This window comes from Streptomyces sp. CB01635 (genome assembly GCF_002803065.1).
Taxonomy (GTDB): Bacteria; Actinomycetota; Actinomycetes; order Streptomycetales; family Streptomycetaceae; genus Streptomyces.
The window spans coordinates 399,812-627,251 of record NZ_NNBL01000002.1 but is presented as its reverse complement, the minus strand read 5'-3'; the positions used below and the strand labels follow the sequence as shown (position 1 = coordinate 627,251).

Below are 227,440 nucleotides of genomic sequence, written 5' to 3'. Positions count from 1 at the left end.
AGCTTGACGGCTTCGATGTGGTCGCGGAAATTCTGCCCGGCCTTGCCCTTGACCTCTTCGGCCCGCTCCACGAGCTCGGCGAACGAACCGAACTGGTTGATCCACTTCGCGGCGGTCTTCTCGCCGACGCCGGGGATGCCCGGCAGGTTGTCCGACGGGTCGCCGCGCAGGGCCGCGAAGTCCGGGTACTGGGCCGGCGTCAGCCCGTACTTCTCCTCGACCTTCTCCGGCGTGAACCGGGTCAGCTCGGAGACGCCCTTCGTCGGGTAGAGCACCGTGACGTGGTCGCTGACGAGCTGGAAGGAGTCCCGGTCGCCGGTGACGACCAGGACGTCGAACCCGGCAGCCTCGGCCTGGGTGGCGAGCGTGGCGATGATGTCGTCCGCCTCGAAGCCGTCGACGGCGAAGCGCGGCGTGTGCATCGCGTCGAGGACCTCGCCGATCAGCTCGACCTGGCCCTTGAACTCGTCCGGGGTCTTCGAACGGTTCGCCTTGTACTCCGTGAACTCCTCGGAGCGCCAGGTCTTGCGCGAGACGTCGAACGCCACCGCGAAGTGCGTGGGGGCCTCGTCGCGCAGCGTGTTCGCCAGCATGGACGCGAAGCCGTAGATCGCGTTGGTCGGCTGTCCGGTCGCGGTCGTGAAGTTCTCCGCGGGCAGCGCGAAGAACGCGCGGTACGCCAGCGAATGCCCGTCCATGAGCATCAGCCGCGGCCGGCTGCCTGAGGTCGTCTTCTCGGTCTTCTTCGCTGCTGTCTCTGCCACGCCCCCGATCCTGCCACGCCCCACTGACAGTCCGGTCCGCCACGGGCCTCCGGTGAGGGCTGTCAGTCGTGCGTGCGAGGATCGGAGACGTACCTCACACGTGTGCTCGAAGGGGAACAGACGATGGCAACGAAGCCGCCCACGGGAGATCCGGTCCAGGACGCGCCGCAGGTCGGCGCGCCGCGGCGCGCCGCCGCCGGACTGCCCGCCGTCGCCCATTCCCTCAAGATCGCCCAGCAGCAGATGGGCGTGCGCCGCACCGCGCTCACCCTTCTCCGCGTCAATCAGAAGGACGGCTTCGACTGCCCGGGCTGCGCCTGGCCGGAGCCCGACCACCGGCACAAGGCGGAGTTCTGCGAGAACGGCGCGAAGGCGGTCGCCGAGGAGGCGACCCTGCGCCGGGTCACCCCCGACTTCTTCGCCGCGCACCCCGTCGCGGACCTCGCGACCCGCTCCGGGTACTGGCTGGGCCAGCAGGGCCGCCTCACGCACCCCATGTATCTGGCGGACGGCGCCGAGCGCTACGAGCCGGTGTCCTGGGAGCGCGCCTTCGACATCATCGCCGAGGAGCTGGCCGCCCTGGCCTCCCCCGACGAGGCCGTGTTCTACACCTCGGGGCGCACGAGCAACGAGGCGGCGTTCCTCTACCAGCTGTTCGCCCGCGAGTTCGGCACGAACAACCTGCCCGACTGCTCGAACATGTGCCATGAGTCGTCCGGTTCCGCGCTCACGGAGACCATCGGCATCGGCAAGGGCAGCGTCCTGCTGGAGGACCTCTACAAGTCCGACCTGATCATCGTGGCCGGGCAGAACCCGGGCACGAACCACCCGCGCATGCTCTCCGCCCTGGAGAAGGCCAAGGAGAACGGCGCGAAGATCATCACGATCAACCCGCTGCCCGAGGCAGGACTCGAGCGCTTCAAGAACCCGCAGACCCCGCAGGGCATGTTCAAGGGCGCCGCCCTGACCGACCTGTTCCTCCAGATCCGCCTCGGCGGCGACCAGGCCCTCTTCCGCCTCCTGAACAAGCTGATCCTGGCTGAATCCGACAGCGCCTCCGGCGCGGGGTCCGGCGCCGTCGACCACGCCTTCATAGAGGAACACACCCACGGCTTCGAGGAGTTCGCCGCCGCCGCCCGTGCCGCCGACTGGGACACGACACTGACGGCGACGGGCCTGGAGCGCGCCGAGATCGAGGAAGCCCTCTCCCTGGTGCTCGCCTCCAAGCGCACCGTCGTGTGCTGGGCGATGGGCCTCACCCAGCACAAGCACTCCGTGCCCACGATCCGCGAAGTGGTCAACTTCCTGCTCCTGCGGGGGAACATCGGCCGCCCCGGCGCGGGCGTCTGCCCGGTGCGCGGCCACTCCAACGTGCAGGGCGACCGCACCATGGGCGTCTTCGAACGCCCCGCGCCCGCTTTCCTGGACGCCCTGGAGAAGGAGTTCGGCTTCGCACCGCCCCGCAAGCACGGCTTCGACGTCGTACGGGCCATCGAGGCGCTCCGCGACGGCGAAGCGAAGGTGTTCTTCGCGATGGGCGGCAACTTCGTGGCGGCCTCCCCCGACACCGACGTCACCGAAGCCGCGATGCGCCGCGCCGCCCTGACGGTCCACGTGTCGACGAAGCTCAACCGCTCCCACGCGGTCACCGGCGCGCGCGCCCTGATCCTGCCGACGCTGGGCCGCACCGAGCGCGATGTCCAGGGCAGCGGCGAACAGTTTGTGACCGTCGAGGACTCCATGAGCATGGTCCACGCCTCCCGTGGCCGCCTCGCGCCCGCGAGCAAGCACCTCCTGTCGGAGCCGGCGATCGTGGCCCGCCTCGCGCGCCGCGTCCTGGGCGAGGCGTCACGCACGCCCTGGGAGGAGTTCGAGAAGGACTACGCCACGGTCCGCGACCGCATCGCGAACGTCATCCCGGGCTTCGAGGACTTCAACGCGCGCGTGACTGGTTCTGCTGGTCGCCCCGGCGGCTTCACCCTGCCGCACGGCCCGCGCGACGAGCGGCGCTTCCCCACCACCACGGGCAAGGCGAATTTCACGGCCGCGCCCGTCGAGTACCCGAAGCTCCCCGAGGGCCGGCTGCTGCTGCAGACCCTGCGCTCGCACGACCAGTACAACACCACGATCTACGGCCTCGACGACCGTTACCGCGGCATCAAGAACGGCCGCCGGGTCGTCCTCGTCAGCCCCCATGACGCCCAGGACCTGGGCCTCGCCGACGGCTCCTACGTCGACCTGGTCAGCGAGTGGACGGACCGCGTGGAGCGCCGCGCCCCCGGCTTCCGCGTCGTCCACTACCCGACGGCCCGGGGCTGCGCGGCCGCGTACTACCCGGAGACCAACGTCCTGATCCCGCTGGACGCCACCGCCGACACCAGCAACACCCCCACCAGCAAGTCCGTCGTCGTCCGCCTGGAACAATCGGCGACCGACTGAGCGTTCGCTCAGGCAGCCGACCAGGCCGAACAGCACCCACAGCACGAACACCGACAGACGACGAACGGAGCCGGGCACCATGGGCGAGCACAGCAGCGTGAAGTTCCCGCAAGAGATCATCGACGAGTACGCGGCGCTCGGCATCGACCTGCCCGCCCTGTTCTCCGCAGGGGACCTCGGCATCCGCATGGGCGTCCAGATCAAGGAAGCGTCCGCCGACCGCGTCGTCGGCACCATGCCCGTCGAGGGCAACACGCAGCCCTACGGCCTCCTGCACGGCGGCGCCTCCGCAGTCCTCGCCGAGACCCTCGGCTCCGTCGGCTCCATGCTCCACGGCGGCAGCACCAAGATCGCCGTCGGCGTCGACCTGAACTGCACGCACCACCGCGGCGCCCGCTCCGGCCTCGTCACCGGCGTCGCCACGCCCGTACACCGCGGCCGCTCCACCGCCACGTACGAGATCGTGATCACCGACGAGCAGGACCGCCGGGTCTGCTCGGCCCGCCTGACCTGCCTCCTCAAGGACATGCCCACGAGCTGAGGCCCCTCGTCCGCGGCAGGGCCCGCCCGTCACTGGACTCATCCGCCGCAGGGCCCGTCCGTCACAGGGCGCCACAACGATCACGACGCTTCACGCCGCCGCTCCCGGCGCGGACGGCCACCGCCACCGCGCCGGGCAGTGCAGACGCCGATCAGGGGACGGGAGCCGGGCAGCGCGGCAAGCGGCCGCCGACGCGAGTCCGGCCCACGCGAAGCCCTCCCCACCGGCCACCACAGCGCAGGCATCCGCCGACACCGGACCATGAACCAACTGGCCGCACACACACCCCAGTTGCTCCCCACATTGGCGGACCCGCCCCCTCCGCACTAGCGTGGAGCATGGCCGGTATCGGACCCGTCGAGCCGGAACCCCCCTCCGGCGACGGCACCCCGCACACCCCCGCCCACACCGACACCCTGTGGGCCGGCTCCCCCAACTCCCCCCACCTCCACGATCGTTGGGCAGCCCTTCCGCCGCACCTGCGCCGCACCCTGCAAGCCCTGCTCGCCGCCGCAGCCATCACGGGCGCTTACGCGTACACAGCCCTCACCACCACCCCGGCCACACCCGCCCCCACCCCCTGGCCCTCCCAGGTCACCTTCCTGCACTACGAGGGAACGAGCCCGCCGGACCCGCACCACCCGCGCACCGCCACCTTCCGCTTCACCGTCTCCGTACGCGACACCCACCCCGTGACCATCCGTCAAGTGCGAGCCGGACTACCGGGATTGAGTGCGCACGCCATCCCCGCCCTGCCACTGACAGTGAAGGGCGGCGCCCCGAAACCGCTCACTGTGCGCATCTCCGTATACAAGTGCGCCGCCCTGCCACCCGGCTTCACCCTGCCGCACCTCGACCTCGGTCTGCGCAACCGCCAGGCACAGCAGCAGCACAGCTACCTCTTCGGCGGCGCCTTCCCACGCGACCTCGCCACCTACCTGCACGACGCCTGCGGACCGCGCGCAGGGCACTCCGGACCGCCCCGCGGACCGCGAACCGATCTCACACGGAAGTAACACTCAGTTACCTCTGCCGCAACAGAGCAATGCGGAGCGCGAGCCACCGCCACCCGAAGCACCCAGCACCCGCCCCGCCGGCGGCACACTCCCGCCCGTAAGGACCAAGATCACCTCAAGTTCCTTAGCGGAACAGCATGTTCTCTACACGCGAGCGCCGGCCACCCGTATCCAGAAGGCCTGATCGCCTCCACCGCACCCGCCCACGAGCACCGCGTCATAACAAGAACGTCACATCCTTCCCTCCTCAGCTCCCCACCCCACCCACCTGCGCTTATAGTCACGGCCAGTCACCGCGCCGCCGGGCGCGTCTGCTGCACGGCCCTGTACCACCCCAGTACGGCCCGGCGAGACACACGGCCCCCAACCGCGGGAGCCGCGCCAGGGAGAGGATTGATCGTGCGACACCGTTCCTTGCTCATCATGACCAGCGTGCTCACCACCGGAGCACTCACGCTCACCGCCTGCGGATCGCGCGACGACAACAAGGGCAGCGACAGCAGCAAGAAGACCACCGTCGTGATCGGCGTCGACGCCCCGCTCACCGGCGCGAACTCCGCAACCGGCCTCGGTATCCAGTACGGCGTCCAGATCGCCGTCGACGACGCCAACAAGAAGAACACCGTTCCCGGCGTCACGTTCAAGGTCAAGGCGCTCGACGACAAGGCCGTCCCCGCCACCGGCCAGCAGAACGCCACCGCCCTCGTCAGCAACAAGGACGTCCTCGGAGTCGTCGGCCCCCTCAACTCCGGTGTGGCCACCTCCATGCAGCAGGTCTTCGCGACGGCCAACCTCGTCGAGATCTCGCCCTCCAACACGGCGCCCGAGCTCACCCAGGGCAAGGACTGGCAGACCTCGAAGAAGCGCCCGTACAAGTCGTACTTCCGCACCGCCACCACCGACGCCCTCCAGGGTGGCTTCGCGGCCGACTACGCGTACAACACGCTCAAGAAGAAGAAGGTCTACGTCGTAGACGACAAGCAGACCTACGGCGCCGGCCTCGCCAAGCTCTTCACCGCGGGCTTCAAGAAGACCGGCGGCAAGGTCGTCGGCACCGACCACGTCAACACCGGCGACAAGGACTTCTCCACCCTCGTCACCAAGATCAAGAACTCCGGCGCCGACCTGCTCTACTACGGCGGCCAGTACGACGAGTCGCAGATCCTCACCAAGCAGCTCAAGGACGCCGGCGCCAAGATCCCGCTCTTCGGCGGTGACGGCATGTTCTCCGACACGTACATCAAGACCGCCGGAAAGTCCGCCGAGGGCGACCTCTCCACCTCCGTCGGCGTCCCGGTCACCACGCTGCCCGCCGCCAAGGACTTCATCTCCACCTACAAGGCGAAGAAGTACCCCGGCGACTACGGCACCTACGGCGGCTACTCCTACGACGCCGCGACCGCCATCATCAAGGCCATCGGCAACGTCGTGAAGGACGGCAAGGTCCCGTCCGACGCGCGCGGCAAGATCGTCGAAGAGGTCCAGAAGGGCAAGTTCGACGGCATCGCCGGCCCCGTCGCCTTCGACGAGTACGGCGACACCACCAACAAGCAGCTCACCGTCTACCAGGTCACCAAGGGCGAGTGGAAGGCCGTCAAGAGCGGCACCTACGACGCCGGCTGACCCACCCCGCACCGCACGCACCACACAGGGCCGCGCGGCCACGACGACCCGTCACCGCGCGGCCCCACCCATATCCCTGCCCCACTCTCCCCACCCATGGAGGCCACGCGGTGAACACCCTGCCGCAGCAGCTGGCCAACGGGCTGTTCCTCGGCTCGATGTACGGGCTGATCGCCATCGGCTACACGATGGTGTACGGCATCGTCCAGCTCATCAACTTCGCCCACGGCGAGATCTTCATGACCGGCGGCTTCGGCGCACTCACGGTCTACCTCGCGCTCCCCGACGGCATATCCATGTGGATAGCCCTACCGGCCATGCTCATCGGAGGCGCACTCGTCGCCACCCTCATCGCCGTCGGAGCCGAACGCTTCGCGTACCGGCCACTGCGCGGCGCGCCACGCCTGGCCCCCCTCATCACCGCGATCGGCCTCTCCCTCGCACTCCAGCAGGCCGTCTTCAACTGGTACCCCGACGCCAAGAGCGCCCGCGTCTTCCCACAACTCCCGTTCGGGCCCTACCACTTGGGTGACATCCGCATCCAGAGCGGCGACGTCTTCCTGATCATCGCCGCCCCCCTGTGCATGGCCGCCCTCGCCTTCTTCGTCCGCCTCTCCCGCACCGGCCGCGCCATGCAGGCCACCGCCCAGGACCCGGACACCTCCCAGCTCATGGGCATCGACACCAACCGCATCATCGTGATCGCCTTCGCCATCGGCGGCATCTTCGCCGCCGTCGCCGGCGTCGCCTACGGCCTCAAGTACGGCTCCGTCCAGTACGACATGGGCTTCCAGGCCGGACTCAAGGCCTTCACCGCAGCCGTGCTCGGCGGCATCGGCAACATCTACGGCGCCATGCTCGGCGGCGTCGTCCTCGGCCTCGCCGAAGCAATGGCCACCGCCTACGTCGCCGACATCCCCGGCATGGAACAGTTCGGCGGCCAGGGCTGGGCCTCCGTCTGGGCCTTCGTCCTCCTCATCCTCGTACTGCTGCTACGGCCACAAGGCCTGCTCGGCGAACGCGTCGCGGACAGGGCGTGATCACCATGACCACACAGAAGACCGACACCGCCCGCGGCCTGATCACCCTCCCCGCAGGCGCCCCCCGCGTCCTCATCGCCGCCGGCGCCGTCGCCACCATCGCCAGCACCTTCATGTCCTGGACCTGGACCTCCGACTTCCCCGGCGACCTCACCGTCTACGGCTACCCCGCGGGCCTCCAGACCATCGCCCTCGTCGCAGGACTCATCACCCTCCTCTTCACCCTCCCCCTGTGGAACGTGCGAGGACTGCACCGGCTCAACCCCGCCGGCGCCACCTCCCCGATCCTCCTCACCACCCTCGCCGGCTTCACCGTCTGCTGGTACGCGGCCATCGCCATCGCAGTCGAACTCGGCGGACTCGCCAACCTCGACCCCGGCGCCTACGTCGCCGCCGTCGCCTCCGCACTCCCCGTCCTCGGCGCCCTCGCCCTGCCCCGCCCCGGCGACACGGCCAAGGCCTACCTCACCAAGCCCGACCAGCCCGCACCCACCGGCCAACTCCCCGGCTGGACACAGCGGCTGATCGTCACCCTCGGCATCACCCTCGGCCTCATCGCCTTCACCTACGGCATCGGCATCAACGACGAAGAGAGCGAAACCTTCATCGGCTTCGTCCTCCTCCTCGTCTTCGTCGCCTGGGCCCTCGTCCACGCCGGACAGCTCGACCGCTTCTCCACCCTCTGCGCCCAGAACAAAGGCTTCGCCACCGGCATCGCCTTCCTCGCCGCAGCGATCTTCCCCTTCACCCAGAGCGAAGACCACAACGCCAACCTCGGCGTCAACATCCTGATCTTCGCCACCGTCGCCCTCGGCCTCAACATCGTCGTCGGCCTCACCGGACTCCTCGACCTCGGATACGTCGCCTTCCTCGGCGTCGGCGCCTACGCCGCCGCCCTCGTCTCCGGCTCCGAGTTCTCCCGCTTCTCCGGAGTCCAGTTCCCGTTCTGGGCCGCCGCCCTCACCGGCATGGCAGCCTCACTCGTCTTCGGCGTCCTCATCGGCGCCCCCACCCTGCGACTGCGCGGCGACTACCTCGCCATCGTCACCCTCGGCTTCGGAGAGATCTTCCGCATCGCCGTCAACAACATGGACGGCTCCTCCGGACCCGACATCACCAACGGCCCCGACGGAATCCCCTCCATCCCCGACCTCGAAATCTTCGGATTCAACCTCGGGGCCAGCCACGACGTCGCCGGATTCACCCTCGGCCGATTCGCCAACTACTTCTTCCTGATGCTCCTCATCACGGCGCTCGTCGTACTCGTCTTCACCCGCGCCGCCGACTCCCGCATCGGCCGCTCCTGGATCGCCATCCGCGAAGACGAGACCGCCGCCACCGCCATGGGCATCAACGGCTTCCGCGTCAAGCTCATCGCCTTCGCACTCGGCGCCACCCTCGCCGGCCTCGCCGGCACCGTCAGCGCCCACGTCACCTACAGCGTCGTACCCAGCCCCTACCAGTTCGCCGGCGCCGCACCCCCCAACAGCGCCTTCCTCCTCGCCGCCGTCGTCCTCGGCGGCATGGGCACCGTCAGCGGACCCCTCCTCGGCGCCTCACTCCTCTACCTCATCCCCGAAAAGCTCACCTTCCTCAAGGAATACGAGCTCCTCGCCTTCGGCATCGCACTCGTCATCCTCATGCGCTTCCGCCCCGAAGGCATCATCGCCAACCGCCGCCGCCAACTCGAATTCCACGAGACCGGCCAACTCGACATCCCAGAACAACAAAGCCTGCCCGACAGCACCGTCGGCGCCACCAAGGCAGGGGCGTGACCCGCATGACCACCACCACGACCACTGCCGTCCTCGAAGCCAAGGGCGTCACCATGCGCTTCGGCGGACTCACCGCCGTACGCTCCGTCGACCTCACCGTCAACAGCGGCGAAATCGTCGGCCTCATCGGCCCCAACGGCGCAGGCAAAACCACCTTCTTCAACTGCCTCACCGGCCTCTACATCCCCACCGAAGGCCAGGTCTCCTACAAGGGCACCGCACTCCCGCCCAAGCCCCACCTGGTCACCAAAGCCGGCATGGCCCGCACCTTCCAGAACATCCGGCTCTTCGCCAACATGACCGTCCTCGAAAACGTCCTCGTCGGACGCCACACCAGGACAAAGGAAGGCCTCTGGTCCGCGCTCCTGCGCGGACCCGGCTTCAAGAAAGCCGAAGCCGCCTCCGAAGAACGCGCCATGGAACTCCTCGAGTTCATCGGCCTCGCCCACAAGCGGGACCACCTCGCCCGCAGCCTCCCCTACGGCGAACAGCGCAAGCTCGAAATCGCGCGCGCACTCGCCAGCGAGCCCGGCCTGCTCCTCCTCGACGAGCCCACGGCCGGCATGAACCCCCAAGAAACCCGCGCCACCGAAGAACTCGTCTTCGCCATCCGCGACAAGGGCATCGCCGTACTCGTCATCGAGCACGACATGCGCTTCATCTTCAACCTCTGCGACCGCGTCGCCGTCCTCGTCCAAGGCGAAAAACTCGTCGAAGGCACCAGCGACGTCGTCCAGGGCGACGAACGCGTCATCGCCGCCTACCTCGGCGAACCCTTCGAAGGCGCCCCCGAAGACACCGCCGCAGCAGCCGTCGAAGCCGCGGAAGCACACGCCACGGAAGGAGACGACCAGTGAGCGCACTCCTCGAAGTAGAAGACCTCAAGGTCGCCTACGGCAAGATCGAAGCCGTCAAGGGAATCTCCTTCAGCGTCCAGCAAGGCGAAGTCGTCACCCTCATCGGCACCAACGGCGCCGGCAAGACGACGACACTGCGGACCCTGTCCGGACTCCTGAAGCCGCTCAGCGGCAAAATCACCTTCGACGGAAAGCCACTCACCGGCGTCCCCGCACACAAGATCGTCGCCATGGGCCTCGCCCACTCCCCCGAAGGCCGACGCATCTTCCCCCGCCTCTCCATCGCCGAAAACCTCCAGCTCGGAGCATTCCTCCGCTCCGACAAGGCAGGCATCGAGAAGGACATCCAGCGCGCCTACGACCTCTTCCCCATCCTCGGCGAACGCCGAAAGCAAGCCGCGGGAACCCTCTCGGGCGGCGAACAGCAAATGCTCGCCATGGGCCGCGCCCTCATGTCCCAGCCCAAACTGCTCATGCTCGACGAACCCTCCATGGGCCTCTCCCCGATCATGATGCAGAAGATCATGGCGACCATCGCCGAACTCAAGTCCCAGGGCACGACCATCCTCCTCGTCGAGCAGAACGCCCAGGCCGCGCTCTCCCTCGCCGACCACGGCCACGTCATGGAAGTCGGCACCGTCGTCCTCTCCGGAACCGGACAGGACCTCCTCCACGACGAATCCGTCCGCAAGGCGTACCTCGGCGAGGACTGAGCCCGAACGCACACACGGCTGAGGCCCGTACCCCTCCGGGGGCACGGGCCTCAGCCACAAGCGGTGCGGGGCGGAACTCAGCCCTTCCCCGCCTTCTTCTCCTCGGCGTCCTGAATAACCGCCTCAGCGACCTGCTGCATCGAAAGCCGACGATCCATCGACGTCTTCTGAATCCAACGGAACGCCGCCGGCTCCGACAGGCCGTACTCCGTCTGCAACACCGACTTCGCCCGGTCCACCAGCTTCCGCGTCTCCAGCCGCAGAGTAAGGTCCGCGACCTCGTTCTCCAGCGTCTTCAGCTCCTGGAACCGCGACACCGCCATCTCAATGGCCGGCACGACATCACTCTTGCTGAACGGCTTCACCAGATACGCCATCGCACCCGCGTCCCGCGCCCGCTCCACCAGATCGCGCTGCGAGAACGCCGTCAGCATCAGCACCGGAGCGATCGACTCCTCCGCGATCTTCTCCGCCGCGGTGATGCCGTCCATCTTCGGCATCTTCACATCGAGGATCACCAGATCGGGCTTGTGCTCACGAGCCAGCTCGACCGCCTGCTCACCGTCACCGGCCTCACCGACGACGCTGTAGCCCTCTTCCTCGAGCATCTCTTTGAGGTCGAGGCGGATCAGAGCCTCGTCCTCGGCGATGACGACACGGGTCGTCAGCGGCGGGACGTGCGACTTGTCGTCGTCGGGCGCGTCTACGGGCTGGGGCGACTCGGGGGCGGTCACGATAGCTCCTTGTTCAGGGCACGGGTACTGCTCCCAAGAGCGTACCTAGCTGCGGTAAGGTGGTCGGGCAGCGGGTCGGGGTAGACCTTCGATTCTGCGGGCCCCGGTAGCCCAATTGGCAGCAGGCAACGGATTCAAAACCCGTACAGTGTGGGTTCAAGTCCCACCCGGGGCACTTTTCCTTGGATTCCAAGGTCGCGACACTGAAGCGGATGTTCACCTTCTCGTGAACGTCCGCTTTTTTGCTGCATGCCGTAGCGATGAGTCGCACAGAGTGGCCACATGTACGACATGGGCATGCGTAAACGAGCTCTGACTCTGGTCTCCCAGGGTCGCAGTCTGAACTCGGTGAGCAAGGAGACCGGGGTCTCCCGGGCCGCAATACGCTCCTGGCAGATCGACATCGAACCGCGCAAGCGCGCAGGCCTCCCGTGCCCAAGATGCGGCGATGCGCCAGCCCTACCCGAGGACCAGGCCGCGTACGCCTACTTGTTGGGCCTCTATCTGGGCGATGGCTGCATCAACGCCCACCGGCGAGGCGTCTACTTCATCCGCATCGTGCTGGACAACGCCTGGCCGGGCCTTATCGACGCCTGCGAAGCGGCCATGCGGGCAGTACGGCCGGACAACAGCGTGTGCCGCGTCAAGAAACAGGGTTGCGTCGCAGTCACGGCCTCCAGCAAACACTGGCCCTGTCTCTTCCCGCAGCACGGGCCTGGCAAGAAGCACGAGCGCAAGATCGCTCTCGAACCCTGGCAGCAAGCAATCGTCGACGCGTGCCCGTGGGAATTCATTCGCGGTCTCATCCACGCCGATGGCTGCCGCATCACCAACTGGGCCACCCGCATCGTCGGCGGCGAGCAGAAGCGCTACGAATACCCCCGGTACTTCTTCACCAACCTGTCGGGCGACATCATCACGCTCTTCACCGACGCCCTGGACAGAGTGGGCGTCGAATGGCGACAGGCGAACCATCGCAACATCTCCATAGCCCGCAAAGCCTCCGTCGCCCTCATGGACACCCACGTAGGCCCCAAATACTGACCTCCCGCCTACTTGGGTGAGTCGTCCTCGCCGATGTGGTGGACGCGGACCAGGTTCGTGGAGCCGGAGACTCCGGGCGGGGAGCCGGCCGTGATGACGACGATGTCGCCCTTCCGGCAGCGGCCGTACTGGAGGAGGAGTTCGTCGACCTGGTCGACCATCGCGTCGGTGGAGTCGACGTGGGGGCCGAGGAAGGTCTCCACTCCCCAGGTGAGGTTGAGCTGGGAGCGGGTGGACGGGGTCGGGGTGAAGGCCAGGAGCGGGATGGGTGAGCGGTAGCGGGAGAGGCGGCGGACCGTGTCTCCGGACTGGGTGAAGGCCACCAGGAATTTCGCGCCGAGGAAGTCGCCCATTTCGGCTGCGGCACGGGCGACGGCTCCGCCTTGGGTGCGGGGTTTGTTGCGTTCGGTGAGGGGCGGGAGCCCCTTGGCGAGGATGTCTTCCTCTGCGGCTTCGATGATGCGGCCCATGGTGCGGACCGTTTCCACGGGGTATTTGCCGACGCTGGTCTCGCCGGAGAGCATGACGGCGTCGGTGCCGTCGATGACGGCGTTGGCGACGTCGGATGCCTCGGCGCGGGTGGGGCGGGAGTTGTCGATCATCGAGTCGAGCATCTGGGTCGCGACGATGACCGGCTTGGCGTTGCGCTTGGCGAGTTTGATGGCGCGCTTTTGGACGATGGGGACTTGTTCGAGGGGCATTTCGACGCCGAGGTCTCCGCGGGCGACCATGATTCCGTCGAAGGCGGCGACGATGTCGTCGATGTTGTCGACGGCCTGGGGCTTTTCGACTTTGGCGATGACGGGGAGGCGGCGGTCTTCCTCGTCCATGATGCGGTGGACGTCTTCGATGTCGCGGCCGCTGCGCACGAAGGAGAGGGCGATGACGTCGGCGCCTGTGCGCAGGGCCCAGCGGAGGTCTTCCTGGTCCTTGTCGCTGAGTGCGGGGACGGAGACGGCTACGCCGGGGAGGTTGAGGCCTTTGTGGTCGGAGACCATGCCGCCTTCGATGACGGTGGTGTGGACGCGGGGGCCGTCGATGCCGGTGACTTCGAGGGTGACTTTGCCGTCGTCGACGAGGATGCGTTCGCCGGTGGTGACGTCGGTGGCGAGGCCGTCGTAGGTGGTTCCGCAGGTCTGGCGGTCGCCTTGGACGTCGGGTTCGACGGTGATGGTGAATTCGTCGCCGCGTTCAAGGAGTACGGGGCCTTCGCGGAAGCGTCCGAGTCTGATCTTCGGGCCTTGAAGGTCGGCGAGGATTCCGACGCTGCGGCCGGTTTCGTCAGAGGCCTTTCGGACGTGGTGGTAGCGCTCCTCGTGTTCGGCGTAGGTGCCGTGGCTGAGGTTGAAGCGGGCTACGTCCATTCCGGCTTCGACGAGTGCCTTGATCTGCTCGTACGAGTCGGTGGCTGGGCCCAGGGTGCAGACGATCTTTGCTCGGCGCATGCTTCGAGCCTAGGGCTTACCGGCGGGTAGGGAATTGGTTGCGCATGACTACCCAACCACCTTTGGATGAAGGGCTATTGACAAGTGTTGAATTGTGCATGGGGGTGCTCCGATGAGCATGGTGAGCATGCATTTCGGTGCGGGCGTTCGGGAGGTGTGGTCTTCACAGCTCGGGCGGGTGCATGGTGAATCGGGCGTTGACGTTCGCATAAACGGTCTGTCGCTCGGGTTCGAGGTCGAGGGGTGCGGGGGTGTCGTCGGGGGCGCCGCCATAGGCTGCCATGCGCATGTGGGGTGCGCCGGGGACGGGTCCGTAGCGGTCGGGGTCTTCGGCTCCGGTGTCGGCGAGTTCGATGAGGGCGGCGAGGCGGGTGCCGAGGGCTTCGGCGTATTCGCGGGCGCGCTGGACGGCTTCGTGGACTGCTTGTCGGCGGGCGGTGCGGTGGACGGGTGAGTCGGGGCGCAGGGACCACCAGGGGCCGTCGATGCGGGTGAGGTCCTGGTCGGCGAGGCGGGTGGTGAGTTCGCCGAGTGCGGTGAAGTCGGTGAGTTCGGCGGTGATGTGGACGCGGCCGTGGTAGGCGCGGATACGTTCGGAGCGGCCGTGACGGGTGAGTTCGGGGGTGATGGAGAAGGCGCCGGTCTCGACTTTTTCGATGGCTTCTCCGTAGCTCTTGATGAGGTCGAGGGTGGCGGTGTTGCGGCGGGTGAGGTCGGTGAGGGCTTCGCGGCGGTCGGTGCCGCGGGCGTTGACGGTGATGCCGATGCGGGCGAGGTCGGGGTCGGTCTCGATGCGGGCTTCGCCGCGGACGGCGATGCGGGGGGCTTGGGGGGTGCCGTAGGGGGTGGCGGTGGGCTGTGCGCCGGGTGTCGTCTCGTCGGGGGTCATGGGGTCACTGTGGCAGCAGCGCATCGGACAGTCATCGGATTGAAACCTCGTAGGTCTGTTGCGTGTTGGGTTGAGGGGACAGAATCTACGCGCGTTGCAACTGTCGATGAGTGGTGCCGGAGGGGATCTGAGATGCCGTTGAATCGCCGGAAGTTTCTGGGCAAGTCCGCTGCTACGGGTGCGGCCGTGGCGTTGACCGGGGCGGTGTCGGCGCCGGCAGCGCAGGCGCACGGGGGGCGGCCGAAGGGGCACAAGCGGTATTCGTTCACCGTCATGGGGACGACGGACCTGCATGGTCATGTCTTCAACTGGGACTACTACAAGGACGCCGCGTACACGGACACGGCGGGCAACGCGCAGGGGCTGTCTCGGATCTCGACGCTGGTGAAGCAGGTCCGCGAGGAGAAGGGCCGTGGCAACACGCTCCTGATCGACGCGGGTGACACGATCCAGGGCACGCCGCTGACGTACTACTACGCGCGCGTGGAGCCGATCACCGCGGCGGACGGTCCGGTGCATCCGATGGCGCAGGCGATGAACGCGATCGGTTATGACGCGGCGGCGCTCGGCAATCACGAGTTCAACTACGGCATCGACACGCTGCGCAAGTTCGAGTCGCAGTTGAAGTTCCCGCTGCTCGGTGCGAACGCCGTGGACGCGAAGACGGAGAAGCCGGCGTTCAGGCCGTACGTGATCAAGAAGTTGCGTACGCCGCACGGCAGGGACGTGAAGGTGGCGATCCTGGGGCTGACGAATCCGGGGATCGCGATCTGGGACAAGGCGTATGTGCAGGGCGTGTTGAAGTTCCCCGGCATCGAGGAGCAGGCCGCGCTGTGGGTGCCGAAGCTGCGCTCGATGGGTGCGGACGTGGTGATCGTGTCGGCGCACACGGGCGCTTCGGGCACGTCGTCGTGGGGCGATCAGCTGCCGTACGTGGAGAACGCGGCGGCGAATGTGGCGAGGACCGTGCCGGGGATCGACGCGATTCTCGTCGGGCACGCGCATGTGGAGATCGAGCAGCAGTTGGTGACGAACGAGAAGACCGGGAAGTCGGTCGTTCTGTCGGAGCCGCTGTGCTACGCGGAGCGGCTGGCGCTCTTCGACTTCGAGTTGGAGTGGGAGAGGGGCTGCTGGACGGTGACGTCGGTGTCGTCGAAGCTGCTGAACTCGAATGCGGTGGCGGACGACCCGAAGATCACGAAGTTGCTCGAGGACGAGCACGCGCTGGTCGTGAAGTATGTGAACCAGGTCGTGGGTCAGGCGACGACGACGCTGACGACGGTGGACGCCCGGTACAAGGACGCGCCGATCATCGATCTGATCAACAAGGTGCAGGCCGATGTGGTGACGGAGGCCCTGAAGTCGACGGAGTACGCGTCGCTGCCGGTCCTCTCGCAGGCTTCGCCGTTCTCGCGGACGTCGTCGATTCCGGCGGGTGAGGTGACGATCCGGGATCTGTCGGGTCTGTATGTGTACGACAACACGCTGGTCGCGAAGTTGATGACGGGTGCGCAGGTGCGGGCGTACCTGGAGTTCTCGGCGGAGTATTTCGTGCAGACGGCGGCGGGTGCGGTCGTGGACGTGGACAAGCTGACGAACGCGAACAACCGGCCGGACTACAACTACGACTACGTGTCGGGGCTTTCGTACGACATCGACGTCGCGCAGGCGGCGGGGTCGCGGATCAAGAACGTGACGTATCAGGGTGCGGCGCTGGACGACGCGCAGAAGTTTGTTTTCGCGGTGAACAACTACCGGGCGAACGGTGGCGGGGCGTTCCCGCATGTGGCGTCGGCGCAGGAGCTGTGGTCGGAGTCGACGGAGATCCGTACGCGGATCGCCGAGTGGGTGACCGCGAAGGGCACCTTGGACCCGGCGGAGTTCGCTTCGGTGGACTGGCGGCTGACGCGGGACGGTACGCCTGTGTTCTAGTTCTTGAGTTCGATCAGATGGGTGATGCCGCGTTCTCCGGACTGGGTCCGGGGGGCGCGGTTTTCGTTGGGGGTGAGGCCGAAGGTGGTGAAGGCGGTGCGTTGCGGGAGGGGGTAGGGGTCTTTGCCGGTGAGGGTGTTGAGGATGGTGGCGCTGCGCCAGGCGGCGAGGCCGAGGTCGGGGGCGCCGACTCCGTGGGTGTGGCGTTCGGCGTTCTGTACGTAGATGTTGCTGCCGGTGTCGGTGACGGTGTGGTCGAGGACGAGGCGGAACTGTTCGTCGATGCGGGGGCGTTCGCTGTTGTCGCGGCGGAGGTGGGGGTCCAGTCCGGTGAGCATGTGGTCGAGGGGGCGTTCGCGGTAGCCGGTGGCGAGGACGACGGCGTCGGTGGTGAGGCGGGAGCGGGTGTTCTGCCGGCGGTGTTCGAGGTGAAGTTCGACTTTGGTGGTGGCGACGCGGCCGGCGGTGCGGACGCAGACGCCGGGGGTGAGGGTGGCGTCGGGCCAGCCGCCGTGGAGGGTGCGCTGGTAGAGCTCGTCGTGGATGGCGGCGATGGTTTCGGTGTCGATGCCTTTGTGGAGCTGCCATTGGGCGGGGACGAGTTGGTCGCGTACGTCTTCGGGGAGGTGGTGGAAGTAGCGGGTGTAGTCGGGGGTGAAGTGTTCGAGGCCGAGCTTGGAGTACTCCATGGGGGCGAAGGCTTCGCTGCGGGCGAGCCAGTGGAGTTTTTCGCGGCCTTGGGGGCGGTTCTTGAGGAGGTCGAGGAAGATTTCGGCGCCGGACTGGCCTGATCCGATGACGGTGATGTGGTCGGCGGCGAGGAGTTCGGTGCGGTGGGTGAGGTAGTCGGTGGAGTGGATGACGGGGACGGTGGGGGCTTCGGCGAGGGGGCGCAGCGGTTCGGGGATGTAGGGGGCGGTGCCGACGCCGAGTACGACGTTCCTGGTGTAGGTGCGGCCCAGCGCTTCGGCTTCGCCTTCGGTGTCGAGTTGGGTGAAGTCGACTTCGAAGAGGCGGCGTTCGGGGTTCCAGCGGACGGCGTCGATCTGGTGGCCGAAGTGGAGTCCGGGGAGGTTTTCGCTGACCCAGCGGCAGTAGGCGTCGTATTCGGCGCGCTGGATGTGGAAGCGCTCGGCGAAGTAGAAGGGGAAGAGGCGGTCGCGGGTTTTGAGGTAGTTGAGGAAGGACCAGGGGCTTGCGGGGTCGGCGAGGGTGACGAGGTCGGCGAGGAAGGGGACTTGGAGGGTGGCACCGTCGATGAGGAGGCCGGGGTGCCAGTGGAAGGCGGGGTGTTGTTCGTAGAAGGCGGTGTCGAGTTCGGTGAGGGGGTGGGCGAGGGCGGCGAGGGAGAGGTTGAAGGGGCCGATGCCGATGCCGACGAGGTCGCGGGGTGCTTCGGGGTGTGGAGGCTTGGGGGTGGGCGCGGTGGTCATCGGGCGGTGTTTCCTTCCACCAGTTTCAGCAGCTGGGCCAGGTCGCCCGGCTGGGTGTGCGGGTTGAGCAGGGTGGCTTTGAGCCACAGCCGGCCGTCGATGCGGGCGCGGCCGAGTACGGCGCGGCCTTGGGTGAGGAGGGTGCGGCGGATGTGGGCGATGCGTTCGTCGGGTGCGCCGTGGGGGCGGAAGAGGACGGTGCTGAGGGTGGGGGTGTCGTAGAGGTCGAAGCCGGGGTGGGCGTGGAGGGTGGCGGCGAACTCCTGGGCCTGGTCGCAGACTTGGTCGACGAGGGCGCCGAGTCCGGTGCGGCCGAGGGCTTTGAGGGTGACGGCGATCTTGAGGATGTCGGGGCGCCGGGTGGTGCGCAGGGAGCGGCCGAGGAGGTCGGGCAGGCCGGCTTCGGTGTCGTCGTCTGCGTTGAGGTAGTCGGCGTGGTGGGTGAGGGGCGTGAGGTCGGCGGGGTCGCGTACGGCGAGGAGGCCGGCGGCGACGGGCTGCCAGCCGAGTTTGTGCAGGTCGAGGGCGACGGTGGCGGCTCGGTCGAGGCCGGTGAGCTGGGTGCGGCGGGTGGGGCTGAAGAGGAGTCCGGCGCCGTACGCGGCGTCGACGTGGAGGCGGGCGCCGTGGGCTTCGCAGACGTCGGCGATCTCCGGGAGGGGGTCGATGAGTCCTGCGTCGGTGGTGCCGGCGGTGGCGGCGACCAGTTTGGGTCCTGGCAGGTCGGTGAGGGCTTCGTCGAGGGCGGCCGGGTCGAGGGTGCCGGTGGGGGCGGGCACGGTGACGGGGTCGGGGAGCCCGAGGAGCCAGGCTGCGCGGGGCAGGGAGTGGTGCGCGCCTGCGCCGGTGATGAGCTGGAGGGGGCCCTCTGAGGCGTGGGCTTCGCGGGCCAGGAGGACGGCGAGCTGGTTGGCCTCGGTGCCGCCGGTGGTGACCAGGGCCTGGGGGTGGCCGGGCCGGCCAGGGTGCGCGGGCCGGCCGGCGTGGCCCGTGTCGCCGTAGACCTCATGGGCGAGTGCGTCGGTGACGAGGGTTTCGAGGGCGGAGGCCGCGGGGGCCTGGTCCCAGGAGTCCATGGAGGGGTTGAGGGCCGAGGCGGCGAGGTCGGCGGCCGTGGCGAGGGCGAGGGGCGGGCAGTGGAGGTGGGCCGCGCACAGGGGGTCGGCGGGGTCGGCGGCGCCTTCGGCGAGGGCCTGTACGAGGGTGCGCAGCGCGGTGTCGGGGCCGGTGCCGTGGTGGGGCAGGGGGTCGCCGGCGAGTTCGCGCAGGCGGGCGGTGACGGTGTGGGGGCCGCCGGCGGGGAGGGGCCCGCCTCGGGCGGCGGCTCCGTCGTGGAGGGCGTCGAGGACGGTTTTGAGCAACGGCCGCAGGGCTTGGGGGCCTTGGGGCCCTCCGGCGAGGGGCGGCGGGTTGCTCATGGCGGTGTCCTTCGGGGGTGCGGGTGGGGCCTCCAGCCTGTCTGCGGTGGCTGTGGCATGCCCGTTGATCACAACGATCGGAACCCGAAAGTGGTACTGCCGTGCGGGGATTGGGCGGCGACGGGGTGGTTGGTGGTACGGGGTCCGGGCACGCCGGACCCCGTACATTCCGGGCCCTAGTAGGCGGCGGTGGCCGTCCTGATCTTCAAGGCGCGGGCGAGGTCGTCGAGTTGGTCGGCGAGTTTGCGGCGCAGGGCGGGGATGGGGTCGTCGTCCTCCAGGCAGGATTCGCCGAGGGTGAGGGTGTGGGTGTCGACGGCGTGGGCGGGGAAGGCCCAGCGTCCCGCGGCGTCGGCGACGGCGGGGCCACGGCGGTGGGCGACGGCTACGGCGTCAGGGAAGTAGCGGGCGACATAGGGGTGCAGGAGGTCGCTCTGTTCGGGCTGCCAGAAGCCCTGGGCGGTGGCGGTGAAGAGGTAGTTGGAGAGTTCGTCGGTGGTGAACATGGCGTCCCAGGCGGCGCGTTTGGCGTCGGGGTCGGGCAGGGCCGCGCGGCAGCGGGCGGCGCCTTCCTGGCCGGTGGCGCTGGGGTCCTGGGTGAGTTCGGCCTCGATGACGGCGTCGTCGACGGCGCCGAGTACGCAGAGGCGGCCGAGGATGCGCCAGCGCAGTTCGGGGTCGAGTTCGGGGCCGCCGGGGACGCTGCCGCTGTCGTACCAGTCGCGGATGGTGTCGGCGTGTGCGGCGCTGTCGATGAGGGTGCGCACGGCGGTGAGGCGCAGGCCGGGGTTGCTGCCGTCCTCGGTGCGGCGGATGAGGTCGGCGCACAGGTCGGTGAGGAGGGCGAGTGCGTCGGGGCGTTCCGCGGGGGTGGTGTAGCGGTCGGCCACCTGGGTGCGGGCGAAGGCCAGGACGCCCTGGACGTTGGCGAGTTCGCGTTCGCCGGGGAGGTGGGCGCGGGCGGCTTCGAGGTAGGTGAGGGGTTCGAGTGCACCGTCGCGGACCATGTCGCGCAGGCAGTTCCACAGGACGGCGCGGGTGAGGGGGTCGGGCACGCGGGACAGGCCGCGCAGGGCGGTTTCCTCGGAGTGGGGGTCGAGGCGGATCTTGGCGTAGGTGAGGTCCTGGTCGTTGGGGACGACGAGGGCGGGGCGGGGGCCGGGGAGGCGGTGTTCGCCGTCGACGGGGATGTCGATGTCGGTCAGTTCGCGGCGGACGAGGGTGGCTCCGTCGATGAGGTCGCGGTCGTAGACGCCGACGGTGATGCGGTGGGGGCGGCTGCCGTCGCGGGTGAGGGTGAGTTCTGCCTGCCCCGGGTGCTCGGTGACGGTGGCGGTGAGGGTGTCGACGCCGGTGGTGCGCAGCCAGGTGTCGGCCCAGGCGTGGACGTCGCGGTCCGTGTGGTGGGCGAGGGAGGCGATGAAGTCGGCGAGGGTGGCGTTGGCGAACTTGTGGCGCTGGAAGTGGGTGTTGATGCCGGCGAGGAAGTCCTTCTCGCCCAGCCAGGCGACCAGCTGCCGAAGTGCGGAAGCCCCCTTGGCGTAGGAGATGCCGTCGAAGTTGAGCAGGGCGGACGCGGTGTCGGGGACCGCGTCGGCGTCGGGGGCGACGGGGTGGGTGGAGGGGCGCTGGTCGGCGTCGTATCCCCAGGCCTTGCGGGACACTCCGAAGTCGACCCAGGTGTCCTTGAAGCGGGTGGCTTCGGTGAGGGTCTGGTAGCCCATGTATTCGGCGAAGGACTCGTTGAGCCAGATGTCGTCCCACCATTGGAGGGTGACGAGGTCGCCGAACCACATGTGGGCCATTTCGTGGGCGATGACCATGGCGCGGGTCTGGCGTTCGGTGTCGGTGACGGCGGAGCGGTGGACGAACTCGTCGCGGAAGGTGACGAGTCCGGGGTTCTCCATGGCGCCGGCGTTGAACTCGGGGACGAACGCCTGGTCGTAGGAGTCGAAGGGGTAGGGCTCCTCGAACTTCTCGTGGTAGCGGTCGTAGCAGGCGCGGGTGATGTCGAGGATTTCTTCGGCGTCGGCGTCGAGGTAGGGGGCGAGGGAACGGCGGCAGTGCAGGCCGAAGGGCAGGCCGCGGTGCTCGGTGCGTACGGAGTGCCAGGGGCCGACGGCGACGGCGACGAGGTAGGTGGAGAGCAACGGGGTGGTGGCGGCCTGCCACTTCCCCTCGCCCAGGTGCTCGGTGACGCTGTTGGCGAGGACGGTCCAGCCGTCGGGGGCGGTGACGGTGAGGTCGAACACGGCCTTCAGGTCGGGCTGGTCGAAGGCGGCGAAGACGCGCTGGACGTCTTCCATGAACAGCTGCGTGTAGACGTACGTCTCGCCGTCGGCGGGGTCCGTGAAGCGGTGCATGCCTTCGCCGGTGTGCGAGTAGGCCATGGCGGCTTCGACGCGCAGTTCGTGCGGGCCGGGGGCGAGTCCGGTGAGGGGGAGCCGGTTGTCGTCGAGTGCGGCGGGGTCCAGGGGCTGTCCGTCGAGGGTGACGGATCGCAGGGCTGCGGGCCTGACCTCGACGAAGGTGTCTCCGGCCGTGCGGGTGGTGAAGCCGATCACGGTGGTGGAGTCGAAGGTGTCGGCTCCCCGGGTGAGATCGAGGTCGATCTCGTACCGCTGGACGTCGATGAGCTGGGCTCGGGTCTGCGCTTCGTCGCGCGTCAGTACGGACATGGGGACATGCTGCCGTACGCCTCCGGCGTGGGACAGGCTGGCCGGGGGCGTCCTAGGACGAGACCTCACCCGGCGCCGGCGTCACCGCCTCGGGGCTGCGCCCCGGACCCCGCTCCTCAATCGCCGCAGGGGCTCGAATTCGCCGCGATCTGCTCGTGGTGGCGGATGACCTCGCTGATGATGAAGTTCAGGAGTTTCTCGGCGAAGGCGGGGTCCAGCTTGGCGCTCTCCGCGAGTTGGCGCAGGCGTGCGATCTGGCTGGCCTCGCGGGAGGGGTCGGCCGGGGGCAGGGCGTGTTCGGCCTTGAGGTGGCCGACCTGCTGGGTGCATTTGAAGCGTTCGGCGAGCATGTGGACGACAGCGGCGTCGATGTTGTCGATGCTGTCGCGCAGTCGGGCGAGTTCGGCGCGGACGGCGGGGTCCACGGTGTCGGCGGCGTTGCTGTTGGTCATGGGAGGAAACCCTACGTGGCGCGGGGGCGGTCGATCGTGGGGCCCGGGGAGCGCAGCATCGGCGGGTCGTCGGGGTCGGGGACCGTGTGCGACCAGCCGCCGGGGACGGTGCGGCCCTGCTGTTCGCGGAAGCGGACGGGCGCGGTGCCGACACGGCGGGTGAACAGGCGGGAGAAGTAGGCGGGGTCGTCGTAGCCGACGCGGCGGGCGACGGCGGCGACGGGGAGTTCGGTGGCGGCGAGGAGTTCCTTCGCGCGGCCGAGGCGGATGCCGAGGAGGTAGTCCTTGGGGCTGCAGCCCGCTCCGCGGCGTACGGCGGTGCGCAGTTCGGCGGGGGTCATGCCGTGGCGGGCGGCGTGTTCGGCGACGGACAGGGGCTGGAAGGCGTCGCGGGCGAGGGACTGGAGTACGGGGTCGCCGTCGGGGGCCATGTCGGCACGGGCGCGGCGCAGGGCGACGAGGAGTTCGTGGACTGCGGCGGCGGTCTCGACTTCGAGCAGGGGGTTGCCGCGGCGGGCGGCGCGGGCGATGCGGCCGACGGCGGTGCGGGCGTGGGCGGCGTCGGAGAGGGGGACGACGGGGCGTTCGGGCTCTATGTAGCCGAGTTCGGTGTACGTGGTGGTGGCGGGGCCGGTGAAGTCGACGAAGCACTCGTCCCAGCCGGTTTCGGGGTCGGGCCCGTAGTGGTGGGGGATGCCGGGGGTGACCCAGATGAGGGCGGGTGCGGTGACGGTGGTGCGGCGGCCGTCGGGGGCCTGGTACCAGCCGCGTCCGGCGGTGATGACGACGGCGACGTGGTGGTCGAGGGTGCGGGGGCCGACGGTGGGCAGGGCGCCGTACTGGAGGCCGACGCCGAGGCAGACGAGGCCGAGGCGGTGGTGGGCCGGGCTGGGGGTGAAATACCGCATCCAGGTGTGGTACATCCGCTTATATCCCTTCCTGGGCGGGTGTGGTGCCGGTGGTGCGCGGTTGCGTCCAAACAGGGCCGATCTTTGTCCATGGACCGTGCCGACCGCCAGAGGTGATCGTGGTGGGCAGTACGTGAGCGAGAGGGACATGATGGCCGGGTTCAGGGTGGGCGAGGACGACTTCGAGGTCGACGGGCGGCCGGTGCGGCTCCTGTCGGGGGCGCTGCACTACTTCCGGGTGCACGAGGAGCAGTGGGGGCACCGTCTCGCGATGCTGCGGGCGATGGGCCTGAACTGTGTGGAGACGTACGTCCCGTGGAATCTGCACGAGCCGCGCCCCGGCGAGCTGCGTGACGTGGGGGCTCTGGGCCGGTTCCTGGACGCGGTGCGCGAGGCGGGGCTGTGGGCGATCGTGCGTCCGGGGCCCTATATCTGTGCCGAGTGGGAGAACGGCGGGCTGCCGCACTGGCTGACGGGTCCGCTGGGCTCGCGGGTGCGGACCAGGGACGGGGAGTTCCTGGCGGCGGTGGACCGCTGGTTCGCGGCGCTGCTCCCCCAGGTCGTGGAGCGGCAGTTCGACCGGGGCGGCCCGGTGATCATGGTGCAGGTGGAGAACGAGTACGGCTCGTACGGCTCGGACCAGGTGTATCTGGCGCATCTCGCGGACGGTCTGCGCGGGCTCGGGGTGACGGTGCCGCTCTTCACGTCGGACGGTCCGGACGACCACATGCTGACGGGCGGGTCGGTACCGGGTGTCCTCGCGACGGCGAACTTCGGGTCGAACGCGCGGGGCGGTTTCGAGACGCTGCGCCGCCACCGGCCCAAGGGTCCGCTGATGTGCATGGAGTTCTGGTGCGGCTGGTTCGACCACTGGGGCGCGGATCACGTCGTGCGGGACGCCCAGGACGCGGCGGCAGCCTTGCGGGAGATCCTGGAGTGCGGGGCGTCGGTCAATCTGTACATGGCGCACGGCGGGACGAGTTTCGGCGGCTGGGCGGGGGCGAACCGTGCGGGGCAGTTGCACGAGGGCCTGCTCCAGCCCGATGTGACGTCGTACGACTACGACGCGCCGGTCGACGAGCACGGGCGGCCGACGGAGAAGTTCTGGCGCTTCCGTGAGGTGCTCGCCGAGTACGCGGACGAGCCGCTTCCGGACGTGCCCGAGCAGCCGGCGGCGCTGGCCTCCACGGTGACGGCGGAGCTGACCTCGTACGCGCCGCTGGACGCGGTCCTGGACGGGCTCGGTTCGGCGGAGGGTGAGTACGCGGTGCCGCCGACCTTCGAGGAGCTCGACGTGGACCGGGGGCTGGTCCGCTACAGCGTCGACGTGCCGGGGCCGCGCCGGGTGTATCCGCTGCGGGTGGCGGGACTGCGGGACCGTGCCGTGGTGTGCGTGGACGGAGTGCGGGCCGGGGTGCTCACGGAGGACGAGCCGGTCCTCGCGGAGCCCGTCGCGGGACCCGCGCGCATCGAGCTGTGGGTGGAGTCGCTGGGCCGGGTCAACTACGGGCCGCGCACGGGTGAGTCGAAGGGCATCACGGGCGGGGTGCTGCACGAGCGGCAGTATCTGCACGGCGTGCGGGCGCGGGCGCTGCGTCTGGACGCGTTCGACGACGCGGACGCGGTGCGGGGCCTGGCGCCGGTGGACGGGCCTCCGGGGGCGGCGGGCCTGTACCGCGGCACGTTCGAGGTGAGCGGCGCCGGGGACGCGGAGCTCGAACTGCCGGGCTGGACACGGGGGTTCGTGTGGGTGAACGGCTTCAACCTGGGACGCTATTGGTCGGTCGGCCCGCAGCACTCGCTGTACGTTCCCGGTCCCGTGCTGCGGGAGGGCCGCAACGAGGTGTGGGTACTTGAGACGGAGGCGGCGGGCGAGCCGCGCGTGACGTTGTCGTAGGCGCCGCCGGGCAGACGTACGGGGCCGGTTCCGGATCACGGAACCGGCCCCTCTCTACGCGCGACGGGGTGCGGGCCGCTCTCCGTGGGAGCCGGCGGGCACGGTCCTCGCTGCGCTCATGGTGGGGCGCGTTGATCACGATGGCGCGTGCGGAGCGTGCGGGCCCATGGACAAAGGAGGGGAAGGTCTTGGACTAATCGCGCACGGTGGGCCTGCCGGATCCCGCCGTACAGTGGAGTTCCGGTGTCCGGGCGGTGGTGCCCGGCGGCCCCAGGGGGTGCGGGCGTGGCGAACGGCGGACCGGTGGAGCACGGCTTTCCGCATCTGGAGACGGTGCGGGCGGCGCTGACCGCGCTGTACAAGCGGCTCTCGTACGACACCGTGCACGCCTTCGACACGAGTGTCGCCCCGGTCGACGTGGCGTTCTGCGACCAGGACGACCTGTATCTGGGGGCGCAGCGGGTGGCGCGTGAGCTGGTGCGGCACTACCGGCTGCCGGACGCGCGGATGATCGTCAGTTTCCGCGAGATGACGCATGCGGCGAGTGTCGAGCTGGCGGCGGGGCCGGAGTACTTCATCGAGCTGAACGACCGGTTCCGTACGCATCGGCGTGACATCGGGGCCGCGCTCGCCCATGAGGTCATGCACGTCTATCTGCACCGGCTGGGTCTCGCGTTCCCGGGGACGCGGGACAACGAGATCCTCACGGACACGGCCACCACCTATCTGGGGGCGGGCTGGCTGCTGCTCGACGCGTACCGGGAGGACGCGGCGTCGTCGCAGAAGCTCGGCTATCTCACGCCCGAGGAGTTCGGCTACGTGCTGGCCAAGCGGTCGCTCGCGTTCGGTGAGGCGCCGGAGACGTGGTTCACCAGTGCACAGGCCTACACCGCGTACACGAAGGGGCTGGCGCGGGCGCGGGCCGACGAGCAGCAGCCGCCGCTGACGGCGGCCGGGTGGGCGGGGCGGCGGCGGTACGCGAAGGAACGGCGTGAGGCGCGGGAGACCGGGGCGGGCGGGGTGGCGCCGGGCGGTGCGTACGCGTTCTCGACGGAGGGGTCCGTGCTGCGGGTGACGTTTCCGTGTCCGACGTGTCATCAGCGGATCAGGGTGCCGGTGCGGGGCCGGGTGCGGGCGCGGTGCGCACTGTGCCACACCGTGATGGAGTGCGACACATAGCCTCAAAACGCTTTGCGTTCACCTCGGGTGAGGGGCGATGGTCGACCCATGGACGAAGAGCAGAAGGCAGGCGCGAGTGGCCTGTTCGACGCGGTGTACGGCGGTGACGAGGACGCGGTGGTGCGGGCCCTGCGCGCGGGCGCCGCGGCGGACGAGCCGGACGACGAGGGCCGTACGGCGCTCTATCTGGCGTCGGTGAGCGACGAGCCGGGCATCGTACGGCTGCTGTTGTCGGCCGGGGCGGACCCGGACCGGCTGAGCAGTGGCACGGATCTGCCGCTGTGCGGGGCGGCGTGCGGCGGGCACACGGAGGTCGTGCGGGCGCTGCTCGCGGCGGGCGCGCGGGTCGATCTGCGTGAGGAGTTCGGGTTCACGGCGATGGCGTGGGCGCTGCAGCGCGGGCACGAGCGGGTGGTGCGGGCGCTGCTCGACGGCGGCGCGGATCCGCAGCTGCCGGCTCCCGGCGGGGGTCTTCCACTGGTGGCGGCGGCCCGGCGCGGGTCCACGGGGTGTGTGCGTGCGCTGGTCGAACACGGCGCGCAGGGGCGGACCGAGGCGCTTGCGGAGGCGCTGGCCTGGTGCGGTGTGGATGTGGCGGCGGTGCTGCGTACGGGACTTGAGCGGCCGGAGAGCGAGGCGGTGACGCAGCGGTTCGTGGAGGACGGCGGGGTGACCGTGGTCGTGGAACTGCTCGACGAGGAGGGGCGGCCTCGGTCGGGCAACGACATGCAGACGGGGCACGCGGCGATCGCCACGCTCCTGGAGGCGGACCTGGGTGTCGTCACACCGGCCGCCGAGCTGGCGGAGCGTGCGCTGCGCCGCGGTGACCCGGACGACGACGACTGGACCGAGGCCGCCTCGGTGCTGCAGGCGCGCGGTGACGAGGAGACGTATCGGTGGGCGGCCGCGTGGTGCGCGAGCGATGAGGAGCTGCGGCGGGCCTTCGGGGCGGATGTGCTCGGGCAGTTGGGGCCGCGGGGCCGCTACACGGCCAGGTCGCTACCGGTGCTGTGTGCCCTGGCCCGCGCGGCCCGCGACACGGCCGGTCTGCGCTCGGCCGTCGTCGCGCTCGGCCATCTCGGGGACCCGGCCGCGCTGCCGGAAATCCTGCTCCAGGCCGAGCATCCGGAGCCGCGGGTGCGGCGCGCGGTGGCGCTCGCCCTGACGGGCCTGATGCCCGCCGGTCACGACGAGGCCGTCGCGGCGCTGGTCGCGCTGACCCGCGACGCGGACGGCGATGTGCGCAACTGGGCCGCGGCGGCGCTCGCCGCAGCGCCTGCCGACACGGCCGAGGTGCGCGACGCGCTGGCCGCGCTCCTCGATGACCCGGTCCCGGACGCCGCGGCGGAGGCGGCCCGCGGTCTGGCGCTGCGCCACGACCTGCGGGCCGTCGAGGCGCTCGCGCGGATCCTCGCCTGCCAGGCGCCGGGCGGGTACGCGCACGACACGGCCCGGGACGCGATCCGCCACGTCCCGGACGCGCGGGTCAGAGCCCGTCTGGAGTGGACGGTCCCGCGATGTCGTTGACGGCGGCCCAGCTGAACGCCATGGCGGGCCCGATCGTCGCGCCGGGCCCCGGGTACGTCTCCCCCATGACGGCCGCCGAGCAGTTCCCGGAGGCGTAGAGCCCGGCGACGGGTGTGCCGTCCTCGCGCAGGACGCGGGCGTCGCCGTCGGTGACGAGGCCGCCTTTGGTGCCGATGTCGCCGGGGTGGACGGGGACGGCGTAGAAGGGGCCCTTGTCGAGGGGGGCGAGGTTGGGGTTCGGGAGGGTCGGGTCGCCGTAGTGGCGGTCGTAGACGCTGTCGCCGCGCGCGAAGTCCCCGTCCTTGCCGGTGGCGGCGAAACCGTTGAACCTCCTTATGGCAGACGGCAGTTGGGGCGCTTCGATGATCCGGGCGAGTTCCTCCACGGTGGCGGCCTGCCTCAGAAAGCCGTTCTCGCGCCACCGCCTCGGAAAGGCCTGGCCGGGGAAGAGGCCCGCGAAGATATAGCGGGCCTTGGAGCGGGCGTCGAGGATCAGCCAGGACGGGACAGTCGTCGCGTCGGGGCGGTCGGCGGCGTACATGCGGTCCACGAACTCGTGGTACGGCGCCGCCTCGTTGGCGTACCGCTCCCCCGCCGCGTTCACGATCACCATGCCGGGGATGCCCCGGTCGGCGACGAGGAAGAACGGCCTCTCGCCCGGCGGGCACAGGGAGGGAGCGCCCCACACCCTGTCGAGGAGGTCGGTGGCTGCGCCGAGTTCTTCGCCCAGGCGCAGGGCGTCGCCGACCTGGCCCTCGGAGGAGTGGGTCCACGCCGTGGACGTGGGCTGCGGCAAGTACTTCTCGCGCAGCGCCTGGTCGTGGGAGAAACCACCGGAGGCGAGGACGACGCCGCCGCGGGCCCGTACGACGTGTTCGGTCCCGTCGCGCAGAACGCGGACGCCGGTGACGCGGTCGCCCTCCACGACGAGGCCGGTCAGCGGCGCGGACAGCCACAGGTCACCGCCGAGCCGCTCCAGGGAGAGCCGCATCCTGGCGATGAGCGCCTCACCGAGCGAGAGCAGCTTGCGCCCACGCAGCGCCGCGCCCACGGCCCGCGCCCCCACCCGCAGCGACCTGCGCCTGCCGGCCCAGGTACGGGCGACCATGTTGAGGAAGCGGAAGTCGTACGACGTCATGGTCAGCCCGTACGTGGGCAGCCCGGCCCGGCGCAGGTCCCGGGCGAGCGGGCCGAGTTCCTTGAGGTCGACGACGCACGGCTCGGCCGAGCGGCCCTGCGCCATGCCGCCGAGCGCTTCCGGGAAGTAGTCGGAGTAGCCGGGTGTGTACATGAAGCGGACGGCGGTGCGGTCGTGGAACTCGCGCACCATGCGCGGCCCGTGCCGCAGATAGGCGTCCTTGCGGCCGCCGGGCACGCGGTCGCCGACGGTCGCGTCGAGGTAGGCGCGGGCCTTCTCGTACGTGTCGCCGAGGCCGGCCGCGTCGAGGTGGAAGTTGCCCGGTACCCAGATCGCGCCGCCGGACAGGGCGGTGGATCCGCCGTACCAGTCGGTCTTCTCGACGATCAGGGCGGTCAGGCCGCGCAGGCGGGCGGTGATCGCGGCGGCGAACCCGGCGGCGCCGGACCCGACGACCACCACGTCGTAACCGATCTCGGCGTCACTCATGTGAACTCCCCGGTGGCGTAGGCACTGCGGAAGTAGAGGAGGGGGTTGCCGCCGTCGCGTGCGGTCACGGCGAGGACCCGGGCGGTGACGATCCAGTGGTCGCCGGCCTCGTGGACGGCGTACAGCTCGCAGTCGACGGTGGCGAGGGCGCCCTCGACGCGGACCGCGCCGCCTCCGGTCGGCTCCCACCGCACGTCGCGGAACTTGTCGGGGCCGCTACGGCCGACGGCGGCGCACACGGCGCGCTGGTCGTCGGCGAGGATCGAGACGCCGAACCGGCCCGCGCGCCGCACCCTGGGCCAGCTCGTCGACGACTTGGCGACGCACAGCAGCACGAGCGGCGGTTCGAGGGAGAGCGAGGCGAAGGACTGGCAGGCGAGGCCCACCGGTTCGCCGGTGTCCTCGTCGAGGGCGGCGACGACCGTGACGCCGGACGCGAAGTGGCCCAGGACGTCTCGGAACGCGTCCGGGGTCAGCCGTTCCACCGGTGGCCCCAGAAGCTGTCGGAGGTGATCTCCTTCGTCACCCAGGTCGCTTTGTCGACGATGAGACCGTCCCAGCCGTACTCGACCTGGAAGCCGCCGGGGGCCTGCGCGTAGAACGACACCATGTGGTCGTTGGAGTGCCGGCCGAGGGTGGAGGCGATCGGGATGCCCGCCGCGTTCATGCGGTCGAGGCAGAAGCCCACGTCGTCGAGGCGCTCCAGCTCGACCATGAAGTGCACGATGCCGGGCGGGAGTTCGCCCGGATACAGGCCGAGGCTGTGGTGGCGGGCGCCCGGGCTGAGGAAGTTCATCCAGTAGAAGTCCTGGCCCGGCTTCCCCGTGGGCACCGCGACGGGCGGCAGCTTCATCCGGTCGCGGAGCTGGAAGCCGAGGAGGTTCTCGTAGAAGTCGAGGGTGGCTTCCATGTCGGGGGCGGGCATGACGACGTGGCCGAGGCCGAGGTGGTCGCCGGTGACGAAGCGGTTGCCGTACGGCGCGGCGAGCGGGGTGTGGTCCTGGGCCTGGCCCCAGTAGATCTCCAGGGGGTTGCCGGCCGGGTCCTCGCAGTGGATGAGGCCCTGGACGCGGCGGTCGGCGAGGGTGGCGTCGTCGGCGTGCTTGACGGCGACGCCGGCCGCTTCGAGTTCGGCGGCGGCCTCGGCGAGCGCTCGCGCGTTCGCGACCTCGAAGCCGGCGGACAGAAGGCGGTCGTGTTCGCCCGCCACGAAGGACAGGCGGCGGATGCGGTCGTCGATCCGGGCGTGCAGGACGGTGTCCGTCGAGTCGGCGCCCTCCGTCATCCCGAGGATGTCGATGACGTAGGTGCGCCACTCGGCGAGCTTCGCGGTCTCGATGCGGAGGAAGCCCAGAGAGCGGATGTCCATGGCTGCGGGCCTTTCGGGGGCTGGTGACTGGTGGCTTGACTGGTGACTGGTGACCAGCGGCTGGTGACCAGTGGCTGGTGACTAGTTGCGGAAGAAGTCGACGGCGAGGCGGTTGAACTCGTCGAACCGCTCGGTCTGCGCCCAGTGGCCGCAGTGCGGGAAGACGTGCAGGCGCGCGTCCGGGATGGTCTTGAGGGCGACCAGGGCGCCGTCGAGCGGGTTGACCCGGTCCTCGCGCCCCCAGGTGAGGAGGGTGGGGGCGGTGATGCGGTGGGCCTCGCGCCACAGCATCGTGTCGGCGGGCCACTTGGCGAAGGACGCGGCCATGCGGTCGTTGCCGAGCTTGGCCTCGGGGTCGGTGGCCTGCGCGTAGCGCTCCTCGACGAACGCGTCGGTGACGATCGAGGCGTCGTACGCGAGGGTGGTCAGGAAGTCCCGCATCATGGCGCGGGTCGGCTCGCCCGAGCCGTTGAACGCGAAGAGCTTCTTGATGCCTTCGGTCGGGTCGGGTGCGAACAGGTTGACGGAGATGCCGCCCGGGCCCATCAGGAGGAGCTTGCCGACCTTGTCCGGGTGGTCGAGGGCCATCCGGGTCGCGGTGCCGCCACCGAGTGAGTTCCCGACGAAGTGCGCCTGTGGGATGTCCAGTTCATTCATGAGGGCGGCCACGGCGTCGGCCGCGAAGGAGAAGAAGTCCTTGGTCAGCTCGGGCTTGTCGGAGGCGCCGTAGCAGGGCTGGTCGATCAGGAGGGTACGGAAGTGCTCGGCGAACACGGGCAGGTTGCGGCCGAAGTTGGACCAGCCGGAGGCGCCGGGGCCGCCGCCGTGCAGCAGGATCACGACGGGGGTGTCCGGGGAGTCCGGGCCCGCCTCGTGGTAGTGGAGAGTGACGTCCGCGGCCTTGCCGGTCCGCGAAGTCCCCTCGTAGGTGAGGGAGTTCACCGTATCGGTAGAAGTGCTCACAGCATCGTGTCCTGGATGTCGAGGCCGAGGGCGCTCTGGCCGGAGAGGACGAGGGCGCGCTCGGGGTCGTTGGCGGCGTGGCCGCGGCCGGTGTGGACGTCGCGCCAGGCGCGCTGGACCGGGTGGGGGCCGGTGCGCATGGCGCCGCCGCCCGCGTTCTCCATGAGCAGGTCGACGGCGGCCACGGCGCGTTCGGTGGCGAGGACCTGGTCGCGGCGGGCGCGGGCGCGCAGCGGCATGGGGAGTTCCTCGCCGCGCTCGGCGCAGGCGTACAACTCATTGATGTTGCGCTGGAGCTGCAGGCCCGCGGCGTCGATGTCGGAGGCGGCACGGGCGATGCGGACCTGCGCGAAGGGGTCCTCGGCGACCTGCTGGCCGTAGGAGACGCGGAAGCGCTTGCGGGTGGCCTCTACGTACGCGTCGAGGGCGCCCTCGGCGATGCCGACGATGGGGGTGGAGATGGTGGTGGTGAAGACGGCGGCGTACGGGAGGCGGTAGAGCGGCTCCGGGTTGACCTCGTGGCCCGGCACGTTCAGGGCGGTGACCGGGCCGAAGCTGAGCGCGCGGTGCTCGGGCACGAACACGTCCTCGCACACGACGTTGTTGGAGCCGGTGCCGCGCAGGCCGACGGTGTCCCACACGTCGTCGATGCGGTACTCGGCGCGCGGCACGAGGAACGTCCGCATGTCGACGGGCCGGCCGTCCGCGTCCAGGACGAGGCCGCCGAGCAGCGCCCAGTCCGCGTGGTCGCAGCCGGAGGAGAAGCTCCAGGAGCCGCTGATGCGGAAGCCGCCCCCGACGGGGGTGACCTTGCCGGTCGGCGCGTACGAGGAGCAGATCCGGGTCGACGGGTCGGCGCCCCACACCTCTTCCTGGGCGCGAGGGTCGTAGAGCGCGACGTGCCAGGGGTGCACGCCGACGACGGACGCGACCCAGCCGGTGGAGCCGCAGGCCCGGGCGATCTCGCGGACGGCGGCGTAGAAGACGGCCGGGTCGGCGGCGAATCCGCCGTAGGCCCGGGGCTGGAGGAGCCGGAAGAAGCCGGTCTGCTCAAGGTCCTTGATCGACGTGTCGGGCACCTTGCGCAGCGCCTCCGCCTCGGCGGCGCGTTCGCGCAGCGCCGGCGCGAGGGCGCGGACCGCTTCGAGTACGGCGGCTGCTGTGGCCGGGGATTCGCTCATGCGGGGGCCCTCTCCTGGGTGCGGGTTCGAGTGGCTGGACCGTACGCCCGCCTCCCGCGGGCCGAGAACGGGTGGTTCCCGCTGAGCGGGAACCACGGCGGTTCCCCTGCTGTCGCTCGTGGGCTGCATGGATGGCGCGCTCCGTTCACCGACCTGTCATGCCGGGCGACCGTAATGAGAGGGTCGACCTTTCCCGTCGGCTTTCACGTCGGCCTGTCCCTTCGGCTTCTGGAGCACTGTGAACACCCCTCGCGCCCACACCGGCGCGCCCACCCGCGCGCTGCCCGTCGAACCCTCCGCCCTCCAGGCGGTGCTCTTCGACATGGACGGCACGCTCGTCGACACCGAGGACATGTGGCTCGAGGTCGTCGAGGCCGTGTCCGTGCGCCACGGCCGCCCCCTGGACGAGGAAGGCCGCGCCGCGGTGCTCGGACGCTCGGTCGAGGACGCGGCGGACCTTCTGCACGAGTCCCTGGGAGCGCCCCGCGAGGACCTCGCGGACGAGCTGGGCAGGGACTTCACCGCCCGGATCGCCGAGGGCGCGCCGCCGCGGCCGGGCGCCCTCGGGCTGCTCGCCGCACTGCGCGCGGCGGGGGTCCCGACCGCCCTGGTGTCGGCGTCGCCGCGCGCGGTGGTGCGCCGGATCGCCGAGTCCCTCGACGGGCATGTCTTCGACGCGGTGTACGGGGCCGAGGACACGCCGCGCACGAAGCCGGCGCCGGACCCGTATCTCGCGGCGGCGGCGACCCTGGGCGCGGAGCCCGCGCGGTGCGTCGCGGTGGAGGACACCCCGACGGGGGTGGCGTCGGCGGAGGCGGCGGGGTGCGCTGTCCTCGCGGTCCCGTCGGTGCGGCCGATCGCCCCGGCCCCCGGCCGCACGGTCGTCGCCGATCTCACGGCGGCGGATGTGGAGCTGCTGCGGTCGCTCGTCGCAGGTGCGGCGTAACGGCGACGGGCGCGCAGAAGCGGGCGGCGCGACGGCGATAGGCGTACCTCTGCGCACGCCCAGAAGTACGCCCAGAAGTACGCCTGGAGGTATGCCGAACCGAAATACATAGCTCCCGGCTCTTCCCCTGGGTCGCGGGCGCATGGCAAGGTCGGCGCGAGGTCGTCAACGCGCCCGCAATGTCGCGGATGCGCCCTGTTGTCCTGGGGGTTCAGCCATGCCCGAGCAGACCGGGTTCGTCGAGGGCTCCGCGCCCTCGCTCCTGGAGAAGGCCGCGAAGGTGCTCGGCGCCTTCGACGGCGCGCAGCCGCGCCTCTCCCTCACCGAGGTGATCCGGCGCTCCGGAATCCCCCGGTCCTCCGCCCACCGCATTCTCGACCAGCTGGTACGGCTCGGCTGGCTCGACCGCGAGGGCCGGGACTACCGGATGGGCATGGGAATGCTCGAACTGGGCGCGCTGGCCGCCCACCACAACCGGCTGCGCCGGACGGCGCTCCCCCGGCTGCACGCGCTGCACGAGTCGGCCGGGCACCTGGTGCACCTGTACGTCCTCGACGGCGCCGAAGTGGTCTGCCTGGAGCGGATCGGCGGCCTGCACGACACGTCGGTGCCCTCCAGGGTCGGCGGCCGCATGCCCGCGTACTGCACGGCCGCCGGCAAGGCGGTCCTCGCGTTCAGTGACCCGGCCGCCGTCGAGGGTGTCCTCGCGCACGGGCTGCGCCCTCGCACGCCGCGCACCCTCACGCATCCGACCGCGCTGCGCTCCGCGCTCGCCGCGGCCCGCGACCGGGGCGTCGCCTTCGACCACGAGGAGAGCCACCGCGACGTCGTCTGCGTCGCGGCCCCGCTGCGCGGCGCGGGCCGGGCCGTCGCCGCGATCTCCCTGTCCGGCAAGGGCCTGACGGCCCAGCGCGACCTGGAACGCCTCGCGCCCGCCGTGCTCGCCTGCGCCCGCGCGGTCTGGCGCGACCTGTACGGGCCCGGTCGCGCGACCCGCGCGGCGCCGCCCCCGAGCTGCGCGCCGGGCGTCTCCGAGCAGGCGATGGACAACATGATGGGGTGGCTGCGGACGAGCGAGTGGATGTAGGCCCGGCTCTGCGGTCCCGGCCCGCCGTACTCGCGCGGGCCTGAACGCCTCAGGAGTACGTGACCCCCACCGCGTCCGACACCGGCAGCGCCTGGCACGCGAGGACGTACCCCTCGTCGAGGTCCCGCTGGTCGAGGATCTCGTTGCGCGCCATCGTGACCTCCCCCTTGGTGACCCGGCAGCAGCACGCGCTGCACGCGCCCTCGCGGCACGAGAAGGGGGCGTCGACACCGGCGGCGAGCAGGGCGTCGAGCAGGGGCGTCCCGGCGGGCCACGCCACTTCCCGCTCCTCGCCGTCGAGTTCCACGTGCAACCGGTGGCCGTCACCGGCCAGTTCGACCGGGTCCGCTCGCTCGGCGAACACGTCGTCGCCGAGTGAGAAGTACCGCTCCCTGCGCACGGACCGCCCACCCACCGCCCGTAGCGCCTGCTCGGCCGCGTCCATCAGGGGCGCGGGCCCGCACAGATAGGCGTCTCGGTCCGCGTACGGGGCGAGGGGTGCACGCAGGGCGGCGGCCGGGGCAGTCCCTGGAGGGTTTCCAGCCAGTGCACGACGGTGAGCCGGCCCGCGAACTCGACTCCCAGGAGCCGGAGTTCCTCGCGGAAGATGACCGACTCCTCGTCGCGGTTGGCGTACAGGAGGGCGACCCGGCCGCGGCCCGCGGCGAGGGCGGACTTGGCGATGGAGACGACGGGCGTGATGCCGCTGCCGCCCGCCACGAGCAGCAGGTCCCCGTCGAGGTCGGGCGGCGTGAACGTGCCGGCGGGCGGCAGGACTTCCAGCTCGTCGCCGGGTGCGACGCGTTCGCACATCCAGCCCGACCCGACTCCCCCCGCGACCCTCTTCACCGTCACCTTCATGGGCTCGCCGGTGTGCGGGGAGCTGGCCAGCGAGTAACAGCGGGCCCCGCCACCCGGCAGTCGTACGGTCACGAACTGGCCGGGCTTGTACGGGAGTTGCGCGTCCAGGACGAGGGAGACCGCGTCGGCCGTCTCCCGTATCACCTCGGCGACCCGGACCCTCAGGCTAGGCATCCGCGACCTCCAGGAGTCCGCTCACGACCGCCACGTCGATGCTCGCCCGCAGGGGCGCGCAGCCCCGTACCCGCGCGCTCAGCTCGCCGGCCGCGACGCGCTCCGCGATGATCGGGCAGACCTCGGCCGCCGCCTCGGTCCACTGGATCTGCGTGTGGGCGGCGCTGAACTTCTCGCACAGGACCTCGTTTCCGCAGGCCGCACACCGGACGGGCCGCATCAGTCGGCCTCCCGCCGGGCGAGGTTCTCCTCGACCTCCGCGCGCCAGGCGGCGGTCGCGCGCTCGGTGTCGATCTCGAACTCGAAGCGCCGCACCATCTCGTCCTTGACGTCGCCGGCATCCACGTAGAACTGCTCGTACCAGCGCCGCAGTTGATAGACGGGGCCGTCCTCCTCGGTGAGGAGGGGATTGTCGATACGGGTCTTGCTCCGCCAGATCTCGACGTCCTGCTCGAAGCCGACCGCCAGGCCCTCAGAGGTGAGCCGGGCGGCTTCGGCGGCCTGCTCGTCGGTCATGCCGGGCAGCTTCCTGACGATCGCGCCGTACATGAGCATGAAGCTGTTCTCGTCGATCGGGTAATGGCAGTTGATGAGGACGGACTCCATCTCGACACCGCCCCCGACATCGCTCCACAGCTTGTCGATCATGTACGAGGGGCCGAAGTACGAGGCGTCGGAGCGCAGGCCGCCGCCGGTGGACAGCGTGCCGAGCTCGACGTCGCCGCGCGGCGTGGACTCCATGTACTGGGTGGCGACATGGCCGTCGAAGATGTTCTTGAAGTAGTTCGGGAACGCGTAGTGGACATAGAAGAAGTGCGCCATGTCGACGACGTTGTCCACGATCTCGCGGCAGTTGGAGTTCTCGACTCGCAGGGCGCTCCAGGACCAGTTCGACCACTCGGGGCTGCCGAAGCCCTCGATCTCCGGGATGGTGACGCCGGGCGGGGGCTCGTTACCCTCGGGGTCGTGCCACACGTAGAGCTGGCCGTTGCGTTCGAGGGTGGTCCAGGCGCGGGTCCTGGCGCGTGGCGGGACGCGTCGCGCGTACGGGATGCCGGCGCAGCGCCCGTCGCCCGCCCAGCGCCAGTCGTGGAACGGGCAGGCGACGGCGTCACCCTTGACGGTGCCGTGGGCGAGGTTGCCGCCCATGTGGGGGCAGTACGCGTTGAGAACGTGCAGGCGGTCGGGACCTCCCGCCGCGGGCTCCCCCCGGAAGACGACGAGCTTCGTGCCGAACGCCTCGATCTCGTGCGGGCCGCCCTCGCGGAAGGCGGTGGCCAGGCCCAGGCAGTGCCAGCCGCGGGCGTAGCGGGCCGGCGGTGCGGCGGCCTCGATGACGCGGACCTCTTGCTGCTGTGCGGTCATGTCGCGTGTCCTGCCCTTCAGTCGCGTGCCGCGAGTTCGACGGCGATGTCGATGAGCTGGTCCTCCTGGCCGCCGACGAGGCGGCGCTCCCCGGCGCGCAGCAGGATCTCGGCGCCGGAGACGCCGTAGCGCTCCGCCTGCCGGTAGGCGTGCTTGAGGAAGCTGGAGTAGACGCCGGCATGCCCCATCAGGAGGGACATCCGGTCGAGCAGGCACTCGTCGTCCATGACGGGCCGCACGACGTCCTCGGCCGCGTCGATGATCTTCAGTACGTCGATGCCGGTGCGGAGGCCCATCTTGTGGCAGACGGCGGCGAACGCCTCGACGGGCGTGTTGCCCGCGCCCGCGCCGAGCCGCCGCGTCGAGCCGTCGATCTGCAGCGCTCCGGCGCGCACGGCGGCCACGGAATTGCCCACGCCCAGGCCGAGGTTCTCGTGCCCGTGGAAACCGACCTGCGCGTCGTCGCCCAGCTCGGCGACGAGTGCGGACACCCGGTCGGTGACGTCGTCCATGACCAGGGCGCCGGCCGAGTCGACGACGTACACGCACTGGCAGCCGGCGTCGGCCATGATCCTGGCCTGGGCGGCGAGGCGCTCCGGCGTCGTGGAGTGCGCCATCATCAGGAATCCGACGGTCTCCAGGCCCATCTCCCGCGCGAGGCCGAAGTGCTGGACGGAGATGTCGGCCTCCGTGCAGTGCGTCGCGATGCGGCACACGCTCGCGCCGTTCGCGTGCGCGGCCCTGATGTCGTCCTTCACGCCGAGGCCGGGCAGCATCAGGAACGCGATGCGCGCCTGCCGCGCCGTGTCGACGGCGGCCTTGATGAGCTCCTGCTCGGGCGTCTTCGAGAACCCGTAGTTGAAGGACGAGCCGCCCAGGCCGTCGCCGTGCGTGACCTCGATGACGGGGACGCCCGCGCCGTCGAGGGCGCCGACGATGCTGCGCACGTCGTGGGCGGTGAACTGGTGCCGCTTCGCGTGCGAACCGTCGCGCAGCGAGGAGTCGGTGACGCGGATGTCGAGCGTCTCTGAGTACGGCTTCACTTGCTGATCCCCTTTGCGAGCTCCTCGCCGACCTTCGTCGCGGCGGCGGTCATGATGTCGAGGTTTCCTGCGTACGGCGGCAGGAAGTCGCCCGCGCCCTCCACCTCAAGGAAGATCGCGACGCGCGCCATGCCGCCGTTCATGGGTGAGGGGTTGTCGAACTGCGGTTCCGTGCGCAGCCGGTAGCCGGGTACGTACGTCGCCACGCTCTCGGCGATCTCCTTCACGGAGAGGGTGATCGCGTCCCGGTCGGCGTCCTCGGGGATGGCGCAGAAGACGGTGTCGCGCATGATGACGGGCCCCGCGGCGCCAGCCGCTGATGTCTCCGTGGCCGGGTTGAGGATGATGATCGCCTTGCCGCGCGCGGCGCCGCCGATCTCCTCGATGCCGCGGGACGTCGTACGGGTGAACTCGTCGATGTTCGCGCGGGTGCCGGGCCCCGCGGACACCGAGGCGACGGACGCCACGATCTCCGCGTACGCGACGGGGACGACGCGCGAGACCGCGTACACCATGGGGATGGTGGCCTGGCCGCCGCAGGTGATCATGTTGATGTTGGGCGCGTCGAGATGCTCGGTGAGGTTCGCGGGCGGGACCACGGCGGGGCCGACGGCGGCCGGGGTCAGGTCGATGGCCCTGATGCCGAGTTCGGCGTAACGGGGGGCGTTGGCGCGGTGGACGTAGGCGCTCGTCGCCTCGAAGACGAGGTCGGGCCGCTCGTCCTGGGCGAGCAGATGCCCGACGCCCTCGTGGCTCGCCTCGACCCCCAGCTTCCGCGCCCGCGTGAGGCCCGCGCTGTCGGGATCGACGCCGATCATCCAGCGCGGCTCGATGTACGGGGAGCGGTGGAGCTTGTGGAGGAGGTCGGTGCCGATGTTCCCGGAGCCGACGATCGCGGCGGTGGCCTTCTTCGCAGTCATACGTACCTCAGCAGAGTCAGCGGACCCGTCGGGGTCATCGGAACGAGAGCGATACGGCGCCGAGTCCGGTGAACTCGGCGGTGTAGGTGTGGCCCGCTTCGACATCGACGGCGCGGGTGCAGGAGCCGGGCAGGATGACGTGCCCCTTGCGCAGGGGCACGCCGAAGCGGGCGACGGTGCGGGCCAGCCAGGCGACGGAGACGGCGGGGTCGCCGAGCACGGCGTCACCGCGGCCCTGTGCGAGTTCGGCGCCGTCGCAGGTGAGCCGCGCCTCGACGGCTTTCAGGTCGAGGTCGCGCGGGTCGCGGCCCTCGCCGATGACGTAACCGGCGGACGAGGCGTTGTCGGCGATCGTGTCGGCGATGGTGATGCGCCAGTCGGCGATCCGGCTGTCGATCAACTCCAGTGCGGGCACGACACGTTCGGTCGCGGCGAGGACGTCGGCCGGGGTGCAGCCCTCGCCCGGGAGGTCGTCGCCGAGTACGAATCCGATCTCGACCTCGACGCGGGGCGCGCAGTAGCGGACGGTGTCCACGGGCCGGTCCTCGCGCAGCTCCATGTCGTCGAGGAGATGGCCGTAGTCCGGCTCGTCGACGCCCATCATGCGCTGCATCACCGGCGACGAGAGACCCACCTTGTGCCCGGTGACCTGGGCACCCAGGGCGGTCCTGTGCCGGATGTTGATCAGCTGGATCTCGTAGGCGTCCTCGGTGCCGATGCCCTCGAACGCGCCGGCCAGGGGCGCGACGGGGCTGCGGCCGAGCTCGGCGCGACGCAGCAGCGCGGCGACCTCCTGCCGACTCCGGACGTCAAGCATCTCGGCTCCTTGGGGTGGCGGTCTGACCCGCGGTGCGGTGCACCGCGGTGGGCCAGACGGTAGGTCGGAGCCGGGACGTGGAGGGAGGCCGGATTCCCGCTCAGCGGGAAGGTGACGCAGCTCGGCGGGAAGGTGTCAGCGGGCCCGTAGGGGCGGGGGCACGCCTCTACGGGCGGCTTCACCCGCTCCCGTACACCGCCCCCGGAACCTGCGCCCTGCCGAGGAGTTCCCTCGCCGCCTCCCCGGCCTCGGCCGGGGTCCAGCGTGCCGCCTTGTCGGCGGTGGGGCCCGGGCGCCAGCCCTCCATGACCGTGATGCGGCCGGCCTCCGCCTCGAAGACGCGGCCGGTCACGCCGTCGCTCGCGGCGGAGCCGAGCCACACCACCACCGGCGACACGTTCTCCGGGGCCATCGCGTCGAAGCCGTCCTCGGGGGCGGCCATCGTGTCGGCGAACGTGCGCTCCGTCATGCGGGTGCGGGCCGCCGGCGCGACCGCGTTCACCTGCACCCCGTACCGCCCCATCTCCGCCGCGGCGACCAGGGTCAGGCCCACGATGCCGGCCTTCGCCGCGCTGTAGTTGCCCTGGCCCACCGAGCCGAGCAGACCCGCTCCCGACGACGTGTTCACGACCCGGGCCGAGGGTGTCCTGCCCGCCTTCGCCTCCGCGCGCCAGTGCGCCGCCGCGTGCTTCAAGGGCAGGAAGTGGCCCTTGAGATGCACCCGCATGACCGCGTCCCAGTCGTCCTCGTCGAGGTTGACCAGCATCCGGTCGCGGAGAAAGCCGGCGTTGTTGACGAGCGTGTCCAGGCGCCCGAAGGTGTCGAGGGCCGTGGCGACGAGGGACGCGGCGCCCTCCGTGGTCGCGATGTCCCCGCCGTGGGCGACCGCCTCGCCGCCCAGGGCCCGTATCTCCTCGACCACTTGGGCCGCCGGACTGTCCGGCGCCGGGGCCCCGTCCAGGCCCACCCCCAGATCGTTGACCACGACCCGTGCGCCCTCGGCGGCGAACGCCAGCGCGTGCGCGCGCCCCAGGCCACGCCCGGCCCCCGTCACGATCGCGACCCGCCCCGCACACAGCCCCGACCCAGCACCCGCACCCATGTCCGCTCCCGTGCCCTTCGCCATGTCACGCCTCCTTGTTGACAGTTGCCGCGTCCAGGAACGCCGGTCGCTCCCCGCCTCCGTGCACCAGGAGGCTCGCCCCCGTGATGTACGACGCCGCGTCCGAGGCGAGGAACACCGCCGCGTCCCCGATCTCCGACGGCTCGGCGAGGCGGCCGATCGGCACCGTGCGCCCCACCGCCGCCACGCCTTCCTCGTCCCCGTAGTGCAGATGGGACAGCTCGGTGCGCACCATCCCGAGGACCAGCGTGTTCACCCGTATCTCGGGCGCCCACTCCACAGCCATCGAGCGCGCCAGGTTCTCCAGGCCCGCCTTGGCCGCCCCGTAGGCCGCCGTGCCCGGGGAGGGTCGCGCGCCACTCACGCTGCCGATCATCACGACGGCGCCGCGCGTGCGCCGCAGTTGCTCCCGCGCGGCCAACGACGCGGTCATCGGCGCCGTGAGATTGAGCTCGACCACGCGCGCGTGCCGCTCCGCGTCGGACTCGCCGAGCAGCCGGTACGGCGTGCCTCCCGCGTTGTTCACCAGCACGTCCACCCGGTCGAGGCCCGCGAAGAAGCGCCGTACGGCCGGACCGTCCCGCAGGTCGACCGGTATGAACCCGCAGCCGGGCAGCGGCTCTTCGGGGGGTCTGCGCGCACACACCACGACATCCGCCCCCGCGCGCACGAACGCCGCCGCGATCCCGGCCCCCACGCCCCGCGTGCCCCCGGTGACGACCGCGACCTTCCCCCTCAGGGGCCTTGAACTCAGATCCATGCCATCCACCCCAGGTCCATTCCGCTCGTCCCCATCGCCTGCTACCTTCCTACCAAACAAACGTTAGGTGGAAAGGTAGCTGAACGCCATGGGTGTCTCCACCTCCTCACCCGAAAAGGGGATCGCCGTCGTCACGGTGGACTTCCCTCCGGTCAACGCGCTGCCGGTGCGGGGCTGGTACGACCTGGCCGACGCCCTGCGCGCGGCGGGCCGCGACCCGGACGTGCGCTGCGTCGTCCTCGCCTCCGAGGGCCGGGGGTTCAACGCGGGCGTCGACATCAAGGAGATGCAGCGCGACACGGCGTCCGGCGGCCACAGCGCCCTCATCGGCGCCAACCGCGGATGCTACGAGGCCTTCGCGGCCGTGTACGAGTGCGAGGTGCCGGTCGTCGCCGCGGTCAACGGCTTCTGCCTGGGCGGCGGCATCGGCCTCGTGGGCAACGCGGACGCGATCGTCGCCTCGGACGACGCCACGTTCGGCCTCCCCGAGCTCGACCGCGGAGCGCTCGGCGCCGCGACCCATCTCGCCAGGCTCGTGCCGCAGCACCTGATGCGCACCCTCTACTACACCTCGCGCACGGCGACGGCGCAGGAACTGCACGCGCACGGTTCCGTCTGGAAGGTCGTGCCGCGGGCCGAACTCCGGGCCGCCGCACTGGACCTGGCACGCGAGATCGCCCGCAAGGACGGCTCGCTCATCCGCCTCGCCAAGGCCGCGATCAACGGCATCGACCCCGTCGACGTACGCCGGAGCTACCGCTTCGAGCAGGGCTTCACCTTCGAGGCGAACCTCAGCGGCGTCGCGGACCGCATCCGCGACACGTTCGGCACAGATGCAGGCACAGGCACAGGCACAGGCACAAGGACTGCCGCAGGCACGGACACGGCAACCAAGGGGGAAGCCAAGTGACGGACAAGACCATGACGCCCGAGGACGTCGTCGCCCGCCTCCGCAGCGGCATGACCATCGGCATCGGCGGCTGGGGCTCGCGCCGCAAGCCCATGGCCCTCGTTCGGGCCCTGCTGCGCAGCGACGTCACGGATCTGACCGTCATCGCGTACGGCGGCCCGGACGTCGGCCTGCTCGCCGCCGCCGGGAAGATCCGCAAGCTGGTCACGGCGTTCGTGACCCTCGACTCGATCCCGCTCGAACCGCACTTCCGCGAGGCCCGCCAGCGCGGCGCGTTCGAGCTGACGGAGGTCGACGAGGCGATGTTCATGTGGGGCCTGCACGCCGCGGCGAACCGGCTCCCCTTCATCCCGGTGCGGGCCGGCATCGGCTCGGACGTCATGCGCGTCAACCCGGCGCTGAAGACGGTCGGTTCGCCGTACGAGGACGGGGAGACGCTGGTCGCGATGCCGGCGCTGCGGATGGACGCGGCGCTCGTCCACATGAACCGCGCGGACCGGCACGGAAACGGCCAGTACCTCGGCCCCGACCCGTACTTCGACGACCTGTTCTGCGAGGCGGCCGACACGGCGTACGTGTCGTGCGAGGAGCTGGTGGAGGGATTCGGGGACGCCGTTCCGCAGACCCTCCTCGTCAAGCGGCACGCGGTCACCGGCGTGGTCGAGACGCCGAACGGCGCGCACTTCACGTCGTGTGTCCCCGACTACGGGCGGGACGAAGCATTCCAGAAGCTGTACGCGACCACGCCCTGGCCCGAGTTCGCCGAGCGCTTCCTGCCCGCGCGCGGCGACGAGAAGAGCTACCAGGAAGCCGTACGGACCTGGCACGCGGAGCGCGAGCAGCCCGCCGGAGCCACAGCCGCACCGGCGACAACAGCCCCGGTAACAACAACCACCACCACTCCCGCCACCACCCCCACCCGCGCCGAATACTGCATCATCGCCTGCGCCTACGCCTGGCGCGACAGCGGTGAGATCCTGGCGAGCCCCATGGGCCTGATCCCGTCCGTCGGGGCCCGCCTCGCCAAGCGCACCTTCTCCCCCGATCTCCTCCTCACCGACGGCGAGGCGATGACCGTGGGGCTCGACGGGGAGCCGGAGGGCTGGCTTCCGTACCGTCAGCACCTCACCATGGTCACCGGCGGCAGGCGCCACGTGATGATGGGCGCGAGCCAGATCGACCGGCACGGCAACCAGAACATCTCGTGCATCGGCGACTGGGACCGCCCCGCCCGCCAGCTGCTCGGGGTCCGCGGCGCACCCGTCAACACCCTCAACAATCCTGTGAGTTACTGGGTCCCGAAGCACTCCGCGCGCGTGTTCGTCGAGAAGGTCGACATGATCAGCGGGGTCGGGTACGACAGCGCCGCCGCGGCGGGACCGTCGGCGACGCGTTACCACCGCATCCCGCGCGTCGTGTCGAACCTCGGCGTCTTCGACTTCGAGACGCCGGACCGCTCGATGCGCCTCGCGTCCGTGCACCCCGGGGTCACCGTCGACGAGGTGATCGCGGCGACGGCCTTCCCGCTTGTCCTGCCGGACGGGGGCGACGTGCCGTACACGCGCGAGCCCACCCCCGAGGAGCTCCGGCTGATCCGCGAAGTCATCGACCCGAAGGGCCTGCGCGACCGCGAGGTCAGGCCCGTATGAGCGACTCGACCATCGAGACGGCGTTCACCGAGCTGGTCGGCGTGCGCCACCCGCTTGTGCAGACCGGCATGGGCTGGGTCGCGGGCCCGCGCCTCGTGTCGGCGTCGGCGAACGCCGGGGCGCTCGGCATCCTCGCCTCCGCCACCATGACCCTCGGCCAGCTCAGGTCGGCGGTGCGCGAGGTGAAGTCCCGTACGGGCGAACCCTTCGGGGTCAATCTGCGCGCGGATGCCGGTGACGCGCGGGACCGCGTGCGGGTGATCATCGACGAGGGTGTGCGGGTCGCCTCGTTCGCGCTCGCGCCGTCCCGTGACCTGATCGCCGAGCTGAAGGACGCGGGCGTCGTCGTCATCCCCTCCATCGGTGCCCGGCGTCACGCCGAGAAGGTCGCAGCGTGGGGCGCGGACGCCGTCATCGTGCAGGGCGGCGAGGGCGGCGGCCACACGGGGGACGTCGCGACGACGGTTCTGCTGCCGCAGGTCGTGGACGCCGTGGACATCCCGGTGATCGGCGCGGGCGGGTTCCACGACGGGCGCGGCCTGGTCGCGGCCCTCGCGTACGGCGCGGCCGGCGTCGCCATGGGCACCCGTTTCCTGCTCACCTCCGACTCGACCGTCCCGGACGCGGTGAAGGCGAGATATCTGGCGGCCACGGTCAAGGACGTCACCGTGACGACGGCCGTGGACGGTCTGCCGCACCGCATGCTGCGTACCGATCTCGTCGACTCACTCGAACGGGCGGGCCGTACGCGCGCGCTCGTGCAGGCCGTGCGGCGGGCCGCCGGGTTCAGGAAGCTGTCGGGCCTGAGCTGGCCGCAGATGGTCCGCGACGGGCTGGCGATGAAGCACGGCAAGGAACTGTCCTGGAGCCAGGTCCTGCTCGCCGCGAACACCCCCATGCTCCTCAAGGCGTCCATGGTCGAGGGCCGCACCGACCTCGGTGTCATGGCATCGGGCCAGGTCGCGGGGGTGATCGAGGACCTCCCGAGCTGCGAGGAACTCGTCACCCGCGTGATGACCGAGGCCCGGCACGTGCTCGGCACCCTGCCTACCCCAGGGTGATCCCGCTTCCCGCAAGGGAGTTCAGCGATGCCACGCACTGTGTCCAGACGCGCCCTCGTCGGCGCCGCGCTCACCACCCTGACGGCCGCGGCCGTCGCGCCCGGTGCCGCCGCGGCCGGACGGCGTCCGTACCAGGACCCGCCGATCCGGCACATTCCGCTCCAGGGCGCGGTCAACGTCCGCGACGTGGGCGGCTGTCGGGCCGTCGGCGGCGGTCGCGTCCGCCACGGGCTCGTCTACCGCGCCGATGCCCTGTCCAAGCTCACCGACGCCGACGTCACGACGCTCTCGGGCCTCGGTCTGCGCCGGGTGGTCGACTACCGGGTGCCGGTGGAGGTCCAGTACGACGGCGCGGACCGCCTCCCCGCCGGCCTCACCCCGGACTCGCGACCGGTGTCCGACAACGGCCTGTACGCGCAGATGATGGCCGCCATCAGTTCCAAGGACCCCGTGCGGCAGGAGGAGATGCTCGGCGGCGGCCGGGCGGCCGCCTTCATGCGGAGCGTGTATCCGCGGTTCGTCTCGGACGCGGACAACCGCGCGCGGTTCGCGGCCACACTGCGCGACGCCGCGTACGGCACCGGCGGCCGGGGCGCGCTCCTGTACCACTGCACGTCGGGGAAGGACCGCACAGGCTGGACGACGTACGTCCTGCTGCTCCTGCTCGGCGTGCCCGAACGGACCGTCGTGGACGACTACTTGGCGTCGAACACCTTCCGCGCCGCGTACGACGCGAAGGTGCGCGACGGGCTGAAGCAGTCCGGCATGATGCTCAACCCGGACCTGCTGATCCCCCTCCAGGAGGTCCGCACGGAGTATCTGTCGGCGGCCGTCGGCCAGGCGCGGGCGGACTACGGAAGCCTCGGCCGGTACGTCTCGCAGGGGCTCGGCCTCGACCTGGACACCGTCGCGGCCCTGCGCCACCGGCTGCTCGACCGACGCGAACGCGAAGACTGACGCGAACGCGAAGCGGGGCGGTGGGGCAAGGCTGTTCGCCTCGTCCCACCGCCCCGCCGCTCAGCTGGAGTACCGCTTACGCGGCCGCGCCACGCCCGGCGTCACGCGGACCGCGCCGCGCCCGGCCGCCGCGCCCGCCGGCGCTCTGACCTGCGCCGCCCTGCCCGGGACCGCCCTGGCCACGGCCGCCCTGGCCTCGGCCACCGGCGCCCTGGGAGCGACCGCCCTGGACGGCCTGGCCGCGCCCGCCGCCCTGGCCGCCGCCTTCGCCGCGCCCGGCCTGCGCGCGCCCGCCCTGGGCACGCCCTGCCTGGCCGGCGCCCTGGCCGCGTCCGCTGCCGCCACGGCTGCGCCGCGGCTTGCGGGCACCGGAGGCGGCCGGAGTGGCCGGCTCCGGGACCTCGATGACGGCGGGGACGCCGGAGGGCTCCCGCGCGCCGGTGATGCGGACGAGCTCTTCGTCGGTGGACTTGACCTGGGTGGTCTCCGGGCGGATGCCCGCGTCCCGCATGAGGCGCGTGACGTCGCGCTTCTGCTCGGGCAGGACCAGCGTGACGACGCTGCCGGACTCGCCGGCGCGGGCGGTGCGGCCTCCGCGGTGCAGGTAGTCCTTGTGCTCGGTCGGCGGGTCGACGTTCACGACGAGGCCGAGGTCGTCGACGTGTATGCCGCGGGCGGCGACGTTCGTGGCGACGAGGGCCGTGACCCGGCCGTCCTTGAACTGTTCCAGGGTGCGGTTGCGCTGCGGCTGCGAGCGTCCGCCGTGCAGCGGCGCCGCGAGGACTCCGCTGGCGAGGAGCCGCTTGGCGAGCCGGTCGGCGGACCGCTTGGTGTCGACGAAGAGGATCACGCGGCCTTCGCGGGCGGCGATGCGCGCGGTGACGGCCTTCTTGTCGGTCTCGTCGAGCACGTGGAGGACGTGGTGCTCCATCGTGGTGACGGCGCCGGCCGACGGGTCCACGGAGTGGACGACCGGGTCGGTCAGGAACTGCCGGACGAGCCGGTCGACGTTCCGGTCGAGCGTCGCCGAGAACAGCATGGTCTGGCCGCCCGGGGCGACCTGCTTGAGGAGCGCCGTGACCTGCGGCATGAAGCCCATGTCGGCCATCTGGTCGGCCTCGTCGAGGACGGTGATCCGCACCTCGGACAGGTCGCAGTCGCCGCGCTCGATGAGGTCCTTGAGGCGGCCGGGCGTCGCCACGACGACGTCAGCGCCGCGGCGCAGGGAGGACGCCTGGCGGGAGATCGACATGCCGCCGACGACGGTGGTGAGACGGAGCCTGACGGCGCCCGCGTACGGCGTGAGGGCATCGGTGACCTGCTGGGCGAGCTCGCGGGTCGGCACGAGGACGAGGGCCAGCGGCATGCGCGGCTCGGCCTTGAGGCCGGCGGTGCGGGCGAGCATCGGCAGGCCGAACGCGAGGGTCTTGCCGGAGCCGGTGCGGCCGCGGCCGAGGAGGTCGCGTCCCGCGAGGGAGTTGGGGAGGGTGGCGCCCTGAATGGGGAACGGCTCGGTGACGCCCTGCTCGGTGAGCGTCTTCAGAAGGCCGGCCGGCATGTCGAGCTCGGCGAACGTCGCGGCCGCGGGCAGCGCGGGCGTCGTGTTCTCCGGCATCGTGAATTCCTGCGGCGGCGTGGGCCTGCGCTCGGGAACGCGGCCCTTTCCGCCGGACCTTCCGCCCCGGGAATTCCTTCCGGCGTTTCCGGCGCCTGCGTTTCCTGAAGCGGATGCGGACCGGTTGCGGGTCGGGCGGGGCGGACGTGCGGGGTTAGCCATGCGGGCATGCCTTCCTGGGCCTGGGCGGCCGGGAGCCGGTGGCCATCGACGCGTCTAGGCCCTGTCGTCAAATTCCCGTCGTCTGCCAGGCAGGCAGACGACGGGAATTTGACGACAGGCCCACGGGCCGCCGGCCTGGGGACAGCACGGGCCGGGGCCCGCACCTTCGCGGTGCGGACCCCGGCCGTGGGGTGCGTGATCCTGGGATCAAGCGGTGTTTCAGGCGGGGAGGATGTTCTCCGCCTGGGGGCCCTTCTGGCCCTGCGTGACGTCGAACGTCACCTTCTGGCCCTCCTGGAGCTCACGGAAGCCCTGGGTGGCGATGTTCGAGTAGTGGGCGAAGACGTCGGCGCCGCCGCCGTCCTGCTCAATGAAGCCGAAGCCCTTTTCCGAGTTGAACCACTTCACGGTTCCGGTGGCCATAACAATCTCCTTTACTGGGGCGGTACGGAAATCCGAGTCCTTCGAATCTCCAGTCGCACCATTGAGCCCCATCCGGAGTTGGCCCGGAGGACCGGCCGGAAAACAATAATGCGCCTGAGGAACATTCCCGTCAGGCGCACATAAAGTCTATGGGTACCAAAACTGCAACGTCATCGACCTTAGCACGACCCTCACGGGGCTAGAGACGCTCGATGATCGTGACGTTCGCCTGGCCCCCTCCTTCGCACATCGTCTGCAGTCCGTAGCGCCCGCCCGTGCGCTCCAGCTCGTGCAGCAGGGTCGTCATCAGCTTCGCGCCGGTCGCGCCGAGGGGGTGGCCCAGCGCGATCGCTCCCCCGTTCACGTTCACCTTCTCCGGGTCCGTGCCCGTCTCCTTGAGCCAGGCGAGGACCACGGGGGCGAAGGCCTCGTTGATCTCGACGAGGTCGATGTCGTCCATGGACATGCCGGTCTTCTTCAGCGCGTACGCCGTCGCGGGGATCGGCGCGGAGAGCATGCGGATGGGGTCCTCGCCGCGTACGGAGAGGTGATGGACGCGGGCGCGCGGGGTCAGGCCGTGCTCGCGTACGGCGCGCTCCGAGGCGAGGAGCAGCGCGGCGGCGCCGTCGGAGACCTGCGAGGAGCAGGCCGCGGTGATCGTGCCGCCTTCGACGACGGGCTTGAGGCCCGCCATCTTCTCCAGGGTGGTGTCGCGGCGGGGGCCCTCGTCGAAGGTGACGTCCCCGTAGGCGGAGGTCTCACGGGCGAAGCGACCCTCGTCGATGGCACGGATCGCGCGCTCGTGGGAGCGCAGGGCCCACTCCTCCTGGTCACGGCGGGTGATGCCCCACTTGCGGGCGATGAGCTCGGCGCCGTGGAACTGGTTCACCGGCTGGTCGCCGTAGCGGGCGCGCCAGCCCTCGCTGCCCGCGAACGGGCCGTCGGTGAGGCCGAGGGGTTCGGCGGCCCGGCGGGAGGCGAAGGCGATGGGGATCTGCGTCATGTTCTGGGTGCCGCCGGCGACCACGAGGTCCTGGGTGCCGGACAGGACGCCCTGCACCGCGAAGTGCACCGCCTGCTGTGACGAACCGCACTGGCGGTCGATGGTCACGCCGGGGACCTCCTCGGGGAGGCCGGCGGCGAGCCAGGCCGTCCGCGCGATGTCACCGGCCTGCGGGCCCACCGTGTCGAGGCAGCCGAAGACGACGTCCTCGACGGCGGCGGGGTCGATCCCGCAGCGGGCGACGAGCTCCTTCAGGACGTGCGCGCCGAGGTCGGCGGGGTGGGCGGCGGCGAGGCCTCCCTTGCGCCGTCCTACGGGGGTGCGGACCGCTTCGACTATGTAGGCCTCGGCCATGACGGGTTTCCCTTCAGGGTTGGGTGGCGCGTACGGCGATGCCGTCCAGGACCATCGAGAGGTACTGGCGGGCGATCTCCTCGGGGCTGTGCTGTCCGCCGGGGCGGTACCAGGACGCGGCGACCCAGACGGTGTCGCGGACGAACCGGTAGGTGAGCCGGATGTCGAGGTCGGCGCGGAACACCTCGGCGGCGACGCCGCGCTCCAGGGTGGAGAGCCACGCCTTCTCGAACTTGCGCTGGGAGGCGGCCAGGAACTCGAAGCGCTCCTGGACGGCGAGGTGCTTGGACTCCTTCTGGTAGATGGCGACGGCGGCGCGGTGCCGGTCGATCTCGCGGAAGGACTCGGTGACGAGGGCCTCCAGGGTTTCCCTGGGGCCGAGCCGGGAGTCGAGGACCGAGTCGTATCCGTGCCACAGCTCGTCGAGGAAGGTCCGCAGGATCTCTTCGAGCATCGACTCCTTGGAGTCGAAGTGGTAGTAGAGGCTGCCCGCGAGCATGCCCGCGTGGTCGGCGATCTTGCGGACGGTGGTGGCGTTGTACCCCTGGGCGGCGAAGACCTCGGCCGCGGTGTCGAGGAGTTCGCGGCGGCGCTCGGGCGAGGCGGTCACCTGGGGCTTCTTCTTGGTAGGCACGGGTCCATTGTCGTCCTCACCGGCGCGCCCGCGGCGCTACGCATGCTGGCTGCTGACGGAGACGATCTCGCCCGTCATGTACGAGGAGTAGCCGGACGCCAGGAACACGATCACGTTCGCGACTTCCCAGGGTTCGGCGTACCGGCCGAAGGCTTCCTTCTCGGTGAGTTCGGCGAGGAGTTCGGCGGAGGTGACCTTCACGAGGTGGGGATGCATGGCGAGGCTGGGCGAGACCGCGTTGACCCGGACTCCGTACTCGGCGGCTTCGATCGCGGCGCAGCGGGTGAGGGCCATGACACCCGCCTTGGCGGCGGCGTAGTGGGCCTGCCCGGCCTGGGCGCGCCAGCCGACGACGGACGCGTTGTTCACGACGACGCCGTGGCGGCCGGTGTCGCGGAAGGAGCGCAGGGCGGCTCTCGTGCACCGGAACGTGCCGTTCAGCGTGACGTCGAGGACGCGCGTCCACTGGTCGTCGGTCATGTCGACGAGGTCCGAAGTGCCGCCGAGACCGGCGTTGTTGACCACGATGTCGAGGCCGCCGTGCGTTTCGGCGGCCAGCGAGAACAGGGCGCCGACCTGTTCCTCGTCGGTGACGTCGCAGGGCAGTGAGGCGACGTTCGCCGCGCCGAACTCGTCGGCGAGCGCCTGCTCGCTCTCCTTGAGCCTGCGGGCGTGCGCGTCACTGATGACGACACGGGCGCCCTCTTCGAGGAACTTGCGTGCCGTCGCCCCGCCGATCCCGGCTCCGGCGGCCGCCGTGATGACGGCCGTCCGCCCCTTCAGCAGGCCGTGGCCCGGCACGTACTCGGGCTTCGCGCTCATACCCGCGCCTCCTTGGGCAGGCCGAGCAGGCGCTCGGCGACGATGTTCTTCTGGATCTCGTCGGATCCGGCGTAGATGGTGTCGGCGCGACAGAAGAGGAACAGCCGCTGCCAGTCGTCGAGTTCGTACGGTTCGCCGGCGGCGATCGTGGACGCGGCACCGCACACGTCCATGGCGAGCTCGCCGAGGCCGCGGTGCCAGGCCGCCCAGTGGAGCTTGCCGACGGAGGGGTCGACGCCGCGCCGCGCGGAGGCCGCCATGGCTTCCAGGTCGATCCAGGCCTGGACGAGCCGGTCGCGAATCAGGGGGGCGGCGATCGCGCCGTTCCTCCTGGCGAGCGCCGCGAGGCCGTCCCATTCGCGGCGGAACCCGACCTGCTGGCCGAGGGTGGAGACGCCGCGCTCGAAGCCTAGGGTGGCCATCGCGATCCGCCAGCCGTCGCCGGGCTCGCCGACGACGTGGGACGCGTCGGTGCGGGCGCCGTCGAAGAACACCTCGTTGAACTCGCTGGTGCCCGTGAGCTGCACGATGGGGCGCACCTCGACGCCCGGCTGGTCCAGGGGTACGAGGAGGTAGGACAGGCCCGCGTGCCGTCGCGAACCGGATTCGGTGCGGGCCACGACGAAGCACCACTGGGCCTCATGGGCGAGCGAGGTCCAGATCTTCTGCCCGTCCACGACCCACTGCGACCCGTCGGGTGAAAGGGCGCCTCTCGTGCGGACGTTCGCCAGGTCGGAGCCCGCGTCCGGCTCGCTGTAGCCCTGGCACCACAGCTCCTCGACCGCGACGATCGGCGGCAGGAAGCGCTCCTTCTGCCCCTCGGTGCCGAAGGCGATGAGCGTCGGGCCGAGGAGCTGCTCCCCTATGTGGTTGACCCGGGCGGGCGCGTCCGCGAGCGCGTACTCCTCGTGGAACGCGATCTGCTCCTCGAGACTCGCGCCGCGGCCGCCGTGCTCGACGGGCCAGCCGACACAGGTCCACCCGTGCGCCGCCATGTGCCGCTCCCAGGCGAGCCGCCCTTCGAACGCCTCGTGCTCACGGCCCGGCCCGCCGCGGCCCCTCAACTCGGCGAACTCCCCCACGAGATGGTCCGCGAGCCAGGCCCGGATCTCGGCGCGAAACTCCTCGACGCTGCTCATGGACGTACGTTAACCTACCAAACACTTGTTAGGGAAGGATGTTTCCGATGCCCGCAGCCCACGACAGCCCCGAGCGCGTCTCGCAGGACGGCCCCGAGCCCGCCCCGACCGAGCCCGTCCTGTACGAGCGCCGCGGCCCGGTCGCGTACGTGACGATGAACCGTCCGCGGTACCGCAACGCGCAGAACTCGGCGATGACCTACGCCCTGGACGCCGCTTTCTACCGCGCGGCCGACGACCCCGACGTCAAGGTCGTGGTCCTCGCCGGCGCGGGTGACCACTTCTCCGCGGGGCACGACATCGGCACCCCCGAGCGGGACGCGCATCTGCCCTTCGAGCGACGGGCCGGGCTCTGGTGGGACCACTCCGACAAGCGGGGCGCCGAATCGCGGTTCGCCCGCGAGTCGGAGGTGTACCTCGGCATGTGCCGGCGCTGGCGCGAGCTGCCGAAGCCGGTGATCGCCTCGGTCCACGGGGCGTGTGTGGCGGGCGGGCTCATGCTCGCCTGGGTCTGCGACCTGATCGTGGCCTCCGACGACGCGTTCTTCGCCGACCCCGTCGTGCGCATGGGGATCCCCGGTGTCGAGTATTTCGCGCACCCGTGGGTGATGCCGCCTCGCGTCGCCAAGGAGTTCCTGTTCACCGGCGACCGGATGACCGCCCGGCGGGCGTACGAGGTGGGGATGGTCAACCGCGTCGTCCCGTGCGGCGAACTGGCGGGGGCGGCCCATGAGTTGGCGCTGCGCGTCGCCGAGATGCCGCGGCTCGGGCTCGCCCTCACCAAGCGGGCGGTGAACCAGGCCGAGGACCTTCAGGGCCTGCACGCCGGCATGGACTCCGTGTTCGGCCTGCACCACCTCGCCCACGCGCACAACGCGGAGACCGCGAAGGACTCCCTCGGCGGCATGGACGTACGCGCGATGAAGGAGGCGAACGCCTGATGGACCTCGACTTCACACCCGCCGAGGACGCGTTCCGCGCCGAGGCCCGTGAGTGGCTCGCCGGGCATGTTCCGAGCGAGCCGCTGCCTTCACTTGAGACCGGGGAAGGGTTCGCCGCGCATCGCGCGTGGGAGGCGCAGCTTCACGCCGGGCGCTGGTCGGTGGTGTCCTGGCCCGAGGAGTACGGGGGGCGGGGCGCCGACATCTTTTCGTGGCTGCTCTTCGAGGAGGAGTACTACGCCGCGGGCGCCCCTGGGCGCGTCTCGCAGAACGGCATCAACCTGCTTGCGCCGACCCTCTTCGACCACGGCACACCTGAGCAGCGGGCCCGGGTGCTGCCCTCCATGGCGAGCGGCGAGACGATCTGGGCGCAGGCCTGGTCCGAGCCGGAGGCCGGGTCCGACCTGGCGTCCCTCAAGTCCAAGGCCGTGCGCACGGAGGGGGGCTGGCTGCTGTCCGGGCAGAAGACCTGGTCATCGCGGGCCGCCTTCGCCGACCGGGCCTTCGGGATCTTCCGTACGGATCCTGACGCGCCCAAGCCCCATCAGGGGCTGACCTACCTGATGTTCGACCTGCGGGCGCCCGGGGTGACCGTGCGGCCCATCGGGCGGCTCGACGGGAAGCCGGCGTTCGCCGAGCTGTTCCTCGACCGGGTCTTCGTGCCTGACGACGACGTCATCGGCGAGCCGGGCAACGGGTGGCGTATCGCTATGTCGACTACGGGGAACGAGCGGGGGCTCACCCTCCGGTCGCCCGGGCGCTTCCTTGCTGCCGCCGATCGGCTCGTACGGTTGTGGGGGGAGCGGGGGGAGGATGCCGGGATCCGCGATCGCGTTGCCGATGCCTTGATCGGGGCGCGGGCGTATCAGCTGTTCACGTACGCCAATGCATCGCGGTTCGCTGCCGGTCAGACGATCGGGGCCGAGTCCAGTCTGAACAAGGTGTTCTGGTCGGAGTACGACATCGCTCTGCATGAGACCGCGCTCGATCTGCTCGGCCCCGACGGCGAGTTGGCCGATGACCGCGGTGGGTGGGGTGAGGGGTATGTCTTCTCGCTCGCCGGGCCCATTTATGCGGGCACCAATGAGATCCAGCGCGACATCATCGCCGAGCGGCTGCTCGGCCTGCCGAAGGGACGGCGCTGATGAGGTTCCTCCTCGACGCGGAGCAGGCCGAGTTCGGGCGCACGCTCGACCGGCTTCTGACCGCTGCCGACACTCCTGAGGTGATCCGCGCCTGGTCGTCCGGCGATCACGGGCCCGGGCGGGCGCTGTGGTCGCGGCTGGGCGGGACAGGTGTCTTCGCGCTCGCTGTTCCGGAGGTGTATGGCGGGGCGGGGCTCCTGCCGGTCGAACTGGCCGTTTCCTATGGGGAGTTGGGGCGGTTCGGGATGCCCGGACCCGTGGTGGAGACCGCCGCCGTGGCTCGGCTTCTGGACTGCCTGCCTGATGTTGCCAAGGAGTGGCTTCCCGGGATCGCCTCGGGGGATGTGGTGGTGTCCCTCGGTGTGGACGGTTCTTACGTCCTGGATGCGGACTCCGCCGACGCCGTCTTCGTCGTCTGTGGCGATGAGCTGCGGCTTGCCTCGGGCCACGGGCCTCTGTTGCCGTCCGCCGATCCTGCGCGCCGGCTCTACGCGCCGTCTGTGGAGGGTGGGACACTGCTCGCGCGCGGGCCGGACGTGCGGGACGCTGCCGCCCGGGCTGTGGATCTCGCCGCGTTCCTCACCGCCGCGCAGTCGCTCGGTGTGGGCCTCTCCCTGCTGCACCGGACCGTCGAATACGCCACGCAGCGCACCCAGTTCGGCGCGTCCATCGGCTCCTTCCAGGCCGTGAAGCACCGGCTCGCGGACGCGCTCACGGGGCTGGAGTTCGCGCGGCCGCTGGTGTTCGGGGCGGCGCTCTCGATGGCACCCGGGGACATCGCGGCGGCGAAGGTTGCGGCGGGTGAGGCTTCTTACGCGGCGGCGCGGGCTGCGCTCCAGCTGCATGGGGCCATCGGGTACACGCAGGAGCTGGACCTGTCGCTGTGGCTGCGCAAGGCCCGGCCGCTGCGGGACGCGTGGGGGGCGCCTGCGGATTGCCGGGCCCGGGTGCTGGCGGAGGGGGTCGGCGGCTGACTGCGCTCTGAGGGGCGGGTCGGTTCTGGTTCGGTGCGCCTCGCGGCCTCGGTCGTGGGGGGGCACTCGCCGTTCAGGGTGCGGCGCCGTGCCTGCTGCGTCTCGCCGTTCGTGGGTGGGGGGCCGCGCCGCGATGTACGTGCTCGCTGTTCTATGGGTTCTGGGCATCGGAACGTGGGCCCGAGCGCTCCCGCACGTGGCTCCGCGCGCACATCCCGCCACGTCCCGTCCCGTCGGGGGGGCGGCTGCGGGCCGGTGAGACTTCCTCTCGCCCACGGCCGTTTCGTACGCGGCTGATCGCCGTGGTCCGTTCCGTCGCGGGGTTGGGGCGCTCAGGAGAAGGTGACTACGGCCGTGCGTCCCCTGGCGTGCAGTGCGACGGCAGCAGTGGACGAGGTCACCAGCGCGGCGTCGTAGCGGGCGAGCTCATGTCCTCCGACGTTCGCCCCCTCGCCGTCCAGCGCTACGACCAGGGCCTTGCCGGTGAAGGTGAGGCGGCCTCGGACCACTGCCACCGCGGGGGGTGTGCCGGCTCCTCTGCGCCACATGACGTTGAAGTTCACGACCGGGCCGTCGATGAGGCGGCAGTCGGTCGGGACGTCGCCTCGGAAGTCCTGTGGCACGTAGCGCTCGTCCACGGTTCTGTGGTCGTCGCCGACCGTCAGTTCCATGCCGACGCCCTCGACCATCGTCAGGGTTCGGTCGACGTCGGGGAACGCGGAGAACGGGCCGTCGCCCGCTACGTCCGCGAGGCTCACCCGCCACACGAAGTCGTCCGTCCCCGCGTCCGGCGGCGACGCCGCGATGTTGCGGGTGACCCCGCCGCCGTTCTTCCAGGCCGCAGCGGTTCGCTCCGCTGCGGGCAGCAGCCGTACGCCGTTGTCAGTGGTCCCGGGCATGGGGCGGCTCCGATGGTGCTGGGGTGTGGCGGGAGTGCCGAGGTTACGTCACTGGGGTGAGGTCCAAGCCGGCGGCGAGGCGTTGTCTGTGTTCGGCTGGGGCGCCGAAGAGCAGGCGGGCGGAGTGCGCCCGTTTCAGATGGCGGTGCGCCTGGTGTTCCCAGGTGATGCCTATGCCGCCGTGCAGCTGGATCATCTCGCCAGCGATGTTCGTGTACGCCTGGGAGCAGGCGGCCTTCGCGGCTGCCGCCAGGTGGGGTGCCGCGTTGGAGTGTGCGGCGGCTTGGGCGAGTGAGCGTGCGGCCTCCAGTTCGACGTGCAGGTCGGCTATGCGGTGCTTCACCGCCTGGAACGAGCCGATGGGCCGTCCGAACTGCACTCGGTTCTTGGCGTACTCGATGGTGTCCGCGAGCGCCTGGGTCGCGGCGCCCATCTGTTCGGCTGCCAGCGCTGTGCAGGCGAGATCCCGTACGCGGGACAGGATTCGTTCTCCGTCTGCGGCCAGGAGCTCGGCGTCCGGGGTCCCGTCGAAAGCGATGCGGGCCTGGGGGCGCGTCTCGTCCATGGTGGGGAGGGGCGTGAACTCGCTGTCTGCACAGGTGACTTGGTAGAGGGCGGGGCCTTCTTCGCCTTGGGCCAGCACCAGGAGTGTGTCCGGGCGCCCAGGGCCTGTCAGGACATGCTCCTTTACGCCGGTCAGTCGGCCCGCTCGGACTCGGGCGTTCAGCGCTCTTGGCTCCCAGCTGCCGTCTTCCGCCCAGGCCAGCGCCCCTACCGCGGTGCCGTCGGCCAGCTTGGGGAGCAGTTCGGCGCAGGCCCTCGCGTTGCCGGAGGCGACCAATGCCTGCGTGGCCAAGATGGTTGAGGCCAGGTACGGGACCGGGCTGAGTGTCCGGCCCAGTTCCTCCATGACCACGTATGTTTCCAGCGTGCCGCCGCCGACGCCGCCGTACTCCTCCGGCACCCCTAGGCCTGCCGCGCCGACGGCCTCCGTGAGCGGGACCCAGGCCGTCGCGCCCTCGTGGTGGGTCAGCACCGCCCTTACGGCTGACCTCAGTTCGTTCTGTTCCCGTGTGAATTTCATGTGGTCCCTCCTCTTGCCGTACGGCGCAGCTCGCCTTTGAGGAGCTTGCCGCCCGCGTTGCGCGGGAGCTCCGGGACTGTGACGAAGCGGCGCGGGACCTTGAAGTTGGCCAGGCGCTCGCGCGTCCACGCGGTGAGCTTCTTTGCGTCTACGGGTCCGGATACGACGATGAAGGCGACGCCCACCTCGCCGAGTCGTTCGTCCGGGGCGCCCACTACGGCGGCGTCGACTATCAGTTCGTGGCCGAGCAGCGTGTTCTCCACCTCGGCCGGGTACGCGTTGAAGCCGCCCACCACGTACATGTCCTTGAGCCGGTCCGTGATGGTGAGGAAGCCACGGCCGTCGAGCTTGCCGATGTCGCCCGTGCGGAGCCAGCCGTCTTGGGGGACTGCCTCTTGGGTTGCTGTTTCGTCGTCCAGGTAGCCGCGCATCACGTGGTAGCCGCGCACCTGCACCTCGCCCGGTTCGCCTGCGGGCAGTTCGTCGCCCAGCGGTGAGGCGATCCGGATCGCGGTGCCGGGCAGCGCGCGGCCCACCGTGTGCGCGACGGTCCACGCGTCGGCGTCCGTGGGGCAGACGGAGACGACGCCTCCCGACTCGGTCAGCCCGTACGCCGTGAACACGTCGGGGGCGCCGAGTTCGGTGCGGATGAGTTCTACCAGTTCCGTTGGGATGGTTGCGGCGCCGGTTCCCGCGAGTCGTAGCGCCCCGAGGTCGGTCTGATGTCGGCGAGGGTGGTGGATCAGGCCGTGGAAGATCGTGGGCGGGCCCATCAGGCAGGTGACTCGTTCGGTGGCGATGCGCTCCAGGACGCGGTCCGTGTCGTAGACCTCCTCCGGCAGCATCGTGACGCCGCGCAGCAGGCAGGCGATGACGCCCGCCTTGTAGCCGAACGTGTGGAAGAACGGGTTCACCAGGAGGTAGCGGTCTCCGGTGCGCAGCGTGACCTGGCGCGACCACTCCTCGTAGAGACGGACCGTCTGTCCGTGCGTGGTCATCACGCCCTTGGGGCGGCCGGTGGTGCCGGAGGTGTAGAGGATGTCGCTGAGGTCGTCGGGGCCCACGGTGGCGGCGCGGGCCAGGCGTTCGGTTTCCGTGACACCTTCGCCCGCCCTCAGGTACGCGTCCCAGGCGATGGCGTCGTCTTGCGCCTCGCCGCGGAGGACGACTATGGAGTGCAGGGCGCCCAGGTCTTCTCCGCTCGCCGTCAAGGTGCGGACGTAGTCGGTGCCCAGGAAGCCGCGTTCCGTGTAGAGGATCTCGGCGCCGCTTCGGCGGATGATGTCGGCTGCCTCGGCCGCCTTGTAGCGCGTGTTGACCGGGACGAGGACCGCCCCGGCGCCGACCGCGCCGAGTGCGGCGAGGATCCACTGGCGGCTGTTGGCGGCCCAGATCGCGACCCGGGTGCCGGGGCGTATGCCGTGCGCGACGGCGGCGCGCGAGGACCCGGCGATCTCGTCGCGCAGCCGGCTGAAGGTCCAGCGGACCTCGCCGTCGGCGAGTGCCTCCCGGTCGCCGTACGCGGCGGCGGCGTACTCGGGGAGCTGGGCGAGCGTGCGCGGTGGGGTGGTGCTGGTCACGAACCCTCCCTGTGATCAGGGGTACTTGACGTGCGAGCGTGGCCGGTATCCAATCACAGGTGTTTCGGTTAGGCATATACCTAGTAGGCACATTCCTTGGAGGCCTCACATGCCGATCCCCACCCACCACGCCACCTCGGCCGAGGACCTGAAGTCCGCCCTCGCCGGTTTCTGTACGGGCGTCGCGGTCATCACCGCGCTCGACGGCGACGGCCGCCCCGCGGGCATGGCCGTGCAGTCGTTCTCGTCGGTCTCGCTCGACCCGCCCCTGGTCTGCTTCTGCCCGGCACACACCTCGACGACCTGGCCGCGGATCAGGGCGGCGGGCCGGTTCGCGGTCAACGTCCTCGCCGAGGACCAGCGCGAGCTGTGCCGGCGCTTCGCGGTGACCGGCGGCGACAAGTTCGCGGGCACGCCATGGCGGCCGGGCGGCAACGGCGCGCCCCTGCTCGACGGGGCGCTCGCCACGATCGAGTGCGAGCTCGCCGATGTGCTCGACGGCGGCGACCACGCCATCGCGCTCGGCCGGGTCACCTCACTGACCGCGCACCGCGACGCGGGGCCACTGCTCTACTTCCGGCGCGCCTACGGGCGCTTGCCGCGCTCCAGCTCCTCGATGTCCGCGAGCATGGCGTCGGCGAGGTCACGTTCGGACGCGTAGTACCGCTCGGCCCACTTGAGGGTGAGCGCGGGGTAGCTCCAGGCTTCGCTGGCCTTCGCGCCCTCCACGTCCTCCTCCGCGCGCAGCCGCATCGTCTCGGCGAACTCCCGGTGCCGCGCGAGCACTTCACGCATCTGCTCGGCTTCGAGCAGATGCCCGAGCCAGAGCCGCAGCATGGGCCCGTGCTTGAGGACGGGCGGGTCCACGGGCGCCTCGCGCGCCCAGGTCCGCACCGCCTCCATGCCCTCGTCGGTGATCCGGTAGACCCGCTTGTCGCGCGTACCGGTCTCCTGCGCGACCATCCGCGAGGTCGCGTAACCGGCCTTCTCCAGGCGCTTGAGCTCGCTGTAGATCTGACTGAACGACGGGCTCCAGTAGAAGAAGCGCAGCGACCAGTCCGACCACTTCTTCAGGTCGTAGCCGGACAGCTCCTCACCGAAGGAGAGCAGTCCGAGCACCGCCCAGCTGGTCGCCGGGAGTGCGGGGCGCTCCGCGCCCGCCGTGTCGTCTACCGCCTTCTTCTTCACCACGCACGCAGTCTACGTAGCCCCTTCCCTCGCCCTACGTATGCCTGCTAGAAGTATTCCTATTAGAAACACATCACCCGGGAGGATCCCCGTGAAGTTCTCCATGATCTTCGAGGCCCAGCTCGCCGACCCGACGCCAGAGAACGAGCGCCAGGTCCTCAGGGACTGCGTCGACCAGGCCGTCTTCGCCGAGGAGATGGGCTTCGACCGCATCTGGGCGGTCGAGCACCACTCCCTCACCCAGTACGCGCACATGAGCGCGTCCGAGATCTTCCTGACCTGGGTCGCGGCCAGGACGTCCCGGATCCGCATCGGGCACGGCGTCGTCACGATGCCCTTCGGCTACCAGCACCCCGTCCGCGTCGCCGAGCGCGCCGCGATGCTCGACTCGCTCACCGGCGGCCGCGTCGACATCGGCGCCGGGCGTGGCGCGACCAAGCAGGAGATGCGGATGTACGGGGTCCGCCCCGAGGACACGTATCCGCAGATGGAGGAGGCCCTGCGGATCTTCTCCTCGGCGTGGCGCGAGGAGCAGTTCGAGTGGCACGGCTCGATCGACATCGGGCCCGGCGCGATCCTCCCCCGCCCGGTGCAGACCCCGCACCCGCCGCTCTTCATGGCCTGCTCCAAGCACGACACGCTCAAGCTCGCGGCCGAACTCGGCATCGGGGCCCTGGTGATGGGCTTCGCCGGCGCCGACGACGTCCGCACGATGCGCAAGGTCTACGACGAGGCCATCGCGACCCGCACCGGCGAGCGCTTCGTGTCGACCGAGGTCAACGACCATCTCTCGGCGCTCTGTCCGACGGTCGTCCTCGACGACGCGGACCTCGCCCTGCGCCTCGGCACGCGTGGCCAGCGCTTCTTCGCCGAGTCGATCGCGCACTGGTACGGGAACGCCCCCGCGCCCACCTCCTACGCGGAGTCCGATGACGCGGCGACCCACGTGGCCGCGATGGCCAGGGACCGCGAGGAGCTCGTCGCCAAGCTCCACGAGGCGAACATCCCGGCCCGCCCGGTCGACACCGGCACCTACAACGCCGAACACGCCTACGGCTCGGCGGACACCGCGATCAGTTACGTCGAGCAGCTGCGGGAGATCGGCGTGGACGAGGTGATGTGCCTGATCCAGATGGGCACGGTCCCGCAGGAGGCGTGCATGGAGACCATCCGCCAGTGGGGCGAGAAGGTCATCCCGCACTTCCGGACGCTGGAGGCGAAGTGACGGTCTCACTGGACGGCAAGGTCGTCGTCATCACGGGCGCGGGGCGCGGGCAGGGCGCGGCGGAGGCCGCTCTCGCCGCGGCGGCCGGCGCGCGGGTCGTGGTCACGGACGTGCGGGAGGAAGAGGGCGCCGAGGTCGCCGAGTCGCTCGGCGGGCAAGGGCTGTTCGTGCGGCACGACGTGTCGGACCCGGACAGCTGGGGCGAGGTCGTCGATGCCACGCTCGGCGCCTTCGGGCGGATCGACGCACTGGTCAACAACGCGGCGCTGTGGCGCACCGCGCCGGTGGAGCGGGAGACGCTGGAGAACTTCGAGCAGCTGATCCGGGTCAATCTCCTCGGCCCGTTCCTCGGCATCCAGGCCGTGGTGCCCGCGATGAAGGAGGCGGGCGGCGGATCGGTCGTCAACGTCTCGTCGACCGCGGGTCTCATCGGCATACCCGGGCACGCGGCTTACGGCTCCACGAAGTTCGGCCTGCGCGGCCTGACCCGGTCATCGGCGCTCGACCTGGCGGGGTACGGGATCCGCGTCAACTCGGTGCACCCGGGCGCCATCGACACCCCGATGATCGCCGGGGTCTCGGGCAAGGACTGGTCGCATCTGCCGCTGGGCCGGATGGGCCGCCCCGAGGAGGTCGGTGAGCTGGTCCTGTTCCTGGCGTCGGACGCCTCCTCGTACATCACCGGCACGGAGTTCACGGTGGACGGGGGATCGACGGCCGGATGACGACGCACGATCCCCTCACCCCGCCGGCGCGCACTCTGTGCGACGCCATGTCGGCCGCGTTCCCCGACCCGGCCGATGGCCCCCTGGACGCGGACGCCCTGCGGGCCGCCGCGCGGGCGGGGCTCGGGAAGCCGTCCGTGCCGATGCGATCGGTCACCGAGCGCCTTGTGCCGGCGCAGGACCTCGACGCGCCCGTGCCCGTACGGATCTACGAGCCCGAGGCCGACGGCCCGCGCCCGCTCGTGGTGTTCCTGCACGGCGGCGGATGGGTGCTCTGCGACCTCGACACGCACGACGGGCTCTGCCGTCAACTCGCCGTCCGGACGGGCGCGTTGGTGGTTTCCGTCGACTATCGACGCGCGCCCGAGCACCCGTTCCCCGCCGCCTCCCACGACGCGTACGCCGTCGCGCGGTGGGCCGCCGCGCACGCGCGGGAGCTGGGGTGCGACCCGGACCGGCTGTTCGTCGCCGGGGACTCCAGCGGCGGGAACCTGGCCGCGGCCGTGGCCCTGCGGGCGCTGAGCGACCCCGAGGGTCCAAAGGTCGCGGGCCAGTTGCTGCTGTACCCGGTGCTCGACCACCGGCTCGGCGGCGAGTCCCCGGTGGCGTTCGAGCGGGGGTTCTTCCACACGACGGCTCATATGCGCTGGTACTGGGAGCAGTACCTCGGCGCCGGTGGCGATCCCGTCGCCGCGTCCCCCGGGCTCGCGCCCGACCTCGACGGTCTGCCGCCCGCCCTCGTGCTCCTCGCGGACTGCGACCCGCTGCGTGACGAGGGGCTCGCGTACGCGCGGCGGCTCGCGCGGGCGGGAGTGCGGGCGGAGGTGGCGCTGTATCCGGGAATGTTCCACGGGTTCCTGGGCGCGGCCGGGTTCCTGCCCGAGGCGGACGCGGCGCTCGCCCGCGCCGCCGCCTGGCTGACCCGCACCCCGGGCACCGCGGCCTGACGGCGTTCGCTATTTTGTTCGCCGCCGTCCCCACCGGCTCTGTCCCCCTCCCCGAGCCACAGAGGAGCCGGCCGTGGAAGCCGAGTCCCAGCCCGCCACGACCCCCGCGGTCACCACCTGCTACCGCCATCCCAAGGTGGAGACCTACGTCAGCTGCACCCGCTGCGAGCGGCCCATCTGCCCCGACTGCATGCGGTCGGCGGCCGTCGGGCACCACTGCCCCGACTGTGTGAAGGAGGGCGTCCGCTCGGTCCGCCAGGCTCGCACGGTCTTCGGCGGACGGGTCTCGGCCGTCCCGCTCGTCACGTACGTCCTGATGGGCCTGAACATCGTGGCCTACCTCGCCGAGCTGGTGCGCCCGGCCGTCGTGGACCGGTTCGGGATGCTGGGCGCGGGGCTCGTCGGCCCTGACGGCGGGCATTACGTGTACCAGGACGGGTTCCCGGCCGACTTCCACGCGGAGGGGGTGGTCGCGGGCGAGTGGTACCGGATGATCACCGGCGCGTTCCTCCACATGCCGGCCACCGAGGGCGTCTTCGGGATCCTGCACATCCTGTTCAACATGTACTCGCTGTGGAACCTCGGCCGTGTCGTGGAGACGCAGCTGGGCCGCGTCCGCTATCTCGCCGTCTATTTCCTGTCCGCGTTCGGCAGCTCCGTGCTCGTCTACCTGATCGCCCCGGGCACCCTCACGGTCGGTGCGTCGGGCGCGATCTTCGGGCTCGGCGCCGCGTACTACGTGATGGCGCGGCGTCTGGGCGCGGACATGAGCGGCGTCAACCGGTTCATGGCCTACTTCCTGCTGTGGATGCTGATCTCGGCCGGATTCGCCTCCTGGCAGGGCCACTTGGGCGGCCTGCTCACGGGCGGCGCGGCCACCATCGCCCTCGCCTACGCGCCCCGCGCCCGCCGCACCCTGGTGCAGGGCTCGGCGTGCGCGGCGCTGCTCGTACTCCTTGTGGCGCTGACGCTCCTCAAGCAGCCGTAGAGGGACGGGGACGGGTGGTCACTGCGCCTGCTCCCGGAGCGCCGGCAGTTCGAGGATCCGTTCCTTGCCGGCGTCGTCCATCAGTTCCACCAGGGGCAGGACCAGGTCCCACAGGTCCTGTTTGTCCACCTCGCGGGCCAGCGCGTCGAGTTCCGGCGCGGGCAGCGCGCCGGGCGCCGCGGCGACCTCCCGGCGGGACTCGTCCGGCAGGAACTCCGCCCACAGCCCCGTCGCCACCACGGCCCGTACGTCGTCCCGAGACTGGGGCCGAATTGACTTTTAGTCAATACCGGTGAGCGCCGGGGCGGATGTGTGCGCCACGTAATCTGAGCCGCATGAAACGCGCCGGCTGCATACTCCTGGCCGTGGCTCCGGTCGCCACGGTCGCGGTGTTCCTCTTCACGCCCGGACACGACGACGGCAAGGGCGGCTCGCACGGCACGTCCGCGTCGCAGCGCTCCGGCGGGGACGCCGAGGCGGCCAAGGCCGCCGCGGAGAAGAAGGCCGACGACGACGCCATCGCCGATCTGCCGCCGGGCCTCTCCGCGCCCGCGAAGAAGGAGCTCGCCCAGCAGATCGTGGCCAGCGCGGAGAACTCGACGCTCGACTGGCGCGGCCAGTACGGCTACATCGAGGACATCGGGGACGGGCAGGGCTACACCGCCGGGATCATCGGCTTCTGCACCGGCACGCACGACCTGCTGACCCTCGTCGAGCGGTACACGAAGGCCCACCCGGGCAACGACCTCGCCCGCTATCTGCCCGCCCTGCGCAAGGTCGACGGCACGGACTCCCACGAAGGCCTCGACCCCGGCTTCACCGCGGCGTGGAAGAAGGAGGCGTCCGACCCCGCCTTCCGCGCCGCCCAGAACTCCGAGCGCGACCGCGTCTACTTCGACCCGGCCGTCCGCCTCGCCAAGCTCGACGGCCTGGGCACGCTCGGCCAGTTCATCTACTACGACGCGATGGTCCTGCACGGCCCCGGCACCGGCCCGAGCGGCTTCTACGGCCTGCGCGAGAAGGCCATGCGGGAGGCGGACACCCCGGCGCAGGGCGGCAAGGAGAAGGCGTACCTCGACATCTTCCTCGACGTGCGCCGCACGGCGATGAAGGCGAAGAAGCCGGACCGCGACACGACCCGCATCGACACGGCCCAGCGGCAGTTCCTCTACGACGGCAACCTGACCCTGAAGACACCGCTGGTGTGGAAGGTGTACGGGGAGACGTACCGGGTGCCGTAGCTCCCGCCCGTGTCCCACCCTCAACCCCCCTCCCCACACTGCCACGCGCGCCGCAGAGCGGGGCTGGACGGTCGACACGTCGCAGCCCGAGTACCCGGTGATCCCCGGGGTGTCCCTCGGCTTCACCCGGCAGACCCCGCAGGAGGTCGAGCGCGACGCCGACGGCCTGCCGCGGTGTGTCACCTCGGTCCTGGTCGGCGGCAAGGAGTACTACAACTACCGCTACGGGAATCGCGGTTGAGCGGGTCTCCGATTCGTACGCACGCCCAGCCGGGAAGGGACGACGTCCCTCTGTCCGTGCGCGACCTGGCGGATTGGCGGCAGACGCACCGCGACGCCCGCCCAGTCGTCCGGTCGGGGACAGTGGGGCGAGCGTCGCGCTCAGTTCCGTACGCCGTTGTACGGGACGTCTATTGAGGAGCCGCCGTCAGGCCGCCGTCACGTCGGTCAGACCGTCAGGGAGCGGTCCGTCGGGCGGATCGGGGCCGGCAGTTCGCTGACACCGGTCAGGAAGCGGTCGACCCCGCGGGCGGCCGAGCGGCCCTCCGCGATGGCCCACACGATGAGCGACTGGCCGCGGCCGGCGTCACCGGCGACGAAGACGCCGGGGACGTTGGTCTGGAACTCGTCGTCGCGCGCCACGTTGCCGCGCGCGTCGAGGTCCAGGGCGAACTGGGAGACGAGTCCGTTGTCCTGGTCCGTGCCCGTGAAGCCCATGGCGAGCGTGACGAGCTGGGCGGGGATCTTTCGCTCCGTGCCCGGCTTCGGCGTCAGCTTGCCGTCGATGAACTCCACCTCGGCGAGGTGCAGGAACTGGACGTTGCCGTCCTCGTCGCCCTCGAAGTGGGTGGTCGAGACTGAGTAGACCCGCTCGCCGCCCTCCTCGTGCGCGGACGTCACCTTGTAGAGCATGGGGAACGTCGGCCAGGGCTGGCCCGCGTTCCGGTCCTCGCCGGGACGCGGCATGATCTCCAGCTGCGTGACCGAGGCCGCGCCCTGGCGGTGGGCGGTGCCCACGCAGTCCGCGCCGGTGTCGCCGCCGCCGATGACGACGACGTGCTTGCCCTCGGCGGAGACGGGCGTGGTGACGTAGTCGCCCTCCTGGACCTTGTTGGCCAGGGGCAGGTACTCCATCGCCTGGTAGACGCCCTTGAGTTCACGTCCCGGGACCGGCAGGTCGCGGGCGGTCGTGGCACCGGCGGCGATGACCACGGCGTCGTAGCGCTTGCGCAGCTTCGCGGCGTCGATGTCGCGGCCGATCTCCACGCCCGTACGGAACTTGGTGCCCTCCGCGCGCATCTGCTCGATGCGGCGGTTGATGTGGCGCTTCTCCATCTTGAACTCGGGGATGCCGTAGCGGAGCAGGCCGCCGATGCGGTCGGCGCGCTCGTAGACGGCGACCGTGTGGCCGGCCCGCGTCAGCTGCTGGGCGGCGGCGAGGCCCGCCGGGCCCGAGCCGATGACGGCGACGGTCTTGCCGGAGAGGCGCTCCGGGGCCTGGGGCGCGACATCGCCGCGGTCCCACGCCTGGTCGATGATCGAGACCTCGACGTTCTTGATGGTGACGGCCGGCTGGTTGATGCCGAGCACGCACGCCGACTCACAGGGCGCCGGGCAGAGGCGGCCGGTGAACTCCGGGAAGTTGTTGGTGGCGTGCAGCCGCTCCTGCGCCGCCGACCAGTCCTCGCGGTACGCGTAGTCGTTCCACTCGGGAATCAGGTTCCCGAGCGGGCAGCCGTTGTGGCAGAACGGGATGCCGCAGTCCATGCAGCGGCCGGCCTGCTTGCTGATGATGGGGAGCAGGGAGCCGGGAACGTAGACCTCGTTCCAGTCCCGCACGCGCTCGCCGACCGGACGGGTCTTGGCGACCTCGCGGCCATGGTTGAGAAAGCCCTTGGGATCAGCCATTGGTCGCCGCCTCCATCATCTTCTCGGTGGTCTCGGACTCGGAGAGTCCGGCTCGCTCGGCGGCGTCCTTGGCGGCGAGCACTGCCTTGTACGTGCTGGGGATGATCTTGCTGAAGCGGTCCACCGCCGCCGGCCACTCCGCGAGGAGCTTCTCGGCGACCGTCGAGCCGGTCTCCTCCGCGTGGCGGCGCACGACGTCGTGCAGCCACTGCTTGTCGGTGTCGTCCAGGGCCTCAACTGCCGTCTGGGACAAGCCGTTTACGTTATTGAGGTCCAGGTCGACGACGTACGCGACACCGCCCGACATGCCGGCCGCGAAGTTGCGTCCGGTCTCGCCGAGGACGACCGCGTGGCCACCGGTCATGTACTCGCAGCCGTGGTCGCCCACGCCTTCCGAGACGACCGTCGCACCCGAGTTGCGGACGCAGAAGCGCTCGCCGGTGCGGCCGCGCAGGAACAGCTCGCCGCCCGTCGCGCCGTACGCGATCGTGTTGCCCGCGATCGTGGAGTACTCGGCGAGGTGGTCGGCGCCGCGGTCCGGGCGGACCACGATGCGGCCGCCGGACAGGCCCTTGCCGACGTAGTCGTTGGCGTCGCCCTCCAGGCGCAGGGTCACACCGCGCGGCACGAACGCGCCGAACGACTGGCCCGCGGAGCCGGTGAAGGTGATGTCGATGGTGTCGTCGGGCAGGCCCGCGCCACCGAACTTCTTCGTCACCTCGTGGCCGAGCATGGTGCCGACCGTGCGGTTGATGTTGCGGATCGCGACCTGGGCGCGGACCGGCTGGGCGTCGGCCTGCGCGTTCGCGTCGAGCGCGTCGGCGGCCAGCTTGATCAGCTCGTTGTCCAGGGCCTTCTCCAGGCCGTGGTCCTGAGTGATCACCTGGTGGCGCACGGCGCCCTCGGGCAGCTCGGGGACGTAGAAGAGGGGCTCGAGGTCGAGGCCCTGGGCCTTCCAGTGGTCCACGGCCCGCTCGGTGTCGAGGAGTTCGGCGTGGCCGACGGCCTCCTCGATGGTGCGGAAGCCGAGCTCGGCGAGGATCTCGCGGACCTCTTCGGCGATGAACTCGAAGAAGTTCACGACGAATTCGGCCTTGCCGGAGAACCGCTCGCGCAGGACGGGGTTCTGCGTGGCGATGCCGACCGGGCAGGTGTCCAGGTGGCAGACGCGCATCATGACGCAGCCGGAGACGACGAGCGGCGCGGTCGCGAAACCGAACTCCTCGGCGCCCAGCAGCGCGGCGATGACGACGTCGCGGCCGGTCTTGAGCTGGCCGTCGGTCTGGACGACGATGCGGTCGCGCAGGCCGTTGAGCAGCAGGGTCTGCTGGGTCTCGGCGAGACCGAGCTCCCAGGGACCGCCGGCGTGCTTGAGGGAGGTGAGCGGGGATGCGCCCGTACCGCCGTCGTGGCCGGAGATGAGCACCACGTCGGCGTGGGCCTTGGAGACACCCGCGGCGACCGTGCCGACGCCGACCTCGGAGACCAGCTTCACGTGAATCCGCGCCTGCGGGTTCGCGTTCTTCAGGTCGTGGATCAGCTGGGCCAGGTCCTCGATGGAGTAGATGTCGTGGTGCGGCGGCGGCGAGATGAGCCCGACGCCCGGCGTCGAGTGACGCGTCTTGGCGACCCACGGGTAGACCTTGTGGCCGGGCAGCTGGCCGCCCTCGCCGGGCTTGGCGCCCTGCGCCATCTTGATCTGGATGTCGTCCGCGTTGACCAGGTACTCGCTCGTGACACCGAAGCGGCCGGAGGCGACCTGCTTGATGCTGGAGCGGCGCGCCGGGTCGTACAGCCGGTCCGCGTCCTCGCCGCCCTCACCGGTGTTGGACTTGGCGCCCAGCTGGTTCATGGCGATGGCGAGGGTCTCGTGCGCCTCCTTGGAGATGGAGCCGTACGACATGGCGCCGGTCGAGAACCGCTTGACGATCTCACTGGCCGGCTCGACCTCGTCGATGGAGATCGCTTCGCGGCCGCTCTTGAAGCCGAAGAGGCCTCGCAGCGTCATCAGACGCTCCGACTGCTCGTTCACGCGGCCCGTGTACTTCTTGAAGATGTCGTAGCGGCGGTTGCGCGTGGCGTGCTGGAGGCGGAAGACCGTCTCCGGGTCGAACAGGTGCGGCTCGCCCTCGCGGCGCCACTGGTACTCGCCGCCGATGTCGAGGGCGCGGTGCGCGGGCGCGATGCCGCTCGCCGGGTACGCCTTCGCGTGACGGGCGGCCACCTCCTGGGCGATGACGTCGAGACCGGCGCCGCCGATCTTCGTCGCCGTGCCGTTGAAGTACTCCTCGACGAAGGCCTCGTCGAGGCCGACGGCCTCGAAGACCTGGGCGCCGCGGTAGGAGGCGACGGTCGAGATGCCCATCTTGGACATGACCTTCAGGACGCCCTTGCCGAGCGCGTAGATCAGGTTGCGGATGGCCTGCTCGGGCTCGATGCCGGGCAGGAACGTACCGGCGCGGACCAGGTCCTCGACGGACTCCATCGCCAGGTACGGGTTGACGGCCGCGGCGCCGAAGCCGATGAGGAGGGCCACGTGGTGGACCTCGCGCACATCGCCCGCCTCGACGAGCAGACCCACCTCGGTGCGCTGCTTCGTACGGATGAGGTGGTGGTGGACGGCCGCGGTGAGCAGCAGCGACGGGATCGGCGCGTGCTCGGCGTCGGAGTGCCGGTCGGAGAGCACGATCAGGCGGGCGCCGGCCTCTATGGCGGCGTCGGCCTCGGCGCAGATCTCCTCGATGCGGGCGGCGAGCGCGTCGCCGCCGCCGGAGACCCGGTACAGGCCGGACAGGGTCGCGGCCTTCATGCCGGGCATGTCGCCGTCGGCATTGATGTGTATGAGCTTGGCCAGCTCGTCGTTGTCGATCACCGGGAAGGGCAGGGTGACCGAACGACAGGAGGCCGCTGTCGGCTCCAGCAGGTTGCCCTGCGGGCCCAGCGAGGAGCGCAGCGAGGTGACGAGCTCCTCGCGGATGGCGTCCAGCGGCGGGTTCGTGACCTGCGCGAACAGCTGGGTGAAGTAGTCGAAGATCAGCCGCGGGCGGGCGGAGAGCGCCGCGATCGGCGAGTCCGTGCCCATGGAGCCGAGCGGCTCACCGCCGGTCTTGGCCATCGGCGTGAGGATGACGCGCAGCTCTTCCTCGGTGTAGCCGAAGGTCTGCTGGCGACGGGTGACCGAGGCGTGGGTGTGGACGATGTGCTCGCGCTCGGGGAGGTCCTCGAGCTCGATCTCACCGGCCTCCAGCCACTCGGTGTACGGCTGCTCGGCGGCCAGGCCGGCCTTGATCTCGTCGTCCTCGATGATGCGGTGCTCGACGGTGTCGACGAGGAACATCTTGCCGGGCTGGAGGCGGCCCTTGCGGACGACCTTCGCGGGGTCGATGTCGAGGACGCCGACCTCGGAGCCGAGGACGACGAGGCCCTCGTCGGTGACCCAGTAGCGGCCGGGGCGCAGACCGTTGCGGTCGAGAACGGCACCCACCTGCGTACCGTCCGTGAAGGTCACGCACGCCGGGCCGTCCCAGGGCTCCATCATCGCGGAGTGGAACTGGTAGAAGGCGCGGCGGTCGGCCGCCATGGAGGCGTGGTTCTCCCAGGCCTCCGGGATCATCATCAGGACGCTGTGCGGCAGGGAACGGCCGCCGAGGTGCAGCAGTTCGAGCACCTCGTCGAAGGAGGCCGAGTCCGAGGCGTCGGGCGTGCAGACGGGGAAGATCCGCGACAGTTCCTCGGCGCCGAACAGGTCGGAGGCGAGCTGCGACTCGCGCGCCTTCATCCAGTTCCGGTTGCCCTTGACCGTGTTGATCTCACCGTTGTGCGCGACGAAGCGGTACGGGTGCGCGAGCGGCCAGCTCGGGAAGGTGTTCGTGGAGAACCGCGAGTGGACGAGAGCGATCGCAGATGCGAATCGGCGGTCCGACAGGTCGGGGAAGAAGGGCTCCAGCTGGCCGGTGGTCAGCATGCCCTTGTAGACGATGGTGCGGGCGGAGAGCGACGGGAAGTACACGCCGGCCTCGCGCTCGGCGCGCTTGCGCAGGATGAAGGCCTTGCGGTCGAGCGCGATGTCCTTCGCGGTGCCGTCGGCGTCCGAGACGAAGATCTGGCGGAAGGCCGGCATCGTCGAGCGGGCGGTGGCGCCGAGGAGCTGCGGGGCGACCGGCACCTCGCGCCAGCCGAGGACGGTGAGGCCCTCCGCGGCGGCGATCGTCTCGATCTGTGAGACGGCGGCGGCGTTGTCGGCCTCGTCGACGGGCAGGAAGGCGATGCCGACCGCGTACGCGCCGGCCTCGGGCAGATCGAAGGAGACCGCGGCACGCAGGAAGGCGTCCGGGACCTGGGACAGGATGCCCGCTCCGTCACCCGAGTCGGGCTCGGAACCGGTGGCACCTCGGTGCTCCAGGTTGCGCAGAACCGTGAGCGCCTGTTCGACCAGCGCGTGGCTCGCCTCGCCGGTGAGGGTGGCCACGAAGCCGACGCCGCAGGCGTCGTGCTCGTTGCGGGGGTCGTACATGCCCTGGGCTGCAGGGCGAGCATCCATGAACGGCTGGTTCATGGAGTGCTGGGACGGCTGGCGCGGCGTGCGCATCGGCTCTCCCGTCGTCGTTTTGCTTGGCATATGACATCTGCCGAGGGACGACGTTGGCCCTCTGCTGGGGTGCAAATTTCGTACAAGTTACATGATGGAGCGGTTCTCGGGAACCGGATACTCCGTTCCAACATGCGGACACCGCGGTGGCGGTGGCGGTGCCGGTCCCGATGACGGAACAGCGGCGGAAAAAGCGACCTTCACGGGCAGATCGATGTCCGCGGGTCCATGAGCGAGGCGGGCGTCGTTGCCCGCAGCGCTTACGGCTCATGCCCCGCCGTTAAGCAATCGAAACCGCCAAGTAACGGCTACTTATACAGAGACCCGTATAGCCATCACTGGGGCGTCATCCTACGGCCGTACCGAACAGGCTGCCCAGGAGATACGTCACACCCGCCGCGGCACCACCGAGAGCCAGCTGGCGCACCCCGCTGAACCACCAGGACCGCGCCGTCACCTTGGCCACGATCGCCCCACAGGCGAAGAGGCCGACGAGCGCGAGCAGGACCGCGGGCCACAGGGCGCTCGCACCCAGCAGATAGGGCAGCAGCGGAAGCAGGGCGCCGAGCGCGAAGGACCCGAAGGAGGAGACGGCGGCGACCGTCGGCGACGGCAGGTCGCCCGGGTCGATGCCCAGCTCCTCGCGCGCGTGGATCTCAAGAGCCTGCTCGGGGTCCTTCGACAGCTGGCGCGCGACTTCGCGGGCGAGGTCGGGCTCCACGCCGCGCGACATGTAGAGGTCGGCGAGCTCCCGCTCCTCGTCCGCGGGGTGCTTCCTCAACTCCCGTCGCTCGACGTCGAGTTCGGCCTCGACCAGCTCGCGCTGGGAGGCGACGGAGGTGTACTCGCCGGCGGCCATGGAGAAGGCGCCGGCGGCCAGGCCGGAGAGCCCGGTGATGATGATCGTCTGCTGCGACACGGCGCCGCCCGCGACACCGGTCATCAGGGCCAGGTTCGAGACGAGCCCGTCCATCGCGCCGAACACCGCGGGGCGCAGCCAGCCACCGTTGACATCGCGGTGCGTGTGGTTGTCGCGGTGCGCGTCGTGCAGCGTCGCTTCGGTCTCGATGATGGCCATCCCGCCCAGTGCTCCTCTCGTACGGAGCCGATGCCGCGCGGCGTTCCCGCGGGCCCGGACTCCCCCCTCAACAGCTTCGAAAGTACGCACGGATTCGGGCCCCCGCCAGCAAGGAAGGCCGTACTTACCAGGGCTTTCGACCGCTTTGCCCACCCGCTCGAACGGCCCTCGCCGTCACCCGAGAGATGGATCACATGATCGGAGCGTTGACGGACGGGGGAAACATCGCCGCAACACCTGTAAACGTTTCCACATGCGGTGAGGAGCGAGCCCATGTCTCCGGTGCCGGGCGGCGGCCAGCCGACGATCGTGTCGATCGCGCGGCGGGCCGGGGTCTCCATCGCCTCGGTCTCCCGCGCCTTGAACGGTCTGGGCGCACGGCGGGAGACCGTCGAACGGGTGGAGCGCGCAGCGTCGGAGCTCGGCTACGTACCCAACGCCGTGGCCCGCTCCCTCAAGGACGGCAGGACCCGGCAGCTCACGTTCGCGCTGCCGGACATCGGCAATCCGGCCTACGTGGCGATGGTCCGCGCCGTCCAGGGCGTCGCCAAGAACCACGGCTACCGCCTGCTCCTGCACTCCACGGACGCGGTCGTCGACGACGAACTGGCCGTCCTGCGCAGCCTCGGCGACCGCACCAGCGACGGCCTGATCATCTGCCCCATCCGCATCACCGACGACCACATCGAGGCGCTGACCTGCGCGGCGGGCCCCGTCGTGGTCATGGGATCCCTGCCGTCCGGGGTGCCCGTGGACAGCGTCCGCGCCGACCCGGTGACGGGCGCGGCCCTGGCCGTACGCCATCTGCACGACACCGGCTGCCGCCGCATCGCGTTCATCAACGGCCCCTCCGACACGGTCCCCGGCCGCAACCGCGAGGAGGGCTACCGCGCGGCTCTCGCCGAGTGCGGACTCGTATACGACGACACGCTGGTCGTCGAGACCGGGTTCGGCATCGAGGCGGGGGCCCGGGCTGCCGCGGAACTGCTCGCCCGGTGCCCCGACGCCGTCTTCTGCGCCAACGACCAGCTGGCGCTCGGCGCGGCCCGCGCACTGCACTCGCGGGGCCTGCGCATACCGCAGGACGTAGCGGTCGCGGGGATGGACGACAGCGTGCTCGCCCAGTCGGTCTGGCCCCCGCTGACCAGCGTCGACCTGGGCTCGACAGAACGCGGGCGGCGAGCGGCCGAACTCCTGGTGGAACGCCTGGACGGCACGGCCCCGACGCCTCGCGGCACCACGGCCACGGCCCCACCCCGCCTGGTGGTCCGCGCATCCACAGCACCGACCGAGAACACGAGGTCCACATGAGCGCCAACCGCACCTCGCAGAGCCCGACCACGCCATGAGCGTCAGCCTCGACCCCGACCCGCCGGCGGGCGCGGAAGGTCCGCGAAGGCTCGGCACGGTCCCGCACCGCCAGCCGCCGGCCACGATCTCCCTGCGGGACCGTGCCCGCGGAGCGCTGCTCGGCCTCGCGGTGGGCGACGCGCTCGGCGCGCCCGCAGAGAACATGAAGCCGTCGCAGATCCGCGAACGATGGGGCCGTATCGAGGGGTTCGTCTCGCCGGACCCGGCGGGCACGGACGACACCGAGTACGCGATCTTCTCCGGCCTCCTACTGGCGGAGCACGGTTCGGCGCTCACCGTGGGACATGTCGAGGCGGCCTGGCACACATGGATCGCCGACCGCGACGAGGGCCCGTTCCGAGGCGCGGGCTTCAGCGAGAGAGGAACTCTGGAGAACCTGCGCCGGGGCCTGGCGGCACCCATCTCGGCGCAGCACCGCCACGCGTGGAGCGACGGACTGGCCATGCGGGCGGCCCCGTTCGGGGTGTACGCGGCGGGCCGCCCGGCGGAGGCGGCACGCCTCGTAGCGGTGGACGGCACGGTGTCGCACGACGGGGAGGGCATCCACGGGGGCCGGGCGGTGGCGGCCGGGGTCGCGGCGGCCATGGTGAGCCACAACCCGGACGCAGTCGTCCAGGCGGCCCTGTCCGTGGTCCCCGAGGACTCCTGGACAGCGCGCTCCCTGCACCGCGCGGTGGCTGCGGCCCGCTGCGCCCGCCGCGACGCCGAGGGGACGCAGCTCTCCATGGAACGAGAGGTACGCCGGGCCGTGGTGATCGGCGGCTACCCCTGGCCGGACCTGGCCCCGGAGGCGGTGGGCCTGGCCTTCGGAGCGTTCGCGGCGGCCCGCGGCGAGTTCAGGGAGTCGGTCCTGATGGCGGTGAACATGGGCCGCGACGCGGACACGACGGCCGCGGTGGCGGGCGCCCTGGCCGGCGCACTGCGCGGCGAACGAGCGATCCCCGCCGACTGGGCGACGACCATCGGCCCGGTCCGAGGCAACTGCCTCCCGTCGATGAAGGGACGTCACATCCTGGACATCGCCGACACCTTGACCCCCACACCACCCCTCCCGCCCAAACCCCCGAAGGGGACCACACCGTGACCCCCGCACCCATCCACGTACAAGCACAGAGGGACCCCGGCCCCCAAGCAGCCGCACTGGCGCCCGAACGAAAGGGGCCGGGCCGGTATGCCCGCCCGGAGCCGGCACACACAACTGACGCCGACGAAATCCGACGCCGAACCATCCGAGCGAGGACAGACATACCGGCCCGGCCCCGCACCCACCACCGGCGCGAGCGGGAGCCCAGAGCAAGCCGGCACCCGCCCCCAGAGAGGCCAGCACACCATGACGCCACCAACCGTCACCACCCGGGCAACCCCCCGCACCACCGGAACCCCCACCACCCCCCACCGAATCGAGGGCCTACTACTGGGCATCGCCGCAGGCGACGCCGCGGGCTGGCCCTCAGGCAGACACCGCGCGGCCCGCCTCCCCGACTGGACCCGCCGCCTGACCCGTGAACTGGACACGTTCGCGGAACAGAACGCGACGACGACACTCCCCGTACCGATCGCGCTGAACCAACCCCCGGAACCCCTGCGCCTGGGCCCGTCGGACGACGCCGAATGGGCGGCGTTCACAGCGGCGTCGATCCTGAACGCCACCAGGGCGGGAGCCCAAAGCACGAACGTCCCCCCGGACGAACACGTACGCACGGCACTGGCCCTCGCCTGGAACACCCTCGCCGCCGAGGTGGCCGAAGCAACGGCCCGAGCGGACGAGATCGAGTCGGCGCGCATGCCGATGCGGGCACGCATCTCCGTACGAGCGGGCCTGGGCAACCTGGCGGCGGGCCTGAGCCCCCCGGCCACGGGACACGACAACCCGCACTACTTCGACGACGCGGCCTGTGTACGCGCCGCGGTACTGGCCGTGGTCCACCCGGGTGAACCCGAACTGGCCGCCCAACTGGCGGAGTTCGACGCCCGCTACACCCAGGACGGCGACGGAGTCCACGGGGCGAGAGCGATGGCGGCAGCCGTAGCGGCAGCGCTGGGCGGCGCCCCGGTCGACGCCTGCGTGGACGCAGCGCTGGCCCAGCTGCCCGAGGGAACCGAGATCCGCCGCAACGCGCTGCACGCGGTGGACCTGGCACGAAGGGCGGCCGCGGCCCGCCCGGGCCTGCCGGGAAACGCGTTCGCGCTGGTCCCGGTGCTGGAGCACGAGATCGTCGACCACGTCTACAGCTACGGCATCGCGGCAGCGGAGACGGTCCCGGTGGCCCTGGCCGTGGCGACCGCGGCCGGCGGCGACGTGACGGAGGCGGTGCCCACGGCGGCGTGCCTGTCGCGGGTGGCGGACTCGGCCCCGGCGCTGGCGGGCGCACTGACGGGCGCGATCGGCGGAGCCGACACGCTCCCCGCGAGCTGGCGGGACGCCTGCCGCAGGCTCGCGGGCTGCGCGCTGCCGCGCCTGGCAGGAACGGACCTCGTAGCCATCGCAGCAGACCTGACCAGGGCAACCACACCGAAAGGCGCCCAATGACAACCCCCACAACAGCCGGCCCCACACCTGCCCGCACTCAAAACTCAATCTCAGCCTCAACCCCTTTCTCCCTGGAGGACCGCACCACAGGAGCCCTCGTGGGCGCGGCGGTGGGCGACGCGCTGGGCGGCCCCGTGGAGGGCTGGACGCCGGAGGCGATCGCGGAGCGCCACGGCGGCCGGGTCCGCGGCATCGTGGAGCCGTTCCACAAGGACGACTGGCGCACGGCGCGCCCGATCGCGCCGTACCACAAGGGCGACGGGCACGTCACGGACGACACCTTGATGACGCACGCGCTGATCAGGGTCTACGAGAACGTACGGGACCACCTGGACGCGTACGCGGTCGCGGACCACCTCGTCCCCGACCTGATCACCAACACGCGCTGGATCCCGGAGCTGGAGGCGGAGGCGCTCCCGCTGCAACGGATCTTCCTGGCGGAGAAGTGGATCGTGGCGCGCATCCACTACGGCCATGTCGACCCGCGCGAGGCGGGCGTGGGCAACATCGTGAACTGCGGCGCGGCGATGTACATGGCTCCGGTCGGAGCGGTGAACGCGGGCAACCCGGCCAGGGCGTACGAGGAGGCGCTGGACGTGGCGGGCGCGCACCAGTCGTCGTACGGCAGGGAGGCGGCGGGCGTCTTCGCGGCAGCGGTGGCCGCGGCGTTCAGGCCGGGCGCGACGCCGGAGTCGGTGGTGGAGGACGCGCTGGCGCTCGCGAAGGACGGCACGAGGTCGGCGATCGAAGCGGTATGCGAAGTGGCGCGCGACTACACGGACTTCGAGGACGCGCTGGGACCGCTGCGCGAGGCGATCACCCCCTTCGACACGGTGGGCCCGGAGTACCGCAAGCCGTCGCTCGGGGCGCGCCGCCCGTCCCGCCTCCACGCGATCGAGGAGCTGCCGATCGCGCTCGGGATGCTCCTGGTCGGCCGGGGCGACTTCCGCCACACGGTCCTCGGTTCGGTCAACTACGGCCGGGACTGTGACTCGATCGCGACGATGAGCGGAGCGATCGTGGGCGCGCTGTACGGGGAGCCGGCGGTGCCCCGGGAGTGGAGCGGGGAGGTGGCCCGCGCGAGCAGGCTCGACCTGCACACACCGGCCGCCTCACTGGCCCGGGTCACGCGCGAGGTCTTCGCCAAGGACATGACCCGCCGCCGGTCCCACGAGGCGGCGTTCGCAGAACTCACCGCCACCGCGGTGTCGTGATGCTGCGCCTCACCTGGGTCCAGCCCGAGGACCTGCTCGGCCACGAGCTGCGCCAGGCGGCACAGGAGGGCCGGAACGCGAGCGGGGTGGAGCGCCGCTGGCGCGAGGCAGGAGGCCACCCGCCCCCCGAGCGCGCGGGAGCATCACCACCGCCCCAGGATCCGAAGCTACGACCCCTGGCACAGCAGCTCCTGGACGAACTGGCCTCGACACAGAGCCCGTTGAGGGCACTTGAACCGACATCCTTGCCGGAAATCAGACAGCTGACCCCCCACCCAGCCCGTCCGACGCTTGAGGACAAGGAACGCGGGAGCCTGGGAGCAGCGCCCCCAGAGACCTCCGAAGCGAAAGGCCTGCACGCATCCTGGCTGGGCAGAGCCGTCGGCTGCCTCCTCGGCAAACCCGTCGAGAAGCTCCCCCTGCGCGGCATCCGGGCCATCGCGAAATCCACGTCCAACTGGCCCCTGAGCACCTGGTTCACGCACCGGAACCTCCCGCAGGACGTGGCGGAGCGCTACCCCTGGAACCGCCGCTCCCGCCCCACCTCCCTCGCCGAGAACATCGACGGCATGCCCGAGGACGACGACCTCAACTACCCGCTCCTCGGTCTGCTCCTGCTCCAGCGCCACGGCGCCGACTTCACCACCGCAGACGTGGCGCAGCTCTGGCTCGACGAGTTGCCGGCGGGCCGCACGTTCACCGCGGAGCGCGTCGCGTACCGCAATCTCCTGGACGGCATCGAGCCCCCGGACACGGCCGTGCATCACAACCCGTTCCGGGAGTGGATCGGCGCCCAGATCCGCGCGGACATCTTCGGCTGGACGAACCCGGGCGACCCCGCCGGAGCAGCCGAGCTGGCGCACAGGGACGCGACGTTGACGCACACGGCGAACGGCGTCTACGGCGAGATGTTCGTAGCGGCGGCCATCGCCCACGCGTCAGCACCTTCAGGCACGGCCCCCACCGTCCAAGCCACCCTCGACGCGGCCCTCTCCGTGATCCCGCCCGACTCCCGCTACGCCCAAGCGGTCCGCTTCGGCATCGAGACGGCCCGCGCCGAACCCACCGGCACCCCGGCGGGCTTCGCATCAGTCGTCGACACACTCCACGCCCGTTACGCCCACGACCACCACTGGGTGCACGTCCTGCCCAACGCGGCGCTGCTCGCCGCCGCGCTCACCCACGCCGACGGCGACTTCACGGGGTCCATCTGCCGGGCGGTGTCGGGTGGTTGGGACACCGACTCCAACGGCGCGACGGCCGGTTCGATCGCCGGACTCCTCGCCGGCTCCCCCGACGCGATCGACGACCGCTGGACCGCCCCGCTCAAGAACCGTCTGTCGACCTCGGTCGCCGACTTCGACGGGATCGGCTTCGACGAACTGGCCAGGCTCACTCTGGAGGCCCGCACATGAAATCCCCTGCGTCCAACACCCCCGCCCCCCTGCAAGGCCTACGCGTACTCGACCTCGCCACCCTCTTCGCCGGCCCCCTCGCCGCCACCATGCTGGGCGACTTCGGCGCCGACGTGATCAAGGTCGAGCACCCCCGTAAACCGGACCCGTCCCGTGGCCACGGTCCGTCGAAGGACGGCGTCGGCCTGTGGTGGAAGCTCCTCGGCCGCAACAAGCGGAACATCACGCTCGACCTCTCCACGCGGGGCGGGCGCGAGATCCTCCTCAAGCTGGTCGCGGACGCCGACGTCCTGATCGAGAACTTCCGCCCCGGCACCCTGGAGAAGTGGAACCTCGGCTGGGAGGAGCTGAGTGCCGCCAACCCGCGCCTGGTGCTCACCCGCGTCACCGGCTTCGGCCAGTTCGGACCGTACTCGCGCCGCCCCGGCTTCGGCACGCTCGCCGAGGCGATGAGCGGCTTCGCGGCGCTCACGGGCGAGCCCGACGGCCCCCCGACGCTTCCTCCGTTCGGCCTCGCGGACTCGATCGCCGCGCTCTCCACGTCGTACGCGGTGATGGCCGCGCTCCAGGGCCGCGAGCGGACCGGCCGGGGCCAGGTCGTCGACATGGCAATCATCGAGCCGATGCTGACGGTCATCGGCCCGCAGCCCATCTGGTACGACCAGCTCGGCTACGTACAGCCGCGCACGGGGAACCGCTCCACGAACAACGCCCCGCGCAACACGTACCGCACGAGCGACGACAAGTGGGTGGCGGTCTCCACGTCCGCCCAGTCGATCGCCGAGCGCGTGATGCGCCTGGTCGGCCGCCCCGAGCTGATCGACAAGGCGTGGTTCGCGACGGGTTCGGGCCGCGCGGGGCACGCCGACGAACTCGACGCGGCGGTCGGTGCATGGATCGCCCGGCACTCGCGGGACGACGTCCTCGCCGCCTTCGAGAAGGCGGAGGCCGCCATCGCCCCCGTCTTCGACATCCGCGACGTGATGGAGGACGAGCAGTACCGGGCACTCGGCTCGATCACCGAGGTGCCCGACCCCGAGCTGGGCACCGTCAAGATGCAGAACGTACTGTTCCGCCTCTCCGAGACCCCCGGCGCGATCAGGTGGGCCGGCCGGCCCCACGGCGCCGACACGGACGAGATCCTCACGGGCCTCGGTCTCTCCCCCTCGGAGATCACCACCCTCCGCGAAGCGGGCGCGCTGTGACCGCCCAGTCCTACGAGACCTTCCTGACCTGGCTCTACGCCCCGGGAGACCGGCCGGAGGTCGTGGCGAAGGCACTCGACTCGGGCGCCGACGTGGTCCTGATCGACCTGGAGGACGCGGTCGCCCCCGACCGCAAGGCGTACGCCCTCGACGCGACCGCGGAGCTCCTCGCCGAGAAGCACCAGGTGCCGGTGCACGTGAGGGTCAACGCGCTGAACTCGCCGCGCGCCGAGTCCGAGGTCAGACGCCTCACCCCGCTCCCCGGCCTCGGCGCCCTGCGCCTTCCCAAGGTCCACGGCCCCGCCGACCTGGACCGCGTATCGGACTGGTCGGTCGAGGTGCCGCCCCTGTACGCCCTCCTGGAGTCGGCGCTCGGCGTCGAGCACGCGTACGAGATCGCCCGGCATCCCGGCGTACGCGGCATCGCGCTGGGCGAGTCGGATCTGCGGGCGGAGCTCGGCCTGGCGAACGGCGAGGGTCTGGCGTGGCCACGGGGGCGGGCGGTGGTCGCCGCGCGCGCCGCGGCGCTGCCCCCGCCGCCGCAGTCCGTCTATCCGGACATCCGCGACACGGTGGGCCTGGCCCGCTCGTGCTCACAGGGCCGCGCACTCGGCTTCTTCGGCCGCATGGCGATCCACCCCCGCCAGCTTCCCGTCATCGAGGCGACGTTCCTGCCGACGGCGGCGGAGGTCGACGCGGCGACGGAGGTCGTCGGCGCCGCCTCCACGGAGGCGGGAGCCCTGGCCCTGCCCGACGGCCGCTTCGTCGACGCGGCGATCGTCTCGGACGCGCGCCGGGTCCTTGCGCTGGCATCGCGCCGCCGCGGGAGCTGACCGGGACAGAGCGACGGGGGCGCCGGATCGATGCGATCCGGCGCCCCCGTCGACGTACGGGTGGTGAGGCTCAGCTAGCTCTTCCCGGCCTTGGTCGCCCCTGACTCGCCGTTGGCCTCGTCCTTGTCGGACTGCTCCTCGGCCTCGTCCTCGGACGCGGCCGGCTCCTTCTCCTTGGACTCGGCCCCGGCCTCGCCTTCGGCCTTGTCCTTGGGATCGGCGTCGTCGCCCTTGTCCTCAGCCTTGTCCTCGGCATCGGCATCGTCACCGGCGCCCGGTTCCACGACCGCCTCGCGCCCAGGGCGGATCTTCGTCGAGATCACGATGTAGATCACCGCGAGCAGGAAAACACCCATCGCGGTCCAGTCGTTGAGCCGCAGGCCGAGGATGTGGTGCGCGTCGTCGACGCGCATGTACTCGATCCAGAAGCGGCCCACGCAGTACGCGGCGACATAGAGCGCGAAGGCGCGGCCGTGGCCGAGCTTGAAGCGGCGGTCCGCCCAGATGACGAGCAGCGCGACACCGATGCACCACAGGGACTCGTACAGGAAGGTCGGGTGGTACGTGCCCGGCACGCGCCCGTCCGCCGACGACGTGATCTTCAGGGCCCACGGCAGGTCGGTGGGCTTGCCGTACAGCTCCTGGTTGAACCAGTTGCCCCAGCGGCCGATGGCCTGCGCGACGGCGATGCCGGGTGCGATGGCGTCGGCGTAGGCCGGGAGCGGGATGCCGCGCCTGCGGCACCCGATCCACGCGCCCACCGCGCCGAGGGCGATGGCACCCCAGATCCCGAGGCCGCCCTCCCAGATCTTGAAGGCGTCCACCCAGTCGCGGCCCTCGCTGAAGTACAGCTCGTAGTCCGTGATCACGTGGTAGAGCCGGCCGCCGACGAGGCCGAACGGCACGGCCCAGACCGCGATGTCGGCCACGGTGCCGGACCGCCCGCCGCGGGCGATCCAGCGCTTGTTGCCGAGCCAGACGGCCACGAAGACGCCGATGATGATGCAGAACGCGTAGCCGCGCAGCGGAATGGGTCCGAGATAGACCACTCCGTGTGACGGGCTGGGGATGAAGGCAAGAGTCATGGCGATGTCGACGCTACCGTGCCGGGCCGTGGCGGCGGCAATCAGCCCGGCTACGGGTCCATAACGAGACCCCCGCGTCTCCTGCCGCTCCTACGACTTGTCGGCCGCCTGCACCATCTGCTTCAGCTTCGCGGGGGTCAGCGGGTTGGCCTGGTCGCCGAACACGTTCTTCCCGTTCAGGAGCACTGTCGGTGTGCCCTGGAAGCCGCCGGCCTGGAACGCCTGGTCCGACTTCTTGACCCAGCTGTCATGGCTGCCGTCGTCGACACACTTCTTGAAGTCCGGCGTCACGAGTCCGCCGACCTTGCCGGCGAGCGCGATCAGCTTGCCGTTGTCCGCGAAGGCGTCGTCGGTCTCCGACGGCTGGTTCTCGTAGAGGACGTCGTGGTACGGGGGGAACTTCCCGGCGTCCTGGGCGCACGCCGCCGCGTTCGCCGCGCGCAGGGAGCCACTGCCGCCCATGTTCTTGTCGATGAGTGTGGCCAGGTGGTACTCGACCTTGAGCTGCCCGGAGTCGGTCAGCTCGTGGATCGTGGTGCGGTAGGCGTCCTCGAAGGCCTTGCACGCTGGGCAGCGGAAGTCCTCCCACACCGTGAGCGTCGACTTCGCGCTGTCCTTGCCGACCGGGATCGCGAGGCTGTCCTTGCCGACCGCGCCCTGGGGGGCCACGACGGGCCCCGAGGCGTCGCTCTTGTCGTCGCCGGAATTCGCCGCGATCACCCCGATCACGGCGGCCAGCGCGAGGACGCCCACGACGGCGCCCCCCACGATCACGCCCCTGCGGCGCCTGTCCTTGGCTCTCTGCTTCTCGCGCTCCTCCGCCAGCCGGTCACGGGCGGTGCGCTTTCCGTCACGGTTCTTCTCGCTCACACCCGCCAAACGAACCGGGGAGGCACCAGCGTGCCTCCCCGGCCCCAGGTCCACCCATACGGGTTACGACACGATGGGTGACGACGCGACGGGTTACGCCTTGGCGCGCACCCCGTCCGCGAGATCCGCCGCGAGCGCCCGCACGGCGGCGAGGCCGGCGGCCTCGTCGTCGGCGTCGAGCATCAGCTTCACGAACGCCGAGCCGACGATGACCCCGTCGGCGAACCCGGCGACCTCGGCCGCCTGCTTCGCGTTCGAGACGCCGAGGCCGACACAGACCGGCAGGTCGGTGGTGGCCTTGGTGCGGCGCACGAGGTCCTGGGCCTGGTTGCCGACGGACTCGCGGGTGCCGGTGACGCCCATCAGGGAGGCGGCGTACACGAAGCCGGAGCCCGCGGCGGTGATCGTCGCGAGGCGCTCGTCCTTGCTGCTGGGGGCGACGACGAAGACGGTCCCGAGGCCGTGCTTGTCCGCGTGCTCCCTCCAGGTCCCCGACTCCTGGACGGGCAGGTCGGGCAGGATGCAGCCCGCGCCGCCCGCCTCGGCCAGCTCGGCGGTGAACCGCTCGATGCCGTACCGGTCGATGGGGTTCCAGTACGTCATGACGAGGACCGGCTTGCCGGTCGCCGCGTGGGCCTCGCGGACCGTGCGCATCACGTCGGCGATCCGGACGCCGCCGCGCAGCGCGATGTCGTCCGCGGTCTGGATGACGGGACCGTCGAGGACCGGGTCGCTGTGCGGCAGCCCGACCTCCACGACGTCGGCGCCGCCGTCGAAGACGGCCTTGATGGCCTCGATGCCACCGTCCACGGTCGGGAACCCGGCCGGGAGGTAGGCGATGAGGGCGGAGCGGCCCTCGGCGCGCGCGGCGGCGAGGGTGTCGTTCAACAGCTGGATGTTGCCGCTCACTTGGCGTCTCCCTCGATCTCCGCGCCGGTCCCGGCCGCGTCCGCCGCGACGGCGGCGTCGGTGTCGTACAGGCCGAAGTAGCGGGCGGCCGTGTCCATGTCCTTGTCGCCGCGCCCGGACAGGTTGACGATCATCAGCCCGTCCTTGCCGAGCTCCTTGCCGGCCTCGATGGCGCCGGCGAGCGCATGGGCGCTCTCGATGGCCGGGATGATGCCCTCGGTGCGCGAGAGCAGGCGCAGGGCCTGCATGGCGGCGTCGTCGGTGACCGCGCGGTACTCGGCGCGGCCGCTGTCCTTGAGGAAGGCGTGCTCGGGGCCGATGCCCGGGTAGTCGAGGCCCGCCGAGATCGAGTACGGCTCGGTGATCTGGCCCTCGTCGTCCTGGAGGACGTACGACCGTGAGCCGTGCAGGATGCCGGGCTCGCCCGCGGTCAGCGTCGCGGCGTGCTCGCCGGTCTCGAGGCCGTGGCCGGCCGGCTCGCAGCCGATGAGGCGCACGCCGGCGTCGGGGATGAAGGCGTGGAAGAGGCCGATGGCGTTCGAGCCGCCGCCGACGCAGGCCACGGCCGCGTCGGGCAGGCGTCCTGCGCGCTCCAGGATCTGGCGGCGGGCCTCGACGCCGATGACGCGGTGGAAGTCGCGGACCATCGCCGGGAAGGGGTGGGGTCCCGCTACGGTCCCGAAGAGGTAGTGCGTGCGGTCGACGTTGGCCACCCAGTCGCGGAACGCCTCGTTGATGGCGTCCTTGAGGGTGCGGCTGCCGGACTTCACGGCGACGACCTCGGCGCCGAGCATCCGCATGCGCGCCACGTTGAGCGCCTGGCGCTCGGTGTCGATCTCGCCCATGTAGATGGTGCACTCGAGGCCGAAGAGCGCACAGGCGGTGGCGGTCGCCACGCCGTGCTGGCCCGCGCCGGTCTCGGCGATGACGCGGGTCTTGCCCATGCGCTTGGTGAGGAGCGCCTGGCCGAGCACGTTGTTGATCTTGTGCGAGCCGGTGTGGTTGAGATCCTCGCGCTTGAGGAACATCCGGACGCCACCGGCGTGCTCGGCGAACCGGGGCACCTCGGTGAGGGAGCTGGGCCGGCCCGTGTAGTTGACGAGCAGGTCGTCGAGCTCGGCGGCGAAGGCCGGGTCGTTCTTGGCCTTGTCGTACTCGACGGCGACCTCGTCGACGGCGGCGACGAGCGCCTCCGGGATGAACTTGCCGCCGAACGCGCCGAAGTACCCCTCGGCGGTGGGGACTTGACCCTCGGGGTCGGGAATGAAGAACTCGCTGCTGGACATGGGTGACCTGTCTGTCTGGGTCTGACGAGTGCGATGGGGTCGGGCACTGCCCCCTACCCGTTGTGGGCAGGCGTCCCGCACGGCGGGACGGGTGGGCACAACCCCCGGTGCCGGGTGCCGGCGTCGGGGGCCTCGGTGGGCGCTAGTCGCGCCCGCACCATCGCATGCCGTTGACCTGGCCCGGCTCGTCGCCGATGACATAGCGCACCCGGCGCCCGTGCACACGCCGCGCCGGCGCCCGGCAGCCGCGGGGGCGGCAGCCGGGTGCGAGGCGGGCGGCAATGGGCACTGGGGAGGTCAGCTCCTGCCGTGGCGCAGCGCCGGGTGGGCGCCTGCGGCAACGAGGTCGGAGACCGCGGTGCGCGGGTCGCGGCCGGTCACGAGGGACTCGCCCACGAGGACGGCGTCCGCGCCCGCGTTGGCGTACGCGATCAGGTCGTGCGGGCCGCGCACGCCCGACTCGGCGATCTTGACGATGTGGTCGGGGATCTCCGGGGCGACCTGCTGGAACGTGTCGCGGTCGACCTTGAGCGTCTTGAGGTTGCGCGCGTTCACGCCGATGATGCGGGCGCCCGCGTCCACGGCGCGCTCGACCTCGTCCTCGTCGTGCACCTCGACGATCGGCGTGAGCCCGATGGACTGCGCGCGCTCGATGAGCGACTCGAGGGCGGGCTGCTCCAGGGCGGCCACGATCAGCAGCGCGAGGTCGGCGCCGTACGCCCTGGCCTCCCACAGCTGGTACGAGGTGACGATGAAGTCCTTGCGCAGGATCGGGATGTCGACCTTGGCGCGCACGGCCTCCAGGTCGGCGAGCGAACCGCCGAAGCGGCGCTGCTCGGTCAGTACGGAGATGACGGCGGCGCCGCCCGCCTCGTAGTCGGCGGCGAGGCCGGCCGGGTCGGCGATCGCGGCGAGCGCGCCCTTGGACGGGCTCGAGCGCTTGACCTCGCAGATCACCTTGACGCCGTCGCCGCGCAGGGCGGCCACTCCGTCCTTGGCGGCGGGTGCCTTGGCCGCGCGCTCCTTGAGCTCGTCGAGGCTGACGTGCGCCTGCCGCTCCGCGAGGTCGGCACGGACTCCGTCGATGATCTCGTCGAGCACACTCACGCGAGCGGCCCCCTTCCTGACGGTGGAGCGGTGGAAGCTGATTGCCCCGAGAGCAATCCACTGGTCACAGCGATGATATCCGGAGGAGGGCGAAGGCTCCGCATCCGGTTGACGCCGGTCCCACTACCTGGACAAATACTGTTGATCAAGGATGGAGCCAGCCACCTAGAGGCAGGTTCCGGACAACCGTGAAGACAAGGACCACGGCGCCCACGGCCCACAGCTGGGGGCGTCCGAGATCGATCCGTACCGGCCGTCCCAGTACCACCCGTACGGCCCATACCACCCACAGGACAGCGAAGACGGCACAGCCCGCGACAGCGAGCGCGTTGTCCCCGAGAGCGGCCGTGAGATCGCCGTGCACGAGCGCGTGGGCGCTGCGCAGGCCGCCGCAGCCGGGACAGTAGATCCCCGTGTAGTGGAGCAGCGGGCAGGCGGGGTAGTGGCCCGGCTCGTTCGGGTCGACGGACCCGACATACGCGAAGCCCGCGCCGATCGGGGCGAGGACACCGAGAGGGACGGCCAGTCGCCGCAGTGAAGCGCCGGCGCTGCCGGCGCCGCTGGTCAGGGTGGCCGCGGAGGTGTCCGTTTCGGCGTTCACCCGTGAATTGTGCAACGGGCCTGCCGGGTCCGCCCGTCGGCGGCGCAGAACACGCGAGAGGCGGCCCGGCACCAGGTGCCGGGCCGCCTCTCGCGACGTGGATGAGGCTCAGGCCTCCGCGGCGACGACCTCGGGCGAGACGGCCGGCAGCGACTGCGGCTTCGGCTTGCCGAGACCCGCGGCGCTCATGGCGCCGCCGACGACCGCGGCGACGGCGAGCAGGGCCATGCCCGCCCAGAAGCCGACGGGGTCGCCCATCACCATGAAGGCGCCCGCGACGCAGAAACCGATGAAGGCGATGATGACACCGGTCCAGGCGGCCGGGGTGTGTCCGTGGCTGCTGTCCGCCATGGTTGCTCCTCGTTGCTCAATGCGTGGCTGATGCGCGGCCCCGTACCCCGCGCGTGGCACCGCGCTGGGTGGTGAGCCGGACGCTCTTGCCCATTGTCCCGCACTCGCGGGCATGGGCGGCACTCGGGGTCCGGGGCCCCGCTATGCCTCGTGTGTGGGGTCCTCGCCCCGGTCGAGGGCCTTCCACAGCTCCTCGGGGCGCTCGGGATCGACGGGTCGGGCCGCCTTGCGGGGCCGCGGGGTGCCGTCTCGCTCGTAGCGTCCGCCCATCGACGGCCAGGAGCGGCCGAAGCGCAGGGCGAGCAGACCGGCCAGGAGGATGAGCGCGCCGCCCGCGGCACCGACGTACGGCCAAACGGTGTGACCGAGGGAGCCGATGGTGGCGGCGGTGTTGCCGGAGACCTCTGCGGCCTTCTCGTCGAGGGCCGCGCTGTCGGTCGCGCCGAGGACGGCGGCGAGGACGGCGCCCGCGCCGCTGAGCGCGAGGAGCCCGGCGACGAGCATGCGCCCGGCGCGGCGGACCGCGAAGACGGCGACGAGGGCCGCGAGCCCCACTATGGCGAGGGCCGCGGGCACTCCGGTGACGTCGCTGCCCTTGGCGGTGAGCGGGAAGCTGCCGCCGGGCACGGTCGCGGACCCGGAGGCCCACTCCTGCCGCGAGGAGAGCAGGGCCACCGCCGCGCCGAGGGCGCCGAACAGGAGCGCTGCGGCGAGGCTGCGGCGGCCGTTGCGCGCGGCGGCCGTCTCCGAGGAGGCGGTCCCGGCTTCGGTTCGGGGGGATGGCACTGCGGAAGTCACCTCCCCACTATCCCCCACGGCGTCAGGCGCCGTGCATCCGGTTGGCCGTGTGCACGGCGCGCAGCACCGCCGCCGCCTTGTTGCGGCACTCGGTGTCCTCGGCCACGGGATCGGAGTCGGCGACGACACCCGCTCCGGCCTGCACATATGCGGTGCCGTCACGCAGGAGTGCGGTGCGGATGGCGATGGCCGTGTCGGAGCCCCCGGCGAAGTCGAGATATCCGACACATCCGCCGTACAGGCCGCGCCGGGAGGGTTCGAGCTCGTCGATGATCTGCATCGCGCGCGGCTTGGGCGCGCCCGAGAGGGTGCCCGCGGGGAAGCAGGCGGTGAGGACGTCGAAGGCGGTGGTGCCCGGGGCGACCCGGCCGGTGACGGTCGACACGATGTGCATGACGTGCGAGTACCGCTCGACGGACATGAAGTCGACGACCTCGACGGAGCCCGGCTCGCAGACGCGGCCGAGGTCGTTGCGGCCGAGGTCGACGAGCATCAGGTGCTCGGCGCGCTCCTTGGGGTCGGCCATGAGCTCGTCGGCGAGCGCCTGGTCCTCCTGGGGCGTGGCGCCGCGCGGCCGGGTCCCGGCGATGGGGTGCACCATGGCGCGCCCGTCCTCGACCTTGACGAGGGCCTCCGGCGACGAGCCGACCACGTCGAACCCGTCGAAGCGGAAGAGGTACATGTACGGCGACGGGTTGGTGGCGCGCAGGACCCGGTAGACGTCGAGTGCGCTGGCCGTGCACGGCGTCTCGAAGCGCTGCGAGGGCACGACCTGGAAGGCCTCGCCCGCCCTGATGCGCTCCTTGATGTCCTCGACGGCCTCCTGGTAGTCCGTGCCGCCCCACAGAGCGGTGAACTGAGGGAGTTCGGACGCGGGGAGCGAGGCGGGGGCCTGGACGACGGGCCGGGAGAGGTCGGCCTCCATCGCGTCGAGGCGGGCCACGGCGTCCGCGTACGCCTCGTCGACGCCGGTGTCGAGGTCGTTGTGGTTGATCGCGTTGGCGATCAGCAGGACCGAGCCGTCCCAGTGGTCGAGCACGGCGAGGTCGCTGGTGAGCAGCATCGTCAGCTCGGGGAGCTTCAGGTCGTCGCGCTCGCCGGGGCCGATCTTCTCCAGGCGGCGCACGATGTCGTAGCCGAGGTAGCCGACCATGCCGCCGGTGAACGGGGGCAGGCCCTCGTAGCGGGGGGTGTGGAGGGTCTCGACGGTGGCGCGCAGGGCGGCGAGCGGGTCGCCGTGGGTGGGGACGCCGACGGGCGGGGTGCCGAGCCAGTGCGCCTGGCCGTCGCGGGTGGTGAGGGTGCCGGCGGAGCGGACGCCGACGAAGGAGTAGCGGGACCACGAGCGGCCGTTCTCCGCGGATTCCAGGAGGAACGTGCCGGGGCGTTCACCGGCCAGCTTGCGGTACAGACCGACGGGGGTGTCGCCGTCCGCGAGGAGCTTGCGGCTGACGGGGATCACTCGGCGGTCGGTCGCGAGCTTGCGGAAGGTCTCGAGATCCATAGGAAGAGCTTAGGGCGTGTCCGGGCGGGTCGGGTGCGCCGCCCGGTCCGTGGAACGGGCGGCGCGGCAGTGGTCTCAGGCGCCCGTACCGGTCACCGTCAGCTCGCCCGCGTCGAAGCAGGTGCGGTCGCCGGTGTGGCAGGCCGCGCCGACCTGGTCGACCTTCACCAGGAGGGTGTCCGCGTCGCAGTCGAGGGCGACCGACTTCACGTGCTGGAAGTGGCCGGAGGTGTCGCCCTTGACCCAGTACTCCTGGCGGCTGCGGGACCAGTACGTGCAGCGGCCGGTCGTCAGCGTGCGGTGCAGCGCCTCGTCGTCCATCCAGCCGAGCATGAGCACCTCGCCGGTGTCGTACTGCTGGGCGATCGCGGGGACCAGGCCGTCGGCGCTGCGCTTGAGGCGGGCGGCGACGGCGGGGTCGAGGCTGCTGGGCGGGGGCGTGCTGGTCATACGGACCATTGTGCCGCGCCGCGCGTGCCTCTTCGGGCGGGCGTCCACCGATTGAGAGCAGCGGCGCGGAGCGCCACGTGGAGGGGTGGTGCCGGGTGACGGGTGGGCGGACCGGTCGGGTGGTCGTACGCTGGCCGTATGTCGACCCATGCGAAGCGTGAACGACTTCTTCTCGCCGACCTGTTGGAGGCGTCGGGCCCCGACGCCCCGACCCTGTGCGAAGGCTGGAACGCCCGTGACCTCGCGGCCCATGTCGTGGTGCGCGAGCGCCGCGCGGACGCCGCGGGCGGGATCGTGATCAAGCAGCTGGCGCAGCGCCTGGAGCGGGTGCAGGCCGAGTTCGCCGAGAAGCCCTTCGACGAGCTGATCCAGCTGATCAGGACGGGCCCGCCGCGCTTCTCGCCGTTCTCCCTCAAGCAGATCGACGAGGCGTCGAACGCGGTCGAGTTCTTCGTCCACACGGAGGACGTGCGCCGCGCGCAGCCGGACTGGACGCCGCGCGAGCTCGACCCGGTCTTCGCGGACGTGCTGTGGTCGCGTCTCGAGCGGATGGCCCGTGTGATCGGCCGCAAGTCGCCGGTCGGGCTGGTCCTGCGCCGCCCGGACGGCCGCACGGTGGTGGCGCACAAGGGCACGCCCGTGGTGACGGTGACCGGTGAGCCCTCCGAGCTGCTGATGTTCGCCTTCGGCCGGCAGGACGCGGCGCGGGTGGAGACGGAGGGCGAGAAGGACGCGATCGGCAAGCTGCACGAGGCGAAGCAGCTGGGCATCTGACGTCAGGCCGGAAGTTCGGCGCGGCGCAGGGGCGCGCGGCACAGGCCGTAGACACCGGCGAGGGCGCAGATCGCGGCGCTGGCCACGAAGACGGGACCGGTGCCCCACAGGCCGACGGCCGCGCCGGTCAGCGGCATGGTGAGCGGGACGAGGCCGAGGCTGGACAGGCTCGTGACGGCGGTGACCCGGCCGATGCAGGCCGGGTCCGCGTGGGTCTGCGTGAGCGCTCCGCACAAGGCGCCGCTGAGACCGGCGAGCAGCCCGATGGCCAGCGCGACGGCGACCGCGGCGGCGAGGTGCGGTACGAAGGCGAGCGCGCCGATGGCGACGGCGCCGCCTCCCATGGTCGCGGCGAGGACGAGACCCGCGCGCGGCACCCGGCCGCGGACGGCGAGGAGCAGTGAGGCCGCGCCCGCGCCGACACCGAACCCGGCGAGCACCGAGCCCATCCCTGAGGCGCCCCAGCCGCGCTGGTCGGCGAGGAGGGTCAGGCCGACGTTCAGGGGGCCGACGAAGCCGAGGTCGCTGAGGCCGATGACGACGACCAGCGGGGCGAGGACGCTGTGGCGGCGGATGTAACGCAGGCCGTCCACGAGGCCGTTCCTCGCCGGGGCGCCGCTCTTGCCGCCCGCGTCGGGCAGGTCCCGGATGCGCAGGGACATCAGGAGCGGCAGCGAGATCGCGAACAGCAGTCCGGCCGCGCCGAACGCCGCCGCGAGGCCGCCGAGTGCGACGCCGAGACCGCCCAGGGGCGCGCCCACGACGTTGGCGAGGCGGACCGCGAGTCCGCGCATGCCCTGGACCCGGGCGAGCTGGTCGCGTCCGGTGACGCGGGCGGGCAGTGCGCCGACGGCCGGCAGGAAGAGGGCGTCGACGATGCCGAAGACCAGACCGAGGAAGGTGAGCGGCCACAGGCCCGGTCGGGTCGCGAGGAAGAGCCCGGCGACGCCGAGCACCGCGGCGCTGCGCACGGCGTCGCCGGCGATGACGATGCGGCGCGGACCGAGCCGGTCGGCGATCACTCCCCCGCCGAGCATCAGCAGGGCCCGGGGTGCCGCGCTCACCGCCATGACGAGCCCGGCCTGCGAGGGGCTGCCCGACTGGACGGCCGCCCAGGACAGGGCGACGTAGTAGATGTTGTCGCCGATCATCGAGGAGGCGTACGCCCCGAGCCAGCGCAGCACGTTGCCGTCGCGGTGGGCGGGCTTGCCGGGGGCGGGTGTGCCGGCGAGGGGCGCGGTCACGGTCATGGGAGGTGGTCCTCTCAGGCGCGGAACGGGAAGCCGTACACGTGCAGCGCGACGTTCTCGCGCCCTTCGGTGTCGCCCGCGGCCTGTGCGGCGCGGCCCTGCTCGTCGTACTTCCTGATGACGGTGAGCAACTCGCCTGTCAGCTCGGTCAGTTCGGCCGCGGTCAGAGGCATCAGGGCCTCTGAGTCCGAGGACGCGGCGCGCCACTCGGGGGCCCAGGTGGTGCGCTCGTCGAGGTAGTGGCGGTAGAGCTCGCTGCGCTGTTCGTAGAAGAGCCGGGTGGCCGCCTGATGTGCCGCGGCCTTCTCGGGGGCGTCGCCGAAGTCCGCCTCGTGGATGCTGACGCCTTCGGACGCGGGCCGCCACCAGCGCTCGCGGCCGTCGCGCTGCGCTCCGGGCGTCTCTTCGATGAGCCCGGCGTCCGCGAGCTTGCGCAGGTGGTAGCTGACCAGGGAGACAGCCCCGTCGACCTGCTCGGCGAGCTGCGACGCGGTCGCCGTGCGGGCGACGACCAGGGCGCGGTACAGCTGCGAGCGCAGCGGGTGGGCGAGCGCCTTGAGGGTGCCGAGGTCGGTGATGCGGCGGGTCTGCTTGTCGGTCATGGCACGAGGTTAGATACGAAGGAAATATTGCGCAAGATAAATTGCGCAACTGATCCTGCGCATCAGGCCAGGCGAATCGCGCGCATCACGGCCTGGGCCAGGTGAATCCCGCGCATCAGGCCGGACAGATCCTGCGCGTCAGGCCAGACAAAAGGCCCCGGCCGCCCTTGTGGGCGGCCGGGGCCTGAGAGTGCGCGCTCCGGTGTCAGCGGACGGGGTGCCCCGCCTCGCGCAGAGTCTCCTTGACCTCGCCGATCCGCAGATCGCCGAAGTGGAAGACGGACGCGGCGAGCACCGCGTCGGCGCCCGCGGCGATCGCCGGCGGAAAGTGTTCGAGGCGCCCCGCGCCGCCGGACGCGATCACCGGCACGGTGACGTGCTTGCGGACGGCGGCGATCATCTCGATGTCGTAGCCGTCCTTCGTGCCGTCGGCGTCCATCGAGTTGAGCAGGATCTCGCCCGCGCCGAGCTCGGCGGCCTCGTGCGCCCACTCGACGGCGTCGATCCCGGCGGACTTGCGACCCCCGTGCGTCGTCACCTCGAACGTGCCGGACGGCGTGCGGCGCGCGTCGACCGACAGGACGAGCACCTGACGGCCGAACCGCTCGGCGATCTCGCGGATCAGCTCGGGGCGGGCGATGGCGGCCGTGTTCACGCCCACCTTGTCCGCGCCGGCCCGCAGCAGCTTGTCCACGTCGTCCGCCGTGCGGACGCCGCCGCCGACGGTGAGCGGGATGAAGACCTGTTCGGCGGTGCGACGCACCACGTCGTAGGTCGTCTCGCGGTTGCCGGAGGACGCCGTGATGTCGAGGAACGTCAGCTCGTCGGCACCCTCGGCGTCGTACACCTTCGCCATCTCGACGGGGTCGCCCGCGTCGCGCAGGTTCTGGAAGTTGACGCCCTTGACGACCCGTCCGTTGTCCACGTCCAGGCAGGGGATGACCCGTACGGCCAGCGTCATGACGGTGTGTCTCCTCGGTACGCCTCCACCTCGACCTCGACGACCAGGCTCGGGTCGATGAAGCCGGAGACGATGATCATGGATGCGGCGGGGCGGACGGCGTCGAACAGCTCCTTGTGGGCCCGGCCCACGTCGTCCACATCGCGCGCATGGGTGATGTACATACGGGTGCGCACCACATGCTCGCTCCCGAGTCCCAGGGTCTTGAGGGCGTCGAACGCGGCCTGGAACGCGTTGAGCGTCTGCTCGTACGGCGTTCCCGCGTCGATGACGCCGTTGACCACGGACGTACAACCGGACACCAGGACAAGGCCGTTGGGCAGTTCGACCGCGCGCGAGTAGCCCACGGCCTCCTCCCACGGCCCGTCCGAGCCGACCCTGCGCACACCGTCGGTCATGACGCCACCGCGGCGAGCGCCTCTTCCAGCGTGAAGGCCTTCGCGTACAGCGCCTTGCCGACGATCGAGCCCTCGATGCCGAGCGGGACGAGCTCGGAGATGGCGCGCAGGTCGTCGAGCGACGAGACGCCGCCGGAGGCGACGACCGGGCGGTCGGTGGCCGCGCAGACGTTCTTCAGGAGCTCCAGGTTCGGGCCCTGCAGCGTGCCGTCCTTGGCGATGTCGGTGACGACGTAGCGGGCACAGCCCTCGGAGTCGAGGCGCGCGAGCGTCTCGTAGAGGTCGCCGCCGTCGCGGGTCCAGCCGCGGCCGCGCAGCGTGGTGCCGCGCACGTCCAGGCCCACCGCGATCTTGTCGCCGTGCTCGGCGATGACCTTGGCGACCCACTCGGGGGTCTCCAGGGCGGCGGTGCCGAGGTTGACGCGGGTGCAGCCGGTGGCGAGCGCGGCGGCGAGCGTGGCGTCGTCGCGGATGCCGCCGGACAGCTCGACCTTGATGTCCATGGCGCTGGTGACCTCGCCGACCAGCGCGCGGTTGTCGCCGGTGCCGAACGCGGCGTCCAGGTCCACGAGGTGCAGCCACTCGGCGCCGGAGCGCTGCCACGCGAGGGCGGCCTCGAGCGGGGAACCGTAGGAGGTCTCCGAGCCGGACTCGCCGTGCACGAGACGTACGGCCTGGCCGTCGCGGACGTCGACGGCGGGGAGGAGTTCGAGCGTGCGGGACATCAGAGGGTTCCGATCCAATTCGTGAGGAGCTGGGCGCCGGCGTCGCCGGACTTCTCGGGGTGGAACTGTGTCGCCCACAGTGCGCCGTTCTCGACGGCGGCGATGAACGGCTCGCCGTGCGTGGCCCAGGTGACCTTGGGCGGGCGCATGTGGACGTTGCCGACCTCGAAGTCCCACTGCTGCACGGCGTAGGAGTGCACGAAGTAGAAGCGGGCGTCGCTGTCGAGACCGGCGAAGAGCTCGGTGTCCTGCGGCGGGCGGACCGTGTTCCAGCCCATGTGCGGGACGATCTCGGCCTTGAGGGGCTCGACCGTGCCGGGCCACTCGTCGAGGCCCTCGGCCTCGACGCCGTGCTCGATGCCGCGCGCGAAGAGGATCTGCATGCCGACGCAGATGCCCATCACGGGGCGGCCGCCGGCGAGGCGGCGGTCGATGATCCAGTCGCCGCGCGCCTCCTTGAGGCCCTTCATGCAGGCGGCGAAGGCGCCGACGCCGGGGACGAGGAGGCCGTCGGCGTTGAGTGCGGTGTCGAAGTCGCGGGTGATCTCGACGTCCGCGCCCGCGCGGGCCAGGGCCCGCTCGGCGGAGCGGACGTTGCCGAACCCGTAGTCGAAGACGACGACCTTCTTGCCGGCCGTGCCGGCGGGCTTGGCTGAAGTCATGGCTGGCTGCTCCCTGCCCCTCAGTTCCAGTAGTCGAGCCGCAGGACGCCGGAGACCAGGCACATGGCCGCGGCGATGGAGAGCAGCGCGATCAGGCCCTTGGGCAAGCCCTGCTTGACGAAGGAGATGACGCCGCCGATCAGGAAGAGACCGACGACGATGAGGACGGTGTTGAGGCCGTTCATGGCTTAGAGGGCGCCCTTCGTGGACGGAAGGATGCCCGCGGCGCGCGGGTCGCGCTCGGACGCGTAACGCAGCGCGCGGGCCAGCGCCTTGAACTGGCACTCCACGATGTGGTGCGCGTTGCGCCCGTACGGGACGTGGACGTGCAGCGCGATCTGGGCCTGCGCCACGAACGACTCCAGGATGTGCCGGGTCATCGTCGTGTCGTACGAGCCGATCATGGGGGCCATGTTCTCGGGCTCGGTGTGCACCAGGTAGGGGCGGCCGGAGAGGTCGACCGTGACCTGGGCGAGCGACTCGTCCAGCGGGACGGTGCAGTTGCCGAAGCGGTAGATGCCGACCTTGTCGCCGAGCGCCTGCTTGAAGGCGGCGCCGAGCGCGAGGGCGGTGTCCTCGATGGTGTGGTGCGTGTCGATGTGCAGGTCGCCCTCGGTCTTGACCGTGAGGTCGAAGAGGCCGTGGCGGCCGAGCTGGTCGAGCATGTGGTCGTAGAAGCCCACGCCCGTGGAGACTTCGACCTTGCCGGTGCCGTCGAGGTCGATCTCGACGAGGACCGAGGTCTCCTTGGTGGTCCGCTCCACCCTGCCTACGCGACTCATGCGTTCCGCTCCTTCTTGATTGCGCGTACCGCATCGAGGAACGCGTCGTTCTCGTCCGGGGTGCCCGTGGAGACACGCAGCCACCCGGGTACGCCGTTGTCCCGGACCAGGACGCCCCGGTCGAGGATCTGCTGCCACACCGCGTGCGCGTCGTCGAATCGGCCGAACTGCACGAAGTTGGCGTCCGAGTCGGTCACTTCGTAGCCCGTCGCCCGCAGCTCGGTCACCAGGCGGTCGCGCTCGTCCTTGAGCTGCTCGACGTACTTGAGGAGCGTGTCGGTGTGCTCGAGGGCGGCGAGCGCCGTGGCCTGGGTGACGGCCGACAGGTGGTACGGCAGGCGCACCAGCTGGACGGCGTCCACCACGGCGGGGGCGGCGGCCATGTAGCCGAGGCGCAGGCCCGCCGCGCCGAACGCCTTCGACATGGTGCGCGAGATGACGAGGTTCGGCCGGCCTTCGAGCAGCGGGAGAAGGGAATTCCCGTGGCTGAACTCGATGTAGGCCTCGTCGACGACGACCATGGACGGCTTGGCCGCCTGCGCGGCCTCGTACAGGGCGAGGACCGTCTCGGGCGGGACCGCGCTGCCGGTGGGGTTGTTGGGCGTCGTGATGAAGACGACGTCCGGGCGGTTCTCCGCGATGGCCTGCACGGACGCTTCCACGTCGATGGTGAAGTCCGCGCTGCGCGGTCCGGAGATCCAGCCGGTGCCGGTGCCGCGCGCGATGAGGCCGTGCATCGAGTACGAGGGCTCGAAGCCGATGGCGCTGCGGCCGGGGCCGCCGAAGGTCTGCAAGAGCTGCTGGATGACCTCGTTCGAGCCGTTGGCGGCCCAGACGTTCTCGATGCCGACGTGGTGGCCGCCGGTGCGCGTGAGATAGCCGGCGAGCTCGGTGCGCAGCTGGACCGCGTCCCGGTCGGGGTAGCGGTTGAGGTCGCGGGCGCTCTCGCGGACCCGCTCCGCGATCCGCTCGACGAGCGGCTCGGGCAGCGGGTAGGGGTTCTCGTTCGTGTTCAGGCGTACGGGTACGTCGAGCTGGGGGGCGCCGTACGGGGACTTGCCGCGCAGCTCGTCCCGTACGGGCAGATCGTCGATGCCGGTCACTGGCCGGGAACCTTCCATTCGAACCTTGCCTTGATCGCCGCGCCGTGCGCGGGCAGGTCCTCCGCCTCGGCGAGCGTGACCACGTGGTGGGCGACGTCGGCGAGTGCGTCGCGCGTGTAGTCCACGATGTGGATGCCGCGCAGGAAGGACTGGACGGACAGACCGGACGAGTGGCAGGCGCAGCCGCCGGTGGGCAGCACGTGGTTGGAGCCCGCGGCGTAGTCGCCGAGGGACACCGGCGCCCACGGGCCGACGAAGATCGCGCCGGCGTTCTTCACGCGCTGGGCGACCGCGGCGGCGTCGGCGGTCTGGATCTCCAGGTGCTCGGCGCCGTATGCGTCGACGACGCGCAGGCCCTCGTCGACCCCGTCGACCAGGACGATCGCGGACTGCCTGCCGCGCAGGGCCGGGAGGATCCGGTCGTCGATGTGCTTGGTGGCCGCGACCTGCGGCTCCAGCTCCTTCTCGACGGCGTCCGCGAGCTCGGCCGAGTCGGTGACGAGGACGGCGGCGGCGAGCGGGTCGTGCTCGGCCTGGCTGATCAGGTCGGACGCGACGTGCGCCGGGTCGGCGGTGGAGTCCGCGAGGACCGCGATCTCGGTCGGGCCCGCCTCGGCGTCGATGCCGATGAGACCGGTGAAGTAGCGCTTGGCCGCGGCGACCCAGATGTTGCCGGGTCCGGTGACCATGTTCGCCGGGGGGCAGGACTCGGTGCCGTACGCGAACATCGCGACGGCCGTGGCGCCGCCCGCGGCGTAGACCTCGTCGACGCCGAGCAGCGCACACGCGGCCAGGATCGTCGGGTGCGGCAGTCCGCCGAACTCGGCCTGGGCGGGGGACGCGAGGGCGATCGACTCGACCCCGGCCTCCTGCGCGGGCACCACGTTCATGATCACGGAGGACGGGTAGACGGAGCGGCCGCCCGGCGCGTACAGGCCGACGCGCTCGACGGGCACCCACTTCTCGGTGACCGAGCCGCCGGGGACGACCTGCGTGGTGTGGGTGGTGCGGCGCTGCTCGCGGTGGACGATGCGGGCCCGGCGGATCGACTCCTCCAGGGCGGCGCGCACGGCGGGGTCGAGCTGCTCCAGGGCGTCCTGGAGGGCCTTGGCGGGAACCCGTACGGACTCCAGCTTCACGCCGTCGAACTGCTCCGCGTAGTCGATCAGCGCCGCGTCGCCACGATGATGCACGGCCTCGCAGATCGGACGCACCTTCTCGAGGGCGGCCTGAACGTCGAAGTCGGCTCGGGGCAGCAGGTCGCGCAGTGCGGGGCCCTCGGGGAGGGCGTCGCCGCGCAGATCGATTCGGGAGATCACGTGCTCAATTCTCGCAGACGTCACATCAGCGCCCGACGTCCGTATCAATGGCTGATACGGATCACTGCGCGAGACCGGAGGATGACCTTCACCAGTAGCGTTCAGCCCGTCACTCAGCGGGCATGAACAGTTGTACTAAACCCGCGAGTAGCGGAGCCGTACCGGGACGTGCGGGGCTCCGTGAGAATCCGGGGGTCTACGGGGAGGAAGACGAGTCGTGGTCGACGGTACCGGCATCGGTGATCCGCCGGACGGTCTCACGGGCGCCGAGATCGGCATGTGGCAGGCCTTCCGCAACGGCAGTGTCTACGACCTGAGCTCGGGCGACCCGGACGTGGACGACCCGCACGGCGGACACGCCTGGGGGCCCGGCCGCAGCGTGCGGGCGCGGATCGTGGCCTGGCTGCTGCTCGACGGGCCGCCCGCGCTGTCGGGGCGTGTCGCGTCACTCAAGCTCAAGGGCGTACAGATCACCGACGTGCTCGACGTCGCGGGCGGCGGGGTCGTGCCGTACGTCGAGATGAAGCAGTGCCGCTTCGAGAAGGAGATCCTGCTTCCCGAGGCCAGGTTCACCACCCTGCGCCTGGTCGACTGCTCGATCCCCCGCCTGGAGGGCGCCCGCGTCCACACGGAGGGCGATCTGCATCTGCCGCGCTGCCGCTTCCACAGCGGCGTACGCCTCACCGACGCCCACATCGGCACGGACCTGCTGCTCAACCAGGCCGTCGTGTACCGCGACCGGCGCGGCAAGTCGATCATGGCGGACGGCATGTCCGTCGGCCAGGACCTCCAGGCCGAGATGCTGGAGACGCACGGCGAGCTCAGCCTGCGCGGCGCGCAGATCGGTGTGTCGCTCAGCCTGCGCGGCAGCCGGCTCTCCAACGCGTACGGGCGCCGCGCGCTCAACGCGCCGCAGCTGACGGTCGAGCGGTCCCTGTATCTGACCCCCGCCGGTGTCGGCAATCCGCTCCAGACCAGCGGCACGACACCGGCCCAGGGCACCCGCGTGCAGCGCTTCGAGTGCCAGGGCGGGGTCCGGCTCGACGACGGCCGGTTCGGCGACGCCGTCGACCTCGACCAGGCGCGCTTCCATCTGGAGAACGACCAGGAGGTGTCGCTGCGCCGCATCCAGACGCCCGAGCTGCGCTTCCTGTGCGAGCGGCCGCAGCGCGGGCGGATCGTCCTGTCCGGCGCGAAGGTCGTCAACCTCATCGACAGGGCGGCGAGCTGGCCGGGCCCCGGCGGTCTGCGCGTGGGCGGTTTCACGTACGAGAACCTGATCCCCTCCGGCCCGTTCCCGCTGTCGCGGCGCCTGGAGTGGCTGTCGGCCGCGACTCCGGAGTACAGCCCGGAGCCGTACGAGAAGCTCGCGGCCGTGCTGCGCAACAGCGGCGAGGACGCCGACGCGCGCGAGGTGCTGCTCGCCAAGCAGCGCCGCCGCCGCGAGACGCTGCCGCCCGCCGCGAAGATCTGGGGATACATCCAGGACTGGACGGTCGCCTACGGGTACCGCCCGGGGCGGGCCGCGGTGTGGATGGCCGTGCTGTGGGCGGCGAGCACGCTGGCCTTCTCCCACTCGTCACATCCGGCCATCAAACCGGGCGAGTCGCCGAACTGGAGTCCGGCACTCTTCTCGCTCGATCTCATCCTGCCGGTCATCGACCTGGGTCAGGACGGCTACTGGCAGCTGCGGGGCGGCTGGCAGTGGGCCGCGACCGCGCTGATCCTGCTCGGCTGGATCCTCGCCACGACGGTCGCCGCGGGGGCCACCCGGCTGCTCCGCAGAAACTGACCGGGCCCCCTCGCATTTTTTGCCGGACCGCGGGCAACCATGGGCGCATTCCAGCCGTCATCCCAGCGCAACCATCAACCGAGCGACGGGGAGCGGGGTCCACACCTTGGCACTGCTGCGCGCCCTCATCCGCACCGCGCGGATGGTCCGCCACACCTCGGGTCTCGCGGCCGGCCTGCCCCCCGACGACGACGTCCTCCTCGACGTCCCCGACGAACGCCTTGCGCCGGCGCTCGTCGCCGCGGGCCGGGGCGAGTACGAGGCGGCCGCCAAACTGCTGGCCGCCACCCGCGAAGCCGGCGAGTGGGAGAACAGGGACCGCTACGTCACCCGGCTCGCCGCCTTCGCCAGATCGCGCGGCGAATGGTTCGACGACTGGCGGTTCGCGGCCCCCCACGACCCGGACGCCCTCCTCGTCAAGGCCGAGCTGGAAGTCGCGCGCGGCTGGGAGTCGCCCGCCCGCGCCGAGCTGCTGCGCGAGGTCACGCCGCTGATCACCGCCGCCGCCGAGGGCGACCCCGGCGACCCGGTGCCATGGCGGGTCGCCCTCGACCACGCGCGCGGCACGAACGCCTCGCACACCGTCTTCGAGAAGCTCTGGGCCGAGGCCGTGCGCCGTTCCCCGCACCACTACGGCTGCCATGTGTCGGCGCTCCAGTACCTGTCGGCCGCCTGGTACGGCTCGCACCGCGAGTGCTTCGACTTCGCCGAGCGCGCGGCGCAGGACGCCCTGCCGGGATCCCTGGTGCAGGCGCTCCCGGTGCGGGCCGCGTTCGCGTACCTGACGAGCGAGGAGGGCCCGGGACCGGCCGCGAAGGTGCCCCGCGAGCGCTTGGACGAGGCCGCCGACCTGGCGAGCGCCCTGTCCCGCGAGTACCTCGCCGACGACCCCTGGCCGGCCGAGGTCCGCAACCTCCTGACCTACGTCCTGGTCCGCCTGGAGCGCTGGTCCGACGCCCTGGAACAGCTGCGCCTGACCGGCCCGTACGCGACGTCTTTCCCCTGGGACCGGATCTCGGACGACCCGCTCGGACAGTTCCTGGAACTGCGCGACGGGGTACGGATCGAGGTCGCCGCGGCCCGCACGCTCGGGGGTCGCGACACCGGTCGCGGACCTCTCACCTCCAGCTCCCATTAGGCTTGACCGTCGTGACCACCGTCCGGCTTCCGCTCTTTCCGCTCAACTCGGTGCTGTTCCCGGGACTCGTGCTTCCGCTGAACGTGTTCGAGGAGCGCTATCGCGCCATGATGCGCGACCTGCTGAAGACCTCCTCCGGGGGTTCCGAGGCTTCCGGCGACCCCACCGACTCCGACGAGCCGCGGCGGTTCGCCGTCGTGGCGATCCGCGACGGCCACGAGGTCGCACCCAGCGCCCCCGGCATGCCTGACCAGGCGGCGAAGACCGCCGCCGAGGCGGGCCCGGCCGCGGGCTTCGGCGACGACCCGATCAAGGCCCTGCACGGCGTGGGCTGCATCGCCGACGCCGCGACGATCCGCGAGCGCGCCGACGGCAGCTTCGAGGTGCTCGCCACCGGCACGACCCGCGTGAAGGTGCACTCCGTCGACGCGTCGGGCGCCTATCTGACCGCCGAGGTCGAGGAGCTGCCCGAGGAGCCGGGCGACGAGGCGGGCGCCCTCGCCGAGGGCGTGCTGCGCGCCTTCCGCTCCTACCAGAAGCGGCTCGCGGGCGCCCGTGAGCGCTCCCTGGCCACGGGCGCCGACCTGCCCGACGACCCGTCCGTCGTGTCGTACCTGGTGGCCGCGGCGGCCGTCCTCGACGTACCGACGAAGCAGCGCCTCCTCCAGGCCCCGGACACGGCGTCGCGCCTGCGCGACGAGCTGAAACTCCTTCGCGCCGAGACGGCGATCATCCGTAATCTGCCGTCCTTGCCGGCCGGCGACCTGACCCGGCAGGCGACCAGCCTCAACTGACGTGGCCGGTCCCGACTGACGTAAGGCATGAGGACGTTGGCGAAGAAGTCCAAGAAGCAGCAGTCCGGGGGAACTCCCGCGACCGTGGCGCTCACCGCCGCGGGCACACCCTTCACGACGCACGCGTACGAGCACGACCCGGCCCATCCCTCGTACGGGGACGAGGCGGCGGAGGCGATGGGTGTCTCCCCCGACCGGGTGTTCAAGACGCTCGTCGCCGACGTGGACGGCGAGCTGACCGTCGCCGTCGTGCCCGTGGCCGGCCAGCTCGACCTGAAGGCCCTGGCCACTGCGGTCGGCGGCAAGCGGGCCGCGATGGCCGACCCGGCGGCGGCGGAGCGCACCACGGGCTATGTTCGGGGCGGCATCTCCCCGCTGGGCCAGCGCAAGAAGCTGCGTACGGTCCTGGACGACTCGGCGCGGGCGCACGACACGATCTGTGTCTCGGCGGGCCGCCGCGGCCTGGAGGTGGAGCTGGCCCCCACGGACCTGGCGACGCTCACGTCCGCGGTCCTGGCCCCCATCGGCCGCACCTGACGCCGCCGACCCCCGGCAACCCGGAATCCCCGCCACCTCTCGACGCACGACATGTCCTCGGCTAAATACCGAGGACATGTCGAAGAGGACGCGCAAGCGGAAGTGGCGGGTCAGGAAGCACAAGGCCAATCACGGGCGCAGGCCCGCCTGAGAGCCGCCCTCAGGGAGCCGGAGGGGTGTCCTGCGGGTAGTGGGTGTCGAGGTACGGGTCGGGATCGCGGGGCCCGAACAGGCCGGTCAGGCCGAGATGGACGATCATCGCGGCGAGCGGCCAGGCGAGGAGCGCGCCCTTCGCCTTGAGTTCGAGCGGCGCGTCGAACGTGACGCCCTTGCCGACCTCCTTGGCGTGGGCCGCCACGTCCTGTGTCGGGCCGAGCCAGACCCCGAACCGCCAGGCGAGAAGCCCGCCGAGGAGTCCGCCGACGGCCAGGGCGACGACGAGCGGTACGCCGCCGCGCTTGCGCCACAGGAAAACGGCGACCGCGCTGACCACGCCGAACGCGACGCCGAGCAGGGTGAACGTCCCGTCGACGCCGACGGCCTGCTCGCCCTCGGTGTCCTTGAGGTAGACGGCCTGCGCGTCCGCGACGAGCGGCACGTGCGGCGCGAGCCACATCCACAGCGCGCCCAGGAGCAGGCCGCACACGGCCAGCGTGACCGTGACGACGGCGGCCTCCCGCAACTCGGTCCTCATCCCTGGCCCGTCCTCCTGGTGCTCGTGAGCGTGCGACGGCACAGCACCCGCGGGCCCGGAGGCCTGCCAGGGGTCGTGCTGGGGTTGCTGGGGTCGTGGCGTCAGCGGTGCGGTCACCCTGCCATCGTGCCAGGCGCCCGCGAACCGCGCGTCACCGGACGGCTGCCCGGCGGTACGCCCAGGTCGCGAGGGCCAGCGAGGCGACGCCGACGCCCGCGCAGACACCCAGATCGAGGAGCACGACACCCCAGTCCGGATGCGCCCCGAAAGTGCGGGCGAAGGCCTCGACACCGTACGTCGACGGCAGCAGATCGCGCGCGTACTGGATGATCCCCGGCATGCGGTCGGCCGGCAGGACGCCGAGCAGGAGCGCCGCGGACATGCCCAACTGGCCGAGCAGCGTGGCCAGTTCGGGCCGCGGCGCGAGCAGCCCGAGTGCGGCGCCGAGCCCGGAGAGCGCGGCACCGGCGAGCGGGATGACGGCGGCGAGCACCCACAGGTGCGCGAGCGGGAGCTGGAACATGACACAGCCGACGGCGGCGGTCACCACGGTCCCCGGCACGGTGAAGGAGGCGTACGCACCGGCGGCGCCCAGCACCACGGCGGCGGGCGGCACGGGCAGAGTCGCGTAGTGGTCGAGCCCGCCGGCGGCCCGCAACTGCCCGAAATACTGCGCGAGCAGATTAAGAGCCACAAACGCCACAACCAGCACGCTGGACCCGGCGACAACGGCCTGGGCCTCCCGGCCCCCGTCCACCACGCCCCGCATAAGGATCATGATGCCGACGGACTGGAAGGTGGCGACGAAGAGCAGCGGGATCCTGGCGACACGTGCCCGCGAGAGCTGAGCGCGGTACACGGCCGCGAGGGACGGCAGGAGCCGGGCCCTCGGGGCGAGCTCGCCGACGGCGTCAACCTCGGCGCTCAGCCCGCTCACGCCCGCCCGGGCGCCGCCCTGGAGGGCCTCAGCGGGTACGACACTCACGGTGCGCGACTCCTGTCGTGACTGTTCCGTCGGGTACTACGTCCATGGGGGCCGCCGTGTTCAAGACTTCACCAGCCCCTTGGCCTCGCCGCCGAGGGCCAGATACACATCTTCCAGGCTCGGCGTGGTCAGGGAGAAATCGTCAAGGGCGGCGAACGCGGGGCCGCCGGTGACGGCGGCGACGGCGGCCCGCGCCTCGTCGGGGCCGAGCCGCAGCGACCAGCGGCGCCCGGACTCGACAGCAACAGCCCGCAGCGCGGCGACGGCAGGCACATCGAGCGGCGCCCGTTCCCGCCACACGAGCTCGACACGCACCTCGCCGGCGACCTTCTCCTTCAGCCCGGCCGGGGTGTCGCAGGCGATGACGCGCCCGCGGTCCAGAACAGCGACGCGATCGAGCACGGTCTCGGCCTCGATGACGTTATGGGTGACCAGTACGACCGTGGCGCCGCTCTCGGCCCGCCGTCGGTCGACGGCGGCCCAGACGGCCCGACGGGCGACGGGATCCATCCCCGTGGTCGGCTCGTCCAGCACAAGCAGCGGCCGCTCCCCCACAAGGGCGGCAGCAAAGCAGGCAAGCCGCCGCTGCCCGCCGGAAAGCTTCTTCAGGGGCCGCGACGCGATCGCCCCGAGCCCCAGCTCCTCGACCACGGCGTCCCGCTCGGCACGGGCCGTACGCAGATCGAGCCCCCGCAGCCGCCCGGTCGTCTCGGCGGCGAGCGACACGGTCAGCTCGTCCAGAGCGCTCGACTCCTGCCCCAGATAGGCCAGAATCCGCGAGGCCCGCTCCGGATACCGGACGATGTCGTGCCCCAGAATCCCGACGCTCCCGCTGTCGGGCCGCATCAGCCCGGTCAGCTGCCGTACGAGGGTGGACTTACCGGCACCGTTCGGCCCGAGCAGCCCGAAGATCTCCCCGCGCCGGATCTCGAGGGACACCCCGTCGGTGGCCCGGATCGCAGCGCTCCCCGGCGCTCCGCGACGCCCGCGGGTGGCGGGATACGTACGCACGAGATCCCGCACGACGCACACCACATCCCCCCGTCGCCCTCTGGGGGCCGCCTGTGCCGTGCGCGTACTCACGAAGGACGAGACTACGGGGTCGCACCCTCCCGACGACGCCCGGGTAGGGACATGCCACCGAAATCGGGACGCGCCCCGCACCCATCCACGTAGAGGCACCGAGGGACCCCCACCCCAGAACAGCGCCACCCGCGACCGAACGGAAGGGATCGGGGATCCACGCACAAGGCCCAAGGACCCCACCCCCAAACCAGCCACACCCCCGACCGAACCCAAGCGGCCGACGAACCACGCACAAGGCCCGAGGACCCCGCCCCCAAACCAGCCACACCCCCGACCGAACGGAAGCGGCCGGGGATCCACGCACAAGGCCCAAGGACCCGGCCCCAATACCAGCCGCACCCGCGACCGAACGGAAGGGGCCGGGCCGGTATGTCCGCCCGGAGCCGGCACACACTACTGACGCCTACGAAATCCGACGCCGAACCATCCAAGCGAGGACGGACATACCGGCGCGGCCCCGCACCCACCCACACGGCCCGGCGCGAGAACACCAGCCCAGGAAGGCCCGCACCCGACACCGACACCCGGCACGGGCACCGGCACCGGCACGACCGCCACCCCAGGCAGGACCGCCTACTACTCCGCAGCAACCCGCTCCGCAGCGCTACGCACATCAACCTCGCGCCAGAACCCGGCCCGAATCGCATACCGATCGTGCTCGTCGATCTGATCGTCCTTATGGGCAAGGAGCCCGAACCGCGCGGCATACCGCAGCAGCTCCCCGTCAATGCGATGCGGCACCCGGGGATACATGGTGGACAGCTTCTGCAACTCCACCTGGTCCCCCAGCCGTTCCATCCACCGCCGGGCGAACACCTGCCCCACCTCGAAGGGGTCACCCCCGACGGTGGTGATGTCCTCCTCGCGGTCGGCCCACCGCTGCTCCGCGGTGGTCAGCTGCGCCAGCGTCGGCAGGGACGCCGCGTCCGCGGACTCCCCCACGACCCCGGGCCGCTCGACCCACCCCTTGTCGGACGACCACCGCAACGTCGCGTTGGCGGGGTGCTGCGCGGGATGGACATGAGGATGCGCGCCGAGCCCAGGAGCGGCACCGGGCCCCCGCAGGGCCGCGAGGTCCTTGGGCGTGGGCACGCCCCTCCCCACGCCACCCCGCTCGTCCTCGGCCCCTCCACCGTCACCTTCACGCGCGGCGACCCCATGATCGGCACCGTCACCGCCCGCCGCACCCCCCGGCCCCCCGCCGGAGACGGAGGCGCCAGCGCCCCCCGCCACATCGGACAGATCAGCGGAGTGCCCCGCCGCGGAGGCAAGCGCCGACTCGGGCAGCGGCGCGGACAGAATCGCCGCGATCTCCGGCCGCGGAGCGGGCTGCGGCGCACAGATCCCGCCGACTTCCTTGGCCCGCACGGCCTTGGTGATCCAGGCCCGGTCGAGCACGCGCCGCTCATCGGCCTCGGCGACGAGGTCCTCGGACTGGTTGTAGTCGCCGTCGGCGGCCTGCACGGCCCACAGGTGCACGGCGACCCCGTGCTCCTTCGCGGCCATCATGCCGGGCAGCAGATCGCCGTCGCCGGTGACGAGCACGATGTCGGAGCAGGCGCGGTTACGGGCGAGTTCGGTCAGCTCGGCGTGCATCGCCGCGTCGACCCCCTTCTGCGCCCACCGCCCGTCGCTCCGCGTCAACGCACCGAGCCGCACGGTCACGCGGGGCATCACGCGGAGTCGGCGGTGCTCGGGCTGGGGCACCCGGTCCGGCGCCCCGTCGAACCAGTAGATCCGCAGAAGTTGCCGCTCGGTGTCGGATTCGGCGCGCTCACGCAGCCCCTGGATGAGGGCGACGTGATCGACGGCGATCCGGGACCGGGACGGCTCCCCCGCGAGGAGACTCGCGGCGGCCCCCAGCAGGTAACCGGCGTCCACCAGGACGATGCAACGGTCCACGCGATCCACCCTCTTTCGCTGAATTACCGGCGTCCGGAGATCCCACGGTGTCGACGATCGCGGGTTCGCTTCGGGTTTCCTTCGAGTCTGCCCGACCACGCGGAGGTTAACGGCCCGAACTCGATCTTCGGCGTGGCGGATCGGACGAATTCCCGAACCGGCCCGCTCACAGAACTCCCGATGCGGCTCCGACAACGCCCTGACAGCGCTTATAACGCACGGTAATTCTCTGAAATGCGTGCCTCGTCAGCATATGTGAATCTGAATCCGGCCCTGGCCCCTAGACCCCCCGCAGGAGGCAGTCACCATGGCCAAGAACAAGAACCGTAAGCAGGGCGACCAGCGCAACCGCGCTTCCGCCTCCGAGCAGGCGTCCGAGCAGGCCAAGTCGGCCGGTATGGAAGCCCAGTCGGAGATGCAGTCGCAGGCTCAGGGCACCCCCGCGGATGTTGCCCGTAAGCACCAGCGCCGCTTCGGCCACAACTGACGCCTTCCGCAAGGCAGGTAAGCCCTTTGGGCACAGTGAGGGGCGTTCCCGGAATCTTCCGGGAACGCCCCTCACTCACGTAACCGCCAAACGCCTCAGGCTCCTCGCAGCCCGCCGCCTCAGCCCGCCAGACAGGACGGCCCGAGCAGCACCTTGAGGTCGCCGAAGAGCGCGGGATCGGGCTGCACGCGGTGCCGGTCGAGCCGCAGCACCGTTGTCTTACGGGCCCCTTGGAGCTTGATCCGCACCTCGCTGTTGCCCTTGTGGTGGCTGAGGATCTCGCCGAGCCTGCTGACCATCGGCGGGGTCACCTTCACCGTGGGGATGGTGATCGTCACAGGCGCGTTGGTCCCGGCGTTCGACAGGTCGGGGACCATGAGTTCCATCGCGACGAGGCGCGGCACGTCCTCGCGCTTGTCGAGGCGGCCCTTGACGAACACGACGGCGTCCTCGACGAGTTGGGTCGACACCAGCTGGTACGTCGCCGGGAAGAACATGCACTCGATGGAGCCGGCCAGGTCCTCGACGGTCGCGATGGCCCAGGCGTTGCCCTGCTTGGTCATCTTGCGCTGGAGGCCGGAGATGATGCCGCCGATGGTGACGATCGACCCGTCCGAGTAGTCGCCGCCGGTGAGCTGGCCGATGCCCGCGTCCGCCTTGTCGGACAGCACGTGTTCGAGTCCGAACAGCGGGTGGTCGGAGACGTACAGGCCGAGCATCTCGCGCTCCTGGGCGAGGAGATACGTCTTCTCCCACTCGTCCTCGGAGAATTCGACGTCGAGCCCGAAGCCCGGCTCGCTGCTGTCCTCCTCGCCCATGCCGCCGAAGAGGTCGAACTGGCCCTCGGCCTCCTTGCGCTTGACCTGTACGACGTTGTCGATCATCGGCTCGTACTGTGCGGTGAGGCCCTTGCGGGTGTGCCCCATCGTGTCGAACGCGCCTGCCTTGATCAGCGATTCCGTGGTGCGCTTGTTGCACGCGGCGGCCTCGACCTTGTCGAGGTAGTCGGGGAAGGAGGCGTACTTCCCCTTCGCCTTGCGGCTGCGGATGATCGACTCGACCACGTTCGTACCGACGTTACGGACGGCGGAGAGGCCGAAGAGGATCACGTCGTCGCCCTGGGCGGCGAAGTTGTGCTCGGACTCGTTCACATTCGGCGGGAGGACCTTGATGCCCATGCGGCGGCATTCGTTCAGATAGACCGCGGACTTGTCCTTGTCGTCCTTCACCGACGTGAGCAGCGCGGCCATGTACTCGGCCGGGTAGTTCGCCTTGAGGTAGGCGGTCCAGTAGGTGACAAGGCCGTACGCGGAGGAGTGCGCCTTGTTGAACGCGTATCCGGCGAACGGCACCAGGACGTCCCACAGGGCCTGGATCGCCGCGTCGGAGAAGCCCTTCTTCTTGGCGCCGGCCTGGAAGAGGACGAAGTTCTTCTCCAGCTCCTCGGGCTTCTTCTTGCCCATCACGCGGCGCAGGATGTCGGCCTCGCCGAGCGAGTAGCCGGCGATGATCTGGGCGGCTTTCTGCACCTGCTCCTGGTACACGATGAGGCCGTAGGTGAGACCCAGGGTCTCCTTCAGCGGCTCCTCGAGCTCCGGGTGGATCGGGGTGATCTCCTGGCGCCCGTTCTTGCGCTCCGCGTAGTTCGTGTGCGAGTTCATTCCCATCGGGCCCGGCCGGTACAGGGCCGAGACGGCGGAAATGTCCTCGAAGTTGTCGGGCTGCATCTGGCGGAGCAGGGAGCGCATCGGGCCGCCGTCGAACTGGAACACGCCGAGCGTGTCACCGCGGCAGAGCATCTCGTACGTCTTGGGGTCGTCCAGCGGGAGGGCGAGCATCTCCAGGTCGACGCCCTTGTTGGCCCTCACCATCTTGACGGCGTCGTCCATGATCGTGAGGTTGCGCAGGCCGAGGAAGTCCATCTTCAGCAGGCCGAGCGACTCGCACTGCGGGTAGTCCCACTGCGTGATGGTGACGCCGTCGGTGTGCCGCGTCCAGAGCGGGGCGTGGTCGACGATGGGCTCGCTGGACATGATGACGCCGGCGGCGTGCACGCCCATCTGCCGGACCAGGCCCTCGACGCCCTTGGCGGTGTCGATGACCTTCTTGACGTCCGGCTCGTTCTCGTACATCCCCCGGATCTCGCCCGCCTCGCTGTAGCGCGGGTGGGCGGGGTCGGTGATGCCCGACAGGTCGATGCCCTTGCCGAGGACGTCGGCGGGCATCGCCTTGGTGAGGCGGTCGCCCATCGCGTACGGGTAGCCGAGGACTCGCGCGGAGTCCTTGATCGCGTTCTTGGCCTTGATCTTTCCGTAGGTGCCGATCATGGCGACCTTGTCGGCGCCGTACTTCTCGGTCACGTACCTGATCACTTCGACGCGCCTGCGCTCGTCGAAGTCGATGTCGACATCGGGCATGGAGACGCGCTCGGGGTTGAGGAACCGCTCGAAGATCAGTCCGTGCGTGATCGGGTCGAGGTCGGTGATGCCCATGGCGTACGCGACGATCGAACCGGCCGCCGAACCACGGCCCGGGCCCACCGCGATCCCGTTGTTCTTGGCCCACATGATGAAGTCGGCGACGACCAGGAAGTACCCGGGGAACCCCATCTGGATGATGATGTCCATCTCGTACTCGGCCTGCTTCTGCCGGTCCTCGGGGACGCCGCCCGGGTAGCGGCGGTCCATGCCGACCCGGACCTCTTCCTGGAACCAGGTGACCTCGGTGAAGCCGTCCGGGATCTCGAACTTGGGCATCAGGTCGCGCTTCTCGAACATGCCCGTGGTGTCGATCTGCTCGGCGACCAGGAGCGTGTTGGCGCAGCCCTCCTGCCAGGCGTCCGAGGAGTCGATGGCGTACATCTCGTCGGTCGTCTTGAGGTAGTAGCCCGTGCCGTCGAAGCGGAAGCGGTCCGGGTCCGAGAGGTTCTTGCCGGTCTGGATGCAGAGCAGGGCGTCGTGCGCGGTCGCCTCGTGCGCGTACGTGTAGTGCGAGTCGTTCGTCACCAGGGGCGGGATGCCGAGCTTCTTGCCGACCCGCAGCAGGTCGTCGCGGACCCGGCGCTCGATGTCGATGCCGTGGTCCATCAGCTCCAGGAAGTACCGGTCCTTGCCGAAGATGTCCTGGTACTCGGCCGCCGCCTTGACCGCCTCGTCGAACTGGCCGAGGCGAAGGCGCGTCTGGAGCTCACCGGACGGGCAGCCGGTCGAGGCGATGAGCCCCTCCGACCACTGGGAGATCGTCTCCTTGTCCATGCGCGGCCACTTCGTCAGCCAGCCCTCCGCGTACGCGTCCGAGGACAGCTTGAAGAGGTTGTGCAGGCCCGTGCTGTTCGCCGCCCAGATCGTCTTGTGGGTGTAACCACCCGAACCGGAGACGTCGTCCCGCTTCTGGTGCGGCTGGCCCCACTGGACCTTGCGCTTGTTGCGCCGGGACTCGGGGGCGACGTACGCCTCGATCCCGATGATCGGGACGACACCGGACTTCTTCGCCGTGTGGAAGAAGTCGTACGCCCCGTGGAGGTTGCCGTGGTCGGACATGGCGATGTGCGTCATGCCCATTTCATTGCAGGCGTTGAACATGTCCTTGAGCCGCGCGGCACCGTCCAGCAGCGAGTACTGGGTGTGGACGTGCAGGTGCGTGAACGGCGGCTTTGACACGACTTCGGCCTCCAACGAAAACGGACGGAAACGGACCGGTGACGGGCAGCGGTCAGTCTCGGGGGACAGCTTGGAAGTCTACGGGTGGCCACTGACACCCGACGGGCACTCGGGGGTACGGTCATGCGTTGGACAGAGCAGGACAGCTGTCCCCCCCGTCACGATCCACGGTCACCATCCGCCGTCACCCCCGACGGCACAGCCCGCACCAGGAGGCACCCCGCGATGTCGGTCCCGCAGCCCACCGCTGAGCAGCGCGGCGAGCAGATCCTCACCGTCTTCGACACCGCGTTCGGCGAGCTCCTGGCCGCCGACCCCGCGGCGTTCCGGGTCAAGTTCCGGAAGATGGCCTCGTCCGCCTTCGCGTTCTACCGCGGCACGGCGTGCCTGTTCTACGCGGACCTGGAGCGCGAGCGGCACGGCGGCCCGTACCTGGACGACCGCACGGGCCGGGTGTGGATCCACGGCGATCTGCACGCGGAGAACTTCGGCACGTACATGGACTCCACGGGCCGCCTGATCTTCAATGTGAACGACTTCGACGAGGCGTACGTCGGCCCGTTCACCTGGGACCTCAAGCGCTTCGCCGCCTCGGTGGCCCTGATCGGCTACTCCAAGGCACTCGGCGACGAGCAGATCACCGAGCTGGTGCAGGTCTACGCGGGCGCGTACCGCGAGCGGATCCACGCGCTGGCGACGGGCGCGAAGAGCGACGAGGTACCGCCCTTCACCCTGGACACCGCCGAGGGCCCGCTCCTGGACGCGCTGCGCGACGCCCGCTCCCTGACGCGCTTCGGGCTGCTCGACTCGATGACCGAGATCCGTGACTTCGAGCGCCGCTTCGCGCCCGGCGGCGGCTCCATCGAGCTCGACGCGGCCACGCGCTACAAGGTCCTCGCGGCCTTCGACGGGTATCTGGAGACGCTCCCCGAGTCCTCCCTGACCCGTCCCGACTCGTACCGCGTGAAGGACGTCGTGGGGCGGCGCGGCATCGGCATCGGCTCCGCGGGCCTGCCCTCGTACAACATCCTTCTGGAGGGCAACAGCGACGCCCTGGAGAACGATGTCGTGATCTATCTCAAGCAGGCGCAGACGCCGGCCGTGTCGCGGCACATCACGGACGCGGCGATCCGCGACTACTTCGAGCACGAGGGCCACCGCACGGTGATCTCGCAGCGCGCCCTGCAGGCGCACGCGGACCCGTGGCTGGGCTGGACCGAACTGGACGGCTCGGGGCAGCTGGTCGCCGAGGTCTCGCCGTACGCGGTGGACCTCGACTGGTCGGACATCGACGACCTGGACGAGATCGCCGCCGTCGTCGCCGACCTCGGCCGGGCCACGGCGACGATGCACGCGGCGGCCGACGACCTGTCCGGGCAGTCCCTGGTGCCGTTCTCCACGGAGCGGGCCATCGACGCGGCGATCGCGGCGGACGAGGACGGCTTCGCGGGCCTCCTGGTCGACTTCGCGCACGACTACGGCGCACGCGCGCGTGCGGACCACCAGATCTTCGTGGACCTCTTCCGCAACGGCCGGATCCCGGGCCTGTAGGCCGCACGGACCGACAACGCTCCCGTAACTCACAGCGACCCTTTAGGGGTCCCTTACCGGAACGCATGGGACACTCCTCCGCGATGGACGACATATCCGGGACCCAGCTCAGAGCCGTGCGCGCGGCGCTCTTCACGGCACTCGTCGTGACGCTCTCCGCCGCGTCGCACGTCCTGCTGTCCCGGGTCCCCCTTCCGGTGGTGACGGTGGCGGCCACGGCCTTCGCCGTCTTCGTCCTCGCGTACACGCTGGCGGGGCGTGAGCGGAGCTTCGGCCGGATCGCGGCCCTGCTCGTCCCGCTGGAGCTGGCCGCCGACACGGTGTTCACCACGGGCCAGCACGTCTGTTACGGCGCGGCGGGCGGGCCCGTCGCCGGGCCGCTGCGCGCGGTCGGCCTCGACGTCCTGTGCGGCGGAGGCGTCGGTGCGCCGCTGGCCCGCATGACCGGCGGACACACCGACAAGGCGGCCGCGCTCCTCGCGCACACCGACCCTGCCGCCGCCTGGCTGCTCCTCGGCGCGCATGTCGCCGTCGGCCTCCTCGCAGCCGCCTGGCTGCGCCGCGGCGAGCAGGCGCTGGCCCAGCTGCTGCGCGCGGTCGCCGGGTTCACCTTCCGGCCGCTACTGATCGCCTTCGCCGCGGTGCGGGCCCACCTGGAGCCCGTACGCCGCCTGCCGCGGCGCCCCGCGCGCCGGGTGCGGGCCGCGCGTACGCAGCTGTGGGCGCACTCCGTGGGACGGCGCGGACCGCCGTGCGTGGCCCTGGCCGCCTGAGGCCCGGTCCCAGCGCAGCAGTCCCCCGAAGACCTCGCAGAACCCACACGGAGAACGATCATGAGCCAGAGGAACAGCCAGGCCGCGAAGACCGCCGCCCGAGAGCGGCTTCGCGCCGAGCGCGAGCGGCAGGCCAAGAAGGACAAGGCGAAGCGGCAGGTGAAAGTCGCCGGAGCCGTCGTCGCCGTCCTGGCGATCGCCGGCGGCATCGGCTTCGCAGTGATGCAGGGCAACAAGCCCGGCTACTGGGAAGCCGCCAAGGACGACAAGCTGGTCGCGCCCGAGAACACCACGGGCAAGAACAACACGACGGTGACCCTCGGCAAGGACTCCGCCAAGAAGACGCTCATCGCCTACGAGGACTCGCGCTGCCCGGTCTGCGCCGCCTTCGAGCAGACGGTCGGCCCGACGGTGAAGAAGGACCTCGACGACGGCAAGTACAAGATCCAGTACGTCGGCGCCACCTTCCTCGACAAGAACCTCCAGGGCGAGGGCTCCAAGAACGCGCTCAGCGCGCTCGGCTCCGCCCTGAACGTCTCCAAGGACGCCTTCTGGGACTTCAAGGAGGCGCTGTACTCCACGAAGTGGCACCCGGAGGAGACGGACGACAAGTTCAAGGACGACGCCTACCTCATCAAGATCGCGAACACTGTCCCGGAGCTGAAGAACAACTCGGCCTTCCAGAAGGACGTCAAGGACGGCACCTTCGACAAGTGGGCGCTGGAGATGTCGAAGAACTTCGACGACAACAAGTACGGGGTCCAGGGCACCCCCTCGTTCGTGATGGACGGCAAGCAGATCACCGGCTCCGACGGCAAGACCGCGCCCAGCACCGTCGCCGACTACAACACCGCGGTCGACAAGGCACTCAAGGGCTGACGCGAACCGGCGGCCTCACCGGCTGACGCGCCGTCGAAGTGTGGGCGAACTCTTCGGAGTTCGCCCACACTTTGCTCTTACTGGTCAGTAATGTGATCACCTGTGACCAGTCGACTCAACATAGACAGCCCTCTCGCCACTGCTGCCGGGACGGCCAACTCCCCTGCCCCGCGCCGCCGTTCGGTCGTGAAGGCCGCTGCCGCCACAGCAGGCGCCGCCGCCCTCGCCCCGCTCGCCACCGCGCCCGCCGCGCACGCGGCCGACGGGCCCGCCTTCCTGCACGGCGTCGCGTCGGGCGACCCGCTGCCCGACGGCGTCCTCCTGTGGACGCGCGTGACGCCCACCCCCGACGCGGTGCCCGGCTCCGGAAAGGGCCCCGCCACGGACGTCCGCTGGGAGGTCGCGCAGGACCAGGACTTCCGCCAGGTCGTCGCCCACGGCACCACCACCGCCCGGGCGTCCGCCGACCACACCGTCAAGGCCGATGTAAGGGGTCTTCTCCCGGCGAGCGTCTATTACTTCCGCTTCTCTGTAGAGGGCACCCAGGGCGCCGTGTCCCCCGTGGGCCGTACGCGCACGGCGCCCGCGCTCGACGCGCAGGCCGCGGGCGTCCGGTTCGGCGTGGTCTCGTGCGCCAACTGGGAGGCCGGCTACTTCTCCGCGTACCGCCACCTCGCCGCCCGCACCGACCTGGACGCGGTGCTCCATCTCGGCGACTACATCTACGAGTACAAGACCGGCGAGTACCCCGAGGCCAAGTACGTCGTACGGCAGCACGAGCCGCGGCACGAGATCCTCACGCTCGCCGACTACCGCGTGCGCCACGGCCTGCACAAGACCGACGCCGACGTGATGGCCGTGCACGCCGCCCACCCGCTGATCGCCATCTGGGACGACCACGAGTTCGCCAACGACGCCTGGTCGGGCGGCGCCGAGAATCACACGCCGGACACCGAGGGCGACTGGGCGGCGCGCCAGCAGGCCGCCAAGCAGGCCTACTTCGAGTGGATGCCGGTGCGCCCGTCCACCGCAGGCACGGTCTACCGCCGCCTGCGGTTCGGCAAGCTGGCCGATCTGCACCTGCTCGACCTGCGCTCGTTCCGCTCGCAGCAGTCGACCGTCGGCAACGGCGACGTGGACTCCCCCGAGCGCTCGATCACCGGCCGCGCCCAGCTCGACTGGCTGAAGGCGGGCCTGGCCGCATCCGACGCCTCGTGGAAGCTGGTCGGCACCTCGGTGATGATCTCGCCGGTCGCCTTCGGCTCACTGCCGGCCCATCTGCTGGAGCCGCTCGCCGAGTTGCTCGGCCTGCCCACGGGCGGCCTCGCGATCAACGTCGACCAGTGGGACGGCTACACGCACGACCGCAAGGAGCTGATCGGGCACCTGCGGGACAAGGCGATCCGCAACACGGTCTTCCTCACCGGCGACATCCACATGGCGTGGGCGAACGACGTGCCGGTGACCGCCGGCACGTATCCGCTCTCCCCCTCCGCGGCCACCGAGTTCGTCGTCACCTCGGTGACCTCCGACAACCTCGACGACATCCTGCACGTGGCTCCGAACACCATCTCGACGGTGGCGGAGGGGGCCATCAAGGCGGCCAACCGCCATGTGAAGTGGCTGGACATGGACGCGCACGGCTACGGCGTCCTCGATGTCACCGCCGAGCGCTCGCAGATGGACTACTACGTCGTCTCCGACCGCAAGGATCCGGCCGCGACGACCTCCTGGGCCCGCTCCTACCGCACCCTCAACGGCACGCAGAAGGTCGAGAGGGTGAACGCGCCGGTGCGCTGACCCGAACCTCGGGTGGCGCACGAGAGGCCAATTCCAGCCACTCGTCGGCGCGTTAAGAACAGATCACACCGCTACGGCGGGTGGTGCTGCCCGTGGATCGAATGCGGACACACCACCCGTCGTGGTAACCGCCCCCGTTACGCCCGCATCCCAAACTCCGGACGTCACACGAAAATTTCTTCCCGTTGCCCCGAATTGCCGGAGGAAGAGCGGTAGTTGATTGGGCCAGAACATCGCTCTTCAAGACCTGACATGGCCACGTAATCTCCCCGCGGCGGCGAGGAAGTTCCTCCCCCCACCCGTCCGCGAGGAGTCCGCATGACCACGCTTGCCCGAATATCTCCGCTGATGCGCCGCCGGCTGATCGGCACCGCACTGGTGGCCGGAACCCTGGCCATCGCCCCGCTGTCCGCCCCGTCGGGCAGCGCCGCGACCACCAAGGCGTCGGCCTCGGCGGAGAAGTGCGCCGACAGCGGCAACGCCGTGGCACGCGAGAAGAAGCCCACCGGCGCCGGCCACGCGCAGGAGCCGAACGAGGTCAGCGCGGCCAAGGCCAAGTCCATGGACGCGGACATGCAGCGCAGACTCGACAAGATGCGCGCCGACGGAACGCTCTCCAGAGGCCTCGCCGCCGCGTCGACCACGATCCCGGTCTACGTCCACGTCGTCCACGACGGCGCGACCGGCAAGCTCACGTCGACCGACATCACCAAGCAGATCGACGTCCTGAACGCGGCCTACAGCGGCCAGGGAACCGGCAACAACGACTCGGGCTTCACGTTCACGCTGGCCGGCACCGACTACACGGACAACGCCGCCTGGTACAACGGCATCACGCCGGGCTCCGCCGCCGAGAAGTCCATGAAGTCCTCGCTGCGCAAGGGCGGCGCGGGCGCGCTGAACTTCTACACCGCCAACCTCGGCGACGACCTGCTCGGCTGGGCGACCTTCCCGTCCTCGTACAAGTCGAACCCGTCCGACGACGGCGTGGTCGTCCTCGACACCTCCCTGCCGGGCGGCTCGGCCACCAACTACAACCAGGGCGACACGGGCACCCACGAGATCGGCCACTGGATGGGGCTTTACCACACGTTCCAGGGCGGCTGTAACGGCAACGGCGACTACGTCTCCGACACCCCGGCCGAGAAGAGCGCCGCGTTCGAGTGCCCGACCGGGCGCGACACCTGCACCAACAAGACGGGTGTCGACCCGATCCACAACTTCATGGACTACACGTACGACTCCTGCATGTACCAGTTCACCGCGGGCCAGGTGCAGCGGATGAAGGACAGCTGGACGGCGTACCGCGCGGGCTAGTCGCCTAGAGCGAATCGAGGAAGCCGAGCGCCACCCGCCAGGTGGCCTCGGCCGCCTCCGCGTCGTAGTCCGGCAGTTCGGGGTCGGTGTAGAGGTGGCCGGCGCCCGCGTACCGGTAGACCTCCACGTCGGCGCCGGTCCGGCCCATCTGGAGGTACCAGGCGCTCAGCCAGTCGTCCGTCTCGAACGGGTCGGGCTCGGCGACGTGCAGCTGTACGGGCAACTCGTCGACGGAGGCGTTCTCGGCGATGTCCGAGGTGCCGTGCAGGAGCAGCAGGCCGCGCGCCTTGTCGTCACCGAGGGCCAGGGTCTGCGCGATCGAGGCGCCGAGGGAGAAGCCGGCGTAGACGAGCCCGCGCTCGGAGTACGGAGCGGCAGCGAGGATGGCGCGCTTGAGCAGCTCGTCCTTGCCGATCTCCTCGTTGAAGGCCATGCCCTCCTCGACGGTGTCGAAGGTGCGGCCCTCGAAGAGGTCCGGGGTCCACACCTCGTGTCCGGCGGCCCGCAGCCGGTCGGCCGCGTCACGGACGGCGGGACGCAGGCCGTACGTCGAGTGGAAAAGCATGATGTTCATGGGGCCCATGGTGCCATCCGGGGGCGCCCGTCACCGTCAGCGGCCGCGCTCCTCAGCGCAGGCTGCGCACGTCGAGGTGGCGCAGCACGCGGTCCACGATCTCGGGGTCGGCGCCCGGCTCGCTGCGCGCCGCGAGCACCTCGTGGCGGGCGGCGGAGAGCATCTCGTTCTGGATGCGGCGCACGCGCTTGATCCTTGAGAAGCGCTTGGCCTGGGCCTCCTTGCGTTCCTCGCTGCCCAGTTCGGGGTCGATGCGCAGCCCGATGTCGTAGGCCCTGCGGGCCATCTGGTCGGAGAGGTCGTCGGGCAGCTCCTCGACCTCCTCGATCTCCTTGAGGCGACGCTTGGCGGCCCTGGCCGCGCGGAGCGCGAGCTGCTGCTCGAACTCCTTCTCCTTCTCGGCGTCCGCCTTGACCCCCAGCTTCTTCACCAGCCAGGGCAGGCTCAGCCCCTGGAGCACGAGGGTGCCCATGATGACGCCGAACGCGATGAAGACGATCTCGTCGCGGTCGGGGAACGGTGACTTGTCGTCCATCGTGAACGGGATGGCGAGGGCCAGCGCGACGGAGGCGACCCCGCGCATTCCGGCCCACCACATGATCACGGTCTCGCGCCAGGAGATGGGGATGTCCTCGTCGAGATCCCGCCGCGCATGCAGACGCCGCGTCAGCCAGGTAGCCGGAAGCAGCCACAGCAGACGTACGAAGATGACGACCGCCACGACGGTGCCGGCCCAGCCGAGCATCTCGCCCCAGCGGCCGGACGCGGTCCTGATCGCGTTGTGCAGTTCGAGGCCGATGAGGCCGAAGGCGACGCCGGTGACGAGTGTGTCGACGATGTCCCAGAAGGCGCGGCCGGTCAGCCGGGTCATGACGTCGTCCGCGTCGAACGCGTACTCGGCGAGGAAGAGCGCCGTGACGAGTACGGCGAGCACCCCGGAGCCGTGCAGCTCCTCGGCCAGCACGTACGAGGCGTACGGCATCAGGAGCGTCAGGCCGATCTGGAGCGTGGAGTCGTCGAGGAAGTCCATCAGCTTGTTCGCGGTCCAGCCGATCACGAGCCCGACGACCAGCGCCACGACGGCGGACAGGAGCAGCGAGACGACGGCCTCCGGCCACGAGAAACTGCCGCTCACGACGGCGGCGATGGCCACGTGGTAGAGCACGATCGCGGTCACGTCGTTGAACAGGCCCTCGCCCTCCAGGGTCGACACCAGGCGGCGGGGCAGGCCGAGTTGGCCGGCCACCGCGGTCGCGGCGACGGGGTCGGGCGGTGCGACGAGGGCGCCGAGCGCGACGGCCGCGGCGATCGGCAGGCCCGGCACGATGGCGTTGGCGACGAACGCGACGGCCGCCGTGGTGACGAAGACCAGGGCCACGGCAAGCAGGAAGATCGGCCTCTTGTTCGCGGCGAACTGGCGCCATGACGTGCGCTTCACGGCCGCGTAGAGCAGGGGCGGCAGCAGGATCGGGAGGATCAGGTCGGGCGGGACCTCGACGTTCGGCACGACCGGGAGGAGCGCCAGGCCGATGCCGAGCAGCGTCATCAGCACGGGCGCGGGCAGCCCGAGCCGGTCTCCGAGCGGCACGCTCAGCACGGCCCCGAGCAACAGCACGAACAGCAGGGCCAACTGATCCACGGTGCGCACCCCGGCGAGTAGCGGCGGTCAAGCCATCGGACGATCAAGTCCCCAGCGTGCCACGCACGTCGCTCTGTGGTGATTTGTGGCGCGAGTCGGTGCCGTTGAGACCAGGCCGCGCGGCCCTAGGGCCGGTCGTCACATTCCAGTCGTCCGGCCTGAGGGAGGGCCTGACAGCGTCTGGTGCGTGCGATCGCCAGGCGCCGGAGAGTCCTCGACAGGGGTCTCCCCTGCTCGAGCGAAGCCGAGAGCTTGGGGGAGTGCGTGCCAGACGCCGCCAGGCAGGCGGGAACATGACGACAGGCCCTAGGGGGCGTCCGGCTGCCCCAGCGCCTTCCGCATCGCCCGGTGCGGAATCCCCGCGTCGGGAAACTCCGGCCCGTACACGGCATAGCCGAGGCGCTCGTAGAACCCCAGCGCATGTGTCTGCGCGTGCAGGTCCACGGCGACGAGTCCACGCTCCGCCGCGGCGTCCTCGATGGCCCGCACGAGGGCCGCGCCCACGCCGAGCCCGCGCGCGGCCTTCGCCACCGCGAGCCGGCCGAGCGCGCCGACCCCGGCGTCACCGCCGTTCTTCGCCACTGCGGCGGCGCCGGTCAGCAGCCGCCCCGTGCCGAGCGGCTCACCGTCGGCGCGCAGCGCCAGCACGTGCACCGTGCCTGAACCGGCGTCGTGCTCGTCGTACTCGAGCTCCTGAGGAACCCGCTGCTCGACGACGAAGACCTCCTGGCGCACGGCGAAGCACGCCTTGCGGTCGGCCTCACTGTCGGCGACCCGCACCACGTATGAGGAAGAGGGCTGCGGCACGGTCACGAGCTCTCCGCCCGGACGCGGTCCAGGGCCGTCTGCAGGTCCTCGGGGTACTCGCTGGAGAACTCGACCCACTCGCCGTCGGCCGGGTGCTCGAAGCCGAGCCGCACGGCGTGCAGCCACTGCCGGGTGAGGCCGAGCCGCTTGGCGAGCGTCGGGTCGGCGCCGTACGTCAGGTCGCCGACGCAGGGGTGCCGGTGGGCCGACATGTGCACGCGGATCTGGTGCGTGCGCCCCGTCTCCAGCTTGATGTCCAGGAGGCTGGCGGCGCGGAACGCCTCGATGAGGTCGTAGTGCGTGACGGAGGGCTTGCCCTCGGCCGTCACGGCCCACTTGTAGTCGTGGTTCGGGTGGCGCCCGATGGGGGCGTCGATCGTGCCGCTCATCGGGTCCGGGTGGCCCTGGACCAGCGAGTGGTAGCGCTTGTCGACGACGCGCTCCTTGAACTGGCGCTTCAGCGTCGTGTACGCGCGCTCCGACTTGGCGACGACCATGAGGCCGGAGGTGCCGACGTCGAGCCGGTGGACGATGCCCTGGCGCTCGGCGGCGCCGGACGTGGAGATCCGGTACCCGGCGGCTGCGAGGCCGCCGATCACCGTCGTCCCGGTCCAGCCGGGGCTGGGGTGCGCGGCGACGCCGACCGGCTTCATGATCACGACGATGTCGTCGTCGTCATGGACGATCTCCATGCCCTCGACGGGCTCGGCGACGATCTGCACCGGGGCAGGCGCCTGCGGCATCTCCACCTCGAGCCAGGCACCGCCGTGCACCCGCTCGGACTTCCCGACCACCGAGCCGTCGACCGCCACCTTCCCCGCCGCGGCGAGCTCGGCGGCCTTGGTGCGGGAGAAGCCGAACATGCGGGAGATGGCGGCGTCTACGCGCTCGCCCTCCAGGCCGTCGGGCACGGGCAGGGTTCGGATCTCGGGAATCGTGCTCACCCATTGAGTATGCAGGAGCCCGCCGACACTCCGGACCGCGCGAGGGGAAAGCCCCTGGTCGCTCAGTCCTTGTGGACGGTCCCGTCCGGGTCGAGGCCCCGGAACGACAGGAGCACGATCAGGATGCCGCCGCACACGATCGCCGAGTCGGCGAGGTTGAACACGGCGAAGTCCTTCGGCGCGATGAAGTCGACCACGGCCCCTTCGAAGACACCGGGCGAACGGAAGATCCGGTCGGTGAGATTGCCGAGCGCCCCGCCGAGGAGCAGCCCGAGCGCGATCGCCCAGGGCAGGCTGTAGAGCTTGCGGGCGAGCCGGGCGATCACGACGATCACGGCCGCGGCGATCACGGTGAAGATGATCGTGAAGGCCTCGCCGATGCCGAACGCGGCGCCCGCGTTCCTGATCGCCTCGAGCCGCAGCCAGTCACCGAGGAGCTCGATCGGCTCGTGGTGCTCCAGCTTCGCGACCACGATCATCTTGCTGACCAGGTCGAGGGCGTACGCGAGGGCGGCCACCGCGAACAGCACGGCGATCTTCCGCTTGCCCTTGGGCCGCTCCTGGGCCTCCCCGCCGTTGTCCGGCCCGTCTGCCCCCGCATCCGGGGTGTCCGGAGTACCGATGACACGCTCCGCCTCTGCCACGTGAGTCCCTCAACCTAGGTACCTGACTGAGGACGAGAGTACGGCACACACGTACGCCCTCAGCAGCCCAGGAGCGACTCCATGACGGAGCGCGCCGCCGGGTCAGGAACGGCGCTCCTGCTTCTGCTTGCACTCGACGCACAGGGTCGCCCGCGGGAAGGCCTGCATCCGCGCCTTGCCGATCGGGTTCCCGCAGTTCTCGCAGATCCCGTACGTGCCCGCGTCGAGCCGCTCCAGGGCGCGCTCGGTCTGCTGGAGCATCTCCCTGGCGTTCGCGGCCAGCGACAGCTCGTGCTCCCGCGTGATGTTCTTCGTGCCGGTGTCCGCCTCGTCGTCGCCGGCGCCGTCCCCGGAGTCCCTCATGAGCCCGACGAGGGCCTTCTCCGACGACTCGATCTCGCTGTTCAGGCGCAGCGCCTCGCTCTGGAGCTCCGCCCGCGCCTCCGCGACCTCGGCCGGGGTCCAGGGGTCCTCGCCCGGCCGTACCGCGAGCTCGCCCGGCTCCACGGCCGCGACCCGCGCATTCGGCACCGCGCGGGGCTTCTTCGCCGTGGCCGTACCGGGGGTCTTCTTCGCAACCACAGTCGTGGCTCCCGTCGTCTCCGCGGCCGACGCCGCGCCATCGGCCGCGGACGCGACCGCCTTCTTCTCCGCGCTCTTGTGGCCAGTGGCCTTCTTGACCGCGTTCTTCCTGGCGCCCGTTCTCCCGGCCGCGCCCTCCTCGGCGACGACGCTTTCCGCTTCCTCGGAGGCCTGCGCGGTGTCCGCGCTCTGCGTGGCCTTCGTGGCCTTCGTGGACTTCGCGGCCTTTGCCGACCGAGCGGTCTTGTTGGCGGTCTTGGTCACGGTCTCGGCCGCCGCCTTCGCGGCCTTCGCCGTCTTCTTGGCCGCCGCGCTCTTCGTACCCGCGCTCTTCCTGGCCGCCGTCTTCGTCGCGATGCTCTTCTTCCCGGCGGCCGGTTTCTTCGCGGCCGGGGCCGCGTCGGCCGCCGCCTTCGCAGGCCCCGCCTCCTCGACCGCGACCTTCACGCCGGCGGATGCCTCACGCACCCCCACCGGTCTCTTTTTCGCCACCATGGCCGCGGCCCCTTCACATTTTGTGATCTTGCTCGCGAATCGTGCTGGGACGATAAATCGACTTCTGACCCGCGGCAACGGGGCACACCGCCCGATGCGCCCGCCCCGCACGTCCCGCGCGGCAGACTTGCAAGCGTTGTGCCCAGCTCCCCGCCGGGTAATCCGCCGAGGCGCCCGGCCCCGCGATCCGTCGGGCCCCGTGTCGCCATTCGGGTCAGCCCGCGAGGCCGTGACCAGCCCGGCAAGATCTCTGACGAGCCCCTACGACAACACCTCTGAGGAATAAACTGAGGCATAAATAGAGAAGGTGCATCATCATGCGCAAAGTAGTCGACTGCCGTGACGTGCCGAGCGAGACGAACTGCACCCTCGCCATCACGGGTGAGGAGGACGAGGTGGTCCGCGCCGCGGCCGAGCACTCCGTGTCCGTTCACGGTCACACCGACACCCCCGAGCTGCGGAACATGATCCGCAGCAACCTCAAGGACGAGATCCCCCAGCACGCCTGACACCGACCGCCCCGGGTCCCTGACGCCGCCCGCCCCAAAACCGGTCGGCCGCGTGCGCCCACGCCCCGTACACTGGGCGGAGCGAGAAGCGTGGATGGGGCCGAGTAGCGGCGTACGCAGCCAAGAGCGACCCGGGGACGGTGGAAGCCCGGGGGCGAGCGCGACGCGAAGATCACCCCGGAGCCGCCGGAAGAAAGCCCCGCTCGCGGGGCGAGTAGAGCCGGCATCGCGACCCCAATGAGGGGGCTCACCGGAGCAGTCAGCGCCCCGGAGGGCCAAGGAGGGTGGTACCGCGGGAGCACGCCGCACACGGCGTACGTCACAGACGAAGCTCTCGTCCCTCCGACGGAGACGGAAGAAACAGTGTCCGCCGGAGGAAGATCGATGACGTACCGCCAGGTGCCCGCCCAGGTCGACCTGCCCGCCCTCGAGCACGCCGTGCTCGACTTCTGGCGCGAGCAGAAGATCTTTGCCAAGAGCTTGGAGCAGTCCGAGGGACGCCCCGAGTGGGTGTTCTACGAGGGCCCGCCCACGGCCAACGGCATGCCGGGCGCCCACCACATCGAGGCCCGTGTCTTCAAGGACGTCTTCCCGCGCTTTCGCACCATGCGCGGTTATCACGTGGCCCGCAAGGCCGGCTGGGACTGCCACGGCCTGCCCGTGGAGCTGGCGGTCGAGCAGGAGCTCGGCTTCAACGGCAAGAAGGACATCGAGGCGTTCGGCATCGCCGAGTTCAACGCCATGTGCCGCGAGTCCGTGACCCGGCACACCGACGCCTTCACCGACCTGACGACCCGCATGGGTTACTGGGTCGACCTCGACGACGCGTACCGCACGATGGACCCCGCGTACATCGAGTCCGTGTGGTGGTCGCTCAAGGAGATCTTCAACAAGGGCCTGCTGACCCAGGACCACCGCGTCGCCCCCTGGTGCCCCCGCTGCGGCACCGGGCTCTCGGACCACGAGCTGGCACAGGGCTACGAGACGGTCGTCGACCCCTCCGTCTACGTCCGTTTCCCGCTCACCTCCGGTCCGCTGGCCGGCGAGGCCTCGCTCCTCGTCTGGACGACGACCCCCTGGACGCTCGTCTCGAACACGGCGGTCGCCGCGCACCCCGACGTCACCTACGTCGTCGCGACGGACGGCAACGAGAAGGTCGTCGTCGCCGAGCCCCTCGTCGAGAAGTCGCTCGGCGAGGGCTGGGAGAAGACCGGCGAGTCCTTCACCGGCGCCGAGATGGAGCGCTGGAAGTACCAACGCCCGTTCGAGCTCGTGGAGTTCCCGGCCGAGGCCCACTACGTGGTCAACGCCGACTACGTCACGACCGAGGACGGCACCGGTCTCGTCCACCAGTCCCCCGCGTTCGGTGAGGACGACCTCAAGGTCTGCAAGTCGTACGGCCTGCCGGTGGTGAACCCGGTCCGTCCCGACGGCACCTTCGAAGAGGACGTGCCGCTCGTGGGCGGTGTCTTCTTCAAGAAGGCGGACGAAAAGCTCACCGAGGACCTCAAGGACCACGGTCTGCTCTTCCTGCACGTCCCGTACGAGCACAGCTACCCGCACTGCTGGCGCTGCCACACGGCGCTGCTCTACTACGCGCAGCCGTCCTGGTACATCCGCACCACGGAGATCAAGGACCGCCTTCTCCAGGAGAACGAGAAGACCAACTGGTTCCCTTCGAGCGTGAAGCACGGCCGCTTCGGCGACTGGCTGAACAACAACATCGACTGGGCGCTGTCCCGCAGCCGCTACTGGGGCACCCCCCTCCCGCTGTGGCGCTGCGAGGACGACCACCTCACCTGCGTCGGCTCGCTGGCCGAGCTCGGCGAGCTGACCGGCACCGACCTGGCGGACCTCGACCCGCACCGCCCCTTCATCGACGAGGTCACCTTCGCGTGCCCCCAGTGCGAGAAGACGGCCACGCGCGTGCCCGAGGTCATCGACGCCTGGTACGACTCGGGTTCGATGCCGTTCGCGCAGTGGGGCTACCCGTACAAGAACAAGGAGCTCTTCGAGAGCCGGTACCCGGCGCAGTTCATCTCGGAGGCCATCGACCAGACCCGCGGGTGGTTCTACACCCTCATGGCGGTCGGCACGCTCGTCTTCGACAAGTCGTCCTACGAGAACGTCGTGTGCCTCGGCCACATCCTCGCCGAGGACGGCCGCAAGATGTCCAAGCACCTGGGGAACACCCTCCAGCCGATCCCGCTGATGGACCAGCACGGCGCTGACGCCGTGCGCTGGTTCATGGCCGCCGGCGGCTCCCCCTGGGCCGCTCGCCGCGTCGGCCACGGCACGATCCAGGAAGTGGTCCGCAAGACCCTCCTGACGTACTGGAACACGGTCGCCTTCCAGGCCCTGTACGCCCGTACGTCGGACTGGTCCCCCAGTGAGGCCGACCCGGCCCCCGCCGACCGCACCCTGCTCGACCGCTGGCTGCTCTCCGAACTGCACGCGCTCACCGACCAGGTGACGCAGGCCCTGGAGGCGTACGACACCCAGCGCGCCGGCAAGCTGCTCTCCTCGTTCGTCGACGACCTGTCGAACTGGTACGTGCGCCGCTCGCGCCGCCGCTTCTGGCAGGGCGACAAGGGGGCCCTGCGCACCCTGCACGAGGTCATCGAGACGGTCACGCGTCTGATGGCGCCGCTGACGCCGTTCATCACGGAGCGGGTCTGGCAGGACCTGGTGGTCCCGGTCACACCGGACTCCCCCGAGTCGGTCCACCTGTCCACCTGGCCGGAGGCGGACCTCTCCGCCATCGACCCGGACCTGTCGCGGCAGATGGTCCTCGTCCGCCGCCTCGTCGAGCTGGGCCGCGCCACGCGCGCGGAGTCGGGCGTCAAGACCCGTCAGCCGCTGTCCCGCGCGCTGGTCGCGGCCGCGGGCTTCGAGACGCTCAACCCGGAGCTGCACGCCCAGATCACCGAGGAGCTCAACGTCTCCTCGCTGGCGTCGCTCTCCGAGGTCGGCGGCTCCCTGGTCGACACGACCGCCAAGGCGAACTTCCGCGCCCTGGGCAAGCGGTTCGGCAAGGGCGTCCAGGCGGTCGCGAAGGCGGTCGCAGAAGCGGACGCCGCCGCGCTCTCGCTCGGCCTGCGCGAAGGCACCGCGTCGGTCGAGATCGACGGTGAGACGATCACGCTGGCCCCCGACGAGGTCATCATCACGGAGACCCCGCGCGAGGGCTGGTCCGTCGCCTCGGACTCCGGCGCGACGGTGGCGCTCGACCTGGAGATCACGGAGGAGCTGCGTCAGGCGGGCCTGGCCCGTGACGCGATCCGCCTGATCCAGGAGGCCCGTAAGAACAGCGGCCTGGACGTCGCGGACCGGATCGCCCTGCGGTGGACGTCCACGGAGCCCGCGGTCGTCTCGGCCCTGTCCGAGCACGCCACGCTGATCGCGGACGAGGTGCTCGCCACGGACTTCGCCCAGGGCGAGGCGGACGACACCTACGGCGAGACGTTCACGGACGAGCCGCTCGCCCTCACGTTCCGCCTGCGCAAGGCGTAACCCACGACCGAAGGCCCGGTCCCGCCAAAGATCTTGGCGGGACCGGGCCTTCGGCGTTTCGTACTCACGCACAGATGAACGTTTCTGCACCGCACCCGAGGCAGCATCCGCGCCTGGCCACAGCGGTGTCCGCACTGGACTCACAGCGGTGCCCGCCCATGGCCAACGGCTGTATCCGCCTCTGGCCCACAGCGACTTCCGCACCCTGACCACGGCAAAGGGCCGGGCCCCCGGAAATCCGGGGGCCCGGCCCTTGAACGCTGCCGACGCCTAAGGCGTGGTCACGCCCGTCAGTTGTCGTCCTCGTCGATGAGGAAACCGCGCATCGGCGACGGAGCCTGCTGCATCGGCGCGGGACCCTGCGGCCGCACCGGCGCCATCGGCTGGGTCATCGCCGGCGACATCTGCTGCTGGCCACCGTAGGACGGACCGGCCGGAGGCTGGTTGCCGCCCATGGTCTGGTTGCCGCCGTAGGACGGGGCACCCGCACCGGCCGACGCCATGGAAGGCGCGGGCGACGGCGGCAGCGACGCGGTTGCCGGCGTCCGCGGGGGAGCCAGCGAGTCGTCGGCCTGGGTCTCCAGCTGACGCAGCTGCGACTCGAGGTAGGACTTCAGACGCGTGCGGTACTCGCGCTCGAAGCCACGCAGGTCCTCGACCTTGCGCTCCAGCGTGGCGCGGGCGGACTCCAGGGAGCCCATCGCGACGCGGTGCTTCTCCTGCGCGTCCCGCTCCAGGGCGTCGGCCTTGGCACGGGCGTCACGCTCGAGACCCTCGGCGCGGCTGCGGGCCTCGCCGACGATCTTGTTGGCCTCGGAACGGGCCTCCGCGATCGCCTGGTCGGCGGTCTGCTGCGCAAGGGAGAGGACACGGGCGGCGCTGTCGCCACCGGGGCCCTGACCGGGCTGCGGCATCTGCGGACCGTGACCGCCCATGGGGCCACCCATGGGACCGCCCATCGGGCCGCCCATCTGCTGCTGCAGCTGGCCCTGGCCCATCTGGCCCTGCCCGAGCTGGTTCTGGCCGGGGTGACCCTGGCCGGGGTGACCCTGCCCCATCGGACCCTGGCCCATCGGGCCGGGACCCTGCTGACCGGGACCCTGCGGTCCGTGTCCACCGGGGCCTGCGGGCAGCTGCGGCGCACCGCTGGGCAGCTGGGGCGGGCCGCCCATGGGGCCACCCATCTGCTGCTGCGGCTGCACCGGCTGCGGACCCGATATTGCGGCGGGCACCGGCGCACCGGGACCGCGCTGGTCCTGCGGTTCCGGAGGCTTGCGCATGCCGCCCTGCTGCTGGTTCTGCGCAGCGGCGCGGGTGGCTGCGGCGAGCTTCGCGCGCAGGTCCTCGTTCTCTCGGAGAAGGCGAGTCAGTTCGCCTTCGACCTCGTCGAGGAAGGCATCGACCTCGTCCTCGTCATAGCCTTCTCGGAGGCGGACGGTCGTGAACTGCTTGTTCCGCACGTCCTCGGGGGTCAACGGCATCTCTTCACCTCAACGTAGTCGTCGGCATTCGGCAAGACCGTATCGTTCACAGCCGGCTCACGACGGAGATCAGGATGTAGACGATGATCATCAGTACGAAGAAGGACAGGTCGAGCGCCACGCCCCCGAGACGCAGCGGCGGAATGAACCGCCGCAGAAGCTTGAGCGGTGGATCAGTGACAGTGTAGGTGGCCTCAAGAACGACCACCATCGCCTTGCCGGGTTGCCACGAGCGGGCAAACTGGAAGACGTAGTCCATGACCAGCCGGAAGATCAGCACGATGAGGAAACACATCAGCGCGATGTAGACAACATCCAAAACCACGCTCATGTCCGCGGTTCCCTCTCCCCTGTGTCTCGTGCCTCGTTGCCAGTACTGCACCGGCACTTCACCGGTGCTGCGTCTCAGCTCTGATTGAAGAACCCGCCCTCTGCGATGCGGGCCTTGTCCTCTGCCGTGACATCGACGTTAGCAGGCGACAACAGGAACACCTTCTGCGTCACCCGCTCAATGCTGCCGTGCAGACCGAAGACAAGACCGGCGGCAAAGTCGACAAGTCGCTTCGCGTCGGTGTCGTCCATCTCCGTCAGATTCATGATCACAGGAGTGCCCTCACGGAAGTGTTCCCCGATGGTACGGGCCTCGTTGTACGTCCGGGGGTGCAGCGTCGTGATGCGGTAGGGCTCCCGCTCGGACACAACCTTGGGCATGATCACCGGTGCGTTCTTCTCCAGGCTCTGGCGTTCAGGTGTGATGGATGCCACGGGGGCGATTCGCGCCGGACGTCCGGATTCCGCGGGCAGCGGGACCGGTTCGCGCTGGGCGGGGGGCGGCACCACTCGTACCGATTCGTCCCGTTGGGACTGGTGTGGCTGATGAGTGTTGTGCGACTGATGCGAGGGTTCGTGCCGCCTGCGGTCCCGCTCAGGTTCGGGGTCCAGCTCGGGCTCGAAGTCGTCGTCGGGGTCGAAGCCCCGGCCGTCGTACCCATCGTCCTCCACGAGGCCGAGGTAGACCGCCATCTTGCGCATCGCGCCGGCCATTGCTCTGAGTCCTCCGCTCTGTGGTGGATCGGCTGACGTCAACCAAAGTGCCTGCGATCCACGCGATCTCCCCGCCCATCAGCGAGAATGACCATATTTTCTGCTGTGGTCCGACTTCTTGGCGACGTTACCCGAGCCTGGGTCGGACTCCGAGTACCGCCGTACCGACGCGCACATGTGTCGCTCCGGCCGCCACGGCCTGTTCGAGGTCCGCACTCATCCCTGCTGACACCATGTTCGCAGCCGGATGAGCCCGGCGCAGGTCAGTCGACAAATCCATCAGCCGCTCGAACGCGGCCTGTTGGCGGTCCGCGTACGGGCCGGTGAGCGGTGCGACCGTCATCAGACCGTCGAGTCGCAAACCGGGAGCGTCCGCCACAATTGCCGCCAACTCCCCGATTCCGCCCGGCCCCACGCCACCGCGCTCGCCCCGCCCGTTCTCCCCGGCGTCGAGCGCGACCTGGATCAGGCAGCCGAGTTCGCGCTCCGCGCGCACGGCCGCCGTCGACAGCGACGTGACGAGCTTCGAGCGGTCGACGGACTGCACGACATCGGCATAACCGACCACGGAGCGAACCTTGTTGGTCTGCAGCTGACCGACAAAGTGCCACCGGAGCGGCAGGTCCGCGCATTCCGCCGCCTTGGGCGCCGCGTCCTGGTCGCGGTTCTCGGCGACATCGCGCACACCGAGTTCCGACAAGATCCGCACATCGCTCGCGGGGTACGTCTTGGTGACCACGATCAGGGTCACTTCCTCGCGCTTACGCCCTGCGGCGACGCACGCCGAAGCGATACGTTCCTCCACCTGTGCCAGATTTGCTGCGAGTTGAGCCTTACGGTCCGTCATGTCCCATCAGTCCAGCCAGACATAGCCTGCGAGCCGACCGGTGGTGCGGTCGCGGCGGTACGAGAAGTGGTCGTGCGACTCCAGGGTGCACACCGGCGACAGCTGCCGGTCACGCACCCCGAGCCGCTCCAGCTGGGCATGCACTCCGGCGGTCACATCGACGGCAGGAGTTCCCCAGCTGGTTTCGGCGAACGCCGCGGGTTCCACGGCGGCCACCTCGGCGCGCATTCCGTCCGGGACTTCGTAGCACTTCCCGCAGACGGCGGGGCCGGTGCGGGCCACGACGCGGGCGGGGTCGGCGCCGAGTTCCACCATCGCCGCTACCGCCGCGGGGACGACTCCGGCGACCATGCCGGGGCGTCCGGCGTGGGCGGCGGCGGCGATTCCCGCGACGGGGTCGGCGAGCAGGACCGGGGTGCAGTCCGCGGTGAGTACGGCGAGAGCGAGTCCGCGCCGTGCGGTGACGATCGCGTCGACGGACGGGATGTCGGCCGCCGTACCCCAGGGTCCGTCGACCACCGCGACGTCCGGGCCGTGCACCTGGTTCATCCAGACCACGTGCGCCGGGTCGAAGCCGAGCGACTGCGCCGCCCTCTTGCGGTTGGCGTGGACGGCGGCCGGGTCGTCGCCGACCGAGCCGCCGAGGTTGAGCTCCTCGTACGGAGCGGCGCTCACCCCGCCCCACCGGTCGGTGAAGGCGAAGTGGGCGCCGCTCGCGTGGTCGCGCTGTCCTATCACTTCAGGAGGTCACTTCTGCAGGTCACTTGTGCCGCTCACTTCAGGAAGTCCGGCACGTCCAGCTCTTCGGCCTGGCTGTCCTGGTAGGGACGGGCCGGCGGAACCTGCGGCGAGACGACCGGGGCGGACGGCATCTCGTTCGCCGGGGCGGCCTCGACGGGCTCCGGAGCCTTCGGTTCGTCGCGCGGGGTGACGCTGCCGAGGCTGCCGAAGGACGGGCGGGCCTCGGTGGCTCGCGGTGCCGGCTCCTCGCGCTTGGCGGACGCGCCGCCGATCACGTTGTCCCGCTTGGACGGCGGCTGTCCGCCGTCGAAGCCGGCCGCGATGACCGTGACCCGCACCTCGTCGCCCAGGGCGTCGTCGATGACGGCACCGAAGATGATGTTGGCCTCGGGGTGTGCGGCCTCACTGACCAGCTGCGCCGCCTCGTTGATCTCGAAGAGACCGAGGTCGGAGCCGCCGGAGATGGAGAGCAGCACTCCGCGAGCGCCGTCGATGGACGCTTCGAGGAGCGGCGAGGAGATCGCCATCTCCGCGGCCGCCACCGCGCGGTCGTCGCCGCGGGCGGAGCCGATGCCCATGAGCGCCGAACCGGCCTCGGACATGACCGACTTGACGTCGGCGAAGTCGAGGTTGATCAGGCCGGGCGTGGTGATCAGGTCGGTGATGCCCTGGACACCGGACAGCAGGACCTGGTCGGCCGACTTGAAGGCGTCGAGGACGGAGACCTGCCGGTCCGAGATGGACAGGAGACGGTCGTTGGGGATGACGATGAGGGTGTCGACCTCTTCGCGGAGCTCGGCGATGCCGTCCTCCGCCTGGTTCGCCCGGCGCCGGCCCTCGAAGGTGAACGGCCGGGTGACCACACCGATCGTCAGGGCGCCCAGCGAGCGGGCGATGTTGGCGACGACAGGTGCGCCGCCAGTGCCGGTGCCACCGCCTTCGCCGGCGGTGACGAAGACCATGTCGGCCCCCTTGAGGACCTCCTCGATCTCCTCGCGGTGATCCTCGGCCGCCTTGCGTCCGACGGCCGGATTGGCTCCGGCGCCGAGTCCGCGGGTGAGTTCACGGCCGACGTCGAGCTTGACGTCCGCGTCGCTCATCAACAGAGCTTGCGCGTCGGTGTTGATGGCGATGAACTCGACGCCCTTGAGACCGACCTCGATCATCCGGTTGATGGCATTGACACCACCGCCGCCGACACCGATGACTTTGATGACTGCGAGGTAGTTCTGCGGTGCTGCCACGTCGAAGGCCTCTCGCCTCGAGTTACGTGTCGCCGCCTCGCATTGGTACGTTGCGACGACTGATGCCGAAATGGGGCGGCCCGGACTGCTTGTCTGCCGACCCGAACCCTAACGCTGAAGTTTAGGGTTACCAGTGTGTCTGTTCCCTGGACTCTTCCGAACAGGACACTAAGTCGACAAGTGGCGCACGTTCAACGAACACGCCGAACCTCCCGTTTTTCTTTTCACCCTATGTGATCAGCCGTAGCAGTGCCCAACCAGGGTGCTGGCCTGCGCTGATGTGCGTCAACTACCCGATGACGCAGGGGCGGTGGGGACACTTACGTCGAAGTGCCGCGCCTTCGGGGCCGCTTTCATGAGGGCGGTGAGCGTGGTCGCCTTGGTGTCACCCTTCTCACCACTTCCCCATGCGACGGTGCGGCCGCCGCTCAGCTCCAGGGACACATCGTCGTACGAACGGACCCTGACCGCACGGGTGTCACGGGCCACGGCCGGGGGCAGATCACCCGCGACGCGGACCGCCTCACGCACCAGACGGTCCGGCCCGAAGCGCCGAAGGCTTGCCGCGGCGCCCGACTGATCCGGCGTCAATTCCAGTCGGGGAACGCCCCGGGGGGCCTTCTGCACGGTCGCGAAACGGACACCCTTGGCGTCGATTTCGACGAACTTGCCCGCGTTGGCGCCCCCTTCGCGATTTCCGCCCTTACTGCTGTTTTTACCGTTTTCGGCAATCAGAACCGGCTTGCGCTCGGTCACTTGCAATCCGATTCCGTGCGGCCAGGAACGCGTGACCTCAACCGAGTCGATCCGGGGCAATTTCCGGCGAAGACGGTCCTCAATGACGCCCGTATCGACGGAAATCAGCGGGGCGCCGACCGGAACAGCCGCGGCCGCGCGCACTTGAGCGGGCGTCAGGACTCCGGTCCCCGAGGTCGTCACGCGCTCCACCCTCAGCCACTGAGAGCCGTACAGGAGCCAGACGGCGCCGACGCCGAGCAGGAGGAGCGCGACCCCCGTCACGATCAGGAGGCGCGGGCGCCGCAGGCGCAGGCGGCCCCGAGGGGGCCGGGGCGGGCCGGACTTCGGCTTGTGCCGCTCGCCGCGGTCTGCGGTCGTCGGTCCGGCCACGCGCACTCCCGTTCCTGGCTCGGTTCACCTCCGGGGCGCCTCGACCGGTGGCGAGAGCCCGGCGCGCCCCTTCGGCTCACTCGCCGGTGTGTTATTGGCGGTGGCGCGAGGCGATCGCCTCGCGCACCATGCCGACGAGCAGCTCGTCGGCGTCCCGGCGGCCGAACTCGGAGGCGGCGCGGGACATCTCGTACAGCCGGTGCGGGTCGCCGAGCACGGGCAAAACGTTGCCCATGATCCACTCGGGCGTCAGTTCCGCGTCGTCGACCAGCAGTCCGCCGCCGGCCTTGACCACCGGCTGGGCGTTGAGCCGCTGTTCGCCGTTGCCGATGGGCAGCGGGACGTAGGCGGCGGGGAGCCCGACGGCGGAGAGTTCGGCGACGGTCATCGCGCCCGCGCGGCAGAGCATCATGTCGGCCGCGGCGTACGCGAGGTCCATCCGGTCCACGTACGGTACCGGGATGTACGGGGGCATCCCCGGCATCTGCTGGACGTGCGGCAGTTCGTTCTTCGGACCGACGACGTGCAGGATCTGGATGCCGGACTGCTGGAGCAGCGGAGCGACCCGCTGGACGACCTCGTTGAGGCGGCGGGCGCCCTGGGAGCCGCCGGAGACGAGGAGCGTCGGCAGATTCGGGTCGAGGCCGAAGGCGGCGCGCGCCTCGGGCCGTACGCGCGCCCGGTCGAGCGTGGCGATGGTGCGGCGCAGCGGGATGCCGATGTAGCGGGCGCCGCGCAGCTTGCTGTCGGGCGTAGAGACCGCGACGCCCGCGGCGTAGCGGGAACCGATCTTGTTGGCGAGGCCGGGGCGTGCGTTGGCCTCGTGCACGACGATCGGCACACCGAGGCGCTTGGCCGCGAGGTAGCCGGGCAGGGCGACATAGCCGCCGAAGCCGACGACGCAGTCCGCCTTGGTGCGCTCCAGGATCTGCTCGGCCGCCTTGATCGTGCCGCGCAGCCGGCCCGGGACGGTGATCAGTTCAGGGGTTGGCTTGCGCGGCAGCGGTACGGCGGGGATCAGCGCGAGTTCGTATCCGCGCTCGGGTACGAGCCGCGTCTCGAGCCCCTTCTCCGTACCGAGGGCCGTGATGCCCACGGTCGGGTCCTGCCTGCGCAGGGCGTCCGCGAGGGCGAGCGCGGGCTCGATGTGGCCGGCGGTCCCCCCGCCGGCGAGTACGACATGCACCGAAATTCACCGCTCTCCGGACGTACGCGCCGTGGCGCGCCGTCGCATCGTGTTCCATCTCATCCGAGGCTGCCGCATGGCCAGGGCCGCCCGCGCCGCGGGTTCCTGCCGCGCGAACGCGATCAGAAGTCCTACGGCGAACATGGTCGGCAGCAACGCTGACCCCCCGTACGAGAACAGCGGGAGCGGGACACCGGCGATCGGCAGGAGACCGAGCACCGCACCGAGGTTGACCACGGCCTGAGCCGTGATCCAGGTGGTCACGCCACCCGCGGCGTACCTCACGAAGGGGTCCTCCGTGCGTCCGGCCACGCGGATACCCGCATAGCCTAGAGCCGCGTACAGGGCGAGCACCGACAGCGTCCCCGCAAGGCCCAGTTCCTCGCCGGTGATGGCGAAGATGAAGTCGGTGTGCGCTTCGGGTAGTTGGCCCCATTTTTCCACACTCGCACCGAGCCCGGATCCGAAGAATCCGCCCGAAGCGAGGGCGTAGATGCCGTGCAGTCCCTGCCAGCAGATGTCGTCGGGGCCCGCGTCCGTGGAGCCGAGGCAGGACAGGCGTGCCATCCGGTTCGGGCTGGTCCTGATGAGGAAGACGCCGATGGCGGCCGCGACGGAGAGCACACCGACGAACAGACGGGTGGGCGCCCCGGCCAGCCAGAGCAGTCCGAAGAGGATGGCGGTGAGCAGGATCGCCGTGCCCATGTCGCCGCCGAGCATGATCAGCCCGAGCAGCAGGAAGGCCACCGGGACGAGCGGCACCAGCATGTGTTTCCACTGGGTGAGCAGCCGCTTGTCGTGCTTGCGCGCCATGAGGTCCGCGCCCCACAGGACGAGGGCCAGCTTCCCGAACTCGCTGGGCTGGAGCATGAAGGGGCCGCCCAGCGAGATCCAGTTCTGGTTGCCCCCGATGGAGACTCCTATCCCCGGCACCTGCACGAGGACCATCAGGAAGACGCTGACGGTGAGCAGCGGGTAGGCCAGCGCGCGGTGCAGCTTCACCGGCATCCGCATGGCGGCGAACAGCAGTGCCCCGCCGATCACCGCCGCGAGGAACTGCTTGCGGAAGTAGTACGAGCTGGGCAGCCCGTTCTGCAGGGCCGTGATCATCGAGGCCGAGTAGACCATCACCAGGCCGAGCACGGTGATCAGGAGGCTGGAGCCGAGGATCAGGTAGTACGCGGTGAGGGGGCGGTCCCAGGCGCGGCGGGCCTGGGTGTAGAGGCGCCGTACGGGGCTGACGCGGGCCTGCCTGGCCGGTTTCTTCGGGGGTCGCGCCGCCGGGGACCGCCGGGCCGCCCGCGCGCTGCTGCCGGGCATCAGCTCACCCCACCGCTGTACGACGATGACGCTGCCACGATCCCCTCCCGAGGGTGCCCGGCGTCACCGGGCACCCGAAGGCCCCGTCAGACGCTCGTGGAGCCGAGTTCGCGGACCGCTTCCGCGAACGCGTCGCCACGCTTGTTGTAGTTGGTGAACATGTCCATCGACGCACAGGCCGGGGCCATCAGCACGGTGTCCCCCGGCCGGGCGAGCCGCGCGGCCTCCCGGACCGCCTGCGACATCGCCCCAGTGTCGGTCCGGTCGAGGTCGACCACCGGGACGTGAGGGGCGTGTCGCGCGAGGGCTTCCCGGATCAGCGCGCGGTCCTGGCCGAACAGGACGACCCCGCGCAGCCGCTTGGCCGACCTGGTGACGAGCTCGTCGAAGGTCGCGCCCTTGGCGAGCCCGCCCGCGATCCACACGATCGACTCGTACGCGGCCAAAGAGGCTTCCGCGGCATGGGTGTTGGTCGCCTTGGAGTCGTCGACATAGGCGACTGAGTCGACGTCGGCGACGTGCGCGATGCGGTGCGCGTCCGGCGTGAAGGCGCGCAGTCCGTCGCGTACGGCGGCGGGCTCCACGCCGAAGGCGCGTGCGAGGGCGGCCGCCGCGAGGGCGTTCGCGATGTTGTGCGGGGCGGGCGGGTCGACGTCCGCGACCTCGGCGAGCTCCTGGGCGTTCTTGTGCCGGTTGTCGACAAAGGCCCGGTCGACCAGGATGCCGTCCACGACGCCGAGTTGGGAGGGGCCTGGCGTGCCGAGGGTGAAGCCGATCGCGCGACAGCCCTCCTCGACGTCGGCCTCGCGGACCAGGTCCTCGGTCGACGGCTTGTCGGTGGCATCGGCGTTGTAGACGCAGGCGACCTGATTGCCCTCGTAGATACGGCCCTTGTCGGCGGCGTACGCCTCCATGGAGCCGTGCCAGTCGAGGTGGTCGGGCGCGAGGTTGAGGACCGCCCCGGAGTGGGCGCGCAGCGAGGGCGCCCAGTGCAGCTGGTACGAGGAGAGCTCGACGGCGAACACGTCGTACGCGTCGTCGCCTTCGAGTACGACGTCGATGATCGGCGTGCCGATGTTGCCGACGGCGGCCGTGCGCAGGCCCGCCGCTTCCAGGATCGACGCGAGCATCTGCGTCGTGGTGGTCTTGCCGTTGGTGCCCGTGATGGCGAGCCAGGGAGCGGCGCCGGGGCCACGCAGGCGCCAGGCGATCTCCACGTCCCCGACGACGTCCACGCCGGCCTGCGCCGCCGCCGCGAAGAGCGGGGACGAGGGCTTCCAGCCCGGTGACGTGACGACGAGTTCGGTGCCTTCGGGGAGCGTCTCGGCGTCCCCGAGTCGGGCCGCGACGCCGAGCTGCGCGAGCTCGGCCGCCTTGGCGCGGTGCGCCTCGCTGTCGCCGCCGTCCACGACCGTGACCGACGCGCCGAGGCCGGCCAGGGCGCGGGCGGCACTGATGCCGCTCACGCCGAGACCGGCGACGGTGACTCGCTTGTTCTGCCAGTCGGACCCAGTGGTCACTTGTCGGCTGCCCATCCCGCGTAGAAGAGGCCGAGTCCGACGATCACGCACATGCCCTGGATGATCCAGAAGCGGACCACCACAAGGACTTCGGACCAGCCCTTGAGTTCGAAGTGGTGTTGCAGTGGCGCCATACGGAAGACGCGCTTGCCGGTGAGCCGGAAGGAGCCGACCTGGATGACCACGGACATGGTGATCAGGACGAACAGGCCGCCGAGCAGAGCGAGCAGGAACTCCGTGCGGGAGCAGATGGCCAGACCCGCGAGGGCGCCGCCGAGCGCGAGGGAGCCGGTGTCACCCATGAAGATCTTCGCGGGCGACGTGTTCCACCACAGGAAGCCGAAGCAGGCGCCCATCAGGGCGGATGCGACGACCGCCAGGTCCAGTGGGTCTCTGACCTCGAAACAGGCGGCGGGGTTGGTGAGGGTCTGCGCGTTGGCGCAGGACTCCTGGAACTGCCAGACACCGATGAAGGTGTACGCGCCGAAGACCATCACGGAGGCGCCGGTGGCGAGGCCGTCGAGGCCGTCCGTGAGGTTCACGCCGTTCGACATCGCGAGGATCATGAACAGCGCCCAGACCACGAACAGGACCGGGCCGATCGTCCAGCCGAAGTCCTGCACGAAGGAGAGCTTCGTGGAGGCCGGGGTGTTGCCGCGGTTGTCGGCGAACTGGAGCGAGAGCACCGCGAAGGCGATGCCGACGGTCAGCTGTCCGGCCATCTTCGCCTTGGCCCGCAGGCCGAGCGAGCGGCGCTTGACGATCTTGATGTAGTCGTCGAGGAAGCCGACCAGGCCCATGCCGCCCATCAGACCGAGCACCAGCAGGCCCGACAGGGTCGGCGCGGCGCCGGTGATGATCTTGCTCATGAAGTACGCGATGAACGTCGCCAGGATGAAGGCGATACCACCCATCGTCGGCGTACCGCGCTTGGCATGGTGCTCGCGCGGGCCGTCGTCACGGATGTACTGGCCATAGCCCTTGCGCGCAAGGAGCTTGATCAGCAGGGGCGTCCCGATCAGGGTCAGGAAGAGCCCGATCACACCCGCGAAGAGGATCTGCTTCATCATCGGGCAGCAACCTCGCCCACGTTGTCGCCGTCGACGGCGAGCAGCGCCTGCGCGACGCTCTCCAGGCCCACCGACCTCGAGGCCTTCACGAGCACGACGTCACCCGGGCGCAGCTCGCTGCGCAATAGGTCGACAGCCGCCTGTGCGTCGGACACGTGCACCGACTCCTCACCCCACGAACCCTCGTTATAGGCGCCCAGTTGCAGCCAGGACGCTTCCCTGCCCCCGACTGCCACGAGCTTGCTGACGTTGAGCCGGACGGCAAGCCGTCCGACCGCGTCGTGCTCGGCCAGCGCCTCGTCCCCGAGCTCGGCCATATGACCGAGCACCGCCCATGTACGGCGCCCTCTGCCCATCGCTGCGAGCGCTCGCAGAGCGGCTCGCATGGACTCGGGGTTCGCGTTGTAGGCGTCGTTGACGACCGTCACGCCGTCCGGGCGCTCGGTGACCTCCATACGCCAGCGGGACAGTGTGCCCGCCTCGGAGAGCGCGAGGGCGATCTCCTCCACGGACATGCCAAGGTCATGGGCGACGGCGGCCGCGGCGAGCGCGTTCGACACGTGGTGCTCACCGTACAGGCGCAAGGTCACGTCGCTGCACCCGGAGGGTGTGCGAAGGCTGAAGGAAGGCTGTCCGTTCTCCGTGAGCCGGACATTCTCGGCGCGTACGTCGGCGTCGGCACCCTCTCCGAAGAGCAGCACCTTCGCCTTCGTGCGGGAGGCCATCGCGCGGACCAGCGGGTCGTCGGCGTTGAGGATCGCGGTGCCGTCGGCCGGCAGGCTCTCGACGAGTTCGCCCTTGGCCTCGGCGATCTGCTCGCGGCCGCCGAACTCGCCGATGTGCGCGGTGCCGACGTTGAGGACGACGCCGACCCTCGGCGGGGTCAGACCGGTGAGGTACCGGATGTGGCCCTTGCCGCGCGCGCCCATCTCCAGGACGAGGTAGCGGGTGTCGTCGGTGGCGCTCAGCGCGGTCAGCGGCAGGCCGATCTCGTTGTTGAACGAGCCCGGCGTGAAGACCGTGGGCGCCTTGCGGCGCAGGACCTGGGCGATCAGGTCCTTGGTGCTGGTCTTGCCGGCGGAACCGGTGAGCGCGACGAGGGTGGCGCCGAGCCGTTCGACGACGGTGCGCGCCAGCGCGCCGAGGGCGGCCTGCACGTCGTCGACAACGATGGCGGGCACCCCGACCGGGCGCGAGGCGAGCACGGCGGCCGCTCCGGCGGCCACCACGGCGGCCGCGTAGTCGTGGCCGTCGACGCGCTCGCCGACGAAGGCGACGAAGAGGCTGCCGGGCTCCACTTCACGGGAGTCCCTGACGACCGGTCCGGTGACCTGGACGGACGGATCCGGTATGTCGTACGTCTGCCCGCCGACGACTGTGGCGATCTCGGCGAGGGAGAGGGCGATCACAACTTCATCCCTGGGTTTGCTGGATAGCTTCGCGAAGCACCAGGCGGTCGTCGAAGGGACGCACCACCCCGGCGATGTCCTGGCCCTGCTCGTGGCCCTTGCCCGCGATCAGGACGGTGTCGCCCGGCTGTGCGCGGGCGACCACGGCGGCGATGGCCGCCGCCCTGTCCTCGAAGACCTGGACCTCGCCACGCTCGTGGGCCGGCACCTCGGCGGCGCCGGCGAGCATCGTGGCGAGGATCGCGAGGGGGTCCTCGGAGCGGGGGTTGTCCGATGTCAGTACGGCGGTGTCGGCGAGCCGGGCGGCGGCGGCGCCCATCGGCATCCGCTTGGTGATGTCACGGTCGCCGCCACAGCCGAGCACGATGTGCAGCCTGTTCTCGGTGACCTTGCGCAGCGCGCGCAGCACGGACTCGACGGCGTCGGTCTTGTGCGCGTAGTCGACGACCGCGAGGTAGGGCTGGCCGGCGTCGACGCGCTCCAGGCGGCCGGGGACGCCCGGCACGGCGGCTACGCCGTCCGCGGCCTGCTGCGGGTCGATGCCCGCGGCGGCGAGCGCGACGATCGCGGCGAGCGCGTTGGCCACGTTGAACGGCCCGGCGAGCGGGGACTTGGCGGTGACCCGCTCGCCCTTGGGGCCGACGGCCACGAAGGCGGAGTCGAACGGGCCGACCTCGACGTCCTCGGCGCGCCAGTCGGCGTCCGGGTGGCCCTCGGCGGAGAAGGTCACGACGGGCACTTCGGACTCGCCGACCAGGCGGCGGCCGTACTCGTCGTCGAAGTTCACGACGCCCTGTTTGCTGCGTGCACGCGTGAACAGCTGCGCCTTGGCCCGGAAGTAGTCCTCCATGTCGGAGTGGAACTCCATGTGTTCCGGGCTGAGGTTGTTGAAGACCGCCACGTCGAAGACGCAGCCGTCGACCCGGCCGAGCACGAGGGCGTGGCTGGAGACCTCCATGGCGACCGCGTCCACGCCGCGCTCGCGCATCACCGCGAACAGCGCCTGGAGATCGGTGGCTTCGGGGGTGGTGCGCTCCGACTTGATGCGCTCGTCGCCGATGCGCATCTCGACGGTGCCGATGAGTCCGGTGCTGCGCATCGTGCGCAGGCCGCCCTCGATGAGGTAGGCCGTCGTGGTCTTGCCGGACGTGCCGGTGATCCCGATCTGGAGCAGATCGCGGCCGGGGTGGCCGTAGATCGTGGCCGCCAGCTCGCCCATCCGGCCGCGCGGGTTCTCCACGACGAGGGCCGGCAGACCGGCCGCCTCGACGCGTTCGGCGCCGGACGGGTCGGTGAGGGCGGCGACGGCGCCGAGGCTCGCGGCCTGGGCGGCGAAGTCGGCTCCGTGGAAGCGGGCGCCGGGCAGGGCCGCGTAGATGTCGCCGGGGCGCACGGCGCGCGAGTCGTGCGTGATGCCGGTGCTCCCCGTCGACGCCGTGGGCTCTTCGGGCGCGGGGACACCCAGCTGATCTGCGAGATCGGCAAGTCGCGTCGCGGTGACCTGCACCGGTCGCGGCGGTCCCGGATATGTCACGGGAGCGCCCTTCTGGGTGGCTTGGGACTGATCAGCTTGTGGCACGGCGGTGAGCGTACCGGGCGCACCGCCCATGGAGCGAAGCGAGGGGCGTGGCGCGGGCTGGTTCCCGGGATCCGGGGTGATCGTTGTCACGGGCTGTACCTGGTCACTCTCGGGGCTCGGATCAGGGCTGGAAGCTGACGGGCAGCCGGGCGGGCTCGGCGCCGGTGGGCGGGACCTGGAGCGTCTTGAGGGCGAACTCCATGACCTGCTTGTAGATGGGGCCGCAGATCTGGCCACCGAAGTAGCTGCCCTTGGTGGCGTTCTGGATCGCGCAGTAGACGGTGACTCGGGGCTGGTCGGCGGGGGCGAAACCGGCGAAGGACGAGGTGTAGCCCTTGTATCTGCCGGTGGCCGGATCTACTCGGTTGGCGGTGCCGGTCTTTCCCGCGACGCGGTAGCCGGGGATGCGCGCCTTGGCGCCGGTGCCCTCCTCGTCGTCCACGACGGACTCGAGCATCTGCGCGACCCTCTTGGCCGTTTTCGCGCTGACGACCCGGTTCTCCTTGGGCTTCGGGGCCGGGGTGAACCTGCCGTCGGGTCCCTTGGTGCCGCGTACGAGGGTGGGCTCCACGCGTACGCCGCCGTTGGCGATGGTCGAGTAGACGGAGGCCGCCTGCATCGCGTTGATGGAGAAACCCTGGCCGAAAGGGATCGTGTACTGCTGCGAGGTCGACCACTTGTCGGCGGGGGCCAGGATGCCCGGGGTCTCGCCCGGGAAGTCGAGCCCGGTGGGGCGGCCGATGCCGAACTTGCGCAGGTACGACGAGAGCACCTGGTTGGCCTGGGGCTGGGTCTTGCCGAGCTGGCCCGTGGCCAGGATGGTGCCGATGTTGCTGGACTTGGCGAGCACGCCGTTCAGCGTGAGGTGCCAGGTGGGGTGGTCGATGTCGTCCTGGAAGAGCCGGTCGCCGCGGTGCAGCCGGTTGGGCACCGTGACATGTGTGTCCGGGGTGGCCGCGTTCTCCTCGAGCACGGCGGCCATCGACATGACCTTCGCGGTGGAGCCGGGCTCGTACGCGTCCTGGAGCGCGGCGTTGCCCATGGAGGTGGAGTTGGCCTGCGAGAGGTCGTTGGGGTCGAAGCCGGGCGCGTTGGCCATCGCCAGGACCTCACCGGTCCGGGTGTCCTGCACCATCACGTAGCCGCGGTCCGCGCCGGACTTCTTCACCTGGTCGGTGATGGCCTTCTGGGCGGCCCACTGGATGTCGCGGTCGATGGTGAGCTCGACCTCCGAACCGGGCACGGCGGGCTGCTCGTTGCTGCCGGCCGTGGGCACCTGACGGCCACCGGACTGGGCGTACTTGATCTTGCCGGGCTTGCCCGAAAGATCCTTGTTCAGCTGCTGCTCGACACCGCCGCCGCCCTTGCCGTCGGCGTTGACCCAGCCCAGTATCCCGGCGGCCAGATCACCGTTCGGGTACACACGCTTGCTGCTGGGGTCGGCGAAGACTCCGGCGATGACGCTCGCCGACTTCTCCCGGTCCGCCTTCTCCGCGAGCGTGCTCTTGAGGTCCTTGATCTGCTTCCAGACCTGGGGGGTCTGGCGGCGGGCCAGCAGGACGTAGCGCGTCCTGGGGGTCCGCAGCTTCTTCGCGACCACGTCGGCGTCCATGCCGAGGATCGGGGCGAGGAGCGCCGCGGCCTGCTCGGGCGCGTCCCCCGGCACCACAGGGGGCGGGGTGTTCTTGCCGGCCACGGTGTCCGCCGGCCGGAACATCGTGGGGTCGGCCGTGATGTCGTACGCGTCCACGCTGGTGGCGAGCGCGACGCCGCTGCGGTCCGTGATCCCGCCGCGCTCGGCCGCGAGGACGTGCTCGACGTACCGGTGCTGTTCGGCCTTGGCCGCGTACGCGCTGGCGTCGACGGCCTGCACCTGGAGCAGGCGTACGACGAATGCGATGAGGACGAGGGTGAGGCCGAGGCTGACCATGCGCAGCCGGGGGCGCGGGCTGCCGAGGCGCAGGGTGACGGACGCCTTGACGGGGGCCGGGCGCGGGCGCCGCGCGCCGGAGCTGGGGCGCCGGGGGGCCGGGCGGCCGTTCCTCGCGGGCGCTGGGACCCGGCGTCGCGGGGGCTCCCTGTCGGTCATTCCGTCACCTGCCGGAGGTCGAGGGCGCGGGTTTCACCTGCGAGGACGTGGGGTTCGGCGTGGCCTTGGGGGTCGCTGACGGGGTCGGCGAGGCGCTCGCAGTCCTGCCCACGGCCTCGGGCGGGGGCGGCGCGGGGCGCCACAGCGCGGAGGGGGCCGCCGCGCCGGGGACGCCGCGCACGGTGCCGTCGGGGTTGAGGAAGGCCGGGTCGCCGCCGGGGACCATGCCCAGCTCGCGGGCGCGGCGCTGCAGGGAGTCGGGGGCCGCGTAGGCGTCGACGTCGCGCTGGAGCGCCTGCTCGTCCTCGGTGAGGTCGGTCGTCTGCTTCTTGATGTCGTTCAGCCTGAACGACCCTTCGTTGAGCGCCGAGTTCAGCATCAGGAGCGTGATCAGCCCGCCGCCGAGCAGGAGCACGACGAGGAGCACGAACGGTGTGCGGGCGGCCTGGCTGCCGCCCGCGGGCCCCGAGGGCAGCAGCCGCGCGAGTCGCGCGGCCCTCCCCCGCAGTTCGCCCCTGGGACTCATCGACCCCTCCTCGCGCGCCCGGAACTCACCCGGCGACCTCCTCGCGGATGCGCTGCGCACCCCGCAGCCGCGCCGGGGCCGCCCGGCGGTTCTCGGCGACCTCTTCCTCCGTGGGGAGCTCGGCGCCGCGCGTGAGCAGCTTGAGCCGCGGCTGGTAGCGCTCGGGGACGACCGGGAGCCCGGGCGGCGCGGTGTTCGCGGCGCCGGCCGCGAACACCTGCTTCACGAGCCGGTCCTCGAGCGAGTGGTACGACAGGACCGCGATACGTCCCCCGACGGCGAGCGCCTGCACGGCGGCCGGAATCGCCCGCTCCAGGACGCTGAGCTCGCCGTTCACCTCGATGCGCAGGGCCTGGAAGGTGCGCTTGGCAGGGTTGCCGCCGGTGCGTTTGGCGGCCTGCGGCAGCGCGTCGCGGATCAGCTCCACGAGCCGGGCACTGTTGCTGAACGGCTCCTTCTCGCGCTCGCGCACGACCGCCGAGACGATCCGCTTGGCCTGCTTCTCCTCGCCGTACGCGCGCAGGATCCGCACCAGCTCGCCCGGGGGGTACGTGTTGAGGACCTCGGCTGCGCTCATTCCGGTCGTCTGGTCCATGCGCATGTCGAGCGGCGCGTCCTGCGCGTAGGCGAAGCCGCGGTCGGCCTCGTCGAGCTGCATGGAGGAGACGCCCAGGTCGAAGAGGACGCCCTGCACGCGCGGGACGCCGAGCCGGTCGAGGACCTCGGGCAGCTCGTCGTAGACGGCGTGTACGAGGGTGGCGCGGTCGCCGAACGGGGCGAGGCGCTCACCGGAGAGGCGCAGGGCCTCCTTGTCGCGGTCGAGACCGACGAGGCGGCAGGAGGGGAACGTGGAGAGGAGGGCCTCGCTGTGTCCGCCGAGGCCGAGCGTGCAGTCGACGACGACCGCGCCGGGCTCGGCGAGGGCCGGGGCCAACAGGTCCAGGCAGCGCTGGAGCATCACCGGGACATGTCGGGTCTGGCTCAAGGGGCCCTCTCAGTTCCGGCGCGGCGCCCACGCACCGCCGGGGTGCCCGTCGCGCGCGTGGTGAAGAGTCCGGTGAAGTGCCGGGATCTTCGGTGTTTCCTGGGGTTTCCGCGTCACTTTAGTCCACGGTGTCGCCCGGTCAATCAACCGGCCTGCGCGTCGCGCGCCGCCTCTTCGCGATGCCATGGATCAGGAGAAATCACCCGTACGGGCGAGTCGGTGCCGCCTCTGTGCGTTACCTCACAACAAGCCGCGATGACGTTCTTTGTCCCCTCTCACAGCGGGCCTGTCCCAGGAGTGACCATTACCGTCATAGCTATGACGACTTCCGCATCCCTCCCTGCCGAGTCCGAAAGCGCCATACCCGTCGACGGCACCGTGACCGACCGACTCGTCGAGGCGAACCAGCGCTACGCAGCGGCGTTCACCGATCCCGGCATGGACGCCCGGCCCGTCCTGAAGGTGGCCGTCGTGGCGTGCATGGACGCCCGGCTCGACCTGCACGACGCCCTGGGTCTCGAACTGGGTGACTGCCACACCATCCGCAACGCGGGCGGCGTCGTCACCGATGACGTCATCCGCTCGCTCACCATCAGCCAGCGGGCGCTCGGCACCCGCAGTGTGGTCCTCATCCACCACACCGGCTGCGGCCTGGAGAGCCTCACGGAGGAGTTCCGCCACGAACTGGAGATGGAGGTCGGCCAGCGCCCGGCCTGGGCCGTGGAGGCATTCCGCGATGTCGACCAGGACGTGCGCCAGTCGATGCAGCGCGTGCGGACGTCCCCGTTCCTGGTGGACACCGACAATGTGCGCGGATTCGTCTTCGATGTGAAGACGGGTCTCCTCCGGGAGATCGATCCCGCGTAACAAAAGGCCGCAAGGCCCGACATATCTCTGGCAGTTATCCACAGGCGGATGACACGAACCGGTAACGGCAACAAGAATGCGGAGTGGCACCCCGTGCGAGGAGACGGAACTCGTCGCGCGTGGTGTCCGTGTTTCGGGGTGGGCCGGGCCGCAGCCAAGAGCGTCGGCCCGGACAGTACGGGCCGAGGAGGGCCGGGTGACGACCTATGACGATCGAGCGAGCCTCACTGATCTGACCACCACTGTGGAGCGGGTCCGCAGGTCGGTGGAGAGTGTGATCGAGGGCAAGCCGGAGGTCGTACGGCTTTCGCTGACGGTGCTCCTGGCCGAGGGGCACCTGCTCATCGAGGATGTACCGGGCGTCGGCAAGACCATGCTGGCGAAGGCGCTCGCCAAGTCCATCGACTGCTCGGTGCGTCGCATCCAGTTCACGCCCGACCTGCTGCCGTCGGACATCACCGGTGTGTCCATCTGGGACCAGCAGCGCAGGGACTTCGAGTTCAAGCCCGGTGCGATCTTCGCGCAGATCGTGATCGGCGACGAGATCAACCGCGCGTCCCCGAAGACGCAGTCGGCGCTCCTGGAGTCTATGGAGGAACGCCAGGTCACCATCGACGGGCAGACGTACGAGCTGCCCAGCCCCTTCATGGTGGTGGCCACGCAGAACCCGGTCGAGATGGAGGGCACGTACCCGCTGCCCGAGGCGCAGCGCGACCGTTTCATGGCCCGGGTGTCGATCGGCTACCCGAGCCCGGAGGCCGAGCTGCAGATGCTCGACATCCACGGCGGGGCCTCCCCGCTGGACGACCTCCAGCCGGTGGCGCACGCGCACGACATCGTGAAGCTCGTCGACGCCGTCCGCTCGGTCCACGTGGCCGACTCGGTGCGGCGGTACGCGGTCGACCTGGTCGCTGCCACGCGCAGCCACCCCGACCTCAGACTCGGCGCCTCGCCGCGCGCCACGCTTCATCTGCTGCGGGCGGCGAAGGCATCCGCGGCGCTGAGCGGGCGTGAGTACGCACTGCCGGACGACGTGCAAGCGCTCGCCGTGCAGGTCCTCGCCCACCGCCTGCTGCCCACCGCCCAGGCCCAGTTGAACCGGCGCACGTCCGAACAGGTCGTCCTGGAGATCCTCCAGCACACGGCGGTCCCGGCCGCCTCGGGCCACGGATCCCCGATGTACGGCCGGCAGCCGCCCGGCGCCCGGAGGCTGTGATGGCCGACGGGGGAGGCTTCGGGGGTGACGACGACAAGGGCGGCCTCCGGGTCGCGCTCTCGGGGCTGACCACCAGGGGCCGTTCGTTCCTGGCCGCCGGAATCGCGGCGGCGATCTGCGCGTACGTCCTGGGGCAGGCCGATCTGCTCCGGGTCGGGCTGCTGCTCGCCGTGCTGCCGCTGGTCTGCGCGTTCGTGCTCTACCGCACGCGCTACCGCGTCTCGAGCAGCCGACGCCTGTCCCCCGCGCGCGTGCCCGCGGGCAGCGAGGCCCGCGTCCATCTCCGGATGGACAACGTCTCGCGGCTGCCCACCGGCCTGCTGATGCTCCAGGACCGGGTGCCGTACGTGCTCGGGCCGCGTCCCCGTTTCGTCCTGGACCGGGTGGAGGCGGGCGGCCGCCGCGAGGTGTCGTACCGCGTGCGCTCGGACCTGCGGGGCCGCTATCCGCTCGGCCCGCTCCAGCTGCGCCTGACGGACCCGTTCGGCCTGTGCGAACTGTCCCGCTCCTTCTCCACGTACGACACCCTCACGGTCATCCCGCGCGTGGAGTCGCTGCCCGCGGTGCGGCTGACCGGAGAGGCCAAGGGGTACGGCGACGGGCGGAACCGCTCGCTGGCCCTGGCCGGCGAGGACGACGTGATCCCGCGCGGTTACCGCTACGGAGACGACCTGCGCCGCGTGCACTGGCGCTCGACCGCGCGATACGGCGAGCTGATGGTGCGCCGCGAGGAGCAGCCGCAGCGGGCCCGCTGCACGGTGCTCCTCGACACCCGGCGCCTCGCCTTCCAGGGCGCGGGCCCCGACTCGGCCTTCGAGTGGGCGGTGTCCGGTACGGCGTCGACGCTGTTCCACATGCTCGAACGGGGCTTCTCCGTACGCCTGTTGACCGATACGGGCACTTCGGTGCCGGGCGAGGGGTCCGACGGGTTCGCGGGCGCCAGCCAGGAGTCGGCGGACGCGGCCGGGCTGATGATGGACACGCTCGCCGTCGTCGACCACTCGGACGGCTCGGGGCTCTCGCGCGCCTACGACATGCTGCGCGGGGGGAACGAGGGACTGCTGGTGGCCTTCTTCGGCGATCTCGACGAGGAACAGACAGCGGTCGCCGCCAAGATGCGGCAGCGCAGCGGCGGCGCCGTCGCCTTCGTCCTGGACAGCGGGGCCTGGACTCGCGGCGCCCCTTCGGAGCGCTGCGAGGAGCGGCTGCGGATGCTGCGCGAGGCGGGCTGGTCCGCCCTCGCGGTCCCGCCCGGCACGTCCTTGACCGAGCTGTGGCGCGACGCCGACCGGCACCGGGCAGCCACGGGCGCGGAGAGCGGACCGGCGGTGGCGGGGTGGGGTTCTTGATCATGCGTGATGTCACAGGGGGAAAGGCGCGGTCATGAGTGGAGGCGCTCGGCTGACGCTGTGTGCGACGGCGGCCACGTTCATGGCGGCGTGTGCCCTGCTGCCGCTCGTCGATGACGCGATCTGGATCGTCCAGGCCGCGTTCCTGCTGGTCGTCCAGGCCGGGGTGGGGGCACTGACCCGGCGCGTGCCGCTCGCGCGGCCGCTCACGGTGGCCGTGCAGGCGCTCGTGACGCTGCTGCTGCTGACTCTGCTGTTTGCGAACCCCCAGGCGATCGGCGGGGTGTTGCCGGGGCCGGAGGCGTTCCGTCACTTCGGGGAGCTGCTCCAGGCGGGCGGCGACGACGTGGGGCGGTTCGCGATCCCCGCGCCGCTGTCCGACGGGATCCGGCTGATGCTCGTGGGCGGCGTCCTGGTGATCGGCCTCGCGGTGGACGCGCTCGCGGTGACGTTCCGCAGCGCGGCGCCCGCCGGGCTGCCGCTGCTCGCCCTCTACTCGGTCGCCGCGGGCCTCTCCCAGGCCTCCATCGACTGGCTGTGGTTCCTGCTCGCCGCCGGCGGCTATCTGCTGCTGCTCCTCGCCGAAGGCCGGGACCGGCTCTCGCAGTGGGGGCGCGTCTTCGGCGGTACGGCCCGTTCACCGGGCCGCGCGGGCGGCGCGGTGGAGAGCACGGCCGACGCCGTGGCCCCGCTTCGTACGGGCCGCCGCATCGGCGCGCTCGCGCTCGGCATCGCCCTGGTGGTGCCGCTCGCGCTGCCCGCGCTCGACGGCGGCCTGCTCGGCCCGTCGGGTACGGGGACGGGTGTGGGCTCCGGGGGCGGCGGCACCATCTCCGCCGTGAACCCCCTGGTCTCCCTTCAGAACAGCCTGAACCAGCCCGAGGACCGGGAGGTGATGTCGTACCGCACGAACTCGAAGAACACCCAGGACCTGTATCTGCGGATCGTCTCCCTCGACGAGTTCGACGGGACGACCTGGCGGCCCGCCAAGCGCAGCATCATCGACGTGCCCTCGCCGTTCCCGAGCCCGCGCGGCCTCGGCGCGGACGTCCGCAGGACGGAGATCCGCACGAACATCGCGGCGGCCGGCTGGTACGCCCAGGACTGGCTGCCGCTCCCCTACCCGGCGACGAAGGTCGACATCTCGGGACGCTGGCGGTACGAGCCGGTGGGCCGGACCCTCGTCGGCGATCACAACCAGACCACGCGGGGCAAGAAGTACGGCGTCGAGAGCCTGATCGTGCAGCCGACCGCCGAGCAGCTGGCGAACGCTCCCGCGGCGCCGAGCGAGCTGCGCCGGGAGTTCACCAAGGTGCCGTCCTCGCTGCCGGCGATCGTCGAGAAGACGGCGCTGCGCGTCACCGAGGGCGCGGCGAACGACTACCAGCGTGCCGTGAAGCTCCAGAACTACTTCGCCGTGAGCGGCGGCTTCACGTACAACACGGAGGTCCGGGCGGGCAGCGGATCCTCGGCCATCGCCCGTTTCCTGAAGGACAAGGAGGGCTTCTGCGTCCACTTCTCCTTCTCGATGGCCGCGATGGCCAGGACTCTGGGGATCCCGGCGCGGGTGGCGGTGGGCTTCACGCCGGGCTCTCCGCAGGCGGACGGCCGGATGTCGGTTGGCCTGCGGGACGCGCACGCGTGGCCCGAGCTGTACTTCGAGGGCGTGGGCTGGACCCGCTTCGAGCCGACGCCGAACCGCGGCACGGCACCCGAGTACACGCGTGACGACACCCCGGTGGGCAGCCCGAGCAACCCGGCGGCGCCCAGCGAGGCCGCTTCGTCGGAGCCGTCGGCGGGGCAGCCCTCCGCGTCGGACAACTGCCCGGCGGCCGAGCGGAAGCTGGGCGGCTGCTCGAACACCGCGCCCGCGGTGATCGGCTCGTCCGGCGGCGACGGCCCGCCCTTCGGCACGATCGCCCTCATCGCGCTCGGCGTACTGCTGGTGGTGCTCCTGCCGTTGCTCCCGATGCTGTGGCGGCAGCGGGTACGGGCGGTGCGGCTCGGCTCGCCCGGCCGCACGGACGGGGACGCGGCGGCACGTGCCCTCGCGGCGTGGCTGGAAGTGACCGATACGGCGTGGGACCACGGCATCGCACCGGACGAGTCGCAGACGCCGCGGAAGGCGGCCGCGCGGATCGTCCGCATCGGACAGCTCGACCAGGTGGCGGCGGACTCCGTGCATCGGGTGGCGGCCGCGGTGGAGCAGGTCCTCTACGCGCCGAGGCCGCAGCCGACGGCGGGCCTCGGGGACGACGTGCGCCGCCTTGAGCAGGGCCTGCACGTCAAGTCGAGCCGCTCGGCCCGGCTGCGGGCGACGCTCGCACCGCGCTCGACCGTTCGAGTGGCGTGGAGTCTTTCGCAGCGCTGGGCGGCGCTGGGCTCCCGCTGGACGGCGCGGAAGTCGACGCTCCTGCGGCGTCCGCGGCGGCCTTCCGGCCAGGAGAGCTGAGGGGGGCGGCCGCTCGTGCGCAAGTGGCCACGCTGAGGCGCCGGCGCGCGGAGACGCCTGAGGGGTGACCACCAGTGAGTGGTCACCCCTCAGCTACTTCTGTTCCTGTGGGGACTATTGATCCCGTGAGGACTTCGTCCGGCGGGGGCTCAGTGGCCGCCCTGTTCGTCTCGGCGCCGCTGCCAGCGCTGCTCGATCCGGTTCATCATCGAGCGGCGCTGCTTGCCCTGACGCCGCGCGGCCGGCGGCGCTCCTGGCGCTGCTCCGGCAGCCGGCTGTTCACCGGGCTTGGGCGCTTTGCGCCATCCGGTCACGGCAAGGACCGCGCAGCCCAGCATGACGAGGAACCCCACCACGCTGATCCAGATCTGCTGTGCGACCATTCCGGCCATGAGGAGCGCGATACCCACCAGGAAGCCGGCGACTGCCTGGTAGACCCGACGTCGGGTGTACGTACGCAGCCCGCTTCCCTCAAGCGCTGTCGCGAACTTGGGATCTTCGGCGTACAGCGCTCGCTCCATCTGCTCGAGCATTCGCTGCTCGTGCTCCGAGAGCGGCACGGAGTCCTCCTCATCGTGCAGTCGCCGGGGCGACCGGGGGTCCCCTTCAGGATAGGCAGGGAATCGCCCCCGTGAAACCCGCCCCTCTACGCCAACTTCGCCAACCAGGACCGCCACTCCGCTCCGGCTCGCTGAGGCGTTAATGCCCCGGCGGCCGTCCCGTCATGCCGGACCAGTTCCCTCGATCATACGGCGCCCGGCGCCGAAGCGGGGGGCCTGTGGCGTACTCCATCCGCCGCTGCGCCGCTGATCAGCGGCGCGTCACCGGGGGCAGTCAGGCCTCAGGGGTCCCCTGCTTCTCGCCGAGGACGTGCAGTTGCGTGGCGACGGAGTGGAAGGCGGGCACCTCGGCGGCGGCGGCCTCCAGCTTGAGGAGCTCCTGGAGGGCTCCCGGTTCGGTGTCCACGAGGACGCCCGGCACGAGGTCGGCGAAGACCCGAACGCCGTGCACCGCGCCGACCTCGACGCCCGCGGATCCGACGAGCTGGGTGAGCTGCTCGGCACTGAAGCGGCGCGGCACGGGGTCGCCGTCACCCCAGCGGCCCGCCGGGTCGCCGAGGGCCTGCCTGGCCTCCTTGAAGTGCCCGGCGAGTGCCCGGGCGAGCACGGCGCCGCCGAGTCCCGCGGCGAGCAGGCTGAGGACGCCGGAGGAGCGGAGGGCGCCCACCGCGTTGCGTACGCCCTCGGCCGGGTCGTCGACGTACTCAAGGACGCCGTGGCACAGGACCACGTCGTATCCGTCACGCTCGACGACGTCGAAGAGACCGGAGACGTCGCCCTGCACCCCGCGCACGCGGTCGGCCACGCCGGCCTCGGCCGCGCGGCGCTCGAGTGCGAAGAGCGCGTTCGGGCTGGGGTCGACGACGGTGACGCGGTGACCGAGGCCGGCCACCGGCACCGCGAAGTTGCCGCTGCCGCCTCCGGTGTCGAGCACGTCGAGCGACTCGCGCCCCGTGGCCTTGACACGTCGGTCGAGGGCGTCCTTGAGAACGTCCCAGACCACGGCGGTACGGAGAGAAGCGCGGGGGCGCATCGGGTCCGACACGACAGGTGACTCCTCGGCGCGGCTCCGGCTCTTGGGCTGCGGAGCGATGGGGATTCCTCCCCCACCGGCACGGCGATGGGTGGAGGCTTCGGGCGCCTCCACCCTATTGCCTCGTGAGAGCTGTCCGGTCACCCCACGTCGGGCACCTCCCGGCCCGCCGGCGGGCCCTCGTCCTGCGCCCTGGGCTGGGGCAGTAACGGCTGGAGGACCAGCATCCGTTCGACGAGGCGCAGGAACATCGCGACGTCGCGGAGCAGGTCGTCCGCGTCGCGGGTGCCGGCCGCTCCCTGGATGCCCGCTTCGGCGCGTGCCCTGCGGGTGGCGCCGGAGGCGAACAGGGCGCTCCACTCGGTCAGTTCGGGTGCGATCTCGGGGAGCACTTCCCAGGCGCTCCGTATCCGGGCGCGGTGTCGGGGCGTGGGTTCGGGGCGGCCGCGGGCGGCCAGTACGGCGGCCGCGGTGCGCAGCGCGGCGAGATGGGCCGTGGCGTACCGCTCGTTGGGCGTTTCGAGGAGGGCCGCCTCGTCGAGGCCCGTGCGCGCCTGGGCGAGCAGGTCAAGAGCGGCGGGAGGGGCAGTTGTCCGGCGGAGTACGGGGTGGACGTCGGCGGCGGGTCCGGTCAGCGAGGGTGCAGGGCCTGTGGCGCGGGGCCGGCGTGCGGCTGCTGCTGAATGTCCAGCCATGACGAACCTCCTGTCGTCTGCGTGACGGCTCAGTGGCCGTATGTGCCCATCGTGGAGTACGCCACTGACAATCGGCCCTGACCTGCACTTTTGCTTCGAGCGACAGTTCGGGCTAACTTTTGCACTGACCAGTCAGTTCAAAAGTAGGGGGCCCGACCATGGACGGTCCGAACGCGGTCGCCGTCAGCGCCGAGAGGTTCGGGCTCAAGGGTCCGCGCGGCTGGGCGTTCCGCGGGGTGGACATCGACGCGGAGCCCGGGGCGCTCGTCGCTGTCGAAGGGCCGTCCGGGTCGGGCCGCACCTGCCTGCTGCTCGCCCTCACCGGACGCATGCGGCCCACCGAGGGCGCCGCGTCCGTAGGCCCCTTCCGGCTGCCGAAGCAGTTGTCCGCGGTCCGGCGGATCAGCGCTCTCGCCCATGTGCCCGGGGTCACCGACCTCGATCCCGCGCTGACGGTCGAGGAGCATCTGCGCGAACGGGCGCTGCTACAGCGGCGGTTCGACGGTTCCCTGCGGACGCTGCTGCGGCCACGGGCGGAGCGGGCCGCCGCCTCGCGGCTGCGGATCGACACCGCGCTGGCCGCCGCGGGCCTCGACCGGGAGGCGCTGCCGAAGGGCACCCGCACCGCCGTGCGCGACCTTGAGCGCATCGAGGCGCTCCGGCTGTCGGTGGCCCTCGCGCTGATCGGGCGGCCGCGGCTGCTCGGCGTCGACGACACCGACCTGAAGCTCTCGGACGCCGAACGGACGCAGGTCTGGGACCTGTTGAGGTCCGTCGCCGAGTCCGGCACGACGGTCGTGGCGGTGTGCAGCGAGGCGCCGAAGGACGCGGTCGTCGTATCGACGGCGCCCCGCGACGAAGCGGACGAGCAGAGCCCCGAGAATCCCGAGACCGACAAGAAGGAGACGGCGGATGCGCTCGCCGAAGCTGGCCGCGCTTGAGCTCAGGCGCTTCGGCAGGGGGAAGCTGCCGCGCGCCGCGCTCGCCGCGCTCCTGCTGCTGCCCCTGCTGTACGGCGCCCTGTACCTGTGGTCGTTCTGGGACCCGTACGGGCGTCTCGACAGGATTCCCGTCGCGCTCGTCAACGACGACAAGGGGGCGCGGGCCGCCGGCCAGAAAGTCGTGGCCGGCGACGACATCACCGAGGGGCTGCACGACAGCAAGACCTTCGAGTGGCACGAGGTGAGCGCGGCGCAGGCCCGCAAGGGCGTCGAGGACGGGACGTACTACCTGTCGCTGACGATGCCCGCGGACTTCAGCGAGCGCATCGCGTCCAGCTCCGGGGACACCCCGGAGACCGGCGCTCTTCAGGTGCGGACGAACGACGCCAACAACTACATCGTCGGGCAGATCTCGCGGACGGTGTTCTCCGAGGTGCGTTCGGCGGCGTCCACCAACGCGTCGCGCTCGTTCCTCGACCGGATCTTCATCTCGTTCTCCGACATCCACGACGCGACCAAGAAGGCCGCGAAGGGGGCCGATCAGCTCGAGGGCGGTATCGGCAAGGCGAAGAAGGGGTCCAAGGACCTGGCGGACGGTCTGAAGGACGCCAAGAAGGGCAGCGGTGAGCTGGCCGGCGGGATCAAGAAGCTGAACAAGGGCGCGGGGGATCTGGAGTCCGGCTCGAAGCAGGTCTCCGACGGCACCCAGCTCCTCGCCGACAAGGTCAACGGCGTCGCCGGGCAGGTGCGCCCGTTCCTGAAGGACAACAAGAAGGCGATCGGCGACACCGCCCGGCTCGTCGCCGACTCGGCGAAGGGCATCCGGCACAACCTCGACGTCCTGGTGAAGACGGCGCCGACGGCCGCCAAGGGCGCGCACGCGGGGTCCGACGTCCTGGACGGGGTCTACCAGGCGCGCTGCGAGACGCTGCCCCTGCCCGACCCGGCCTGCCCCGACCTCAAGAAGGCCAAGGTGGCGGCGGCCGACGTGGCGAAGGTCGCCGACGACCTGAACGTCCTGATCGAGGACGACCACGGCGACCTGGACACCCTCGACCGCCATCTCGCCACGCTCCAGCGGCAGTCCGAGGCGCTGGCCGAGCACGCCCCGACGCTCGACCAGGACGTGGCCACCGCCGTCTCGAAGATCAATGCCCTCAACAAGGGCGCGGGCCAGGTCGCCAAGGGCGCCAAGCAGCTGCACACCGGGCTCGGCACGGCGAAGACGGGCTCGGCGGACCTCGACACGGGCGTCGGCAAGCTGAAGACGGGCGCGAGCGATCTCAACGGCGGCATGTTCAAGCTGGCCGACGGCTCCGGCGAGCTGGCCGGCGGGCTCCACGACGGGGTGAAGCAGATCCCCGACTACGACAAGAAGGACCGCGACCAGCGCACCGGCGTCATGTCCGACCCGGTCCAGCTCGCCTCGCAGTCCCTGCACAAGGCGCCCAACTACGGCACCGGATTCGCCCCCTACTTCATCCCGCTGTCCCTGTGGGTCGGCGCGATGGTGGCCTACATGCTGATCCAGCCGCTCAACCGGCGCGCACTCGCCGCGGGCGCCTCCGCCTGGCGGATCGCGCTGGCCGGCTGGCTGCCCGTGGCCGCGCTCGGGGTGCTCCAGGTGGCCGCCCTGATGTCCGTGCTGCACTGGGCGCTGGGGCTCCAGATGGTCAGGGCGGCCGGAACGGTCGGCTTCCTGTTCCTCGTCACGGCGTGCTTCGCGGCGATCGTGCAGTGGCTGAACGCCCGCTTCGGAGCCGCGGGGCGGATCCTCGTACTCGCCGTCCTGATGCTCCAGTTGACGTCGGCGGGCGGCACGTATCCCGTGCAGACGAGCCCCGGCTTCTTCAACGCGATCCACCCCTTCCTGCCGATGACGTACGTCGTCGAGGCTCTGCGGAGACTGATCTCGGGCGGCGGCCTCGGACCCGTGTGGCAGGCGTGCGCCGTGCTCGCCGCGTTCACGGCCGGCGCGCTGGCCCTGACCGCGCTGAGCGCCCGCAGCAAGCAGGTGTGGACACTGGACCGGCTGCACCCCGAGCTCAGCCTGTGAGCGCACCCATACCGCCGCCTGTGAGAATCAGGGGTATGGAAAGCAGCACACGGCGCCAGGCCACCCGGCAGAAGCTGTACGAGGCCGCGGTCACGCTCATCGCGGAGCAGGGGTTCTCGGCCACCACGGTCGACGAGATCGCCGAGCGCGCCGGGGTCGCGAAAGGCACGGTCTACTACAACTTCGCCAGCAAATCGGTGCTCTTCGAAGAGCTGCTCCGGCACGGCGTCGGGCTTCTCACCGCCTCGTTGCGGGAGGCGTCGGAGAAGACGGCCGCGAGCGGCGGCAGCAAGATCGACGCCCTGGACGCGATGATCCGGGCCGGCCTCGTCTTCATCGACCGCTATCCGGCCTTCACCCAGCTGTACGTGGCCGAGCTGTGGCGCACGAACCGCGCCTGGCAGTCCACCCTCGCCGTGGTCAGGCAGGAGGCCGTCGCCGTCGTGGAGGACGTGCTGCGGGACGCTGTCGAGGGCGGTGAGCTGAGCGAGGAGATCGACATCCCGCTGACGGCGGCCGCGCTGGTCGGCATGGTCCTGGTGGCCGCGCTCGACTGGCAGGCCTTCCAGCCGGAGCGCTCCCTGGACGACGTCCACGCGGCGCTGTCGCGGCTGCTCCAGGGACGCGTGACGGGCGGCCGCTGACCGCTTCCGAACGCGAAGGGGAGACAACAGAGCGCCGGTCCGGCGTGGCCCGAATTCTCAGGCCTCACCGGACCGGCGCGTCCCCCGTGTTCCCCGTATCCCCCAGTGTTCCCCCGTGGGCCCGTCGGTCAGGCGGGCCCCCGTACCCCGCCCCGCCGTGGCGGGAGGAGCGGCCAAGGGGGCGAAGCGCTGTTCCGCCGCCCCGTGTCGGCGGTACCGGCGCCGCGCCCCCTTCCGTGCCTCCACTCTCCCGTCCGCGCAGGTCGGACCCCATCCGCGCAGCTACTCATCTCACGTACTAGGTACGGATACTCAGGCCTGGGTGCTCATGCCCAGGACGCGGAGTTCGCGACTGGTTACGATCACGTCCGTGTCCGTACTCCCCCTGGTCTTCACCAGCGGCTGGGCGAGCGGGATCAACGCGTACGCGGTGGTCCTCCTCCTCGGCATCTTCGGCGCGACCGGGCTGACCGACGAAGTCCCCGAGTCGCTCCAGCGCACCGACGTGCTCATCGCCGCCGGGGTGCTGTTCCTGTGCGAGGCCGTTGCCGACAAGATCCCTTACGTGGACTCGCTCTGGGACACGGCGCACACGGTGATCCGGCCGGTGTCGGGTGCGGTTGTGGGCGCGCTGCTCGCCGGCCAGAGCGGGTCGCTGTCCGACCTCGCGGCGGGCGCGGTCGGCGGGTCCACAGCGCTGGCCAGCCACGCCGTGAAGGCCGGGACGCGGATGGCGATCAACACCTCGCCCGAGCCGTTCAGCAACGTCGCGATGAGCTCGGCCGAGGACCTCGGGGTCGCCGGGATCATCACATTCGCCATATTCCATCCCGAGGCGGCCGCGATCATCGCCGCCGTCCTGCTCGCCCTCGGTCTGTTCATGCTGTACTTCCTGATCTCGCGGATCCGGCGGTTCCTGCGGCGCCGGGCGCAACGGCGCGAGGAGCGGCGGATCGCGGACCGTACCGGGGCGCCGCCGGGCTGATCCGGCCCCCGGCCGGGCTGTCGGCGAGGGTGTCGGTGGAGGCCGATAAAGTCGCTGGCATGGCACGGATTGCGGTGATCGGCGCCGGGATGGGCGCGATGGCGGCCGCTGCCCGGCTGGCCGTGGCAGGCCACCGGGTGGCGGTGTACGAGCGCGCGTCGACGTACGGCGGGGCGCTCGGCGGCTTCGCTCGGGACGGCTTCTCGTTCGACACGGGCCCCGGGCTGCTCCAACTGCCCGCGGTCTACCGGGACTTGTTCATCAAGACGGGCAAGGAACCCCTGGAGGAAGCGGTCGGGCTGACCCAGGTCGAGCCCGCCGTGCGGCACGTCTTCGCGGACGGCACGGCGGTGGACCTGCCGAACGCGCGGCGCGGGGGCACCGCCGACGCCCTGGACGCGGCGCTCGGCGAGGGCTCGGGGTCGCACTGGTCGGCGTTCATGAACCGGGCGCGCGAGGCCTGGGACCGCACCCGGCGCCCGCTCCTCGAAGAGCCCCTGTGGCCGAACTGGCGGATCCTCGCGGACCGCGAGCCGTACCCCGTGGTGGTCCGCCGCCGGATGCTGCGCAAGGACCTGTCGGCGACGACGCTCTCCGAGGTCGCCGCTCTCGAGCTGGGCGGGGACCCGCGGCTCGTCGCGCTCCTCGAGCAGTACGCGCTCGCGTCCGGCCTCGATCCGCGTACGGCTCCGGCGAGCGCGGCCGTGCTGCCGTACATGGAGCAGACGTTCGGTACCTGGGCGGTGCGCGGCGGGATGCGGGAGCTGGCGCGGGCCGTGTACGAGCGGTGTCTTCAGCGGAAGGTCGAGTTCGAGTTCGACGCGCCGGTGGCGCGGATCGTGGAGAAGGACGGCCGGGCGGCGGGCGTCGAGCTGGCCGGGGGCAGGGTCGTGGAGGCCGACTTCGTGGTCGCCGGTGTGGCGCCCGGCGTCCTCGAAGCACTGCTGCCCGGGCGGGCGCTCAGGGGCGAGGACGACGTGGCGCCGCAGTCGGCGCTGCCGAGCCGGCTGACGGTGTTCCTGGCGCTGCGCGGCTCGCGTCCCGGCGACGTCCCGCACCGGACGGTCGTGCACGCGGCGGACCGGGAGGCCGAGCTGGCCTCGCTGTTCGGCGGGGGCACGGCGGTGGCGGAGCGGCCGACGGTCACGGTCCTGCGTCCCGACGACGCCTCCGTGGTGCCGGACCAGGACCATGAGGCGGTCACGCTGGTGGTCACGGTGGCACGCGGCGCGCGCGTGACGGACGCGGACGTGGAGCGGGTCATCGACGCCGCCGGGCAGGCGGTCCCCGGGCTGCGCGACCGCCTGCTGTGGCACGAGGTCCGCACGCCGTCGGATGTCGCCGAGGCGACCGGAGCCGACGGCGGTTCGGTGCCCGCACCTGCCCTGGCAGCGGCCTCCGGCCGGTTTCTGCACTCGTCCAACAGCACGCTCGTTCCGGGCCTGCTCGCCGTCGGCGGCTGGTCGCACCCGGGCGGCGGGCTGCCGCACGCGGGGATGTCGGGCGCACTGGCGGCCGGGCTCATCGTGGAGGGCCCGGACTTCCGCGGCTCGCAGTGACGGGCGACGCCCGCCGGGTTCAGTAGCGGTACTGCTGCTCGTTGTAGCCGGAGCCGCCGTCGTAGCCGCCCTGGCCGTTCTGCTCGTACGGGTAGGGCTGCTCCGGGGGAAGTTCGCCGCCGTACTGCTGGTGCTGGTCGTCGCCGGTGCGCTGCTGGGGCACCCAGACCCCGCCGGACGGCGTCTCCATGCCGTAGCCGCCGTTCGCATACGGGTCGCCGTACTGCTGTCCCGTGCCGTACGCGTCGTCGTACTGGGGCTGCGCCGGGTAGGTCTGCGTCCCGATGTACGGGTCGGAGTAGGCGGCGTACTGCTGCTGGCCGTTGTCGTAGCCGTACTGCTGCTGGTCGTAGCCCGCGTACGCGTCGTAGGCGTAGCCCTGTGCGGCAGCGTCCGTGTGGGCGGCGGCCGGCGCGTAGACGCCGTACTGGCCGGTGTCGTCGGGCATCGGCTGCGGCGCGTAGACCGACGTCACCTCGGCCGCGGACTCGGGCTCGGGCTCGGGGGCGGCCGACTCGTACTCCAGGTCGGAGACCTCGAGGACCGGGTCCTGGTGGACCGGCTCCCTGAGCTTGCGCCGCTTGCTCGCGCCGGGGTTCCCGCCGAGCGCCCAGCCCGTGGAGAAGCCCCTGCGGAACGACAGCGTCACATACGTCTGGCCGACCGCGAACGTGATGGCGCCGATCCCGATGACGATCACCGACGGGATCAGCACACCGAGAACGACGCCGACGAAGCCGACGAAGGCGAGCAGCCGGAAGCGCAGCCTCGCCTTGTACTGGAGCAGTACCTCACCGAGCAGCCACAACGCGACGATTCCGAACGCGATGTAGAGGACCGTCCAGCCCATGTACGCCCCTCTCGTACGGCCGCCGCCCCTGGTGGAATACGGCCGGGTCAGGCCCGCTGGTCGTGCAGGCCCAGATTCTCGTAGATCTCCAGTGTCGCCGTGGAGTTGTTGAGCGTGATGAAGTGCAGACCCGGAACGCCCTCGTCCAGCAGCTTCGCGCAGAACTCCGTCGCGAACTCGATGCCAATGGAGCGTACAGCCGCCGGATCGTCTTTGGCTGTGAGGATGCGCTCTTTCAGGGCGGGCGGGAACGTGGCGTTGCTGAGCTGCGGCAGCCGCTCCAGCATGCGCACGCTCGTGACCGGCATGATCTCCGGGATGACGGGGGTGTCGCAACCCGCTGCCTCGACCCGGTCGCGCAGCCGCAGGTATTCCTCGGGGTAGAAGAACATCTGGGTGATCGCGTAGTCGGCGCCCGCCCGGCACTTGTCCACGAAGTGGCGGACGTCGGAGTCCCAGTCCTCGGAGCGCGGGTGCATCGCGGGGAAGGCCGCGACGCCGACGCAGAAGTCGCCCGACTCCTTGATGAGCCGGACCAGTTCGGCGGCGTAGGTCAGGCCCTCGGGGTGCGCGACCCAGTCGGCCATGGGGTCGCCGGGCGGGTCTCCGCGCACGGCGAGGATGTTCCTGATGCCGGCGTCCGCGTACTGGCCGATGATGTTGCGCAGCTGGGCCACGGAGTGGTCGACGGCCGTGAGGTGGGCGACCGGGGTCAGGGTCGTGTCGGCGACGATCTGCTCGGTCTCGCGGACGGTGCCCGCGCGGGTGGAGCCACCGGCGCCGTACGTCACGGAGACGAAGTCGGGCGCGACGGCCTCGACCCGTCGCAGCGCGTTCCAGAGGTTCCGCTCACCCTTCGGGGTCTTCGGCGCCGAGAACTCGAACGAGAAGGTCGTCTTGCCGGTCGCGAGCATGTCGCGCACGGTGCGTGCGCGATCAGTCCTGGTGGAAGCGGTGCCAAGGGCCATATGGGCAGGTTAGCCACGGGAGGGCTCTGTCCCTAATCCCCGTCCACCCTGCGGACACACGTCTTGGCGGGGCCCGACCGAACGGATCAGGCCGTACGCAGCCGCTTCGCGAAGTCGGCCGCCGCTGCGCCCGGGTCGTCCGCCTCGGTGATGGCGCGGACCACGACGACGCGGCTTGCGCCCGCTTCGAGTACCTCGTCCAGATTGCCCGCGTCGATGCCGCCGATCGCGAACCAGGGGCGGTCCGTGCCGAGCGAGGCCGTGTAGCGCACCAGGTCGAGGCCGGGCGCGTACCGACCGGGCTTGGTGGGGGTCGGCCAGCAGGGGCCGGTGCAGAAGTAGTCCACGCCGTCCTGGACGGCGGCCGCGGCGGCCTCCGTGTCGGCGTGCGTGGAGCGGCCGATCAGGACGTCCTCGCCGAGGATGGCGCGGGCGGCCGCGACCGGCAGGTCGCCCTGGCCCAGGTGCAGGACGTCGGCGCCGGCGGCGTGGGCGACGTCCGCCCGGTCGTTGACCGCGAACAGCTTGCCGTGGCGGGCGGCGGCGTCGGCGAAGACGGCCAGGTGCTCCATCTCCTCGCCCGCCTCCATGCCCTTGTCGCGCAGCTGCACGATGTCCACGCCGTTCGCCAGGACCGCATCGAGGAACTCGGGGAGGTCGCCCTGGCGCTTGCGGGCGTCCGTGCACAGGTACAGCCGGGCGTCGGCGAGCTGGGCGCGCTGCGTTGCGGCCATGGCCATGGGTGAGTCCCCCCTGGTCGGTGGCGTGCGGGCCGCGGTGAGCGCGGCCCGCACGCCGGACGGTTGTCAGGTCAGACGGCGAGCGCCTGGGCGCGGCGCTTCACCTCCGTGCCGCGATTCTCGCTCAGCGCCTGAGCGGGAGTGCCCGGCAGGGTCGGGTCGGGGGTGAAGAGCCACTCGAGCATCTCTTCGTCGTTGTAGCCGTCGTCCCTGAGCAGGGTCAGAGTCCCGGTGAGGCCCTTGACGACCTTGTCGCCGTCGATGAAGGCGGCGGGCACGTGCAGCGCCCTGTTCTCCCCACGGCGTACGGCGATCACCTGGCCTTCCTTCACCAGCTGCCGCACGCGCGTCACCTCCACGCCGAACTGCTCGGCGATGTCGGGGAGGGTGAGCCACTCGGGGACGAGAGCATCGATCTTTGCGTCAATCTCGGTCACAGGACAAGCGTGCCATCCCGGACTGACAGTGGGAAACGCGGCCGCGCAAAAGGCCCGGTCGCCCCGGCGGGGCGGTCAGACGACAGCGGCCTTCAGCGGGCGGGCCGGGTCTCTGATGGCCTGCGGGTCCAGGGGGGCGCCCGACTCGATGAGCTTGCGCCCCTGGGCCAGGTCGCGCGGGCGGCCCACGGCGAGGACGCCGACGAGCCGGCTCTCGCGCAGCCAGCACACGCTCCAGGACGCGCCCTGTGGGTCTCCGCGCCACACGGTGGCGTCGGCGGCCGCGTGATGTCCGGCGTACTGCACGAAGCGGCCGAACTGCTCCGACCAGAAGTACGGCACGGGGTCGTACGTCGCCGGGTTCTCGCCGATGATGTTGGCGGCGACCGTGCGGGGGCCCTGGAGCGCGTTGTCCCAGTGGTGGACCATCAGGCGCTCGCCGTATCTGCCCGAGGGGAAGGACGAGCAGTCGCCGACGGCGTACACATCGGGCTCGGAGGTGCGCAGGCGGTTGTCCGCCATGACCTCGCGGTGGGCGCCGAGCGTGATGCCGGAGCCGGTGAGCCAGCCGGTGGCGGGGCGGGCCCCGATGCCGACGACCACGGCACCTGCGGGCACCCGGGTGCCGTCGTCGAGGACCACGGATCCCGCCTCGACGTGCTCCACGCGCGCGTGGGTGCGCAGTTCCGCCCCGGCGTCCGCGTACCAGGCGGCCATGGGGGCGGCGACCTCCTCGGGCAGCGCTCCCGCGAGCGGCCGCTCGGCCGCCTCGACGACGGTGACCGCGCATCCGGCCTCACGGGCCGCGGTGGCGAACTCGGCGCCGATCCAGCCCGCGCCGACGACGACGATGTCGCGCTGCGCGGCGAGGACGGGGCGCAGGCGTTCGGCGTCGTCGAGCGTGCGCAGCAGATGGACGCCGGGGATGTCCTCCGTACCGGGCAGCCGGATGGGCTCGGCGCCGGTCGCGAGGACGAGGACGTCGTAGGGGGCGGGTCCGGTGGCGGTGTCGAGGGTGTGCTCGGCGGGGCGTACGCCGGTGACCTCGCGGCCCAGTTCGAGCGTGATGTCGAGGGCTTCGAAGTCCACGTCGAAGGCGGACCCCTCGGCCTTGCCGAGCAGGACGGCCTTGGACAGCGGAGGCCGGTCGTACGGCTGGTGGGGTTCCGCGCCGATCAGCGTGACGGCGCCGGTGAAGCCCTGTTCGCGCAGGGCCACGGCGGTCTGGACCCCCGCCATCCCGGCACCGACGATGACGACGTGCCGCCCTGCCTGGGGCACCGGGGCCTGGTTCTGGGTCTGCTCGCTCACCGGATCACCATATGCACCTGACGTTCAGTCAGTCAGCGGGCCGCGTCACTCCGGTCCCGTGACGTCTTCCACACCGGCCGCCGGTTTGACCGCTCCGGCCGTCCGCGCTCCCGCCGTCAGGCGCCCGGGACCTCTTCGACAACGCTCGTCCCGCTGCCGGCCTGCGACTCCCACTCCCACGTCTCGTCCAGCCGCACCCGCCCGTCGGGAAGGTCCACGACGAGCGAGACGCAGTGTCCGGAGGAGGTCGTCGCGTCCGTCTTCAGCTGTACGTACCTGAAGTCGATCCGGTCGCCCTCACGGATGCCCACGAGGTGGCCGCGCACGACGTCCCCGCCCGCGTACTCGGCCCAGATCCGGCCGTCCTCCTCGTGGTACGTGAACCGCGTCCGCGTACCCACCTGTCCGGGGGCCTGGTCGGCGACCGGGGCGAGGACGAGTCCGTCGAGCGAGCGGGCCATGCGGGCGGGCTCCCTTACTGGAGGTCGGGGCAACGGTTTAGGCTGGCCACCGTAAAGCACTCGCGGGAGCCCGGACGTACCGGGCTGAGAGGGAGGCTGTGACGGCCTCCGACCGTACGAACCTGATCCGGGTCATGCCGGCGAAGGGAGGGGCTGGACGCCCATGTCGCGTACTTCAGAAGGCTCCGACGTCCTGGTCGTGGGCGGGGGGATCATCGGTCTCGTCACCGCGTGGCGGGCCGCGCAGCGCGGGCTGCGCGCCGCGGTCGTGGACCCCGAACCGGGCGGCGGGGCCGCGCAGGTGGCGGCCGGGATGCTCGCCGCCGTCACCGAACTGCACTACGGAGAGGCCGAACAGACCCTCCTCGGGCTCAACGTGGAGTCCGCGCGCCGCTATCCGGCGTTCGCGGCCGAGCTCTCCGAGGCCACCGGGCTCGACCTCGGCTACCGCGCGTGCGGCACCCTCGCCGTCGCGCTCGACGCGGACGACCGCGCGCACCTTCGGGAACTGCACGCCCTCCAGCGCAAGTCGGGCCTGGAGTCGGAGTGGCTGTCGGGCCGTGAGTGCCGGCGCCTCGAACCGATGCTGGCCCCGTCCGTGCGGGGCGGCCTGCGCGTCGACGGTGACCACCAGATCGACCCGAGACGCCTCGCGAAGGCCCTTGTCGCGGCCTGCGAGCGGGCCGGGGTGCGGTTCCACCGGCAGTGGGCCGAGCGGCTGACAGTCGTCCGCGAGGGCGCGCGCGGCGTGGTCCTCGCCGACGGCACCGGTCTCGACGCGGACCAGGTCGTCCTCGCCGGCGGCAGCCTCAGCGGCCGCCTCGCCGGAGTCCCGGACGACGTGCTGCCGCCGGTACGCCCGGTGAAGGGGCAGGTCCTGCGCCTGACCGTGCCGAAGATGTACGCGCCGTTCCTGAGCCGCACCGTGCGCGCCGTCGTACGCGGCGGCAACCTCTATCTGGTGCCCCGGGTCAACGGCGAACTCGTCGTCGGGGCCACCAGCGAGGAGCTCGGCTGGGACACGACGGTCACCGCGGGCGGCGTCTACGAGCTGCTGCGCGACGCCCACGAGCTGGTGCCCGGCATCACGGAGCTGCCGCTCACGGAGACCCGCGCGGGCCTGCGCCCCTGCTCCCCCGACAACGCCCCGATCCTTGGCCCGACCGCCCTGCCGGGCCTGCTGCTCGCCACCGGCCACTACCGCAACGGCGTGCTGCTCACGCCGGTCACCGGCGACTCCATGGCCCACGTCCTCGCCACCGGCGAACTCCCCGAAGTGGCCCGCCCCTTCACCCCGCGGCGCTTCGGCGCCGTCCCCGCACCCGTCTCTGTGGAGCAGCCCGTATGACCGTGTCCGTCACCCACGTATCCGTGAACGGCGAGGGCCGCCAGGTCGCCCCGGGCACCACGCTCGACGCCCTCGTCTCGGCGCTGACCACCGCGCCGTCCGGGGTCGCCGCCGCACTCAACGAAACCGTCGTCCCGCGCGCGCAGTGGGCCGCCACCGCACTCACGGACGGGGACCGCGTCGAGGTCCTCACCGCAGTCCAGGGAGGCTGAACCCATGGCTGACGACCCCTTGGTCATCGGTGGCACGTCCTTCTCGTCCCGCCTGATCATGGGCACCGGCGGGGCGCCCAGCCTCGACGTCCTGGAACGCTCCCTCGTCGCGTCCGGCACGGAGCTGACGACCGTCGCGATGCGGCGCGTGGACGCGAGCGTGCAGGGCTCCGTGCTCTCCGTCCTGGAGAAGCTGGGGATCCAGGTGCTGCCCAACACGGCGGGCTGTTTCACCGCCGGTGAGGCCGTCCTGACCGCCCGCCTCGCACGCGAGGCGCTCGGCACCGACCTGGTCAAGCTGGAGGTCATCGCGGACGAGCGCACCCTGCTGCCCGACCCGATCGAGCTCCTGGACGCGGCCGAGATCCTCGTCGACGACGGCTTCACCGTGCTGCCGTACACGAACGACGACCCGGTGCTCGCGCGGAAGCTGGAGGACGTGGGCTGCGCCGCTGTCATGCCGCTCGGCTCCCCCATCGGCTCCGGGCTCGGCATCCGCAACCCGCACAACTTCCAGCTGATCACCGAGCACGCGCGCGTGCCGGTGATCCTTGACGCGGGCGCCGGGACCGCGTCCGACGCGGCGCTCGCGATGGAGCTGGGGTGCGCCGGTGTGATGCTCGCCTCAGCCGTGACCCGCGCGCAGGAGCCGGTCCTGATGGCGGAGGGCATGCGGCACGCGGTCGAGGCGGGGCGGCTGGCGTTCCGGGCGGGCCGGATCCCCCGCAGACACTTCGCCGAGGCCTCGTCGCCCGTGTCCGGGATGGCCAGGCTCGACCCGGAGCGGCCCGCGTTCTGAGGGCCGTACGGCACGGTTACAGCTCTGCTGCAGTACGGCCGCCAGTGGACGACTGCGGAGCCGGGTGTCGGCGGCGGCTCGTACACTCACCTGCGTGGACACGACCCTTCAGGACCCTCTCGTCGGGCAGGTGCTCGACGGCCGGTACCGCGTCGACGCACGCATCGCGGTCGGCGGGATGGCCACGGTCTACAGGGCCGTGGACACCCGCCTCGACCGCGTGCTCGCGCTCAAGGTGATGCACCCGGCCCTCGCCGCCGACGTCTCGTTCGTCGAGCGCTTCATCCGCGAGGCCAAGTCCGTCGCCCGGCTCTCCCACCCGAATGTGGTCGGGGTCTTCGACCAGGGCGCGGACGGCCAGTACGTCTATCTGGCGATGGAGTACGTCGCGGGCTGCACCCTGCGGGACGTCCTGAGGGACCGCGGGGCACTGCGGCCGCGTGCCGCGCTCGACATCCTGGAGCCGGTCCTCGCCGCGCTCGGCGCCGCGCACCGCGCGGGCTTCGTGCACCGCGACATGAAGCCGGAGAACGTCCTGATAGGGGACGACGGCCGCGTGAAGGTGGCGGACTTCGGCCTCGTACGGGCCGTGGACACCGTCACGAACACCACGGGCGCCGTCCTCGGCACCGTCTCCTACCTCGCCCCCGAGCAGATCGAGTCGGGCACCGCCGACCCCCGCGTCGACGTGTACGCGTGCGGGGTCGTGCTCTACGAGATGCTCACGGGCGCCAAGCCGCACTCGGGCGACTCCCCCGCCCAGGTCCTCTACCAGCACCTGAACGAGGACGTGCCGCCCCCGTCCGCGTCGGTGCCCGGCCTGCCCGCGGAGCTGGACGAGCTCGTCGCGTCCGCGACCGCGCGCATGCCCGATCTCAGGCCGTACCACGCGGTGGCGCTGCTCGCCCAGGTCAGGGGGGCCAGGGCCGCCCTCACCGACGCACAGCTCGACGCGGTGCCGCCGGCCGCACGGCCCGAGGACCGTGACATCTCGGACGACCGTACGAGCGTGATCCCGCGGGCGCTGCGGACCAGGGGCGTTCAGCTCCCGCTGCCCGCCGACGACCAGGACCCGCAGGCGGAGCTGAACCGCACGAGCCGCTTCGAGACACCTCCCCCGCCGCCCGCCCCCTCCCGGAGGCGTCGTCCGCGGCGCGGTGTGCTCGCTGCCGTCGCGGCCGTGCTGCTCGCCCTCGGCCTCGGCGCGGGCGTCTGGTACATCAACTCGGGCCAGTTCACGAAGGTCCCGCCGCTGCTCGCCAAGACGCAGACGCAGGCGAAGGAGCGGCTCGGCGACGCGGGCCTCGACCTCGGGCACGTCAAGCGCGCGTACAGCGACACCGTGAAGCGCGGCACCGTCATCGCCAGTGACCCCAGGGCGGGCGCCCGCATCCGGGACAACGGGGCGGTGGATCTGACGGTGTCCCTGGGCCCGGAGACCGTGCAGGTCCCCGATCTCGAGGGCACGCCCCTCGCCAGGGCCGAGCGCCGGCTGAAGGACGCGGGCCTGGAGCCCGGCATGGTCACCAGGAACTTCGACGAGGACGTCCCCAAGGGGTCGGTGATCGCCACGGACCCGGCGTCCGGCACGACCCGCAAGGCCGGTTCGGCCGTCGCGCTCAAGGTCAGCAGGGGCAGCGCGGTGGACGTCCCGGACGTGACGGGCGAGGCCGAGGAGGACGCCATCGCCGACCTTCAGGACGCGGGCCTGAAGGCCGAGATCGCCACGGAGCGGGTGCACTCGGACGAGGACAAGGGCAGCGTCGCCCAGCAGTCCCCCGTCGAAGGCAAGCAGCTCGGCGAGGGTGACACCGTCACTCTGAAGATCTCCAAGGGCCCGGTCATGATCGAGGTCCCCGATGTCGTGGGCATGAGCGTCGACGACGCCACGCAGAAGCTCAAGGACAGCGGGTTCGACGTCGAGGAGGACCGCGGCCTGCTCGGCTTCTTCGGCGACACCGTGAAGAAGCAGTCCGTGGCGGGCGGTGACGAGGCCCCGAAGGGGGCGACGATCACCATCCAGATCCGCTGACGGAGCGCCCACGCACGCGTGCCACCCTTGACCGGTGAGCAGCACCGATTCCCTCCCCCGTAACCCGGTCGGAGGCCATGTCCCCGTCGCCGGCGGCCTGGCCTCCGTAGGGCTCTCGTACGCGCGTGAGCTGGACGCCGAGACCGTCCAGGTCTTCGTCGCCAACCCGCGAGGCTGGGCGACGCCTCCCGGCAACCCGAAGCAGGACGAGGAGTTCCGCGCGGCCTGCGCCGCCGAGCGGATTCCGGCGTACGTCCACGCGCCCTATCTGATCAATTTCGGCTCGCACACCGTGGCGACCGTGGAGAAGTCCGTGGAGTCGCTGCGGCACTCGCTGCGCCGGGCCCGGGAGATAGGCGCGCTCGGCGTCGTCGTGCACACGGGTTCGGCGACCGGCGGCCGTGAGCGCGCCGTGGCGCTCGCGCAGGTGCGGGAGCGCATGCTGCCGCTCCTCGACGAGCTGACCCATGACGAGGACCCGTATCTCCTGCTCGAGTCGACCGCGGGCCAGGGCTCCTCGCTGTGCTCGCGGACCTGGGACTTCGGGCCGTACTTCGACGCACTGGACGCGCACCCGAAGCTGGGCGTCTGTCTGGACACGTGCCACATCTTCGCGGCGGGCCACGACCTGACCGGCCCCGACGGCATGCGGCAGACCCTGGACCTGCTCGTGGAAACCGTGGGCGAAGGCCGTCTCAAGCTGATCCACGCCAACGACTCGAAGGACGTCGTCGGGGCGCACAAGGACCGACACGAGAACATCGGCTCCGGCCACATCGGCGCTGAGCCGTTCCGCGCGCTGATGGCCCACCCGGCGACCGAGAACGTGCCGCTGATCCTCGAGACGCCCGGCGGCAAGGAGGGGCACGCGGCGGACGTGGCCCGTCTGAAGGAGCTCCGGAAGCGCTAGGAGATCGCCTCGGAGATCGCTTGAGGAATACCCCCAGGGGGTATACGGTTCTTGTCGGCGACAGGAACCGCTCTCTGACGTTGGGGGAACTCATGAAGCACGAGACGCGCGCCGGACACGAGCACCACGCAGATCACGAGCAGCACGCCCACGCCGGTCACGGCGGCCTCGGCAAGGTCAGCTGGTCCATGGCCGCGCAGGCGACGCTCCACTGCCTCACGGGGTGCGCCATCGGCGAGGTCCTCGGCATGGTCATCGGCACGGCGTTCGGCTGGGGCAACGCCCCGACGATGATTCTGGCGATCGCGCTCGCCTTCTTCTTCGGCTATGCGCTCACGCTGCGCGGCATCCTGAAGGCCGGCGTCGACTTCCGGACCGCGTTCCGGGTCGCGCTCGCCGCGGACACCCTGTCCATCGCCGTCATGGAGCTGATCGACAACGGCGTGATCGTGCTGTGGCCGAACGCGATGGACGCCCATCTGACGGACGGCCTCTTCTGGGGCGCGCTCGCGGCCTCACTGGCGATCGCTTTCGTGGTGACCACCCCGGTCAACAAGTGGATGATCGGCCGCGGCAAGGGCCACGCGGTGGTGCACCAGTACCACCACTGACGGACCGTACGACCACTGACAGACCGTACGAGAAGCGCCAGGACTCAGAGCTCGGGGCCGTCCCCGGGCTCTTCCTGGTACGAGTAGCGCTGCTCCCGCCAGGGGTCGCCGACGTTGTGATAGCCGCGCTCCTCCCAGAAACCGCGGCGGTCGGCCGTCATGTACTCGATGCCGCGGACCCACTTCGGGCCCTTCCAGGCGTACAGATGGGGCACGACCAGGCGGAGCGGGAAGCCGTGTTCGGCGGTGAGGAGTTCGCCGTCCTTGTGGGTGGCGAAAATCGTGCGGTCAGCGGCGAAGTCCTCAAGGCGGAGATTGGCGCTGAAGCCGTACTCGGCCCAGACCATCACATGGGTGACGGCGGGCGCGGGCGGCGCCAGTTCGAGAATCGTCGCGGCGGGCACGCCGCCCCACTCGGCTCCGAGCATGCTGAACTTCGTGACGCAGTGCAGATCGGCCACGACCGTGCCGTACGGCAGGGCGGAGAACTCCTCGTGCGTCCAGCAGTGCTTGTCCCCGTCGGCGGTGGCGCCGAAGACCCTGAACTCCCAGCGTTCGGGGCGGAACTTGGGCACCGGGCCGTAGTGGGTGACAGGCCAGCCCCGCTGGAGACGCTGTCCCGGTGGAAGCTCCGACTGCACTGCTCCCCCAGACTCGCGACCCACCGGCTGACCCATGCCTCCATCCTGACAGACCCCGGGCAGTGGACGTGACCAGCGAGAGCCTGGCCGCCCTTGAAACGGGCAACTCCTACTAAGCGTGCACTTACTGGACGGTTTTCGGTGCCGGTGCGAGGATGCGCGAAACCTGCCGAGTCCACCACGCGGAAGGAGCCTCTGCGATGCAGGGCGACCCCGAGGTCATCGAATTCCTCAACGAGCAGCTCACGGGCGAGCTGACGGCCATCAACCAGTACTGGCTCCACTACCGGATCCAGGACAACAACGGCTGGACCAAGCTCGCGAAGTACACCCGTGCAGAGTCCATCGACGAGATGAAGCACGCGGACCGGCTGACGGAACGGATTCTCTTCCTCGATGCCCTGCCGAACTATCAGCGGCTCTTCCACGTACGGGTCGGTCAGACCGTCACGGAGATGTTCCAGGCCGACCGGCAGGTCGAGGTCGAGGCGATCGACCGCCTCAAGCGCGGCATCGACGTCATGCGGGCCAAGGGCGATGTGACGTCGGCGCGGATCTTCGAGGACATCCTGGAGGACGAGGAGCACCACATCGACTACCTCGACACCCAGCTGGAGCTGCTCGAGAGTCTCGGTGAGGCGCTGTACCTGGCCCAGCAGATCGAGCAGCCGGACAGCTAGCAGCCGCAAACTCTCAGGCGGAGCCTCAGGCGGCGTCCGACAGGTTCACGAGGGCGTTCGGGTCGGCCGTCAGAGCGGGCCTTCCCTGCTCCACCAGCTCGCGGCGCGGGCAGGATCCGCGGCCGAGCAGCGCCTGAATGCGACGTACGCACGAGCCGCAGTCCGTGCCTGCCTTGCAGGCCGACGCTATCTGGCGGGGGGTGCACGCACCGTCGTCCGCGTGCTTCTTGACCTGGTCCTCGGTCACACCGAAGCAGTTGCAGACGTACACGCGGTTCACCTCCCAGGGATCAGGACCGGTTCGTTGCTGCCGCCCCAATGAACGGTGAGGCTAACCTAACCTTACCCGCCGGGTCCGGAGCGCAAAAGTGCCGTGGGGCGCGGATCACTGTGATCCGCGCCCCACGGCACTTACTGCAAGATCACTGGTCGCGGTACATCTCCGCCACCAGGAACGCCAGGTCGAGGGACTGGCTGCGGTTCAGACGCGGGTCGCAGGCCGTCTCGTAGCGCTGGTGCAGGTCGTCGACGAAGATCTCGTCGCCGCCGCCCACGCACTCGGTGACGTCGTCACCGGTGAGCTCGACGTGGATGCCGCCCGGGTGCGTGCCGAGCGCCTTGTGGACCTCGAAGAAGCCCTTGACCTCGTCGAGCACGTCGTCGAAGCGGCGGGTCTTGTGGCCCGAGGCCGCCTCGTACGTGTTGCCGTGCATCGGGTCGGTGATCCAGCCGACGGTCGCGCCGGAGGCGGTGACCTTCTCGACCAGCTCCGGGAGCTTGTCGCGGACCTTGTCGGCGCCCATGCGGACGATGAAGGTCAGGCGGCCGGGCTCGCCGTCCGGGTCGAGGCGCTCGATGTACTGCAGCGCTTCCTCGGGCGTCGTCGTCGGGCCGAGCTTGATGCCGATCGGGTTACGGATCTTCGAGGCGAACTCGATGTGCGCGCCGTCCAGCTGGCGGGTGCGCTCACCGATCCACACCATGTGGCCCGACACGTCGTACAGGGTGCCCGTACGCGAGTCCACGCGGGTCAGCGCGGACTCGTAGTCGAGGAGCAGCGCCTCGTGGGAGGAGTAGAACTCGACCGTCTGGAACTCGGCCGGGTCGGTGCCGCAGGCGCGCATGAAGTTCAGCGCGTTGTCGATCTCGCGGGCGAGCTGCTCGTAGCGCTGGCCGGACGGGGACGACTTCACGAAGTCCTGGTTCCAGGCGTGCACCTGGCGCAGGTCGGCGTAGCCGCCGGTGGTGAAGGCGCGCACCAGGTTGAGCGTGGAGGCGGACGCGTTGTACATCCGCTTCAGGCGCTCGGGGTCCGGGATGCGGGCCTTCTCGTTGAACTCGAAACCGTTGACCGAGTCGCCGCGGTACGTCGGCAGGGTCACGCCGTCACGGGTCTCGGTGCCCTTGGAGCGCGGCTTGGAGTACTGGCCGGCGATGCGGCCGACCTTCACGACCGGCACCGAGGCGGCGTAGGTGAGGACGGCACCCATCTGGAGCAGCGTCTTGAGCTTGTTACGGATGTGGTCGGCCGACACCGCGTCGAAGGCTTCGGCGCAGTCGCCGCCCTGGAGGAGGAACGCCTCTCCCTTGGCGACGGCCGCCAGTCGGGCGCGCAGCTGGTCGCACTCGCCCGCGAAGACGAGCGGCGGATACGACTCGAGGTCCGCGATCACATCGCGCAGAGCCTCGGCATCGGGGTACTCGGGCTGCTGCGCCGCGGGCAGGTTTCGCCAGGTGTTGCCAGCGCTTGCGCTGGTCTTAGCGTTCACGGTCACATCCTCAACATTACGGGGTCATGTCGGTGGTCCATCCGACCGCTCACCCTTTGAGACGCGTCGTCCACAGATGAGCTGCCCATCGGGTAGGGTTCCGCCCATGTTCGCGCACACGACCCGTAACTGGTGGTGGACCGCTCACCCGGCGGCCCACTGACTGCGCGTACAGCGAAGCGAAGGCCGCCCGAGGGCGGCCTTCAGTGTTTTCCGGGACCTGGCCGTTCCTCTCCGTCACCGGAGTCTGGAAGAGGAATCACCTGCCATGGACCTGTCCGAGCTGCTGCACGACGACCGACCCTTCGCCCTGCTGCGCCGCCGCGCGCCGGGCCGTGCCGCCGGGAACACCGACACCGTGGAACTCCTGATCGGCCCGGTGAGCACGTACGAGCGGCTCGCCGACATCCCCGAGGGCCTCGCCCTCGTGCCGTTCCGGCAGATCAGGGAGCGCGGCTTCGACGTCCGCGACGACGGCACCCCGCTCGCGGTGCTCACCCCCGAGGAGACGCACGAGCTGCCGCTGGCCGACGTCCTTGCGCAGCTCCCGGCCCACGACGTCCGCGTGTCGGACGGCGGCTTCGACGTGGACGACGCCGCGTACGCGGACATCGTGGAACGGGTCCTGCGCGAGGAGATCGGACAGGGCGAGGGCGCCAACTTCGTGATCCGGCGGACGTACGAGGGTGAGATCCGGGGGTTCGGGCGGGCGGACGCGCTCGCGCTGTTCCGGCGGCTGCTCGCCGGGGAGCGGGGCGCGTACTGGACGTTCGTCGTGCACACCGGAGATCAGCAGGGGACGGGCGGGCGGACGCTGGTCGGGGCGAGCCCCGAGGTGCATGTGCGGATGAGCGGCGGCACGGTCGTGATGAACCCGATCAGCGGGACCTATCGCTACCCGGCCGGGGGCCCGACGCCCGAGCACCTGCTGGACTTCCTCGCCGACGGGAAGGAGATCGAGGAGCTGTCGATGGTCGTCGACGAGGAGCTCAAGATGATGTGCACCGTCGGCGACATGGGCGGGGTCGTGATCGGCCCGCGCCTGAAGGAGATGGCCCATCTCGCACACACGGAGTACGAGTTGAGGGGCCGGTCCTCCCTTGACGTGCGCGACGTGCTGAAGGAGACGATGTTCGCGGCGACCGTCACGGGGTCGCCGGTGCAGAACGCGTGCCGGGTCATCGAGCGACACGAAGTCGGCGGGCGCGGCTACTACGCGGGGGCGCTCGCGCTGGTCGGGCGCGACGCGGGCGGGGCGCAGACTCTGGACTCGCCGATTTTGATCCGTACGGCCGACATCGACGCGGGCGGGAGGCTGCGGGTGCCGGTCGGGGCGACGCTGGTGCGCGGCTCCGACCCGGCGAGCGAGGTCCAGGAGACGCACGCGAAGGCGGCCGGGGTCCTGGCCGCGCTGGGGGTGCGGCCCGGGCGGCCGCGCGGCGAGGGCGTGCGGCCCGCGCTCGCCGACGATCCGCGGGTGCAGGCGGCGCTCGACGGGCGGCGGGCGGCGCTGGCGCCGTTCTGGCTGCGGATGCAGGAGAAGGCGGCGGCTCTGGAGGGGCACGCGCTGGTGGTGGACGCCGAGGACACGTTCACGGCGATGCTGGCGCATCTGCTGCGGTCGTCGGGGCTCACGGTCTCCGTGCGGCGCTATGACGAGCCGGGGCTGCGGGAGGCCGTGCTCGCCCACGAGGGACCCGTCGTCCTGGGCCCCGGACCGGGCAACCCCTCCGAGGAGGCGGACCCGAAGATGCAGTTCCTGCGCGCGCTGACCGCCGACGTGCTGCGTGATCACGGGCACGGCGTGCTCGGCGTGTGCCTCGGTCATGAGCTGATCGCGGCCGAGCTGGGCCTGGAGATCGTCCGCAAGGAGGTGCCGTACCAGGGCGCGCAGACGGACGTCGATCTGTTCGGGCGGAGCGAGACCGTCGGGTTCTACAACAGCTTCGTGGCGCGCTGCGACGACGACGCGGCGGTGGAGCTGGCCGCGCACGGCGTCGAGGTGAGCCGGGACGCGGCGAGCGGCGAGGTGCACGCTCTGCGCGGGCCGGGCTTTGCCGGCGTTCAGTTCCACCCGGAGTCGGTGCTGTCGCTGCGCGGGGCCGACGTCGTGCGGGAGCTGCTGGCTCAGCTCTTGGGCGCGGAGGGCACGAGGACGTTCTCGGAGCGCCGGCCCGCCCGGTAGTCGAGGACGTTGGCCACCGTGGTCTCGATGATCTGGTTCACCGCGTCCACGGTGTAGTACGCCTGGTGCGACGTGACCAGGACGTTCGGGAAGGTCACGAGGCGGGCCAGGGTGTCGTCCTCGACGACGTCGAGCGACTTGTCGAGGAAGAAGAGCCCGGCCTCGGCCTCGTACACGTCGAGGCCGACGCCCGTGAAGCGGCCCTCGCGCAGCTCAGAGACGAGCGCCTTGGTGTCGATGAGGCCGCCGCGGCTGGAGTTCACGAGGATCGCGTCGTCCTTCATGGTGCGCAGGGCCGCGCTGCCGACGAGGTGCTCGGTGGCGGGGAGCAGGGGTACGTGCAGGCTGATCAGGTCGGCATCGGTGAAGAGGCGCTCCTTGTCGACGTACTTCATGCCGAGTTCGACGCAGGCGGGGTTCTCGGCGATGTCCCAGCCGAGGAGGTTCATGCCGAAGCCGTGGGCGATCCGGGTGAACGCCTCGCCGATCTTGCCGGTGCCGAGGACGCCGACCGTGCGGCCGCGCAGGTCGCGGCCCATCAGCCCGTCGAGCCTGAAGTCGAAGTCACGAGTGCGGTTGGAGGCGCGGACGACACGGCGGTTGACGGCCATCGCGAGGGTCCAGGCGAACTCGGCGACGGAGTACGGCGAGTAGTACGAGACGCGGGCGACGGTCAGGCCGAGGCGCTCGGCGACCTCCAGGTCGATGTTGTTGAAGCCCGTGGAGCGCTGGGCGATCATCTGCGTGCCGCCGGCGGCGAGGGTCTGCAGGACGCGGTTGTTGAGGGTGGCGTTGACGCTGGTGGAGATGATCTCGTAGCCGGCCGCGATGGGGGCCGTGTCCTCGTTGAGGAAGACGCCCAGGCAGCGGACCTCGTGATGCCCCTCGAACGCCTTCTCCATCAGGGGCTTCTCGTCGGACTGCACGCCGAATGCGAGGATCTCCACGACTGCTCCCGTTTCTTCCGTATCGCGTCGTGTGTGCCGGTCATGGCGAATATACGGGCCGGGCAACCCCGCGACACCCGGGAGTGGGGAGGACCTCGCCCCGCCCACCCCCGGCGTCACTCAGGGCGCCGACCGCGGCCTCGCGCCTCAGCCGAAGAAGACCCCGACCTCCTCGTACAGCGCCGGATCCACGGTCTTCAGACGGGCGGTCGCCTCCGCGATCGGCACCCGGACGATGTCCGTGCCGCGCAGCGCGACCATCTTCCCGAAGTCGCGGTCGCGCACGGCCTCGATGGCGTGCAGCCCGAAGCGGGTGGCGAGCCAGCGGTCGAAGGCGCTGGGGGTGCCACCGCGCTGGATGTGGCCGAGGACCGTGGTCCTCGCCTCCTTGCCGGTGCGCCGCTCGACCTCCTTGGCCAGCCATTCGCCGACTCCGGAGAGGCGGACGTGCCCGAACGAGTCGAGCGTCCCGTCCTTGAGGACCATCTGCCCGTCCTTGGGCATGGCGCCCTCGGCGATGACGACGATCGGGGCGTACGAGGCCTTGAAGCGGGAGGTCACCCAGGCGCAGACCTGATCGACGTCGAAGCGCTGCTCGGGGATGAGGATGACGTTGGCGCCGCCCGCGAGGCCGGAGTGGAGCGCGATCCAGCCCGCGTGGCGGCCCATGACCTCGCAGACCAGGACCCGCATATGGGACTCGGCGGTGGTGTGCAGCCGGTCGATGGCCTCGGTCGCGATGCCGACGGCGGTGTCGAAGCCGAAGGTGTAGTCGGTGGCGGACAGGTCGTTGTCGATGGTCTTCGGCACGCCGACGACGGGCACGCCGTACTCGTCGGTGAGGCGCGCGGCGACGCCGAGGGTGTCCTCGCCGCCGATCGCGATGAGTGCCTCGACCTCCTCCTTTGCGAGGGTCTCCTTGATACGGCGGATGCCGTTCTCGACCTTGAGGGGGTTGGTGCGCGAGGAGCCGAGGATGGTGCCGCCGCGGGGCAGGATGCCGCGGACGGCCGGGATGTCGAGCCTTACGGTGTCGCCTTCGACCGGCCCGCGCCAGCCGTCCCGGAAGCCGACGAAGTCATAGCCGTACTCCTGCACGCCCTTGCGGACGATGCCCCGGATGACGGCGTTGAGTCCGGGGCAGTCGCCGCCTCCGGTCAGTACTCCGACCCGCATGGAAATGTCCCTTCGCCACAGCACTGTGAGCTGACACGGGCCACGCTAATAGTGATCCATGTCACTTCGGCAGCACGCGAAGGGTGAATTCCATTGAAGAGTGAGGGAGTTGACCTTTGTGTGGTGATCGTTCAGGAGACCGCGGGGGCGATCACGCCTCGTCGAGGCCGCGCTCGATGGCGTACCGGACCAGCTCAACGCGGTTGTGCAGCTGAAGCTTGCCCAGGGTGTTCTGCACATGGTTCTGCACGGTGCGGTGCGAGATGACGAGCCGCTCGGCGATCTGCTTGTAGCTCAGACCCTTGGCGACCAGGCGCAGGACCTCGGTCTCGCGCTCGGTGAGCTGCGGTGCCTTGGGCTCACCGGCGCCCGCGGCGGGCGCGGGCTCGGATGCCAGACGGCGGTACTCGCCGAGGACGAGGCCCGCGAGCCCCGGGGTGAAGACGGGGTCGCCTGCCGCCGTGCGGCGCACCGCGTCGGTCAGCTCCTCGGTGGACGCCGACTTCAGCAGATAGCCGGTGGCTCCGGACTTCACCGCCTCCAGGACATCGGCGTGTTCCCCGCTCGCCGACAGGACGAGGACGCGCAGGGCAGGGTTGGCGCCTACGAGTTCCTTGCAGACCTGGACGCCGGGCTTCTTCGGCAGGTTCAGGTCGAGTACGAGGACGTCGGGTGCGGCGGCGCCGGCCCGGCGCACCGCCTGCTCGCCGTCGCCCGCGGTGGCCACCACGTCGAAGCCCGCCTCGGCGAGGTCCCTCGCGACGGCGTCGCGCCACATCGGATGGTCGTCGACCACCATGACCCTGATCGCGCCTGCGGCGGCGCCTTCCCGCTGCTGCTCGGTCATCTTCCCGATCCCGCCTTCCCCCGTGAAACCTTCGGAACTCTCAGTTCGACCTCGGTGCCCTGTCCCGGGACCGAGATCAGCTCGGCGGTGCCGCCGATGTCCCGCAGCCGGCCGCGGATGGACTGGGCGACGCCGAGCCGCCCCTCCCCCTCGGCCTGCGCGAGACGCCCTTCCGGGATGCCGGGTCCGTCGTCCCGCACCGTCACGATCACCGCGTCGGGCTCGTCCTCGACGAGGATCCAGGCCCGGGCGTCCGTCCCCGCGTGCCTGCGCACATTGTCCAGGGCGGCGCTGACAGCCGCCGCGAGTTCCTTCGCCGCGACCGGCGCGAGGAACACCGGGGCGCCCGGCTCGGCGAAGCTCACCCGCGCCCCGGCGTGCGGCGCGAGCAGCGACCTCAGATCGCTGGGCGCCGAGGTGTCGGGCAGCTCGTCCGGCTCCTCCACGGCCCGTACGAGCGCACCCTGCGAGGCGTCCTCTGAGGCGCGCGAGGCGGGCACGAGACCGCCGGCGACCAGGGTCCGCAGGGCCACCTCCTGCTCGCCGGCCATCCTGCCGAGCTCGGCGGCCTCGCCGCCCAGGGCGGTGCCGCGGCGCTGCACCATGGCGAGGACCTGGAGCACTCCGTCGTGGATGTCGCGGGCGAGCCGCTCCCGCTCGCGGGTGGCCGCCTCGATCTCCAGAGCCCGGGCGAGGGTGCGCTCGGAGGCGCGGGCCACCTCGACGACGTAGCCGATGGCGATCGACGCGATGCACACGAGCAGGACGTTGTGGAGCGTGTCGCGGCTGAAGGCGCCGCGCTGCAGCACGTTCGCGACGCCGACGAGCAGCGAGGCGAACGCCGCCCACCGCCAGCCGCCCTTGACCGCGTACGCGAGGACCGCGCCGGCCGTCCAGATCGACGGCAGGGTCGGACCGCCCGCAACGATCCCGCTGTGCCCGACGGCGAGAGGGGTGAGCAGGATGCCGACGAGCGCGACGATCAGGTCGACGGTGAGGAAGCGCTTGGTGCAGCTCGCGGCGTTCGCGACGCGCGGCAGGGTGGCCAGGGTCCATACGACGAGGACCGCGAAGTAGCCGATCGCCACCCAGGGGCGTACGAACCTGTCCTGCTCGGTGGCGAAGAGGCCGATCGCGTACAGCATCGTCAGCAGCCGGTACGCCGTCAGCGCGCGCCACAGCGGCTGCTCGACGGACATCCTCATCACGCGCTCACGCCTGGCCACGCACCCACCCCCCGAACCACCGCTCCCGCAACGACCGCTCTCAGAACGACGACGCCGCTAGGAGGCCGGCCGTTCCGTGCCGCCGCCCTTGTTCTCCCCGGCTTCCTTCTCCGCGGCCTCTTTCTCGGCCCTGGCTTCCTTCTCCGCCTTGGCCTCGGCCTTCGCCGCATCCGCGATCTGCCGCTTGGCGGCGGTCGCGTACATGTCGACGTACTCCTGGCCGGAGAGTTTCATGATCTCGTACATGACCTCGTCGGTCAGGGCCCGCAGCACGAACCGGTCGTGCTCCATGCCCTGGTAGCGGCCGAAGTCGAGGGGCTTGCCGATGCGGATGCCGGGACGCATCAGCTTGGGCAATACCTTGCCGGGGGGCTGGATCTTCTCGGTGTCGATCATCGCGACCGGGATGACGGGCGCGCCGGTGGCGAGCGCCACGCGCGCGAGGCCACCGGGCTTGCCGCGGTACAGGCGGGCGTCGGGCGAGCGGGTGCCCTCCGGGTAGATACCGAACAGCTCGCCTCGCTCCAGGACCTCGATGCCGCTCTTGATGGCGGCCTCTCCCGCGCCGCGCGAACCGGAGCGGTCCACGGGGAGCTGGCCGACGCCCTTGAAGAACGCGGCCGTGAGCTTGCCCTTCACCCCAGGTGTCGTGAAGTACTCGGCCTTCGCGATGAAGGTGACCTTGCGGTCGAGCACCGCCGGGAGGAAGAAGGAGTCCGAGAAGGACAGGTGGTTGCTGGCCAGGATGGCGGGACCCTCGGCGGGAATGTTCTCGAGGCCCTCCACCCAGGGCCTGAAGCCGAGCTTCAGCGGCCCTCCGATGGCCACCTTCATTGCGCCGTAGATCAACCCACTGCCTTCCCTTGTGCGTGGCTCAGACCTTAACCCGCGCCGCAGGCCGGGGGCCCGACGGCCCTGGTCGGTGTCAGCGCGGTCGCGTACGGTGAAGTACACCCCGCAGTCCTGGGCAATCCCCTCTCACGAACAGGAGACCGAAGGTGCCGGTCATTCCTGGAGCCGAGCCGTACCGCCACGAGGGCGGCGAGGTCGGCGTCCTCCTCTGTCACGGTTTCACCGGTTCCCCCCAGTCGCTGCGCCCCTGGGCGGAGTACCTCGCCGAGCGCGGCCTCACCGTCTCGCTCCCCCTGCTGCCCGGTCATGGCACGCGCTGGGAGGACATGCAGGTCACCGGCTGGCAGGACTGGTACGCGGAGGTGGACCGCGCCCTGCGCGAGCTGCGGGACCGGTGCTCCCAGGTCTTCGTCTTCGGCCTGTCGATGGGCGCCGCCCTCGCGCTGCGGCTCGCGGCCAAGCACGGGGACGAGGTGGCGGGCCTGGTCCTGGTGAACCCGGGGAACAAGGTGCACGGCCTCGCCGCGCACGCCCTCCCGGTGGCCCGGCACCTCGTGCGCACGACGAAGGGGATCGCCAGCGACATCGCGAAGGAGGGCTCGACGGAGATCGGGTACGACCGGGTGCCGCTGCACGCCGCGCACTCCCTGCGGAACTTCTTCCGCATCGTCGACCGTGAACTGCCGCAGGTGACACAGCCGTTGGTGGTTCTGCACAGCACCCAGGACCATGTCGTGCCGCCCGTCGACTCGGCGCGCGTCCTCAGCAGGATCTCGTCCACGGACGTCGAGGAGATCCTGCTGGAACAGAGCTACCACGTCGCGACGTTGGACCATGACGCGGACCGGATCTTCGACGAGAGCTTTGCGTTCATCGGCCGGCTCGCGCCCAGTGTCGGTAAGGAAGGGACGGCCACCGGTGGCTGAGCAGGACCGACGTGAGCCCGCCGGCGACGAGAGCCGCGAGCCGGAGGACGCGTCCGCCGAGACCTCGGCGTCGGGCACGGCGCTGCCCGGTCCGGCGCAGCTCGGCAAGGAACAGCAGCTCCCCGCAGAAGCAGCCGCGGGAGCCGGGGACGCCGGCGAGCCCGTGGACGAGGACGCCGTCTGGGCCGCCATCGTCGCCGGGTACGGCACGGAGCCGCCGGACCCGCCGGGCGCCAGGCCGTTCAAGCCGATCGAGGACCTGGCCCTGCCCGACCTGGATACGGACGGCTCCGAGACGAACGGTTCGGAGACGAACAGCTCGGAGCCGGGCGCCGGCAAGACCGGCAAGCCCGCGACGCCGCTCGGCTCCTCTGTCTCCTTCGCACCCGGCGTCGGCGGCCCCCGCGACTACGCGCCGTCCGAGCCGTCGGACAGCGACGCCGACGAAGAGGGCCACTTCGTGCCCCCGGAGCCCCCGCCGCTGCCCGAGGCAGACGTCACCGCCAAGTTCGCCTGGCTCGCCGTGATCGGCGGCCCGGTCCTGATGCTGCTGGCCGTGCTGCTCGGCTGGCAGATGACGTGGTGGCTCACGACGGTCTGCGTCGGTGGCTTTCTCGGCGGCTTCGGCACGCTCGTGATGCGCATGCAGGGCGACGATGACGACGACGATCCGGGGCGCGGCGCGGTCGTCTGACCCGCGTCAGCCCCGGGCGGCAGGAACCCTGAGGGCGGCCAGGACCGGCAGATGGTCCGTGGCCGCCCTCAGGTCGTCCTCGCTCACCCCCGGCATGCCCACCGGGACCCCACAGCCGAGGACCTCGACGCCCTGTGTCGCGAGGATCGCGTCGATGCGCTGATGCGGGTCGGACGGCGTCGAGGTGTACTCGCCGAGCCACGGCTTCGTGGTCCAGCCGTCCTGAAGAGCCTCCGCAAGACGTCGGAACGTGCGGCCACTGGGGCGTTCGTTCAGGTCACCGCCCGCGACGGCGTGGTCGACACCGAGCGCCGCGAGCCGGTCGAGGAGCATCCCGCCCTGCGCGTACCGCTCGTCCTTGTGCAGGCTCAGATGGCAGCTCAGTACGCCGATCCTGGCACCGCCGAAGCGGACGACGGCCGTCGCGAAGCCGCGCCGGTGCAGACCGGGGGTGAGGGGCAGCAGGACGTCCTCGGTGCGTTCGACGGTGGCGCGCAGGGAGCAGAGCAGCGCCGGGCCCGCCGCACTCGCGCCGCCCGAGAGGATCACCAGGTCCGAGGCGGCCGCGAGCCGGGCGAGCTTCTTGCGCCAGCGGAAGAAGCGGGGCGCCTCCTGGATCAGGACCAGGTCGGGGGCGCAGGCCGCGATGACGCGGGCGAGCGCGGCGGTGTCGTCGCGCATCGAGCGGATGTTGTAGCTGAGCACCCGGACGACGGCCGAACCGTCGGGTTCGGTGCGGGAGTTGGGGAGCGATCCGGTGACCATGACGATCAAGATACGACGAACGCCCGCCGTTTCTCCGGGGAAACGGCGGGCGTCCGGTGGCCGAGGCAGCCGGTGTCACATGATCGGGTCCGGCTCCCGTGCCAGGTCCGCCGCTCCGACCATGCCCGCCTTGTTGCCGAGCTGGGCCGCGATGACGTCCGCCACGGGGCGCCAGTTGCCGCCGACCAGCCAGCGCTTGTAGGACTTGCGGATCGGGTCGAGGACGAGCTCGCCCTCGTCCGAGAGTCCGCCGCCGACGATGAACGCGGACGGGTCGAAGAGCGAGGCCAGGTCGGCGAGGCCGGCGCCGGCCCAGCGGGCCAGCTCGCGGTACGAGTCGACGGCCACGGCGTCACCCTGGCGGGCGGCCATGGAGATGTGCTTGCCCTCGATGCCGTCCGGGGTGCCGTCGCCCAGGGAAAGCAGGAACTCCGCGTTCTCCGGGGTCGCGTTGGCGCGCTGCTTGGCGTAGCGGACGAGCGCGCGGCCGGAGGCGTACTGCTCCCAGCAGCCCTGGCTGCCGCAGCCGCACAGGAGGCCGTCCGGGACCATCCGGATGTGGCCGAACTCGGCGGCCACGCCGAAGTGGCCGCGACGCAGCTTGTTGCCGATGATGATGCCGCCGCCGAGGCCGGTGCCGAGCGTGATGCAGATGACGTTCCGGTGGCCCTTGCCCGCGCCGAACTTGTATTCGCCCCAGGCCGCCGCGTTCGCGTCGTTCTCGACGACGACCGGCAGGCCGACCCGCTTCTCGACCTCTTCCTTCAGCGGTTCCTGGCGCCAGTCGATGTTGGGCGCGAAGTAGACCGTGGAGCGCTGGCGGTTGACGTATCCGGCGGCGCCGATGCCCACGCCGACGATCTCGTGTCCTGCCCGTGCGCCCTCGACGGCCGAGGCGATCGCGTCAACGATGGCCTCGGACGTGCTGGGAGTCGGCACCTTGAACGTCGAGAGGATGTTGCCTTCCTCGTCGACCACGCCGGCCGCGATCTTTGTGCCGCCGATGTCGACGCCGATGGTGAGTCCCATGAATCCCTCAGTTCGGTCGAGCCCCGCTACGGCCCACCGTACCCGAGCGGCTCTCAGTCGAGGTCGATGTGCTCGCCTGCCGGAGGCGCCTCGGGGCCCTCGTCACGGGGGTCCGTGTCGTCCCCGGAGGCCCGTCCGGCCTGGGCGCCCGATGATCGCTGCGTCCAGCGCTGCTCCTGGCGCTCCACGGCGGAGCGGTAGGCGGCGAGCAGTTCGTTGCCCGCGGCGGCGAGGTGGTCGAAGACCTCGGGGTTGCGTTCGACGACCGGCTCGACGGCCGCCTTCGCCTGCTTGACCACCTCGCTGACGACCTGCTGCGCGGTGCCCTGGGCGACCGCGCCGAGAAGGGGCGTCTGGAGCCCCGACAGCTTTTCGGCGACGGCGTCGACGAGCTTGCGCAGCTCCTCGGCGGCCGAGCCGGGCGGGGGCCCGTGCTGGGCACGGCGGCGGGCCTTCTCCTCAGCGAGGTCCTCGGCGCACGCCTTCTCCCAGGCGTCGGCGTCGGCCTCGGGTGCGGGCTGCTCGGTGGCGTCGCTCATGGCGGCTGACTCCTGCGAGAACGTATATGGGTGGGTGCGTACCTTCGACGTTACCCGAACGGCGGTAGTCGGTTCACCGTCCCCGCGGCCACAGGCCGGGGTCGGGAGTGAACCGGATGCGCAGGACGCCGTCGCGCAGGCCGGCGCCGGCGACGGTGCAGCGGCGCAGCGCCGACGGCAGGGCGACGATGCGGCGGAGCGGTCCGGCGGTGACGACGAGTTCGTCGCCGCGCCGCACCAGACCGAGGTCCTCCCGGACGGTGCCGGGCAGCGGCAGGTGCCACACGAGGACGCCCTCGTCGGCGATGCGGTCCTCGACGGGCCAGGCGATGGTGGGCGGCGCGGGCGGGACCGGCGGTGCGCCGAGCGCGGCCAGGTCCTCGACGCCGCGCGGGTCACGGCCCAGATGCGGCAGTTCATGCACGTCGTACGTGCCCTGCCAGGCGGCGACGACCTTGCGCTGGCGGGCGGCGGCGTCGGTGAGCCACGGGTCGGTGGAGCCGTCGGGGAGCACGCGGGAGGCGAGCAGCGCGTCGGCGCGCAGGCCGTGCAGGGCGAGGCCGGTGGTCGTGGTGAGCAGGGCGTCGGCCGCGGCGGGCGTGGGCTCGGCGACGAGGCGCACGGTCGTGTGCGGGTCCTCGATCACGGCCTGGGCGGCGGCGAGTTCGGTGTCCCAGCGGTCCGCCGTCTCGTACAGCCACTCCGCGGGCATGGGGACGCCGGCGAGCCGGCCGAGGAGGGGGCGCAGGGCGCGGGCGGCCTGCCGTTCCGGGGGGAGCAGCCGGCGCAGATAGCGGCGCAGCTGTTCCGGCAGGGCGAGCAGGGCGAGGGCCTGCGGCGCCGGGGGGAGGTCGACGACGACGAGGTCGTAGGGACCGTGGGCGCTGTCGCGCAGGGCTCGGAGCAGGGCGAGTTCGTGGCTGCCGGGCAGCGGGGTGAACTCCTCGGCGTCGAGCCGGGTGGCGCCCAGGAGGTCGAGGGCGGACGCGGCCTTTTCCTGGAGGCCGGCGAGGTCCTCGCGGAAGCGGTCCGCCGGGGCGAGACGTATCGCGGTGAGACCGGGTTCGACGGACGTCGGCGCCGCGCTCGTGGGGGTGGCGAGGGCGGCGCCGAGGGTGTCCGTGGGGTCCGCCGAGAGCACGAGGGTGCGGGCTCCGCGGCGGGCGGCGGAGAGGGCCGTGGCCGCGGCGGCGGTGGTCCGGCCGGAGCCGCCGGGGCCGGTTACCAGAACGGTGCGCATGGGGTCTGAGGCTACCTGGGGCGCAGGTCGCCCCCGGCAGGCCGCCGGAGGGAGACGGCGGGCCGCCGGACGCGGGTGGTGGAAGCTACTTCGTCTCCACGCGCTTCTTCAGGCCGGCGAGGGCGCGGTCGATGATGACCTTCTCGGCCTTGCGCTTGATCATGCCGAGCATGGGGATCTTGACGTCGACCGTGAGCCGGTAGGTGACCTCGGTGCCCGTGCCGGCCGGCTTGAGGAGGTACGTGCCGTCGAGGGAACGCAGCATCTGGGACTTGACCAGGGTCCAGGAGACCTCGTTGTCCCCGGTCCAGGTGTAGGCCAGGGTCTGGTCGTCCTTGATCGCTCCGGCGTCCATGACGAGTCGCACCTGTTCGGCGCGGCCCGCGCCGTCCTTGGCGAGGACCTCGGCCTCCTTCACCTCTCCCGTCCAGTCGGGGTAGCGGGCGAAGTCGGCGATCACCCCCATGACATCGGCCGGTGCCGCCTCGATCGTGATGCTCGAGCTGGTGTGTTCCGCCATCGCGGTGGCTCCTCCAGATGCGGTCCGCTGAGGGGTGGTGTGTATCGCGTGAAGGCTACCGCGCACCGGCGCCGACCCTGTCACCACTCCAGGGCCCAGGGCCTGCCCGAACCCGCGAAGTGGCCGACATTGACGCACTCCGTCGCCCCGATCCGCATACGGCGGGCGAGCGGCTGGTGAACGTGGCCGAACAGGGAGTACCGGGGTCGGGTGCGCCGGATCGCCTCCAGGAGGGCGCGGCTGCCGCGCTCGAAGCGGCGGGCGACGGTGTCGTAGAGGAGTTCGGGGACGTCCGGCGGGATATGGGTGCACAGCACGTCGACCTCCCCGACGGCCTCGAGCTTGGCGGCGTACTCCTCGTCGCTGATCTCGTACGGGGTACGCATGGCGCTGCGCAGTCCGCCGCCGACGAAGCCGAAGACGAGGCCGCCGATCTCGACGCGCTCGCCGTCGAGGACGGTCGTGCCTGGTCCGGCGTACTCGGACCACAGGTGCGGGATGTCGACGTTGCCGTAGGTGGCGTACGTCGGTGTGGGCAGCGCCGCGAAGAGCTCGGCGTACTGCTTGCGGACCGCCGTCTCGATGGCGGTCCCGCGATCGATCCCGGCCCAGAGCCCGGCTCCGAACGCGCGTGCCTCCTCGAAGCGGCGGGCGGTGCGCAGCTCGACGATGCGGTGCGCGTTCTCCACACCGAACAGATCGGGGAAGATGCCGCGCGAATGATCTGCGTAGTCGAGGAAGAGCACCAGGTCACCGAGGCAGACGAGAGCGTCCGCCCCGTCTCCCGCCCGGGCGAGGTCTGTGGAGTTTCCGTGCACATCGCTGACCACATGTACGCGCATGCGATCACCCTAGAACTGTGTGGGAATCGTGGGTAGAGGGGGCCGGACCTGCGGTTACTTCCTATTGGCCGATTCGGTGGACTAGGGTCGGCGGAGCAGTTACACGGCGTGTGACGCAGCGAACATCTGGCCTGGACCCCCTACCGGAAAAGCAGTACCGGTGGGTAACGTCCGGGCAGTCCAGTAGTGCTCAGCATTTCAACCACTGGGGCTACCACTGCTTCAGCAGCTGAGCACCTGCCCGATCTTGGACCGCATCGTCGACTCACACAATGCCGTGGCGCCGGTGCCCTATGAGGAGCAGCAGTCTTGCGCGAGTTCAGCCTTCCGGCCCTGTACGAGGTCCCTGCGGACGGCAATCTGACCGACATCGTCCGCAGAAACGCCGCGCAGCACCCCGACGTCGCCGTCATCGCCCGCAAGGTGAACGGCACCTGGCAGGACGTCACTGCCACCACCTTCCTCGCGGAGGTGCGGTCCGCCGCCAAGGGCCTGATCGCCTCCGGCGTGCAGCCGGGCGACCGGGTCGGCCTGATGTCCCGTACCCGTTACGAGTGGACGCTCCTCGACTTCGCGATCTGGAGCGCCGGCGCGATCACCGTCCCGGTGTACGAGACCAGCTCCGCCGAGCAGATCCAGTGGATACTCGGCGACTCCGGCGCCGTGGCCTGCGTGGTCGAGAGCGTCGCGCACGCGGCCACCGTCGAGTCCGTGCGCGACGGCCTCCCCGGCCTCACCCACGTCTGGCAGATCGACGCCGGCGGTGTCCAGGAGCTGGACCGCGCGGGCGCCGATGTCTCCGACGTGACCGTCGACGAGCGCAGCGCGGTCGCGAAGGCCGACGACCCGGCAACGATCGTCTACACCTCGGGCACCACGGGCCGCCCCAAGGGCTGCGTCCTCACGCACCGCAGCTTCTTCGCCGAGTGCGGGAACGTGGTCGAGCGCCTCAAGCCCCTGTTCCGTACGGGCGAGTGCTCGGTGCTGCTCTTCCTGCCCGTCGCGCACGTCTTCGGCCGCCTGGTCGAGGTCGCCTCGCTGATGGCCCCGATCAAGCTGGGCCACGCCCCCGACATCAAGCACCTCACCGATGAACTGGCCGCGTTCCGGCCGACGTTGATCCTGGGTGTGCCGCGCGTCTTCGAGAAGGTCTACAACTCGGCGCGCGCCAAGGCGCAGGCCGACGGCAAGGGCAAGATCTTCGACAAGGCGGCCGACACGGCCATCGAGTACAGCCGCGCCCTGGACACCCCCAAGGGCCCGTCCATCGGTCTGAAGCTGAAGTACAAGACGTTCGACAAGCTCGTCTACTCGAAGCTGCGCGCCGTTCTCGGCGGCCGCGGCGAGTACGCGATCTCCGGCGGCGCTCCGCTCGGCGAGCGCCTCGGCCACTTCTTCCGCGGCATCGGCTTCACGGTCCTGGAGGGCTACGGCCTGACCGAGTCCTGCGCCGCCACCGCCTTCAACCCGTGGGACCGGCAGAAGATCGGCACGGTCGGCCAGCCGCTGCCCGGTTCCGTGGTCCGGATCGCCGACGACGGCGAGGTGCTGCTGCACGGCGAGCACCTGTTCTCGGGCTACTGGAACAACGAGGCCGCGACCGGGGAGGCGCTCGCCGACGGCTGGTTCCACACGGGCGACATCGGCACGCTCGACGAGGACGGCTACCTCCGGATCACCGGCCGCAAGAAGGAGATCATCGTGACGGCGGGCGGCAAGAACGTCGCCCCGGCCGTCATCGAGGACCGTATCCGTGCGCACGCCCTGGTCGCCGAGTGCATGGTCGTCGGCGACGGGCGCCCCTTCGTCGGCGCGCTCGTCACGGTCGACGACGAGTTCCTCGGCCGCTGGGCCGCCGAGCACGGCAAGCCGGCCGACTCGACGGCGGTGTCGCTGCGGGACGACGCGGATCTCCTCGCGGCGATCCAGACGGCCGTGGACGACGGCAACGCGGCGGTCTCCAAGGCGGAGTCGGTCCGCAAGTTCCGCATCCTGCCGACCCAGTTCACGGAGGAGTCGGGCCACCTGACGCCGTCCCTCAAACTGAAGCGCAACGTAGTGGCGAAGGACTACGCGGACGAAATCGAGGCGCTTTACCGGGGCTGAGCTTTGCGGGGGCTCCGCCCCCGCGTCCCTTGTCCTCAAACGCCGGACGGGCTGGATGATCCATCCAGCCCGTCCGGCGTTCGGCGTTCGGCGTTACAGCAGTCCGCGCAGCTTCTCCGCCAGCAGATCCCACCGCCACCGCTCCTCGACCCACTCACGCCCCCGCTCCCCCATGCGCCGCCGCAACTCCGCGTCGCCGAGCAGCGCCACGATCCGGTCCGCGGACTCCTCCGCCGAACCTCCCCTGACGACCCAGCCCGTCTCCCCGTCGAGCACCGCGTCCGGCGCCCCGCCGGAGTCGCCCGCCACGACCGGCAGGCCCGTAGCCGACGCCTCCAGGTAGACGATGCCGAGGCCCTCGACGTCGAGGCCGCCGCGCCGGGTCCGGCACGGCATGGCGAACACGTCGCCCGCCCCGTAGTGCGCGGGCAGCTCCGACCACGGCACGGCCCCCGTGAAGCGCACCGAGTCGGTGACACCCGTCTCCGCTGCGAGCTTGCGCAGCTCCTTCTCGTACGGGCCACCGCCCACGACGAGCAGTACCGCGTCCGGGACGGCCGCCAGGATCCGCGGCATCGCGAGGATCAGCGTGTCCTGCCCCTTGCGCGGCACGAGCCGCGAGACGCACACGACGACGGGCCGGTCCGTCAGTCCGAGCCGCGCCCGCACGAGGTCGCCGCCGGAGCCGGGGTGGAACGTCTTCTCGTCCACGCCCGGCGGCAGCTGCACCATCCGCCCCGCCGCGGCGGGCGTCAGCGCGGCGGCGATCCGCGACCGCGTGTACTCGCCGAGATACGTGATCGTGTCCGTCGACTCACCGATGCGGCGCAGGAGTTGGCGGGACGCGGGCAGTTGCGCCCAGCCGGCCTCGTGCCCGTGTGTGGTGGCCACCAGGCGCTGGGCGCCGGCCTTGCGCAGCGCCGGTGCCATCAGGCCGAGCGGGGCGGCCGCGCCGAACCACACCGACGTACAGCCGTGCTCCCGGAGCAGGCCCACCGCGCGCCGGGTGACGCGGGGCGTGGGCAGCAGCATCGTCGTACGGTCGCGGACGACGGTGAACGGCTGCTCGGCGTCGAAGGCGGCGGTCGCCTCGACGCCGTCGCGGGTGCGCTTCCAGGTGGAGGCGTAGACGACGAGCTGCTCGGGGTCCAGGCGGAGCGCCATGTTGTGCAGGAAGGCCTGGATGCCACCGGGCCTGGGCGGGAAGTCGTTGGTCACGATCAGGGTCTTGTGCATCGTCGCCGACAGTACCTAACGCGCCGGTGGGTCGTTCTTCATGGCCCCTGCACAGTTCTGCCGGGCATCATGGCCCGAATGATGCCGAGAATCCCGGCCCGTGCGGTGCTGGTGTGGGCCGCGACCCGGGCGCTGCTCCTCCTGTGCGTCCTGAAGGTGATCACGGTCCCGGGGCCGGACGTGACGACCGACGTCTCCGTCATCTACCGCAACTGGTACGGGGTCCTGCGCACGGGCACGTTCCCGCTGGACGACGTCACCTGGCAGTACCCGCCCGCCGCCGCGGGCGCGATCCTCTCCCCCGGCCTCCTGCCGTTCCTGTCCTACGCCACCGCGTTCTTCGTGCTCGCCCTCGTCGCCGATGCGATCACCTTCGGACTCCTCGTGTACGCGGGCGGGCGGCCCGGCAGGTCGTGGCGCGGGGCGTGGGTGTGGGTGGCGGGCGTGCCACTGCTCGGTCCGACCGCGTATGCGCGCTACGACGTCATGGTCACTGCGGTCGCGGTGGCGGCGCTGCTGGCCGGGGCCCGGCATCCGCGCGTCATGGGGGTGCTCACGGGGCTCGGCACGCTGCTGAAGGTGTGGCCCGTGCTCCTGCTGCTCGGGACCCGCCGCGGGCGCGTCACGCGGGTCTCCTGGGGCAGCGCGGCCCTCACGGCCGGCGCCCTGGTCGTCGCCTTCTCGGCGGCGATGCCGGGCGCGCTCGACTTCGTCACCTCCCAGCGCGACCGCGGCACGGAGGTCGAGTCGCTCGGCGCGCTGGTGTTCCATGTGGCGCGACAGTTCGGCTGGCCGGGTTACGTCGGACTGCACTACGGCTCGATGGAGTTCCTCGGCCCCTACGTGGACGTCGTGAGCGTGGTCGCACAAGGGCTGACGCTGCTCGCGTTCGGCTGGCTCCTGATGTGGCGGCTGCGGGCGCGGGCCTGGGCGCCGGGCACGCTCGCGGACGCGGCGTTCGTAGCGGTGCTGCTGTTCACGACGACGAGCCGGGTGATCAGCCCTCAGTACATGCTGTGGCTGACCGGCCTGGCCGCGGTGTCGACGCTGTTCTCCGCGAGCCGGATGACGCCGCCCGCCTGCCTGGTCCTGGCGGCGTCCCTCGTGACGTTCCTGGAGTTCCCGCTCGGGTTCGCACACGTCGTGGGCGGCGACGAACTCGGCCTCGCCCTGATCCTCGTACGCAACGGCCTGCTGGTCACCGCGTCACTGACCGCCGCACGGCGCCTGTGGCGCCGGACGGTCACGGAGCCGCACCTGAGCGAACAGCCGCCGTCGCCACGGCCGACCCGCGACGAGACCCTGCTGGCGTCATAGGTCCGCTCGTCGGTCAGCCCAGCTGTGCGCTCAGATAGTCCCGCCACTCCGCCGTGAACTTCTCCTCCGTCGTCCCGAGCACGCTCGCCATCGCCTCCTCGACCGCCCCGGTCCGCCGCTTGTGCTTCCCCACCGCGCGATAGAAGTCGTTCAGCTTCGCCTCGCCCCAGCGGTCGGCGATCATCCGGCAGGCCAGCCACCCGCCCTCGTACGCCTGCGCGAGCCGCCCCGCGTCGCCGGTGAACTCGAAGTCGGGGTCGGTGGGGAGCGCGGCCGGCAGCCGGCCGAGCCGCACCGCGCGCTGCAGTTCCGGCGCGGCCTGCCCCGCGGAGCGCCCGGTGCCGCGGTAGCCGACCCAGTCCGCGTACCCCTCGGACAGCCACAGTGGAGTGGCCCCCGACGTCGCCGCGCGGCTGGCGACATGGGTCGTCTCGTGCGTGAGGACGACCTGCTTGCCGAAGGAGCCGAGCACGCCGTAAGCGTCGGGGTTCACGATGATCCGGTCGGCCGGCGTCCGCCCCCGCGCACCCGCCTCGCCGGTCGTCACCGCGGCGATCCCCCGGTACCCGGCGGCGGGGGTCCCGAGCAGCGCGCCCATGCCGTCCAGGGACTTCGGGACGAGGACGACGACCCGCTGGGCCCAGCCGGTCCCCCAGGCGTCGCTCACGGCGGGCACGGCCTCGTCGGCGAGGTCCGCGTAGTCGCGCAGCGCGCCGTGGGACCTGCCGACGCCGAGGACGAGACTGTGCGCGCCCTTCTCGACGACGACCCTGCCCTGTTCCCAGAGCTGCTCGCCGGCCTTCGGGGCGGGCCGGTCGGAGGTCACGTACCAGCGTCCCTCGCGCAGTTCGAGCTCGAGGGAGCGCGCGGAGACGACGGGGGCGCTGTCGTAGCCCTCGATCCGGTAGCGCAGCTCCGCGCCTGCGGTGGCGTGGCTGCCCGAGCGGTCCAGGCGGGTGAGCCGGTACGTCCAGGAGGACAACGGGACGTCGGCGAGGTTCGTCAGAACCGCGGCGTCCGCGCTGCCGGTGGCCCGGTACGCGGCCGGATCCCGGACGAGGACGGCATCGGCCCTGCGGTCGAGGGTGTGCTGCACATCGCCCCGGACCGTGTCCTGCGCCGCGCCCCCGCCGCAGCCGACGAGCCCGGCGAGCAGGGCGGCCACAGACAGCAGGGCGACGCACGCCCCCGCTCCACCCGCACCACGCCCACGACCAGACATCCTCCCGATCGTACGGCGCCTCCCGCGCCGGGCCCCACCGGCCGCGACCGCTCAGACCCGCGTCACGGACGACACGGGCATCATGCCCACCGGGTCGTAGCGCACGGGCGCGCCGGGATAGGGGGCGTGGATGACCTGGCCGTTGCCCACATACATCCCGATGTGGCTGGCGTCCGAGCGGTAGGCGACGAGGTCGCCCGGCCGCGCCTCGGAGAGGGGGACCTGCCGTCCCGCGTACCGCTGGGCCTGCGAGGTGCGCGGCAGGCCGACACCCGCGCGCGCGTACGACCACTGCATCAGGCCCGAACAGTCGAACCCGGTGGGCCCGTTGGCGCCCCACACGTACGGCTTGCCGACCGCGGACATCGCGGCGGCGACCGCCGCGGCGGCCCGGCCGGACGACGGGACGCCTGCGCCCGACAGGTCGGGGACACCGTCGCGTTCGCCACCGCGCGAGGCGCGCTCGTAGGCCTCACGCTGCGCGGCGGGCAGGGAGTCGAGCAGGCGGCGGGCCTTGGCGAGCTTGTCCTCGACGGTCCGCTTGTGCCGGGCGACGGCCTTGCGGGAGCGCTCCAGGTCGACGAGCTTGCGGGTGGCCTCGGCGCGTTCCTGGGACAGGTCGCGCTGCGCCCGCTGCAGTTCGGTGAGTTCGCCGGCCTGGCGGGCGGTGACGCGGTTGAGGACGGACGCCTTGTCGAGATAGCCGTCGGGGTCCGACGACAGGATCAGGGCGAGGGCGGGGTCGATGCCGCCCGAGCGGTACTGGGCGCCTGCGAGCGAACCGAGGGCGCCGCGCATGGTGTTGATGCGCTCCTGCCCGCGGGCGACGCTGTCCTGAAGGTCCCCCAGTTCGTCGCGGAGCTTGTCGGCGCGCTCGTCGGCCTTGTTGAACGCCTCGGTGGCCTGCTCGGCCTGTTCGAGGAGGCGGTCGACCTCGGCCCGGGTGCCGGACGGGCGGTCCTGTGGCGCGGCGCCCGCGGGGGCGGCGGTGAGCCCGGCGGCGGCGGTGGCCGCCACGGCCGACAGGACGTACACAGTGGAGCCGCGCGCGCTCCGGTCGAGGCCGGACTGTGCGGGACGGCGATGGGACCCCACGGGTTGCCGCTCTCCTTTCCCGTCCCCCCGCCCCCACCACCCCAGGGGGCGGCCGGGCTCCGGAATGCGGGGCGACATTGACGTCCGCCCGGCACAGGCCCGGCTCCGGCCTGCGAGCCCACGTCGCGGGCCCGCTTCCGGCGGGTTCCTGCTTCACAGGCCCCTGCCGAAATCTGGGTTCCGGTCTTCCGGGAGCCTCCACAGGCGTCACTTCCCGCCCGTCCGGCGGTAGATACGCCAGCTCTCGCTGACGGACAGCGCGGAAGCTATCACGCAGCGCAATGGACGGCGATGCCCGGAAATGCCGGCGCCCCGGCATCGATGCAGGTCGACGCCGGGGCGCAAAGTCAGTGGGAGCTGCCGATATTCGCCCGAACGGGCGCGTATTCGCGTGACACTCGCCCGGTGGATCCGGGCCGGGTCCTCAGCCGGAGAGGCGGACGCCGAACTGGAAGGAACCGACGGTGCTCATCGACTCGTAGCGGACGACGGCACCGGGGTGCGGGGCGTGCAGCACCTGGCCGTTGCCGGCGTACAGGCCCACATGCGCGAGGTTGTTGAAGAAGACCAGGTCGCCCGGCTTGAGCTGGCTCATGCCGATCTTCGTGCCGTCGTTCTGCTGCGTGTACGTGGTCCGGGTTATGCCCACACCGGCCTGTCCGTACGACCACTGGGTGAGCCCGGAGCAGTCGTAGGAGTTGGGGCCCGTGCCGCCGGAGACGTACGGCTTGCCGAGCTGGGTCGCGGCGGCGCTCAGGGCGGCGGCGCCGCGCTTGGAGGCCGGGACCTCGTTGCCGAGGTCGACGCGGGCGCCGGCGGAGCGGCTCGCGCGGGCGTCGTCGGCGGCCATCTTCTGCCGCTCGGCGGCGGTGAGGGTGTTGAGGAGCTTCTGCGCGGCGCTGAGCTTGCTCTGGACCTGCTGCTTCTTCTTGCCGAGTTCCGTGCGGGTGTCGGCGAGGTCCTTGAGCTTGTCGGCGGCTTCCTGGCGCTCCTGCGCCAGCGAACGCTGCTTCTCCTGGATCTTCTTCAGGCCCTCGACCTGCTGACCGGTGAGCTGGTCGAGCGTGGAGGCCTTGTCCAGGAAGTCGTCCGGGTCGGCGGAGAGGAAGAGCTGGACGGAGGGGTCGATACCGCCGGAGCGGTACTGGGCGCTGGCCATCGAACCGAGGCCGGTGCGCATCTCGTTGAGATCCTCCTGGCCGCGGGCGACCTTGTCCTGGAGGTCGCCGATCTCCTTCTCGAGCTTCTTCTGCTTCTCCTTGGCCCCGTTGTACTTGTCGGTGGCCTTCTCCGCCTCTTCGTAGAGCTTGTCGACCTTGGCCTTGACCTCACTCTTGCTCGGCTTCGGCGCGGCCTGCGCGGCCTGCGACGTGAGGGCCACGGCTGCGGCGGCGGTTGCGGTGAGCACGGTCACACGGGTGCGGCTCGGCTGCTTGGGTCGACGGTGGGACGCCACGAAGGCGAGCTCCTTCTTCCTCCAGCCGCCTACCGACACGCCGGTGGGCGGTGACCCTCTGCCGTCACTCCCGATGAGCGATCACCCGAGCGGAGGTTCGAGGCCAGACCTTAGTGACCTTCTTGTGATCAGTTCAAATCCTGACGAGAAAAAAGTCGGTCACCGAGCGCATTCTTTACACTCAACTCACGTGCGGTAATGCTCGTTTGACACTACGTTGCGTAAACGTTCCGCCAATTCGGGCATCAGGCCCAGAGGTTACGTATGAGACCTACGTTGCCTATGTGGCGAAGGGGCGGAACCGCGCGGCGGTCGGTCAGCCGCGCGAGAGACGCTTCAGAAGCATCACGGAGGCGACGGGACGCGCACCCGACTTGGCGACCCCGTCGGCCACCTCGCGGTCCGTGGAGACGACCACCACGGGCCGTCCGGAGGGCTCGGCGCGCACCAGCTGGCGGATCAGCTCGTCGGCGGTGACACCCGCCTTCGAGAAGAGCACGCGCACCCCGCGCGGCGGCGCGAGCAGTACGGGCGCGGCGAGTTCGGCCCCGTCGAAGACACAGGTGACCTCGGCGCCGGTCTGCGCGGCGAGCTGGGAGAGGGAGCCGAGCAGCCTCAGCCGCTGCTTCTCCAGCGGCATCGTCGGATAGCCGGTCTTGGTGACGTTGTAGCCGTCGACCACGAGATGGGCCTGCGGCAGGGCGAGCAACTGGTCCAGGATGGCGGGGTCGTGCTCGGACAGGGCGCGGGCCGCGATGTCCTTGGGCGACATCCGCCCGGGCTCCACGGCGTCCACGGTCTCGGCGGGGCGCACGGACACGGGCGGCAGCGCCAGCTCGCGGCGCAGCCCCTGCGCGGACTCCAGGACGGTGTCGAGCAGCAGCCGTACGCGCATGTCCTCGACGCTGCGGCCCTCGCGCGCCGCCTTGCGGGAGGCCTCGAGCGCCGCCTCCGTCTCGCCGAGCCGCGCCTTGAGCCGCCGCGTCTCGCTGTCGGCGGCGGACAGCTGTGCCTGCATCTCGGCCCGTACGGCCTCGGTCTCGCCGTGGATCTTGCGCACGGCCGCCTCGCCGCGCTTGACGTCACTGAGCGCGCTGCGCAGTTTGCGGTGGAGGGAGTCGGCCTCCTTCTTCGCCGACTCCAGCTCCGTGCGCAGCCGTTCGGTCTCGGACCTGGTCTGGTCGCGGGCGGCCCCGACCTCGGCGCGCAGCCGCTCCAGCTCCGCCCGCGCCTCCTCGTCGGCGCGCTCGGCGTCGGCCCGCACGGCCTCCTCGCCGGCGGCCGCGACGAGCTTCACCCAGCCGGTGGGCCGCAGCACATAGGCCGCGGCGGCCACGTCGAGGGGGTCGGCGGCGGGCGGCGGCGCCCCGGAGTCCAGGGCGCCGGCGAGCTCCGGCTGGGCTTCTCTGAGACGTTCGCCGATGCGCTGGCGGAAGAGGGTGTCGCCCTCGAGCGCGGCGGCCATCGCATTGCCGGCGAACTTGGCACGCCGGGTCGGGGTGAAGCGCGCATACTGCCGCAACTGGGGCGGCAGTTCGGCGACCGTCAGCCCGCCGAAGCCGTCCGAGACGATCTGCACGACCCGGCGCCGCACGCCTTCGGGCAACGGCCGGTCGAGCACCTCAGCGGCGCCGTCCCCGGCCTCTCCGCCTGCGCTCTCCACCATCCGTCACCCCAATGTCCGTATTTTCTGGGGGTTCGGCTCCCTCTCAGGAGCCGGCACCCGGCCTGTCCACGAGTTCGACCTGATCCACCGCGTTGCACCAGCGGCAGCGGACCGACTCGATGGTCTCACTGACGACCTCGCGCTCCTCGACCTTCGGGTCACCAGCGAGGTCGAGGTGCACGTATTCGACGACCTTCGACGATCGGGTCACGTCGAAACGCGTGAGGTTGCCGCAGAGAGTGCAGCGCCAACGGGTCTCGGCGGTCGGCAGGGGAACCGTCATCGGGGCTGTCGCCTTCTTTCGGGGTCGTACGTTTTCCGTGGTGCGTGGTGCCCGTAACCCTACGGCCTGCCGGGTACCCCCCGCGCGGGCGTCCACAGTAGGGAATCCCGGCAGGCCGTCTGGGCAGGTGTGCACCGTTACGTCATGATCTGTTGCATGATCGACAATCGGGGTGTGACGGCGGGCAGGACGGTCAGATCGGCTGTCAGGAACCACCCGGCACCGGTGACGTACGGGCTGATCGCTCTGTGCTGCGTGGTGTTCGTGCTGTCCCCGGCGTCCGGGTTCAACCCCGTCTACGGCACGGGCGACCGGCTGCTCGCGGCTCAGAGCGACTACTTCGAGCGCTGGGGCGTGATCCCGGCCCAGCTGCTCACCGGCTCCCCGCGCGCCGCACTCACCACCGTCACGGCCCTCTTCGTCCACGGCAGCTATCTGCACCTGCTGGGCAACATGCTCTTCCTGTACGTCTTCGGCGCGATGGTCGAAGAAGGAATGGGCCACCTCCAGTTCGCGCTCTTCTACGTGCTCTCCGGCTGCGCGGCGCTGCTCGGCTACGCCATTGCGTACGCGAGCTCGGAGCAGACCCTGGTGGGCGCCTCGGGGGCGATCTCCGCGGTGCTCGGGGCGTTCCTGTATCTCTTCCCCCGGGCGCGCGTGACGAGCCTGTTCCCGTTCCTGTTCTTCCTGCCGCTGCGGTTTCCCGCGTGGGTGGTGCTGCCGTTCTGGGTGGCACTCCAGTGGGCGGCGGCCCGGCAGAGCGGCCAGGGGCCGGGAGTGGCCTACCTGGCGCACCTGGTCGGGTTCTCCGTCGGGTTCCTCTACGCGTGGGCGCGCTACAGAGGAAGGAAGCGGGGTGCGCAGAGCGCTTCTGTGCAAGAGCGGGGGCGGGAGACGGGCGGGCTAGAGTGAAAGCAGCCCCAGCCACGGCCACCGAGGGAGACAGCCAGCCGTGATCACCGCGATCGTGCTCATCAAGACCAGCGTGGACCGGATCCCCGAGATCGCCGAGTCGATCGCCGCCCTCGACAGCGTCAGCGAGGTCTTCTCCGTGACCGGTACGTACGACCTGATCGCCATGGTGCGCGTCGCGCGCCACGACGACCTGGCGGACGTCATCCCCGGGAAGATCAGCAAGATCCCGGGAGTGGAGGCGACGGACACGCATGTCGCGTTCCGCACGTACTCGCAGCACGACCTGGAGGCGGCGTTCGCGATCGGACTCGACTCCTGATCCAGCCCGCTTGACGACCGAAGGCCGCCCCGAGGGGCGGCCTTCGTCATGTCCGGTGAGGCCGGCGGATCACACCGCCGGGACGCAACGCCCGTCCTCCGTGCGGTAGTTCCAGCGAGCGCCGTCGCGGACCAGCTCGGTGACGGCGCGCACGAAGCGCTCGACGTGCTCGTCCGGGGTGCCGGCGCCGAAGCTGACGCGGATCGCGTTGAGGGACTTCTCGCCGGGCGCGGCCTCGGGCGCCCCGCACTCCCCCTGCGACTGCGGGTCGCTGCCCAGCAGGGTGCGCACGAGAGGGTGGGCGCAGAAGAGGCCGTCGCGCACGCCGATGCCGTACTCGGCGGAGAGCGCGGCCGCGAAGTGCGAGCTGTTCCAGCCGTCGACGACGAACGAGATGACGCCGACGCGCGGGGCGTCGTCGCCGAACAGCGAGAGCACCTTCACCTCGGGCACGGCGGCGAGACCGTCGCGGACCTTGCCGATCAGGTACTGCTCGCGGGCGACGAGCGAGTCGAAGCCCGCCTCGGTGAGCGCCTTGCAGGCGGAGGCGATGGAGTAGACGCCGATGACGTTCGGCGAACCGGCCTCGTGGCGGGCGGCGCTGTCGTGCCACTCGACGTCCACACCGCCGTCGGCGCGCCGCGCGACCTTGCGGGAGGCGCCGCCGCCGGCGAGGTAGGGCTCGGAGCCCTGGAGCCAGTCGGCGCGGCCTGCGAGGACGCCGGAGCCGAAGGGCGCGTACAGCTTGTGCCCGGAGAAGGCGACCCAGTCGACGTCGAGGTCCTGGATGTCGACGGGGTGGTGGGGGGCGAGCTGCGCGGCGTCGAGGACGATGCGGGCGCCGTGCGCGTGGGCGGCGGCGGCGAGCTCACGGACGGGCCACAGCTCGCCGGTGACGTTCGAGGCACCCGTGACGCACACCAGGGCGGGGCCGTAGGGGTCGCGGCCGGCGAGGGCGCGCTCCAGGGTCCGGACGGCCTCGCCGGGCGTGCGCGGCGCGTTCAGGTACGTCACCCGGGCGTCGCGCCAGGGCAGGAGCGAGGCGTGGTGCTCGGTCTCGAAGACGAAGACCTCGCAGTCGGCGGGGAGCACGGCGGCGAGCAGGTTGAGCGAGTCCGTGGTCGACCGGGTGAAGATCACCTGGTCGTCCGCGCGGCAGCCGAGGAACTCGGCGACGGTCACGCGGGAGTTCTCGAAGAGGTCGGTCGACAGCTGCGACAGGTACCCGGCGCCGCGGTGCACGCTGCCGTAGTACGGCGCGTAGGCCGCGACGTCGTCCCAGACCCGCTGGAGCGCCGGGGCGCTGGCCGCGTAGTCGAGGGCCGCGTAGCTGACCTCGCCCCCGGTGACGAGCGGAACGGTGACATCCCTGCCCAGAACCGGCAGAGCACCGGGAATTTCACGACAAAGCGACTGGTCGGCGGCAGCAGTGGGGACAGACATGGCGAACTCCCGTGAGAGACAAGCGAATTGACCACGCCGGAGCCGATGGCTCGACGGCGCAGCTGAAAAGGAAAAAGGTGTGCGGAGGTGGGGCGGAGATGCCCTATCGCATTCGCTTGCTCACGAGACTGCTCCCTTGAGGACCAGGACCCCAGGGTGTGCAGGGGTCCGCGCTTGCAGAGCACCTTGCTGTGCACTGCCTGGTCTTCACCCGGGGCACCCCGCCACGGACGGAGGGTTGCCGGACAGCGAGCCGGGGCCTAATCGCTGTCACTCATGACCTGCCGAGAAGTATGCCAGCTGATCGCTTCATCGCAACAGCGTGTCCGCATCCCGGACGGAGCGTGGTGGGGAGGCGCCAACCGGCACCTCCCCACCCCTTCTGTCCTGCACCTTTACGCGTTGCTGGCCGCCACCCAGCGCTCCAGCGTCCGCTTCGCCGAGCCCGAGTCGATCGACTCCGCGGCGCGGGCCATGCCGGCCCGGAGCTGGTCGGTCAGGGAGCCCTCGCCGGGCGTGAGAGCCACGAGCGCCGCCGCCGAGTTGAGGAGGACCGCGTCCCGTACCGGGCCCCTCTCACCGTCCAGCAGGCGGCGGGCCACCTCCGCGTTGTACGACGCGTCGGCGCCCCGCAGCGCGGACACCGGCACCAGGTCGATGCCGACGTCCCGCGGGTCGAAGGCCTCCTCGCGCACAGTGCCGTCCCGGACCACCCAGATCCGCGAGGTCGCCGTCGTCGTCAGCTCGTCCAGGCCGTCGTCGCCGCGGAAGACGAGGGACGAGTGGCCGCGCTCGGCGAAGACACCGGCCACGATGGGCGCCATCCGCGCGTCGGCGACACCGACGGCCTGGGCCCGCACCTTGGCAGGGTTGGTCAGCGGACCGAGGAAGTTGAACGTCGTGCGGATGCCCAGCTGGCCGCGCGCCGCCGCCACGTGCCGCAGCGCCGGGTGGAACTTCACGGCGAAGCAGAACGTGATCCCGGCCTCGTCCGCGACCTCGGCCACGCGCTTCGGCGTCAGCTCCAGATTCACGCCGAGCTTCTCCAGGACGTCCGAGGCGCCGGACGCCGACGAGGCGGCGCGGTTGCCGTGCTTGACGACCTTGGCGCCCGTGCCCGCGATGACGATCGCCGACATCGTGGAGATGTTGACCGTCTTGGCGCCGTCGCCGCCCGTGCCGACGATGTCGACCGTGTCGCCCGGGACCTCGATCACGTTGGCGTGCTCGTACATGGACCGAACGAGGCCGGAGATCTCCTCCACGGTCTCGCCCTTGGCGCGCATGGCCACCGCGAACCCGGCGATCTGCACGTCCGTGGCCTCGCCCCGCATGATGCGGTCCATGGCCCAGGCGGTGTCGTCGGCGCTCTGGTCGCGCCCTTCGAGGAGGCCGTTCAGGAGCTGGGGCCAGGAACGGCCCGCCGCGGTATTGCCTCCTGCGGGGGTCACAGCATTCATCTGCCGCTCCTGGTTTTCAGTGTGTAAGGGAACAAGGCCACCCTATCCAGCCCGGAGAGCGGCAAAGAGCCCCGTCCAGTGCCTGGACGGGGCTCTCACCGTGGCGACCGTGCGGTCAGTTCAGGTGATCAGTGGTGGCCGTGGCCGCTGGTGATCTCCTTGTACTCCTCGACAGTCGGCTTGGGGATCTGGCTCTCCTCGCCGTACATCCCCTCGGAGAGCCTGGCCCGCAGCTTCTCCGTACCGGACACCTTGCGCTCCACACCGTTCTCGTCGACCGTCGGGCCGACCTCGAGCGGCGCGTACTGCTCGTGCGCGGTGAGGGTGTGCAGGGCGTCGGGCCCGAGCGGCTCGTGGACCTCGATGAACTCACCGTGCGGCAGGCGCTTGATGAGGCCGGACTCGCGTCCGTGCAGCACCTTGTCCTTGTCGCGGCGCTGGAGGCCGAGGCAGATCCGCTTGGTGATGAGGAAGGTCAGCACGGGCACGATGAAGAACCCGATACGCACGAACCAGGTGATCGCGTTGATCGACAGGTGGAAGTGCGTGGCCCAGAGGTCGTTACCACCACCGAGGAGCAGGACGAAGTACCAGCTGATCCAGGCGGCACCGAACGCGGTCCGGGTCGGGACGTTGCGCGGGCGGTCCAGGATGTGGTGCTCGCGCTTGTCGCCGGTGATCCAGGACTCGATGAACGGGTAGACCGCGATCACCACCAGGACCAGCGGGAAGATCATCAGCGGGATGAACACACCCAGGACGAGCGTGTGACCCCAGAGGTTGATCTCCCAGCCCGGCATGAAGCGGATCAGGCCCTCGGAGAAGCCCATGTACCAGTCGGGCTGCGCGCCGGTGGAGACCTGGTCGACCCGGTACGGGCCCATGGCCCAGATCGGGTTGACCGACGCGATCGCGGCGACGGCCGCGATGACACCGAAGACCAGGAAGAAGAAGCCGCCCGCCTTGGCCATGTAGACCGGGAGCAGCGGCATGCCGACGACGTTCTTGTTCGTCTTTCCGGGGCCCGCGAACTGCGTGTGCTTGTGGTAGAAGACCAGGATCAGGTGAGCGACCACGAGACCGAGCATGATGCCCGGCAGCAGCAGGATGTGGACCGAGTAGAACCGCGCGACGAAGTCGCCGCCCGGGAACTCGCCGCCGAAGAGGAAGAACGACAGGTACGTGCCGACGATCGGCACGGACAGGACCGCGCCCTCCATGAAGCGGACACCGGTGCCGGAGAGCAGGTCGTCCGGGAGCGAGTAACCGGTGAAGCCGGTGAACATGCCGAGGACGAACAGCAGGAAGCCGAACACCCAGTTGACCTCACGCGGCTTGCGGAACGCACCCGTGAAGAACACGCGCATCATGTGCACGAACATGCCGGCGAGGAAGATCAGCGCCGCCCAGTGGTGGATCTGCCGGATCAGCAGACCACCGCGCACCTCGAAGGAGATGTGCATGGTCGAGTTGAATGCCTCGGACATCAGCTGTCCCTGCAGCGGGACGTAGCTGCCGTGGTACTCCACCTCGTTCATCGACGGGTGGAAGAACAGCGTCAGGTACACACCCGTGAGGATGATGATGATGAAGCTGTAGAGGCAGATCTCGCCGAGCATGAAGGACCAGTGGTCCGGGAAGATCTTGCGCATGTTGGCCTTGGCCAGGGAGTAGATCCCGAGCCGGCCGTCCGCCCAGTCGGCCACCCGCTCACCGGCGGGCGCCTTCTCGCGCGAGGACGCGTCGTTGGTCGTCGAAGTGCTCATCCGCGCTCCCAGAAAGCAGGACCGACGGGCTCTGCGAAGTCGCCGAGCGCCTGCAGGTAACCCTCGTCGTTCACGCCGATACGCAGCTGCGGGAGCGCGTGGCCGGCGGGACCGAAGATGACGCGGGCGCCGTCGGAGAGGTCGAAGGTGGACTGGTGACAGGGGCAGAGCACGTGGTGCGTCTGCTGCTCGTACAGGGAGATCGGGCAGCCCACGTGGGTGCAGACCTTCGAGTACGCGACGACACCCTCGTGGCCCCACGCGAGCTCTTGCTTGTCCTTGATCTCGTCCGGCTGGATCCGGACCAGCATCAGGGCGGCCTTGCCCATGACCTGCTGGAAGTCCTCGTCGTGCTCCTCCACGCCCTCGGGCTTGGCGAAGGTGAGCGAGCCGACCACGATGTCCGAAGGACGCAGCGGCTCGTTCGTGTTCATGTTGACGAGGAGCTTGCCCTTCTTCCACGCGGTGTGCCGGAGCTTGTCCTCCGGCAGCGGACCGAGGTCACGGAGGAGGACGATGCCGGAGAGCGGGACCATCGCGACCGCGCCGAAGAGCGTGTTGCGGATCAGCTTGCGCCGGCCGAACTGCGACTCCTTGGCGCCCTGCTTGAAGTCCGCCAGGACCTTCGCCTTGACCTCGGGCTCGGCCGAGATCGCGTGACGGTCGTCGGCGACCTCCACGTCGGACATCAGGGTGCGGGCCCAGTGGACCGCGCCCGCGCCGATGCAGAACAGCGCCAGGCCGAGCGTCATGCCGAGCGCGAAGTTCAGCGCGCTGATGTGCCCGATCGGCCAGATGAAGACGCTCTTGTCGGCCTTGATCGTCACGAACGCGGCGATGAAGGCGACCGTGGAGAGCATCGAGAGCGTGAACAGGAAGGCGACCACGCGCTCGGAGCGCCTGGCGGCCCGCTCGTCGATGTCCTGGATCCGGTGCTCGTGGGGCGGCAGCCCCGGGTTGGCGAAGGGGTCTTCCTTCACCGCGACCGAGCCGTGCGGCTGGTCGGCGTCCTGCGCGCTGGGCAGGTTCTCTTCTGGAATCTCTTGACTCATGACTTCTTGGCCTTTGCGGTCCGAGCGGCGACCCAGACGGCGACGGCGACCAGGGCGCCGAGACCGAAGACCCAGGCGAACAGGCCTTCAGTGAACGGGCCGAGCCCGCCCAGCGTCAGCCCGCCGGGGCTCTCGGTCTCGTTGCCGTTGACCGCGTTGATGTACGCGATGATGTCCTTCTTGCTCTTCTCCGGCATCGTGGTGTCGGGGAAGGACGGCATGTTCTGCGGGCCCGTCTGCATGGCCTCGTAGATGTGCTTCGGGCTCACGTCCTCCAGGTTCGGCGCGAACTTGCCGTGTGTCAGCGCGCCGCCCTCACCGGTGAAGTTGTGGCACTGCGCGCAGTTGGTACGGAACAGCTCGCCACCGTTGGCGATGTCCGCACCCTCCGGGCTGACCTGGTTCTTCGTCGGGACGGTCGGACCGGCACCGAGCGAGGCGACGTACGCCGCGAGCTGGTCGATCTCGGCCTGCGAGTAGATGACCTTCTTCTTCGGGATCTGCGCGCCGGGCTGCTGCGCGGGCATGCGCCCGGTGCCGACCTGGAAGTCGACGGCCGCGGCGCCCACGCCCGTCAGCGGCGGACCGTCACTGGATCCCTGACCGCCGGTGCCGTGGCAGCTGGCGCAGCCAACGGCGTAGAGCTTCTTGCCCTCGTCGATGGCGAGGGACTGGGCGGTTTCGTCGGCCTGCGCCTTGCTCGCGGGTGCGAACGCGGCGTACAGCCCCCCGGTGGCCGCCAGCGCGAGGAGTAGGACGACGACCGCCGCCAGCGGATGGCGTCGTCGTGCGGAGAGCTTTTTCACGGATTACCCCGGTGTCAGGATCTTCTGCGTCGGTGCTTACTGGACGAGTCGGTACGTCGGGACGACGTGCCGGCTACTTGATCAAGTAGATCGTGGCGAAAAGGCCGATCCAGACGACATCGACGAAGTGCCAGTAATAGGACACGACGATGGCTGCGGTCGCCTGCTCATGGGTGAACTTCCTGGCCGCGTATGTGCGGCCGAGGACGAACAGGAAGGCGATGAGGCCGCCTGTCACGTGCAGTCCATGGAAGCCAGTCGTCAGGTAGAACACCGAACCGTACGGGTCGGAGGACAGCGAGAGACCGTCCTTCTTGACCAGCTCGGTGTACTCGAAGATCTGACCGCCGATGAAGATCGCACCCATGATGAAGGTGACGATGAACCATGTCCTGAGCTTCTTCACATCCCCGCGCTCGGCGGCGAACACGCCGAGCTGACAGGTCAGTGAGGAGAGCACCAGGATCGTGGTGTTCGTCGCTGAGAACGGAACGTTCAGCGACTCGGCCATTTCCTTCCAGTGATCTGGCCCGGTCACCGATCGCAGGGTGAAGTACATCGCGAAGAGGGCCGCGAAGAACATCAGCTCGGAACTCAGCCAGATGATGGTTCCGACGCTGGTGAGGTTCGGCCGATTGACCGACGGGTGCGCGTGCCCGGTTTCTACTGTCGTTGCTGTCGCCACGACCGACATTATGTCGGTCGCTTATCTCGCGCTCACCCCGGGGGGTGCCGTTCGGAGTGTCTGTGGGGTGTGTCCAGCCCGTATGGCCCATCGGGGCGGTGTCCGAACCGGTGTTGACGGGGTGTCGGGAGGAGTAGGCTCCGCGCAACGCTTCCCCACCTCGATGAGTCAAAGACGCCGAAGTCTCGGAGGAACGATGCAGTCGACCGCGACGGTCCTGGTCTACAGCGACAACGCAAGCACCCGCGAACAGGTCCGCCTCGCGACCGGGCGCCGGCCCGCCGCCGACGCCCCCGAGATCGAGTTCGTCGAGTGCGCCACGCTCCCGGCGGTCCTCAAGGAGCTGGACCGCGGCGGCATCGACGTCTGCGTCCTGGACGGCGAGGCCGTTCCTGCGGGCGGCATGGGCGTCTGCCGGCAGATCAAGGACGAGATCTTCCACTGCCCGCCGGTGCTGCTCCTGATGGGCCGCCCGCAGGACGCCTGGCTGGCCACCTGGAGCCGCGCCGAGGCCGCCGTGACGCTGCCGGTCGATCCGGTGGAGTTCGCGGGCGCACTGGCCTCCCTGCTGCGCTCCCGGCGCGCCGTGGAGGCGTAGGGCGCTTCGGTACGCCGACGGGGCGGCCCGCAGCGCTGCTGCGGGCCGCCCCGTCCGTGTGTGTTCCGGAGTCAGAAGTCTCACACCTCGGGGCTCAGCCGGGCCGCCTGGACCGTGCTGCGGCCGCCGTCCCCCGCGACCGCCTGGACGGCGCTGCCCTTCTCCCAGTTCTTCCAGCTGAGGTTCCAGTCGCCGAAGCCGTTGCCGAACGGGTCCATCTGCGCGCCGTTGCTGTTGATGACCTTCACGACGTCGCCGGTGCGGACGGTGTTGAAGAACCACTCGGCGTTGCTCATGCTCATGCCGGTGCAGCCGTGGCTGACGTTGGCGTACCCCTGCGAGCCCTGGGACCAGGGCGCGGCGTGCACGTATTCGCCGCTCCAGGTCACCCGGGTCGCGAAGTACACGGGCATGTCGTAGGACTCCGACGAGCCCTCGGCGATGCCGATGCTGGTGCTGCGCATCCGTACGAAGCGTTCCTTGCCGAGTACGACCTTGACGCCGTTGCGGGTCTCGAAGCCGGGCTTGCCGGTGGTGACGGGGATGGTGTTGATCACTCGGCCGTTGCGGTAGACCGTCATCTGGTGAGAGCCGGCGTCGGTCACGGCCTCTATTCGGTCGCCGATGGTGAGGCGAAGCGGCTTGGAGGCGCCGCCCCAGAGGCGGTCGCCGATCTTTATGCCGTCGAGGGTGCTGTGCGCTTCCACGGTGGCCCCTGCGGGCCAGTACTCCTCGGGGCGGAAGTGCAGCGTCTTGTCGTCCACCCACGTCCAGGAGCCCGCCACGGCGGGCTCCGAGTCGACCTTCAGGGCCCGCTCGACGACGGCCCGTGCGGCCTTGTCCTTGACGGCGGCGCTGAGTTCGGCGGTGACGGGCTGTCCGACGCCGTACTTGCCGGCCTCGGGGCCGAAGGTGACCTTGAGGGACTTCTTCTTGTCCGGGTGGCCCGTGTCGAAGGTGAGGACCTTGCGGCCGGGCGCGCCCTCGTCGTCCTCGGTGCTCACGTGCACCGTGTAGTGGGCGTCGGCGGCGAGCGGGGCGGTGCTGTGCCACCTGCTGCCGTCGGCGGACAGTTCGCCCACGACATAGCGGCCTATCTCGTCGGTGGCCGTGACATCGGTTATGCGTGCCTCGTCGCCCTCCGAGGTGATCTCTATGGGCTTGTCCGGGTCGGCCTTCTTGCTCCCGGACTCCCCGCTGAAGCCGATCTCGCCCGCCGCGTCGTACGGCTTGGCGGAGAGCGGGTGACTGGAGCCGCTGCAGCCCGTGACGCTCGCACCGAGTGCGGTCACCAGCAGAGTGCAGCCCATTACCATGCGAATTCTCGGTGAGTTGTTCATGAGCAACACGGTATGAACCCTCGCCGCTCGCGGCGCGTCGATTGGGCCGTCCGAGGCACGGCCGGGGCGGGGCACGGGAAAGGGCCCGGACACTCCTGACGGAGTGCCCGGGCCCTTTCGGCGCCGTCCGGGCCCTACTGGGTCCGGTTCTCGCCGCGGTAGTACTCGAAGACCCAGCCCCACAGGCCGATCCCGATGATCGGGGCCGAGAAGTACATCAGCCACCAGCCGAAGATGACGCCCATGAAGCCGAGCGCACCGCCGATGGCCAGAGCCAGCGGCTGCCAGCTGTGCGGGCTGAAGAAGCCCACCTCACCGGCGTCGTCCGCGACATCGGCCTCCTTGTTGTCCTGCGCACCCGTGTCGAGCCGCCGGGCCGTGAAGGCCAGGTAGTAGCCGACCATGATGCACAGGCCGAAGGACAGGAAGAGCGCCGTGGTTCCGGCGGGCTCCTTCGACCACACGCCGTAGACGATCGCCATGGCGAGCACGAAGACGCTCAGCCAGATGAACATCTTGCCTTGGACCTTCACTTGCCGGCCTCCTTGCCACCAGAGAGAGCCTTGCCCCCGTGGCCGCCGTTCTGGAGCTGGTCCATCGCGGCGATCTCCGGGTGGTGCAGGTCGAACGCCGGCGATTCACTGCGAATGCGCGGCAGGGTGAGGAAGTTGTGCCGCGGCGGCGGGCAGGACGTCGCCCATTCGAGCGAACGGCCGTAGCCCCACGGGTCGTCGACCTCGACCTTCTTGCCGTACTTGGCTGTCTTCCACACGTTGTAGAAGAACGGCAGGATCGACAGACCGAGCAGGAACGAGGAGATCGTCGAGATCGTGTTCAGCGCGGTGAAGCCGTCGGCCGCGAGGTAGTCCGCGTAACGACGCGGCATGCCCTCGACGCCCAGCCAGTGCTGCACCAGGAACGTGCCGTGGAAGCCGATGAACAGCGTCCAGAACGTGATCTTGCCGAGCCGCTCGTCGAGCATCTTGCCCGTGAACTTCGGCCACCAGAAGTGGAATCCGGCGAACATCGCGAACACCACGGTGCCGAAGACGACGTAGTGGAAGTGCGCGACGACGAAGTACGAGTCCGAGACGTGGAAGTCCAGCGGCGGGGCCGCCAGGATGACGCCGGTCAGACCACCGAAGACGAAGGTGATCAGGAAGCCGATCGTCCAGAGCATCGGTGTCTCGAAGGACAGTGAGCCCTTCCACATCGTGCCGATCCAGTTGAAGAACTTCACGCCTGTCGGTACGGCGATGAGGAACGTCATGAAGGAGAAGAACGGCAACAGCACGCCGCCGGTGACGTACATGTGGTGCGCCCACACGGTCACGGAGAGACCCGCGATCGCAATGGTCGCGCCGATCAGGCCCGAGTAGCCGAACATCGGCTTCCTCGAGAACACCGGGATCACTTCGGAAATGATTCCGAAGAATGGCAACGCGATGATGTACACCTCTGGGTGTCCGAAGAACCAGAAGAGGTGTTGCCATAGCAAGGCGCCGCCATTACTGGCGTCGAACACATGCGCACCGAACTTACGATCCGCCTCCAGGGCGAACAGCGCGGCGGCCAGGACCGGGAAGGCGAGCAGGACCAGGACGGCGGTCAGCAGCACGTTCCATACGAAGATCGGCATGCGGAACATCGTCATGCCGGGAGCGCGCATGCAGATGATCGTGGTGATGAAGTTGACCGCGCCGAGGATGGTGCCGAAGCCGGAGAAGGCCAGACCCATGATCCACATGTCGGCGCCGATGCCCGGGCTGCGGACCGCGTCCGACAGCGGGGAGTAGGCGAACCAGCCGAAGTCGGCCGCACCCTGCGGGGTGAGGAAACCGCCGACGGCGATGGTCGAGCCGAACAGGTAGAGCCAGTAGGCGAACATGTTCAGCCGCGGGAACGCCACGTCGGGCGCGCCGATCTGCAGCGGCATGATCCAGTTCGTGAAACCGGCGAACAGCGGCGTCGCGAACATCAGCAGCATGATCGTGCCGTGCATCGTGAACGCCTGGTTGAACTGCTCGTTCGACATGATCTGGTTGCCGGGACGAGCGAGTTCGGCGCGCATGAAGAGCGCCATGACTCCGCCGATGCAGAAGAACGCGAACGACGTGACCAGGTAGAGCGTGCCGATCGTCTTGTGGTCAGTGGTGGTCAGCCACTTGACGACGACATTCCCCGGCTGCTTGCGCCTGACCGGCAACTCGTTCTCGTACGAGTCGTCAGCTGCGGCGGCACCCTGAGGTTCGTTGAGGATGCTCACAGGTTGTTCGTCTCCCGGTTCTTCTCGTGGCTCGTCTGCGCGATGCCGGACGGGATGTAACCGGTCTGCCCCTTCTTCACGAGGTCCTTGAGGTGCTGCTGGTAGCGCTCAGGAGAGACGACCTTCACGTTGAACAGCATGCGCGAGTGGTCGACGCCGCAGAGCTCGGCGCACTTGCCCAGGAAGGTGCCCTCCCGGTTGGGAGTCACCTCGAAGGCGTTGGTGTGGCCGGGAATGACGTCCTGCTTCATCAGGAACGGCACCACCCAGAAGTCATGGATGACGTCGCGCGAGGTGAGGACGAACCGGACCTTCTCGCCCTTGGGGAGCCAGAGGGTGGGGCCGGGGTTCTTCGTCTGCGGGTTCACCGACGCCGGCGTACCGGCCTCGTAGACGCCGCCGGCGTTCGCCGGGAAGTCCTTGATGAAGCGGTCCGGAATGCCGGCCAGTTCCTTCGAGGTCTTCGCGTCACCCGTGGAGCCGGGCACGTTCTCGACATAGTTGAAGCCCCAGCTCCACTGATAGCCGACCACGTTGATGGTGTGGGCCGGCTTGTCGTCGAGGCTGAGGAGCTTCGTCTCGTCTCGCGCCGTGAAGTAGAAGAGGACCGAGACGATGATGAGCGGTACCACCGTGTACAGCGCCTCGAGCGGCATGTTGTACCGCGTCTGCGTTGGTACCTCGATCTTGGTGCGGCTGCGCCGGTGGAAGATGATGCTCCACAGGATCAGGCCCCAGACAAGGACGCCCGTGGCGAGCGCTGCCGCCCACGAGCCCTGCCAGAGGGAGAGGATCCTGGGACCTTCTTCCGTAACCGGGGTCGGCATACCAAGACGAGGAAAGTCCTTGTATGTGCAACCAGTAGCGGTTACCAGGATCAGGCCCGCAGTCAGCACCTGCGGCAGCTTCCGCCGCATCGGGCGCCGCGACGAGCGGTCGGAGCCGTTGGGACTCACGTAGCGCCTTCCCGAGAGTCTCGCCCGCGCTGGTTGGCTACGGCCGTCTCGCTGGTCGCTCGCCGCCCTGGCACACGGGCAGGGGTTTGGATGTTTATGCGGACCAAACCCTACTGGACGCTATTTGGGGTCGCGCGGGGAGGGTGCCTAACGCGCCGCGGGTCACTCAGAAGGGGTGGAACTTGCTGTTCCGGGGGGATCTGACGGGGGATCGGGGGGATGCCCGGCGGGTGACGGGCGCGGGTGGTCCGGCGGGTGACGGGCGCGGGTGGCCCGGCGGGGGCGCGCTCCGGGTGGCCGGTCACCCCCTCCCCTCACCCCTTGCGGGAGGCCACGCTCACCCGGGGCTTTACCGTTGCGGTGTGTCCTACTTCGACGCTGCCTCCTCCGCTCCCCTGCACCCCGTTGCCCGGCAGGCGCTGCTCGCCTCGCTCGACGAGGGGTGGGCCGACCCCGCCCGGCTCTACCGCGAGGGGAGGCGGGCCCGGCTGCTGCTCGACGCCGCCCGTGAGGCCGCCGCCGATGCCGTGGGCTGCCGCCCGGACGAGCTTGTTTTCACCCCTTCGGGGACGCGTGCGGTGCACTCCGGGATCTCCGGCGCGCTCGCGGGACGTCGGCGTGCCGGCCGGCACCTGGTGGTTTCCGCGGTCGAGCACTCCTCAGTACTCCATTCGGCTGCCGCGCTGGAGGCGGACGGAGGTTCGGTGACCGAGGTGGGCGTGGACCGGGCCGGTTCCGTCTCCCCCGCCGCGTACGCCGAAGCGCTCAGGCAGGACACGGCGCTCGCCTGCCTCCAGTCCGCCAACCACGAGGTGGGGACGGTGCAGCCGGTGGCCGAGGTCGCCGCGGCGTGCCGGGCCGCCGGGGTGCCGCTGCTCGTGGACGCGGCGCAGTCGCTGGCGTGGGGTCGGGTCGAGGGCGACTGGTCGCTGCTCGCGGGCAGTGCGCACAAGTGGGGCGGCCCGGCGGGCGTCGGACTGCTCGTCGTGCGCAAGGGGGTGCGGTTCGCACCCCAAGGCCCGGCGGACGAACGGGAGTCGGGGCGGGCGGCCGGCTTCGAGAACATTCCGGCCGTCGTGGCGGCGGCGGCCTCACTGCGGGCGGTGCGGGCCGAGGCGGCGGCGGAGGACGCGCGGCTGCGGGAGTTGACGGAGCGGATCCGGGCGCGTGTCCCGGGGCTCGTGCCCGATGTCGAGGTGGTGGGCGACCCGGTGCGGCGGCTGCCCCACGTAGTCACCTTCTCCTGTCTCTATGTCGACGGCGAGACTCTGCTGCACGAGCTGGACCGGGCCGGTTTTTCTGTTTCGTCCGGATCGTCGTGCACGAGCAGCACGCTGACGCCGAGCCATGTGCTCAAGGCGATGGGGGTGCTGAGCGAGGGGAACGTACGGGTGTCGCTGCCGCTCAGGACGGCCGAGGGCGACGTCGAGCGGTTCCTCGAGGTGCTGCCGGGGACGGTCGCTTCGGTACGGGAGCGGCTCGGGGCGACGGCCGTGACCGCGCCCGCCCCCGCGCCGGCGAGTGCGCCCTCGCTCGTGGTGGACGCGCTCGGGAAGCGGTGCCCGATCCCCGTCATCGAACTGGCGAAGGTGATCGGGGACGTCCCGGTGGGCGGGACGGTGACCGTGCTCGCCGACGACGAGGCGGCGCGGCTCGACATCCCGGCGTGGTGCGAGATGCGGAGCCAGCAGTACGTCGGGGAGGAGCCGGCGGAGCGCGGTGCCGCCTTTGTGGTCCGCCGGCTCTCCTGACGGGACTACTTCAGGTACTCCTTGACCTCGGCCGCGGCCTCGTGGCCGTACGCCTTGGTGAAGCGGTCCATGAAGTGGCCGCGGCGCAGCTGGTACTCCTGCGTGCCGAGGGTCTCGATGACCAGTGTGGCGAGCATGCAGCCGACCTGGGCGGCGCGCTCATGGCCGACGCCCCAGGCCAGGCCGGACAGGAAGCCCGCGCGGAACGCGTCGCCGACGCCGGTCGGGTCGACCTTGGCCTCCTCCTCGGCGCAACCGACCTCGATCGGGTCCTCGCCGACACCCTCGATACGGACGCCGCGCGAGCCGAGAGTCGTGACGCGGTGGCCGACCTTGCCGAGGATCTCCTCGTCGGTCCAGCCGGTCTTGCTCTCGATGAGGCCCTTCTCGTACTCGTTCGAGAAGAGGTACGTGGCGCCGTCCAGGAGCGTGCGGATCTCGTCGCCGTTCATCCGGGCGATCTGCTGCGAGAAGTCCGCGGCGAACGGGATGGAGCGCGAGCGGCACTCCTCCGTGTGACGGAGCATGCCCTCCGGGTCGTCCGCGCCGATCAGGACCAGGTCGAGGCCGCCGACGCGCTCGGCGACGGACTGCAGCTCGATGAGGCGGGCCTCGCTCATGGCGCCCGTGTAGAAGGAGCCGATCTGGTTGTGGTCGACGTCCGTGGTGCAGACGAAGCGGGCCGTGTGCAGGACCTCGGAGATGCGCACGGAGGCGGTGTCCACGCCGTGCCGGTCGAGCCAGGCGCGGTACTCGTCGAAGTCGGAGCCCGCGGCGCCGACCAGGATCGGGTCCGTGCCGAGCTGCCCCATGCCGAACGCGATGTTCGCGCCGACACCGCCCCGGCGGACGTCGAGGTTGTCGACGAGGAAGGAGAGGGAGACCGTGTGCAGCTGATCCGCGACCAGCTGGTCGGCGAAGCGGCCGGGGAAGGTCATGAGGTGGTCGGTGGCGATGGAACCGGTGACTGCGATACGCACGGCGTGGTCACGTCTTCCTGAGCGGAGGGGGTTGACGCTTTACGCTACCGGGTCGCGTCCGTCCGACTGAAGCGGCAAAATTACCCGATAGTAGGGCTTTCTTCGCGGGGCCGGACCTGCATAGCGTTCCTTTATGACGAACCTCAAGGTCCGCACCGCGTCCGCGCCGCTCGACCTCGAAGGCGGCCTCGCGTCCCTGCGCGGCGACTGCGCCCGAATGGCCCCGCACTGGACGGCCCCCGCCAAGGAGAAGCAGACTCCCGTCGCCCCCTCCCTCCCCCACGGCGTCGTCGTGCCCTCCAAGTCCGCGCGGCTCATCGACTCGATGTCCGAATACGGGGACTAGAGGCGGGCCGGTGCGGGCCCTGGGGAGCGAGGAGGGAACCACACACTCCCCCGCCGCGTCCCATCGCTGTCCCCCGTAAAGGGGATACGGCGTACGACGCGGCAAAGGAGCGATGCAGTGAGCACCGAGCAGACGCAGGATCGACACCGGGGGCGGTCTCCGCTGGCCGTCGCCTCGGTCGCGGCAGCGGTACTCCTCGTCGGTGGCGGTGGCGCGTATTTCGCGGCGACCTCGGCCGACGGCGACGGCCGTGGCGGCTCCCCGGCAGCGGGCGACGGCTCCGCTCCCCCACCGCTCGCCCTGGACGGATACCGGGAGGGCGGTACGGGCTCCACCTCGGGGATCGCGCCGGGCGAGCCCGACCCGAACGGCACCCGCTACCGGGCCGACGGCAAGCTCCCCACGGGGCCCGGCGACGCCCCCGTCTACCGGACCGAGGGCAAGGTGACCGCGGCCGATGTCGCAGAACTTGCCAGGACGCTGGACGCGCAGGGCACCCCGCGCCTGGAGAACGGCGCCTGGAAGGTGGGCCCGGCCAAGGACGGCTCGGGTCCCTCGCTCCAGGTGACCGAGCGAGCCCCCGGCGCATGGACGTATGCGCGCTACGCACCGTCCGCGGGCCACAAGTGCGCGAGCCCCACCAAGTGCACCGAGGCGCCGGGGAACGGCAGCACCAAGGACGCCGTGAGTGAGGACGCCGCGAAGAAGGCGGCCGCTCCGGTCCTCAAGGCGCTCGGCCAGGACGACGCGAAGCTCGACGCGCGCCAACTGATGGGCGCGATACGGGTGGTGAACGCGGAGCCCCGCGTGGGCGACCTGCCCACGTACGGCTGGACCACGGGCGTCCAGGTCGGCTCGGACGGTCAAGTGGTGGGCGGCAGCGGCCAGTTGAAGAAGCCGGCCAAGGGCGACACGTATCCCGTGATCAGCGCGCAGAAGACGCTCGACCTGCTCAACTCCACGGCTGTCGGGGCCGGTCGCGTCGGTATCGGCGGCTGTGCGAGCCCGGTGCCGGTGCAGGAGCGGGACGAGGCGCCGTGCAAGGCGCCGACGAAGCTGCCCGCGGCGGAGCCCGTCCATGTCACGGGCGCGACGTTCGGGCTCGCGGCGCAGTTCACGCAGGGGCGGCAGATCCTCGTACCGTCGTGGCTGTTCCAGGTGAAGCCGCAGGGCGGGCAGGCGGCCTTCACGGTGACGCATCCCGCGGTGGACCCGAAGTTCCTGACGGCGCCGCAAGCGCAGGGGCCGACCGGCAAGCCGAGCCCGCGGCCGAGCGTGCAGCCCGGTGACCCGGGGACCGACACCCGCGATGTGCGCCCCGACGGCTACACCGGGGACGGGCGGACGCTGACGGCGCACTTCACGGGCGGCGTGTGCAGCACCTACACGGCCTCGGCGACGGAGCAGGACGGCAAGGTCGCCCTGAAGGTCACGGAGACGCGGAAGAAGGGCACGGTCTGCGTCGCGATGGCGAAGTTCTACACGCTGCCGGTGACGCTGGACGAGCCGCTCGACGGCCGGAAGGTCGTGGACTCGAACGACAAGGCGGTGCCGCACGCGGACGGCAGGCAGGGACACGAGCCGGCGCCGCAGAGCTGACGTCGCCGAAACGCGAAGCGGCGGTTCCCCCTCGAGGGGGAACCGCCGCTTCGCGTGTGTACGGGTTCAGGCTCAGCTGAACGAGTCGCCGCAGGCGCAGGAGCCCGTGGCGTTCGGGTTGTCGATCGTGAAGCCCTGCTTCTCGATGGTGTCGACGAAGTCGACGGAGGCGCCGCCCAGGTACGGGGCGCTCATGCGGTCGGTGACGACCTTGACGCCACCGAAGTCCTTCACGACGTCCCCGTCGAGGGAGCGCTCGTCGAAGAAGAGCTGGTAACGCAGGCCGGAGCAGCCTCCGGGCTGTACGGCGACGCGCAGCGCCAGGTCGTCGCGCCCTTCCTGGTCAAGGAGGGCCTTGACCTTGGCCGCGGCGGCGTCGGACAGGAGGATGCCGTCGCTCACGGTGGTGGTCTCGTCCGATACGGACATCTGCTTCTCTCCAGGGTTGTACGGAGACTGCTTGCCGACGTTCCAACCGGCGGGGCCGCGGTTTCATTCCGGCCCTGGCGCTCGTGTTTCGCCTCTCGGCGAGTTCGGCTTCCTTGCCCTTTCATGCTCGCACACCCGGCGCGGGACGGGCACGGGCCGGTCCACGCGGATTGCGTCACATCGACACGATGGCCATCGTCATTCTGACGTGAAGCAGTTATGATAGATAGCGTCATTTCGACGAGAAGCCTCGCCGCACGAATGTCATAACAAGAAAGGGTGCGTGACGTGACCACGGCCCAGACCACCGTTGACCTGGATGTTCAGCCGACTCCGCTGGCTCTCCTGCTGCTCGGCCGCGAGGCCGACCCGCGCAGCGAGCGCGGCGTGGAGTGCCCTGGAGACCTGCCCTCCCCGTCCGACCCGGACCTGGTGGAGCGCGCCCGCGCGGCCAAGGAGAGGCTCGGGGACAAGGTCTTCGTGCTCGGCCACCACTACCAGCGCGACGAGGTCATCCAGTTCGCGGACGTCACCGGCGACTCCTTCAAGCTCGCCCGCGACGCGGCCGCCCGGCCGGAGGCCGAGTACATCGTCTTCTGCGGTGTGCACTTCATGGCCGAGTCCGCCGACATCCTCACCGGCGACGACCAGAAGGTGGTCCTGCCCGACCTGGCCGCCGGGTGCTCCATGGCCGACATGGCCACCGCCGAGCAGGTCGCCGAGTGCTGGGACGTGCTGACCGAGGCCGGCATCGCCGATCAGGTCGTGCCGGTCTCCTACATGAACTCCTCGGCGGACATCAAGGCGTTCACCGGCAAGCACGGCGGCACCATCTGCACCTCGTCGAACGCGAAGAGGGCGCTGGACTGGGCATTCGAGCAGGGCGAGCCCAATTCAACAAAGGTGCTGTTCCTGCCGGACCAGCACCTGGGCCGCAACACGGCCGTACGGGACATGGGCATGTCCCTGGAGGACTGCGTCCTGTACAACCCGCACAAGCCGAACGGCGGCCTGACCGCCGAGGAGCTGCGGAACGCGAAGATGATCCTGTGGCGCGGGCACTGCTCGGTGCACGGGCGCTTCTCGATCGACTCGGTCGACGACGTCCGCGAGCGGATCCCCGGCGTACGGGTCCTGGTGCACCCCGAGTGCAAGCACGAGGTCGTCGCCGCGGCGGACGAGGTCGGCTCGACGGAGTACATCATCAAGGCGCTCGACGCGGCCCCCGCCGGGTCGAAGTGGGCGATCGGCACCGAGCTCAACCTGGTGCGGCGCCTCGCCAACGCGCACCCCGACAAGGAGATCGTCTTCCTCGACAAGACGGTCTGCTTCTGCTCGACGATGAACCGCATCGACCTGCCGCACCTGGTGTGGACCCTGGAGTCGCTGGCCGAGGGCAACCTGGTCAACCGGATCGAGGTCGACCGCGAGACGGAGCAGTTCGCCAAGCAGGCGCTGGAGCGGATGCTGGCGCTGCCGTAGGCACCACCAGCGCGAGAAAGCCCGGAGCCCGGGTCCCACTTGACGGTGGGACCCGGGCTCCGGGCGTTGTGCCGGGTGCGTCAGACCTGGGCCGGCTCCGGCTCGCCGGACTCAGCCTCCGAGGCCTGCGCGGCCTCCTGCTCGGCCGGCACGCCGGCCTTCTGCGCCCGCTTCGCCTCGCGCTTCTTGCGGCGCCGCTCCTTGCGGAGCTCCAGCATCGCGTAGAGCGTCGGGACGAGGAGGAGCGTCAGAAGCGTCGACGTGATCAGGCCGCCGATCACCACGACCGCGAGCGGCTGGGCGATGAAGCCGCCCTCGCCGGTGACGCCGAGCGCCATCGGGAGCAGGGCGAAGATCGTCGCCAGGGCCGTCATGAGGATCGGGCGCAGACGGTGGCGGCCGCCCTCGATGACCGCCTCGATCGTGCCGTAGCCCTCCTTGCGGTACTGGTTGATCAGGTCGATCAGGACGATCGCGTTGGTGACCACGATGCCGATGAGCATCAGCATGCCGATCATCGCCGGGACACCCATCGGGGTGCCGGTGGCGATGAGCAGGCCGATCGCGCCGGTCGCCGCGAACGGGATCGAGACCAGCAGGATCAGCGGCTGGGCCAGCGAGCGGAACGTGGCGACCAGGAGCATGAACACGATCGCGATCGCGGCCAGCATGGCGAGGCCGAGGTTCTTGAACGCGTCGTCCTGGTCGGACGTGACGCCGCCGATCGTGGCCGTCGCGCCCGCGGGCAGCTTCAGTGCCTTGATCTTCGTCTGTAGGTCGGCGCTGACCGCGCCCGTGTTGTCACCGGTCGGCTTGGCCGTGATCGTCGCGGCGCGGGCGCCGTCGATCCGGGTCATGGAGACCGGCCCGTCGACCAGCTTCACCGTGGCGATGTCGCCGAGCTTCAGACCGCCGGGACCCATCGGGAGCTTCTTGAGCTCGGCCATGGTGGTGGCGGGCTTCGCCGACTTCACGACGACGTCGCGCTCGGTGTCGTCGAGGATCGCCTTGCCGCTGGTGGTGCCGCGCACGGCCTGGCCGACGGCCGCGCCGAGCGTGGTGTCGTTGAACCCGGACGCCGCTGCCTTGGAGTTGGCCCTGACCGAGATGCGCGGGACCGACTGCGACAGGTCGCTGGTGACGTCCGTGACGTCGTCGAGCTCGGCGACCTCGGCGCGGACCTCGTCGGCCGCCTTGCGCAGGACCTGGCCGTCGGCCGCCTTCACCACGACGCTGAGGTCCTGGCTGCCGAAGCCGTCACCGGCCGCGATGGTGGTCCGGCCGATCCCGGAGAGCTCCCCGAGACCCTTCTCGATGCGGTCCTGGGTCTTCTCGTACGACGCCTTGCCCTTCAGCGTCACCTGGTACGACGCCTGGTTGGTGTCAGTACCGCCGCCGAAGGCCGCCATGAAGCCGGACGAGCCGATGGTGACCTGGTAGTCCTTGACCGAGTCGACGCCGTCGAGCAGCTTCTCGACCTTCTTCGCCGCGGCGTCGGTCGCCGCCAGGCTGGTGCCCGGCTTCAGCTCCTGCTTGATGGACAGGACTTCCTGCTCGCCCTGGTCGAAGAAGTTCGTCTTCAGCATGGGGGCCATGCCGAACGTGCCGACCAGGACCACGACCGCGATGAGGACGCTGGTGAGGCGGCGACGGGTCGCGAAGCGCAGGACGGGGACGTAGATCCGCTGGAGCCAGGAACGCGCCTCCTTCTCCTCCGCCTTGCGGCGCGCCTCCTCCGGGTCGACACCCTTGATCGCCTTGGGCGGGCGCAGGAACCAGTACGACAGGACCGGCACGACGGTGAGCGAGACGATCAGCGAGGCCAGCAGGGCCGCCGTGACCGTCAGGGAGAACGAGCCGAACAGCTCGCCGACCATGCCGCCCACCAGACCGATGGGCAGGAAGACGGCGACGGTGGTCAGGGTGGACGACGTGACGGCGCCCGCGACCTCGCGGACCGCCTTGAGGATCGCCTCCTGGCGCTCCTCGCCGTAGCCGAGGTGCCGCTTGATGTTCTCCAGGACGACGATGGAGTCGTCCACGACGCGGCCGATCGCGATGGTCAGCGCACCGAGCGTGAGCATGTTGAGCGAGAGGTCGCGGGTCCAGAGCACGATCAGGGCCAGGACGACCGAGAGCGGGATCGAGACCGCGGTGACCAGGGTCGAGCGGATCGACGCCAGGAAGACGAGGATGACGAGGACCGCGAAGAGCAGGCCGAGCGCGCCCTCCGTGGTCAGGCCGTCGATGGACTTGGAGACGGCCGGGCCCTGGTCGCTGACGACCGTGAGCTTCGCACCGGTGCCGAGGTCCTTGCGCAGGTCGGGGAGCTTGTCCTTGACCGCGTCGGAGATGGCGACCGCACTGCCGTCGTGGTCCATGGTGACCATGACCGCAAGGCTGGGCTTGCCGTCGGTGCGGGTGATCGAGTCGGCCTTGGCGGGCTGTTGCGCGACCTTGGCGACGTCACCGAGGCGTACGGGCTTCCTGACGCCCTCGCCGGTGACCATCAGGTCCTGGATCTGCTTCAGGGAGGTGAAACCGCCGCCGACCTGGACGGTGCGGTTGCTGCCGCCCTCGTCGAAGGAGCCGGCGGGCAGGGTCGCGCCGCCCGCCTGGAGGGACTGGCCGAGCGCGGCCTGGCTGACGCCGGCCGCGGCGAGCTTCTTGTCGTCGGGGGTGACGGTGACCTGGAGGTCGCGCACACCGTCGACGGTGACCTGGCCGACGCCGTCGATGTCCTTGAGGGACGGGACGACGGTCTTGTCGAGCTGGTCGGCGAGCGCCTGCTGGTCCTTGTCGGACGTGACGGCGAGGACCACGGTCGGTATGTCGTCCGTGGAGCCCGCGACGACCTGCGGGTCGACGTCGTCGGGGAGCTGGGCGCGGGCCCGGTTCACGGCCTGCTGGACGTCGGCGACGAGCTGCTTGGAGCCGTTGCCGTAGTCGAACTGGGCCATGATCACGGCGTTGCCCTCGCTCGCCGTGGAGGTGATGCCGGTGATGCCGTCGACCGCGTCGATGGTCGACTCGAGCGGCTCGATGACCTGCTTCTCGACCACGTCGGGAGACGCGCCCTGGTACGGGGCCAGGACGGACACCATGGGCAGTTCGATGGAGGGCAGCAGCTGCTGCTTGAGCTGAGGGATCGCGATGGCGCCGAAGACGATCGCGATGATCGACATCAGCCCGATCAGGGCCCGTTGAGCGAGGCTGAATCTCGACAGCCAGGACATGGTGTGGGTCTCTCTCTGTGGCGAGCGCGGCAGGAGGGGCCCCGGGCGTCCGGGGGACGCTTGTGCATCCTGAGAACGCGGTACGTCGGCAGACATGCGCGGGGCCCCCTACACCCTCAGTCATGCCGGAGGGCGGTTCCGTCGCTCCCAGGTCCCGTTCTTATGCGCCGCATACTGCGCCCGTAGTACGCGGAGGCCCCGGCTCACTCCACCCTTGGACGGACCAGGCCCGATTCGTACGCGATTACGACGAGTTGGGCACGGTCCCGGGCGCCGAGCTTGGCCATGGCGCGGTTCACATGGGTTTTGACCGTGAGGGGGCTGACCTGGAGGCGCTCCGCGATCTCGTCGTTCGAGTGGCCGCCGGCGACCTGGACGAGGACCTCGCGCTCGCGGGTGGTGAGCGCGGCGAGGCGTTCGCCGTGGGCGCCGCCGGGGCGCGCGCCGTCCTCCCAGTCGCCGTACCCCTCGCCCTGCGCGAGGAACTTGGCGATCAGGCCCTTGGTCGCGACGGGCGACAGGAGCGCCTCGCCCGCGGCGGCGATCCGCACCGCCCCGAGCAGTTCCTCGGGTTCGGCGCCCTTGCCGAGGAAGCCGGAGGCGCCCGCGCGCAGCGACTGGACGACGTACTCGTCCACCTCGAAGGTCGTGAGCATCACGACGCGTACGTGCGCCAGTTCGGGGTCGGCGCTGATCAGTCGGGTCGCTGCGAGTCCGTCGGTACCGGGCATCCGGATGTCCATCAGGACGACGTCGGCCTTCTCGGACTTGGCGAGGCGGACGGCCTCCGCACCGTCGGACGCCTCGCCGACGACGAGCATGTCGGGTTCGGAGTCCACGAGGACGCGGAAGGCGCTGCGCAGCAGGGCCTGGTCGTCGGCGAGCAGTACCCGAATGGTCATCCAGCGTCCCTCGTGTCCGTGGCGCGGCCCGCGGTGGCGTGGGCCTGGACGGGCAGGATCGCATGGACGCGGAACCCGCCCCCGTACCGCGGTCCGACCGACAGACTGCCGCCGACCGCGGCGACGCGCTCGCGCATGCCGAGCAGGCCGTGGCCGCCGCTGTCGGGCGAGGGCTGCGCGGTGCCGGGGCCGTTGTCGAGGATCGTGACCTCGATGTTCGGGCCTACGCGCACGACGCTGACCTCGGCCTTGGCCTCGGCGCCCGCGTGCTTCTGCACATTGGTGAGGGCCTCTTGGACGATGCGGTAGGCGGCCAGGTCGACGGCGGCCGGCAGGCCGGTGGCGCGGTCGGAGCAGGTGACCTCGACGGGCAGGCCCGCGTTGCGGAACGTGCCGACGAGGTCTTCGAGGCGGTCGAGTCCCGGCGCCGGTTCGGTCGGGGCCTCGGGGTCGCCGGACTGCCTCAACAGGCCGACGGTGGCGCGGAGTTCGTTGAGCGCGGAGCGGCTCGCCTCGCGCACGTGCGAGAGGGCCTCCTTGGCCTGGTCGGGGCGCTTGTCCATGACGTGCGAGGCGACGCCCGCCTGGACGTTGACCAGGGCGATGTGGTGCGCGACGACGTCGTGCAGGTCGCGGGCGATGCGCAGGCGCTCCTCGGCGACGCGGCGCCGGGCCTCCTCCTCCCGTGTGCGCTCGGCCCGCTCGGCCCGCTCGCGGATCGCGTCGACGAACGCGCGCCGGCTGCGCACGGCGTCACCGGCCGCGGCGGCCATGCCGGTCCAGGCGAAGACGCCGATGTTCTCCTGCGAGTACCAGGGCAGGGGGCCCGCCAGCATGGCGGCGCCGGTGAGGACGGTCATGGTGGCGAGGCCGACGCGCCAGGTGGTGGGGCGGTCGGTGGTGGCGGCGACGGTGTAGAGCGCGACGACGGCGCTCATCGAGACGGGTGCGCGCGGGTCGCCGGTGATGAGTTCGGCGAGGGTGACGGCGGAGGTGGCCGCGAGGACCGCCATGGGGGCGCGGCGCCGAAGAACGAGTGCGGCCGCGCCGAGGACCATGAAGACGACGCTGAGGAGCTGGGGACTGCGGGTGCCCCAGGTGGGGGTGCCGTCGCCGCCGCCGTTCGGATCGGCGAAGGAGGCGGCGATCATGCAGAGCAGCACCGCCGCCGCGAGGGCCGCGTCCATGGCCCGGGGGTGAGTCCTGGCCCAGCGTACGAAGGGGGTCACCGGCGTCACGGTATCGCCCCCTCGTCCGTGCGTGGCACGCCCGTCCAGATGCGGTGCGCGCGGCAGGCCGCGTACCGCCCGTGACGGCTCAGCCAGGGATCAGACCGTCGTCGCTCAGCATCTCCCGGACCTCTTCCAGGGTCGCGTCCGGGGACGGAAGGATGAGTTCCGAGGGTTCCAGGGACGCGTCGGGCAGAGGGGTGCCGAGAGAGCGGACCGTTTCGAGCAGGGCGTTGAGCGTGCGGCGGAAAGCGGGACCGTCCCCGTTCTCCATCTCGGCCAGGAGCTCGTTGTCGAGCTTGTTGAGCTCGGTGAAGTGGCTGTCGGCCAGCTCCACCTGCCCCTCCCCCATGATCCGTACGATCATGACGCCCTCCTCGGCGTGGGACTACTGCTTGTCGAAGCGCGGGGTGTCCTGCGGCGTCTGGGTCGGCGACTGCTGGCCCTGGCCCTGCCCGCCCTCGATGGCCTGCTGCGAGGAGGAGGAACCGCCCGACAGCTCGGCCTTCATCCGCTGGAGTTCCAGCTCTACATCCGTACCACCGGAGAGGCGGTCCAGCTCGCTCTGGATGTCGTCCTTGGCGAGGCCGGACTGGTCGTCGAGGGCGCCGGAGGCAAGCAGTTCGTCGATCGCGCCGGCCCGGGCCTGGAGCTGCGCCGTCTTGTCCTCGGCACGCTGGATGGCCATGCCCACGTCGCCCATCTCCTCGGAGATGCCGGAGAAGGCCTCGCCGATCCGGGTCTGCGCCTGGGCCGCCGTGTAGGTCGCCTTGATCGTCTCCTTCTTCGTACGGAAGGCGTCGACCTTGGCCTGGAGGCGCTGCGCCGCGAGGGTGAGCTTCTCCTCCTCGCCCTGGAGGGTCTGGTGCTGCGTCTCCAGGTCGGTGACCTGCTGCTGGAGGGCGGCCCGGCGCGAGAGCGCCTCGCGGGCCAGGTCCTCGCGGCCGAGCGCGAGCGCCTTGCGGCCCTGGTCCTCCAGCTTGGACGACTGGTTCTGGAGCTGGTTGAGCTGCAGCTCCAGGCGCTTGCGCGACGTCGCCACGTCGGCGACACCGCGGCGCACCTTCTGGAGCAGCTCCAGCTGTTTCTGGTACGAGTAATCGAGGGTCTCGCGCGGGTCCTCGGCCCGGTCAAGGGCCTTGTTCGCCTTCGCGCGGAAGATCATCCCCATACGCTTCATGACACCGCTCATGGGCTTCGCGCGCCCCCTTCTGACAGATCCAGCAGACGTCCAGCACCAGCACTGCGACAGAACCCACAGTACGGGTCCTGCCTCTATTACCGCACTGTTCAGGCGCGGATGCGCTCATCCCCAAGGACGACTGCGTACGGTCCCGCTCCGGCGCAGGGAGTAGGTGTCCCCCTGGGGGCCGGATCGACGGGCACACGGTGCAGCTGCCGGGAACGCTCAGCAACACTGACGCAGGGTGTTGCCGGATCGTTCCCCACTCGCCTCTGGTCCATGCGCCCGCACCCCGTACCCTTGGGTTTTGTGTTCCGTAGCCGATCCAAGGACGAGAAGGCCCAGGCCGCCAAGGCGCCGGTGACCGACTCCACGCAGCCCCGTGACCCGCAGGCCCCCAAGGGCCGCCCCACGCCCAAGCGCAGCCAGGCCCAGACCCAGCGCCGCAGCGTGGCCAATACGCCGACGACCCGCAAGGAGGCGTCGAAGCGGCAGCGCGAAGAGCGCCGCACCGCGATGGAGAGGCAGCGCCAGGCGCTCGCCAGCGGTGACGAGCGTTACCTTCCCGCCCGCGACAAGGGTCCGGTGCGAAAGTTCGCGCGCGACTTCGTCGACTCGCGCTTCTGCATCGCCGAGTTCTTCCTGCCCCTGGCGGTGGTCATCCTCGTGATGACCATGGTCCGGATCTCCAGCCTGCAGAACATCGCGCTGCTGCTCTGGCTCATCGTGATCGTGCTGATCGTGCTCGACTCGGTCGTCACCGCGTTCCGCCTGAAGAAGCGCCTGGCCGAGAAGTTCCCGAACGAGCCGAAGAAGGGCGCCGTCGCGTACGCCCTGATGCGCACGCTCCAGATGCGCCGGCTCCGTCTGCCCAAGCCCCAGGTCAAGCGCGGGGAGCGGCCCTGACCACGGAGGCCTTCTCCGGCGGCGCCGCGGCGTCCTGGCTCGGCAAGCTCGACGGTCTGCGCAACGCCGTACGCCAAGAGCTCGTGGCACGGCAGCTCGACGAGCAGCTCGCCGCGCGTTACCCCGTGGGGCAGCGGCTGCGGGTGCTCGACGTCGGCATGGGCCAGGGCACGCAGGCCCTGCGCCTCGCCCGTGCCGGACATCAGGTGACCGGGGTCGAGCAGGATCCCGAGATGGTGGCCGCGGCACGGGCCGCGCTCGCCGGGGAGCCCGAGGGCATCCGCGGCCGGGTACGCCTCGTGGAGGGCGACGGCCGGGAGACCGGGGTGCACTTCCTGCCC

At 70.7% G+C, this 227,440-nt stretch carries 211 protein-coding genes, 1 tRNA gene, 1 pseudogene and 2 riboswitches (2 of these 215 cut by a window edge); of the genes and pseudogenes, 82 read left to right on the top strand and 131 right to left on the bottom strand.

Translation table 11 applies throughout. The features are described from left to right. On the bottom strand, positions 1–764 hold the 5' end (the start) of the coding sequence (gene polA, locus CG723_RS06860; RefSeq protein ID WP_100592605.1) for a DNA polymerase I. 1,963 nt of this gene lie to the left of the window's left edge; only the first 764 of its 2,727 coding nucleotides appear in the window; the start codon lies at positions 762–764; its stop codon lies off the left edge, out of view. A gap of 123 nt (positions 765–887) precedes the next feature. Here polA and CG723_RS06855 point away from each other — a divergent pair, with 123 nt between their 5' ends. The 8 genes from CG723_RS06855 to CG723_RS06820 all read left to right on the top strand — a co-directional run bounded on the left by CG723_RS06855 (position 888) and on the right by CG723_RS06820 (position 10,768). Then, positions 888–3,203, top strand: a complete 2,316-nt coding sequence (locus CG723_RS06855; RefSeq protein ID WP_100592323.1) for an FdhF/YdeP family oxidoreductase — start codon at positions 888–890, stop codon at positions 3,201–3,203. 79 nt (positions 3,204–3,282) lie between these two features. Further along, the gene (locus CG723_RS06850) at positions 3,283–3,744 is read left to right on the top strand and encodes a PaaI family thioesterase (RefSeq protein ID WP_100592322.1); all 462 of its coding nucleotides are present in this window, start codon (positions 3,283–3,285) and stop codon (positions 3,742–3,744) included. Positions 3,745–4,082: 338 nt separating this feature from the next. Next, positions 4,083–4,760, top strand: a complete 678-nt coding sequence (locus tag CG723_RS48625; protein ID WP_100592321.1) for a hypothetical protein — start codon at positions 4,083–4,085, stop codon at positions 4,758–4,760. 423 nt (positions 4,761–5,183) lie between these two features. Then, positions 5,184–6,383: a branched-chain amino acid ABC transporter substrate-binding protein gene (locus tag CG723_RS06840; protein WP_199841674.1), complete on the top strand. Its 1,200-nt coding sequence runs from the start codon at positions 5,184–5,186 to the stop codon at positions 6,381–6,383. A gap of 110 nt (positions 6,384–6,493) precedes the next feature. Continuing rightward, complete coding sequence (locus CG723_RS06835) at positions 6,494–7,423, top strand: branched-chain amino acid ABC transporter permease (protein WP_100592319.1); 930 nt, start codon at positions 6,494–6,496, stop codon at positions 7,421–7,423. Between the two features lie 5 nt (positions 7,424–7,428). After that, on the top strand, positions 7,429–9,198 hold the full coding sequence (locus CG723_RS06830) for a branched-chain amino acid ABC transporter permease (protein WP_100592604.1): 1,770 nt from the start codon (positions 7,429–7,431) through the stop codon (positions 9,196–9,198). Between the two features lie 5 nt (positions 9,199–9,203). Further along, positions 9,204–10,055: an ABC transporter ATP-binding protein gene (locus tag CG723_RS06825; RefSeq protein WP_100592318.1), complete on the top strand. Its 852-nt coding sequence runs from the start codon at positions 9,204–9,206 to the stop codon at positions 10,053–10,055. Then, the gene (locus tag CG723_RS06820) at positions 10,052–10,768 is read left to right on the top strand and encodes an ABC transporter ATP-binding protein (protein WP_100592317.1); all 717 of its coding nucleotides are present in this window, start codon (positions 10,052–10,054) and stop codon (positions 10,766–10,768) included. The genes CG723_RS06825 and CG723_RS06820 overlap by 4 nt, the downstream gene beginning before the upstream one ends. 77 nt (positions 10,769–10,845) lie before the next feature. Here CG723_RS06820 and CG723_RS06815 read toward each other — a convergent pair whose 3' ends face one another. Then, positions 10,846–11,502: an ANTAR domain-containing response regulator gene (locus CG723_RS06815; protein ID WP_100592316.1), complete on the bottom strand. Its 657-nt coding sequence runs from the start codon at positions 11,500–11,502 to the stop codon at positions 10,846–10,848. Between the two features lie 100 nt (positions 11,503–11,602). On the opposite strand from CG723_RS06815, the gene CG723_RS06810 reads away from it, so the two are divergent. Both CG723_RS06810 and CG723_RS06805 read left to right on the top strand, forming a co-directional pair. After that, positions 11,603–11,677 (top strand) — tRNA-Leu (locus tag CG723_RS06810). 107 nt (positions 11,678–11,784) lie between these two features. Then, positions 11,785–12,546: a transcriptional regulator gene (locus tag CG723_RS06805; RefSeq protein WP_100592315.1), complete on the top strand. Its 762-nt coding sequence runs from the start codon at positions 11,785–11,787 to the stop codon at positions 12,544–12,546. A gap of 8 nt (positions 12,547–12,554) precedes the next feature. On the opposite strand, the gene pyk is transcribed toward CG723_RS06805, so the two are convergent. Next, positions 12,555–13,991 carry a pyruvate kinase gene (gene pyk, locus CG723_RS06800; protein WP_100592314.1) on the bottom strand — a complete coding sequence of 479 codons (1,437 nt, stop codon included), beginning with the start codon at positions 13,989–13,991 and terminating at the stop codon, positions 12,555–12,557. A gap of 163 nt (positions 13,992–14,154) precedes the next feature. Then, on the bottom strand, positions 14,155–14,880 hold the full coding sequence (locus tag CG723_RS06795; RefSeq protein WP_100592313.1) for an SIMPL domain-containing protein: 726 nt from the start codon (positions 14,878–14,880) through the stop codon (positions 14,155–14,157). Between the two features lie 132 nt (positions 14,881–15,012). Here CG723_RS06795 and CG723_RS06790 point away from each other — a divergent pair, with 132 nt between their 5' ends. After that, complete coding sequence (locus tag CG723_RS06790; RefSeq protein ID WP_100592312.1) at positions 15,013–16,812, top strand: bifunctional metallophosphatase/5'-nucleotidase; 1,800 nt, start codon at positions 15,013–15,015, stop codon at positions 16,810–16,812. Here CG723_RS06790 and CG723_RS06785 read toward each other — a convergent pair. The 5 genes from CG723_RS06785 to CG723_RS06765 all read right to left on the bottom strand — a co-directional run bounded on the left by CG723_RS06785 (position 16,809) and on the right by CG723_RS06765 (position 23,716). Next, entirely contained in the window at positions 16,809–18,245 is a 1,437-nt protein-coding gene (locus CG723_RS06785) for a lysine N(6)-hydroxylase/L-ornithine N(5)-oxygenase family protein (protein WP_100592311.1), read from the bottom strand. The two genes, CG723_RS06790 and CG723_RS06785, sit on opposite strands and share 4 nt — an antisense overlap. After that, positions 18,242–19,663, bottom strand: a complete 1,422-nt coding sequence (locus tag CG723_RS06780; RefSeq protein ID WP_100592310.1) for a pyridoxal phosphate-dependent decarboxylase family protein — start codon at positions 19,661–19,663, stop codon at positions 18,242–18,244. Before CG723_RS06780 ends, CG723_RS06785 begins: the two co-directional genes overlap by 4 nt. 176 nt (positions 19,664–19,839) lie before the next feature. Next, the gene (gene pepN, locus CG723_RS06775) at positions 19,840–22,341 is read right to left on the bottom strand and encodes an aminopeptidase N (RefSeq protein ID WP_100592309.1); all 2,502 of its coding nucleotides are present in this window, start codon (positions 22,339–22,341) and stop codon (positions 19,840–19,842) included. A gap of 116 nt (positions 22,342–22,457) precedes the next feature. Then, positions 22,458–22,793, bottom strand: a complete 336-nt coding sequence (locus CG723_RS06770; protein ID WP_100592308.1) for a chorismate mutase — start codon at positions 22,791–22,793, stop codon at positions 22,458–22,460. 11 nt (positions 22,794–22,804) lie between these two features. Continuing rightward, a complete protein-coding gene (locus CG723_RS06765) occupies positions 22,805–23,716 on the bottom strand; it encodes a helix-turn-helix domain-containing protein (protein WP_100592307.1) in 912 nt (303 codons plus the stop codon). 136 nt (positions 23,717–23,852) lie between these two features. Between CG723_RS06765 and CG723_RS06760 the strand changes: the two genes are divergently transcribed. The 3 genes from CG723_RS06760 to CG723_RS06750 all read left to right on the top strand — a co-directional run bounded on the left by CG723_RS06760 (position 23,853) and on the right by CG723_RS06750 (position 28,304). Further along, complete coding sequence (locus CG723_RS06760) at positions 23,853–25,598, top strand: glycoside hydrolase family 35 protein (RefSeq protein WP_100592603.1); 1,746 nt, start codon at positions 23,853–23,855, stop codon at positions 25,596–25,598. Between the two features lie 285 nt (positions 25,599–25,883). Continuing rightward, positions 25,884–26,777 (top strand): hypothetical protein, encoded by an 894-nt coding sequence (locus CG723_RS06755; RefSeq protein WP_100592306.1) that lies wholly within the window; start codon positions 25,884–25,886, stop codon positions 26,775–26,777. A 48-nt stretch (positions 26,778–26,825) separates the two neighbouring features. Beyond that, positions 26,826–28,304, top strand: a complete 1,479-nt coding sequence (locus CG723_RS06750; protein WP_100592305.1) for an ankyrin repeat domain-containing protein — start codon at positions 26,826–26,828, stop codon at positions 28,302–28,304. Here the strand turns inward: CG723_RS06750 and CG723_RS06745 are convergent. From CG723_RS06745 to hsaA, 5 genes are all read right to left on the bottom strand, one after another. Beyond that, positions 28,264–29,931 (bottom strand): FAD-dependent oxidoreductase, encoded by a 1,668-nt coding sequence (locus CG723_RS06745; RefSeq protein ID WP_100592304.1) that lies wholly within the window; start codon positions 29,929–29,931, stop codon positions 28,264–28,266. The two genes, CG723_RS06750 and CG723_RS06745, sit on opposite strands and share 41 nt — an antisense overlap. After that, a complete protein-coding gene (locus tag CG723_RS06740; protein WP_100592303.1) occupies positions 29,928–30,416 on the bottom strand; it encodes a flavin reductase family protein in 489 nt (162 codons plus the stop codon). The genes CG723_RS06745 and CG723_RS06740 overlap by 4 nt, the downstream gene beginning before the upstream one ends. Continuing rightward, positions 30,404–31,300, bottom strand: coding sequence for a VOC family protein (locus CG723_RS06735; protein ID WP_100592302.1), 897 nt, complete (start codon positions 31,298–31,300; stop codon positions 30,404–30,406). The genes CG723_RS06740 and CG723_RS06735 overlap by 13 nt, the downstream gene beginning before the upstream one ends. Positions 31,301–31,381: 81 nt before the next feature. Then, on the bottom strand, positions 31,382–32,263 hold the full coding sequence (hsaD, locus tag CG723_RS06730) for a 4,5:9,10-diseco-3-hydroxy-5,9,17-trioxoandrosta-1(10),2-diene-4-oate hydrolase (protein WP_234374172.1): 882 nt from the start codon (positions 32,261–32,263) through the stop codon (positions 31,382–31,384). Continuing rightward, positions 32,260–33,444 carry a 3-hydroxy-9,10-secoandrosta-1,3,5(10)-triene-9,17-dione monooxygenase oxygenase subunit gene (gene hsaA / locus CG723_RS06725; protein WP_100592300.1) on the bottom strand — a complete coding sequence of 395 codons (1,185 nt, stop codon included), beginning with the start codon at positions 33,442–33,444 and terminating at the stop codon, positions 32,260–32,262. Before hsaA ends, hsaD begins: the two co-directional genes overlap by 4 nt. Before the next feature lie 238 nt (positions 33,445–33,682). On the opposite strand from hsaA, the gene CG723_RS06720 reads away from it, so the two are divergent. Together CG723_RS06720 and CG723_RS06715 are read left to right on the top strand one after the other, a co-directional pair. Continuing rightward, positions 33,683–34,390, top strand: coding sequence for an HAD family hydrolase (locus CG723_RS06720; RefSeq protein ID WP_234374171.1), 708 nt, complete (start codon positions 33,683–33,685; stop codon positions 34,388–34,390). A gap of 217 nt (positions 34,391–34,607) precedes the next feature. Next, the gene (locus CG723_RS06715) at positions 34,608–35,477 is read left to right on the top strand and encodes an IclR family transcriptional regulator (protein WP_100592299.1); all 870 of its coding nucleotides are present in this window, start codon (positions 34,608–34,610) and stop codon (positions 35,475–35,477) included. A gap of 49 nt (positions 35,478–35,526) precedes the next feature. On the opposite strand, the gene CG723_RS47340 is transcribed toward CG723_RS06715, so the two are convergent. From CG723_RS47340 to CG723_RS06675, 9 genes are all read right to left on the bottom strand, one after another. After that, the gene (locus tag CG723_RS47340; protein WP_234374170.1) at positions 35,527–35,877 is read right to left on the bottom strand and encodes a 2Fe-2S iron-sulfur cluster-binding protein; all 351 of its coding nucleotides are present in this window, start codon (positions 35,875–35,877) and stop codon (positions 35,527–35,529) included. 44 nt (positions 35,878–35,921) lie between these two features. Beyond that, positions 35,922–36,512: an FAD-binding oxidoreductase gene (locus tag CG723_RS47335; protein ID WP_234374169.1), complete on the bottom strand. Its 591-nt coding sequence runs from the start codon at positions 36,510–36,512 to the stop codon at positions 35,922–35,924. Continuing rightward, the gene (locus tag CG723_RS06705; RefSeq protein WP_100592298.1) at positions 36,505–36,732 is read right to left on the bottom strand and encodes a hypothetical protein; all 228 of its coding nucleotides are present in this window, start codon (positions 36,730–36,732) and stop codon (positions 36,505–36,507) included. The genes CG723_RS47335 and CG723_RS06705 overlap by 8 nt, the downstream gene beginning before the upstream one ends. Then, positions 36,732–37,877, bottom strand: a complete 1,146-nt coding sequence (locus CG723_RS06700) for a Rieske 2Fe-2S domain-containing protein (RefSeq protein WP_100592297.1) — start codon at positions 37,875–37,877, stop codon at positions 36,732–36,734. Before CG723_RS06700 ends, CG723_RS06705 begins: the two co-directional genes overlap by 1 nt. Positions 37,878–37,894: 17 nt before the next feature. Continuing rightward, positions 37,895–38,920: a 4-hydroxy-2-oxovalerate aldolase gene (gene dmpG / locus CG723_RS06695; protein WP_100592296.1), complete on the bottom strand. Its 1,026-nt coding sequence runs from the start codon at positions 38,918–38,920 to the stop codon at positions 37,895–37,897. Next, the gene (locus CG723_RS06690) at positions 38,917–39,840 is read right to left on the bottom strand and encodes an acetaldehyde dehydrogenase (acetylating) (protein ID WP_100592295.1); all 924 of its coding nucleotides are present in this window, start codon (positions 39,838–39,840) and stop codon (positions 38,917–38,919) included. Before CG723_RS06690 ends, dmpG begins: the two co-directional genes overlap by 4 nt. A gap of 34 nt (positions 39,841–39,874) precedes the next feature. After that, positions 39,875–40,657 (bottom strand): 2-keto-4-pentenoate hydratase, encoded by a 783-nt coding sequence (locus CG723_RS06685; RefSeq protein ID WP_100592294.1) that lies wholly within the window; start codon positions 40,655–40,657, stop codon positions 39,875–39,877. 178 nt (positions 40,658–40,835) lie between these two features. Further along, positions 40,836–41,783, bottom strand: coding sequence for an SDR family oxidoreductase (locus CG723_RS06680; RefSeq protein ID WP_234374168.1), 948 nt, complete (start codon positions 41,781–41,783; stop codon positions 40,836–40,838). 1 nt (position 41,784) lies between these two features. After that, positions 41,785–42,540 carry an SDR family oxidoreductase gene (locus CG723_RS06675; RefSeq protein ID WP_100592293.1) on the bottom strand — a complete coding sequence of 252 codons (756 nt, stop codon included), beginning with the start codon at positions 42,538–42,540 and terminating at the stop codon, positions 41,785–41,787. Positions 42,541–42,628: 88 nt separating this feature from the next. Between CG723_RS06675 and CG723_RS06670 the strand changes: the two genes are divergently transcribed. The 5 genes and pseudogenes from CG723_RS06670 to CG723_RS06650 all read left to right on the top strand — a co-directional run bounded on the left by CG723_RS06670 (position 42,629) and on the right by CG723_RS06650 (position 47,117). Continuing rightward, the gene (locus CG723_RS06670; protein WP_234374167.1) at positions 42,629–43,450 is read left to right on the top strand and encodes an enoyl-CoA hydratase family protein; all 822 of its coding nucleotides are present in this window, start codon (positions 42,629–42,631) and stop codon (positions 43,448–43,450) included. Continuing rightward, positions 43,447–44,289: pseudogene (locus tag CG723_RS06665) on the top strand (CoA transferase subunit A); the annotation flags it as partial. The gene CG723_RS06670 and the pseudogene CG723_RS06665, both read left to right, overlap by 4 nt. A 96-nt stretch (positions 44,290–44,385) precedes the next feature. Then, entirely contained in the window at positions 44,386–45,099 is a 714-nt protein-coding gene (locus tag CG723_RS06660) for a CoA-transferase subunit beta (protein WP_100592600.1), read from the top strand. An 11-nt stretch (positions 45,100–45,110) separates the two neighbouring features. Further along, positions 45,111–46,160, top strand: a complete 1,050-nt coding sequence (locus tag CG723_RS06655) for an NAD(P)H-dependent flavin oxidoreductase (RefSeq protein ID WP_100592599.1) — start codon at positions 45,111–45,113, stop codon at positions 46,158–46,160. Between the two features lie 27 nt (positions 46,161–46,187). Next, positions 46,188–47,117: a tyrosine-protein phosphatase gene (locus CG723_RS06650; protein WP_100592292.1), complete on the top strand. Its 930-nt coding sequence runs from the start codon at positions 46,188–46,190 to the stop codon at positions 47,115–47,117. A 76-nt stretch (positions 47,118–47,193) separates the two neighbouring features. Here CG723_RS06650 and CG723_RS06645 read toward each other — a convergent pair whose 3' ends face one another. The 6 genes from CG723_RS06645 to CG723_RS06620 all read right to left on the bottom strand — a co-directional run bounded on the left by CG723_RS06645 (position 47,194) and on the right by CG723_RS06620 (position 53,269). Then, on the bottom strand, positions 47,194–48,894 hold the full coding sequence (locus tag CG723_RS06645; RefSeq protein WP_100592291.1) for a DEAD/DEAH box helicase: 1,701 nt from the start codon (positions 48,892–48,894) through the stop codon (positions 47,194–47,196). 219 nt (positions 48,895–49,113) lie between these two features. Next, positions 49,114–49,317, bottom strand: a complete 204-nt coding sequence (locus CG723_RS06640) for a cold-shock protein (protein WP_042152846.1) — start codon at positions 49,315–49,317, stop codon at positions 49,114–49,116. A 199-nt stretch (positions 49,318–49,516) separates the two neighbouring features. After that, the gene (locus CG723_RS06635; RefSeq protein WP_100592290.1) at positions 49,517–50,674 is read right to left on the bottom strand and encodes an acetyl-CoA C-acetyltransferase; all 1,158 of its coding nucleotides are present in this window, start codon (positions 50,672–50,674) and stop codon (positions 49,517–49,519) included. A gap of 13 nt (positions 50,675–50,687) precedes the next feature. Continuing rightward, positions 50,688–51,308: a TetR/AcrR family transcriptional regulator gene (locus tag CG723_RS06630; RefSeq protein WP_100592289.1), complete on the bottom strand. Its 621-nt coding sequence runs from the start codon at positions 51,306–51,308 to the stop codon at positions 50,688–50,690. A gap of 36 nt (positions 51,309–51,344) precedes the next feature. Further along, the gene (locus CG723_RS06625) at positions 51,345–52,130 is read right to left on the bottom strand and encodes an SDR family oxidoreductase (protein ID WP_100592288.1); all 786 of its coding nucleotides are present in this window, start codon (positions 52,128–52,130) and stop codon (positions 51,345–51,347) included. Continuing rightward, positions 52,127–53,269, bottom strand: coding sequence for an acyl-CoA dehydrogenase family protein (locus CG723_RS06620; protein WP_100592287.1), 1,143 nt, complete (start codon positions 53,267–53,269; stop codon positions 52,127–52,129). The genes CG723_RS06625 and CG723_RS06620 overlap by 4 nt, the downstream gene beginning before the upstream one ends. Before the next feature lie 47 nt (positions 53,270–53,316). Here CG723_RS06620 and CG723_RS06615 point away from each other — a divergent pair, with 47 nt between their 5' ends. Genes CG723_RS06615 through CG723_RS06605 form a run of 3 tightly spaced genes read left to right on the top strand, consistent with a single transcriptional unit; the run spans position 53,317 to position 56,329 of the window. Continuing rightward, on the top strand, positions 53,317–54,210 hold the full coding sequence (locus CG723_RS06615) for an enoyl-CoA hydratase (protein WP_100592286.1): 894 nt from the start codon (positions 53,317–53,319) through the stop codon (positions 54,208–54,210). Continuing rightward, positions 54,210–55,355 (top strand): acyl-CoA dehydrogenase family protein, encoded by a 1,146-nt coding sequence (locus tag CG723_RS06610; protein ID WP_100592285.1) that lies wholly within the window; start codon positions 54,210–54,212, stop codon positions 55,353–55,355. The genes CG723_RS06615 and CG723_RS06610 overlap by 1 nt, the downstream gene beginning before the upstream one ends. Beyond that, entirely contained in the window at positions 55,355–56,329 is a 975-nt protein-coding gene (locus CG723_RS06605; protein WP_100592284.1) for an acyl-CoA dehydrogenase family protein, read from the top strand. The genes CG723_RS06610 and CG723_RS06605 overlap by 1 nt, the downstream gene beginning before the upstream one ends. A 332-nt stretch (positions 56,330–56,661) precedes the next feature. Here CG723_RS06605 and CG723_RS06600 read toward each other — a convergent pair whose 3' ends face one another. From CG723_RS06600 to CG723_RS06590, 3 genes are read right to left on the bottom strand one after another with little or no spacing between them, the layout of a single operon-like run. Next, the gene (locus CG723_RS06600) at positions 56,662–57,228 is read right to left on the bottom strand and encodes a HutD/Ves family protein (protein WP_100592283.1); all 567 of its coding nucleotides are present in this window, start codon (positions 57,226–57,228) and stop codon (positions 56,662–56,664) included. 43 nt (positions 57,229–57,271) lie between these two features. Beyond that, positions 57,272–58,312 (bottom strand): acyl-CoA dehydrogenase family protein, encoded by a 1,041-nt coding sequence (locus tag CG723_RS06595; RefSeq protein WP_100592282.1) that lies wholly within the window; start codon positions 58,310–58,312, stop codon positions 57,272–57,274. Continuing rightward, on the bottom strand, positions 58,309–59,892 hold the full coding sequence (locus CG723_RS06590) for a FadD3 family acyl-CoA ligase (RefSeq protein ID WP_100592281.1): 1,584 nt from the start codon (positions 59,890–59,892) through the stop codon (positions 58,309–58,311). The genes CG723_RS06595 and CG723_RS06590 overlap by 4 nt, the downstream gene beginning before the upstream one ends. A 109-nt stretch (positions 59,893–60,001) precedes the next feature. Here CG723_RS06590 and CG723_RS06585 point away from each other — a divergent pair, with 109 nt between their 5' ends. Next, positions 60,002–60,553, top strand: coding sequence for a flavin reductase family protein (locus CG723_RS06585; protein WP_100592280.1), 552 nt, complete (start codon positions 60,002–60,004; stop codon positions 60,551–60,553). Here CG723_RS06585 and CG723_RS06580 read toward each other — a convergent pair. After that, positions 60,478–61,083, bottom strand: coding sequence for a PadR family transcriptional regulator (locus CG723_RS06580; RefSeq protein ID WP_100592279.1), 606 nt, complete (start codon positions 61,081–61,083; stop codon positions 60,478–60,480). The two genes, CG723_RS06585 and CG723_RS06580, sit on opposite strands and share 76 nt — an antisense overlap. 88 nt (positions 61,084–61,171) lie before the next feature. Here CG723_RS06580 and CG723_RS06575 point away from each other — a divergent pair, with 88 nt between their 5' ends. From CG723_RS06575 to CG723_RS06560, 4 genes are all read left to right on the top strand, one after another. Beyond that, on the top strand, positions 61,172–62,305 hold the full coding sequence (locus CG723_RS06575; RefSeq protein WP_100592278.1) for an LLM class flavin-dependent oxidoreductase: 1,134 nt from the start codon (positions 61,172–61,174) through the stop codon (positions 62,303–62,305). Next, a complete protein-coding gene (locus CG723_RS06570; RefSeq protein ID WP_234374165.1) occupies positions 62,302–63,030 on the top strand; it encodes an SDR family NAD(P)-dependent oxidoreductase in 729 nt (242 codons plus the stop codon). Before CG723_RS06575 ends, CG723_RS06570 begins: the two co-directional genes overlap by 4 nt. Beyond that, entirely contained in the window at positions 63,027–63,977 is a 951-nt protein-coding gene (locus tag CG723_RS06565) for an alpha/beta hydrolase (protein ID WP_100592277.1), read from the top strand. Before CG723_RS06570 ends, CG723_RS06565 begins: the two co-directional genes overlap by 4 nt. A 73-nt stretch (positions 63,978–64,050) precedes the next feature. Further along, positions 64,051–64,965, top strand: a complete 915-nt coding sequence (locus CG723_RS06560; RefSeq protein WP_100592276.1) for a rhomboid family intramembrane serine protease — start codon at positions 64,051–64,053, stop codon at positions 64,963–64,965. Between the two features lie 18 nt (positions 64,966–64,983). Here CG723_RS06560 and CG723_RS06555 read toward each other — a convergent pair whose 3' ends face one another. Next, positions 64,984–65,205: a hypothetical protein gene (locus CG723_RS06555; RefSeq protein ID WP_100592275.1), complete on the bottom strand. Its 222-nt coding sequence runs from the start codon at positions 65,203–65,205 to the stop codon at positions 64,984–64,986. 95 nt (positions 65,206–65,300) lie between these two features. Here CG723_RS06555 and CG723_RS06550 point away from each other — a divergent pair, with 95 nt between their 5' ends. Beyond that, positions 65,301–66,206, top strand: a complete 906-nt coding sequence (locus CG723_RS06550; protein ID WP_100592274.1) for a chitosanase — start codon at positions 65,301–65,303, stop codon at positions 66,204–66,206. A 97-nt stretch (positions 66,207–66,303) separates the two neighbouring features. Then, complete coding sequence (locus CG723_RS06545) at positions 66,304–66,447, top strand: hypothetical protein (protein ID WP_234374164.1); 144 nt, start codon at positions 66,304–66,306, stop codon at positions 66,445–66,447. Positions 66,448–66,653: 206 nt separating this feature from the next. Here CG723_RS06545 and CG723_RS06540 read toward each other — a convergent pair whose 3' ends face one another. The 3 genes from CG723_RS06540 to CG723_RS06530 all read right to left on the bottom strand — a co-directional run bounded on the left by CG723_RS06540 (position 66,654) and on the right by CG723_RS06530 (position 73,780). After that, positions 66,654–68,114: a glutamate synthase subunit beta gene (locus tag CG723_RS06540; RefSeq protein WP_100592273.1), complete on the bottom strand. Its 1,461-nt coding sequence runs from the start codon at positions 68,112–68,114 to the stop codon at positions 66,654–66,656. Then, entirely contained in the window at positions 68,107–72,702 is a 4,596-nt protein-coding gene (gltB, locus tag CG723_RS06535; RefSeq protein WP_100592272.1) for a glutamate synthase large subunit, read from the bottom strand. The genes CG723_RS06540 and gltB overlap by 8 nt, the downstream gene beginning before the upstream one ends. Positions 72,703–73,048: 346 nt before the next feature. Further along, the gene (locus CG723_RS06530) at positions 73,049–73,780 is read right to left on the bottom strand and encodes a VIT1/CCC1 transporter family protein (RefSeq protein ID WP_100592271.1); all 732 of its coding nucleotides are present in this window, start codon (positions 73,778–73,780) and stop codon (positions 73,049–73,051) included. 273 nt (positions 73,781–74,053) lie between these two features. Here CG723_RS06530 and CG723_RS06525 point away from each other — a divergent pair, with 273 nt between their 5' ends. From CG723_RS06525 to CG723_RS06495, 7 genes are all read left to right on the top strand, one after another. After that, complete coding sequence (locus tag CG723_RS06525) at positions 74,054–75,091, top strand: LacI family DNA-binding transcriptional regulator (RefSeq protein WP_199841673.1); 1,038 nt, start codon at positions 74,054–74,056, stop codon at positions 75,089–75,091. Positions 75,092–75,125: 34 nt separating this feature from the next. Then, positions 75,126–76,235: an ADP-ribosylglycohydrolase family protein gene (locus CG723_RS06520; RefSeq protein WP_234374163.1), complete on the top strand. Its 1,110-nt coding sequence runs from the start codon at positions 75,126–75,128 to the stop codon at positions 76,233–76,235. A 246-nt stretch (positions 76,236–76,481) separates the two neighbouring features. Next, complete coding sequence (locus CG723_RS06515; RefSeq protein ID WP_100592270.1) at positions 76,482–77,681, top strand: ADP-ribosylglycohydrolase family protein; 1,200 nt, start codon at positions 76,482–76,484, stop codon at positions 77,679–77,681. Next, entirely contained in the window at positions 77,678–78,895 is a 1,218-nt protein-coding gene (locus tag CG723_RS06510) for an ADP-ribosylglycohydrolase family protein (protein ID WP_100592269.1), read from the top strand. Before CG723_RS06515 ends, CG723_RS06510 begins: the two co-directional genes overlap by 4 nt. Beyond that, positions 78,895–80,310, top strand: a complete 1,416-nt coding sequence (locus CG723_RS06505; RefSeq protein ID WP_100592268.1) for an ADP-ribosylglycohydrolase family protein — start codon at positions 78,895–78,897, stop codon at positions 80,308–80,310. Before CG723_RS06510 ends, CG723_RS06505 begins: the two co-directional genes overlap by 1 nt. Then, positions 80,307–81,515: a CaiB/BaiF CoA transferase family protein gene (locus tag CG723_RS06500; RefSeq protein ID WP_100592267.1), complete on the top strand. Its 1,209-nt coding sequence runs from the start codon at positions 80,307–80,309 to the stop codon at positions 81,513–81,515. Before CG723_RS06505 ends, CG723_RS06500 begins: the two co-directional genes overlap by 4 nt. Further along, entirely contained in the window at positions 81,512–82,348 is an 837-nt protein-coding gene (locus CG723_RS06495; RefSeq protein WP_100592266.1) for an HpcH/HpaI aldolase/citrate lyase family protein, read from the top strand. The genes CG723_RS06500 and CG723_RS06495 overlap by 4 nt, the downstream gene beginning before the upstream one ends. Positions 82,349–82,422: 74 nt before the next feature. Here the strand turns inward: CG723_RS06495 and lgt are convergent, their stop codons facing one another. The 11 genes from lgt to hisI all read right to left on the bottom strand — a co-directional run bounded on the left by lgt (position 82,423) and on the right by hisI (position 91,309). Beyond that, a complete protein-coding gene (gene lgt / locus CG723_RS06490; protein ID WP_100592265.1) occupies positions 82,423–83,433 on the bottom strand; it encodes a prolipoprotein diacylglyceryl transferase in 1,011 nt (336 codons plus the stop codon). Positions 83,434–83,523: 90 nt separating this feature from the next. After that, positions 83,524–84,303 carry a DsbA family protein gene (locus CG723_RS06485; RefSeq protein ID WP_100592264.1) on the bottom strand — a complete coding sequence of 260 codons (780 nt, stop codon included), beginning with the start codon at positions 84,301–84,303 and terminating at the stop codon, positions 83,524–83,526. A 93-nt stretch (positions 84,304–84,396) separates the two neighbouring features. After that, on the bottom strand, positions 84,397–85,212 hold the full coding sequence (gene trpA, locus CG723_RS06480; RefSeq protein ID WP_100592263.1) for a tryptophan synthase subunit alpha: 816 nt from the start codon (positions 85,210–85,212) through the stop codon (positions 84,397–84,399). After that, the gene (gene trpB, locus CG723_RS06475) at positions 85,209–86,498 is read right to left on the bottom strand and encodes a tryptophan synthase subunit beta (RefSeq protein ID WP_100592262.1); all 1,290 of its coding nucleotides are present in this window, start codon (positions 86,496–86,498) and stop codon (positions 85,209–85,211) included. The genes trpA and trpB overlap by 4 nt, the downstream gene beginning before the upstream one ends. A 142-nt stretch (positions 86,499–86,640) precedes the next feature. Beyond that, entirely contained in the window at positions 86,641–86,787 is a 147-nt protein-coding gene (gene trpM / locus CG723_RS46820) for a tryptophan biosynthesis modulator TrpM (protein ID WP_199841672.1), read from the bottom strand. Positions 86,788–86,795: 8 nt separating this feature from the next. Next, positions 86,796–87,605, bottom strand: coding sequence for an indole-3-glycerol phosphate synthase TrpC (gene trpC / locus CG723_RS06470; protein ID WP_100592261.1), 810 nt, complete (start codon positions 87,603–87,605; stop codon positions 86,796–86,798). 145 nt (positions 87,606–87,750) lie between these two features. Next, positions 87,751–88,206, bottom strand: a complete 456-nt coding sequence (locus tag CG723_RS06465; protein WP_442802526.1) for a DUF2752 domain-containing protein — start codon at positions 88,204–88,206, stop codon at positions 87,751–87,753. Between the two features lie 108 nt (positions 88,207–88,314). Further along, positions 88,315–88,557: an HGxxPAAW family protein gene (locus CG723_RS06460; RefSeq protein WP_100592260.1), complete on the bottom strand. Its 243-nt coding sequence runs from the start codon at positions 88,555–88,557 to the stop codon at positions 88,315–88,317. Between the two features lie 141 nt (positions 88,558–88,698). After that, entirely contained in the window at positions 88,699–89,355 is a 657-nt protein-coding gene (locus tag CG723_RS06455) for a TIGR02234 family membrane protein (protein WP_100592259.1), read from the bottom strand. A gap of 22 nt (positions 89,356–89,377) precedes the next feature. Then, a complete protein-coding gene (locus tag CG723_RS06450; RefSeq protein WP_100592258.1) occupies positions 89,378–90,859 on the bottom strand; it encodes an anthranilate synthase component I in 1,482 nt (493 codons plus the stop codon). Between the two features lie 75 nt (positions 90,860–90,934). Continuing rightward, the gene (hisI, locus tag CG723_RS06445) at positions 90,935–91,309 is read right to left on the bottom strand and encodes a phosphoribosyl-AMP cyclohydrolase (RefSeq protein WP_100592257.1); all 375 of its coding nucleotides are present in this window, start codon (positions 91,307–91,309) and stop codon (positions 90,935–90,937) included. A 138-nt stretch (positions 91,310–91,447) separates the two neighbouring features. On the opposite strand from hisI, the gene CG723_RS06440 reads away from it, so the two are divergent. Then, the gene (locus CG723_RS06440; RefSeq protein ID WP_100592256.1) at positions 91,448–92,083 is read left to right on the top strand and encodes a TIGR03085 family metal-binding protein; all 636 of its coding nucleotides are present in this window, start codon (positions 91,448–91,450) and stop codon (positions 92,081–92,083) included. 2 nt (positions 92,084–92,085) lie between these two features. On the opposite strand, the gene CG723_RS06435 is transcribed toward CG723_RS06440, so the two are convergent. The 10 genes from CG723_RS06435 to hisD all read right to left on the bottom strand — a co-directional run bounded on the left by CG723_RS06435 (position 92,086) and on the right by hisD (position 99,885). Beyond that, positions 92,086–93,333, bottom strand: a complete 1,248-nt coding sequence (locus tag CG723_RS06435; RefSeq protein ID WP_100592255.1) for an MFS transporter — start codon at positions 93,331–93,333, stop codon at positions 92,086–92,088. Positions 93,334–93,347: 14 nt separating this feature from the next. Then, positions 93,348–93,935, bottom strand: coding sequence for an ArsR/SmtB family transcription factor (locus CG723_RS06430; RefSeq protein ID WP_100592254.1), 588 nt, complete (start codon positions 93,933–93,935; stop codon positions 93,348–93,350). A gap of 205 nt (positions 93,936–94,140) precedes the next feature. After that, positions 94,141–94,896 (bottom strand): imidazole glycerol phosphate synthase subunit HisF, encoded by a 756-nt coding sequence (gene hisF / locus CG723_RS06425; RefSeq protein ID WP_100592253.1) that lies wholly within the window; start codon positions 94,894–94,896, stop codon positions 94,141–94,143. Further along, on the bottom strand, positions 94,893–95,294 hold the full coding sequence (locus CG723_RS06420; protein WP_100592252.1) for a RidA family protein: 402 nt from the start codon (positions 95,292–95,294) through the stop codon (positions 94,893–94,895). Before CG723_RS06420 ends, hisF begins: the two co-directional genes overlap by 4 nt. Beyond that, complete coding sequence (gene priA, locus CG723_RS06415; RefSeq protein WP_100592251.1) at positions 95,291–96,019, bottom strand: bifunctional 1-(5-phosphoribosyl)-5-((5-phosphoribosylamino)methylideneamino)imidazole-4-carboxamide isomerase/phosphoribosylanthranilate isomerase PriA; 729 nt, start codon at positions 96,017–96,019, stop codon at positions 95,291–95,293. Before priA ends, CG723_RS06420 begins: the two co-directional genes overlap by 4 nt. Then, positions 96,019–96,681: an imidazole glycerol phosphate synthase subunit HisH gene (gene hisH, locus CG723_RS06410; RefSeq protein WP_100592250.1), complete on the bottom strand. Its 663-nt coding sequence runs from the start codon at positions 96,679–96,681 to the stop codon at positions 96,019–96,021. Before hisH ends, priA begins: the two co-directional genes overlap by 1 nt. Positions 96,682–96,701: 20 nt before the next feature. Continuing rightward, complete coding sequence (locus CG723_RS46815) at positions 96,702–96,866, bottom strand: hypothetical protein (RefSeq protein ID WP_165914440.1); 165 nt, start codon at positions 96,864–96,866, stop codon at positions 96,702–96,704. 3 nt (positions 96,867–96,869) lie between these two features. After that, positions 96,870–97,463: an imidazoleglycerol-phosphate dehydratase HisB gene (gene hisB, locus CG723_RS06405; RefSeq protein WP_100592249.1), complete on the bottom strand. Its 594-nt coding sequence runs from the start codon at positions 97,461–97,463 to the stop codon at positions 96,870–96,872. Continuing rightward, positions 97,460–98,584, bottom strand: a complete 1,125-nt coding sequence (locus CG723_RS06400; RefSeq protein WP_100592248.1) for a histidinol-phosphate transaminase — start codon at positions 98,582–98,584, stop codon at positions 97,460–97,462. Before CG723_RS06400 ends, hisB begins: the two co-directional genes overlap by 4 nt. Further along, a complete protein-coding gene (gene hisD / locus CG723_RS06395; protein WP_100592247.1) occupies positions 98,563–99,885 on the bottom strand; it encodes a histidinol dehydrogenase in 1,323 nt (440 codons plus the stop codon). Before hisD ends, CG723_RS06400 begins: the two co-directional genes overlap by 22 nt. A gap of 277 nt (positions 99,886–100,162) precedes the next feature. On the opposite strand from hisD, the gene CG723_RS06390 reads away from it, so the two are divergent. The 4 genes from CG723_RS06390 to ybaK all read left to right on the top strand — a co-directional run bounded on the left by CG723_RS06390 (position 100,163) and on the right by ybaK (position 104,146). Then, positions 100,163–101,677, top strand: a complete 1,515-nt coding sequence (locus CG723_RS06390; RefSeq protein ID WP_442802531.1) for an oxidoreductase — start codon at positions 100,163–100,165, stop codon at positions 101,675–101,677. Positions 101,678–101,819: 142 nt separating this feature from the next. Beyond that, entirely contained in the window at positions 101,820–102,815 is a 996-nt protein-coding gene (locus tag CG723_RS06385) for a hypothetical protein (protein ID WP_199841691.1), read from the top strand. A gap of 11 nt (positions 102,816–102,826) precedes the next feature. Then, positions 102,827–103,609: an LON peptidase substrate-binding domain-containing protein gene (locus CG723_RS06380; RefSeq protein ID WP_100592594.1), complete on the top strand. Its 783-nt coding sequence runs from the start codon at positions 102,827–102,829 to the stop codon at positions 103,607–103,609. Positions 103,610–103,645: 36 nt separating this feature from the next. Further along, complete coding sequence (gene ybaK, locus CG723_RS06375) at positions 103,646–104,146, top strand: Cys-tRNA(Pro) deacylase (RefSeq protein WP_100592244.1); 501 nt, start codon at positions 103,646–103,648, stop codon at positions 104,144–104,146. Between the two features lie 160 nt (positions 104,147–104,306). Here the strand turns inward: ybaK and CG723_RS06365 are convergent, their stop codons facing one another. The 4 genes from CG723_RS06365 to CG723_RS06350 all read right to left on the bottom strand — a co-directional run bounded on the left by CG723_RS06365 (position 104,307) and on the right by CG723_RS06350 (position 108,813). Then, positions 104,307–104,957, bottom strand: a complete 651-nt coding sequence (locus CG723_RS06365; protein WP_100592242.1) for a DUF2567 domain-containing protein — start codon at positions 104,955–104,957, stop codon at positions 104,307–104,309. A gap of 34 nt (positions 104,958–104,991) precedes the next feature. Beyond that, positions 104,992–105,825, bottom strand: coding sequence for an ABC transporter permease (locus tag CG723_RS06360; protein WP_100592241.1), 834 nt, complete (start codon positions 105,823–105,825; stop codon positions 104,992–104,994). A gap of 60 nt (positions 105,826–105,885) precedes the next feature. Next, positions 105,886–106,908: an ABC transporter ATP-binding protein gene (locus tag CG723_RS06355; protein WP_199841671.1), complete on the bottom strand. Its 1,023-nt coding sequence runs from the start codon at positions 106,906–106,908 to the stop codon at positions 105,886–105,888. A 579-nt stretch (positions 106,909–107,487) separates the two neighbouring features. Then, on the bottom strand, positions 107,488–108,813 hold the full coding sequence (locus CG723_RS06350; protein WP_100592239.1) for an NYN domain-containing protein: 1,326 nt from the start codon (positions 108,811–108,813) through the stop codon (positions 107,488–107,490). Positions 108,814–109,120: 307 nt separating this feature from the next. Between CG723_RS06350 and CG723_RS06345 the strand changes: the two genes are divergently transcribed. Beyond that, on the top strand, positions 109,121–109,300 hold the full coding sequence (locus CG723_RS06345; RefSeq protein WP_100592238.1) for a hypothetical protein: 180 nt from the start codon (positions 109,121–109,123) through the stop codon (positions 109,298–109,300). Positions 109,301–109,419: 119 nt separating this feature from the next. On the opposite strand, the gene dnaE is transcribed toward CG723_RS06345, so the two are convergent. Next, positions 109,420–112,959 (bottom strand): DNA polymerase III subunit alpha, encoded by a 3,540-nt coding sequence (gene dnaE / locus CG723_RS06340; protein WP_100592237.1) that lies wholly within the window; start codon positions 112,957–112,959, stop codon positions 109,420–109,422. Between the two features lie 225 nt (positions 112,960–113,184). Between dnaE and CG723_RS06335 the strand changes: the two genes are divergently transcribed. The 5 genes from CG723_RS06335 to CG723_RS06315 all read left to right on the top strand — a co-directional run bounded on the left by CG723_RS06335 (position 113,185) and on the right by CG723_RS06315 (position 119,279). Next, complete coding sequence (locus CG723_RS06335) at positions 113,185–114,510, top strand: DUF2252 domain-containing protein (protein ID WP_324902777.1); 1,326 nt, start codon at positions 113,185–113,187, stop codon at positions 114,508–114,510. Between the two features lie 83 nt (positions 114,511–114,593). Further along, positions 114,594–115,283: a hypothetical protein gene (locus tag CG723_RS06330; RefSeq protein ID WP_100592593.1), complete on the top strand. Its 690-nt coding sequence runs from the start codon at positions 114,594–114,596 to the stop codon at positions 115,281–115,283. Between the two features lie 60 nt (positions 115,284–115,343). Next, complete coding sequence (locus CG723_RS06325) at positions 115,344–116,162, top strand: thioredoxin domain-containing protein (protein WP_100592235.1); 819 nt, start codon at positions 115,344–115,346, stop codon at positions 116,160–116,162. Positions 116,163–116,282: 120 nt separating this feature from the next. Beyond that, positions 116,283–117,962: an alkaline phosphatase D family protein gene (locus tag CG723_RS06320; protein ID WP_100592592.1), complete on the top strand. Its 1,680-nt coding sequence runs from the start codon at positions 116,283–116,285 to the stop codon at positions 117,960–117,962. A 318-nt stretch (positions 117,963–118,280) separates the two neighbouring features. After that, positions 118,281–119,279, top strand: coding sequence for a zinc metalloprotease (locus CG723_RS06315; protein WP_100592234.1), 999 nt, complete (start codon positions 118,281–118,283; stop codon positions 119,277–119,279). Between the two features lie 4 nt (positions 119,280–119,283). Here the strand turns inward: CG723_RS06315 and CG723_RS06310 are convergent, their stop codons facing one another. The 6 genes from CG723_RS06310 to CG723_RS06285 all read right to left on the bottom strand — a co-directional run bounded on the left by CG723_RS06310 (position 119,284) and on the right by CG723_RS06285 (position 124,937). Beyond that, positions 119,284–119,853, bottom strand: coding sequence for a dienelactone hydrolase family protein (locus tag CG723_RS06310; protein WP_100592591.1), 570 nt, complete (start codon positions 119,851–119,853; stop codon positions 119,284–119,286). Positions 119,854–119,905: 52 nt separating this feature from the next. Further along, positions 119,906–121,492: a Na+/H+ antiporter gene (locus CG723_RS06305; protein WP_100592590.1), complete on the bottom strand. Its 1,587-nt coding sequence runs from the start codon at positions 121,490–121,492 to the stop codon at positions 119,906–119,908. A gap of 306 nt (positions 121,493–121,798) precedes the next feature. Further along, a complete protein-coding gene (locus tag CG723_RS06300) occupies positions 121,799–122,305 on the bottom strand; it encodes a GNAT family N-acetyltransferase (protein WP_100592233.1) in 507 nt (168 codons plus the stop codon). Then, positions 122,302–123,243: an RluA family pseudouridine synthase gene (locus CG723_RS06295; protein WP_100592232.1), complete on the bottom strand. Its 942-nt coding sequence runs from the start codon at positions 123,241–123,243 to the stop codon at positions 122,302–122,304. Before CG723_RS06295 ends, CG723_RS06300 begins: the two co-directional genes overlap by 4 nt. Positions 123,244–123,305: 62 nt before the next feature. Next, a complete protein-coding gene (gene lspA / locus CG723_RS06290; protein WP_100592231.1) occupies positions 123,306–123,887 on the bottom strand; it encodes a signal peptidase II in 582 nt (193 codons plus the stop codon). 102 nt (positions 123,888–123,989) lie between these two features. Further along, entirely contained in the window at positions 123,990–124,937 is a 948-nt protein-coding gene (locus CG723_RS06285; RefSeq protein WP_234374162.1) for a TraR/DksA family transcriptional regulator, read from the bottom strand. Between the two features lie 344 nt (positions 124,938–125,281). Between CG723_RS06285 and CG723_RS06280 the strand changes: the two genes are divergently transcribed. Together CG723_RS06280 and ileS are read left to right on the top strand one after the other, a co-directional pair. Next, a complete protein-coding gene (locus tag CG723_RS06280; RefSeq protein ID WP_100592229.1) occupies positions 125,282–125,473 on the top strand; it encodes a DUF1059 domain-containing protein in 192 nt (63 codons plus the stop codon). Between the two features lie 384 nt (positions 125,474–125,857). Then, positions 125,858–128,986, top strand: a complete 3,129-nt coding sequence (gene ileS, locus CG723_RS06270; RefSeq protein WP_199841669.1) for an isoleucine--tRNA ligase — start codon at positions 125,858–125,860, stop codon at positions 128,984–128,986. 290 nt (positions 128,987–129,276) lie between these two features. Here the strand turns inward: ileS and CG723_RS06265 are convergent, their stop codons facing one another. The 16 genes from CG723_RS06265 to rsmH form a co-directional block, all read right to left on the bottom strand. Continuing rightward, the gene (locus CG723_RS06265) at positions 129,277–130,467 is read right to left on the bottom strand and encodes a DivIVA domain-containing protein (RefSeq protein ID WP_100592228.1); all 1,191 of its coding nucleotides are present in this window, start codon (positions 130,465–130,467) and stop codon (positions 129,277–129,279) included. A 46-nt stretch (positions 130,468–130,513) separates the two neighbouring features. Next, positions 130,514–130,798: a YggT family protein gene (locus CG723_RS06260; RefSeq protein ID WP_033318070.1), complete on the bottom strand. Its 285-nt coding sequence runs from the start codon at positions 130,796–130,798 to the stop codon at positions 130,514–130,516. Positions 130,799–130,872: 74 nt separating this feature from the next. After that, complete coding sequence (locus CG723_RS06255) at positions 130,873–131,511, bottom strand: cell division protein SepF (RefSeq protein WP_100592227.1); 639 nt, start codon at positions 131,509–131,511, stop codon at positions 130,873–130,875. A 127-nt stretch (positions 131,512–131,638) separates the two neighbouring features. Further along, the gene (locus CG723_RS06250) at positions 131,639–132,358 is read right to left on the bottom strand and encodes a YggS family pyridoxal phosphate-dependent enzyme (RefSeq protein WP_100592226.1); all 720 of its coding nucleotides are present in this window, start codon (positions 132,356–132,358) and stop codon (positions 131,639–131,641) included. Between the two features lie 6 nt (positions 132,359–132,364). Next, positions 132,365–133,096 (bottom strand): peptidoglycan editing factor PgeF, encoded by a 732-nt coding sequence (gene pgeF, locus CG723_RS06245; protein WP_100592225.1) that lies wholly within the window; start codon positions 133,094–133,096, stop codon positions 132,365–132,367. A gap of 35 nt (positions 133,097–133,131) precedes the next feature. Further along, positions 133,132–134,343: a cell division protein FtsZ gene (gene ftsZ, locus CG723_RS06240; protein WP_100592224.1), complete on the bottom strand. Its 1,212-nt coding sequence runs from the start codon at positions 134,341–134,343 to the stop codon at positions 133,132–133,134. Between the two features lie 285 nt (positions 134,344–134,628). Continuing rightward, the gene (locus CG723_RS06235) at positions 134,629–135,471 is read right to left on the bottom strand and encodes a cell division protein FtsQ/DivIB (RefSeq protein ID WP_100592588.1); all 843 of its coding nucleotides are present in this window, start codon (positions 135,469–135,471) and stop codon (positions 134,629–134,631) included. Positions 135,472–135,562: 91 nt separating this feature from the next. Next, positions 135,563–136,657, bottom strand: coding sequence for an undecaprenyldiphospho-muramoylpentapeptide beta-N-acetylglucosaminyltransferase (murG, locus tag CG723_RS06230; RefSeq protein WP_100592223.1), 1,095 nt, complete (start codon positions 136,655–136,657; stop codon positions 135,563–135,565). A gap of 6 nt (positions 136,658–136,663) precedes the next feature. Beyond that, on the bottom strand, positions 136,664–137,977 hold the full coding sequence (ftsW, locus tag CG723_RS06225; RefSeq protein WP_100592222.1) for a putative lipid II flippase FtsW: 1,314 nt from the start codon (positions 137,975–137,977) through the stop codon (positions 136,664–136,666). An 86-nt stretch (positions 137,978–138,063) separates the two neighbouring features. Then, positions 138,064–139,512: a UDP-N-acetylmuramoyl-L-alanine--D-glutamate ligase gene (gene murD / locus CG723_RS06220; protein WP_100592221.1), complete on the bottom strand. Its 1,449-nt coding sequence runs from the start codon at positions 139,510–139,512 to the stop codon at positions 138,064–138,066. Continuing rightward, the gene (gene mraY / locus CG723_RS06215; protein ID WP_100592220.1) at positions 139,494–140,567 is read right to left on the bottom strand and encodes a phospho-N-acetylmuramoyl-pentapeptide-transferase; all 1,074 of its coding nucleotides are present in this window, start codon (positions 140,565–140,567) and stop codon (positions 139,494–139,496) included. Before mraY ends, murD begins: the two co-directional genes overlap by 19 nt. Beyond that, positions 140,564–141,976, bottom strand: coding sequence for a UDP-N-acetylmuramoyl-tripeptide--D-alanyl-D-alanine ligase (locus CG723_RS06210; RefSeq protein ID WP_100592219.1), 1,413 nt, complete (start codon positions 141,974–141,976; stop codon positions 140,564–140,566). Before CG723_RS06210 ends, mraY begins: the two co-directional genes overlap by 4 nt. A gap of 4 nt (positions 141,977–141,980) precedes the next feature. Next, the gene (locus tag CG723_RS06205; protein ID WP_100592218.1) at positions 141,981–143,645 is read right to left on the bottom strand and encodes a UDP-N-acetylmuramoyl-L-alanyl-D-glutamate--2,6-diaminopimelate ligase; all 1,665 of its coding nucleotides are present in this window, start codon (positions 143,643–143,645) and stop codon (positions 141,981–141,983) included. A 31-nt stretch (positions 143,646–143,676) separates the two neighbouring features. Then, positions 143,677–145,644, bottom strand: a complete 1,968-nt coding sequence (locus CG723_RS06200; protein ID WP_100592217.1) for a peptidoglycan D,D-transpeptidase FtsI family protein — start codon at positions 145,642–145,644, stop codon at positions 143,677–143,679. Between the two features lie 4 nt (positions 145,645–145,648). Next, positions 145,649–146,170 (bottom strand): cell division protein FtsL, encoded by a 522-nt coding sequence (locus tag CG723_RS06195; protein ID WP_100592216.1) that lies wholly within the window; start codon positions 146,168–146,170, stop codon positions 145,649–145,651. 25 nt (positions 146,171–146,195) lie between these two features. Further along, complete coding sequence (rsmH, locus tag CG723_RS06190) at positions 146,196–147,155, bottom strand: 16S rRNA (cytosine(1402)-N(4))-methyltransferase RsmH (RefSeq protein WP_100592215.1); 960 nt, start codon at positions 147,153–147,155, stop codon at positions 146,196–146,198. 318 nt (positions 147,156–147,473) lie between these two features. Between rsmH and CG723_RS06185 the strand changes: the two genes are divergently transcribed. The 4 genes from CG723_RS06185 (at position 147,474) to CG723_RS06170 (ending at position 153,039) form a co-directional block, all read left to right on the top strand. Then, positions 147,474–148,022: a beta-class carbonic anhydrase gene (locus CG723_RS06185; RefSeq protein ID WP_100592214.1), complete on the top strand. Its 549-nt coding sequence runs from the start codon at positions 147,474–147,476 to the stop codon at positions 148,020–148,022. Between the two features lie 196 nt (positions 148,023–148,218). After that, positions 148,219–149,238 (top strand): AAA family ATPase, encoded by a 1,020-nt coding sequence (locus CG723_RS06180; protein WP_100592213.1) that lies wholly within the window; start codon positions 148,219–148,221, stop codon positions 149,236–149,238. Then, entirely contained in the window at positions 149,238–150,587 is a 1,350-nt protein-coding gene (locus CG723_RS06175; RefSeq protein ID WP_100592212.1) for a DUF58 domain-containing protein, read from the top strand. Before CG723_RS06180 ends, CG723_RS06175 begins: the two co-directional genes overlap by 1 nt. A 34-nt stretch (positions 150,588–150,621) precedes the next feature. Next, positions 150,622–153,039 carry a transglutaminase TgpA family protein gene (locus CG723_RS06170; protein ID WP_100592211.1) on the top strand — a complete coding sequence of 806 codons (2,418 nt, stop codon included), beginning with the start codon at positions 150,622–150,624 and terminating at the stop codon, positions 153,037–153,039. Between the two features lie 149 nt (positions 153,040–153,188). Here CG723_RS06170 and CG723_RS06165 read toward each other — a convergent pair whose 3' ends face one another. From CG723_RS06165 to CG723_RS06155, 3 genes are all read right to left on the bottom strand, one after another. Further along, positions 153,189–153,599 carry a DUF3040 domain-containing protein gene (locus tag CG723_RS06165; protein WP_100592210.1) on the bottom strand — a complete coding sequence of 137 codons (411 nt, stop codon included), beginning with the start codon at positions 153,597–153,599 and terminating at the stop codon, positions 153,189–153,191. Positions 153,600–153,873: 274 nt separating this feature from the next. Further along, positions 153,874–154,644, bottom strand: a complete 771-nt coding sequence (locus CG723_RS06160; RefSeq protein WP_100592209.1) for a methyltransferase — start codon at positions 154,642–154,644, stop codon at positions 153,874–153,876. 128 nt (positions 154,645–154,772) lie between these two features. Beyond that, positions 154,773–155,327: an SAV_6107 family HEPN domain-containing protein gene (locus CG723_RS06155; protein WP_100592208.1), complete on the bottom strand. Its 555-nt coding sequence runs from the start codon at positions 155,325–155,327 to the stop codon at positions 154,773–154,775. Between the two features lie 158 nt (positions 155,328–155,485). Here CG723_RS06155 and CG723_RS06150 point away from each other — a divergent pair, with 158 nt between their 5' ends. The 5 genes from CG723_RS06150 (at position 155,486) to CG723_RS06130 (ending at position 161,512) form a co-directional block, all read left to right on the top strand. Further along, entirely contained in the window at positions 155,486–156,268 is a 783-nt protein-coding gene (locus CG723_RS06150) for an ATP-binding cassette domain-containing protein (RefSeq protein ID WP_100592207.1), read from the top strand. Further along, positions 156,240–158,324, top strand: coding sequence for a YhgE/Pip domain-containing protein (locus tag CG723_RS06145; protein WP_100592206.1), 2,085 nt, complete (start codon positions 156,240–156,242; stop codon positions 158,322–158,324). The genes CG723_RS06150 and CG723_RS06145 overlap by 29 nt, the downstream gene beginning before the upstream one ends. A gap of 35 nt (positions 158,325–158,359) precedes the next feature. After that, entirely contained in the window at positions 158,360–158,968 is a 609-nt protein-coding gene (locus CG723_RS06140) for a TetR/AcrR family transcriptional regulator (protein WP_100592205.1), read from the top strand. Positions 158,969–159,338: 370 nt separating this feature from the next. Beyond that, positions 159,339–159,953, top strand: a complete 615-nt coding sequence (locus CG723_RS06135; protein WP_100592204.1) for a DUF4126 domain-containing protein — start codon at positions 159,339–159,341, stop codon at positions 159,951–159,953. A 59-nt stretch (positions 159,954–160,012) separates the two neighbouring features. Then, entirely contained in the window at positions 160,013–161,512 is a 1,500-nt protein-coding gene (locus tag CG723_RS06130) for a phytoene desaturase family protein (RefSeq protein ID WP_100592203.1), read from the top strand. Positions 161,513–161,531: 19 nt separating this feature from the next. Here the strand turns inward: CG723_RS06130 and CG723_RS06125 are convergent, their stop codons facing one another. The 6 genes from CG723_RS06125 to CG723_RS06100 all read right to left on the bottom strand — a co-directional run bounded on the left by CG723_RS06125 (position 161,532) and on the right by CG723_RS06100 (position 166,279). Beyond that, on the bottom strand, positions 161,532–162,362 hold the full coding sequence (locus CG723_RS06125; protein ID WP_100592202.1) for a hypothetical protein: 831 nt from the start codon (positions 162,360–162,362) through the stop codon (positions 161,532–161,534). A gap of 47 nt (positions 162,363–162,409) precedes the next feature. Beyond that, complete coding sequence (gene metF, locus CG723_RS06120) at positions 162,410–163,330, bottom strand: methylenetetrahydrofolate reductase [NAD(P)H] (RefSeq protein ID WP_100592201.1); 921 nt, start codon at positions 163,328–163,330, stop codon at positions 162,410–162,412. Positions 163,331–163,416: 86 nt separating this feature from the next. Then, positions 163,417–164,064, bottom strand: a complete 648-nt coding sequence (gene thiE / locus CG723_RS06115; protein ID WP_100592587.1) for a thiamine phosphate synthase — start codon at positions 164,062–164,064, stop codon at positions 163,417–163,419. A 77-nt stretch (positions 164,065–164,141) separates the two neighbouring features. Continuing rightward, positions 164,142–164,507 (bottom strand): Rv2175c family DNA-binding protein, encoded by a 366-nt coding sequence (locus tag CG723_RS06110; RefSeq protein WP_100592200.1) that lies wholly within the window; start codon positions 164,505–164,507, stop codon positions 164,142–164,144. 75 nt (positions 164,508–164,582) lie between these two features. After that, positions 164,583–165,818, bottom strand: coding sequence for an NAD(P)/FAD-dependent oxidoreductase (locus CG723_RS06105; RefSeq protein ID WP_100592199.1), 1,236 nt, complete (start codon positions 165,816–165,818; stop codon positions 164,583–164,585). 116 nt (positions 165,819–165,934) lie between these two features. After that, positions 165,935–166,279: a hypothetical protein gene (locus CG723_RS06100; protein WP_100592198.1), complete on the bottom strand. Its 345-nt coding sequence runs from the start codon at positions 166,277–166,279 to the stop codon at positions 165,935–165,937. 52 nt (positions 166,280–166,331) lie between these two features. After that, positions 166,332–166,445: riboswitch (TPP riboswitch) on the top strand. Between CG723_RS06100 and thiO the strand changes: the two genes are divergently transcribed. From thiO to CG723_RS06070, 6 genes are all read left to right on the top strand, one after another. Continuing rightward, the gene (gene thiO / locus CG723_RS06095) at positions 166,443–167,627 is read left to right on the top strand and encodes a glycine oxidase ThiO (RefSeq protein ID WP_100592586.1); all 1,185 of its coding nucleotides are present in this window, start codon (positions 166,443–166,445) and stop codon (positions 167,625–167,627) included. It overlaps the preceding riboswitch by 3 nt. Continuing rightward, positions 167,624–167,839 carry a sulfur carrier protein ThiS gene (gene thiS / locus CG723_RS06090; RefSeq protein WP_100592197.1) on the top strand — a complete coding sequence of 72 codons (216 nt, stop codon included), beginning with the start codon at positions 167,624–167,626 and terminating at the stop codon, positions 167,837–167,839. Before thiO ends, thiS begins: the two co-directional genes overlap by 4 nt. Before the next feature lie 4 nt (positions 167,840–167,843). Next, entirely contained in the window at positions 167,844–168,638 is a 795-nt protein-coding gene (locus tag CG723_RS06085) for a thiazole synthase (RefSeq protein ID WP_100592196.1), read from the top strand. Positions 168,639–168,732: 94 nt separating this feature from the next. After that, positions 168,733–170,670 carry a Stk1 family PASTA domain-containing Ser/Thr kinase gene (pknB, locus tag CG723_RS06080; protein ID WP_100592195.1) on the top strand — a complete coding sequence of 646 codons (1,938 nt, stop codon included), beginning with the start codon at positions 168,733–168,735 and terminating at the stop codon, positions 170,668–170,670. 34 nt (positions 170,671–170,704) lie between these two features. Further along, positions 170,705–171,580, top strand: coding sequence for a deoxyribonuclease IV (locus CG723_RS06075; protein ID WP_100592194.1), 876 nt, complete (start codon positions 170,705–170,707; stop codon positions 171,578–171,580). A 92-nt stretch (positions 171,581–171,672) separates the two neighbouring features. Further along, the gene (locus CG723_RS06070; RefSeq protein ID WP_100592193.1) at positions 171,673–172,191 is read left to right on the top strand and encodes a DUF4396 domain-containing protein; all 519 of its coding nucleotides are present in this window, start codon (positions 171,673–171,675) and stop codon (positions 172,189–172,191) included. Positions 172,192–172,235: 44 nt separating this feature from the next. Here CG723_RS06070 and CG723_RS06065 read toward each other — a convergent pair whose 3' ends face one another. After that, positions 172,236–172,868 (bottom strand): sulfite oxidase-like oxidoreductase, encoded by a 633-nt coding sequence (locus tag CG723_RS06065; protein ID WP_100592192.1) that lies wholly within the window; start codon positions 172,866–172,868, stop codon positions 172,236–172,238. A gap of 164 nt (positions 172,869–173,032) precedes the next feature. On the opposite strand from CG723_RS06065, the gene bfr reads away from it, so the two are divergent. Further along, complete coding sequence (gene bfr / locus CG723_RS06060) at positions 173,033–173,512, top strand: bacterioferritin (protein WP_100592191.1); 480 nt, start codon at positions 173,033–173,035, stop codon at positions 173,510–173,512. Positions 173,513–173,537: 25 nt separating this feature from the next. Here the strand turns inward: bfr and CG723_RS06055 are convergent, their stop codons facing one another. Both CG723_RS06055 and CG723_RS06050 read right to left on the bottom strand, forming a co-directional pair. Further along, complete coding sequence (locus CG723_RS06055; protein ID WP_100592190.1) at positions 173,538–173,792, bottom strand: (2Fe-2S)-binding protein; 255 nt, start codon at positions 173,790–173,792, stop codon at positions 173,538–173,540. 142 nt (positions 173,793–173,934) lie between these two features. After that, positions 173,935–175,287, bottom strand: a complete 1,353-nt coding sequence (locus CG723_RS06050; protein WP_100592189.1) for a class II 3-deoxy-7-phosphoheptulonate synthase — start codon at positions 175,285–175,287, stop codon at positions 173,935–173,937. Between the two features lie 70 nt (positions 175,288–175,357). Between CG723_RS06050 and CG723_RS49120 the strand changes: the two genes are divergently transcribed. Then, a complete protein-coding gene (locus CG723_RS49120) occupies positions 175,358–175,444 on the top strand; it encodes a trp operon leader peptide (protein ID WP_100592188.1) in 87 nt (28 codons plus the stop codon). Positions 175,445–175,549: 105 nt separating this feature from the next. Further along, entirely contained in the window at positions 175,550–177,466 is a 1,917-nt protein-coding gene (locus tag CG723_RS06040; protein ID WP_100592187.1) for an anthranilate synthase family protein, read from the top strand. On the opposite strand, the gene CG723_RS06035 is transcribed toward CG723_RS06040, so the two are convergent. From CG723_RS06035 to CG723_RS06015, 5 genes are all read right to left on the bottom strand, one after another. After that, positions 177,409–178,413, bottom strand: a complete 1,005-nt coding sequence (locus CG723_RS06035; protein ID WP_100592186.1) for a 2-hydroxyacid dehydrogenase — start codon at positions 178,411–178,413, stop codon at positions 177,409–177,411. The two genes, CG723_RS06040 and CG723_RS06035, sit on opposite strands and share 58 nt — an antisense overlap. A gap of 147 nt (positions 178,414–178,560) precedes the next feature. Further along, positions 178,561–179,589 carry a 6-phosphofructokinase gene (locus CG723_RS06030; RefSeq protein ID WP_100592185.1) on the bottom strand — a complete coding sequence of 343 codons (1,029 nt, stop codon included), beginning with the start codon at positions 179,587–179,589 and terminating at the stop codon, positions 178,561–178,563. A gap of 151 nt (positions 179,590–179,740) precedes the next feature. Beyond that, on the bottom strand, positions 179,741–180,436 hold the full coding sequence (locus CG723_RS06025; protein ID WP_100592184.1) for a response regulator: 696 nt from the start codon (positions 180,434–180,436) through the stop codon (positions 179,741–179,743). Then, complete coding sequence (macS, locus tag CG723_RS06020) at positions 180,433–181,662, bottom strand: MacS family sensor histidine kinase (protein WP_100592183.1); 1,230 nt, start codon at positions 181,660–181,662, stop codon at positions 180,433–180,435. The genes CG723_RS06025 and macS overlap by 4 nt, the downstream gene beginning before the upstream one ends. A gap of 57 nt (positions 181,663–181,719) precedes the next feature. Beyond that, positions 181,720–182,496: a lysophospholipid acyltransferase family protein gene (locus CG723_RS06015; RefSeq protein WP_100592182.1), complete on the bottom strand. Its 777-nt coding sequence runs from the start codon at positions 182,494–182,496 to the stop codon at positions 181,720–181,722. Positions 182,497–182,660: 164 nt separating this feature from the next. Here CG723_RS06015 and CG723_RS06010 point away from each other — a divergent pair, with 164 nt between their 5' ends. Together CG723_RS06010 and CG723_RS06005 are read left to right on the top strand one after the other, a co-directional pair. After that, positions 182,661–183,440, top strand: a complete 780-nt coding sequence (locus CG723_RS06010; protein ID WP_100592181.1) for an alpha/beta hydrolase — start codon at positions 182,661–182,663, stop codon at positions 183,438–183,440. After that, on the top strand, positions 183,433–184,134 hold the full coding sequence (locus CG723_RS06005) for a hypothetical protein (protein ID WP_442802525.1): 702 nt from the start codon (positions 183,433–183,435) through the stop codon (positions 184,132–184,134). Before CG723_RS06010 ends, CG723_RS06005 begins: the two co-directional genes overlap by 8 nt. 6 nt (positions 184,135–184,140) lie before the next feature. Here CG723_RS06005 and CG723_RS06000 read toward each other — a convergent pair whose 3' ends face one another. The 6 genes from CG723_RS06000 to CG723_RS05975 form a co-directional block, all read right to left on the bottom strand. Beyond that, complete coding sequence (locus CG723_RS06000) at positions 184,141–184,899, bottom strand: endonuclease/exonuclease/phosphatase family protein (RefSeq protein WP_100592180.1); 759 nt, start codon at positions 184,897–184,899, stop codon at positions 184,141–184,143. A 75-nt stretch (positions 184,900–184,974) separates the two neighbouring features. Next, entirely contained in the window at positions 184,975–185,928 is a 954-nt protein-coding gene (locus CG723_RS05995; RefSeq protein WP_100592179.1) for an ROK family glucokinase, read from the bottom strand. A 53-nt stretch (positions 185,929–185,981) separates the two neighbouring features. After that, on the bottom strand, positions 185,982–186,467 hold the full coding sequence (locus CG723_RS05990) for a DUF5304 domain-containing protein (protein WP_100592178.1): 486 nt from the start codon (positions 186,465–186,467) through the stop codon (positions 185,982–185,984). Between the two features lie 73 nt (positions 186,468–186,540). Beyond that, positions 186,541–187,707 carry an ArsA family ATPase gene (locus tag CG723_RS05985; protein ID WP_100592177.1) on the bottom strand — a complete coding sequence of 389 codons (1,167 nt, stop codon included), beginning with the start codon at positions 187,705–187,707 and terminating at the stop codon, positions 186,541–186,543. An 85-nt stretch (positions 187,708–187,792) separates the two neighbouring features. Beyond that, entirely contained in the window at positions 187,793–188,227 is a 435-nt protein-coding gene (locus CG723_RS05980; RefSeq protein ID WP_100592176.1) for an SRPBCC family protein, read from the bottom strand. Positions 188,228–188,307: 80 nt separating this feature from the next. Further along, positions 188,308–189,069, bottom strand: a complete 762-nt coding sequence (locus tag CG723_RS05975) for a metallophosphoesterase family protein (RefSeq protein WP_100592175.1) — start codon at positions 189,067–189,069, stop codon at positions 188,308–188,310. Between the two features lie 309 nt (positions 189,070–189,378). Here CG723_RS05975 and CG723_RS05970 point away from each other — a divergent pair, with 309 nt between their 5' ends. Then, the gene (locus CG723_RS05970) at positions 189,379–191,175 is read left to right on the top strand and encodes an AMP-dependent synthetase/ligase (protein WP_100592174.1); all 1,797 of its coding nucleotides are present in this window, start codon (positions 189,379–189,381) and stop codon (positions 191,173–191,175) included. A gap of 93 nt (positions 191,176–191,268) precedes the next feature. Here CG723_RS05970 and CG723_RS05965 read toward each other — a convergent pair whose 3' ends face one another. Then, positions 191,269–192,411, bottom strand: a complete 1,143-nt coding sequence (locus tag CG723_RS05965) for a glycosyltransferase family 4 protein (protein ID WP_100592173.1) — start codon at positions 192,409–192,411, stop codon at positions 191,269–191,271. Positions 192,412–192,489: 78 nt separating this feature from the next. Here CG723_RS05965 and CG723_RS05960 point away from each other — a divergent pair, with 78 nt between their 5' ends. Continuing rightward, on the top strand, positions 192,490–193,728 hold the full coding sequence (locus CG723_RS05960) for a glycosyltransferase family 87 protein (RefSeq protein ID WP_100592172.1): 1,239 nt from the start codon (positions 192,490–192,492) through the stop codon (positions 193,726–193,728). Between the two features lie 13 nt (positions 193,729–193,741). On the opposite strand, the gene CG723_RS05955 is transcribed toward CG723_RS05960, so the two are convergent. From CG723_RS05955 to CG723_RS05935, 5 genes are all read right to left on the bottom strand, one after another. Next, entirely contained in the window at positions 193,742–194,950 is a 1,209-nt protein-coding gene (locus CG723_RS05955; RefSeq protein ID WP_100592171.1) for a hypothetical protein, read from the bottom strand. A gap of 51 nt (positions 194,951–195,001) precedes the next feature. Beyond that, positions 195,002–196,045, bottom strand: a complete 1,044-nt coding sequence (locus CG723_RS05950) for a C40 family peptidase (RefSeq protein WP_100592170.1) — start codon at positions 196,043–196,045, stop codon at positions 195,002–195,004. 424 nt (positions 196,046–196,469) lie between these two features. Beyond that, positions 196,470–197,501: a C40 family peptidase gene (locus tag CG723_RS05945; RefSeq protein WP_100592584.1), complete on the bottom strand. Its 1,032-nt coding sequence runs from the start codon at positions 197,499–197,501 to the stop codon at positions 196,470–196,472. 316 nt (positions 197,502–197,817) lie between these two features. Then, on the bottom strand, positions 197,818–199,167 hold the full coding sequence (locus CG723_RS05940) for an NYN domain-containing protein (RefSeq protein ID WP_100592169.1): 1,350 nt from the start codon (positions 199,165–199,167) through the stop codon (positions 197,818–197,820). Between the two features lie 43 nt (positions 199,168–199,210). After that, positions 199,211–199,450 carry a hypothetical protein gene (locus CG723_RS05935; protein WP_100592168.1) on the bottom strand — a complete coding sequence of 80 codons (240 nt, stop codon included), beginning with the start codon at positions 199,448–199,450 and terminating at the stop codon, positions 199,211–199,213. 156 nt (positions 199,451–199,606) lie between these two features. Here CG723_RS05935 and CG723_RS05930 point away from each other — a divergent pair, with 156 nt between their 5' ends. Next, positions 199,607–200,362 carry a rhomboid family intramembrane serine protease gene (locus CG723_RS05930; protein ID WP_199841666.1) on the top strand — a complete coding sequence of 252 codons (756 nt, stop codon included), beginning with the start codon at positions 199,607–199,609 and terminating at the stop codon, positions 200,360–200,362. Between the two features lie 40 nt (positions 200,363–200,402). Then, positions 200,403–200,684 (top strand): Lrp/AsnC family transcriptional regulator, encoded by a 282-nt coding sequence (locus CG723_RS05925; RefSeq protein ID WP_100592167.1) that lies wholly within the window; start codon positions 200,403–200,405, stop codon positions 200,682–200,684. Between the two features lie 69 nt (positions 200,685–200,753). Here the strand turns inward: CG723_RS05925 and CG723_RS05920 are convergent, their stop codons facing one another. The 6 genes from CG723_RS05920 to ctaE all read right to left on the bottom strand — a co-directional run bounded on the left by CG723_RS05920 (position 200,754) and on the right by ctaE (position 207,905). After that, the gene (locus tag CG723_RS05920; protein ID WP_100592166.1) at positions 200,754–202,127 is read right to left on the bottom strand and encodes an aminotransferase class V-fold PLP-dependent enzyme; all 1,374 of its coding nucleotides are present in this window, start codon (positions 202,125–202,127) and stop codon (positions 200,754–200,756) included. A gap of 165 nt (positions 202,128–202,292) precedes the next feature. Beyond that, a riboswitch (SAM riboswitch) is annotated at positions 202,293–202,409 on the bottom strand. A gap of 113 nt (positions 202,410–202,522) precedes the next feature. Continuing rightward, positions 202,523–203,587: an anthranilate phosphoribosyltransferase gene (gene trpD, locus CG723_RS05915; RefSeq protein ID WP_100592165.1), complete on the bottom strand. Its 1,065-nt coding sequence runs from the start codon at positions 203,585–203,587 to the stop codon at positions 202,523–202,525. 128 nt (positions 203,588–203,715) lie between these two features. After that, positions 203,716–205,353, bottom strand: a complete 1,638-nt coding sequence (qcrB, locus tag CG723_RS05910; RefSeq protein ID WP_100592164.1) for a cytochrome bc1 complex cytochrome b subunit — start codon at positions 205,351–205,353, stop codon at positions 203,716–203,718. Further along, entirely contained in the window at positions 205,350–206,405 is a 1,056-nt protein-coding gene (gene qcrA / locus CG723_RS05905; protein ID WP_100592163.1) for a cytochrome bc1 complex Rieske iron-sulfur subunit, read from the bottom strand. Before qcrA ends, qcrB begins: the two co-directional genes overlap by 4 nt. Continuing rightward, positions 206,402–207,211, bottom strand: a complete 810-nt coding sequence (gene qcrC, locus CG723_RS05900) for a cytochrome bc1 complex diheme cytochrome c subunit (protein WP_100592162.1) — start codon at positions 207,209–207,211, stop codon at positions 206,402–206,404. The genes qcrA and qcrC overlap by 4 nt, the downstream gene beginning before the upstream one ends. 73 nt (positions 207,212–207,284) lie before the next feature. Continuing rightward, positions 207,285–207,905 carry an aa3-type cytochrome oxidase subunit III gene (ctaE, locus tag CG723_RS05895; RefSeq protein ID WP_100592161.1) on the bottom strand — a complete coding sequence of 207 codons (621 nt, stop codon included), beginning with the start codon at positions 207,903–207,905 and terminating at the stop codon, positions 207,285–207,287. Positions 207,906–208,092: 187 nt separating this feature from the next. Between ctaE and CG723_RS05890 the strand changes: the two genes are divergently transcribed. Continuing rightward, on the top strand, positions 208,093–208,494 hold the full coding sequence (locus CG723_RS05890) for a hypothetical protein (protein WP_100592160.1): 402 nt from the start codon (positions 208,093–208,095) through the stop codon (positions 208,492–208,494). An 80-nt stretch (positions 208,495–208,574) separates the two neighbouring features. Here the strand turns inward: CG723_RS05890 and CG723_RS05885 are convergent, their stop codons facing one another. The 4 genes from CG723_RS05885 to ctaC form a co-directional block, all read right to left on the bottom strand. Beyond that, positions 208,575–209,834 (bottom strand): L,D-transpeptidase, encoded by a 1,260-nt coding sequence (locus CG723_RS05885; RefSeq protein WP_100592159.1) that lies wholly within the window; start codon positions 209,832–209,834, stop codon positions 208,575–208,577. A gap of 134 nt (positions 209,835–209,968) precedes the next feature. Continuing rightward, a complete protein-coding gene (locus tag CG723_RS05880) occupies positions 209,969–210,367 on the bottom strand; it encodes a cytochrome c oxidase subunit 4 (protein ID WP_100592158.1) in 399 nt (132 codons plus the stop codon). Continuing rightward, positions 210,364–212,100 (bottom strand): aa3-type cytochrome oxidase subunit I, encoded by a 1,737-nt coding sequence (gene ctaD / locus CG723_RS05875; RefSeq protein WP_100592157.1) that lies wholly within the window; start codon positions 212,098–212,100, stop codon positions 210,364–210,366. Before ctaD ends, CG723_RS05880 begins: the two co-directional genes overlap by 4 nt. Next, positions 212,097–213,056 carry an aa3-type cytochrome oxidase subunit II gene (gene ctaC, locus CG723_RS05870; protein WP_100592156.1) on the bottom strand — a complete coding sequence of 320 codons (960 nt, stop codon included), beginning with the start codon at positions 213,054–213,056 and terminating at the stop codon, positions 212,097–212,099. Before ctaC ends, ctaD begins: the two co-directional genes overlap by 4 nt. Before the next feature lie 362 nt (positions 213,057–213,418). On the opposite strand from ctaC, the gene CG723_RS05865 reads away from it, so the two are divergent. Next, on the top strand, positions 213,419–214,807 hold the full coding sequence (locus CG723_RS05865; RefSeq protein WP_100592155.1) for a cysteine desulfurase/sulfurtransferase TusA family protein: 1,389 nt from the start codon (positions 213,419–213,421) through the stop codon (positions 214,805–214,807). A gap of 5 nt (positions 214,808–214,812) precedes the next feature. Here CG723_RS05865 and CG723_RS05860 read toward each other — a convergent pair whose 3' ends face one another. Beyond that, complete coding sequence (locus CG723_RS05860; RefSeq protein WP_100592154.1) at positions 214,813–215,787, bottom strand: carbohydrate kinase family protein; 975 nt, start codon at positions 215,785–215,787, stop codon at positions 214,813–214,815. A gap of 133 nt (positions 215,788–215,920) precedes the next feature. Between CG723_RS05860 and CG723_RS05855 the strand changes: the two genes are divergently transcribed. Continuing rightward, the gene (locus CG723_RS05855) at positions 215,921–216,133 is read left to right on the top strand and encodes a hypothetical protein (protein WP_100592153.1); all 213 of its coding nucleotides are present in this window, start codon (positions 215,921–215,923) and stop codon (positions 216,131–216,133) included. A gap of 117 nt (positions 216,134–216,250) precedes the next feature. After that, a complete protein-coding gene (locus CG723_RS05850; RefSeq protein WP_100592152.1) occupies positions 216,251–217,732 on the top strand; it encodes a hypothetical protein in 1,482 nt (493 codons plus the stop codon). 72 nt (positions 217,733–217,804) lie between these two features. Here the strand turns inward: CG723_RS05850 and CG723_RS05845 are convergent, their stop codons facing one another. Continuing rightward, entirely contained in the window at positions 217,805–218,161 is a 357-nt protein-coding gene (locus tag CG723_RS05845; protein ID WP_100592151.1) for an iron-sulfur cluster assembly accessory protein, read from the bottom strand. Between the two features lie 279 nt (positions 218,162–218,440). Between CG723_RS05845 and nadA the strand changes: the two genes are divergently transcribed. Continuing rightward, positions 218,441–219,643 (top strand): quinolinate synthase NadA, encoded by a 1,203-nt coding sequence (gene nadA / locus CG723_RS05840; protein ID WP_100592150.1) that lies wholly within the window; start codon positions 218,441–218,443, stop codon positions 219,641–219,643. Between the two features lie 80 nt (positions 219,644–219,723). Here the strand turns inward: nadA and CG723_RS05835 are convergent, their stop codons facing one another. The 5 genes from CG723_RS05835 to CG723_RS05815 form a co-directional block, all read right to left on the bottom strand. Continuing rightward, entirely contained in the window at positions 219,724–222,879 is a 3,156-nt protein-coding gene (locus CG723_RS05835; protein ID WP_100592149.1) for an efflux RND transporter permease subunit, read from the bottom strand. A gap of 203 nt (positions 222,880–223,082) precedes the next feature. Continuing rightward, positions 223,083–223,781 (bottom strand): response regulator, encoded by a 699-nt coding sequence (locus tag CG723_RS05830; protein WP_100592148.1) that lies wholly within the window; start codon positions 223,779–223,781, stop codon positions 223,083–223,085. Beyond that, positions 223,778–225,010, bottom strand: coding sequence for a sensor histidine kinase (locus tag CG723_RS05825; protein ID WP_442802524.1), 1,233 nt, complete (start codon positions 225,008–225,010; stop codon positions 223,778–223,780). Before CG723_RS05825 ends, CG723_RS05830 begins: the two co-directional genes overlap by 4 nt. A gap of 88 nt (positions 225,011–225,098) precedes the next feature. Further along, positions 225,099–225,377, bottom strand: coding sequence for a PspA-associated protein PspAA (gene pspAA, locus CG723_RS05820; protein WP_100592146.1), 279 nt, complete (start codon positions 225,375–225,377; stop codon positions 225,099–225,101). A 21-nt stretch (positions 225,378–225,398) separates the two neighbouring features. Further along, a complete protein-coding gene (locus tag CG723_RS05815) occupies positions 225,399–226,202 on the bottom strand; it encodes a PspA/IM30 family protein (protein WP_100592145.1) in 804 nt (267 codons plus the stop codon). 270 nt (positions 226,203–226,472) lie between these two features. On the opposite strand from CG723_RS05815, the gene CG723_RS05810 reads away from it, so the two are divergent. Then, positions 226,473–227,099, top strand: coding sequence for a DUF3043 domain-containing protein (locus CG723_RS05810; RefSeq protein WP_199841665.1), 627 nt, complete (start codon positions 226,473–226,475; stop codon positions 227,097–227,099). Positions 227,100–227,182: 83 nt separating this feature from the next. Beyond that, on the top strand, positions 227,183–227,440 hold the 5' end (the start) of the coding sequence (locus CG723_RS05805; RefSeq protein WP_100592143.1) for a class I SAM-dependent methyltransferase. It continues 450 nt past the right edge of the window; only the first 258 of its 708 coding nucleotides appear in the window; the start codon lies at positions 227,183–227,185; its stop codon lies beyond the right edge, outside the window.

Coding starts and splice junctions, on each gene's coding strand:
- CG723_RS06390 (WP_442802531.1), top strand. CDS start 100,163: ATGTGGCAGGCCTTCCGCAACGGCAGTGTCTACGACCTGAGCTCGGGC.
- CG723_RS06625 (WP_100592288.1), bottom strand. CDS start 52,130: ATGAGCGCGAAGCCCGAGTACGTGCCGGGCCACGGCCTGCTGAAGGGG.
- CG723_RS06735 (WP_100592302.1), bottom strand. CDS start 31,300: ATGGACATCCGCTCTCTGGGCTTCCTCCGCATCGAGACCGCGAAGCTC.
- CG723_RS06550 (WP_100592274.1), top strand. CDS start 65,301: ATGAAACGCGCCGGCTGCATACTCCTGGCCGTGGCTCCGGTCGCCACG.
- bfr (WP_100592191.1), top strand. CDS start 173,033: ATGCAGGGCGACCCCGAGGTCATCGAATTCCTCAACGAGCAGCTCACG.
- CG723_RS06515 (WP_100592270.1), top strand. CDS start 76,482: ATGACGCCACCAACCGTCACCACCCGGGCAACCCCCCGCACCACCGGA.
- CG723_RS06585 (WP_100592280.1), top strand. CDS start 60,002: ATGCCGATCCCCACCCACCACGCCACCTCGGCCGAGGACCTGAAGTCC.
- CG723_RS06690 (WP_100592295.1), bottom strand. CDS start 39,840: ATGACTGCGAAGAAGGCCACCGCCGCGATCGTCGGCTCCGGGAACATC.
- CG723_RS05960 (WP_100592172.1), top strand. CDS start 192,490: ATGATGCCGAGAATCCCGGCCCGTGCGGTGCTGGTGTGGGCCGCGACC.
- CG723_RS06825 (WP_100592318.1), top strand. CDS start 9,204: ATGACCACCACCACGACCACTGCCGTCCTCGAAGCCAAGGGCGTCACC.
- CG723_RS06840 (WP_199841674.1), top strand. CDS start 5,184: ATGACCAGCGTGCTCACCACCGGAGCACTCACGCTCACCGCCTGCGGA.
- CG723_RS05995 (WP_100592179.1), bottom strand. CDS start 185,928: ATGGGACTCACCATCGGCGTCGACATCGGCGGCACAAAGATCGCGGCC.
- ileS (WP_199841669.1), top strand. CDS start 125,858: ATGACGTACCGCCAGGTGCCCGCCCAGGTCGACCTGCCCGCCCTCGAG.
- CG723_RS06505 (WP_100592268.1), top strand. CDS start 78,895: ATGCTGCGCCTCACCTGGGTCCAGCCCGAGGACCTGCTCGGCCACGAG.
- CG723_RS06420 (WP_100592252.1), bottom strand. CDS start 95,294: ATGACCGACGGTGTGCGCAGGGTCGGCTCGGACGGGCCGTGGGAGGAG.
- CG723_RS06330 (WP_100592593.1), top strand. CDS start 114,594: ATGGACGACATATCCGGGACCCAGCTCAGAGCCGTGCGCGCGGCGCTC.
- CG723_RS06805 (WP_100592315.1), top strand. CDS start 11,785: ATGTACGACATGGGCATGCGTAAACGAGCTCTGACTCTGGTCTCCCAG.
- CG723_RS48625 (WP_100592321.1), top strand. CDS start 4,083: ATGGCCGGTATCGGACCCGTCGAGCCGGAACCCCCCTCCGGCGACGGC.
- CG723_RS06540 (WP_100592273.1), bottom strand. CDS start 68,114: ATGGCTGATCCCAAGGGCTTTCTCAACCATGGCCGCGAGGTCGCCAAG.
- CG723_RS06790 (WP_100592312.1), top strand. CDS start 15,013: ATGCCGTTGAATCGCCGGAAGTTTCTGGGCAAGTCCGCTGCTACGGGT.
- CG723_RS05885 (WP_100592159.1), bottom strand. CDS start 209,834: ATGAACAACTCACCGAGAATTCGCATGGTAATGGGCTGCACTCTGCTG.
- hisH (WP_100592250.1), bottom strand. CDS start 96,681: ATGACTTCAGCCAAGCCCGCCGGCACGGCCGGCAAGAAGGTCGTCGTC.
- CG723_RS06430 (WP_100592254.1), bottom strand. CDS start 93,935: ATGACCGACAAGCAGACCCGCCGCATCACCGACCTCGGCACCCTCAAG.
- CG723_RS06595 (WP_100592282.1), bottom strand. CDS start 58,312: ATGAAATTCACACGGGAACAGAACGAACTGAGGTCAGCCGTAAGGGCG.
- gltB (WP_100592272.1), bottom strand. CDS start 72,702: ATGCGCACGCCGCGCCAGCCGTCCCAGCACTCCATGAACCAGCCGTTC.
- CG723_RS06765 (WP_100592307.1), bottom strand. CDS start 23,716: ATGTACCACACCTGGATGCGGTATTTCACCCCCAGCCCGGCCCACCAC.
- lgt (WP_100592265.1), bottom strand. CDS start 83,433: ATGACTCTTGCCTTCATCCCCAGCCCGTCACACGGAGTGGTCTATCTC.
- qcrA (WP_100592163.1), bottom strand. CDS start 206,405: ATGAGTCAAGAGATTCCAGAAGAGAACCTGCCCAGCGCGCAGGACGCC.
- CG723_RS06525 (WP_199841673.1), top strand. CDS start 74,054: ATGTCTCCGGTGCCGGGCGGCGGCCAGCCGACGATCGTGTCGATCGCG.
- priA (WP_100592251.1), bottom strand. CDS start 96,019: ATGTCCCGCACGCTCGAACTCCTCCCCGCCGTCGACGTCCGCGACGGC.
- CG723_RS05990 (WP_100592178.1), bottom strand. CDS start 186,467: ATGAGCGACGCCACCGAGCAGCCCGCACCCGAGGCCGACGCCGACGCC.
- CG723_RS06680 (WP_234374168.1), bottom strand. CDS start 41,783: ATGGCGAAGGGCACGGGAGCGGACATGGGTGCGGGTGCTGGGTCGGGG.
- CG723_RS06195 (WP_100592216.1), bottom strand. CDS start 146,170: ATGAGTCCCAGGGGCGAACTGCGGGGGAGGGCCGCGCGACTCGCGCGG.
- CG723_RS06170 (WP_100592211.1), top strand. CDS start 150,622: ATGAGTGGAGGCGCTCGGCTGACGCTGTGTGCGACGGCGGCCACGTTC.
- CG723_RS06600 (WP_100592283.1), bottom strand. CDS start 57,228: ATGCCCGGGACCACTGACAACGGCGTACGGCTGCTGCCCGCAGCGGAG.
- CG723_RS06520 (WP_234374163.1), top strand. CDS start 75,126: ATGAGCGTCAGCCTCGACCCCGACCCGCCGGCGGGCGCGGAAGGTCCG.
- CG723_RS06345 (WP_100592238.1), top strand. CDS start 109,121: ATGGCCAAGAACAAGAACCGTAAGCAGGGCGACCAGCGCAACCGCGCT.
- CG723_RS06065 (WP_100592192.1), bottom strand. CDS start 172,868: ATGGGTCAGCCGGTGGGTCGCGAGTCTGGGGGAGCAGTGCAGTCGGAG.
- CG723_RS06460 (WP_100592260.1), bottom strand. CDS start 88,557: ATGGCGGACAGCAGCCACGGACACACCCCGGCCGCCTGGACCGGTGTC.
- CG723_RS06280 (WP_100592229.1), top strand. CDS start 125,282: ATGCGCAAAGTAGTCGACTGCCGTGACGTGCCGAGCGAGACGAACTGC.
- hisF (WP_100592253.1), bottom strand. CDS start 94,896: ATGACGCTGGCCGTACGGGTCATCCCCTGCCTGGACGTGGACAACGGA.
- CG723_RS06335 (WP_324902777.1), top strand. CDS start 113,185: ATGTCGGTCCCGCAGCCCACCGCTGAGCAGCGCGGCGAGCAGATCCTC.
- ftsW (WP_100592222.1), bottom strand. CDS start 137,977: ATGCCCGGCAGCAGCGCGCGGGCGGCCCGGCGGTCCCCGGCGGCGCGA.
- CG723_RS06700 (WP_100592297.1), bottom strand. CDS start 37,877: ATGACCGCACAGCAGCAAGAGGTCCGCGTCATCGAGGCCGCCGCACCG.
- CG723_RS05810 (WP_199841665.1), top strand. CDS start 226,473: ATGCGCCCGCACCCCGTACCCTTGGGTTTTGTGTTCCGTAGCCGATCC.
- CG723_RS06085 (WP_100592196.1), top strand. CDS start 167,844: ATGGCTGACGACCCCTTGGTCATCGGTGGCACGTCCTTCTCGTCCCGC.
- CG723_RS06645 (WP_100592291.1), bottom strand. CDS start 48,894: ATGGCTAACCCCGCACGTCCGCCCCGCCCGACCCGCAACCGGTCCGCA.
- CG723_RS06185 (WP_100592214.1), top strand. CDS start 147,474: ATGACGACTTCCGCATCCCTCCCTGCCGAGTCCGAAAGCGCCATACCC.
- trpB (WP_100592262.1), bottom strand. CDS start 86,498: ATGTCCAGCAGCGAGTTCTTCATTCCCGACCCCGAGGGTCAAGTCCCC.
- CG723_RS06620 (WP_100592287.1), bottom strand. CDS start 53,269: ATGAGCAGCGTCGAGGAGTTTCGCGCCGAGATCCGGGCCTGGCTCGCG.
- metF (WP_100592201.1), bottom strand. CDS start 163,330: ATGGCCCTTGGCACCGCTTCCACCAGGACTGATCGCGCACGCACCGTG.
- mraY (WP_100592220.1), bottom strand. CDS start 140,567: ATGATGAAGCAGATCCTCTTCGCGGGTGTGATCGGGCTCTTCCTGACC.
- CG723_RS06140 (WP_100592205.1), top strand. CDS start 158,360: ATGGAAAGCAGCACACGGCGCCAGGCCACCCGGCAGAAGCTGTACGAG.
- CG723_RS06850 (WP_100592322.1), top strand. CDS start 3,283: ATGGGCGAGCACAGCAGCGTGAAGTTCCCGCAAGAGATCATCGACGAG.
- thiS (WP_100592197.1), top strand. CDS start 167,624: ATGACCGTGTCCGTCACCCACGTATCCGTGAACGGCGAGGGCCGCCAG.
- CG723_RS06510 (WP_100592269.1), top strand. CDS start 77,678: ATGACAACCCCCACAACAGCCGGCCCCACACCTGCCCGCACTCAAAAC.
- CG723_RS06150 (WP_100592207.1), top strand. CDS start 155,486: ATGGACGGTCCGAACGCGGTCGCCGTCAGCGCCGAGAGGTTCGGGCTC.
- hisB (WP_100592249.1), bottom strand. CDS start 97,463: ATGAGTCGCGTAGGCAGGGTGGAGCGGACCACCAAGGAGACCTCGGTC.
- CG723_RS05955 (WP_100592171.1), bottom strand. CDS start 194,950: ATGTCTGGTCGTGGGCGTGGTGCGGGTGGAGCGGGGGCGTGCGTCGCC.
- CG723_RS05985 (WP_100592177.1), bottom strand. CDS start 187,707: ATGCGCACCGTTCTGGTAACCGGCCCCGGCGGCTCCGGCCGGACCACC.
- CG723_RS06770 (WP_100592308.1), bottom strand. CDS start 22,793: ATGACCAACAGCAACGCCGCCGACACCGTGGACCCCGCCGTCCGCGCC.
- CG723_RS06785 (WP_100592311.1), bottom strand. CDS start 18,245: ATGACCACCGCGCCCACCCCCAAGCCTCCACACCCCGAAGCACCCCGC.
- CG723_RS06260 (WP_033318070.1), bottom strand. CDS start 130,798: ATGAGCGTGGTTTTGGATGTTGTCTACATCGCGCTGATGTGTTTCCTC.
- CG723_RS49120 (WP_100592188.1), top strand. CDS start 175,358: ATGAGCTGCCCATCGGGTAGGGTTCCGCCCATGTTCGCGCACACGACC.
- CG723_RS06200 (WP_100592217.1), bottom strand. CDS start 145,644: ATGACCGACAGGGAGCCCCCGCGACGCCGGGTCCCAGCGCCCGCGAGG.
- CG723_RS05965 (WP_100592173.1), bottom strand. CDS start 192,411: ATGCACAAGACCCTGATCGTGACCAACGACTTCCCGCCCAGGCCCGGT.
- CG723_RS06250 (WP_100592226.1), bottom strand. CDS start 132,358: ATGACGGACCGTAAGGCTCAACTCGCAGCAAATCTGGCACAGGTGGAG.
- CG723_RS06795 (WP_100592313.1), bottom strand. CDS start 14,880: ATGACCCCCGACGAGACGACACCCGGCGCACAGCCCACCGCCACCCCC.
- CG723_RS06640 (WP_042152846.1), bottom strand. CDS start 49,317: ATGGCCACCGGAACCGTGAAGTGGTTCAACTCGGAAAAGGGCTTCGGC.
- CG723_RS05830 (WP_100592148.1), bottom strand. CDS start 223,781: ATGACCATTCGGGTACTGCTCGCCGACGACCAGGCCCTGCTGCGCAGC.
- CG723_RS47335 (WP_234374169.1), bottom strand. CDS start 36,512: ATGCCTAGCCTGAGGGTCCGGGTCGCCGAGGTGATACGGGAGACGGCC.
- CG723_RS06315 (WP_100592234.1), top strand. CDS start 118,281: ATGACCACGCTTGCCCGAATATCTCCGCTGATGCGCCGCCGGCTGATC.
- CG723_RS06745 (WP_100592304.1), bottom strand. CDS start 29,931: ATGAGTGACGCCGAGATCGGTTACGACGTGGTGGTCGTCGGGTCCGGC.
- qcrB (WP_100592164.1), bottom strand. CDS start 205,353: ATGAGCACTTCGACGACCAACGACGCGTCCTCGCGCGAGAAGGCGCCC.
- hsaA (WP_100592300.1), bottom strand. CDS start 33,444: ATGAGCGAATCCCCGGCCACAGCAGCCGCCGTACTCGAAGCGGTCCGC.
- CG723_RS06530 (WP_100592271.1), bottom strand. CDS start 73,780: ATGGCCATCATCGAGACCGAAGCGACGCTGCACGACGCGCACCGCGAC.
- CG723_RS05920 (WP_100592166.1), bottom strand. CDS start 202,127: ATGTCTGTCCCCACTGCTGCCGCCGACCAGTCGCTTTGTCGTGAAATT.
- CG723_RS06605 (WP_100592284.1), top strand. CDS start 55,355: ATGAGGTTCCTCCTCGACGCGGAGCAGGCCGAGTTCGGGCGCACGCTC.
- CG723_RS06750 (WP_100592305.1), top strand. CDS start 26,826: ATGGACGAAGAGCAGAAGGCAGGCGCGAGTGGCCTGTTCGACGCGGTG.
- CG723_RS06400 (WP_100592248.1), bottom strand. CDS start 98,584: ATGGAAGGTTCCCGGCCAGTGACCGGCATCGACGATCTGCCCGTACGG.
- CG723_RS06145 (WP_100592206.1), top strand. CDS start 156,240: ATGCGCTCGCCGAAGCTGGCCGCGCTTGAGCTCAGGCGCTTCGGCAGG.
- CG723_RS05855 (WP_100592153.1), top strand. CDS start 215,921: ATGACGAACCTCAAGGTCCGCACCGCGTCCGCGCCGCTCGACCTCGAA.
- CG723_RS06025 (WP_100592184.1), bottom strand. CDS start 180,436: ATGACCGAGCAGCAGCGGGAAGGCGCCGCCGCAGGCGCGATCAGGGTC.
- CG723_RS06780 (WP_100592310.1), bottom strand. CDS start 19,663: ATGAGCAACCCGCCGCCCCTCGCCGGAGGGCCCCAAGGCCCCCAAGCC.
- CG723_RS05940 (WP_100592169.1), bottom strand. CDS start 199,167: ATGGTGGAGAGCGCAGGCGGAGAGGCCGGGGACGGCGCCGCTGAGGTG.
- CG723_RS06855 (WP_100592323.1), top strand. CDS start 888: ATGGCAACGAAGCCGCCCACGGGAGATCCGGTCCAGGACGCGCCGCAG.
- CG723_RS05890 (WP_100592160.1), top strand. CDS start 208,093: ATGCAGTCGACCGCGACGGTCCTGGTCTACAGCGACAACGCAAGCACC.
- pepN (WP_100592309.1), bottom strand. CDS start 22,341: ATGTCCGTACTGACGCGCGACGAAGCGCAGACCCGAGCCCAGCTCATC.
- trpD (WP_100592165.1), bottom strand. CDS start 203,587: ATGAATGCTGTGACCCCCGCAGGAGGCAATACCGCGGCGGGCCGTTCC.
- CG723_RS06125 (WP_100592202.1), bottom strand. CDS start 162,362: ATGGGCTGGACGGTCCTCTACATCGCGTTCGGAATCGTCGCGTTGTGG.
- CG723_RS06610 (WP_100592285.1), top strand. CDS start 54,210: ATGGACCTCGACTTCACACCCGCCGAGGACGCGTTCCGCGCCGAGGCC.
- pspAA (WP_100592146.1), bottom strand. CDS start 225,377: ATGATCGTACGGATCATGGGGGAGGGGCAGGTGGAGCTGGCCGACAGC.
- CG723_RS06175 (WP_100592212.1), top strand. CDS start 149,238: ATGGCCGACGGGGGAGGCTTCGGGGGTGACGACGACAAGGGCGGCCTC.
- CG723_RS06635 (WP_100592290.1), bottom strand. CDS start 50,674: ATGGCCGAGGCCTACATAGTCGAAGCGGTCCGCACCCCCGTAGGACGG.
- CG723_RS46815 (WP_165914440.1), bottom strand. CDS start 96,866: ATGAACGGCCTCAACACCGTCCTCATCGTCGTCGGTCTCTTCCTGATC.
- CG723_RS06565 (WP_100592277.1), top strand. CDS start 63,027: ATGACGACGCACGATCCCCTCACCCCGCCGGCGCGCACTCTGTGCGAC.
- murD (WP_100592221.1), bottom strand. CDS start 139,512: ATGGGCAGCCGACAAGTGACCACTGGGTCCGACTGGCAGAACAAGCGA.
- CG723_RS06500 (WP_100592267.1), top strand. CDS start 80,307: ATGAAATCCCCTGCGTCCAACACCCCCGCCCCCCTGCAAGGCCTACGC.
- CG723_RS06675 (WP_100592293.1), bottom strand. CDS start 42,540: ATGGATCTGAGTTCAAGGCCCCTGAGGGGGAAGGTCGCGGTCGTCACC.
- pyk (WP_100592314.1), bottom strand. CDS start 13,991: ATGCGCCGAGCAAAGATCGTCTGCACCCTGGGCCCAGCCACCGACTCG.
- CG723_RS06705 (WP_100592298.1), bottom strand. CDS start 36,732: ATGCGGCCCGTCCGGTGTGCGGCCTGCGGAAACGAGGTCCTGTGCGAG.
- CG723_RS06070 (WP_100592193.1), top strand. CDS start 171,673: ATGAAGCACGAGACGCGCGCCGGACACGAGCACCACGCAGATCACGAG.
- CG723_RS06000 (WP_100592180.1), bottom strand. CDS start 184,899: ATGGTCACCGGATCGCTCCCCAACTCCCGCACCGAACCCGACGGTTCG.
- CG723_RS06325 (WP_100592235.1), top strand. CDS start 115,344: ATGAGCCAGAGGAACAGCCAGGCCGCGAAGACCGCCGCCCGAGAGCGG.
- CG723_RS06685 (WP_100592294.1), bottom strand. CDS start 40,657: ATGCTTGACGTCCGGAGTCGGCAGGAGGTCGCCGCGCTGCTGCGTCGC.
- CG723_RS06760 (WP_100592603.1), top strand. CDS start 23,853: ATGGCCGGGTTCAGGGTGGGCGAGGACGACTTCGAGGTCGACGGGCGG.
- CG723_RS06040 (WP_100592187.1), top strand. CDS start 175,550: ATGGACCTGTCCGAGCTGCTGCACGACGACCGACCCTTCGCCCTGCTG.
- CG723_RS05975 (WP_100592175.1), bottom strand. CDS start 189,069: ATGCGCGTACATGTGGTCAGCGATGTGCACGGAAACTCCACAGACCTC.
- CG723_RS06650 (WP_100592292.1), top strand. CDS start 46,188: ATGCCACGCACTGTGTCCAGACGCGCCCTCGTCGGCGCCGCGCTCACC.
- CG723_RS05815 (WP_100592145.1), bottom strand. CDS start 226,202: ATGAGCGGTGTCATGAAGCGTATGGGGATGATCTTCCGCGCGAAGGCG.
- CG723_RS06670 (WP_234374167.1), top strand. CDS start 42,629: ATGGGTGTCTCCACCTCCTCACCCGAAAAGGGGATCGCCGTCGTCACG.
- CG723_RS05835 (WP_100592149.1), bottom strand. CDS start 222,879: ATGTCCTGGCTGTCGAGATTCAGCCTCGCTCAACGGGCCCTGATCGGG.
- thiE (WP_100592587.1), bottom strand. CDS start 164,064: ATGGCCGCAACGCAGCGCGCCCAGCTCGCCGACGCCCGGCTGTACCTG.
- CG723_RS05935 (WP_100592168.1), bottom strand. CDS start 199,450: ATGACGGTTCCCCTGCCGACCGCCGAGACCCGTTGGCGCTGCACTCTC.
- CG723_RS05845 (WP_100592151.1), bottom strand. CDS start 218,161: ATGTCCGTATCGGACGAGACCACCACCGTGAGCGACGGCATCCTCCTG.
- CG723_RS06030 (WP_100592185.1), bottom strand. CDS start 179,589: ATGCGGGTCGGAGTACTGACCGGAGGCGGCGACTGCCCCGGACTCAAC.
- CG723_RS06830 (WP_100592604.1), top strand. CDS start 7,429: ATGACCACACAGAAGACCGACACCGCCCGCGGCCTGATCACCCTCCCC.
- CG723_RS06440 (WP_100592256.1), top strand. CDS start 91,448: ATGTCGACCCATGCGAAGCGTGAACGACTTCTTCTCGCCGACCTGTTG.
- CG723_RS06130 (WP_100592203.1), top strand. CDS start 160,013: ATGGCACGGATTGCGGTGATCGGCGCCGGGATGGGCGCGATGGCGGCC.
- CG723_RS05980 (WP_100592176.1), bottom strand. CDS start 188,227: ATGGCGGAACACACCAGCTCGAGCATCACGATCGAGGCGGCACCGGCC.
- CG723_RS06155 (WP_100592208.1), bottom strand. CDS start 155,327: ATGGCTGGACATTCAGCAGCAGCCGCACGCCGGCCCCGCGCCACAGGC.
- CG723_RS06615 (WP_100592286.1), top strand. CDS start 53,317: ATGCCCGCAGCCCACGACAGCCCCGAGCGCGTCTCGCAGGACGGCCCC.
- CG723_RS06100 (WP_100592198.1), bottom strand. CDS start 166,279: ATGGCCCGCTCGCTCGACGGACTCGTCCTCGCCCCGGTCGCCGACCAG.
- ctaE (WP_100592161.1), bottom strand. CDS start 207,905: ATGTCGGTCGTGGCGACAGCAACGACAGTAGAAACCGGGCACGCGCAC.
- CG723_RS06255 (WP_100592227.1), bottom strand. CDS start 131,511: ATGGCCGGCGCGATGCGCAAGATGGCGGTCTACCTCGGCCTCGTGGAG.
- CG723_RS06435 (WP_100592255.1), bottom strand. CDS start 93,333: ATGACCGTGACCGCGCCCCTCGCCGGCACACCCGCCCCCGGCAAGCCC.
- thiO (WP_100592586.1), top strand. CDS start 166,443: ATGTCGCGTACTTCAGAAGGCTCCGACGTCCTGGTCGTGGGCGGGGGG.
- CG723_RS06015 (WP_100592182.1), bottom strand. CDS start 182,496: ATGAAGGTGGCCATCGGAGGGCCGCTGAAGCTCGGCTTCAGGCCCTGG.
- CG723_RS06385 (WP_199841691.1), top strand. CDS start 101,820: ATGGTCCGCCACACCTCGGGTCTCGCGGCCGGCCTGCCCCCCGACGAC.
- CG723_RS06265 (WP_100592228.1), bottom strand. CDS start 130,467: ATGCCGTTGACCCCCGAGGACGTGCGGAACAAGCAGTTCACGACCGTC.
- CG723_RS06715 (WP_100592299.1), top strand. CDS start 34,608: ATGCCCGAGCAGACCGGGTTCGTCGAGGGCTCCGCGCCCTCGCTCCTG.
- hisI (WP_100592257.1), bottom strand. CDS start 91,309: ATGACCAGCACGCCCCCGCCCAGCAGCCTCGACCCCGCCGTCGCCGCC.
- CG723_RS05930 (WP_199841666.1), top strand. CDS start 199,607: ATGATCGACAATCGGGGTGTGACGGCGGGCAGGACGGTCAGATCGGCT.
- CG723_RS06450 (WP_100592258.1), bottom strand. CDS start 90,859: ATGGATCTCGAGACCTTCCGCAAGCTCGCGACCGACCGCCGAGTGATC.
- CG723_RS06310 (WP_100592591.1), bottom strand. CDS start 119,853: ATGAACATCATGCTTTTCCACTCGACGTACGGCCTGCGTCCCGCCGTC.